The organism is Mycobacterium sp. 48b, assembly GCF_048282725.1.
Classification (GTDB): domain Bacteria; phylum Actinomycetota; class Actinomycetes; order Mycobacteriales; family Mycobacteriaceae; genus Mycobacterium.
Genome location: NZ_JBLVUL010000001.1, coordinates 2820626 through 3051311, shown reverse-complemented (window position 1 = coordinate 3051311; position 230686 = coordinate 2820626). Strand labels below are relative to the sequence as shown.

The following is a 230686-nucleotide window of genomic DNA, read 5'->3' as shown; positions in this document are numbered from 1 at the left end:
AGGGCCACAGCGATGTCCATCGACAGGAACTCTGTGTGCAACTCCTCGTCGGTGGGGTCGGCGTGCACAGTGACCCCTGCCTCGCGCAACGCGGCGGTCAGCCGGGGCAGCGCGGTGTCCTTCAGCGCCTTGTCCACCAATAGCGTCTCGGCGGCATTGCAGACGCTGGGACGCCGGGTCTTGGAGTTCAGCAGGATCTTCTCGGCCAGGTCGATGTCGGCCGACTCGTGAACGTAGACATGGCAATTGCCGACGCCGGTCTCGATCGTGGGCACCTGGGCGTCGCGCACGACGGCCTCGATCAGTCCGGCTCCCCCGCGCGGGATCACCACGTCGACCAGGCCGCGGGCCTGGATCAGGTGGGTGACACTGGCGCGGTCGTGGCTGGGCAGCAACTGCACCGCATCCAGGGGCAAACCGACCGACGCCAGTGCCGAACGCAGCGCGGTCACCAGGGCCTCGTTGGACCGGGCCGCGGACGAACTACCGCGCAGCAGAGCGGCATTGCCGGATTTCAAGGTGAGCCCGAACGCGTCCACCGTGACGTTCGGCCGGCCCTCGTAGACCATGCCGACCACGCCGAGCGGCACCCGCTGCTGACGCAGCTGCAGGCCGTTGGGCAGGGTCCGGCCGCGCAGCACCTCGCCCACCGGGTCGGGTAGACCGGCGACCTGGCGCAGGCCGGCGGCGATGCCGTCGACGCGTTGCGGGTTGAGCGCCAACCGGTCGATGATCGACTCCGGGGTTCCGCCCTCACGGGCGGCCTCGACATCGGCGCCGTTGGCCGCGAGGATCTCGTGGACGTGGGCCAGCACGCTGTCGGCGGCGGCATGCAGCGCACGGTTCTTGGTCTCGGCGCTCAGGGTGCCCAGGACTCGGGCCGCGACACGTGCCCGACGCGCCGCCTCGTGCACCTGGTCGCGCAGATCGGCGTGCGGCACCGCAGTCGCCGGAGACTCTGTCTGAACGCTCATCTAGCCAGCGTATCGGACCTGTTCACGTCCTTCGACACGTGTCAGGCGCCACTGACGCCTCTGCCCGGTTAGCCTTTTCATCTATGGCCGCTGCGCGGGTTTGCGTCGTCGGGAGTATCAACGCCGATCTCACGTTCACCGTCGGTGCGCTGCCGCGCCCGGGACAGACGGTGCTCGCGTCGTCGCTGTCCTCGGCGCCCGGCGGCAAGGGCGGCAATCAGGCGGTGGCGGCCGCGCGGGCCGGCGCCGACGTCGAGCTGGTGGCCGCGGTCGGAGACGATCCCGCCGCCACGATCCTGCGTCGCCATCTCCAGGCCAACGGAGTCGGGGCCGACGCCGTGACCTGCATGCCGGGCCCGAGCGGATCCGCAGCGATCCTCGTCGACACCGTCGGGGAGAACTGCATCGTGGTGGCGCCGGGCGCCAACTCACGGCTCGAGGTGGATTCCGCGGCAGCCCGCTCGGCGATCGTGTGGAGCGAGGTGACCCTGATCCAGTTGGAGATCCCGGTCGCGACAGCGATCGCCGCGGCCAAGCTGGCCCGGGCCGCCGGGGCGGTGGTGATGCTCAACGCATCGCCGGGAGGCACACCCGCCCATCACCTGCTGGCCTTGTCGGAACTGGTCGACGTGGTGGTGGTGAACGAGACCGAGGCGGCGGAGTGGCATTGGCCGGTGCGGCATCTGGTGATCACCCGGGGCGCACGAGGGGCCAGCTACCTGGGCGAGGACGAGCGCTTCGACGTGCAGGCCCCCGCGGTCCGGGCGTTGGATACCGCCGGTGCCGGTGACGTGTTCGCCGGGGTGCTGGCCGCGGGGTGGACCACGGGCCACGAGCAGGCCCTGCGTCGCGCCTGCGCGGCCGGAGCACTGGCCACCCTGGTCCGCGGGGCCGGCAACTGCGCGCCGTCCGCCGTCGACATCGATGCCGTCCTGACACACTGAGACGGCCAACTGAAGCCGATACCGTTGGCGTTATAGTCGCCAACCATGACACAGGGACTCTCCCCACGGCCCCCCGAAGGCGACTGGCTCGGCACGCCATACCTGAAGTTCGAGCGCCAGGGCCCGTTCGGTGTGGTCACCCTGGATCGGCCCGAGGCCCGCAACGCGATGACCCCGGCAATGTACTTCGGCATCCGGTACGCGGTCACCCACGTCGAGGCGGACCCGGATCTGGCCGGCCTGCTCATCACGGGTACCGGAGACGTGTTCGCGCCGGGTGGTGATCTCGGCGGCGGCAACGGCGTCGACGACTGGATGAGCTTCGGTGCGGCCCTGTCGATGGACGTCACCCCGTTCGAAACCCTGCGCCAATCGGTCAAGCCGGTGGTGAGCGCGGTCAACGGACTGTGCCAGGGCGGTGGGCTGCAGATCGCGATCTGCAGCGACATGGCCGTGGTGAGCGACCGCGCCACGTTCCGGGTGCCCGAGTTGTACCGCGGCATCGCCGACACCTACTACAGCCAGATGCTGGCCCGCCTGATCGGCCCGGTCCGTACCCGCGACCTGATGTTCACCGGACGCACGCTCAGCGCGCAGGAGGCCGTCGACTGGGGCATGGTCGCCCGGATCGTGCCGCACGACGAATTACTCACTGCCGCAACCGAAGTACTGGCACAGTGCTGCCGGACCGCGCCCCGGGCCCGCGGGGTGGTCAAGTCCAGCCTGGACAACTACATGGGCCTCTACGACCGGATCGGCATGAAGGCCAGCTACAGCGGGGACGAGGCGATGGAAGGCTTCCGCGCCTTCAAGGCGCGCCGCTCACCCGAATGGGTCCATCCAGACCTGCGGGCCGAGGGCCGGCTCTAGACGCTGACCACCTCCTGGGCAGCGTCTGCTGCAGGCTGCACATTGGCCCCCGGTCCCGCGGTCGGCAGTGACACCTCCACACCGGAGATGTTGATGGCGCCGAACTGGGTGAAGTTGAGGAACGGCGTGGCCGAACTGGTGATCTGCACCGTGGCGGTGTGTCCGGGCTCCAGCGTGTAGGCCACGGCCTCCATCGGAATGGTGACGGTGTGTTCCTTGCCGTCGAGGGTGACCGGGATCGGCGTGACCACATTGCCGATCACCTGCCCGGTCTGATCGTCGACGATCTGGGCGTAGACGTGGCGACTGGTGCCGATGCCGGAGTAGGTCATCGTCAGTTCGGGCGCCCCGACAATCTGGGTCGGGGTGTCCGACGGCGCGGTCACCGTGGTGTTCACCGCGTTGGCGGCCTTGGTGCCGTCACCGAGCCCGAACGGAATCCCCGCGGCCCCCGGTCCCGAACCGCCGAGGATGGGGACGATCCCCAGCATGCCGCCGCTGCCCGTCGCCGTGACCGGAGTCCCGGCGAAGTCGGGGTCGGACGGCAGCAGATCGGATGTGTAGTGGTCGCCGTTCTGGTCGATCCACTGGAACGTGGGAATACTGCCCGCCAGAGCGCCATCAACATTCTCGCCCTTGTGCTTGACGTAGGTGTCCAGCCAGCTCAGCGTCGCCGTCTCGACCATCTCCGCACTGTCACCGGGCGGGGTCTCGCAGTTGCCGTGACCGCCGCAGAACCACACCATCTTCACCGGTACGCCGTTGGCGTCGAGAATCTGGGCGTTGTCCATCGCTTGCTGCAGCGGGAACAACACGTCGACGGTGCCCTGGATGATCAGCGTCGGCGCGGTGACCTTGTTGACCAGCGCGGTCGGGCCGCTGCTGGCCAGCAGGGCCTGCTGCTCGGGGGTCAGGATGCCGAGAAGCGCCCCGGTGAAGATGCCGCTGTAGAGCTGGTTGTTGATGTTGGCACCGGAGGTCACCAATGACAGCAGCAGCAGCGCCGCATACGACGTCTTGAACGCCCCGTTGGGGTAGAGCGAGCTGTTCAGCGAGTTCCACGAGATCGTCGGGACGATCGCGTCGACCCGGTTGTCGGTGCCCGCGGTCACCCACTGGATACCGCCGCCGTAGGACGGGCCCACCATGCCCATGCGCGGGTCGTTGGCCCCGTCGAGCTGGATCCCGGGTCGCTTGGCGACGTAATCGATCAGGGCCGACACGTCCCGGCCCTCGAAGAACGGATTGTCCAGCTGCAGGATCCCGCCCGAGTCGTGCTCGCCGCGCGAATCCCAGGTGACGACGTTGTAGCCCGCGTCCCGGAACGTGCCGACGCCGGTGGCGCCGCCCGAGTAGGGATTGGTGTCACCCGCGCTGGACAGGCCCGCGCCGCTGAAGATGGTCGGCGCCTCGTCCCCTTCCTGCAGGCCCGACGCCGGGAAGTAGTTCATGCTGATCTGCGCGCCGTCGAAGGACGTCACCTTGACCGTGTAGGCCACCGGGGTGCCCGCCGGCGCCAGTTCGCCGACGTCGACGTTGACGTCCACCATCTCGGCATCGCCGATGAGCGGCGCCAGCAGGTCGCTCACCACAGGCACCTGGTGGACGATCACCAGCACCTGCGGTACGAACGAGCCCACGATCGGAATCTGTTGCAGCGCAGCGTCGAACGCGGTGGTCTCGGCGACCAGGACCGTGAACTTCTCGGTACCGCCGCTGTCGACGACGGTCGCGTACGGCAGGAACGTGAAGGTCCCGTTGGCCGAGTTGAGGCGCACCTTGCCGCCTCCACTCGGGTCGCCGATCACGGTGTAGGTCAGCGGCAGCCCGCTCGAACTGGTGACCCCGGTGGTGCCGTGGATGATGCCGTCGGTGATCCCGACCGAGGGAGTCGCGGCGATGCCGCCGGTGGCACTCACGGACGGCGACACGGCGGCCGTGGAGAACTCGCGACGCGCGGCTGCCAGCAAGACCCACTCGGCGGGCGAATCGGTCGACGGCGCGGTAGGCGAGTTTCCGGCCAGCGTCCGGGCGATGTCGCTGACCACGGTCTCGATCAGGTTCCGGACGGGAGCCGGGCCGGCAGCAGGCGCTGTCTCGGTCTCTGGCGTCGCGGTGACCGCCTGCGGCGCCGCCGGTTCGTCGTTCTCGGCACGCGCTGGGACCGAAGTGCGGTCGCGCAGTGGACGGGGCAGGTTCGGCTTGGCGGACGAGAGGCCCTTCAGAGTCTCGGCGGGCTTGACGACCTTGGGTTTCTCGCCGGTCGCGTCCGAGTCGCCGCCGTGACGCGCCAGGCCGGCCTCGATCTTGGCCTGCGCCTCGGACAGCCGGTCGGTGATCGACTGCACGACGTCGGACTTCGGCGTCGTCGCACTGACCCGGTGCCGGCCGGATTCACCGAGCTTGGCCGCGCGGTCCTTGATCGCTGCGTGTACCGCGGCCTGCCGCGAAGATCGGGCGCTCTGCCGATCCTTGGCGGGGCCCTTCTTGGCGGCAGGCGCGGACGGGGATTCCGACGACGTGTCGCTGGAGCCGGGCGATGCCGAGGCCACCGGGGCACCCAACATTTGCCCACCGAGCACGACAGCCGATCCGACCCCGAGCGCAACCGCCAATCCGCCTACCCGGCCGACGTACTTCGCAGCACCCAACGCAACCTCCTCGACCCGACATTCGGCACCGGGCCGAACTGTGACCCGCCGCACATTAGCGCGCCGATGTGAGCCAGAAGGTTAGCTTGTCAATTTTTTGCGTCGTCAATTGGGTGAACCGGCCATCGGCCGGCGAATCTACTGCTCGGGGACGCTGCGCTCGATCTCGTCGAGCCAGATCCGCGCCGACATGTCCGACGGCGCCCGCCAGTCCCCCCGCGGCGACAGCGCGCCGCCGTGCGACACCTTGGGGCCGTTCGGCAGCGCCGAACGTTTGAACTGGGAGAACGAGTAGAACCGCTGCGCGAACACCTGCAGCCAGTGCCGGATCTCCTTCAGCGAGTACTCCGGGCGCTTGTCCTCGGGGAAACCTGCGGGCCAGTCACCGAGGGCCGCGTCATGCCAGGCATGCCAGGCCAGGAACGCCACCTTCGACGGCCGGAACCCGTGGCGCAGCACCTGGAACAACGAAAAGTCCTGCAGCGCATAGGGGCCCACCTTGGCCTCGCTGCTCTGGATCTCCTCGTCCTCCCCGGTGGGCACCAGCTCCGGCGTGATCTCGGTGTCCAGCACCGATTGCAGGACCTCGTTCACCTCACCGCCGAACTGGTCCGATGAGATCACCCACCGGATCAGATGCTGGATCAGGGTTTTCGGCACCCCGCCGTTGACGTTGTAGTGCGACATCTGGTCGCCGACGCCGTACGTCGACCAACCCAACGCCAGCTCGGACAGGTCGCCGGTGCCGAGCACGATGCCGCCGCGCTGATTGGCCAGCCGGAACAGATAGTCGGTACGAAGGCCCGCCTGAACGTTCTCGAACGTGACGTCGTAGACCTTCTCACCGCGGCCGAACGGGTGGTCCATCTCGGTGAGCATCAGCTCGGCCGTCTTCTTGATATCGATCTCGGCGAACGTCACGCCCAGGGCCCGGCTCAACCGGATCGCGTTGTTCTTGGTGCGCTCGCCGGTGGCGAAGCCCGGCAGGGTGAACGCGAGAATGTCGCTGCGCGGACGGTTTTCCCGGTCCATGGCCCGGGCCGCCACGATGAGGGCATGGGTGGAATCCAGACCGCCGGACACCCCGATCACCACTTTGGGATAGTTCAGCGCCCGCAGCCGCTGCTCCAGACCGGAAACCTGGATGTTGTAGGCCTCGTAGCAATCCTGTTGCAGCCGTGCGGGGTCCGCCGGCACGAACGGGAAACGCTCGATCTCGCGCAGCAGCCCGATATCGCCGGTCGGCGGGTCGAGCTGGAACTCGATGCGGCGGAACGAGTCCACTTGGGCGCCATGATTTCTGGCGTTGTCGTCAAAGGTGCCCATCCGCAGCCGCTCGGAACGCAGCAATTCCAGGTCCACGTCGGCCACCGAGCGTCGTTCACCGCGGGGAAAGCGCTCGCTCTCGGCGAGCAGCAACCCGTTCTCCCAGATCATGGTCTGGCCGTCCCAGGCCAGGTCGGTGGTCGACTCCCCCTCGCCGGCGGCGGCGTACACGTAGGCGGCCAGACACCGCGACGAGGCCGAACGGGCCAGCAACGCACGGTCTTCGGCGCGGCCCACGGTGATCGGGCTGCCCGAGAGGTTGGCCAGCACCGTCGCACCCGCCAGCGCGGCCTGCGCACTCGGCGGTACCGGCACGAACATGTCCTCACAGATCTCGACATGCAGGACCAGTCCGGGAAGGTCGGAGCCCACGAACAGCAGGTCGGGTCCGAACGGAACCTCCGCGCCGGCCACCCGGATGGTGCCGCGGACATCGGCGCCGGTTGCCATCTGCCTGCGCTCGTAGAACTCCCGGTAGGTCGGCAGGTAGGACTTGGGTGCCACGCCGAGAACGGCACCGCGGTGGATGACGACTGCCGTGTTGTAGATCCGGTGCCGGTGCCGCAGCGGCGCGCCCACAACCAGTACCGGTGTCAACACCACGGAGGCCGCGACGATTTCGATGAGCGCCTGTTCCACCGACTCCAGCAGCGCATCCTGCATCAGGATGTCGTCGATCGAGTAGCCCGACAAGGTCAGCTCGGGGAACACCGCGACGGCCGCGCCGTCGTCGTGGCAGGCCTGCGCCAACCGGAGCACCGATTCTGCGTTCGCCGGCGGATCCGCCAGCGCCGTGTGATGGGTGCAGGCGGCAACCCGCGCGAAACCGTGGCGGTAGGCGCTGTAGAAGTCCATCGCGCCCATTGTCACCCGAAAAGTGTCAAGATCGGGCCAATGGGTACCAAATGACGCATGAGCGATACCGCGTTGGTGGTTGTGGACATGCTCAACTCCTACCGGCACGAGGACGCCGAACTGCTGGCACCCAACGTGGCAGCGATCATCGACCCGCTGGTCGGACTGATCGGGGCCGCCCACGAGCGCGAGAACGTCGACGTGATCTACGTCAACGACAACTACGGCGATTTCACCGCCCAGTTCAGCGACATCGTCGACGCCGCGCTGACCGGTGAGCACCCGGATCTGGTGCGCCCGATCGCCCCCGCGGACGGCTGCCTGCTGCTGACCAAGGTGCGCCACAGCGTGTTCTACGCGACCGCACTGGACTACCTGTTGGGCCGGTTGGGCACCCGGCGGGTGATACTCGCGGGCCAGGTCACCGAGCAGTGCATTCTCTACAGTGCGTTGGACGCCTACGTGCGGCATTTCGACGTGGTGATCCCGTCGGACGCGGTGGCGCACATCGATGCCGGCCTGGGCGAGGCGGCGCTGCAGATGATGCAACGCAACATGAGCGCCGAGGTCGTGCCCGCGTCCGAATGCCTGGCCTGACGGGCGGCCTATCCTGGCGAGAGTGGATGCCCCCGAACTCGTCGCGCTGCTCGAAGGCCGCCGTGTCGCGGTGCTGACCGGGGCCGGGATGTCGACCGATTCCGGTATCCCCGATTACCGCGGCCCGGATTCCCCGCCGAGCAATCCGATGACCATCCGGCAGTTCACCTCAGATCCGGTGTTCCGCCGGCGGTACTGGGCCCGAAATCACGTCGGCTGGCGCCACATGGACGAAACCCTGCCCAACGCCGGGCACCGCGCCCTGGCCGCGCTGGAATCCGCCGGTGTGGTGAGCGGACTGATCACCCAGAACGTGGACCTGCTGCACAGCAAGGCCGGCAGCCGGTCGGTGGTGAACCTGCACGGCACCTATGCGCAGGTGATCTGTCTGGATTGCAGCGCGACCATGGGCCGCGACGAGTTGGCCGCTCTGCTGGAGACGGCCAATCCCGGCTTCATCGAACGCGCCGAGTCGGTCGGCGGCATCGCGGTGGCACCCGACGCAGATGCCGTGGTCGGCGAGACGGATTCGTTCGTCATCGTGGACTGCCCGGCGTGCGCGGGCATGCTCAAACCCGACATCGTCTACTTCGGCGAGAACGTCCCCAAAGACCGTGTCGAGCAGGCGTATTCGATGGTTGAGGAGGCCGAGGCACTGTTGGTGGCGGGGTCCTCGCTGACCGTGTATTCCGGCTATCGATTCGTCCGGCACGCCGCCGCGCACAACATCCCGGTGGGGATCATCAACCGCGGCGCCACCCGCGGTGACGACCAGGCCACGGTCAAGGTCGAAGCGGGCTGTTCGGAGATGTTGACCCTGTTGGCAGGCGAGCTCAGGAGAACGTGCACGGCATCGACCGGATAGCGTGCACGAAGTTGCCCGCCAGGTAGGCCGGCTCTCCCGCGGCGATGTCGGGCAACTGGTGCAAGAGCTCGCCGAAGATCGCCCGCAGCTGCGTCCGCGCGACGTGCGCACCGAGGCAGAAATGCCGACCGCCGCCACCGAATCCCAGGTGCGGATTGGGCTTTCGGCTCAGGTCAAACACCTCCGGCCGGTCGAACACCTCGGCGTCCCGGTTCCCCGAGGCGTAGAACATCACCACCTTCTCCCCCGCCGCGATGTGCTGCCCGCCGAGTTCGACGTCGACAGCCGCGGTGCGCCGGAACGTCATCACCGGCGTCGCCCAGCGCACGAACTCCTCGACGGCACCGCCGATCCGGTCGTCGAAATCCGCCATGAGCCAGGCCTTCTGGTCGGGGTGATCGGTGAGCGCCTTGAGCGCGTGGCTGGTGGTCTGACGCGTGGTGTCGTTGCCCGCCACCGCCAGCAGCACGAAGAACGCCGCGACCTCGGCATCGGTGAGCCGGTCCCCGTCGACCTCGGCGTGGACCAGCGCGCTGATCAGATCGTTGCCCGGGTTTTCCCTGCGTTCCGCGGCAAGCGCATTCGCCACCTGGTGCAGGTACATCTGGTTCTGCAGAAGCACCTCGAGCGGATTGCGCCCGGCCAGATAGACCGGGTCGGCCCAGGACACCAGCGCGTCGGCGGCATGCGCTACCCGCTGACGTTCGGACTCGGGGATGCCGACCATGTCCGACAGCGTGCGGATGGGCAGTTCCTTGGCGCACTGGTCGACGAAGTCCACCCCACTGCCGACCTCCCTGAGCTCGGCCACGATCTCACGCGCGTTCTCCTTGATCGAGTCTTCGATGCGGGCCACCTGACGGGGCGTGAACGCCGCGTGCACCAGCTTGCGGATCAGTGTGTGCCGCGGCGCGTCCATCGCCAGGAAGGACTGTGACGCCTCGAGCAGCTCTTCGGGAATCGTCTCGAACAGCACCCCTTTGCCGGACAGGAACGTCTCACTGTCACGGCTGATGGTCACGATGTCGGCGTGCCGGGTGATCGCCCAGAATCCTCGATCGTCGGGATCCTTCATCAGCGAGTCCTCGACCGGGGGATGCCAACTGACCGGGCGGGAGGCCCGCAGTTCAGCGAAGGCGACCTCGCGATCGGCGGCCGTGGTGGCCCAGAACGGCCGCGACGACAGATCGATCGGGTCGTAGGGACGCACGTAAGACGAGGCGGATGTGATGGGCGACACAGTCATGTTCGTGACAATAGGTCTAGACAATATGTCTAGTCAAGGTGTGACAGAACCCGATACCCTCGGGGTCATGCCATCGGTAACGCGAAAACCGCAGGCCAACCGAGAGGAACGGCGCGAGCGGATAGAACGTCAACTGCTCGATGCCACCGACCGGCTGATGGCCGACGGCACCAGCTTCACCGAGCTCAGCGTCGACAAACTGGCCACCGAGGCCGGGATCTCCCGGGCCAGCTTCTACATCTACTTCGAGGACAAGGGCCACCTCCTGCGCCGGCTGGCCAGCCAGGTGTTCGGCGATCTGACCCAGGCCGCCGAGCGGTGGTGGGGTGTTGCCGGACGGCGTGATCCCGCCGACGTCCACGCCGCGATGTCCGGCATCATCGCCAGCTATCGCAGCCACCAGCCGGTGTTGATCGCACTCAACGAGATGTCGGGCTACGACCCGCTCGTCGGGCAGACCTACCGGGAGCTGTTGGCCGGGATCGGCGACCAGCTCACCAGGGTGATCGAGGCCGGCCAGTCCGACGGGTCGATCCGGCCCCAACTGTCTGCCGCCGTCACCGCGAGCACGCTGACCTGGATGGTGGAGCGGACCTGCCACCAGAATCTGCCGTCACACCCGCCGTCCTACGACGCCGAGCTGGCCGACACGCTCACCGAAATCATCTGGGGTGCCCTGTACCTTGAGTCCCCCAAGCTGTGATTTCGGTGCATCTAGCGGCGGTGGGCGCCGTTCGATGCACCCAAATCGCTAGGTGGCGACGAGATCGTCGGCGTGCACCGCGGGCCGGCGCAGCTCGGCCGGCAGATCCGGCGTCGAGCGGCCGATGATCGCGGCCAGCTCCGATGCCTCGTAGGCCACCACGCCACGGGCGACCGTCTGCCCGTCCAGCGACCGGAGATCCACCACGTCGCCGCCGTGGAACCGCCCGGTGACCTCGGTGATCCCGGCGGGCAACAGAGAGCGGCGCTGCGCGACGACCGCGCGCACCGCACCGTCGTCGAGGGTCAGCGCGCCGTGCGACTCCGCGGCATGGCGAACCCAGAACCGTCGCGCCGACATCCGCTCGGGCCGTGGCGCGAACACGGTGCCGACCGACGCATCGCTGAGGGCGGCACCGGCATCCGCCGCGGCGGCCAACAGCACCGGCACCCCGGCATCGGCGGCCAACAGGGCCGACGACAGCTTCGAGGCCATGCCGCCGGTGCCCAGATGGCTCCCCCCGCCGGCCACCACCCCATCCAGATCTCCCTGGGCGGCGACCTCGGGAATGAAGCGCGCGTTCCCCTTCCGGGGATCCGAGTCGTAGAGCCCGTCGATATCGGACAGCAGGATCAACGCATCGGCGCCGACCAACTGAGCCACCAGCGCCGAGAGCCGGTCGTTGTCACCGAACCTGATCTCGTTGGTCGCCACGGTGTCGTTCTCGTTGACGATCGCGACCGCGTGCAGGGCGCGCAACCGGTCCAGCGTGCGCTGAGCGTTGTTGTGTTGTACCCGCATCCCGATGTCGTGTGCGGTCAGCAGAACCTGGCCGACCGCGCGGCTGTAGACGCCGAACGCCGCACTCCACGCGTTGACCAGGGCCACCTGACCGACACTGGCAGCGGCCTGCTTGGTCGCCAGATCCGTTGGGCGCTTGGACAGTCCGAGCGGCTCGATCCCGGCCGCGATGGCACCGGAGGACACGATCACCAGATCGGAACCGGCTTTCATCCGGCCTTCGATGGCCTCGACCAGCACTGCCAGCCGGCCGGCATCGAAGACACCGGACGGAGTGGTCAGCGCGGTGGTTCCGATCTTGACGACCACCCTGCGGGCAGTCCGGATCGCCTCTCGATGTACCGAGGGCGACGAGTCAGCGCTCGTCACTCGTCTTCACTCCCGGGATGACGCCGCTCCCGCCGGGCAGCCTTGCGCTCGGCGGCACCGATCCGGTCGGTCTGCTCCAGCCGGATGTCAGTGCCTCGGCCGGTCAGCGGCATGTCCACGCCGGCAGGGGTCTGCGGCTCCCAGTCGAAGGTCATGTTGCCGATGGTCACGGCGCAACCGGGCTTGGCGCCCTTCTTCCACAACGCATCCTCGACACCCAACCGGGCCAACCGGTCACCGAGGTAACCCACGGCCTCGTCATTGCCGAAGTCGGTCTGAGCGATCCAGCGCTCGGGACGGGTGCCTCGCACGATGAACCCGCCGTCGCCGTCGGTCTCGACGGTGAAGCCGCTCTCGTCGACCGCGATCGGCCGGATCACCGGACGCCTCGGCACCAGCGCCGGCTGCGCCTCGCGATAAGCCTTGACCATCTCCCACAGCGCAAAGATCAACGGGCGCAAGCCATCACGGCTGACCGTCGAGATCTCGTACACGGGCCAGCCGAACTTGGACTGCACTTCCTCACGCACGAAGTCGGCCAACTCCCGGGCATCGGGAACGTCGATCTTGTTGAGCACCACCGCACGTGGCCGCGACGCCAAATCGCCCAGCGTGGAATCGCCTTGCAGGGTCGGGGTGTAGGCCGCGAGTTCGGCCTCCAGCGCCTCGATGTCGGAGATCGGGTCACGGCCGGGTTCCATGGTGGCGCAGTCGACGACATGCACGAGCACCGCGCAGCGCTCAAGGTGCCGAAGGAATTCCAGGCCGAGGCCGCGGCCCTCGGAAGCACCGGGAATCAGACCGGGAACGTCGGCGACGGTGAAGGTGTTCTCGCCGGCCGAGACCACGCCCAGATTGGGCACCAAAGTCGTGAACGGATAGTCGGCAATCTTGGGCTTGGCCGCCGAGATGGTCGACACCAGAGAGGATTTGCCCGCCGACGGGAAACCGATCAGGCCGACATCGGCAACGGTCTTGAGCTCGAGAGTGAGATCACGGGTCTGGCCCTTCTCACCGAGAAGGGCGAAGCCGGGAGCCTTGCGCGCCCGCGAGGCCAGCGCCGCGTTGCCGAGACCGCCTCGACCACCCTGTGCGGCTTCGAACCGGGTACCGGCGCCGACCAGGTCGGCCAGCATCCGGCCGTCCTCGTCGAGCACCACCGTGCCGTCAGGCACGCGCACGATCAGATCGTCGCCGGTGGCACCGTCACGATTGCTGCCCGCACCCGGCTTACCCGAGGGTGCGGCGACATGGGGATGGAAGTGGAAGTCCAGCAGGGTGTGAACCTGAGGATCCACGACGATCACGATGCTGCCGCCGCGACCACCATTGCCGCCGTCAGGACCGCCGAGGGGTTTGAATTTCTCGCGGTGCACCGACGCACAGCCGTGGCCGCCGTTTCCTGCACTCGCATGGATGACGACGCGGTCGACAAACCGTGGCATCGGACATCCTCTCCGTCGAATGTGAAGCTATTGCGATAGTCCTATCGAGAACTCGCAGCTGCTTCACATTCGCGGAGAATCCTCTGAGTCTCAGGCCTCCGGGCGCGGCACGGGAACGATGTTCACGTGCTTGCGACCGCGCTTGGAACCGAACTCGACGGAGCCGGGAGCCAGCGCGAACAGGGTGTCGTCGCCGCCACGGCCGACGTTTGTGCCGGGATGGAAATGAGTACCCCGCTGCCGCACCAAAATCTCGCCGGCCTTGACGACCTGACCACCGAACCGCTTGACGCCGAGTCGCTGTGCTGCAGACTCACGACCGTTGCGTGAGCTGGAAGCGCCCTTCTTGTGTGCCATTTATATGTCCCTCGCCCTCTGCTGCCGGTTCTTCGCCTGACGGCTCATCACTTGATGCCGGTGACCTTGAGCACGGTCAGCTGCTGACGGTGCCCCTGGCGCTTGTGGTAGCCGGTCTTGTTCTTGAACTTGTGGATGCGGATCTTGGGACCCTTGGTGTGCTCCAGCACCTCGCCGGTCACGGCGACCTTGGCCAGGTCGTCAGACTTGCTGGTGACCTTAGCGCCGTCGACCACGAGGGCCACGGGCAGCGACACCGATGCGCCGGGCTCGGCATCGAGCTTCTCAACCTTCACCACGTCACCTGCGGCAACCTTGTACTGCTTGCCGCCGGTCTTGACGATTGCGTATGTCGCCATCGTGTCCTCTGCTCTGCTGCTCTCTGCGGGCGCGCGCTACCGGTCGGTGCGTGCGCGGGTCTTGGGTGGCGGGATGCCCCGCCGTCACCGGCCTGCGACTACTACAGGCACTGGAGACAACTGGTCAAGGGTACTTGACCAGCGGGTAGAGGGTCAAACCGCCCGGAAAACAGTGCATCGGGGCGGTACGGGCCGCCCATAGGGTAGACGCATGGTGCGCACCACTCCGCCCCGCCCGCGGGATCTGACCGCGCAGTTTCCGGAAATGGTCGGCCTGAGCCGACCAGCCGTCCGCCTCCACCCACGCCGCGGCGAACCGTCGGTCGCCGACAGCTCGATCGGCGGTCCACTGCTGTGGCCGGCCGACGAAGCCTGGCCGACGTGCGCGGCCCACATCGGCGATGAGCTCACGGGAACGCGCCCCGCCGACGAGTTCTTGCGGCGCCTGATCATCGACGCCGGCTGGCGCCGCGACCCCGAACTGGGTCCGGCCACTGCGGCCGAACGCGAGCAGCTCGCCGGGCTCGGCGACATCACGGTGCGTGCCGAACGTCCGGTGCCGATGCTGGCGGTGGCCCAGCTCTTCGCACGCGACATTCCTCAGATCCCATTCCAGGACGGCAACGATCTGCTGCAGGTGCTGTGGTGCCCGTTCAGCCACCCCGAGTCCTACGAACCGCGGGTATCGGTGACATGGCGTTCGTCCGACGAGGTCGGTGCGGTCGCGCAACCCCCGGTGCCGGAAGTCGTCGACAGCGGCTATCTGCCCCAGCCATGCGTGCTACACCCGGAATTGGTCACCGAGTACCCGCAAGATCTCCAGGACCTCGAGGTTTGGCAGGAAATCGATCGATGGGCGGATCCCTACTGCTATGCCTATGACTTGAGCGTCGCGCCAGGCTGCAAGGTCGGCGGCCATGCGCCGTGGGGACCCACCGATCCCTTTCCGATGGTGTGCGCGGAGTGCGGCGCCGACGTCACCCCGCTACTGACCCTCGACAGCAGCGAGTGGGACGGCGGCACGTTCAGTTGGCAACCCGTCGAAGAGGAAGACCACCGGTACATGTTCCTTACCGCGGCCAGCGCCACCGAACTGATGATCGGGCGCAGCGAGCGGCTGCAGCTCTACGCCTGCACAGCCTCGTCCGCCCATCCAGTCGTTCAGAACATGCAGTAGGGCGCCGGCCTCACTCGTGGCTGGGCGGCCCTGCCGGCCTGGCCGCGGCCCGCCGGCGAACCCGGCCGCGGCTTGCCGGAGGCTCGGCAACCGCTACCGGCGCCCGGTAGAAGTCCTCGTCCTCGTCGTCCGAGTCGTCGTCATCCGAATCGTCGTCGTCATCGTCGTCGTCAGAGTCCTCGTCGTCCGAGTCCTCGTCGATGTCGTCCAGGTCGTCATCGGCTTCGTCGTCGTCATCGTCGAGGTCGATCTCGTCGACGTCCTCATCCTCGGAGTCGTCGACATCGTCCTCAGAGTCTTCGTCCTCGTCATCGAGGTCTTCTTCGGCTGACTCGCGGACTTCCTGCTCGGCAGCGTCCCCAGCGTGCGCGGTCGCGACGGCCTCGTCCTCGTTGTGCTCGCCGTCGAGGTCGTCATGGTCCACGGCGGCCTCGTCGTCGAGCGGCTCGTCGTCGTGGTGGCGACCGTTGGCCGCAGCCATCGCCTTGAACATCGGGTGTTCGCCGGCCGGATGGTCGGGCACCTTTACTACCGGCACCTCTTCGGGCTCTGGACGGGCAGCGCCCTTCTTGCCGCGCTTGCTGCGACGTCCACCGCCGCCACCACCGGTGGATTCGGTCTTGCGGCCGGCGTTGGACGACGCGGTGTCGACCGGATCGCCGTGCAACACGATGCCGCGGCCGGCGCAATGCGTGCAGGTCGTCGAGAACGCCTCGACCAGACCGGTGCCCAACCGCTTGCGGGTCAGCTGCACGAGACCCAGCGAGGTCACCTCGGACACCTGGTGGCGGGTGCGGTCCCGGCCCAGCGCCTCCGTCAGCCGGCGCAGCACCAGATCCCGGTTGGACTCGAGAACCATGTCGATGAAGTCGATGACCACGATGCCGCCGATGTCACGCAACCGCAGTTGCCGCACGATCTCCTCGGCGGCTTCCAGGTTGTTGCGGGTGACGGTCTGCTCGAGGTTGCCGCCCGCGCCGGTGAACTTGCCGGTGTTGACGTCGACGACGGTCATCGCCTCGGTGCGGTCGATCACCAGGGTTCCGCCCGAGGGCAGCCACACCTTGCGGTCCATCGCCTTGGCCAGCTGTTCGTCGATGCGGTGCACGGCGAACACGTCGGGAGCGTCGGCGCCGCCGGCGGGCTCGTACTTGGTGAGCCGGCCCACGAGATCAGGCGCGACGGTGTTCACGTAGGAGTTGATCGTGTCCCAGGCCTCGTCACCGGAGACGATCAGCCCCGAGAAGTCCTCGTTGAAAAGGTCACGGATGACCTTGACCAGCACATCGGGCTCTTCGTAAAGCGCCACGGCCGCGCCGGCCTTCTTCGCGGTGACCTCGCCGGCCTTGGCCTCGATCTCGGTCCAGCGCTGCTGCAGCCGCTCGACGTCGGAGCGGATGTCCTCTTCCTTGACGCCTTCCGAGGCCGTGCGGATGATCACGCCCGCATCGGCGGGAACGACCTCCTTGAGGATTTCCTTGAGCCGCTGGCGTTCGGTGTCGGGCAGCTTGCGGCTGATACCGGTCGAGGAAGCCCCCGGAACGTAGACCAGGTAGCGGCCGGCCAGCGACACCTGCGTGGTGAGCCGGGCACCCTTGTGCCCCACCGGGTCCTTGCTGACCTGGACCACCACGTAGTCGCCCGGCTTGAGCGCCTGCTCGATCTTGCGGTTCGACCCGCCGAGCCCGGCGGCCTCCCAGTTCACCTCACCGGCGTAGAGCACACCGTTGCGGCCGCGGCCGATGTCGACGAAGGCGGCCTCCATCGAGGGCAGCACGTTCTGCACGATGCCCAGGTAGATATTGCCCACCAGGGAAGCCGAGGCAGCCGAAGTGACAAAGTGCTCGACGACGACGCCGTCTTCCAGGACGGCGATCTGGGTGTAGCGAGCCCCCTCGTGTGGCGGCACGGTACGCACCTTGTCGCGCACGATCATGGTGCGCTCGACGGCCTCGCGACGGGCCAGGAACTCGGCTTCGCTCAGGATCGGGGGCCGACGACGGCCGGCGTCGCGGCCGTCACGGCGGCGCTGACGCTTGGCTTCGAGGCGGGTCGATCCGCTGATGCCCTGGATCTCCGAATCGTCGCTGCTCTTGGCCGATCGGTCGGACCGGGGCGCACGTTCGTGCACGACCGTGTTCGGCGGGTCGTCCGGGGAGCCGGCGTCATCGTTGTCACCCGAGCCGGACTTGCGCCGACGACGGCGTCGCCGACGACGGTTGCTGCCGTCGCTGCCCGCGGTGTCATCGTCGTTGCCCTCATCCGACTCGTCGGAGTCCTCGTCGGAATCCTGATCGGACTCACCCTCTTCGGAGGTGTCCGTGTCGGAATCCGGACCGGATTCAGGAGCGTTGTCGTCCAGCTGTTCACCGCGACCACGACCACGACCGCGGCGACCCCGGCGGCGCCGGCGTGCAGCGGGGCGATCCGCCTGCTCGTCGTCGGCCTCGGAGTCGGTATCGCTGCCGGTGTCGCTGTCGCTGTCGTCGTCGTCTTCGTCGTCGTCTTCTTCTTCGACTCGGACGGGCACGAACGCGACAGGCTGCGGGGCGACGAACAGGGGCAGGTAATCGGCCCGCTCGGTGTGGGCTTCGCGGGCCATGGGGATGTTCGCGGTCTCCAGGATCAACCGCGACTCGGGCTCATCGCCCACCAGAACGGCGTCCGCCTCGGCCGCCAACTGCTCATCGGCGACGGGCTCTGCCTGAGCCTCGGCAGTCTCGACCGGAGCCGCGACGGACTCGGTCACGGCGACCGCGACCGCCTCGACCTGCACCGGCGCGGCCTGATCGGTCGCAGCCGGTTCGGTCGGGTCGGAGGCCAACGCGTCACGGACCCGCTCCGCGTCGACCTTGTCGATGGTGGAATGCGCGCTGCGCTGACGCCCGTCGAACTCGGCCAGAGCATCGAGCACGCGCCTGCTGGTGGTGCCGAGTACCCGCGCCAGGGAGTGGACTCTCAGCCGCTCGGGCAGTCCCTCCTGTTGCGGAGTCTGGGTTGATAGGTCGTCATTCTGGGCATCTTCGGCCACGAATTCTCCTCAAGCCCCCGGGCGCGTCGTATCGACGCGGCCACGCGAGGGCTTCCGCTATTGGCCCGGGACACTTTCCCCGGACTTGTTGTGGTCTCGCTCCGGGCGGTTCGCTACGGAACCCACCCGGTGCCTGGCTGAATGATGGCTGGACGGCCCGCGCCGCACCGGATTGCGGTGGTCGCGCTCGTCGAAGTCTTCATTCGGGTGTTCAGCCTCGGTTGAGGCTGGCTACCCGCAACCAGTATCCCACATCACTGACGCGGTACTGACCAGACTGCGAGAAGGTTTATCCGGCGGAGGCTTCGCCGGGGAACCACAGGGCGATCTCGCGGGCCGCCGACTCCGGCGAATCCGAGCCGTGCACGAGGTTGTCCTGGGTCACCAGCGCCAGGTCACCACGGATGGTGCCGGGCACGGCCTTCTCCACCGGGTCGGTGCCGCCGGCGATCTGACGGAACGCGGCGATGGCGCGCGGTCCCTCGACGATGGCCGCGACAACGGGTCCCGAGGTGATGAACTCCAGCAGCGAGTCGAAGAACGGCTTGCCGTCGTGCTCGGCGTAGTGCTGCTTGGCCAGCTCGATGCTGACGTTCTTCAGTTCGAGCGCCGCCAGGGTCAGGCCCTTGCGCTCGATCCGGCCGAGGATCTCTCCGACCAGGTGGCGCTGCACGCCGTCGGGCTTGATCAACACAAGGGTCTGCTCAGTCACGGCAGAGAGCGTACCGGTCGGTAACAGCACTGCGCGATGGCGGGCCCCCCACAGTGTCCGAGCTGCGTGTGTGCCGCCGCCCAGCTACCGCAGGCCTATTCGCTGGGCGGTTGCTGCCCCGGCAGCAGGCCGCGATCCTGCCTGCGTTTGACCTCGCTCCGCAGGTACACGATCAGCAGCCAGACCACGGCGAAGATCACGCCGATGAAGCCGATCGCCCCGTGGATGAGCGCACCGGCGATCACCACCACCTGGATGCCCAGGTTCGCCCAGATGGCCCAGGGCCGGCCCTGGATCCCCGACATCAGGATCAAGACGATGGCCAGCCCGACCACGAATCCGCCCGATGCCCACGTCAATCCTGCGCCGCTGACACCCACGACCGGCAGCGCAAGCAACACGACAATCGCTTCGAGGATCAGCGTCCCCGCCATCACCCCGCGGAAGCTCTTCCACGGGTCCGGCGGTGCCGGCTTGTCACTGGGTGTCTGGTCACCAGAGGTCTGATCGCTCATTGCGGGTCCCGTCCGAACAGGGTCCGGGCTGCTCCGGCGGTCACCACCGAGCCGGTGATCACCATGCCGGCCCCGGACAGGCCTTCGTCTGCACCGGCCTCCTCGACCAGCCCGGTGGCCGTCTCGATGGCGTCCGGCAGGGTCGTCGCGGTGATCACCCGGTCCTGACCGAAACGCTCTTCGGCAAGCAACGCCAGCGACTCCACATCCATCGCCCGCGGCGAACCGTTGTGGGTGACCACGATCTGGTCGAAGACGGGCTCCAGCGCGGTCAGGATGCCACCGACGTCCTTGTCCCCCATCACCGACACCACCCCGACCAGGTAGCGGAAGTCGAACTCCTGCTGCAGCGTCTGGGCCAGCGCCGCCGCGCCGGCGGGATTGTGCGCCGCGTCGATGAAAACCGTTGGCGCACTTCGCATGCGCTCCATCCGACCGGGGCTGTGTACGGCCGCGAAGCCGGCCCGGATCGCGTCGACATCGAGCTGGCGGTCCGCGCCCGCGCCGAAGAACGCCTCGACCGCGGCCAATGCCAGAACGGCGTTGTGGGCCTGATGCTCACCGTGCAACGGCAGGAAGATGTCGGAGTACACCCCGCTCAGGCCCTGCAGCTCGAGCACCTGCCCGCCGATGGCCACCTGCCTGCTCAGTACCGCGAACTCGGAGTCCTCGCGGGCCACCGCCGCGTCGGCGCGCACCGCCTCGGCCAGCAGCACCTCCATGGCCTCGGGGACCTGCTTCCCGATCACCGCGACGGTGTCGGTCTGCACCAGGTCCTCCGGCTGCCGGGTGATGATGCCCGCCTTCTCCCCCGCGATCTCGGCGATCGTGTCACCGAGATAGTCGGTGTGGTCGATGCCGATCGGGGTGATCACCGCGACCGGGGCATTGACGACGTTGGTGGCGTCCCAGCCGCCACCCATGCCGACCTCGATGACCGCGACGTCGATGGGCACGTCGGCGAAGGCTGCGAAGGCCATCGCGGTGAGGACCTCGAACTTGCTCATCTTCGGGCCACCGGCCGCCTCGGACTGCCGGTCCACCAGCTCCACGAACGGTTCGATCTCCGTGTAGACATTCACGTATTGCGCCGGCGTGATGGGCATTCCGTCGATCGAGATGCGTTCCACCGCGGACTGCAGATGCGGACTGGTGGTGCGCCCCGTGCGCCGGTGCAGGGCGACCAGCAACGCGTCGACGATGCGCGCCACTGACGTCTTGCCGTTGGTCCCGGCGACGTGGATGGACGGGTAGGCCCGCTGCGGCGAACCCAGCAGCTCCAGCAGGGCCGAGATCCGCGCCGTGCTGGGGTCCAGCTTGGTCTCGGGCCACCGCTGATCGAGCAGATGCTCGACCTGCAGCAGTGCGGCGATCTCGTCCGGGGAAGGAATGGGGTCGGTCACCGCATCCTCATCCGGCCAGCCCGCCCAGGCGTGCGGTGATGCGCTCGACCTCTTCGCCTGCCAACTGCTGACGGCCGCGGATCTTGTCGACGACGTTCTCGGGCGCCTTGGCCAGGAAGGCCTCGTTGCCGAGCTTGGCAGTGGTGGTGGCCAGTTCCTTCTGCGCCGCGGCCAGGTCCTTCTCCAGCCGGCGCCGCTCAGCGGCCACATCGACGGTGCCCGAGGTGTCCACCTCGACGAGGACCGTGGCCTGCGTCAGGCGCACCTCGACCGAGGCCGACGAGGTGAAGCCGTCACCGGCATCGGTCAGCCACGCCAGCGCGGTGACCGCAGGCAGCTGCTCGGTCAGACCGGCCTCGGCGATCGCCGACAACCGGGCCGGAACCCGCTGCCGGTCGGCCAGGCCCTGGTCACTGCGGAAGCGGCGCACCTCGGTGATCAGCTTCTGCATGTCATCGATGTGTTGTGCCGCAACCGGATCCAACGCGATACCGGAGGCCTGCGGCCACTGCGCGATGACGATCGACTCGCCGTCGGTGAGCGTCTTCCACAACGTCTCGGTCACGAACGGCATCACCGGGTGCAGCAGCTTGAGCAGTGCGTCCAGCACGGCGGCCAGAACCGCCGTCGTGTGGGTGACACCCTCACCCAGCTGCACCTTGGCCAATTCCACATACCAGTCGCAGAACTCGTCCCAGGCGAAGTGGTACAGCGATTCGCAGGCCCGGCTGAACTCGTAGCTGTCGAGGGCCGCATCCACCTCGGCGCGAACCTCTTCGAGGCGCCCGAGGATCCAGCGGTCGGCGTCGGTCAGGTCGGCGACCGCGCGCAATTCCGCGGGAGCGGCCCCGTTCATCAAGGCGAAGCGGGTCGCGTTGAACAGCTTGGTGGCGAAGTTACGGGAGGCCCTGGCGTGGTCCTCACCGATCGACAGGTCACCGCCGGGGCTGGCGCCGCGGGCCAGGGTGAACCGCAGCGCATCGGCGCCGAACTTCTCCACCCAGTCCAGCGGGTCGATGCCGTTGCCGCGCGACTTGCTCATCTTGCGGCCGAACTCGTCGCGGATCAGGCCGTGCAGGAAGACGTTTTCGAACGGCACCTGCGGACCGCGGGCGCCATCGAACGTGATCGCCGGATCGTCGCCGACGAACGTGCCGAACATCATCATCCGCGCCACCCAGAAGAACAGGATGTCGTAACCGGTGACCAGCACCGAGGTCGGATAGAACTTGGCCAGATCCGGGGTGTGCTCGGGCCAGCCCATCGTGGAGAACGGCCACAGCGCCGAGGAGAACCACGTGTCGAGCACGTCGCGGTCCTGCTCCCAGCCCTCCGGCGGGGTCTCGTCGGGGCCGACGCACACCGTCTCGCCGTTGGGTCCGTGCCAGATCGGGATCCGGTGGCCCCACCACAGCTGCCGGGAGATGCACCAGTCGTGCATGTTGTCCACCCAGGCGAACCACCGCGGCTCCAGGCTCGGCGGGTGAATCACGGTGTCGCCGTTGCGCACCGCATCGCCGGCCGCCTTGGCCAGACCCTCCACCTTGACCCACCACTGCAGGGACAGCCGGGGCTCGATGGGCTCGCCGCTGCGCTCGGAGTGCCCGACGCTGTGCAGGTACGGCCGCTTCTCGGCGACGATCCGGCCCTGCTCGGCCAGCGCCTCGCGGACCTTGACCCGGGCCTCGAACCGGTCCATACCGTCGAATTGCGTTCCGGTGTCGGCGATCCGGCCCTTGGCGTCCATGATGGTCGGCATCGGCAGCTGATGGCGCAGCCCGATCTCGAAGTCGTTCGGATCGTGCGCGGGGGTGACTTTGACTGCGCCGGTGCCGAATTCGGGGTCGACGTGGGTGTCGGCGACGATGATGAGGCGATCATCCAAAAACGGGTGCGGCAGGGTTTTGCCGACCAGGTGGCGGTAACGCTCATCGTCGGGGTGCACCGCGATCGCGGTGTCACCGAGCATGGTCTCCACGCGGGTGGTGGCCACGATGATGTGGGGCTCGTCGTCGTTCATCGAGCCGTAGCGGAACGAGACCAGCTCGCCCTCGACGTCCTCGTACTTGACCTCGAGGTCGCTGATCGCGGTCTCCAGCACCGGTGACCAGTTGACCAACCGCTCGGCCTGATAGATCAGGCCGGCATCGAAGAGGCGCTTGAAGATGGTGCGCACCGCGCGCGACAGGCCCTCGTCCATGGTGAAGCGGTCGCGGCTCCAGTCCACGCCGTCACCGAGGCGGCGCATCTGCCCGCCGATGGTGCCGCCGGATTCACGCTTCCAGTCCCACACCTTCTCGACGAACAGCTCGCGGCCGAAGTCTTCCTTGGTCTTACCGTCGACGGCGAGCTGCTTCTCCACCACGGTCTGGGTGGCGATGCCGGCGTGGTCCATGCCGGGCAGCCACAGCACCTCGTAACCCTGCATGCGCTTGCGGCGAGTGAGGGCGTCCATCAGGGTGTGGTCGAGCGCGTGGCCCATGTGGAGGCTGCCGGTCACATTGGGCGGCGGCAGCACGATCGAGTACGGCGGTTTCTCGCTGGCCGGATCGGCGGTGAAATATCCGGCATCCACCCAGCCCTGGTACAGGTCGGCTTCTACCGCACCCGGATCCCAGGATTTGGGGAGGGCATCGGCGCGATTGTCAGGGGTGGGGGTCACCGAGCCATTCTAAGAAGGACGTCCCCGAATACGCGAAAGCCCCCGATACCCGGTGCGTTCGCCGGGCGTCGGGGGCTGTCGAGCTGGGTTGGGGCTACTTCTTGCCGCCCAGCAGACCGCCGAGGATCTCACCGATGGCATTGCCCTGGCCGCCGCCGCCACCGAGCACGCTGCCGAGGATGCTGCCCAGCGGGTTGTTGGCGGCAGCACCGCCACCGGTCGCGCCGCCAAGGATGCTGCCGAGGATGTCCCCGAGCCCGCCGCCGCCGGAAGCCTGCGCCTGCGCCTCGCCCGCGGGTGCGGCGTTCTTCTGGGCGAACTGCTTGCCGATGTAGGCCAGCACGATGGGCGCCAGGATCGGCAGCAGTTTCTTGATCAGATCACCACCGCCGGCACCCGTGCCCGCCAACGCCGACGCGACCTGGTTGCTGTCGTTGCCGCCGAAGATCTTCGAGACGATCTGGTTGCCCTCGTTGGCGTCGACCTGATCGACGCTCACGCCACCGTCGAGCAGGCCGCTTGCGCCCTGCGCGGAGACCGCGGACTCGAGGTCGCTCGAATCGATGTTGTCTGCTTGTACGTTCTCTGCGACCCCGCCGACCAGGGCCGGAACCAGGGTCTTGATCGCGGCGTTCACCTCGCCTTCATCTGCGCCGAGCTTGCTGGCGATATCCGCCACGGGGATCTGCGCGAAGAGATCGTCGAGACCGGCCATTTTTCTATCCCACCTTCGTTGCTGGCGTACTGGAAGTCCTCGCCATCGACACTAGTCGAATCTGATCTTGTCCCACAGGTGTTCGACGCAGGCCGATCCATTCATGTCGCGAAGACTCAGCCCAGCTTGGTGGTATCCAAGGCCACTCCGGCGGCCGGTAGCCGGGTGAGCAGGACATCCCCCATCGCGGCGACCGGTGTCAGCACGCCGCGCCGTTCCGACAGCGCGTCACGGTCGGTTGCCAGCGCGAGCCCGCATTCGCCGAGCAGCACCGCGGTCGACTTGTATCCGGGATCGCCTTGCTGGGCCATGCTTGTCACGTACCGTGCGCCTGTTGTCGTCGTGGTGTAGGTCTCGACGCGGTAGTGGCCCCGCTCGCGGGCCCGCTCGCTGGGCCCGGTTCCCGGCTTGGGCACCAACTTCGCGACCAGGCCGCCGGGCAGCCGGTTGAAGTAGCGGCCGCCCACACCGAGGGTGAAGGCGTTGGCTCCGGTCACCGCCGCCGACGCCAGGGGCGCCGCAATCGAGCGGCCCAGGCTCATCTGCTCGGCGTACTCGAAACGGCGTCCGTAGGCATAGTTCAGTAATGCGTTGCTGCGCCGCACGATTCGAGTGTTGGGCGCAGCCATGGCAAATGCGCCGGTCCAGTACCCAGCCAGTTCGGGAGCGATCTCACCGCCGCGGCGCCACCGGACGTCGGGCTGAGCACCGAGTTCGGGCTCGGCCCCGCGGTCGGGGCTCAGCGTGTAGGGATCGTTCATCAGCGCCCGGGCCTCCGGGTCCGACGACAGTGTGTCGAGCAGTTCCAGCATGGAGGCCACGGTTCCGCCCGACACGCCGCCCGCGAAGCTGCGCACCACCAGGTTGGTGTCCCCGAGCTCCCCGGCTCCGTCTGCGAGCGCCCGCTGATACAGCGCGTACACGGTGAGATCGGATGGCACCGAATCGAATCCGCACGAGTGCACAATCCGCGCACCGGTGTCGACCGCCTGCTTGTGGTGCAGGTCGATGCTGTCACGGATGAAAGTCGTCTCACCGGTGAGATCGGCGTAATCGGTCCCGGCCGCGGCGCACGCGGCGACCAACGGCATGCCGTATCGGGCGTAGGGCCCCACCGTGGTCACCACCACCTGGGTGCGCGCAGCCATCGCATCGAGGGAGGCCTGGGAGGTGGCGTCGGCGGTCACCAGCGGCCACGACTGCGCGCCGGGGCCCAGACCGTCGCGGACCGCGCGCAAGCGCTCCTCGGAACGGCCGGCCAGGGCGATCCGGGCCGATCCCCCGGCCCTGGCCAGGTACTCGGCGGTCAGTTTTCCGGCGAATCCCGTGGCGCCGTACAGCACCAGGTCAAACTCACGCTGCGTCACGATCTCGACGCTACCCGAGCAGTTCGGGCAACTGCACGGGTTCGCCGCGCAGGTGCTCGTCCAGGAAGGCCGTCACCACCTGGTACCAGATCTTGGCGTGCTGCGGCGACAGCACCCAGTGGTTCTCGGTCGGGTAATACAGGAACCGGTGCGGGCTTTCGCCGTTCTCGTCGGCGGGTAACCCCGAATCGGTGAGCAGCTCGTACCACAGCCGCAGCGCCTCGCCGATCGGTACGCGATAGTCCTTGTCGCCGTGGATGACCAACATCGGCGTGGTGATGTCGCCGACGAACCGGTGCGGTGAATTGCGTTGGGCCATCTCGGGTGTCATCTCCCGGGCCCACCAGTAGGCGCCGTCGGTGGTGGGTCCGAACTGGTCCAGCGCCCACAGGCTGGCGTGCGTGACGACGGCGTCGAACCGGTCGGTGTGGCCGGCGATCCAGTTGGCCATGTAGCCGCCGAACGATCCCCCCATCGCCGCCGTGCGCGTGGCGTCGACGCGCGGGTGTGCGCACGCGGCATCGGTCGCCGCCATCAGGTCTGTGTACGGGTCGGCACCCCAGGCGCCCCAGCCGCGAGCGATGAAGTCCTGTCCATAGCCGGTGGACAATCCCGGATCGGGCATCAGCACGGCGTAGCCCTGGGCGGTGAGCAGCCATGGGTTCCACCGCCAGTGCCAGCTGTTCCAGCTGCCCAGCGGGCCGCCGTGGATCCACAGCACCAGCGGGGCCGGCTCGTCACCTTCGGGCAGGGTCAGCCAGGACCTGATCGGGGTGCCGTCGGCGGCGGTCGCGGTTACCTCGGTCAATGTGCCGGGCAGTTCGGGTGCGTCGAGGCACGGGATCTCGGTGACGGTGCCATCCGGATCGATGCGGACCGGATGCGCCGGCACGGCATAGGAGCTGCGCAACGCATAGATCACGCCGCCGGGTGCGGGACGCACATCGGAGTAGGTGAAATCGTCGTGGGTCAACCGGGTGACCGCACCCGATACAGGGTCGACGGAGAAGATCGGGCCACGGCCGCCGTCGTCGGCCGTCACGATGAGCGACGAGGAGTCCGGTGTCCAGGCCACCGAGGACGGCCAGCGGTCCCAGTCGGCGGTCAACTCCACCGAATTTTGACCGAATCGCATGCAGCACAACGTGATCCGTGGTGGCACGGTGGGAGTGGAATGGGTTTCCCTGGTGAAGGCCACCGCGCTGCCATTCGGCGCGATCGCGGGGCGTTCCAGGTCGGCACCGGGTTCCTCGGCGATCGTGGTGCGCTCCCCGGTCACCCGGTCGACGCGCACCAGGACCAACCGGACGCCCGCGCCCGGGCCGGCGACCCGCCAGGACGTCACCACGAAGTCGCCGTCGGCGCTGAGGTCGAACGAGGTCTCGCGCAACGCCGCGCCCGGATTGCCGGTCAGATCCCTCGGTCCTTCGGCATCGAAGAGGTGCGGCTGGTCAGGGCCGAGGTCGTGATCCCAATGCCGGACCGGATAGCCGGTGTGCAGGATCGCCGAGACGTTGTTGTCCTTGCGTGCGTCGCGGCGGGCTTTGTCGTCGTCGACTCCGGCTGACGACGCCAGCAAGGACGCGGTCACCACCGTGGCGTCGGCCGCCCGGGCACTTGCCACACCCGCGACACCCCCGGGCATCGTCAGTACCTCGTATGCCTCACCGCCGGCCGCGGGCAGCCGCCACAGGGCAGCAGGCGGTTTGTCCTCACCGTCGCCGGGGCGCGCCGCGAGGAACAGCACGTCACCCTCGGCGGTGAGAACCGGAGCGGACTCGCCTTTGACCCCACGGGTCAACCGGCGCGCAGGCTTGACTGCGGTTGGATCCAATTCCCAAATGGCGCTGAGGAATTCGGTCTTCTTCTCGTTGAGGGTGCTGACCGTCGTGACCAGGCGCGAGCCGTCAGGAGACACTGCCAGACCGGACACTCGGGGAAACGCAAGGTAGTCGTCGAGATCGTCAAACACCGTCATGGTTCCCCACCGTAATGGCGCGGCCCGCACCGAAGTCCGGTACGGGCCGCGTGCAACACCTGCGCCTGGCGGGATCAGGCGACGTCGGTGACCTGCCCGGTCACATCAGCGCGAACCTGCTTGCTGCTGCGCTCGCCCTGGACGTTGATGAAAATGATCACGTTCGCGTCGAACGGGATGTTGCGCTTGATGCTCACCGTCTGGACCTTGCCGTCGGGGATCTCGCTGGCCGCGACTGCACCGTCGATCGCCGCGACGATCGCACTGGTGGGCACGTCGGCCGTCGAGAACAGATTCTGCTGAAGGGCCTCGGTGTCGTCGTCGTAGTCGATGGGACGCGACGGTCCGACCGCCCCGGACGTGTAGCTCCATTCGTTGAGTTCGGTCGGCGCGTTCGGGTCGACCGCCTCGACCTTGAGCAGGCCCGGCGTGATGACGACGTCGACCACCTGCATCGCGTTGGCGCCGACCTTCTCGGCGATCGCCGCATACGCGTTGTCGATGCCCTCGGCGGTGAACAGGTTGCCCGAGACCGCTTCGGTGATCTTCTCGGTACCCGAGGAGACGACCTTCTCGGCCGCGCCTGCGGCCGCGTCCCGGATCTCGGTCACCTTCGAGCAACCGCTCAGCGCCGAGGCGGCGATCAGTGTGGCGCCAAGCGCGATACCGAAGCGGGTGAGTTTCATCGGGTCCTCTCAGTTGTTCTGTCCCGGCGCGTTCGGCACGGGAACCTGCGTAAAGACTGTGCGAACGCTGGAAGGCTACCGATCCCAACTCTGGCCATGGTGAGTCACCTCACCCCGCCCGTTAGATTCGACCGATGGCGCAGTCCGTTCTGGTGGTCGGTGCGGGTATCACCGGCCTGGCCACCGCAGTCGCGATGCAGCAGCGCGGTTTCGACGTATCCGTGGCAGAGGCCCGCCGGGATGTCTCCCCCGGCGCGGGGATCAGCCTGTGGCCCAACGCGCTGGCCGCACTCGATGAGATAGGTCTCGGCGATCAGGTGCGCGGTGCGGGCGGGCGGGTGACCACGGGAGCGCTGCGCCGGGCCGGCGGCGCCTGGTTGCGTCGGCCGGCGGCCCAACGGTTCACCCGGGCGCTGGGCGAACCGCTGGTGGTGATCAGGCGCGCCACCCTGACCGAAATCTTGGCGGGTGCACTCGCGCCGGGCACGGTCCAGTACGAGCTCACCGTCGACAAGATCGAGATCGGCGCCGCGGACGTGCGGGTCACCTTCACCGACGGCACGGTCCGCGAGGCGGCCGGCCTGGTCGGCGCCGACGGTGTCGACTCGGTGGTGGCCCGACACCTCAATGGGCCGCTGGCCCGCCGCTACACCGGCTACACCGCGTGGCGCGCCGTGGCCGCCTGCCCACTGGACCCCGATCTGTCGGGCGAGACGCTGGGGGCCGGCTCACAGGTCGGGCACGTGCCGCTCGGCGACGAGCACACATATTGGTTCGCCACCCAGCGCGCGCCGCGCGGCCAGACCACACCCGATGGCGAGCTGGCTCACTTGAACCGGCTCTTCGCGGAGTGGGCGGAACCGATCCCGACTCTGCTGGCCGCGACCGATCCGAATGAGGTGCTCCGGAACGACCTCTACGACCGTGCCCCCGCCCGCGTCTGGGCCCGCGGTCCAGTGGTGATCGCCGGGGACGCGGCCCATCCGATGCGCCCGCATCTGGGCCAGGGCGGCTGCCAGGGGCTGGAGGACGCCGCCACGCTGGCCGCCCTCGCGGCCGGCGGACCCGACCTGGGCAGCGCGTTCTCCCGCTTCGCGGCGATGCGGCGCAGGCGGGTCATGACCATCGTGCGGGAGGCCGAGCTGATCGGCCGCCTCGTGAACCTGCGCCCACCGGGACTCAGCGCCGCGGCCACCCGGGCCTCCGTGCTGGTGCCCGAGTTCGTGCTGACCCGGCACCTGGCCTCGATCGCCGGGCGCGCGGCGTTCACGCCGGTGCGCTGACCTCAGTGCGGCACGCCGAGGGCCCCCAGCGGGTCCAGGAAGGTCGTGCAGATCCGTCGTAGGTCGAAGATGCCCAGCACCGCGCCGGAACGTACCGCCTGGCAGCCACTCGGTGCGGTGGGAGCCGCTGCCCAGCTGGTCGGCATCCCGCCTCGGGTACCGCACTTGGGCCAGGCCCCGATGCCCTGGGTGGCCAGTACGTTCTCGGCCACCCGGATCTGCTCCTCGCGGGAGGCAGAGGCCGGCGATCCGACGCCGCCGTGCGAGGCCCAGGTGGTCGGTTTGAACTGCAGACCGCCGTAATGACCGTTGCCGGTATCGATGGACCAGTTGCCGCCCGACTCGCAGTCGGCGATCGCATCCCAGTTCACAGTGTCCCCACCGGCGGTTGACGTGGCTGCGAACAGTGGGTTCAGCATGAGGCCTGCCGACGCTGCGGTGATCCAGAAACCCCTGGTAAACGCCCTTCGTATGGTCATCTCACGGCCCTTCCCCGACCTTTGACACCAGGACCGCTGCAGATGCCGATCACGTTCTTGCAACTGTGCGGTCACTAATGGGTTCGTGTGACCAACGTCACCCGTTACAGGGGAGGCTGAAGTTTTTCTGGAGGTTGCCGGGACTCAAGTAACCGGAGGGCATTCTGATGAAACAGAAGCGGTGCCGGGCAGGGGCCCGGCACCGCTTCGTATCAAGTTGTCAGTGACTCACTTGTGAGTGGCCCTGTACTAGCCGCGCTTGCCGCACACCGGCCAGGCGCCGATGCCCTGGGAGCGCAGCACGTTCTCAGCGACCCGGATCTGCTCCGCACGCGATGCCTGGTGGGGCGAACCCGAGCCACCGTTGGCGCGCCAGGTGCCCATGTTGAACTGCAGGCCACCGTAGTACCCGTTACCGGTGTTGATCGCCCAGTTGCCACCCGACTCACAGGCAGCGACGGCGTCCCAGTTGACGCTGTCCGCATTGGCGGTACCGGCACCCAGTGCCACGGGAGCCACAGCGAGCGCTCCGGCGATGATGCCCAGCCCAAACGTCTTGCGGATGTTCTTCACTTCGTTCCTCTCGCCAAGCGCGCGCCAAACAGCACCCGCCAGGCGGGTGCGGAAGCCTGAAGCCAGGCCGGAGGGGTTGGTTCGCGCCGTCTCGGTCAGGCACGAAAGGGAGGGCCACAGTGCCCGGCCCGGGAATCAGACCCAGGCCCCCGCGTCGGGCGTAATCGCCACCGCGGCCCCACTCACACGCAGGTTCTTGGTGTTGAAATTATTTGCTCCCTGTGGAGACGCTTTGGACCGTACAAAGGTCTCGGAGAGAAGTCATCTCGATCTAGAGGCAGTGTCAGACAGATAACGTTTAGATCACGGCCCGGCGAACGAAACGTTTGCGCAGGTCAACGGCGGGACCGGCACCGTTATCGTTTCGTGATAGGCCTAAACAAAACGTGAGGCAGATCACCGCATTTTTGTGAGCTGGCCCACTTGATTCGATTGTCGAGAAACACCCGACGTACGCCGTAAACGCCGGAAAGTGCAGGTAGATGCCATCGGCGAGTGTCACATGCGCTTCCGGCAGCCCCGATGCGTTCGCTACCGGCCCGTCGACGGCGAAGACCGGCGTGATATCCAAACACGTTGGCAAGCAAGGACTCTCGACCATAACAGCGGGTGCAGCCAGCGCGGATCCCGACTTCGCGGACAGCAGGATCAAGCGCATCGCGTAGATCAAATTCACACTGCCACAGGCTATTTCACCACGTGACGCCGAAGCGCATACCCGACCAGCCAACTCGCCGGACGGGCGCCGAATCCACCGAATGTGACAAAGCTGGCGGTCAGAGCTGTTTTCGGTCTACTTAGACACGCTCAGCACCTGCGCCAGCGAATATTGACTCCCATCGAGGCAGTCCAGCTTCTGGCCGAACGACCAGAGATACCAACGGATTTCGCCGGCCGTCCGAGTTCCGGCGCCGACGACGTTGCACGAATTCGGCATCCTTACCGGGCCGTGAATAGCCCGGTTTCCGCGTGCAATTATTTCGAAACGATAAATTGGGCTCGGTTTGAGCACTAATTCGCAATTTGCTGTGCATCGTCCAACGAATAGGTCGGCGCTCAAGGCAGATCAGCAGCGGTGTTGACGTTGGTCAGCGCGCGTTGCGGCGGCATCACGATCCGCTGCGTGTCGACGGCCTCGGCCAGCGCCCGCATGCTGCGCCGGCCGGCGCGCACGAGATCAGCGATCTGCCCGGTGAGCGCGCTGCGGTAGATCCCCGCCAGGTAGTGGTCCCTGCCGTCCCACGGTAGCACGATATCGGCAGGTAACCGCTCCGCCGAGGCCGCCAGGGTCTCGATCAGCTCTGATGACAGATACGGCATGTCCACCGCACAGACGAAGGCGCGGTCCAGGCCCGCCTCCGCGACCGCACGGAGTCCGCGGCCCGTCGCCACCAACGGCCCCACTCCCCTCACCTCGTCACGCAGCACCTCGGCGCTCAGCGCGGGTAGCGGCTGCCCCGGTGCGGCGATGACGAATACCGGTGAACAACATGCACTCACCGCGGCGACCACATGCTCGACCATCGTCGAGCCGCCGAACGGCAGCGTCGCCTTGTCGCGCCCCATACGGCGCGAAGCCCCGCCCGCCAGAACTACCGCGGCGAGCGGGGCTGTGCTCAATTCGTTTCGATCGACCTGTTCAGTCGACGGTCCAGGTGTCCTTGCCACGCAGCAAGGATTGCAGAGCCGCGGTGTCGTGGGGCTTGGATTCGATGGCCGTGTTGACCTGCTGGCGCGCGGCGTCATCGTAGGTGGGCCTGCTGACCTTGCGGAAGATACCCATCACCATGTGATCGAGGTTCTGCTCGCTCAACCGCGACAGGGCGAATGCGTAGGCAGGATCATCGATCTCGGCGTTGTGCACCACGATGTCCTCGGCCGCGACGTCGGCGGTCTTGGCGACCTCCAGGCCGTACCCGGACTTGACCACGCAGTACTCACCGTCGGTGCCGAACTTGATCGGCTCACCATGGCTGACGTTGATCAGCCGCTCCTCGGCGCCTTCCTTGCGGAGCGCGTCGAACGATCCGTCGTTGAAGATCGGGCAGTCCTGCATGATCTCCACCAGCGCGGCACCGCGGTGCTCGGCCGCCCCGCGCAGCACCTCGGACAGACCCTTGCGGTCGGAGTCCAGGGCGCGGCCCACGAAGGTGGCCTCGGCGCCCAGCGCCAGTGACACCGGGTTGAACGGGTAGTCCAGCGACCCCATCGGGGTCGACTTGGTGACCTTGCCGACCTCGGAGGTGGGCGAGTACTGACCCTTGGTCAGGCCGTAGATCCGGTTGTTGAACAGCAGGATCGTGATGTTGATGTTGCGGCGCAGCGCGTGGATCAGGTGGTTACCACCGATCGAGAGCGAGTCGCCGTCACCGGTGACGACCCACACCGACAGGTCCGGGCGGGCCAGCGCCAGGCCGGTGGCGATGGTCGGGGCGCGACCGTGGATCGAGTGGAACCCGTAGGTCTCCAGGTAGTACGGGAACCGGCTGGAGCAGCCGATGCCGCTGATGAACGCGATGTTCTCGCGCTTGAGGCCCAACTCCGGCAGGAAGTTGCGGATGGTGTTGAGGATGACGTAGTCACCGCAACCCGGGCACCAGCGGACCTCCTGGTCACTGGTGAAGTCCTTGCCCTTCTGCGGCTGGTCGGTGGTGGGCACCAGAGCGTTCTTGCTGAGCGCCCCTTCGGTCAAGCCCAGATCCGTTCCGATCAAGTCAGTCATGCGCTCGCTCCCACACCGCTCGCCTCAACCTCAATGGTGGCCGCCGCCAACCGGGCGAACTTGGCCTTGTCGTTTTCCTTCTCACCCAGCGTGCCATCCAGCGCCGCATCGATGATGCCCTCGACCTCGTCGGCGAGGAAGGCCATGCCCTCCACCTTGGTCACCGACTGGATGTCGACCAGGTACTTGCCGCGCAGCAGCAGCGCGAGCTGGCCCAGGTTCATCTCCGGCACCACGACGTTCGGGTAGCGGCGGAGCACCTCCCCGAGGTTGGCCGGGAAGGGATTGAGGTGACGCAGATGTGCCTGGGCCACCTTGATGCCCTTGCGGCGGGCCCGCCGGCACGCCTCGCCGATCGGCCCGTAGCTGCTGCCCCATCCGAGCATGAGCAGTTCGGCATCGCCGGTGGGGTCGTCGACTTCCAGGTCCGGCACCGTGATGCCGCCGATCTTCTCCTGGCGCAGCCGCACCATGAGGTCGTGGTTCTTGGGCTCGTAGGAGATGTTGCCCGAACCGTTGGCGGCTTCGAGGCCGCCGATCCGGTGCTCCAGACCCGGGGTGCCGGGCACCGCGAACTGGCGGGCCAGGGTCTCGGGATCACGCGCGTAGGGAGCGAACGGCTCGCCCGACTTGGCGAACTTGTGCTCGATAGGCGGGTAAGTGCTGATGTCCGGGATCTGCCAGGGCTCAGAGCCGTTGGCGACCGCGCCGTCGGACAGGATGATGACCGGGGTGTGGTAATCGACCGCGATGCGCGAGGCCTCCACCGCGATGTCGAAGCAATCCGACGGCGACTTCGGGGCCAGGACCGCGACCGGCGACTCACCGTTGCGGCCGAACAGCGCCTGCAACAGGTCGGCCTGCTCGGTCTTGGTCGGCAGACCCGTGGACGGGCCACCACGCTGCACGTCGATGATGATCAGCGGCAACTCGGTCATCACCGCCAGGCCGATCGCCTCGGACTTGAGCGAGACACCGGGACCCGAGGTGCTGGTCACGCCGAGCGCGCCACCGTAGGAGGCGCCGATGGCCGCGCCGATACCGGCGATCTCGTCCTCGGCCTGGAAGGTCAGGACGTTGAAGTTCTTGTGCTTGGACAGCTCGTGGAGGATGTCCGAGGCCGGGGTGATCGGGTAGGTGCCCAGCACCACCTGGATCTGGGCCAGGTGTCCGGCGGCCACGATGCCGTAGGCCAGTGCGGTGTTGCCCGAGATCTGCCGGTATTCACCGGACTTCAGCTTGGCGGGCGACACCTCGTAGGTCGTGGCGAAGGCCTCGGTGGTCTCGCCGTAGTTCCAGCCTGCCTTCAGGGCCAGGACGTTGGCCTCGGCCACGTCGGGCTTGCGGGCGAACTTCTCCCGGATGAAGGCCTCACTGTGCTCGAGCTCGCGGCCGTACATCCACGACAGCAGGCCGAGGGCGAACATGTTCTTGGCGCGCTGGCCGTCCTTCTTGGTGGCGCCGATCGCCTCGACAGCGCCCAGGGTCAGGGTCGTCATCGCGACGGAGGTCACCACGTAGTCCGACAACGTGTCATCCTCTAGCGGATTGTTGTCGTATCCGACCTTGGCGAGGTTGCGCTTGGTGAACTCATCGGAGTTGGCGATGATCAGGCCGCCACGGGGCAGATCCGACACGTTGGCCTTCAGCGCGGCCGGGTTCATCGCCACGAGAACGTCGGGACGGTCACCGGCGGTGAGGATGTCGTAGTCGGCGATCTGGATCTGGAACGACGACACACCGGGCAGGGTGCCCTGTGGTGCACGGATCTCAGCCGGGTAGTTGGGCTGGGTCGCGAGGTCGTTGCCGAACAGCGCCGCTTCGGAAGTGAAGCGGTCACCGGTCAGCTGCATACCGTCGCCGGAGTCACCGGCGAAGCGGATGACGACCTTCTCCAGCTTCTGCCGCGGCGCGGCACCATTGCCGTTGCCGTTCTCACCCACGGCTACCGCCTTTCACACGTTCATTGACCACGTCTTTCCGGGCCGCTGTCACGTGACGCGCCGCCGGATCAAAACGTCCACCGAATTTTGATGTCACTACCAGTACCGATTATTGCACTGCTCTTAGGCTGCGCTTCACCCCGCAGCCCCTCGACACGCGGGCAGGTTCGCGACGAAGGTGCTGTTCGTAGGCGTGAAGAAGGCCCATTTGAGACAGAACTGTGGTTTTCGTCACTTTTAGGAGAATGTCATTCTCTAAGGAAAAAGCTACTGGCCGGTAGCTGCCCGCTAGCACCGGCAAGCACAAACTTGACACGTGTCGAGTTTAGACCCCCACCTGCAGCTACGCCAGGTCGGGTGTTCCGGCGTGGAGGCGCTGGTCCAATTCACCGGCCACCAGTTCGCTGGCCGATTCCGCAGCGCGACGTGGATCATGGCCCGCCGCGCGGTGCGCGACATAACAAGCCGTGAACATGTCCCCCGCCCCGGTGGTCTGGACATCCAGCACCCGCCAGGCGGCCGGCACGCGCTCCACCGCGCCGTCTATATAGATGTCGCAGCCCTCGGAGCCGTAGGTCACCAGGATCTCCGCGACACCGAGACGCTCTGCGGCGGACGCGTCGAACGCGCCGTCGGCGACGATCACCGCCTCATCCTCGGCAAGCTTGAGGATGTCGACACCGGTCAGCAGATCCGCGGGAAAGTGGCGGTCCTCGACCAGCGGCCCCAGACGGTCGGCCCGCACCAGCCCCTGCCCGTCATAGGCGACCCGGTGGCCGCGTGCCGCCAGAGCGGCCACGGTCCCGGCCGGGAAATCGGTGCGCAACAACGGGGCCAGGTGCACCCATGTCGTCGCCGGATCGGCGATGTCGATATCGGCCGCTGTCCACACCGGGCCGATCGCCTGTACGCCCATGTGCCGGTGATCGGTGTCGTCGTAATCGAGGCTGAACGAACTCGTCACGTCCGAGGGCAGGATCTGCACCAGCGACCCGAACCGCGCGCGCAGCCCGTCGAACAGGGCGTGGTCACGTTCGGCGCCCATAGCCACGATCCGGCCGGGTCCGCCGGCCGCCCGCAGCGCCACCCCGGCGAATGACGCGCATCCACCCGGACTGGGTGGCGCCCCGTTGATGATGTCGATCGCGAGGTTGCCGAGCACGGTGACCCCGGGAACTAGCTCTCGTGGCATGGGTGAAGTCTCCCGGCCGGTGTGGCCCCCGCGCGCCCCGACCCCGTTGGATTCCCCGACCCGACATCGAAATGTGATCCACATCACATCTGATGTCAGATGGAATGCCGCTCGCCGGTTTCGCCTTCAAATCACATAGATAACCAATGTTGTGACGAAGGGTATTGCGAAATGCGCATGGATTCCAGACTGAAACTCCTCCTCTGTACCGCCGGCCTGGCAGCCGCCGCCGTGATGGCGGTACTGGGACTCCAAACAGCCCATATCCAGAGCACACCCGAAATAGCCGTGCCCGCAGCCGAATCCACCATGCAGTTCGGCGAGACAGTGACCCAATCCGTGCCACCATCAGCGCCCGACACACCGGCCGCCACACCTCCGGTCAAGGCTCAACCCGCCCCGACCGCCGAGCCCGGCTGATCCGGAAGGTTCACGCCGGCCCAGTACCTGCCTGCCCCGCCGCGTCCCACCAGCCGTCGATGCGACTGCCGAGGTCGAGATCGGCGGCCACTTCGACGAGCGCGGCCGCCACGATCGACGCGGGCGCACGGTCGAGCACCACCAGCCCGATCGCCGGGCGCGGACCGTGCTGCACCATCGCCCGCGCGGCAAAGCCCGGCGGCACCCCGAGCTGCGGCAGCCAAGCGGTGGAGGCAATGGTCGCCCGCGGCGAGTTCGTCAGGTGCGCATACAGCGCGTCCACCGAATCCGCCTCCACCACAGGGCGGTAGCGCACGCCTTCGGCGGCCATGTTGGCGTCGAGGATGCGCCGGTTGCGCATGGTGGTGGTCAGCACACAGAGGTCCAGTCCGGCCGCATCCGACCATGCGATCTCCGGTTGACCCATCAGTGGATGATCAGCCGGCGCCACCAGGACATAGCGCTCCCGGTACATCTCCACCGACCTGGTTCCGGGCGGGGCTTCGTCATCGAGGTAGGTCAACCCGGCGTCGATCTCGAAATCGGCCAACCGACGGGCGATCTCGCGTGATGACAAGGCCTCGAAACGCACCGACGCCGCCGGGTTGCGGCGCAGAAACTCGGTGGTGATGAACGGGCCTGTGGGCACCGCCGTCGGTATCGCACCGATCCGGGCTGTGACGGTCAACCGTCCGCGCATGCGGTCGATGTCGGCGAGCATGTCGTCGCGTTCCGCGACGATCCGCTGGGCCCACGACACCACCCGCTGCCCCTCTTCGGTGAATCCTTCGAAGCGGTGCCCCCGCTGCACGATGACGATGCCCAACTCGCGCTCCAACCGGCGGATCGCCACCGACAGCGTCGGTTGACTCACATGGCACCGCGCAGCCGCCCGGCCGAAGTGACGCTCGGTCGCAAGCGCCAGCAGGTAGTCGAGCTGTTGCAGCAGCACGTCACTCGCCATGGCACCTCGCATTGATCGCGGTTCGATAGAAATCATCTATCACTGCATGTGAAATATCGAATGTCGACGCCCGCCAACCGGCGCAGACCGCTGTTTTCGAGGACTAGATTGGGTTCATGACCAGTGCCAAGGACATCGATGCCGATTACGACGAGCACGACGTCATCAGCACCGGCGCCAAGCACGAAGCGGCCGGGGTCGAGGCCGTCCTCGTCAGCATGCGGCGGGGCTTCGAGCAGATGGGTCCGCTACGCACCGCCGCCGCGCTGACCAGGCTCAACCAGAGACACGGATTCGACTGCCCGGGCTGCGCGTGGCCCGAGGAGCACGGCGGCCGCAAGCTGGCAGAGTTCTGCGAGAACGGCGCCAAGGCGGTCGCCGAGGAGGCCACCAAGCGGGTGGTGACACCGGAGTTCTTCGCCCGGCACAGCATCGCCGAGCTTGAGGCCAAACCCGAGTACTGGCTTTCCCAGCAGGGCCGGCTGAGCCGGCCGATGGTCCTCGCCCCCGGCGACGAGCACTACCGGCCGATCGAATGGGATGACGCCTACCGCCTCATCGCCGAGCACCTCAATGCGCTGGCCTCCCCTGACGAGGCGTTGTTCTACACCTCAGGGCGCACCAGCAACGAGGCCGCGTTCCTCTATCAGCTGATGGTCCGCAGCTTCGGCACCAACAACCTGCCCGACTGCTCGAACATGTGCCACGAATCCTCGGGCACCGCGCTGACCGAGTCGATCGGCATCGGCAAGGGTTCCGTCACCGTCGAGGACGTCACCGAAGCCGACCTGATCCTGATCGCCGGGCAGAATCCGGGCACCAACCACCCGCGCATGCTCTCGGTGCTGGAGAAGGCAAAAGCCAACGGCGCCAAGATCGTTGCGATCAACCCGCTTCCCGAGGCCGGGTTGATCCGGTTCAAGGATCCGCAGAAGGTGCACGGTGTCGTCGGGCAAGGCGTCCCGATCGCCGACGAGTTCGTGCAGATCCGCATCGGCGGGGACATGGCGCTGTTCGCCGGCCTGGGCCGGCTGCTGCTGGAGGCCGAGGAACGTGCCCCCGGCACCGTCGTCGACCACGAGTTCGTCGCCGCGCACTGTGCCGGATACGACGAGTACGCCGCTCAGACCCGCGGCGTGGACCTCGACACGGTCACCGAGGCCAGCGGGGTCGACCGCGCGCAGTTGCAGCGGGTGGCGGACCTACTGGCGTCCTCCCAACGCACCGTGGTGTGTTGGGCGATGGGCCTGACCCAGCACCACCATGCGGTGGCCACGATCGGCGAGGCCACCAACCTGCTGTTGTTGCGCGGCATGATCGGCAAGCCCGGAGCCGGAGTGTGTCCGGTGCGCGGCCACTCCAACGTCCAAGGCGACCGGACGATGGGGATCTGGGAGAAGATGCCCGACAAGTTCCTGGATGCGCTCGACGACCGATTCGGCATCGCCAGTCCGCGCAAGCACGGCTACGACACGGTCGACGCCATCCGCGCCATGCGTGACGGCCGGGCCGGCGTGTTCATCGGGATGGGCGGCAACTTCGTCTCGGCCACGCCCGACACCGAGGTCACCGAAGCCGCGCTGCGCAGTTGCGCTCTGACCGTTCAGATTTCGACGAAGCTCAACCGCAGTCACCTGGTGCACGGCCGCACCGCCCTGATCCTGCCCACGCTGGGACGCACCGACCGTGACATCGTCAACGGCCACAAACAGCAGGTGTCGGTGGAGGATTCGATGTCAATGGTGCACCTGTCACGAGGCAGCCTGCATCCGCCCAGCGACCAGTTGCGCAGCGAGGTCGGCATCGTCTGCGAGCTCGCCCGCACCCTGCTGGGCCCGGACCATCCGGTGCCGTGGGAGACCTTTGCCGCCGACTACGACACCGTGCGCGACGCGATCGCCGCGGTGGTCCCCGGCTGCGCCGACTACAACACCAAGGTGCGTCAGCCCGACGGGTTCCAGCTCCCCCACCCGCCGCGGGATTCCCGCGAATTCCCCACCACCACCGGCAAAGCCAACTTCGCGGTGAACCCCCTGCAGTGGGTACCGGTACCCGAGGGCAGGCTCGTGCTGCAGACCCTGCGCAGCCACGACCAGTACAACACCACCATCTACGGTCTGGACGACCGCTACCGCGGGGTCAAGGGCGGGCGCCGCGTAGTGTTCGTCAACCCCGCCGACATCGAAAGGTTGGGATTCAGCCCCAACGAACGCGTGGACCTGGTGTCGGAGTTCGAAGGGCAGGAGCGACGCGCCAAGGATTTCCTGATCGTGCCGTACTCCACTCCGGCCGGCAATGCTGCCGCGTACTACCCGGAGACCAATCCGCTTGTACCGCTTGACCACACCGCCAAGAAGTCGAACACTCCGGTGTCGAAGGCCGTCGTCATCCGGTTGGAGCGGGCCTAGTGGGCCGGGTCACCGCCCGCCGTCGCGCCCACCACCTCACCGGCGCCACGGCCGAGGCCCGTCCGGAAACCCTGGTCGTCGAGGAACCGCTGGAGATCCGGGTCGACGGCACACCCATCACGGTCACGATGCGCACGCCCGGCGCCGATGTCGAGTTGGCCCAAGGGTTTCTGCTGACCGAGGGTTTGATCGCGCAGCGGGACGATCTGGTGTCGGTCCGGTACTGCCGGGGTGCCACCGTGCCGATCCCCGAGTCGCTACGCTCCAGCCCGCCGGAAGACGGGATCAACACCTACAACGTGCTCGACGCGACCTTGGCCCCTGGCGTCCCCGAGCCCGACGTTGATGTGACCCGCAACTTCTACACGACCTCGTCGTGCGGGGTGTGCGGCAAGGCCTCGCTGGAGGCGGTGCGGTTGAGCAGCAAGCACTGCCCCGGCGATGACCCGTCGACGGTCGCCGCCGCGGTGCTCTCAGCGATGCCCGGGCAACTGCGCGATGCGCAGAAGGTCTTCAAGAGCACAGGTGGCCTGCACGCCGCGGCGTTGTTCTCCGTCGATGGCACCATGCTCGTCGTCCGCGAGGACATCGGCAGGCACAACGCTGTGGACAAGGTGATCGGCTGGGCCTTGGAGAACAACCGGATTCCGTCGACCGCCACAGTGCTCTTGGTCAGCGGGCGGGCCTCGTTCGAGCTCACCCAGAAGGCTGTGATGGCAGGCATCCCGATCCTGGCCGCGGTGTCGGCGCCGTCCTCGCTGGCGGTCGACCTGGCCGGCCAGTCCGGCCTGACCCTGGTGGCCTTCCTGCGGGGCGATTCGATGAACGTCTACACGCGTCCGGACCGCGTGCAGCAGTGACGGCGAAGAAATTCTGGTTACCCGCCGACCGCGTCGTCGCCGGTCTCGCACCCGACTATGCGTGCTTCGCATCCGATCGCATCATGGTCGACGGCGCCCCGGTGGGATACATGTACCGCGACGGCGACGGCTGGAACTTCATGGCGGGCGACGAAAACCAGGATTACGTCGACGATCCCGCGAATCTGGGCCTGTACTCGCTGAACGTCCTGGCCAACTACGACCGGGCCATCATCGATTACCTCGACGCGCCGCCAGGCGCCGCATTCATCCGGGACGGGGCCGGCTTCGTCGAGGATCCCGAGGGCGCGCCCGCTGACCCTGATTCGGACACCCCGGTGCATCTGAATCCGCATTTCCCGACGCGCTCGGGCTACCAACAGCTCACGCGCAATTGGGCGCTCACCCTGCCGCAGCCGATGAACCAGCGCATGGAGGACGGGAGCCTGGTGTTCTGGCGGCCGGGCCTGACTGCCTGGTTGTCTGCATGGGGCGACGATAGGGACGCAACCGACGCGATCCGGCGCGACGAGTTCAAGTCCAAGATCAACCCGCGTGCCTACAACCATTCGGAGTGGGAGTCGGGGCCGGCATTGTGCCTTTCCTACCGGCTCGCCGAAGACCACGACGATGCGCGACTGCCCGCGCTCTACGGATTCGCGGTGGCAGCGGCGAGCCACCTGCTGCTGGCGCTCTACGTCGACAGCGGTGACGACCTGGCGTCCGCGCAGCGCCTGCTGCGTTCGGTGACGCCGCTCTAGGACCGCGTTCTGCCCGCACCCCAAACGAAAATGCACTCAGGGCCGTGATCCGGCTGGGATCACGGCCCTGAGTGCATTTTCGGCGAAGCGACCTATGCGCTCTTGTCGCGCCGCTCCGAACGTGAGGGCTTGCGCGGCACGATGGTCGGCAGCACGTTGTCCTGCACGGTCTCCTTGGTGACGACAACCTTGGCGACGTCGTCGCGGCTGGGGATGTCGTACATCACCGGCAGCAGGACTTCCTCCATGATGGCGCGCAGGCCGCGAGCACCGGTGCCACGGTGGATGGCCTGATCGGCGATCGCCTCCAGCGCCTCATCGGTGAACTCCAGCTCCACGCCGTCCATCTCGAACAGCCGGACGTACTGCTTGACCAGTGCGTTCTTCGGCTCGGAGAGGATCTTGACCAAGGATTCCTTGTCCAGGTTGGTCACCGAGGCCACGACCGGCAGACGGCCGATGAACTCCGGGATCAGACCGAACTTGATCAGGTCCTCCGGCATCACCTCGGCGAAGTGGTCCTGGGTGTCGATCTCGGCCTTGGACCGCACCTCGGCACCGAAGCCCAGACCGCGCTTGCCGACCCGGTCGGAGACGATCTTCTCCAGGCCCGCGAACGCGCCCGCCACGATGAACAGCACGTTGGTGGTGTCGATCTGGATGAATTCCTGGTGCGGATGCTTGCGGCCACCCTGCGGCGGAACCGACGCCTGGGTGCCCTCCAGGATCTTCAGCAGGGCCTGCTGCACACCCTCGCCGGAGACGTCGCGGGTGATCGACGGGTTTTCGCTCTTGCGGGCGATCTTGTCGACCTCGTCGATGTAGATGATGCCGGTCTCGGCACGCTTGACGTCGTAGTCGGCGGCCTGAATCAGCTTGAGCAGAATGTTCTCGACATCCTCGCCCACATAGCCGGCCTCGGTCAGCGCGGTGGCATCGGCGATGGCGAACGGCACGTTCAGCATCTTGGCGAGGGTCTGGGCCAGGTAGGTCTTACCGCAGCCGGTGGGTCCCAGCATCAGGATGTTGGACTTGGTCAGCTCGACCGGCTCGGAGCGCGAATCGCGGGACTTCTCCCCCGCCTGGATGCGCTTGTAGTGGTTGTAGACCGCGACCGCCAGCGTCCGTTTCGCGGTGTCCTGACCGATGACGTAACCCTCGAGGAAGTCCCGGATCTCCGCGGGTTTGGGCAACTCGTCGAGCTTGACGTCGTCAGCGTCGGCGAGTTCCTCCTCGATGATCTCGTTGCACAGATCGATGCACTCGTCGCAGATGTACACGCCCGGGCCGGCAATGAGCTTTTTGACCTGCTTTTGACTCTTGCCGCAGAACGAGCACTTCAGCAGGTCACCGCCGTCTCCAATGCGCGCCATGTGGGGGGGTCCTACTTCCTGTTTGCAGTCGGTCGTTACGCCACTTGCTGGGTTACTCCGGGCGTAAACCCGACGCTACCCGTTCGTTCCGTCACGGTGCGACCGATAAGGCCGAATCGCTCCGGTGGTATTTGTTCGTGTTGTTGTTCGTGTGCAGGAGAACATATCTCTCCTGACGGCTCGTCACCCGGCGGCACGCTGACTGTGACCTTGGCGTGTCGTTGCGGGGCGCCTGCGAATTGCCGAACGATGCGCTCCCGGCGTGGCATTCGCCGTGGTCGAGGGTACAGACACCGCCACTGGGCCGATGCAACCGCAGGTCAGCCCGGTTTCCACCCTCCTCCGTGACGACGCACGCCCCGCACCGGAGGAAACCGGGCAGGGCGTGTGTCATCGGATCGGAGTTGCCGCGAGAAGCTAGCTGCCCTGGGCAGACAGCTTGCGGTACTCCAGCACGGTGTCGATGATCCCGTATTCCTTGGCCTGCTCGGCGGTGAGGATCTTGTCCCGGTCGGTGTCCTTGCGGACCTGCTCGGGATCCTTGCCGGTGTGCCGGGCCAGGGTGGTCTCCATCAGGGTGCGCATCCGCTCGATCTCGGCGGCCTGGATCTCCAGGTCGGAGAACTGACCCTGGATCACACCGCCCAGCGACGGCTGGTGGATGAGCACCCGGGCGTTGGGCAGAGCCAGGCGCTTGCCCGGGGTACCCGCGGCCAGCAGCACCGCGGCGGCCGAGGCAGCCTGCCCCAGGCACACCGTCTGGATGTCGGCGCGCACGTACTGCATGGTGTCGTAGATCGCCATCAGCGAGGTGAACGAGCCACCGGGCGAGTTGATGTACATGGTGATGTCGCGATCGGGGTCCAGCGACTCCAGCACCAGCAGCTGGGCCATGATGTCGTTGGCCGACGCGTCGTCCACCTGCACTCCGAGGAAGATGATGCGTTCCTCGAACAACTTGTTGTACGGGTTGGATTCCTTGACGCCGAAGCTCGAGTGCTCGATGAACGACGGCAGGATGTAGCGGGCCTGCGGCTGCACGCGGGCGTCCAATGACGGATGGATCTGATCGGTCATTTGTCTAGTCCTGCCGTCGGGCCCGCACCGTTGAGGTTGGCACTGGTGATGATGTGATCGACGAAGCCGTACTCGAGCGCTTCCTGCGCGGTGAACCAGCGGTCACGATCGGAGTCGGCCTCGATCTGCTCGACGGACTTGCCGGTGAACTCCGCGTTCAAGCGGAACATTTCCTTCTTGATGACGTGGAACTGTTCGGCCTGGATCGCGATGTCCGCGGCGCTACCGGTGACGCCACCGAGCGGCTGGTGCATCAGGACTCGGGCGTGCGGCAGGGCGTGCCGCTTGCCCTTGGTGCCCGCGGCGAGCAGGAACTCGCCCATCGAGGCCGCCATGCCCATGGCGTAGGTCGCGACATCGCACGGCGCCAGCACCATCGTGTCGTAGATGGCCATGCCGGCGCTGATCGAACCGCCCGGGGAGTTGATGTAGAGGTGGATGTCCTTGGTCGGATCCTCTGCCGAAAGCAGAAGGATCTGCGCGCACAGCTTGTTCGCGATGTCGTCGTCGACCTGTGACCCCAGGAAGATGATGCGCTCGGCGAGCAAGCGCTCATAGACGGAGTCGACGAGGCTGAACCCGCTCCCATTCGAACGCATGTCAGTCACGACTGGATACCTGCTTTCTTCTACGCCATTGATAAACGCATTGGCACTGACGACACTAACGAAACTGGGGCGCCACGCACTCCCGTACGGGGGCGCGTTCGCTCACAGCGTCACTCGGCGGCGTCGGCACCCTCGTCAGCAGCCTCGTCCTCGGCGCCCTCGGCCTGCGCCGGACCGAAGAACTCGGTGGTGTCGATCACGGTGCCGTCGGAGTCGGTCACGGTGGCGGCGTGCACCACAGCGGCGATGGTCAGCCCACGACGCACGTCGGCGAACATGGCCGGCAGCTGGTTGTTCTGCTGCAGGATCTGGATCAGCTGCTGGGGCTCGATACCGTACTGGCGCGACATCAGCACGAGGCGCTCGGTGAGGTCGTTCTGGCCGACCTGGATGTCGAGCTTGTCGGCGACGGCGTCCATCAGCAGCTGGGTCTTGACGGCCTTTTCGGCGTTCGACTTGTTGTCGGCGTCGAACTCCTCACGGCTGCTGCCCTGTTCGGTCAGCTGCTCGGCGAACTTGTCCTCGTCGTGGTCGAGTCCGTGGATCGCGTTGTGCAGGGTGTCGTCGATCTGGGCCTGAACGATCTTCTCCGGCAACGGAACTTCGGTCTGCTCCAGCAGCGCCTCGATGGCCTTGTCGCGGATCTGCTCGGCCTGCTGCACGCTCTTGACCCGGCGCACCTGGTCGGTGAGGCTCTCCTTGAGCTCGCCGATGGTGTCGAATTCGCTTGCCAGTTGGGCGAAGTCGTCGTCGGCCTCGGGCAGCTCGCGTTCCTTGACCGACTTCACGGTCACCGTCACGTCGGCATCCTTGCCGGCGTACTCACCGGCAGCCAGCTTGGTGGTGAAGACCTTGGACTCGCCGACCTTCAGACCGGTGATCGCCTCGTCGAGGCCTTCGATCAGCTGACCGGAACCGACCTCGTGCGACAGGCCCTCGGTGGCGGCCTCGGGCACGTCGGTGCCGTCGACGGTGGCCGACAGATCGATCGAGACGAAGTCACCTTCGGCGGCACCGCGCTCGACGCCGGTCAGGGTGCCGAAGCGGGCGCGCAGCGACTGCAGCTCGGCGTCGACCTCGTCGTCGTCCACCTGGATCGGGTCGACCGTGATCTTGAGCGCGTCGAACTCGGGCAGCGTGATCTCGGGGCGCACGTCGACCTCGGCGGTGAACGCCAGCTCCTGGCCGTCCTCCAGCTTGGTCACCTCGATCTCGGGCTGACCCAGCGGCTTGACGTCGGAGGCCGTGACGGCCTCGCTGTAGCGGCTCGGCAGTGCGTCGTTGACGACCTGCTCCAGCACCGCACCGCGGCCGACGCGGGCCTCCAGCAACTTGCGGGGAGCCTTGCCCGGACGGAAGCCGGGGAGGCGGACCTGCTGGGCCAGCGCCTTGAACGCGCGATCGAAATCGGGCTCAAGCTCGGTGAAGGGCACCTCCACATTGATGCGCACCCGGGTGGGGCTCAACTGCTCGACCGTGCTCTTCACTGTTCTGTGCTCCTAGATAGTTCTTTCGTACTGGCTTGTGAGTCGGGGTGACAGGATTTGAACCTGCGGCCTTCCGCTCCCAAAGCGGATGCGCTACCAAGCTGCGCTACACCCCGTGGTGGTCGTCGATCCGCTGCGGCAAAACCCACGACTGGACCACGCGAGATACTACGTGCTCACGACACGGAGCATTCAATTGGCTTTGGTCGGGGGCACACCGGTACAGTGCTGATGCTGCACATGCGGGCGTAGCTCAATGGTAGAGCCCTAGTCTTCCAAACTAGCTACGCGGGTTCGATTCCCGTCGCCCGCTCCACAAGGACCGCCCCGATGGGGCGGTTTTTTGTTGTCCGGACCCGATCACCGCGGTGGATCGACGGGCGTCAGCGATATCGGCAGCCAGTGGGTGCCGGGTCCCTCACCGGGGCATCCGGCTCCCCCGATGACCAGGGTGCGCTCTCCGGAGAAGCTGCCGTCAGGGTTCGGGATCCAGTAGTCCGAACGTCGGGCCTGAACCGCGCTGGCGGGGTTGTTGCGATCGCAGAAGTAGGGATACTCACCGCCCGTTTCCCAACGGTCGGTGTTCCACCTGTACTCGTAAGCCACGGGGGCGCCCGGGTTGCGGGCGTGATCGTCCGTATTGTCCATGCGCGCAAGACATCCGTTGACATCACACTGCGTTGTGAATTCGGCAGGCACAGTTATCGAATTCATCGGTGTCGGGTTTCCGTTGAATGTCTGCTTCGAGAAATCGATGAACAGGTCGTAATGCCCATACAACGGGGGTGGTTCGATTCGCTCGGCATGAGCGATCGGCGACCCCAGTGCCAGAACGCTTGCCGCGAGGGCTGTTCCCAGCATGGCTCGCATGGCGTCAGTCGTCCTTGTCGTCATCGCGGTGTGCCGCCTCGATCACTTCGGGTGGAACGGGCTTGGCGAGCCAGGCACGAATCCGCAGCAACCCACCGGCGACCACGCCGACGGCGAATACCGCGACGAGCACCCACAGCACAACGGACACGAGGCCGATTATCGCGCGGTCATAGCGGTCTACGTGCGGTTTCGAGCCCGACAATCGGCCATCGGCAGACACGTCGGCGTGCTCGGTCATGGCGGCGGCCGGATAGCGGTTTACCGGCGAGTAGGCGGCTGCTGGGTATCGACTACATCTCGGCGCGGGCGGACAGCCCAAATTCGGAGGACAGTGGTGTACATCACACCGACGAAATGGAAGTCGGCTTGAAACGAAAGGCAGCGAGATGATCGGAGCAATTATCAGCGCAATCGTCGTCGGCGCGATTATCGGCGTCCTTGCGCGACTCATCATGCCCGGTAGGCAGAACTTGAGCACCCTCATGACCGTTTTGCTCGGGATCGCCGGAGCCCTGCTCGGCTCCTGGATCACTTCGGCCTTCGGATACAGCAACGCGAACGGCGGGTTCCAGATCATCCCGTTCGTCGTGGGCGTCGTGGTGGCGATCGTGCTTATCGCGGTCTACACCGGCCTTTCGGGCCGTCGCGGCACGCCCGTCGGTCACTAGGCAGGGAACCTGGGCTCCGCCGATCGTGTCTCTCGGTCGGCGGAGCCTCTTGTTGCGTCATCGTCACCTTCGCGGGACAGGTTCGTCCCGACGCCTGTTTAGATCTTGTCGACCGACTCAGGTTTTCGAGCGACGGGGACGCGAATGAACTACCGGGCGCTGGCCTGTCGGGAACGTGAGGCATTCGCCGATCTGCTCGAAGGTTTGGCCCCGCACGAATGGAAAGCTCCGACGTTGTGCGCAGGTTGGACTGTCCGCGATGTCGCCGCCCACACCGTCGCCTACCTCGGGCAGACCCGGCTGGGACTCACCGCCGCGATGCTGGCCGCGCGAGGTCACGTGGACCGGATCAACGACCGCGCGCTGCGGGCCGGGGCGAGGCTCGGGCCTGACGAACTCTGCACCCTGATGCGGGCCGGCGTGGATCCGTCGGGCGTTGCCGCACTCTACGGCTGCCGGGTGGCGCTCATCGAGTGCCTGGTCCACCAGCAGGACATCCGGCGTCCGCTCGGACGACCGCGCACCATCCCAGCTGCCGCGCTGCTGGCATCCCTGGCGTTTGCCCGTCACAGCCCGGTCATCGGCGGGGCCTGGCGGACCCGCGGTCTGCGGCTTATTGCCACCGACGTCGACTGGTCGGCGGGCCGCGGGCTCGAGATCCACGGGCCGGGCGAGGCGCTGCTGCTGGCGATGACGGGACGGGTCGGTGCGGTCGCTGCCGAGTTACAAGGTCCAGGCGTGGCGCACCTGCGCGGACGATGACACCCACGCAGGTGGGCCGGCCGGAACAGGGGCCTCGACTTCTACCTGTGGGTCGTCACCAGGCGCAATCTGCAACCCTCAGTAGAAATCGGTGCGCGGCGGGCCGAGAAGCGGCGTCCGACCGCCCGTCGACCATCACGGCCCCGTCTCGAACGGCTTGCGATCTGTGCCGCAGGGGTGCTCCAAGGTTGTCATCCACCTACCGTGAGTAACAGGTGCGGACCGTCGACCGATCTTGAAGATGGCAGCGCAAGCAGACAACTACGCGCACCGCTGCCGTAAAGCCACCGCACTTGTGCAGGAGACGAATGCCCGCTACGACCCTGATCGCAGGCACCTGCGCACCGGAATTCACCCGGGTGCGCGATGCCTTCGCGGACAACTTCGCCCACCACAACGAGGTAGGTGCGGCTGTCGCGGTCTGGGTCGAGGGCGACCTGGTGGTCAACCTCTGGGGCGGGACTGCCGACGCGGCCGGCACCAGGCCGTGGCAGCAGGACACCCTGGCCAGCGTGTATTCCGGATCCAAGGGGCTGTTGAGCACCTGCATCCACCTGTTGGCCGACCGCGGCGAGATCGACCTCGATGCGCCGGTGGCCCGCTACTGGCCCGAGTTCGGCCAGGCCGGAAAGCAGAACATCACCATCGCCATGGTGCTGGGCCACCGCTCCGGCGTCATCGGCCCGCGCGAACCGATGGACTGGCAGCAGGTGACCGACTGGGACGCGGTCTGCGCCCGGATCGCCGCCGCGACACCATGGTGGCCGCCCGGCAGCGCACAGGGATACCAGGTGGTGACCTTCGGCTTCATCCTCGGCGAGGTGGTGCGCCGGGTCACGGGCCGCACAATCGGCCAGTACCTGCGCACCGAGATCGCCGAACCGCTCGGCGCCGACATCCACATCGGCCTGCCCGCCTGGCACCATCACCGGTGCGCGGAGATGGTGAACAAGCCGTCGGTGCGCAGCCTGCTGGCCGACAACGGCGTCAACGAACCTCCGGGTTCGCTCGGTGACCATCCGATGGCCGGCTGGGCGGTGTCGATGGACTTCGTGCCGGACGACGAACTGGGCGTGCAGGCCCTGGACCTATGGCGCACCGCCGAGTTCCCGAGCACCAACGCGCACGTCTCCGCGCTCGGCATGGCGACCTTCTACAACGCCCTGGCCCAGGAGAAACTGCTGACCCGCGAGCACATGGAGCGCTGCCGGGTCTCCCAGGGTGGATTCGACGCCGACGTGGTGCTGGGTGCGCGGGTCGCCGATCACGGCTGGGGTCTGGGCTACATGCTCAACCAACGTGGCGTCGCCGGGCCCAACACCGGCATCTTCGGGCACGGCGGGTCGGGTGGCTCGTTTGCCTTCGTCGACCTCGAGCACCGGATCGGCTACGCGTACGTGATGAACTATTTCGACGCCACCAAGTGCAATGCCGACCCGCGTACGGTCGCTTTGTCCGACGAGGTGTACTCCGCTCTCGGCGTAATTTGAGTTCTCTTCGAGGACCCGGAAACGCCATTTCACGTCGGTACGCTGGACGCCATGAACAGCGTATTGCTGGTACTCATCGTTCTCGTCATCGCCGCGATCGCGTTCGCTGTCTACAGCTCGTCGCAAGCCAACGGTCGACGCTCGGCGGAGTCCCTGGCCGACGCCAAGGCTGACGCCCGCCGGCTGATCGAGCGGCTCGGTGGGCAGGTGCTCAACCTGACCGGCTCCGACGACGCCTCCAAGCAGGCACTGGCCGACGCCTCCGAGCGCTACACCGCCGCGTCCTCACAGATCGATCAGGCCACCACTGCCAAGCAGGCCGCGCTGGCCAAGGAGAGCGCCATCGAGGGGCTCTATTACGTGCGCGCGGCCCGCACCGCGATGGGCATGGATCCGGGCCCCGAGCTGGAGTCGCTGACCGGGCAACGTTCGGCCGGCGCGGTCACCGAAGATCGCCGGATCAACTACGAGGGCCGCGAGATCGAGGCCTCCCCCACCCCGTCGGAGCGCACCCCCAACTACTACCCGGGCGGGCGGGTCGCCGGACGCCCGGTGCCCGCCGGCTGGTACTCCGAGCCGTGGTGGAAGCCGGCCCTGGTGGCCGGCGCGTGGGGCCTGGGCTCGGTGCTGCTGTTCGACGCGATGTTCTCCGGTATGCACGGGGTCGACTACGGCGCCCAGGGTTTCGAGAACGGTTACGGTGACGGCTATTCCGACGGTTTCGCGGCAGGCCAGGACGGCGGCGACGCCGGCGGTGGGTTCGATGGCGGCGACGCCGGCGGTGGCGACTGGGGCGGTACCGACGCCAGCGGCTGGGACGGCGGAGGCTTCGACGGTGGCGGCTTCGGCGACTTCGGTGGTGGTGATTTCGGGGGCTTCTGAGCCCGTGCCGCGCCGAACCTTCAGAGGCGGCTCTCCAGACGCGCCGACACACCGGCCTCCTGCAGGTCCAGGCGCTCCAGCATGGCCCGCACCGCTTCGTCCTCGATCCGGCCTTCGTCACGCTCGGTGATCAGCGCACCGCGCTGCGCCGCAAGCACGTCGCGGTACAGACCCGAGAACACCGCGGCCCGTTTGGTCAGCGCCTCGGGGTCGGGCATCTCGTCGGCGTCCTGCGAATGCCGGGCGATCACCGCGCGAATCTCGGTCACCACCCGGGGATCCAGGCCTTCGGGAGGATCCGCTTCGAACGCGTCGAGCACATCGTCGGCGGCATCGTGCACCACGCGCTCGGCCTTGAGCTCCTCCTCACGGTCGGCGGCGTGGTCGTCGCAGAACCGGGACAGGTTCAGCCGGCGGATCAGCAGGGGCAGGGTCCAGCCCTGGATCAGCAAGGTGCCCACGCTCACCGCGAACGCGATGGCCTGGATGGTGGCGCGTTCGGGGAAGGGTTCACCTGCCGCCGTGGTGGCCGGGATCGCGGCGGCCGCGGCCAACGTCACCACGCCACGCATCCCGGTCCAGGACACGACGACGTTCTCTCGCCAACTCAGCGAGCGACGGTCGATGATCCTGCGCCAGCGCGCCTTCGGCTTTCGTTTCCGCCTGCCCAGGGCCCCACGGGCCCCGTCGGGCACCGGCACGCTGAACTTGCTCTCCACGTGCCGTGACAGCTTGTTGCGCCCGAACATCAGGAACACCGACAGCGGACGGATCACCAGCACGATCAGCAGCACGATCACCGAGGCGACCGCCACGACGGCCAGCGATTCGTGCGCCTCGTTGAGGTCCTGCAGCACGAAACGCAGATGCAGACCGATGTAGGCGAATACGAACGCCTCGAGCAGCACGTCCACCGAATTCCAGACGTAGCGTTCCTGCAGTCGCGTCTGGTAGCCCGCACCCATCGCGCCGTTGCCGACCACGAAGCCCGCGACCACCACCGCGAGTACACCGGAGGCGTGCAGTTCCTCGGCGGTGATGAAGGCCGCGAACGGAACCACCAGGCCCTGAACCGTTTCCAGGCCCGGGTTGTCCAGATGCTTGCGAATCCACAGCGTCACATAGCCCAGCAAGGCCCCGACCACCGGGCCGACCGTGGCGCTGTATCCGAACAGCAGGAACGGGTTCTCGATGAAGGTATGGCTCCCGGCGACCTGGGCCACCGCGATGGAGAACAAAGTCAGCGCTGCGGCATCGTTGATCAGACTCTCGCCGGTGAGGATCGCCATCACCCGTTTGGGCAGACCGAGCTTGCGTCCCACCGCGACGGCGGTGACGGCGTCCGGCGGCGCGACGATGGCGCCGAGCACGAGCGCCAGGCCGAAGGTCAGCGGCACAAGCACCAGCCACGACGACACCGCTGCCACGGCGAAGGCCGTCACCACGACCAGTCCGACACCCAGACCGAGGATCGGGCGGATGTTGCGGAAGAACGTCGGGAAGGAGAAATCCAGGGCTGCCGAGTACAACAGCGGTGGGAGCACCACCGTCAGCAGGATGTGCGAATCAAGTTCGGGCGGTTCGAAGCCGGGCAGGAACGACACCGCGCTGCCGATCACCACGATGATCAGGGCGGGTTCCATCCCACGGCGATGCGCGATTGCTGTGACGAGGATGGCTCCGACGACGACGAGGATCAATTCCACCGGGAGATTGTCCCGTGCCGACGCCCGCGGCGCGCACTCACACCTGGCAGTCGGGGCACCAGAACAGGTTGCGGCCCTCCAGTTCTGCGGTGCGCACCGTGGCCCCGCAGACCCGGCAGGCCTCCCCCGCACGGCGATAGACATAGGTGCGGGGCCGGCCGGGACCGTAGGACGGGGCACCGTGATCGTGCTCGGGGCGGACCACGACGATCTTGCCGCGACGTACCCCGACTTTCATGAGCTCGACGAGATCGGTCCACATGGCGCTGAATTCGGCCTGCCCCACGTGTGTGCCCGGCCGGTACGGATCGATGTGGTGACGGAACAGCAATTCGCTGCGGTACACGTTGCCGACCCCGGCGATCACCGACTGGTCCATCAACAACGCGCCGATCGACCTGCGCGACTTAGTGATTCGCGCCCACGCAAGCGCCGGATCGGCGTCCTTGCGCAGCGGGTCGGGACCGAGACGGGCGACCACGTCGGCGATCTCGGGCTCCGCGATCACCTCGCACACGGTGGGGCCGCGCAGGTCGGTGCCGTACTCGGCGCCCACGATCCGCATCCGCACCTGGCCGAGCGGCAGTCCCAGCGGGACAGGTGCCTCGGTGAACGTCCCGTACAGGCCGAGATGGATGTGTACGACCCGGCCACCGGCGTAGTGGTGGAACAGGTGCTTGCCCCAGGCGTCGGCCTGCTTGAACACCTGGCCGCTGACCGCGGCCGCACCGTCGGCGAAGCGGCCCTGCGGGCTGGACACCACCACCGGTGCCCGGCCGAACCGCTTCTGGTGCAGCCGGGCCAGCCGGTGCAGGGTGTGCCCTTCGGGCATGGGTCAGGCAGGCGCGCCGGGGACCGGCGGGGCCACGTGGTCCTTCTCGTAGTCGGCGAGGATGTCGATGCGGCGCTGGTGCCGCTCGGCCTCCGACCACGGCGTCGACAGGAATGCGTCGACGATGGCCAGCGCCTCCTCCTCGGAGTGCATGCGGCCGCCCAGGCCCATCAGCTGCGCGTTGTTGTGCTCGCGGGCCAGCTTGGCGGTCTCGACGCTCCAGGCCAGGGCGCAGCGGGCGCCGGGCACCTTGTTCGCCGCGATCTGCTCACCGTTGCCCGAGCCGCCGAGCACGATGCCGAGGCTGCCCGGATCAGCGACGGTCCTGACCGCCGCGTCGATGCAGAACGCCGGGTAGTCATCATCGGCGTCGTAGGTGTAGGCACCACAGTCGATCGGCTCGTGGCCGGTCTTCTTGAGGTGCTCGATGATGGTCTGCTTGAACTCGAATCCGGCGTGGTCGGCACCGATGTAAACGCGCATGGCGGACATTCTCGCAGATGGCGCAGGACGCCCCGGGCGAACGGCTCCAGCCCGATTGTCGGCTCAGCCGATGCTGATGGCGTCGAGGCGTTCCTTGATGAAGGCCGATGAGGTCACGGGTTCCAGGCCGCCGACCTTGCCGACGGGCGGCTTCAGCGGGGTGACGACGGCGTCGTGGTTCGCCTCGTAGAAGTAGATCAGCGAAACCAGGTCTTCTTCGGGGGCATGCGGCTGGGGCGGCAGCACCCGGTGCCGGCCCGAGGGCCAGCGGCGGCCACTCCAGTACTCCAGCAGGTCACCGATGTTGACAGTGAGCGATCCCGGCTCCCACGGCGCATCCTCCCAGCCCTCCTGCTCCGAGTAGACCTGCAATCCGCCGGCGCCCGGTTCGCGGTCCAGGACCGTCACGGTGCCGAAATCGGTGTGCGGTCCGATGCGGAACTGGCCCGGCTCCGGCTCCCCCACCACGCTGACCGGCGGGTAGTGGTTGATGTTCATGGTCCAGGTCGGCCGGTCTGCCAGGGCGACAAAGGGATTGACGGACAGTCCGAGGGCGTGGGCGAACAACGCCAGCAGGTCGTCGGACACCTTCCGCATCGCGGCGGTGTACTCGTCGACCAACGTCTGCAGCGCGGGCACCTCGGCCGGCCACACGTTGGGCGCGAACCAGATCCGGTCGACCTCCGGGTCGCCGGTCGCCGTCTCGGCGCCCAGGCTGTAGCTCTCCTTCAGGTCGGGCGGCGTCTCGGTACCTTCGGCGTACCCGTTGGCCTCGGCCCCCGGCCCGATCCAGCCGTGCCCGCCGACGGGCACCGAGTAGCCCTGCTTGACCTCGTCCGGCAGCGCGAAGAACTCCCGGCTGGCCGCGCGCACCTTGGTCGCCAGGTCGGTGTCCACACCGTGGCCGGTGACGACGATGAACCCGGCGCGCTGCAGCCCGGCGTCGACCTCCGCGGCGACCGCGTCGGCCTCGGCCCCACCGGCGTACCACCGGGAGATGTCGATCGTTGCGACCGCGCTCATTCGCCGATGTCCTCCGCCCACAGATCCGGCCGCTCGGCGATGAACTCCTCCATCATCGCCACGCAGCGTTCATCGTCGAGCAGGGTAACCGCCACGCCGTGCTCGGCCAGCCAGTCGTGGCCGCCGGTGAAGGTCCGGCTCTCGCCGATCACCACGGCGCCGATGTTGAACTGTCGGACCAGGCCGCTGCAGTACCAGCACGGCGAGAGCGTCGTCACCATGATCGTGGACCGGTACCCGCGCTGGCGGCCCGCGGCCCGGAACGCGTCGGTCTCGGCATGAATCGACGGGTCGTCGTTCTGCACGCGCCGGTTGTGGCCGGCACCCAGCAAGGTTCCGTCTGAGCCGAACAAGGCTGCGCCGATGGGAATGCCGCCTTCGGCCAACCCTTTTCGGGCCTCCTCGACGGCGACGTCGAGCATCTGTTCCGGGGTCATGCCGGCACCGCCCGTTCCGCGGTGAGCCTGGACCGGCAGAGCACCAGGTAGCAGGCGCCGGCGATCAGGAACCCGACGAAGAACGTGATGTCACCCAACTGCGGGAATTCGCGCGCGATGTAGCCGACGAACTTCGCCTGGTTGCAGAACAGCGTGACCGACACCACCAGACCGATCAGGAACGACGCCAGACCGGGCCAGTTCGTGTAGGACCGGTCGTAGAGGAAGTGCGCGACGGGTGCGTCGCCGCGCAGGTACTCGTCGGCGAACACCACCCCGAGCCACGGTCCGATCCAGTACGCGATGATCAGCAGGAACGCCTCGTAGCTCGCCGCGGCGTCGGCCAGCGCCCACCAGGCGATCAGGAATCCGACCACCCCGAAGAACCCCGTGGCCAGCGCCCGGGCGATGTGATGCGGGAGCTTGATCCCGATGGTCACGAAAGCCATTGCGCCCGAGTAGATGTTGATTGCGTTGGCGGCCACCGCACCGATCGCGATCGCCAGCAGCGTCAGGCTCGCCAGCCACGGGGCCAACTCGGAGGTGAAGGCGGTGGTCGGGTTGTCCGAGACCGCAGGGCCGATGGTCACCGAGGCCGCGCCCACCGTCTGGAGCAACATGCAGGACACGAACAGCCCTGCGGCAGCGAAGAATCCGGTGCGCGGTCCGGCTTCGGACCGCGGCAGGTAACGCGTGTAGTCGGCGGCGTAGGGCGCCCAGCCCGCGACGTAACCGAATGCGGTGCCCACGGTCAGCAGGAAGCCGCCCATACCGCCGACCCCGCCGCTGACCGCGGGCGCACCGAAGTCCGCCTTGGTCAGGATCACCACGGAGGTGATCGTGAAGATGACCGCGAGCACCGGGAACGCCCACCGCTCGAAAGCCTGAACCAGGTTGTGCCCGAACACCGCCAGCGCGGTCTGCACCACGACGACGAGGACCAGTGCCAGCACGGGCGCGATGCCGAACAGGGTCGACAGTGCGAACGCGCCACTGACGCTGTTGGTGGCGAACCACCCGATGCCCGCGGTCACCGTCATCAGCAGCGAGGGCACGGCGTTGCCCTTGAAGCCGAACGCCAACCGGCCCAGCACCATCTGCGGGACACCGTGCAGGGGGCCGCGTTTGGACAGGAAGAAATGCGCGAGAGCCCCCAGGCCGGTGCCGATCCCCAGACCGGCCACCGCCTGCCAGAACGTCATGCCGTAGACGGAGACCGCCAGCACACCCAGGAAGATCGTCGCGAATTCGAGGTTCGGAGAGGTCCAGGTCCAGAACAACTGGCTGGGCCTGCCGTGCCGGTCGGCTTCGGCGATGTGCTCGTTACCGCCCGGCTCGACAGCTGCGATCCGGTCGCAGTAGGAACCGTCGGTACTGGGCTCAGCCGCTGTCATGCGTACACCGTGGCGTGAGCCGCGGTGTTACGCAACCGGAATCGCGATTTTGGGTGCGGTTCACCCCTCAGTCGAACTGGGGTGCCTCCGTGCGGGAGCGCTTGAGCTCCCAGAAATGCGGGTACGACGCGAACGTCACCGACGCATCCCAGAGCTTGCCTGCATCTTCCCCGCGGGGGATCTTCGAGAGCACCGGGCCGAAGAAGGCGACACCGTTGACGTGGATGGTCGGGGTTCCGACGTCGTCACCCACGGCGTCCATGCCCTCGTGGTGACTCTTCCGCAGTGCGTCGTCGTACTTGTCGGAGGTGGCGGCCTCGGCGAGCTCGGCCGGCAGACCGACCTCCTCCAGCGACTGCGCGATCACCTGGTCGAGGTCCTTGTTGTCCTGGTTGTGAATCCGGAAGCCCATCGCGGTGTAGAGCGGAGCGAGGATCTCCGGGCCCTTGAGCTGCTCGGCGGCAATGGCGACACGGACCGGGCCCCACGCCTTCTTCATCAGTTCCTGATAGTTCTCCGGCAGGTCACGGCCCTCGTTGAGTACGGCGAGGCTCATGACGTGGAACTGCACGTCGATATCGCGGACCTTCTCGACTTCGAGGATCCAGCGTGAGGTGATCCAGCACCACGGGCACAGTGGGTCGAACCAGAATCCGGCGGTGTCTTTCTGATCCTTCTGAGCCATCTGCGGTCCTCTCGATGTGGTTCAGGGCACAACTGCATTCAGCACAACTCTGCACCTGCGCCGAGATGTTCCCGATACGAGTAACTATCCGTGGTTGGTTTACGACAACCTTGGTGGCCGGCATGTCCGACATGCATGCTGGAGTCACGGCAGCAGCACAGGAAACGCATAGTGGGCGAATTTTTATCGAAACGTGTTGTTCCTGTGATCCTGGTAAACCACTGTTGCCCAAGTGAGCAGAGCGACGTAAGGGTTCTGCGTGATAGCTGAGGAGCTCAATATGGCCGCTCGTGCCTTCCTGGCGACCGCCGGTGCCGTCGTCGCCGCCCTCGCGTTTGCAGCCCCGGCGCAAGCCGATCCGGCGCCGGCCCCGGTCGACCCGACCGACACCTCGTTCCTGAACGCGCTGAACGACGCCGGAGTGGGCTACGGCGACCCCAACGCCGCCGTCCAGATGGGCCAGGACGTCTGTCCGATGCTGGTCGAGCCCGGCAAGGACTTCGCGTCGGTGGCCTCCCAGATGCGCGGGGACGGTGGTATGTCCCCGCAGATGGCGTCCTTCTTCACCGGCATCGCGATCCAGATGTACTGCCCGCAGATGATGTCGTCGATCGGTGACGGGTCGATCCTGAACAACCTGGGCGCGCTGAACGGACTCGCCGGGATCGCGGGCTTCCCCCAGTAGCCCGGGTCCCGCGGGCGTCCAGCCACTAGGTTGGACACGTGGCTCTTCCCAATCTCACTCGCGAACAGGCCGTCGAGCGCGCCGCTCTGGTCACTGTCGACAACTACAACGTTGTCCTCGACCTCACCGACGGCGACGGCAAGCCCGGCGAACGCACCTTCCGGTCCACCACGACTGTGACGTTCGATGCCCTCGCCGGCGCCGACACCTTCATCGACCTGGCGGCCGACACGGTCCGCGGTGCGACGCTCAACGGCGTCGCACTGGACGTCTCCGGCTACGACGAATCCGCCGGCATCGCACTTCCCGGTCTCGCCGAGCACAACACCCTGGTGGTCGATGCCGACTGCCTGTACTCCAACACCGGCGAGGGCCTGCACCGCTTCGTCGACCCTGTCGACAACGAGGTCTATCTCTACTCGCAGTTCGAGACGGCCGACGCCAAGCGGATGTTCGCCTGCTTCGATCAGCCCGATCTGAAGGCCACGTTCGATGTCCGGGTCACCGCGCCCTCGCACTGGCAGGTGATCTCCAACGGGGCGACCACCAGCGCCGATCCCGAGGGGGCGGCCACCGTGCACACGTTCGCCACCACGCCGAAGATGAGCACCTACCTGGCGGCGTTGATCGCCGGACCGTACGCGGTGTGGCGCGACGCGTACACCGACTCCCACGGCGAGATCCCGCTGGGCATCTTCTGCCGGGCCTCGCTGGCCGAGTTCATGGATGCCGACCGGCTTTTCACCGAGACCAAGCAGGGTTTCGGCTTCTACCACGAGAACTTCGGAACGCCGTACGCGTTCGGCAAGTACGACCAGCTGTTCGTGCCCGAGTTCAACGCGGGCGCCATGGAGAACGCCGGTGCGGTGACCTTCCTCGAGGACTACGTCTTCCGGTCCAAGGTGACCCGGGCCTCCTACGAGCGTCGCGCCGAGACCGTGCTGCACGAGATGGCCCACATGTGGTTCGGCGATCTGGTCACCATGCAGTGGTGGGACGACCTGTGGCTCAACGAGTCCTTCGCCACGTTCGCGTCGGTGCTCTGCCAGGCCGAGGCCACCGAATACGACACGGCGTGGACCACTTTCGCCAACGTGGAGAAGTCGTGGGCCTACCGCCAGGATCAGCTGCCCTCGACCCATCCGGTCGCCGCCGACATCCCGGACCTCGCTGCCGTCGAGGTCAACTTCGACGGCATCACCTACGCCAAGGGCGCCTCGGTGCTCAAGCAGCTGGTGGCCTACGTCGGGCTCGAAGAGTTCCTGTCCGGTTTGCGCGACTATTTCCGCGACCACGCCTTCGCCAACGCCACATTCGGCGATCTGCTGGGCGCACTGGAGAAGTCCTCGGGGCGTGACCTGTCCGGTTGGGGCCAACAATGGCTCAAGACAACGGGTTTGAACACTCTCCGGGCCGACTTCGACGTGGACGGATCGGGTGCCTTCACCCGGTTCGCCATCTCCCAGTCCGGTGCAGCGCCCGGAGCCGGCGAGACCCGGGTGCACCGGCTGGCCATCGGCATCTATGACGACGACAACTCCGGCAAGCTCGTCCGCGTGCACCGCGAGGAACTCGACGTCGAGGGCCCGATCACGGAAGTTCCAGCCCTGGTGGGCATTTCACGCGGCAAGCTGATCCTGGTCAACGACGACGACCTGACCTACTGCTCGCTGCGGCTGGACCCGGCCTCGCTGTCGACCGTGCTGTCGCGGATCGCCGACATCGCCGATCCGCTCCCCCGCACGCTGGCGTGGTCGGCAGCCTGGGAGATGACCCGCGAGGCCGAGATGAAGGCGCGCGACTTCGTCGCCCTGGTGATGAGCGGGGTGCACGCCGAGACCGAGGTCGGTGTCGCCCAGCGGCTGCTGATGCAGGCGCAGACCGCGCTGAGCTCCTACGCCGATCCCGCCTGGGCCGCCGAAATCGGCTGGCCGGCGTTCGGGGATGCACTGCTCGATCTGGCCCGCACCTCCGCGCCGGGTTCCGATCACCAACTCGCGTTCGTGAACGCGCTGTGCAGCTCGGTGCTCTCGCCGAACCACGTGGCCGTGCTGTCGACACTGCTCGACAACGAGCCGGCCGCGGTGAACATGACCGGCCTGGTGATCGACACCGATCTGCGCTGGCGGATCGTGACCGCACTGGCCCGCACCGGCGACGTCGATGCCGACGGACCCGAGACGCCGTTCATCGACGCCGAGGCCGACAACGATCCGACCGCGGCCGGCAAGCGCCAGGCCGCTGCGGCCTCGGCCGCCCGCCCACAGGACGAAGTGAAGTCCGCGGCGTGGGAGCAGGTCATCGAGGACGACACGATCGCCAACATCACCACCCGCGCGATCGTCGGCGGTTTCGTGCAGCCCGGCCAGTCCGAGCTGCTGGCGCCCTTCACGACCCGTTACTTCGCGGCGATCTCCGGGGTGTGGGAGCGACGGTCCAGCGAGGTCGCACAGACCGTGGTGATCGGTCTGTACCCGTCGTGGGACATCAGCCAGAACGGGCTTGACGCAGCGGACGCATTCCTGTCCGACCCCGAGGTGCCGCCCGCACTGCGCCGCCTGGTGATCGAGGGCCGCGCCGGTGTGGAGCGCTCGCTGCGCGCTCGCGCCTTCGACGTCAGCTAGCCCACCTGCACCGCGAGCGTGCGTGTCTGCTGCCCGACACGCCGTGTCTGAGCAGCATTCTGCGCACGCTCGCGGGCCATACGCTGTGCCGATGGCGGTCAGTCGAACCCGCGCGGCCCGGGCCGCCCGCAAACGCAAGCGCCGGATGGACCTCGTGGTGCACGACCTCACCGACGAGCAATGGGATGCCATCAAGACGGCGTGGGGCGGGTGCGCCTACTGCACCAGCACGACCGGTCCGTTCCAGAAGGACTGCGTCATGGCGATCTCGCGCGGCGGGCGCTACACCCTGGACAACGTGGTGCCTGCCTGCGCCTCGTGCAACGCCAGCAAGTGCAACTTCGAGGTCAGCACCTGGATGCGCCGCAAACGGCTCGACGAGCGTGCGTTCCTGACGCGCTATGTGGAGATCCGCAACAGCCTGACCGGCTAGGCAAGCCCGCAAAATGCAGCGAGCGTGCGTGGCCGTCTGATGACAACCACGCACGCTCGGTGACAGGTACGGAAAAATCAGGCAGGAGAAACGCCGGCCGACAGCACGCGTACCGCGCTGATCAGACCGTCGATCAAATTGCCCTCCTTGAAGGAGGCGGCAGCCGCCGAGACGCCCAGCGGAGCGGCCTCTTCGATGCCGCGGCCCTTGACGTCGGCGCCGTAGACCACCTCGATCGCGTGCTGGTCGGGTGAGACCGCGAGCAGCACCGCGTTGTTGGGGGTGGGCACCTTGGCCAGGATTTCGCGGGCCGCGGCGGCGGTGTCCGCGCCGAGGTCACCGATGTAGATGGCGAACCGGGCCTTGGCCGCACGCGAGCCGTACTTCAGCGCGTCGTCGAGCACGACCAGGTCCATCGTCGGGAACGGGTAGTGCACCGAGAGCTCACCGGGCTCGGTGACCCCGGAGATCCGGCCGCTGTAGGTCAGGGCGTAGCCGTAGGGCAGCTCCAGATCGGAGGAAGTCAGCGTCGAAACTTCACCACTTGCCACTTGCGCCGCCTCCGATCGTCACACCGTGTGAATCATGCCCACCGTGCCCGTGATCCTGCGGCTCCTCGGCAGCCCACAGGATGGGCTCGTGGGTCCACGGATCGGACATCTTGTAGGTAGCCGGATGCGGTCCCTTGCGGGTCAGGTAGATCAACGCCAGAACCACGAACAACAACAGCGGAACCCCTCCGAGGAGGGAATGGGTAAGTGCTGTGCTCACGCGCAAACCGTATCAGCCGCAATGCGGCGACGCGTCGAGAGTGCCCAGCAAGTCGGGCATCAGGCGGCGCCCTCGCCCAGATAGCGCACCCAGGCCGGGTCGAGCTCCTTGATCGTCGACAACAGCCGCCAGTGCTGGCCCTTCGGCGGCATCGGTACGCACCGCAGTGACCAGCCCAGTTCGGCCAGCAGGCGGTCGGCCTTGCGGTGGTTGCACGGCGCGCACGCCGCCACGCAGTTCTCCCAGGAGTGCTCGCCGCCGCGGCTACGCGGGATCACGTGGTCGACGGTGTCGGCACGCCCGCCGCAGTACGCGCAGCGGAAGCGGTCACGGTGCATGAGCGCAGCCCGGGTCATCGGGATGCGGGCCCGGTAGGGCACCCGAACGAAGGTGCGCAGCCGGATCACCGAGGGCACCACGATGGTCCGGGTGGCCGAGTGGATGACCGGTCCCGACGGGTCGTCGTGCACGACGTCGGCTTTGCCACACATCACCATGATCACCGCGCGCCGCAGCGGCAGCGCCGTCAGCGGTTCGTAGGTGGAGTTGAGCAGCAGCACCCGGCGCCGCCCCCACAGGGAGGCGTCAGGGGTGGTCGTCGGCAGTGCCTCGACGCTGTGCAGGGGGCGATTTGGCACATGGGGTCCCGATGGGCCGGGAATGTGGCCGGTCCGTCGCATATGGCTTTTTTTGCTGTGCGCCATGGAGCCTCCGAGGAGACAGTCCACCATGGATCCTGCGGATACGCACGAAAATTCTTTGTGTGTTCGCAGGTCAGTCCAATGAACACCAGGTGACCACGGTGCTGTGACCGGCGCCGACGTGCCGTCGGGCCACAATGGACCACAATGAACGACGTGACGCAGGTGCAGCGATCTTTCTACGACGAAGTCGGTGGGCACGAGACTTTCGCGACGATCGTGTCGCGGTTCTACGAGTTGGTGCGTGAGGACGAGATCCTGCTGCCGCTGTATCCCGAGGACGACATCGACGGCGCCGAGGAGCGGCTGCGGATGTTCCTCGAGCAGTACTGGGGTGGGCCGCGGACGTACTCCGACCAGCGTGGCCACCCACGGCTGCGGATGCGGCACGCCCCGTTCCGGATCGGGTACCTCGAGCGCGACGCCTGGTTGCGCTGCATGCACACCGCGGTCGCCTCGATCGACTCGGCGACGCTGGACGACCCGCATCGCCGCGCGTTGCTCGATTACCTGAACATGGCCGCAGACTCGATGGTGAACTCGGCGTTCTGACATGCGCCGGTGGTGGGCAGACGCGGTTTTCTATCAGGTCTATCCCCGCTCGTTCGCCGACAGCAACGGTGATGGCGTCGGTGACCTCGACGGGGTGAGTGCCGGCCTGGACCATCTTGCGGCGCTCGGTGTCGACGCCCTGTGGCTCAACCCGGTGATGGTGTCGCCGATGGCCGACCACGGCTATGACGTCGCCGACCCGCGCGATGTCGACCCGCTGTTCGGCGGCATCGACGCCTTGGATCGCCTGCTCGATGCCGCTCACGCCCGCGGGATCCGGGTCACCATGGACCTGGTGCCCAACCACACCAGTTCGGCACACCCGTGGTTCGTCCAGGCCCTGGCCGATCCGAGCCTTCGCGATCGCTACATCTTCCGCGACGGCCGCGGCCCGCGCGGTTACGCGCCGCCCAACAACTGGGTGTCGGTGTTCGGCGGCCCGGCATGGACCCGCGTCACCGAACCCGACGGCACCCCGGGCCAGTGGTATCTGCACCTGTTCGACCCCGCCCAGCCCGACCTGAACTGGAACCACCCCGAGGTGTTCGAGGATCTGGAGAAGACGCTGCGGTTCTGGCTCGATCGTGGGGTCGACGGGTTCCGTATCGACGTGGCCCACGGCATGGCCAAGCCACCCGAGCTGCCGGACATGGCCGTCACCGACACCGCGCTGCTGCGAAACAGCGACGACGATCCGCGATTCGACAACGACAGCGTGCACGACATCCACCGGTTCATCCGGACCGTCCTCGACGACTATCCCGACGCGGTGGCCGTCGGCGAGGTGTGGGTGCACGGCAACGAGCGCTTCGCCAAGTACCTGCGCCCCGACGAGCTGCACCTGGGTTTCAATTTCCGTCTGGTGCAAGCCGATTTCGACGCCAGCGAGGTCCACGACGCGATCGACAACGCGATCGCCGCGGCCAACCTCGCCGGTGCGACACCCACGTGGACCCTGTCCAACCACGACGTGGAACGCGAGGTCACCCGCTACGGCGGCGGACCCCGCGGAGTGGCGCGGGCGCGGGCGATGGCCCTGGTGATGCTGGCGCTGCCGGGTGCGGTATTCGTCTACAACGGCGAGGAACTCGGGCTGCCCAACGTCGACCTGCCTGACGAAGTACTCCAGGATCCGGTGTGGGAGCGCTCCGGTCACACCGAACGCGGTCGGGACGGGTGCCGGGTGCCGATGCCGTGGTCGGGTGACATACCGCCGTTCGGGTTCTCCTCGAGCGCCGACACCTGGCTGCCGATGCCCGCCGACTGGGCGTCGTTGACGGTGCAGCGTCAGCAGGCCGACCCGGCGTCGACGCTGGAGTTCTACCGGCGGGCCATCCGATTACGCTCCGGCCGTGCGGAATTCACCGGTAGCCGGATCGAGCTGTACACCGCCGGCGAGGTTCTGACGTTGCGGCGCGAAGGTGGCCTGATGTGCGTGCTCAACACCGGCGCGGGGCCGGCACCCTTGCCGCCCGGTGACGTGCTGCTGAGCAGTGGTGAGCTGACAGCGGGCCTGCTACCCGCCGACACCGCCGCCTGGCTGATCCAGCAGTAGGGCCTCAGCGCGCCGCCCGCAGGCGATCATCCAGCGTCGACATCAACTGGGCCACCGGGCTTCTGCCGGTCGGCGCGGCCGGATAGCGGCAGAGCACATCGACCAGGACCGGAGTGGCCCGCTGCACAGCCCGCCGCAGCGCGTTGTCCCGGGCTTCGGGGCCGCCATCGATCTCGGCTATCCGTGCGGTGTTCGCCGCGGCCCGCAGAATGTGGCCGACCTGATGAGCTTTCGCGATCGGATGCAGATAGGCGGCGGAGGCCGCGTCACCGGCTGCCTGCGCCGCCAGACGCGCGGCGTCGGTGTCGGCGCCCGCTGCTGCCCGGTGAGCATCCAGCGAGGCGACCCGCTGCTCCTGGCTTCTGGGCGCACCGTTGACGAACCGCCACGCAGCGGTGATGGCTGCTCGCGGCCGGGAGTCGCCGGGGTGAGTGCCCTCGAATACGCCGAGCACCTCTTCCGCCGTCTCGGTCACATGTCGAGCGACGACTCGCAACTCGTCCATGCTCAGCTCGAAGTCGTCCGATGTCACGTGGACCGCCCGGTGCTCAACCCAGGATCAGCGCGGCGCTGTCGCGACGGCGGTACACCGAGCCGAATCGGGCGTCGATGCGCAACCACGACGGGTGCGCGCGGACCCGGACGATCTCCTGCTCGCTGACCTCGCTACCCGTCTGCGGCAGAAACCCCATGGCCGTCAACGCGAAGACACATCGCATCGGCACGCCGACGCTGTGATCGCCTGCGCTGACGGCGATCACCTCCTGGTCGAGCAGCGAGACCGGCGGCCCGTGGGCGCTGCCGTGCTCGCGAGCCAGCGCACCGCCCTGCTGGGCCAAATCGAGCATCACCCGCGCCGGGATGTCGTCGAGGTGGACGAATCCGTCCTCGGGTGGCAGGCCACCGCGCCATGCCGAGTCCATCGGGAATCCGGGGTCGACGTATCCGTCTGCGGCAGAGGCTAATCCGGTCATCAGCGCGTCGGCTCCCGCCGACAGGTCCGACGGGCGCACCCGCCCGGTCACCACCCGGCTGGCCAGTACCTCCAGCCCGGTCGCCACCCAGGCCACGGCTGTGCCGCCGCTGCCCTGCCCGCCGGTGCGCTCCCGCAATCGCACCACCGCGGCGTCGTCCAACCGCAGGGCACGGTCGAGGAACGTCGCGAGATCCTCTCGGTCGCGCGGATCGTCGATCCACAGGCCGCGCTCCGAGATGGTCATCGCAGGTGGCTCTCCAGGTAGCCGCGCTGGTCGGCCGTCAGACGTTCCAGCCGTTGCTCGGCGATGTGTACCGCGGCCAGTTGGGTCTCGCCGATCACCGACGGCTTGGAGTCGGGTGCGGCATTCAGCGAGCGCACCTCGTAGCCGATGGTGAAGTCGACGGCCCGCACCCGCTTGGACCACATCGTCACCTGCAGCGGCGAGTCCACCAGCCGCAGCTGGCCCTTGTAGGAGATGTTGACCTCGGCGATCAGCAGGCCGATGGTCTCGATCGTGGCACCGAACGGCTCACGGAGAAACGGAATCCGGGCCTCTTCGAGAATCGTCACCATGGTGGCGTGATTGATGTGCCGGTACATGTCGATGTCCGACCAGCGCACATGCACCGGCGTTGTGAAGCTCACGCAGTTGTTCCCGTTCCACTCGTTCGTGTCATGCTGCGGATCTGCCGCGCCGCCACAGACAGCGTCGCCAGATCCTGCTCACCATCTTGGTATATCTCGGTCAGCGTGCGACGGGCGCGGGTCACCCGGGAGCTGTTGGTCAGCTCCCACTCGGCGATCTTCTCCTCGCCGGTCTCGTCGGGTTCGCCGACGGCGAGCACGTCGAAGCACAGGGCCCGAAGTGAGCCGTAGATGTCGTCGCGAATCGCCAACCGCGCCAAGGAATGCCAACGGTCGTCGCGGCCCAGCCGGGACACCGCGGTGAGCAGCCCGTCGGCACCCAGGCGATCCATCAGTGCGAAGTAGGTGTCCGCAACCTCCACGGCGTCACGGTCCACGATGTCGGAGATGTCGATCACGTCGAGCAGGCTGTACTGATAGAGCCCGGTCGCCACCGCATACGCGAGTTCGTCGGACACTCCTTGCGCGGAGAACTCCCCGGCCTCTTTCTCGACGATGGCCTTGTCGTCGCCCCGCAGCCATTGCGGCATGTGCGGTCGCAGGTCGGACACCTTCGCGGCGAACCGGTTGATCTCCGCGCCGACTGCCAGTGGCTGCGGACGGTAGTTGAGCAGCCAGCGCCCGGCCCGGTCTACCAGCCGGCGCAGATCCAGGGTCATCCGGTCGGTCACGAACACCGGGACGCCTTCGTCGCCGGCGGCCCGGATCTGGCGCCACACCTTGCCGATCCCGAAGATGGCGTCGGTGGCGACATAGCTGCGCACCGCGTCCACCGGGCCGACGCCGACATCCTCGGTGATGCGGTAGGCGTAGCTGATCCCGCTCGTGTCGACGAGATCGTTGACGAGCATGGTGGTGACGATCTCCCGGCGCAGTTGGTGCGACCGGATCTCACCGGTGAACTGTTGGCGCAGCTTCTCCGGGAAATATCTCGGCAGCCGGGACGCGAACACCTCCTGCTCGGGCAGGTCGCTGGCCATCACGTCATCTTTGAGATTGAGTTTGACGTGGGCCATCAGGGTGGCCAACTCCGGTGAGGTCAAACCGATTCCGGCATCGGCGCGCCGCCTGATCTCCTTCTCCGAGGGCAGCGCCTCCAACTCGCGGTTGAGTCCGCGGTTGGCCACGAACTCCTTGATCATCCGGGCGTGCACCGAGAGCATGCTCGCGGCGTTGGCCCGGCTGGTCCCCATCAGGTCGTTCTGGTCCTTGTTGTCGGTGAGCACGAGGACACCGACCTCGTCGGTCATCGACAGCAACAACTCGGTGCGTTCCGCGGGATCGACCTTGCCCGCGGTGACCAGCGAGTCGATCAGGATCTTGATGTTGACCTCGTGGTCGGAGCAGTCCACGCCCGCGGAGTTGTCCAGCGCATCGGTGTTGATCCGTCCGCCGGCCAGGTCGAATTCGATGCGCCCGAGCGACGTCACACCCAGGTTGCCGCCTTCGCCGATGACCTTGGCCCGCACCTCGTTTCCGCACACCCGGATCTGGTCGTTGGCGCGGTCGCCGACGTCGGCCTCGGTCTCGGCCTTCACGTAGGTGCCGATACCGCCGTTCCACAGCAGGTCCACCGGCGCCTTGAGAATGGCCTTCATCAAGGCGGGTGGCGTGAGTTCGGCTGTGTCACCGTCGATCCCAAGTGCCTCGCGGGCCTGCGGGCTGATCGGGATGGACTTCTGCTGACGGCTGAAGACGCCGCCGCCCTCGCTGATCAGCTTGGTGTCGTAGTCCTCCCAGCTGGACCGCGGCAGCGCGAACAGGCGCTTGCGCTCCACCCAGGACACCGCCGCGTCCGGGTTGGGATCGACGAAGATGTGCCGGTGGTCGAAGGCTGCGATCAGCCTGATGTGCTTCGACAGCAGCATGCCGTTGCCGAACACGTCACCGCTCATGTCGCCGACGCCGACGACGGTGAAGTCCTGGCTCTGGGTGTCCACCCCCATCTCTCGGAAGTGCCGCTTCACCGACTCCCACGCCCCCTTGGCGGTGATGCCCATGGCCTTGTGGTCGTAACCGATGGAACCGCCCGAGGCGAACGCGTCGCCCAGCCAGAACCCGTAGGACTTGGCGACCTCGTTGGCGATGTCGGAGAACGTGGCCGTGCCCTTGTCGGCCGCGACCACCAGATAGGCGTCCTCCCCGTCGCGGCGCACCACATCGGGCGGAGTGACGACGGCACCGGTCCCCTTGTCGACGTTGTCGGTCACGTCGAGCAGTCCGGAGATGAAGAGTTGGTAGCACGCAACGCCTTCGGCGCGCGTCGCCTCGCGGTCCACGGCGGCGTCGCCGGTCAGCTCGGGCGGTCGTTTGACGACGAAACCGCCCTTGGCCCCGACCGGGACGATGACCGCGTTCTTCACCGCCTGGGCCTTGACGAGACCGAGGATCTCGGTGCGGAAGTCCTCACGGCGGTCCGACCAACGCAGCCCGCCGCGGGCCACGAACCCGAACCGAAGATGCACGCCCTCGACCCGCGGCGAGTACACGAAGATCTCGAACTTGGGCCGCGGCAGCGGCAGCTCGTTGATCAGGCCGGGGTTCAGCTTCATCGCCACCACACCGCGTTGCCGCGCCGAACTCGGCTGCTGCACGAAGTAGTTGGTACGCAGCGTGGCCTGGATCAGGGTGGCGAAGGCACGCAGCACCCGGTCGGTGTCCAGGCTGACCAGGGCGTCGATGTCGGCGGCGACGGCCGCGGCCGCTCCCTGGGCGTCCCGGGAGCTCGCGGTGTCCTCGGACGGGTCGAACAGCGCTTCGAAAAGTTGCACCAAAGACCGTGTGGTGTGGGGGTTCTCGTTGACCACCGACTCGATGTGCGACTGGCTGTAGGGAAAACCCGCCTGGCGCAGGTATTTCGCGTAGGCGCGCAGGATGACGACCTGCTGCCAGGTCAGATCCGCGCGCAGCACCAGTTCGTTGAACCGGTCCACCTCTACCCACCCGTGCCAGATGGCGGTCACCGCGTCGGCGAACCGCTGGGCGGTGGCCTCCCGCGAGGCCGCGTCGGGTTCATCGGGGATACCGCGCTGCCTGGCGACCTTGAACTGGTAGATCCAGACCGGCAGGCCGTCGGCCCGGCGCACGGTGTACGGACGCTCCTCGAGGACCACGACACCCATCGACTGCAGCATCGGCAACAGCTCGCTCAGTGAGGCCGACTGTCCGCCGAGGTACCAGGTGAGCTGGGCCGGCCCGTCGTCCCCGCCTTCGGCGAACACCAACTTCACCGAATTGTCCTGCAGCCCTTCGATGATCGCGATATCTCCGATGGCATCCGCCGGCGGGACAGCCTGTTTGTAGTCTTCCGGGAACGCCGTCGCGTAGTGCTCGACGGCGGCGGGGCTGAGCGACGCGTGCGCCGCGGCGCTGGTCATCCGGTCGCCCCAGTTGCGGGTCGCCTCGGTCAGCAGGTTCTGGATCCGGTTCTCGTTCTCGGTGGAGGTGTCCACACTGTGCGAAACCGTGCCGTCGGGCAGCCGGACCGTGAAATGAACTACCGCCCAGGGTGATTCGCTGACCCTGGCGGAGTAGTCGATGCTCTCACCACCGAGTTCGCGCACGAGGATGTCCTGCATCTCCAGGCGCACCGCGGTGGTGTAGCGGTCTCGCGGCAGGTACACCAGGCAGGACACGAAGTGCGCCAGTTGGTCCGCGCGCAGGAACAGCAGAGTACGGCGCCGCGACCCCAGGTCCACCACGGTCAGCGCCATGTCCAGCAGCTGCTTGGAGCTCAGCGCGAACAGCTCGGGGCGCGGGATGGTCTGGACGATGTCGCGCAGCAGCTGGGCGGGATGGCTGGGATCGCGCCGCGCCATGGCCAGCGCCTCCTCGACCCGCCGCGAGATCAACGGGATGTCCAGCACGTTGGCGTTCATCGCGGCCATGGTGAACAGGCCCACGAACCGGTGCTCGACGATGCGGGCCCCGCTCTCGCGCACCACGACGATGTAGGGGTAGGCGCCGTAGCGCACATAGCTCGGCATCGTCGCCTGGGCCAGCACCATCAGGTCGTCGGGTGCGGTCAGCGGCGGGAGTACGTCGTCGCGCAGCTTGAGCACGCCGAGCCGGCTGGCCGGATCCACCGCGGCCTGCCCGTCCCCGATCACACACTGCTGGTAGCCGAGCAGCACGAAGTGGCCGTCTGACAGCCAGCGCAGCAGCGCGGCGACGTCGCGACGGTCGGCGTTGGGAAATCGGCCCTCGACATCGGTGGCCACATCGTTGGCCAGGGCGTGCAACGCGGCGCCCATGGCCGCGGAGTCCAGCCCGATCTGGCGGGCCTCGGCGAGCACCCCGGGCAACAGCCCGACCACCTCGGTGAGCGCCGGACCGTCGGCCGCCCCGCTGACCGGGACCAGGATCCAGCACTCATCGACGCCGTCGACGCCGGTGGCCTCGGCCGCGGGCTGGAAATCGAGCAGCACCCCGTCGGCGTCGCGGTGCACCCGGAAGACCGGGTTCATGATGGCCGGGTAGGCGATGCCGTGGCGGTGCAGCAGCACCGTCACCGAGTCGACCAGCATCGCGGCCTGCTCGGTGACGATCTGCAGCGCCGGACCGGAGTCACCGTCGCCCGGATACACGTAGACCTTGGTCTCCCCCGGTGCCCGCTGGCCGCCCAACGCGTAGTGGGCCGCCAGCGTGGCATCGGAGACCAGTCGTTCGGCCACCGTGGCCTGAGGGCCGGTGGCCGCGACGCCCGGCGCGTCGGCCTGCGGAGCCCGGTAGGTGGACAGGAAGGCCACAGCGAGCCGGTGGATCACCTCAGGCGGGGCCTGCGAGCCATCCCGGCCGCTAATTCCCTGTCCCCGAAGAGCTCCCGGTTCGGCCGTCATACGGATCACTCCCTACTCACGCCCATGCACCGGCATTGGTGCATAGCTGCGACATTAGTAGCGTCACCGAGCCCGCTGCTCCGTTTATCCCGTCACGGGTCAGTCGCGGGTCAGTCTCCGGTGCGTCACCCGGTGCGGACGTGCTGCTTCGGCGCCGAGACGCTGGATCTTGTTCTCTTCGTAGGCACCGAAGTTGCCCTCGAACCAGAACCACTTGGCCTCGTTGTCGTCGTCGCCCTCCCACGCCAGGATGTGCGTGCAGGTGCGGTCCAGGAACCACCGGTCGTGGCTGATCACCACGGCGCAGCCGGGGAACTGCTCCAGCGCGTTCTCCAGCGACGACAGGGTCTCGACGTCGAGGTCGTTGGTCGGTTCGTCGAGCAGGATCAGGTTGCCGCCCTCTTTGAGGGTCAGCGCCAGGTTCAGCCGGTTGCGCTCACCACCGGACAACACACCCGCGGGCTTCTGCTGATCCGGTCCCTTGAACCCGAACGCCGACACGTAGGCGCGCGACGGGATCTCGTTCTGGCCGACCTCGATGTAGTCGAGCTTGTCGGAGACGACCTCCCAGACCGTCTTCTTGGGGTCGATACCGGCGCGGCTCTGGTCGACATAGGACAGCTTGACCGTGTCGCCAACCTTGACGGTGCCACTGTCGGGCTGTTCGAGTCCCACGATGGTCTTGAACAACGTGGTCTTGCCGACGCCGTTGGGGCCGATGACGCCGACGATGCCGTTGCGCGGCAGCGTGAACGACAGGTCCTTGATCAGCTGACGGCCTTCGAACCCCTTGTCCAGGTGCTCGACCTCGACGACCACGTTGCCCAGCCGTGGCGGGGTCGGGATCTGGATCTCTTCGAAGTCGAGCTTCCGGGTCTTCTCCGCTTCGGCGACCATCTCCTCGTACCGGCCGAGGCGGGCCTTGTTCTTGGCCTGACGAGCCTTGGCGCCCGAGCGGACCCAGGCCAGCTCGTCCTTGAGCCGCTTCTGCAGCTTCTGGTCCTTCTTGCCCTGGACCTCCAGGCGCTCGGCCTTCTTCTCCAGGTAGGTCGAGTAGTTGCCCTCGTACGGGTAAGCCCGGCCGCGGTCGAGTTCGAGGATCCACTCGGCCACGTTGTCCAGGAAGTACCGGTCGTGGGTGACCGCCAGGATGGCGCCCTTGTAGTTGGCGAGGTGCTGCTCGAGCCACAGCACGCTCTCGGCGTCGAGGTGGTTGGTCGGCTCGTCGAGCAGCAGCAGGTCCGGCTTGCTCAGCAGCAGCTTGCACAGCGCGACGCGGCGGCGCTCACCACCGGACAGGTGGGTGACCGGCTCGTCCGGCGGCGGGCAGCGCAGCGCGTCCATGGCCTGCTCAAGCTGGGAGTCGATGTCCCAGGCGTCGGCGGCGTCCAGCTCCTCCTGCAGGTGGCCCATCTCTTCCATGAGCTCATCGGTGTAGTCGGTGGCCATCAGCTCGGCGACCTCGTTGTACCGGTTGAGCTTGGCCTTGATGGCCACGCCGGCCTCGACGTTCTCGCGAACGGTCTTGGTCTCGTCGAGCTGCGGCTCCTGCATCAGGATGCCGACGGAGGCGCCGGGCGCCAGCAGCGCGTCGCCGTTGTTGGCGTGGTCGATGCCGGCCATGATCTTCAGCACACTCGACTTACCGGCCCCGTTGGGACCGACGACGCCGATCTTCGCGCCGGGCAGGAAGTTCAGGCTGACGTCGTCAAGGATGACCTTGTCGCCGTGCGCCTTGCGAACCTTGCGCATCGTGTAGATGAATTCGGCCATGCCGTGATGTGCCTTTCTGAAACTCTTCGGGGATATCGGATGGGCGCTCGCGCGAAAGGTCGCGTCAAGCCCAACTCACTCGCGCCCATCCTATGCGCGCCCGAAACCCGCTAAGCCGACAGTGGCAGGTCGCCCTCGTCCGGCTCGGTTTCCGCGCCGTCGTCCGAGCCGCTGGGCTCGGGCGCGGGGACCGACACGGGCTTCGGCAACGGCGCCACCTTGGCGGTGCAGCGGGACAGATCGGGTCCGACCGCGCTGGCCCGCACCTCCACCGAGGACCGGCGCACACCCTCTTTGTCTTCGTACTCATCGGTGTGGACATGCCCGACCACGATCACGGCGTCGCCCTTCATCAGAGAGGCGCTGGTGCCGGTGGCGAGATTTCCCCAGCAGTTGACCGTGACGTAGAGCGAGTTGCCGTGCTCCCAGTTGCCGTCGGGCATGCGGCGCCGCGAATTGCTGGCCACCCGGAACTTGTACAGCTCCTGATCGCCGAATCGCCGCCGGACGGGGTCGGTGATGATGTTGCCCACGATCGTGAACGGGGTCTCGAACATTTCTGGTTCCTTTCGCTTCATCCAATGCGGTGGCCGGCGCCGAAGCGGCGCGGCCGCCTTACGCAGCCATTGACCGCCGGACCCCCGACGCGCGGCTGGCATGCGGACCCGACGAAACCGTCGGCTGTGGATGAAACGCAGGCTGGGGATAACTCCGGTGGCTAGCCGGAGGGGTGGTCGCGCCGCGCCATCTCGGCGAGCATCGCGTTGTAGGCCGCCAGATCGGCGTCGTCATCGCGGTCGGCGGCCCGGTCGAGCCGCTTGGCGGTGCGCTGATCGCTGCGCCGCCATTGGATGAGCAGTGCCAGCATCACGATGACCAGCGGGACTTCGCCGGCCGCCCACGCGATGGCGCCGCCGAGGTGCTGGTCCCCGAGCAGGTCGTTGTGCCACGGCAGTTGCAGTGACCGGTAGAAGCTCTCGCCGAGCACGTTCGTCATGCCCATCATCACCACACCGAAGAACGCGTGCAGCGGTAGCGAGGCGAACACCATCCCGATCTTGACCAGGTGCGGGACGGGCCTCGGGGTCGGGTCCACGCCGATGACGACCCAGTAGAACAGGTAGCCCGAGAGCAGGAAGTGCACGTTCATCAGGATGTGCGCGGCGTGGTTGCTGACCGCGGCGTCGAAGATGCCGCCGAAGTACAGGCCGTAGAACCCGGCCACGAACAGCACGGTCGCGACGATCGGATGGGTCAGGAACTGCGACACCCTGGAGTGCAGCGCGGCCAGCAGCCATTCTCTGGGGCCGGGTGGCGAACCGCGGCCCGCGGTCGGCAGCGCCCGCAGGGCCAGGGTCACCGGGGCACCCAGCACCAGGAGAACCGGAACCAGCATGGACAGCAGCATGTGGGCGATCATGTGCATGCTGAACATCGCCGGCATGTAACGACCGAGCCCCGACGACGTGGTGAAGAGCAGGACCGCGCAGCCGAGCAGCCAGGCGAACGTGCGGCCCACCGGCCAGGCGTCACCGCGTCGGCGCAGCCGGTACACGCCGGCCAGGTACATCGCCGCACCGACGATCGCCGCGGTTCCGAACAGCAGGTCGAATCGCCAGTCGAACAACACCCGGGCGACGGTCGGCGGCCCGGCGAAGTCGTATCCGATCGCGACCTCGGTGGCGGTCGGGACCCTCGGCTCGGGCGGCGGCGGGGTGCGTCCCAGCCCGACGGCGATACCGAATGTGGCGCCGAACAGCACGGCCTCGGTCAGCGCCAATCGGATGAGGGGCTTGCGCGCCCCGGGGTCGGCGGCCAGCGCGGTCAGGCTGACCCGACGCTGCCGCCAGCCCAGCACGCCGAGCAGGCTGAGTGCGACGAGCTTGGCCACCAGCAACCAGCCGTAGGTGGTGCGCACCAGATCAGGCAGCTGGATCCGCACCAGCGCGTTGAGCACACCGCTGAGGGCCATCGCGACGAAGCACCACAGGGCCAGCGCCGAGAAGCGGCGTGCCGCCAGCGCGGTGCTCGGGCCGTCACCCCCGGTCCCCGTACCGGCCCGGATCGCGTGGGCCAACAACGCCAGCAGCCCGCCGGCCCACAACGCGGCGGCGACCAGGTGGATGAACAGGCTGTTGGTGGCCAGATCGTGGGCGCCGCCTGCCGACGAATGACCGGTCAGCACCAGCGGCATCAACGTCAGCAGGGACCCGGCCAGCAACACCGGCGTCCACCCCCACCGCAGCACCGGCAGGCTGGCGATGGTGACGGCGGCCGCCAGGAGCGCCGTCCACCGCCAGGCGACGGCGACGTCGACCAGGCCGGCCGCCGACCACACGTCGACCGGGGCGAGATGGTCGAACAACGGCTGCCCGGACACGTCCGAGACCGTCAGCGGGACCAGCAGCGCTGCGCACACCGTCCACACCCCCGAGGCGGCGGAGCCGAGCCGCAGAGCCCGGTAACCGGCGACATCGAGCACGCCGTTGGACTGGGGTGCTGCCAGGAATGCCGCGAACAGGAAAGAACCCACCGCGACGACGGCGGCGATCTCACCGGCGGCCCGGACGAACGGCAATCCGTAGGTGGTGACCGGGCCGGGATCGGGCAGGCCGGTGGCGGTCAGGGCGTCGGCCAGCGACAGCGCCCCGATGCCTGCGGCGATCGCACCCGCCAACAGCCCCACGCCGACGAGCACGGGCCACACCACGCTGTTGCGCACACCGGATGCGGCCACCTGGCCGGCAGAAGTCATGGTGCAAGGGTATGGCGTGGGCTCCTCCGCACCCTCAGGCGTCGCCTAGCTGGACGGACCCCGCACGACCCGACGCTGCTTCTCCCGGATGTAGAACTGCTCACGCGCGATCTCGTCGACCTTGTCCATGTCGGCGACGACCCCGCGCAGTTCGTCGCGGAAGGCGTTGCGACGTGCCTGCAGGTCGGGGCCCTTGACCAGGAGGTTCTGGTCGGCGGCCACCTGCCGCGCGGTGGCGAACAGCAATGCCGAGACCGACTCGTTGCTGGTCACCCGCCCTTGGGCGACATACTGGCGCCCGACACCGAGCGCCCGCTTGGTCAGATCCCGCTCCCCGATCTCGGCGGGCGCGTCGCGCAGCACGTCCGCGACGATCGCGTAGGCCTCGAAGAACGGTCGCAGCATGGCGCCCACCAGCAGCGGTTGCTTGCCCCGCAGCATTCGATAGATCTCGTCGCGCCCGGCGGAGACCCTGTCTTCCCAGTTCTCGTACCAGGACATCTCTTCGGCGACGTTGTCGCGGAAGGCCTCCGAATCGGCGAAGTAGAAATCGAACTTGAGCAGGTCACGCAGCCGCATCACCTGATCCCAGAACGCCTGCAACGGGTCACCGGAGACGCGGGCGGCGTGCGCCAGGGCCAGTTCGACGATGGAGGTCTCCTGGAAGGCATGGATCAGGGAGTTGCGGTAGAACGCGGCCTCCAATTCGTCCTCGGGGGCGATCCGCCACACCGGCTCACGGCCACTGTCGACCAACGTCACCGGGTGCCCGCCGGAGAGGGCGTCGACGGCCGAGCGCACGCCCTCGGCGGTCCGCAGCCGCAGCGCGCTGTTGGTCATCGGGGTGTTCTTGCGCTCCAGGTAATCCAGGGAGTCCTGCAGCGTGTGGTGCAGCTGATCGAGGGTCAGTGCGACCCCGCGGGCGCCCAGCAGCAGCGCCGAGACCAGGTTCGTCGCGGTGACCGGGGTGACCCGCAGAATCCGCCACGCCACCTCGAAGGCCATCTTCTGCATCGCCAGGCGTTTGGCCGCCTCGTCGTGGGCCATGTCGCCGCCCGGCTCACCGAGGTGTTCACGCATCGAAACCGCTTCCGGGAAGCGGACATAGATCTTGCCGTAGTTGCGCTCGCCCTGCGCCTTGATGAAGTTGTACAGCCAGCTCAAGCCCTCGGGCGTCTTCTCCCCGCCCCGGGCGTACGCGGCGTACTCGGCGGTCTCGTGCAGCTGGTCGAAACTGATCGACACCGGCTGCAACAGGATGTCGTCACTGCGGCCGTCGAGGTAGGCGTTGGCGACATAGGCGAGCAGGCCGAGCTTGGGCGGCAACATCTTTCCGGTCCGTGACCGGGTGCCCTCGATCGACCAGTTCAGGTTGAAGCGCTTCTCCACGATGTAGCCGACGTACTGGCGGAGCACGTACTTGTACAGCGGATCATCGAGCTTGCGGCGCAGGAAGATGACGCCGGAATGCCGGAACAGCGGACCCATCAGGCCGAACGACAGGTTGATTCCGGCGAAGGTGTACACCGGTGGAAGCCGGTTCTCCTGCATGGCCACCGGGACGATGACCCCGTCGAGGTAGGACCGGTGCGAGAACAGCAGCACCGCCGGATGCTGTTCCAGGGCATGACGCATCGACTCGATCTCGGAACGGTCGTAGTCGATGCGCGGATCGAATCCACGGCTGAAGATGGCTCGGCCCAGGGTCGGGATCAGATCCACCGAGAACCGGCTCCACCCCGTGGAGAGCTCGTCGAGCATCTCCCCCGCCTTCTCCACCGTCGCGCCCGGGATCTGTTCCAGGCCTTGACGGAAGCGCGCCGAGTCGAGCATCTCCGGTTTGACCAGCCGCGGCGACTTGTATTCGGGGCCCAGCAGGCGCAGCTCCACCCGCTCGATTGCCAGCACCGCCCGGCGGAGGACGAATCGTGCGAATTCCCTTGGGTTTTCCGCGACCGTGGTCTCGCTCCACTGCTTGCGCAGCTCCGATACCGTGGCCGGTTCGCCGGCGACGATCCGGGCCCGCGTCGGGTTCTTGCGCAGGATGCGCCGCTGCAGGATCTCCGGCGGCCGGTAGGTGTCGCGGCCCGAGATCAGCCCGACCACCTTCAACCGGGTGGGTAACCCGCCGGGCACCCAGAACACCCGGACCGGAACCACCAGCCGGTCCTCGTCCGATTCCAGCTCCTCGACCAACCGGGCCACCGCACCGGGGGCGGGTTCGTCGGTGGCCGGCAGCTGAAGCACCTCGACGGTCGTGTCGGGGTGTTCGCGCCGCTGCGCCTTGAGCCAGTCGTTGAGCAGTTCGAGCTCGGCCGGTGACGACACCGACGCGAGCACCAGCGCGTCGTCAGTGGTGCTGAAGCTGGGGTAGTCATCGATCCCCGTGGTCACGGTCGGCCCTTGGGGGTCCGCGGCGACGGGGTATCCGATTTGGGCTCAGTCTTTTTCGCGGGAGCCTTTTTCGCGGGAGCTTTCTTCGCCGGTGCCTTCTTGGCGACCCGGCGGGGTGCGGCTTTCGCGGCCGGCGTGGCGCGGGAGTAGATGTCGAACACCGGCAATTCGCCCTCCGGCCAGGATTTCAGCGTGTCGAGGTAGATCTGGCGAACCTCGGCGATGCGGTCGGAGAGGTTCTCGACGGTCCAATCGTCGACGGGTATCGGCGGGTACACCGCGACGTCCACCCTGCCGGGGTTGAACGTGCTGGAATCGCGGGCCGCGATCACCTCGGCGTTGCGGATCACGATCGGCACGATCGGAATGCCCGCAGCCATCGCGATGCGGAAGGGGCCCTTCTTGAACGGGCCGACCTCGACGGTGTCGAGCCGGGTGCCCTCGGGAGCGATCAGGATCGACAGACCTTTGCGGGCAAGCTCTTCGATCCGGTGCAGGCTTTCGACGGCTTTCTCCGGATCGTCGCGGTCGATGAACGCCGCATCCATCACCTTGCCCAGTGGACCCATCAGCGGGTTGCGCTCCAGCTCCTTCTTCCCGACGCCGGTGAAGTCGACCCCGACCAGCCGGCCCGCGATCATCGGGTCGGCCTGGTTGCGGTGATTGAAGATGAACACCGCGGGGCGTTGCGCGGTCAGGTTCTCCTCGCCGAGGACGTTGAGCTCGATGCCCGTGGTGAGCATGAGCAGCTTGCTCCAGTTCGACGTGAAGAAGTTGACCCCGGTGCGCTTGTTGCGGGTGAGCAGCCCGAGTCCGATCGCGCCGGCAGCGACGGTCGGAATGGTCGCCAGGCTGGCCAGCGTGCGTAGTTGTGCGACCGGGCTGCTGCCGCTGCGGCTGCTGAACTTCAGTACGGGCCAGCCGCGTTTGGCGGCGACGGCAGCGAGCTTGCCGGCCGGATTGGTCGGCCGCGGATTGCCCACCAGGTACATCAGTGCGACGTCCTCGTCGCCGTCGGCGTAGAAGTAGCTCTTCGTCAGGTCCACCCCGTTGGCCGCCGAGAAGTTCTGCACCGCACGGGCTTTGCCGGGTCCCCAGATGACCGGACGCATCACTTCGCCGGTGATCAGGCCGTCCTCGTCGGTCTCGAACTTGTTGCACAGCACGTTGTCGATGCCGAGAAAGTGCGCCACCGGCTCCACCTGAACCGTCAGCGCAGAAGAGCTCAGCACCACGGTGTGGCCACGGGCCATGTGGGCCCGCACCATCGCGCGCATCTCCGGGTACATGCGGCCCTGAACGTGCTGGACGAACAGCCGCTCGCCCAGCTCGTCGAGATCGCTGAGCGAGTTGCCGCGCAGCATCCGCGCGCCCTTGCCGATCAGGTCCTCGAACTCGGACCGGCCCAGCTGGTGGTTGAGCCCGGCCTGCACCATCCCGATGAACTCGCCGACGCTCATCTGCCCGCGGCGCAACCGGTCCCGGGTCATGATCACCCCGGTGAACCCGGCCACCAGGGTCCCGTCCAGGTCGAAGAACGCGCCGATCTCCGGGCCCTCCGGGCTCCCCTCGATCTCGGCGAGGGTGCCGGGCAACCGCATTTGCCTGGGTGGGCGTGCCGCGGAATCCTTCGAAGTCACTGTGCAGCACTCCCGTTCGTCGCCGAGGTGTCGGTGCTGAAGGAGGCCGGCTCCGCCCGGCCGCCGCCGCCGAGCGCCAGCACCTCGTCGAAGCCCGCCAGTAGGCACTCGGCGAACAGCTTCTCGTCGGTGATGGCGGCCCGGTCGTAGCGAGCGGTGACGGTGATGTATCCCGATCTCGAGATCAACACCGCCATCATCGCGACTCCGGGCAGCGGTCCTATTCCGTAGTGGCGCAAGATCTTTGCCCCGGCGATGAAGGTATCCCCCGGCCAGACCGGGACATTGCTGGCCTGCACGTCGGAGTTCACCACCGAACCGGCCACCGTCTCCAGCACGGCGTCTGGCAGCAGGCTCAGGACGGGCGCGATCGACCCGACCACGTCGATGGCACGTTCCTCGCGCTTGCTCATCATCTGAGACCGGACGGCCTTGATCCGGGTCTCCGGGTCGACGATCCCGACCGGCGCGGCGAGGTTGACCCCGGCGAAACGGTTACCCCCGGCCGGATCGTCCTCGGAACGCAGGTTGACCGGCACCGCCATCGGCAGCGTCTCGATCGAGATGCCCTTGGCCTCGTGGTAGATCCGCAGGGCACCGCACAGCCCGGCCAGGTAGGCGTCGTTGATCGACCCGCCGGCAGCCTTGGCCGCCCGGCGCAGGTCGGAAAACGGAATGTCGATGGCCTCCGATCGCGACGACAGGCTCCGTCGGCGCAGCAGCGGGGAAGGATGTGCGGCCGGCCCCATCACCCGGGCTCCGGACATCGCGTAGTCGACCACACCACTGACCGCGGAGACCGGGTCACGCACAACCTTGGTCACCGTGCGGGCCGCCTGTCCGAGCGCGCCGAGCACGCCACCGGCGATCGATCCGGGGAGCCGGTTGATGCCTTCCCGCATCAGGTCGTTGGGCGAGAGGTCCTGCGGGATCGGCAGCGGCGCCGCGGCGGCCGGCTCGGGATCGCGTTCGAGATCGTAGATGTTGGCGAACATCTCCACCAAGCCGACACCGTCGGACACCGCGTGGCTCAGGTGCAGGATGGTCGCCGCGCGGCCGTCCGCCAGTCCCTCGACCAGCGTGGCGCTCCACAGCGGACGGGTGATGTCCATCGGCGACTGCAGCGCGACCTCGGCCAGGTCGAACACGTCGCGCAGCGTGCCCGACGCCGGAACCCGCACGCGCCGCACGTGATAGTCGAGGTTGAAGTCGGGGTCGACGACCCAGCGCGGAGCGGCCGTGGGCAGGGTCGGGATGACGACCTTCTGGCGCAGCCGCAGCACCTTGCGCGACGCGTGGTCCAGTCGAGCCCGGAATCGTTCCCAATCCGGTGTGGTGTCGAGGATCTCGACGCCCAGGATTCCGGACCGGGTGCGCGGGTTTGCCTCTCCCCGATGCAGTAGCTGGTCGACTGCGCTCAGCTCTTCGGGTAGTCCTGCCGCATCCAACTCCGGCACGTCGCTCATAGCGTGGTCCCTCTCCCCTCTCCTGGCCGCCAGTGCAGCGTCCACGCTAGTCCGCCTCCGGCCCCGCGGGAGGACTTTGCCGGGCGTCCGTCGCGCGTCACCGCTCCTTCACGCCGAGGTACGGATTTCGTCGACCGGCGGGAGGTGTTTGTCCGGCGGAAGGTGTTTGTCTGGTAGGTCGCGAAACAGGTCGGCCGTCAAAATCCGTTTCTGCTGACCGTTCTTGGTCGGCGTGATCCGGAGATTGACGGAGACTCCGTGATCAGTGGGCCGGATGTAGTAGCACTCGTCGGTGTCCGGGCAGTAGATGCAGATGACGTCGATCGCGTCCTTGTCGATGGGTGTGCTGTGCGCGCCATGGCGATCGGCCCAGGTGGACCGGAGGTTGAGTTTGACCGCTCCCGCCCGTGCCGACCGGTACTTCACCTGGATGCGGTGGAAGGTGCCCGCCGCGTACGCCACAAGGTCGAAGGGCGCATGCTCGGTCGCGGGGAACAGCACGTAAAAACCCTTGCCAACCAGGTCGGCATGCGCTTTGGCGACGCCGAGGTCGCCTTTGTCCTTGGTGTGATGTCGACCCACTGACTCGCTCGTTTCATCGGTTGCGGTTCGAGCAGCCCACGTGGTGCATATCCGTTTCGGCAACGACACCCACGCGGTGTAAATTGTGGTGGTCCGATTTGCCCCCGTGGCGCAACGGATAGCGCATCCGGTTTCTACCCGGTCGGTTGCAGGTTCGAATCCTGTCGGGGGTGCCATATCTCGTTCGTTTGACGTGTGCTTCTCTTTCTTGAGCGCACGGTACCCCGCACATCTGACAACTCCATGTCGGTCGAGTGCTCGCTCAATACAGACGGTGAGCCTGAATCTCACGTAGCTCGTCTGATCCGGACGCGCTCGGCAGCATGCTCGTTTCGGCGTTCGCCTCGCCGGCGTGCCCGTACGGCGAAAGCATCAAGCACATTTGCTTGACTTCAGTTGGCAGGGCTTCGACGTCGCCGTTTACTCGGCGCCCATGACCGAGAACCGCTCTCCATCTGTAAGACGTCGGTTGATGCTTCACACCTACTTCGGTTGATCCTCGACGCGGCGCGAAGCCCAATCTCCGTCTGCGGAAGAATGACGTGCACTAAGGTCTGTCTGTCCTGGTAAGCCGACAGTTCGGAGCTGACATGAGCACGTATCGGACGATTCTGGTCGGGACCGACGGGTCCGACTCGTCGTTACGTGCGGTCGACCGCGCCGCCATGGTCGCCGCGCAGGAGAACGCGAAGCTGATCGTCGCGAGTGCTCATCAGCCCGTGGCCGAAAAAGGCGGCTGGTCGCGACCGCCGTCGCCCGATCATGTGGTCGATACCCGCGCGGAGGACAGCCTCAAGAGCGAGGGCTACCGGATGCACGGCGCCGCCCCGGTCTACGAGATCCTCCAGGTGGCGCGCGACCGGGCCAGGGCCGCCGGCGCCTCGGAGATCGTCGAGCGGGCGGTCGAAGGTGCTCCGGTCGACGCCCTGGTGAAACTCGCCAAAGAAATCGATGCGGATCTGATCGTCGTCGGCGACATCGGCTTGGACTCCGTGGCCGGCCGCCTGTTGGGCTCGGTGCCCGCCACCATCGCCCGGCGCGTCAAGATCGACATCCTCATCGTCCACACCGCGGTCTGAGACGCTCGCGGCCTAGGCCGACACCCAGAGCAGCCTGTCGTCGTCGGCGACGACGGTGCCCGCGGCCGGGGCCGCGAAATGCGTTCCGAACAGCAACGCCTGCTCGTCGACGACGCCCTGCAATAGTCGGGCGCGGGTCACCGCGGCCGCATCCGGATCGTCATCGGGCAGGGCCTTTACCTCGGGGTGGGTGATCTGGAGCGGATGGTGGATCACGTCTCCGCTGATGATCGCCACTTCCCCGGCTGATTCGATCCGTACCGCGGTATGGCCTGCGGTGTGACCGGGTGTGGCCATCAGCCGGATCTCGTCGGTGATCTCGTGGTCCATCTCGGTCAGTCGCAGAACATCGTGCGCGGCAAGCGGTTCCACGGTCTCGGCGGCGGCGCGATTCGGGGCTGAGGACTGCCGCCACGACGTGTACTCGTCAGCGGTCAGCAGGTAGGTCGCGTTGGGGTAGGTGGGGACCCAGGCACCGTCACGTCGGGAGGTGTTGCGCCCGGCGTGGTCGAGGTGCAGGTGGGTGCAGACGACAGTGGTCACGTCGTCGGGGCTGAATCCTGCCGCGGCCAACGACTGTCGGTACTGGTCGGGGTCCATGGTGATCTGATACGGCAGGTCGTGGCCTTCGCCGAAGCAACAGTCCACGACCACGAGCTCGTCGCCGGATTCGATCAGGAACGACTGGATGGCCACCAGCAGATTGCCGGCGTCGTCGACATAGTGCGGGTGAAGCCAGCTCGGGAGCTCGGCCGGAAGCCCGCGAAACAGCCGGTCAGGCCGGGTCGGCACCACCGTCTCCAGGACCGCGTGAACCGTCAGCGCGCCGATCGTCCACTTCTGCATGGCTCACCGTATGAGACAAATCATTTGGATACAAGGCTCCACACAGCTCCATCAACGGCGCAGCATCTGGCACACTCGATGCGTGGCGCAGCCAAACGTCCGGTTCCAGCGACTTGCCGAACAGGTCGCCGACCAGTTGCGGCGCCGGATCCTGACCGGGGAGCTCCCCGACGGCACGATCCTGCCCAAGGAAGACGAACTACTCGTCGAGTATCCGATCAGCAAACCGTCCCTGCGGGAGGCCATGCGCATCCTCGAGGCCGAGGGGCTGTTGACGGTGCGGCGCGGCAAGCTCGGCGGCGCGGTGATCCACCGACCCGACTCAGCAAACCTTGCCTACACCATGGGGCTGGTACTCGGCGCGGGCCGGGTCGGACTCGCCGATGTGGGCACGGCACTGCTTCAGGTCGAGCCGGCGTGCGCGGCGCTCTGTGCCCAGCGCCCGGACCGCAAACGCACGGTTGTACCCATCCTCCGGGAACTGCACGAGGAATCGGTCAGATCGGTTGCCGATCTGCTGCAGGCCACCTCGGCAAGTCGCCGGTATCACGAAGCGCTCGTACGCCACTGCGGAAACGAGACGATGATCATTCTCGCGGGCGCACTCGAGGCCCTGTGGTCCGCCCACGAGCAAAACTGGTCGGCCCAGGTGACGGACCACTCCACCGTGCCTGTCGAGGAGCGCCGGGCGGTGCTGGAAGATCATCGGCAGGTGATCGACGCGATCGACATGGGCGATGCCCAGCGAGCCCGCGATCTGGCCGCGGCACATCTGGTCAACGCCCAGCAGTACCCGGGCGTCGACGGGATCGTCGACCCGGCGATGGTGCGCACATGGGCGCAGTCCGACCCCCGGAAACCCTGATCTCGGCGGCCGACATTGTGACCGTTGACACAGAATCTTATTTTCATATGATTTGGTCATGAAGGTCGGCGACGCCACCGTGGACGCCGTGGACGCGGCCCGCTATCGGTCCGCCGGCTGGTGGTCGGACCGCACCCTTTCGCAGACCGTGCGCACCCACTCCCTCACAAACCCCGACAAACCGGCCTACGTCGACCACCCCTCGGCCACGATCACGTGGAACGAATTCGACCGCGCCGCATCGCTACTGGCCGCCCAGCTGGCCGGTCTCGGCGTCAGGCCCGGCGACCGTGTGGCGGTCTGGCACGGCGATACCGCGGCCATCCATGTGCTGTTCGTGGCGATCGAACGATGCGGAGCCGTCGTGGTGGGGATCGGTGCCCGCGCCGGTACGCGTGAGGCCGGCCAGATCCTGCGCGCCACCAACCCGCGCCTGGTGATCAGCGATGCCGCGCGGCATCCGTCTGTACAAGCCACGGTGTCGGGACTGGCGCCTGAGATCAGCGCACTGGTGTTGGACGGCCTGACCCTCGACAGCGACGCCCCGCCGCGACCCCCGGCGGCGGGCGTCGGAGCCGACGACGTGTTTCTGATCAACTCGACCTCGGGCACCACGGGCCTGCCCAAATGTGTTGTGCACACGCAGAACCGGTGGCACTACTTTCATCAGCAGGCAGTCGCCAACGGAGCGCTGAGTTCCGACGACGTCTTCCTGCCGGTCATCCCCGCCCCGTTCGGGTTCGGCATCTGGACCGCCCACACCACCCCGATCTACCTCGGTGCCACCACGGTGCTGCTGGAAAAGTTCGACGCGGCAGCCGCGTGCGAGGCGATCGCCCGCCACCGGGTCAGCGTGTTGTGCTGTGTCAGTACCCAACTGATGATGATCATGGCCGACCCGGCGTCGCGCGAGAACGACCTGAGCGCACTGCGCGTGGTCTTCACCGGCGGTGAGGCGCTGCCGTATCAGCGGGCCGCCGACTTCGAGGAACTCACCGGAGCCACCATCCTGCAGTTCTACGGCTCCAACGAGACCGGTCTGTTGAGCGGGACCACGCTGCAGGACTCCCGGGAACGCAGGCTGCGCACCGCCGGACGGCTGGTGCCGGAGATGGACGTCCGCCTGTTCGACGGTGATGACGACGTGACCTCGACGGGCCGTGGGCAACCGGCCTGCCGAGGTCCGGCCACCAGTCTGGGATATCTCGGCGGCGTCGACCACGACAAGCTCTACACGCCCGACGGCTGGATGCGGATGGGTGACGTCTGCGAGGTCGACGCCGACGGCTACCTGTCGGTCACCGGTCGCACCTCGGACTTCATCGTGCGCGGCGGCAAGAACATCAGTGCCGGCGAGGTCGAGGATGCGGTGACGACGCACCCGGCCGTGGCAGTGGCTGCCGCGGTGGCGATGCCCGACCCGGTCTTCGGCGAGAAGGTCTGCGTCTACATAGAACCCGTAGCACGTGTAGCCCGCGCGGACGGACAGACCATCGACCTCCCGGGGCTCGTCGAGCACCTGTTGTCCAAGGGCATGTCGAAGGAACTGCTTCCCGAACGGCTCATCGTGCTCGACGAGCTGCCCCGGTCCTCGGGCGGGAAGATCGCCAAAGGGCAACTCCGCGAGGATATCCGGACGCGGTTGGGAGACGGCTATGAGCGTCGGTGAGATGCGTCAGGGCGGGTTGAAGGTGTGGTCGCCGTCGGTGACCCCGCCCATCGGCGTCGACCTGTCCGAAGAACAGGCACTGGCGGTGGCGTTCCGGCACCTGGCCGACATCGGGTTTGCCGAGAACATGGCCGGCCACATCACGTGGCAACCCGAAGGACGCGACGAGATGCTGGTCAATCCGTGGGGGCTGTGGTGGCAGGAGCTCACCGCATCCGACATCTGCGTGGTCGACGGGAACGCAAAGGTGGTGCGCGGCCGGTGGGATGTCACCCCGGCCATCCACATCCACACCGAACTGCACCGCGTGCGCGAGGATGCCCGCGTCGTCATCCACAACCATCCCTATTACGTCAGCCTCGTCGCGGCGTTGGGAAAGCTGCCGGACCTGGTGCACCAGACCGGGTCGCTGTTCCTCGACGACATGTGCTTCGTCGAAACCTATGACGGTGAAGTCGATTCGGCACCCCGGGCTCGCGAACTCGCCGAACGGATCGGCTCCGCCAATCTCACCATCCTGGCCAACCACGGCGTCATCACCACCGGAGGCACACTGGCCGAGGCCGTATACCGGGCCGCGTCGATCGACCGGGTCTGCAAACTGGCCTACCAGGTGATGCTCACCGGCCAGGAGCCGACCGCGATGAACCGCTCGGACATGTACGGCATGCAGTCCTCGCTCATCGAACGCGCCGCCGACGTGTACTGGGCCGGGGCGGCCCGTATGACCATCAAGGCCGACCCCGGCGTGCTCACCTAGTTCCCGGACCCTGGAAGGAGACCTCGCCCATGAAGTCCATCGACGATCTCGCCGGCAATCTTGACTTCACCACCGCCCAGAAGGGGGCCGAACGCACGGTCACGTTCCTGCCCGAACCACAACGGGCCGAACGCCTTTACACCGTGATCTCCGTCGACGATCACATCGTCGAACCGCCGGACACGTTCACCGGCCGGGTGCCGCGCAAGTTCGCCGATCGCGCCCCGAAGGTCGTCGACACCGAGAACGGCGGGCAGACCTGGATGTATGACGGGCAGTCACTGCCCAACGTCGGCTTCAACGCCGTGGTGGGCCGGCCGGTCTCCGAATACGGCTTCGAGCCGGCGCGGTTCGACGAGATGCGGCGCGGCGCTTGGGACATTCACGAACGCGTCAGGGACATGAATCTCAACGGCGTGTACGCGTCGCTCAACTTCCCGTCTTTCCTTCCCGGGTTCGCCGGCCAGCGGCTGCAGCAGGTGACCAAGGACCGGGACCTCGCGATGGCGGCGGTGCGGGCCTGGAACGACTGGCACCTCGAGGCGTGGGCCGGCGCCTATCCCGAGCGGATCATCCCGTGTCAGCTGCCGTGGCTGCTCGACCCCGAGGTCGGCGCCCAGATGATCTACGAGAACGCCGAACGCGGCTTCCACGCAGTGACTTTCAGCGAGAACCCGGCCATGCTCGGGCTGCCGACCATCCATTCCGGGTACTGGGAGCCGATGATGGCGGCGTGTGCCGAGACAGGCACCGTGGTCAACCTGCACATCGGGTCCTCCGGTTCGGCGCCGTCGACCACCGACGACGCCCCGCCGGACGTGCAGGGCGTGCTGTTCTTCGCCTACGCGATCACCGCCGCCGTCGACTGGCTGTACTCGGGTCTGCCCAGCCGGTACCCGGACCTCAAGATCTGCCTGTCCGAGGGCGGGATCGGTTGGGTGGCAGGTCTACTCGACCGGCTCGACCACATGCTCAGCTACCACCAGATGTACGGAACCTGGAAGGCGCTGGGTGAAACCCTCTCCCCCGCCGAGGTGTTCAGCAGGAACTTCTGGTTCTGCGCGGTCGAGGACCAGTCCTCGTTCGTCCAGCATGAACGGATCGGCACCGGCAACATCCTGCTCGAAGCCGACTACCCGCACTGTGACTCGACCTGGCCGCACACCCAGCACACCATCCACGAGCAGATCCAGGGCCTGCCCGCCGAGGTGATCCGGAAGATCACCTGGGAGAACGCATCCCAGCTCTATCAGCATCCGGTGCCCCTGGCAGTGCAGAGCGATCCGAACGCCTACTGAGCGATGACCGAGCCACTGCGCATCGCCGTCCTCGACGACTACCAGGGAATCGCCGACACCGTCGACTGGTCACCGATTCCGTGCGCCACCGAGATCACGTCACTACGGGAACACATCGCACCCGGTCCGGCGCTGGTCGAGACGCTGGCCGGCCGCGAAGTCGTGGTCGCGATGCGAGAACGCACGCCGCTCGACGCGACGCTGCTCGCCCAACTGCCCGACCTGAGACTCCTCGTGACCACCGGACCGTTCAATGCCGCCATCGACGTCGCCGCCGCCCACCGGCTCGGGATCACCGTGTCGGGCACGGGCGGAGCCATCACCCCGACGGTCGAACACACCTGGGCGCTGATCCTGGGGCTGCAGCGGCACCTGGCCATCGAGGATCGACGTATCCGCGACGGGCGGTGGCAGAGCACCATCGGCGGCGACCTGCACGGGGCCACCCTCGGACTGGTCGGGGTGGGCCGGATCGGCAGCCGGGTGGCCGCAATCGGCACCGCATTCGGCATGAACGTCATCGCGTGGAGCCCCAACCTGACCGACGAGCGTGCAGCCAAGGCCGGCGTGGTCCGCGTGGAGCGCGAGGCACTGTTCGCGGAGGCCGACGTGGTGTCGCTGCACATGGTGCTCGCCGAGACGACCCGCGGCCTCGTCGGCCGGGACGAACTGGGCGCCATGAAGACGTCGGCAATCCTGGTGAACACATCGCGCGGCGGTTTGATCGACGAGCCCGCGCTGACCGAAGCACTGCGCGACAACCAGATCCGCGGTGCGGCCCTCGATGTCTACCAGCAGGAGCCCCTGCCTCCGGGCCACCCCTTGACCACGCTGGCCAACACTTTGCTGACCCCGCACCTCGGTTACGTCACCGAGGGTGTGATGAAGATCTTCTACCGGGACATTGTCGAGGACATCGCGGCCTACTGCGCAGGTTCCCCGGTGCGTTTGCTCCCCGGGTGAGGGCCAAAAATTCCCCTCTGAAGGTAACTGTGAGGAAGATCAAGATTCCTTAATGGAACGTTGTCGATCCACTACGGGCCTGTTACGTTCTCCCGGTTGAAACGCGGTCGGATGGGGTTTCCGTCGGCGTACGCCGAACCGGAGAGGTGGATTCCGCCGTGGCCAGGGTCTTTCAGCTTGCGAGACGCTTCTGGATCCCGTTGGTTCTCGTGGCCGCGCTCGCAGTCAGCGGGTTCGCGATGAATCGCATGCACGGGATCTTCGGCACGCACATCAACACCGAACCGGGACAGTCGGCCGGGGACGACATCGTGGAGTTCAACCCCAAGCGCGTCCTCTATGAGATCGAGGGCCCCAGCGGGACCAGCGGCCACGTCAGCTACCTGGACGCCGACGCCCAGCCCCACACCGAGAGCTTCACGTCACTGCCGTGGCGGCACGAGGTTGTCACCACCCTGCCCACGGTGTTCGCCAACGTGGTTGCCCAAGGAGATAGCGAAGTGATCAGCTGCCGGATCGTCGTCAACGGCGAAGTCCGAGACGAGCAGACCGTGAACCAGCATGACGCCCAAGCCTTCTGCTTGGACAAGGCCGCATGATGGGCAACCACGAGCACAACGGCTCCGAACTCAAGGGCGCCGACCACAAGGGAGTCGCCCGCGTCATCCGCGTGGCAGCGATCCCGATCATCCTGGCTTGGATCGTCCTCGTCGTCGTCCTCAACGCCCTGATCCCCCAGCTCGAGGTCGTCGGACACGAGCATGCCGTATCGCTCTCGCCGCAGGACGCCCCGGCGCTGGTGGCGATGAAGAAGATCGGCGAGCGCTTCGATCAATTCGACTCCGACACCATCGCGATGGTCGTGCTGGAGGGCGACCAGCCGCTCGGCACCGACGCCCACCACTATTACGACGAACTGGTCCGCACGCTGCAGGCCGACACCGAACACGTTCAGCACGTGCAGAATTACTGGGGCGACCTGATCACTGCGGCGGGATCCCAGAGCACCGACGGCAAGGCCGCCTACGTTCAGGTCAATCTCGCCGGCAACCAGGGCGAGACGCTGGCCAACGAATCGGTCGCCGCGGTCCGCAAGATCATCGACGAATCCCACCCGCCCGCGGGCGTGAAAGCCTATGTCACCGGCCAGGGTCCGCTCACCACGGACATGAACGAAGCCGGCGACAAGAGCATGGTCAAGATCACCTTCGTCACCATCGCCGTGATCGCGGTGATGCTGATCGTCGTCTACCGGTCGATCGCCACGATGTTGCTGATGCTCATCGTGGTGCTGCTGGAGATGTCGGCCGCGCGTGGTGTCGTGGCGGCGATCGGCCACGCCGGCCTGCTCGGCTTGTCGACGTTCTCGGTGAGCCTGCTGACCTCGTTGGCCATCGCGGCCGGAACCGACTACGCCATCTTCCTCGTCGGCCGATATCAGGAGGCGCGGCAGAAGGGCCAGGAGCGGGAAGACGCCTACTACACCGCATTTCACGGAGTCGGTCATGTCATCCTCGGCTCTGGCCTCACCGTGGCCGGCGCCATGCTCTGCCTGCACTTCACCCGGTTGAACTACTTCAGCTCGATGGGTATCCCCAGCGCCATCGGCATGTCCGTGGTGGTGCTGGCCTCACTGACGCTTGCGCCGGCAATGCTGGTGGTCGGCAGCCGATTCGGGCTGCTCGACGCCAAACGCGAGATCCGCTCGCGCGGTTGGCGCAGGCTCGGAACCTCGGTGGTGCGCTGGCCGGTCCCGATCCTGGCCGCGGCCATCGCGGTGGCGCTCGTCGGACTCCTGGCCCTACCCGGCTACCAGACGTCCTACAACGAGCGCCTCTACATCCCCAAGGACCTACCGTCCAACGTCGGATATGCCGCCGCCGAGCGGCATTTCACCGCCGCGCGGATGAACCCCGATCTGCTACTGGTCGACGCGGGCCGGGATCTGCGCAACCCGGCCGACATGATCGTGCTGGACAAGATCGCCCGCGAGCTGATCCGCGTCCCCGGCGTCGCACGCGTACAGAGCATCACCCGGCCGCTGGGCCGCCCCATCGCGCACAGCTCCGTGCCGTTCCAGGTGAGCATGCAATCGGTGTCGATGACCGAGAACCTGCAGTTCCTGCGTGAGCGCATGGGCGACATGAACACGCTCACCGACGATCTCGGCCGGATGATCACGATCATGGAGAACATGCTGGGCCTGATGAACCGGATGACCGACATCACCCATGAGCTCACCGCCAGCATGAACGACATGCAGGCCAGCACCAACGAAATGCGGGATCACATGGCTGATTTCGATGATTTCATGCGGCCGATGCGGAACTACCTGTACTGGGAGCCGCACTGCTACGACATCCCGATGTGCCATTCCATGCGCTCGTTGTTCGACGGGCTCGACGGCATCGACACCATGACCGAAACCCTTTCGCAATCGGTGAAGAACATGAACGAGATGGACCAGCTGATGCCGCAGCTGGTGGCGCAGCTGCCACCGATGATCGCCATCTCGAAGTCCATGCAGGGCACGATGAAAACGATGTTCAGCACGTTCAACGGGTTGGTCGACCAGATCGGCAAGATGACCGACACCGCCTCGGTGATGGGCCAGGCGTTCGACGACGCCCGCAACGACGACTCGTTCTACCTGCCGCCCGAGGCGTTCGACAACCCGGACTTCAAACGCGGTCTGGATCTGATGGTCTCGCCGGACGGCCAGGCCGCACAGTTCATCATCACCCATGACGTGGATCCGGCTACCTCCGAAGGTATCTCGCATGTCGACCCGATCCTGAAGACGGCCCGCGAGGCGATCAAGACGACGCCACTGGCCGACGCCAAGATCTATCTCGGCGGCACCGCGGCCACATATAAGGACATCCAGGTCGGCGCACAGTGGGATCTGCTGATCTCGGCCTGTGGCGCGATCACGTTGATCTTCATCGTGATGCTGTTGATCACCCGCGCCCTGATCGCGTCATTCGTCATCGTCGGCACCGTGATCCTGTCCCTGGCCGCCTCGTTCGGCCTCTCGGTCCTGGTGTGGCAGTACCTGCTCGGAATCGATCTGCACTGGATGACACTGGCGTTCTCGGTCATCATCCTGCTGGCGGTCGGATCGGACTACAACCTGCTGGTGGTCTCGCGGATGAAGGAGGAGATCAGCGCGGGCATCAACACCGGGATCATCCGGGCCATGGGCGCCACCGGCGGAGTGGTCACCGCGGCCGGCCTTGTGTTCGCGTTCACGATGGCTTCGATGGCCACCAGCGATCTGATCGCCATCGGACAGGGTGGTACCACGATCGGCCTGGGCCTGCTGTTCGACACCCTTGTCGTTCGCTCGCTGATGACACCGACGATCGCCGCGATCCTCGGCCGCTGGTTCTGGTGGCCGCTGCCGGTGCGCCAGCGTCCGGCGCGTTTCCTCTCCGATCGGACCACACCGATACCGGTGGCGGGAATGTCGTGACCCGCGTCGATACCATCGACGGATGAGCACAGGCGAGCTCTCGGCCACCCAGGCGCGCACCCGCGGTGCGATCATCGAGGCCGCCGCCGCAGTCCTGGCTGACGACCGGACCGCGACGTTGCCCGATATCGCCAAGGCTGCCGGGGTCGGCCGCACAACGGTGCACCGCTACTTCCCCGACCGGGAATGCCTGATCACAGCGACAATTCTCGACTCGGTGCAGGTCGTGACGAACGCCGTGGCCGCTGCCGCACCCGAGGAGGGTTGCGCGATCGAGGCGATGCGGCGCGTCATCAACGCGATGATCTCGGTCGGTAACCGCCTGCTGTTTCTGTTCGACGACCCCAACGTTCTCCGCGGCCTGCCACCCGAGGCGGTGCCCGACAACAGCTACCTCACCACCCTGATCGAACGCGGCCAGGCCGAAGGCGTCTTCGATCCGGAGTCGAGCACACAATGGCTCGAACACGCGCTCTACGGTCTGGTCATGTGGGCCTGCCAGGACTCCAAGGACGGGCTCATGCCACAGCATGCAGCCGCTCCGGCCGTCATCCGCACATTCGAGCGCGGAGTACGCTGCCGCGACTAGATCAGCGCGCCACGAACTCCTCGGCGAGGAACTCCAGCAGTACCTTGTTGAACTCTTCGGCATGGCTGATCGGGATCCCGTGGGGTCCGCCTGCGATCACGTGAAGCCGGCTGTCACGCAACGCCTCGTGAGTGCGCAACCCGGATCCCGCCAACGGCACAGTCGCGTCGGCGTCGCCGTGAACCACCAGACTGGGCACCGTCACCCGGGGCAGGTCCTCGCGGAAGTCGGTATTGCCGAAAGCGGTGAGGCAAGCGAGCGCGGCATTCTTGCTGGCCTGACCGCACATCGCCAGTGCCTGCTGACGTTGGTCCTCGCTGATCGCCAGTTCCCCGTTGGCCGAGAATACGTCGGTCATCATCTGGTCGTAGAACGCGTCTTGGTTCTTCGTCAAAGACATCGCCATCTGGGCGGCCTCCGCCTTTTTCAGCGGCCCGTCGGGATTGTCGCGGGAATGCAGCAGGTACGGAGTCACCGACGCCGCGAACACCGCACTGCGCACCCTTGCGGTCCCTTTGCGGGCACAATAGCTGGCCACTTCTCCTCCGCCCATGGAGAATCCGACCAGAGTCGCATCGCGTAGATCCAATTCCTCCATCAATGCCGAGAGGTCATCTGACAGCGATTCGTAGGTATAGCCCACCAACGACGTGTCACTGCGGCCGAAACCTCTTCGGTCGTAGGTGATCACCCGGTAACCGGCAGCTACCAGGGCCTCGACCTGTGGAGCCCAGGACTCCCCGGTGAGCGGCCAGCCGTGGATCAACACCACGGGTCGTCCGTCACCGCCGGTGTCCTCGACGTGCAGATCGATTGAGCGAAGCAGTCCTCGATACGCGGTGATCGCCGTCATGGGCAGCGTCTCCCTCCAGCTGGGCTCGGCAAACGAAGCTCTCCGGACAGCATTCTGCGTCCAGAGATCGTCCGGTCGTTCAGTGCATTACCCAGTCGCCGCCGGCCAAAACCTGCCTCAGCCGGACGTCACGCGTTCCGGTGGTTCATTTTCGCCAGAACAGGTGATGGGTGACCGCGCCGCCGGGGCTGGGGACGACGTCATGGTGGAACCGGTCGTTCAGCTCATCGGGTGACTCCCACAGGCGGGACCCGCTGCCCAACTCGACCTGCGACACCGCCACGTGCAGGGTGTCGATCAGGCCTGCGTCCAGGAACTGCCGGACGGTGGCCGCTCCCCCGCCGAGGCGCACGTCCTTGCCCTGCGCGGCCGCCCGCGCCTGCTCCAGCACGGTGACGGGATCAGCGTTGACGAAATGGAACGTGGTGTCGGACAGCGTGAATGACGGTCGCTCGTGGTGGGTCATGACGAAAACCGGGGTATGGAAGGGCGGTTCCTCACCCCACCAGCCCTGCCAGTCGGCGTGATCCTGCCACGGGCCGCGGTAGGGACTGAACTTGTTGCGGCCCATGATCTCGGCGCCGATGTTGTGGTGGAAGTCCCGGGTGAGGTAGTCGTCCAGGCCACGACTGCCGCCCGGCTCGGTCCGGTTGGGCCAGCTGGCCGTGGCGCCGGCCCAAGCGAACATCGTCCCGGGATCGGCGTGACCGAACGGGCGCTCAAAGCTCTGGTTCTCGCCGGCGCCGTATCCGTCGCCGGAGACGTTGAAGTTCTGGACTTTGAGCAGTTGGGCCACGTTGTCTCTCCCGTTCGGTCAGCAGTGGATGCTGATTGGACTCGAGACGAGGGTAAAACTCATCGCTCGGACCAGGCGGCTACCGCGCGGCCTCCAGTTGGCGACGGACCTCGAGCCGCCGGAGCTTTCCCGACGACGTACGCGGCAACGATCCGGGCGACATCAGCACGACGTCGGCGGGCGTGACACCGCACACCGACACCACCCGCCGGATGACGGCACTGCGGGTGGCGTCCTGTTCGGTCCCGATGAACTCTGCCGCCACCAGCAGACGCGATTGTGCAGCACCGGATTCCGTGCCGACAGCGACGACCGCTCCCTCACGGACACCGTCCACCTCGCCGACCACCTGCTCGATCTCGGTGGGGAAGATGTTGCGTCCGGCGATCGTGATGATCTCCTTGGAACGCCCACAGATCACCAGTGCACCGTCGACGAGGTAACCGATATCGCCGGTCGGGAACCACTGGCCGTTGCTGCCGGCATCGGCGGGGGGATCCCCCAGGTACGACGTCATCATCGATGAGCCCCGGATCTCGACTTCGCCGGCCGTGCCGGACTCGTCGTGCGGAGACGGGACGATGCGGACCTCCATGCCCGGCACCGGACGGCCCAGCAGCGCGTAGCGCCGGCCGGTGTCGGCGGCGTCCGGAATGTCGATGCGCAGACCTTCCCCTGGTGCTGGAATGGTCACCGCGCACGTCGACTCGGCCATGCCGTAGGAGGGCGCCATCGCTCCCGGGTTGAAACCGAACCTGCTCATGCCGATGGCAAAACGATCGACACCGGCACAATCGACGGGTTCACCCCCGTTGATCGCAATCCGCACCGCGCCGAGGTCGACATCGGAGACACGGTTGGCGAACCGGCCGAGCACCGAGTATCCGAAATTCGGCCCGGCAGTGAAGGTCGCCGACGATTCGGACAGCCACTCGGCCCATCGCAGCGGCGCTGCCGAGAAGGCGCCCGTCGGGGCGAGCCACAGCGGCATACCGGACATCGTGGACGCCAACACCATCGCCAGGCCCATGTCGTGATAGATCGGCAACCACGTACACCCGACATCGTTGCGACTCAGGGACAATCGTTGCGTTACCGCCAGAAGGTTGTTGAGCACAGCCTCGGGTGTCAGCACCGCCGTGCGCGGGGTGCCGGTGGATCCGGCGGTGCCCTGCAGGATGGCCACGTCTGCGCTGTCGGGATACCGCAGTTGCGTCGAGTTCGGTGTGCGTGCGGCGTCGGCTACATCGCAGACGGTCAGCGAAGAGCCTGCATCCCGCAGCAGCTGCAGGGTGGCGCCGTAACTGAACACCGTTGTCACGCCGATGCTGCTGAACCGCGACAACGTCGCGCGCGCCCACTCCGACGGTTCGGCGCCGCGCTGGGGACGCGGAAGGATGGACACCCCGGCGCCCGCCAGCCACGAACCCTGAATGGCGGCAATCAATTCCACCGTGGGTTCGCCCACCAGCCCCACGGCGCCGGGCTGATCCCGGTTCAACAGGTAGGCCGCAATGTGCTCGGCGATCCCGTGCACCTCGGGCCACGGACGGCGCTGCCAGCTGTCGCTGTCACGATCCAGGACCACCAGGTCGTGCGGCGAGCCGACCATCGCCTCCCGCAGCGCTCCTGCGAGCGGGTTCACGCTGCGCTCCTGCGGTCGATCACGGACTGCAGATCGCCGACGGTTCGGCAGGTGATGAGGTCTTCCTCGCTGAGCTGAACACCGAACTTCTCCTCGATGGTCACCAGGCCCACCGCGAACGAAACCGAATCCATCCCGAGGTCGTCGACGAGACGTGTACTGGCACTGAGTGACTGACATGGCAGTTCGAGATCGTCGCGCAGGATCGAAATCAGCCCGTCGGTCACAGTGGGCGATGTGGATGAATTGGTAGCGGTCATATGTGAGTAACCGGCTGGTCGACGGGACCCAGCCTCACCTTTCATTTGCGGTATCGGGTCAATTGATTCGATGGAACCGACTGTCGGTCAGCCGGATTGACGATTTGGTACTCAGGTCATCCATTTGCGGGCGGTGTCCCGGTCGAGTTGGTAGAGCGCCATCCTGCGGTTGGACATCTCGTGCTCGCCGAGGAAGCGGCACCCGGCGAACTCACACAACCCACGCACCGTGGTGTTGCGGTGATCCGGGTCGAACATGATCCGCTCACAGTCGGGGTCGGCGGCCAGGACGCTTGCGACGATCTTGGGCAGCAGCATCGGGCCGAGACCCCGGTTGACCAGCTCCTCGTCGGCGATTGCACCGTGCAGACCCAGATCGTGCGGCTCACTGTCATACCGGTCGGCAATGGAATCTTTGGCGGCACGGTAGATTTCGAGGTAGCCACGGTCGACTCCACCGATGCTCAGAATGAGCGGCAGCGAATAATCGCCCTCCACCTGCGCTTTCAGATGGCGGCGCCAGCGCCCGACCGGCCAGTCGTACTCCCAGGTCTCGGCCAGGTGCGGCCGATTCATCCACTCGGCGATCAGGACAGCGTCGCTGTCCGTGGCCACCCGAATCGCGCTTGGCCGCAACAGTTGTGGAACCGGCGGAGGCGGGGTGCGCCGCACGGCATCGGAAACGTTCTTCAGCTCCCGTGGAAGCACCGGGTACTCCGTCGGGTGGTTGTCGCTGCGCGTCAGAGATTCGGCCACGAAGCCCTCCACCCGGGATGGCGCGTCGGTCACGCCGTGCGCTGCATTCGAGGGAATGCCTTACCAGTTGCGCTGTGCTGCAGCACTTCATCGCACGTCAAATGCCATCCCCCTATGTCCGGCACAGGCCGGAGCGCGCCACCCATGTGTGTGCGGCACACCCCGACCCGCAGCCTCCTCAGATCAGCGAGGGTGACATTAACCAAAACTCTTCCGACGGTGGGGAGTCCCTTTCGGTACACAGGCCGGGCTCTGATGAAACCCAAAACAACCGTCAATATTCGAAACAGTTTCAAAAGTGCAGTACAACAGCCCTTTCCGCACCCACTGAACGGACTACGGGCTTCAGATCGAGGCGGGCATAGCCCTGCCGGCAGGGGACGGCGGATGCGATGCGATCTGGTCAGTCCCGCGAATGCTGTGGCGAAGCGGGTGGGCCGGTTGTGGTCGACTTTCTCCGCCGAACGGCTCGTCTCAGCCAATCCCTTATCGACGCAGCCGCACCGTATGTGGGCTATCCCACACTCCGCGGGCTGATCCGGCGTCACGGTGCCGGCGGCGAGCCCCAGATCGCCTGCAGCATTGCGATCGTGTCCAGTGTCTCGGCGACATCATGAACTCGCATGACATCGACGCCGGCCGACCATGCGGGCGCGACAACGGCCAGCGATCCCGCCAGTCGGCCGTCAACAGCGCGTCCGGTGACATTGCCGACGAACGACTTTCGGCTCACTCCCAGTAGCACCGGAAACCCGTGATTGCAGAGATCAGGAAGGCTGCGCAACAACTCCAGGTTGTGCTCGACGGACTTGCCGAACCCGATACCCGGATCGATCCACACCGGAGCAGCGCCGCCGGCAGCAGCCGCTTGTGCCACACCGGTGAGAAAAGACGTCACCTCGCCGACCACGTCTTCGTACTCCGGAACCACTTCGGGGAGCACTGGCACCGTGTGCGAGTGCATGCTCACATACCCCACCCCGAGCCGGCCGGCAACATCGTAGAGCTTGCCCGAGACGTCATTGACGATGCAGGCGCCGGCCAGTACCGCCTCTTCGGCCACCTCGCGATTGCGGGTGTCCACCGAGACCGGACCCAGGTGCGCTAGTTCGACAACAACGGGGAGTACCCGAGCGAGTTCCTCGTCGACAGACACCGGTGTGGCCCCCGGTCGAGTGGATTCGCCACCGACGTCCACCGCCCACGCTCCAGCCTCGAACATGCTCTGGCCCGCCGCGATCGCCAGTGCGGAGACATCGAATCTACTGTCGGCCCAGAAGGAATCGGGGGTGGCGTTCAACACTCCCATCACCCGCATCCGGGCTGGGCTGGACCGTGCGTTCATCACGGTCTGATCAGGCAGACAGTTCCGGCGACCAATACGCCAGCATCTCCGCGAACGTTTCGAAAGCCGGTCTCGAAACACCGTAGGGCGCTTCAAAATGCACGCTCAACGGGAAGCCGAGGTCCACCACCCCGTCGATCACCCGCTTGTAGAGGTCAACCAGCGCTCTTCGTTTGACGTCGGGCTCACTGGTGGCGAGTTGCCGAACGAAGGCCTGCTCCCGAGCAACGGCGTGATTCCCGGGGTCCTGGATCAGCCAATCGATGAGGCCCACCCTGCTCTCCAACCTCGGCACGAAACCGAACGACAGCAGAACCTCTGGCCGGCGGTCGCTTTCCACGGCGAATCGCTGCAGAAACTCGATCACCGCGTCCGAGTACAGCAGCTGCGTCATGGCGAACGTGGCGCCCTGATCGCACTTGAAAGTGAAGCGACCCTGCTCGGCATCGCGGGTCGGGATCAGGATCACCCCGCGGTTCGCGACAAGGCCGTCGAACTTGGCCAGGGCGTCAGTCGGCGTGACGCCGGAGCCTTCACCGTCGCTCATCGTGCGCGGCACACCGACGAAGATCACGCCGTCGAAACCCGCCGCGCTCAAATCCGTCAGCCGATCACGCAGTACCGGTTCGTCGGAGAACGAGGTGACCTGTGTGCACAAGCCACGCACACCCGGAAGCTCTGTTTGGATCGCCTGCCAGTAATCCAGAACGTCCATCTTGGGCTTCATCTCAATGGGGCGGTCACCATCCTCGGTGATCATCGCCGGGAGCATGACGTGGCCGAGACGTCCTGCCATGCCGCTCTCCGCGGAGAGCCGCGCCACCTTTTGCGCCTCCTCCAAAGCGTGCTCGACTCCGAGGTCAGTGTTGGGTGGCACCAACTCGAGCGCGACGGTGTTCAAGGGCACAGGTTTCTCCAAAGCAGCCACTGCACTATCCGACGACGACCAGAAGATCGCCACCTTCAACCTGAGCGGTCTGCGCGACCGCGATTCTGTTGACCGTGCCGGATTCAGGCGCGGTGATGGCGGCTTCCATCTTCATGGCCTCGATGGTCGCGATGGACTGGCCGGCTTCGACCACCTGGCCCTCGACGACATTGACCGAAACCACGCCCGCGAAGGGCGCACCAACATGGGCGGAGTTGTTCCGGTCGGCCTTTTCGGCCACCGGAACCTCGCTGGCTATGCTGCGGTCGCGCACCACGATGGGCCGCAGCTGTCCATTGAGGATGCACATCACGGTGCGCATTCCCCGCTCATCGGCTTCTGAGATCGCCTCGAGCCCGATCAGCAATTCGACACCGGGATCCAGTTTGACCCGATGCTCCTCGCCGTGGCGCAGACCGTAGAAGAACTGATTGGCGCTCAATCGTGAGGTGTCACCGTACTCGTCGCGGTGCGCCTCGAACTCTGCTGTGGGCCCGGGGAACAACAACCGATTGAGAGCCTGCTGCCGTTTGGGCCCCGGCGCGGCCAACAAGGTTTCATCCTCAGCTGACAGATCCTGGACTGGCCTGACCGCCCCTCGTCCCTCGAGCGCCTTGGTGCGCAAGGGTTCCGGCCAACCACCCGCAGGATCTCCGAGTTCGCCCCGCAGGAAACCGATCACACTGTCCGGAATGTCGTACCGAGCCGGGTCCTGGGCGAACTCCTCGGCACGAATGCCCGCTCCGACAAAGGACAAGGCGAGATCCCCCACCACTTTGCTCGACGGGGTGACTTTCACCAACCGTCCCAACATCCGGTCAGCGGCAGCGTAATTCGCTTCGATGTCCTCGAAGCGGTCACCCAGGCCCAGAGCAATGGCCTGCTGCCGCAGGTTACTCAGCTGTCCGCCGGGGATTTCGTGGGTGTAGACCCGTCCGGTCGGAGCGGGCAACCCTGATTCGAACGGAGCGTAGACGCGGCGCAGCGCCTCCCAGTACGGCTCAAGGTCACACACGGCGTCCAGAGACAATCCCGTGTCGAACTGGCTGTGCGCGGCGGCAGCCACGATCGAAGAGAGCGACGGCTGACTTGTGGTGCCGGCCAACGGGGCTGCGGCACCGTCGACGGCATCGGCCCCGGCGTTCCACGCCGCGACATAGGTGGCCAGCTGTCCACCCGGAGTGTCGTGGGTGTGAACGTGCACTGGCAGATCGAACCGTGATTTCAGAGCGCTCACCAGCGTGGCCGCGGCGGGCGCACGCAACAGGCCGGCCATGTCCTTGATCGCAAGCACATGCGCGCCGGCGTCGACGATTTCCTCGGCCAGCCGCAGGTAGTAGGCGAGCGTGTAGAGACGCTCGCCCGGATCTGAGAGGTCCCCGGTGTACGACATTGCGACTTCAGCGATGGTCGTGCCCGTGTCGCGGACTGCATCGATGGCAGGACGCATCGAATCCACATTGTTGAGCGCGTCGAAGATCCGGAAGATGTCGATCCCGGTCGCCGCTGCCTCGTCGACGAACGCACGCGTCACTGTCTCCGGATAAGGCGTATAGCCGACAGTGTTGCGGCCCCGCAACAACATCTGCAGACAGATGTTCGGTAGCGCTTCGCGCAACGCTGCCAACCGCTCCCAGGGATCCTGCTTGAGGAACCGCAGGGCGACATCGTAGGTCGCACCGCCCCAGCATTCGACGGATAGCAACTGCGGCATCATCCGCGCAATGTACGGAGCCACACGTATCAGCCCGCTGGTGCGCAACCGGGTGGCCAACAGCGACTGATGTGCATCACGAAACGTGGTGTCGGTGACGCCAATTGCCTTGCTGTCGCGTAACCAGGCGGCGAACCCTTCGGGGCCGAGTTCAACCAGCCGCTGTTTGGAGCCGGCGGGCGCAGGCGCGGTCAAATCGCACTCTGGCAGCTTGTCGCGCGGGTAGACCGCCGACGGTCGCGGGCCGTGCGGCTGGTTGACCGTGACATCGGCGAGATAGTTGAGGATCTTGGTGCCACGATCCGCGCTACCACGCGCGGTCAGCAACTGGGGACGTTGCTCGATGAACGACGTCGTCACCCGCCCTGCGGTGAAATCCGGATCGTCCAGAACGGCGGCAAGGAATGGGATGTTCGTTGCCACCCCGCGAATCCGGAATTCCGCAACAGCGCGACGGGCCCGCGCCACCGCCGTCGGAAAGTCACGCCCGCGGCAGGTCAGCTTCACCAGCATCGAATCGAAATGCGCGGTCACCTCGGCGCCGAGGTTGGTGCCCCCATCGAGCCGCACACCGGCACCGCCGGGTGATCGATACCCGGTGATCCGTCCGGTGTCAGGGCGGAAACCGTTGGTGGGATCCTCGGTGGTGATGCGGCATTGGAGCGCGGCGCCGCGAATCTTCAATGCGTCCTGGGAGAGTCCGAGATCGGACAGCGATTCCCCGCCGGCGATCCGCAGCTGGCTCGATACCAGGTCGACATCGGTGATCTCCTCGGTCACCGTGTGTTCGACCTGAATCCGGGGATTGCACTCGATGAAGACGTGTTGGCCCCGCTCATCGAGCAGAAGCTCGATAGTGCCCGCACAGGAGTACCCGATCTGGCGAGCAAACGCGACGGCATCGGCGCAGATCCGTTCCCGCAGTGCGGGATCCAGGTTGGGCGCGGGTGCCAGCTCGATCACCTTCTGGTGTCGCCGCTGCAGGCTGCAGTCACGCTCGAAAAGATGGATGACGTTGCCCTGGGTGTCAGCCAGGATCTGTACCTCGATATGCCGCGGGTTGATCACGGCCTGCTCAAGGAAAACGGTGGGGTCACCGAACGCGGACTGAGCTTCCCGGCTGGCCGCCTCGATGGCTTCGCGAAGTTCGGCCGGTTCGTTGACTCGGCGCATGCCCCGACCGCCGCCACCGGCAACGGCTTTGACGAACACCGGGAAGTTCATCGATTCCGCAGCGGTCAGCAGTTCGGAGACCGAACTCGACGGGGCAGACGAGGCTAGCACCGGTAGGCCTGCCTTGCGGGCCTCGGCGATGGCGCGTGCCTTGTTCCCCGTCAGCTCAAGTACATCAGCCGACGGACCCACGAATGTGATTCCCGCCCGCTCGCATGCCCGTGCCAGCTCGGGATTCTCGGACAGAAATCCGTACCCGGGATAGATCGCATCCGCGCCCGCCTCCAGGGCAACCCGGATGATCTCGTCGACCGACAGATAGCCGCGGACCGGATGGCCTTCCGCACCTATCTGATACGACTCGTCAGCCTTGAGCCGATGCTGAGAATTCCGGTCCTCGTAGGGATAGACGGCCACCGTCGATAGCCCGAGTTCGTAGGCCGCGCGAAAAGCGCGGATCGCAATCTCACCTCGGTTGGCGACCAGAACCTTGTCGACCACTGTTTCCTTTCAGAGCTTGGGCGAGCTACGCCAAGGCCCGTTGTGGATGCCCGCTGTAGTCACTGAGCGGACGGATGAGCGCGTTCGACGCAGCCTGCTCCATGATGTGGGCAGTCCAGCCGGTGATCCGGCTCATCACGAAAAGCGGTGTGAAGCTGGGGATGTCAAAGCCCATGAGGTAGTACGCCGGCCCAGTCGGAAAGTCCAGGTTCGGCTTGATCTTGGTGGCCGCGAACATGGCGCTCTCCAGCACGTTGTAGATGTCCAGCCACTGCTGCCCGTCGCGCACTGCCGCAATCTGTTGCAGAGCGACCTTCATCGTGGGTACCCGGGAGTCACCGTTCTTGTACACCCGATGGCCGAATCCCATCACCTTGTCCTTGCGGGACAGCTTGCCGTGCAGCCATTCCGGGGCACGGTCGGCCGAGCCGATCTCGAGCATGTCGTGCATCACGGCCTCGTTGGCACCGCCATGCAGCGACCCCTTCAAGGCGCCGATGGCGGCCGTGACAGCGCTGTAGATGTCGGACTGGGTCGAGGTGACGACGCGCGCCGCGAAGGTGGATGCGTTGAAGCTGTGCTCGGCGTACAGAACCATCGACTGCTCGAAAGCAGTGACGATCATTGGGTCCGGCACCTCACCGAAACACATGTTGAGGAAATTTTCTGCGTAGGCCAGGTGGCTGTGCGGAGCGATCGGATCCAACCCGCGCCGCCGGCGCATGTCGGCGGCGACGATGGTCGGTAGAACCGCGAACATCCGTAGCGACTTGGCCATGTTGGCCGAGGGGCTGCTGTCGTCCTCGTCCGGATCCTCAGCACCCAGGTAGCTGATCGCCGTACGCACCACATCCATCGGATGGCAGTTGTCCGGCAGCTTGGCCAGCAGCGACTGCATCGAACGGTCGATGCGACGCGAGGCCCGCTCCCGCTGGGTGAACAAGGCCAGCTCCTGATCGGTGGGCAGCTCTCCGTGCCATAGCAGGTAGGCCACCTGCTCGAAGTTGCAGTGCGCGGCCAGGTCCTGCACCGGGTAACCGCGATAGGTCAGCGTGTTGGTCTCGGGCACCACCTTGGAGATGGCGGTGGTGTCGACCACCACCCCGGCAAGGCCCTTGTGGATCTTCGGCTGTTCGTCGGTAACGGTCATCGTGTCGCCCCTTGCAGCGAAAAGTTGTAGATATCCGAGTCGAACTGGTTGTATTCGGTGTAGCGCAGCAGCTCGTAAAGTCTGCTGCGATGTTGCATCTGGTCCGTGAGGCCGGATTGCGTTCCTGCAGAGTCGATCTCGCGCAAACCGACCTCGACGGCGTACATGGCCAGACGCAGAGTGGTGACCGGGTAGATCACCACGTTGTATCCGATCTCGGACAGCTGCCGAGCGGTCAGCAGTTCGGATTTCCCGAACTCGGTCATGTTGGCCAGCAACGGAACGTCGACCGCGTCCCGGAACTGTTCGAAATCCGCCGGGCTGTGCAGCGCCTCGGTAAAGATCAGGTCCGCACCGGCAGCGGCGTACGCCTTGGCCCGGTCGATCGCTGCGGGAATCCCCTCGATTCCCGCAGCATCGGTGCGGGCACAGATGATGAAATTGGGATCGCGCCGTGCCGAGACCGCGGCCCGGATACGCTTCACCATCTCGGCGGTCTCCACCACGGCCTTGCCGTCGAGATGTCCGCATCGCTTGGGATTCACCTGGTCCTCCAGGTGAAGTCCCGCCAGGCCGGCATCTTCGAGCAGCGTCACGGTCCGTGCCGCGCTCATCGGTTCGCCGAATCCGGTATCGGCATCGATGAACGTCGGAAGGTCGGTTGCCGAGGCGATCTGACCGCCGCGACAAGTAACCTCGGTCAGCGTCGTCAACCCGATATCCGGTAGACCGAGGTCCGCGGAAAGGACCGCACCGGATACGTAGACCCCGTCGAATCCGATCTCGGCGACCAACTTGGCGACCAGCGGAGAGAAAGCACCCGGAAAGCGCAGCAGCCGGCCGGATTCCAACCCGCGGCGGAAGTTCCGGCGCTTCTCGGATGCCGGAGTGGCGGCGCCGAGCAACCCGCTCGCGCTCATCGGAATATCCCCGAGGGGATCGTGGGCGCCTTGTCCAGCACCCGCTGGTCGACCCGGACATTGAGACCACCGAGCCCGCCGGACTTGGTCGTCGAGATGTTCTCGACCGCAGCCAGGAACCGCTTCTGCTCCTCGGCTTCCACGACACCTTCGGCCAGCTCGGCGAACTTGGCAACATACTGCTCACGCTCGAACGGCCGCGCCCCCAGCGGATGGGCGTCGGCGACAGCGAGTTCGTCGACAATCGTCTCGCCGCTCTTGAGAGTGATCACGGCCTTGGCGCCGAACGCCTTCTCGGCCGGATCGTTCGAGTGGTAGCGCCGGGTCCACTCCGGATCCTCGACCGTGGAGATCTTGCGCCACAGCTCGATGGTGTCGGGGCGGTGCGCCCGCTCGGGAGCATACGAGCGCTCGTGGTGCCAGCTGCCGTCCTGCAGCGCAACGGCGAAGATGTACATGACCGAGTGGTCCAGGGTTTCGCGGGACGCATCGGGATCGAATTTCTGCGGATCGTTGGATCCGGTACCGATCACCACGTGGGTGTGATGGCTGGTGTGCAGCACGATCGTGGCGATCTGGTCCAGATCACCGATGCGCTCGCGCATCCGGCGGGCCAGGTCGATCGGTGCCTGGCTCTGGTATTCCGCCGAATGTTCCTTGGTGTAGGTATCGAGGATCGCGCGCTTGGGTTCGCCTGGGCCGGGCAGCGGGACCTGGTAGGTGTGGTTCGGGCCGGACAGCAGCCACGCAATGACACCGTCCTCGCCCTCCCAGATCGGAGCAGGCGAACCCTCACCGCGCATCGCCCGGTCGACGGCCTCGATGGCCACCTTGCCGGCCCACGCCGGTGCGTAGGCCTTCCAGCTGGAGATCAGGCCCTTGCGCGACTGCCGGGTCGCGGTGGTCAGGTGCAGGGCCTGGCCGATCGCGGCGTAGATGGTCTCCGGGTCCAGACGCAGCATGGTGCCCAGGCCCGCGGCGACCGACGGTCCGAGGTGGGCGACGTGGTCGATCTTGCGTTCGTGCAGGCAGATTCCCTTGACCAGGTCGACCTGCACCTCGTAGGCGGTCGCGATGCCGCGGATCAGATCGGCACCACCGACTCCGAGCTGCTGCGCCACAGCGACGAGCGCGGGGATGTTGTCGCCCGGGTGCGAGTATTCGGCGGCCAGGAACGTGTCGTGGAAGTCCAGTTCCCGAACCGCGACGCCGTTGGCCCAAGCCGCCCACTCCGGCGACACCGTGCCTTCGACACCGAACACGGCAGCGCCCCGCGGCGTCTTGTGCGCCAGCGCCTGCGCCCGGGCAACGGTCACCGGACGACGAATCACCGACGCCGCCGACACCGCCGCGTTGTCGATGATCCGGTTGATCACCATCGCCTCGGTCTCAGGCAGCACGGCGACCGGATCGGCGGCGATCTCGGCGATCTTCCAGGCCAGGTGTTCGCTACGCGGAAAGTCCTCGGCGCTGCGCCGGGTTCTGACGTCATGTTCAAGCATGATCCGCACGGTACGCAGGCGCAGTCACCGGGGAAACCACCTGTAAATGCGTATTTTTGTGTCCTTTGGCGTGCGCTTTTGCGAATCTTGTGAAACCAGATCGGGGTAGCCTCGGCAGCGGTGAGCAAGACATTCGCCGGCGCCCGTCTGAGACGGCTGCGAGACGAGAGAGGCCTGACACAGGTCGCGCTGGCGCGTGCGCTGGGACTGTCCACCAGCTACGTCAATCAACTCGAGAACGATCAGCGACCGATCACAGTGCCGGTCCTGCTGGCCCTGGCTGATCGCTTCGACCTACCGACGCAGTACTTCACCCCCGACGCCGACGCCCGGCTGGTGTCGGACCTGCGCGAGATCCTGGCCGACAGTGCGGCCACCGCAACGCAGATCGAGGAACTGGTCGCCCGCATGCCCGAGATCGGCCAGACCATGGTGAGCATGCACCGGCGGTTGCACGACGCGACGGCCGAGTTGGAAGCCGTGCACGGACGAGCCAACCTCGACGCCCAGGCAGGCACGCAGCAGCCGATGCCGTTCGAGGAAGTACGCGACTTTTTCTACGACCGCCGCAACTACATCGATGCCCTCGACCGCGCCGCCGAGGATCTGTTCATCCGCCACCGCCTGCAAATCGGCGGGCTGGACCGGCAGCTGGCCGACCTGCTGTCCACCGAGTTCGGCATCTCGGTGATCGTGGACAACGGAGATGTACTGGGCGCCAGCGTGAAACGACGGTATCAACCCGAAGCCGGAACGCTTCACGTGGCGCGCTGGCTGCTGCCCGGGCAGCGGGCGTTCCAGCTCGCCACGCAGATCGCCTTGCTGCTCCATTCCAAATTGATCGACTCCATTGTCGCCACCGATGACCAATTGAGCACCGAGGCAAGGGATGTGGCCCGTGTCGGTCTGGCGAACTACTTCGCCGGCGCACTGCTACTCCCCTACCGGATGTTTCTGGCCGCGGCCGAAGACCTGCGCTACGACATCGACCAGCTCGCCCGCCGCTTCGAGATGGGGTTCGAGACCATCTGCCATCGACTGTCGACCCTGCAGCGCCCGGACGCCCGCGGCGTCCCGTTCATCTTCGTTCGCACCGACAGCGCGGGAAACATCTCGAAGCGGCAGTCCGCCACGGCTTTTCACTTCTCCCGGGTGGGTGGCAACTGCCCGTTGTGGGTGGTGCACCAGGCCTTCTCCAGGCCAGGCGAGTTCTTGACCCAGGTCGCCCAGATGCCCGATGGCCGAAGCTACTTCTGGATCGCACGGACCTCGCCCTCGGCGCCGAGCAGGTACCTGGGCACACCCAAGAACTTCGCCATAGGGCTGGGGTGTGACCTTGCCCATGCCGACAAGCTCATCTACTCGGTGGGTATCGACCTCACCAACCCTGAGGCCACTGTCCCCATCGGCGCGGGTTGCCGGATCTGTGACCGCCCGGCCTGCCCGCAACGCGCCTTCCCCTATGTGGGCAGGCCTGTCCACGTCGACCCGCAGACCAGCAGCAATCTGCCCTACTCACCGACAACGTGAGCAGGTGTGCAATGCACGAGGTCAATGCGGGAGAATGGCCCGGTGGACTGCGTGGTGGCACGAGAGGCGCTTTCGGCGCGCCTCGATGGGGAGCGTGAGCCGGTCCCCTCTGTGCGCGTCGACGAGCATCTGCGCGGCTGCCCGGACTGCGCCAACTGGTATGACCGGGCCGGCCGCCAGGCCCTGCAACTGCGCGATCTGGCCAATACCGCATTGATCGGGGCGGTGAGTGGACGCCCGGACCGCAGGACCGGTGCGCTGAGCGGACTCTGGGCCCGTATGAGCCGGCACCTGCTGACGACGGCGATCGTCGTCATCGGGATCGCCCAGCTCGGTCTGGCGATCGCTCAGGCCGTCGGCATCAACTTCGGGATGGTTGCCGCACATCACGGGTCGGCCAGTGGAGCCCACTTGCTGAACGAGTCCACGGCGTGGTCGGCGGCACTGGGAATCGCGACCATCGCGATGGCCTTCCGCCGCCGGATCGCGCCCGGTTTGGCCTGCGTACTGGTGGTCTACTGCGGATTCCTCGCCTATTACGTGGTGTCGGACGCGCTGGCGGGACTGGTGACCCCGGTCCGGGTACTGAGTCATGTGCCGGTGGCGCTGGCAGCGATCGTTTCGATCTGGGCGTCGCGCACCAAACGCCCGCACGACCCGTCACCAAAGGCACGTGGTGACGATGACGAATCGGGCCCGGCCGCGCCGACCCGTCGTCATCTGCGCGCAGCGGATGACCCCGCGGCCTGAACCGCTACAACATCACACCGAACATGATCGCCATACCGGCGGCCATCATCGCCCGGCACAGCGTGCCGAAGTGGGAGAACGGCGCCGTCTCAGCACGCTGACGTGCCGCGAAGTAGCGGTACAGCCACACGGCTGCGGCGATCACGAACCCGATGGCCAACAGCCAGTTGACGGCAGGGATCCACAGTGGCTGCACCGACACGTGTTCCATGGCCATCGCCGTGCTGCCGCCACCGTGCCCGGCCATGTGCATCGCGTGCATGTCGTGGCTGCCTGCGGCGACCGTTTCTGCATGGCGCGCAGGCACATTGCCGTTCATGGCGGCATACATCCAGGCCATCGCCAACATCATCGCGGCGTGGTACCCGTCGGCCACCCGTCCTTGAGTCGTCGCGGACCTGACCAATCCCGCCGCGAACCAGACAGCCGCGGCCAGGAAGAAATACATCGGGACGAGAGCGGGCAGCTCGGCCCCACGCGGCCAGGCCATGACCACCATTGCGATGGCCATTGCCAGGTGGAGCAGCTGACTCACCGCAACGCCCGGGCGGCCACGGGAGCCCAGCAAGGCGTAGGTGCACTCGACCGCACTCAGGGCGAACAGCACCGTTACCACCCAACGGAGCGCAAGATCGGCGATCATTCCAGGTCCTGTCGTCAAGAGTGTCGGGCTGCGGTCGTCCTCTGTCGTTGGTCGCAGACGCGGGCGCCGAAGTTCCCGCACCCATCAGCACTACGACACATTGTCGTAGAATCGCATGGCCGCGACGTTTTGTTCGTTTCCGCGGCGGAAGGCCGGTTCGACTATGGCGCGTGTGCGCATGTCCACTGCGGCCGGGGTGTGGCGGGGACGCCTGACACTGCTCGGCATCGTCGCAGGTTGCACTGTGGTGCTGTTCCTGAGCGCCGTGCAGCTGGGAGCCCAGCGGCTGGCCGCGGCGGGGATCGCCGACCCGGGTACGGCCACCAGCGCAGCCCGGTTGCTCGGACACTGGGCCGGCACCTTGGCGGGTGCACTGTGCGTCGGAGCGCTCATCCTGATTGTGACGACCGCGACACCTCGTGACGACGGGCGAATCGACGCGGCGTCCTTTCCGGCGCATCTGCTCGTCGAACGCATCGCCATCGTCTGGGCCTCCTGTGCCACCGCGATGGTCGTCGTCTCGGCGTCCGCCGACGCGGGAATTCCCATCGGCCGGCTTGTCGCCGGCCCCGGCCTCGGCAGCACCATCGCGGCCTCAGAGGTCGCACGCGGCTGGTGCGTGACCGCGATATCCGCGCTGGTGCTGGCCGTCGGAGTGCGCTTCACCCTCCGCTGGATGGGCCACTGCGTAGCACTGCTGCCCGCGTTGATCGGAGTGATCGCGGTACCGGTGACCGGCAACGCCGGACAAGGCCCGGACCATGACATCGCCACGAGCGCCGTGATCGTCTTCGCGGTGGCGGTCGCGGTTCTGGCCGGAACGAAGATCGCTTCCGCCGGGTTGCGAGACACCATGTCTCGACGCCGGATCCAGATACTGCAGCTGATGTGCGGGGCGGTCGCCATCATCTACGGTGCCGTCCTGGCCACGCTGATGCTGCGCGGGTCGCCGATCCTGGAGTCTGCCTACGGGCGGGCCGTGGTGGTCGCCGGGGTCCTGCTGGTGTTGGTGTGGGCCGCAGACGGGGCGCTACTCCTGACGCGCCGTACCCCGTCACGGTTGGTCGACACCGTGTCTGCGGGCGCGATGGTCGTCGTCACCGCGGGGTTGGCGCTCGCCGCGAACAGCGTTCCGCCCCGGTTCACCGTTCACGAGTTCTCTACGTGGGACATCTTTTTGGGCTATCAGCTCGACGCACCCCCGAGCCCGCTCACCCTGATCACCGAGTGGCGCTTCGATCCGCTGATCGGGACGGCAGCCATCATGCTCGCGCTCGCCTACCTCGTCGCAGTGGTGCGGCTGCGGCGACGAGGTGACCAGTGGCCGGTGGGCCGCACGATTGCCTGGTCTGTGGGTTGCGCCGCCTTGCTGATCACCACGAGTTCCGGAGTGCGTGCCTACGGATCGGCGATGTTCAGCGTGCACATGGGTGAGCACATGGCGCTGAACATGTTCGTCCCGGTGCTGCTGGTGCTCGGCGCACCCGTCACCCTGGCTCTCCGGGTGCTGCCCTCCGCGCCGAAGGGTGAAACGCCTGGCCCCCGCGAATGGTTGGTGTGGTTCGTGCATGCGCCGGTGACGCGGTTTCTGTCGCACCCGGTGACGGCATTCATCTTGTTCGTCGGGTCGCTGTACCTCGTCTACTTCACCCCGTTGTTCGACACCTTGATCAGGTATCACTGGGGCCACGAGTTCATGAGCGTGCACTTCCTGCTGACCGGCTACCTGTACTACTGGGGAATCATCGGCATCGACCCCGGGCCGCGGCGACTTCCCTTCCTCGGACGGCTCGGGCTCCTGTTCGCTGTGATGCCGTTCCATGCCTTCTTCGGTATCGCCACCATGACCATGACGTCATCGCTGGGCGAGAGCTTCTACCGGTCTGTCAATCTGCCTTGGTTGCAGAGCATTTCAGATGACCAACACCTGGGCGGCGCCATCGCGTGGGGGTCGAGCGAACTGCCGGTGCTCATCGTGGTGATCGCACTGGTGGCCCAGTGGGCACGTCAGGATCGCCGGGCGGGAGCGCGGGAGGACCGGCACAGCGATCGCGGGTACGACGACGAACTCGATGCCTACAACGCGATGCTGCACGAGCTGTCCCGCACCCGGCGCTGAACCGCGCCCCAGGTTGAACCGATTCGGCCGGACCGAGTGGCCCCGAATCTAGTCGGCGGCGCCAGAACCGCAGGTGCAGTTGCTCCCGCAGGTGCAGTTTTCGCACTTACAGTTCGGGTTGTCGCACTTCGCCGACTCGACTGTTTCATTGCTGGTCATGCATATGAGGCTACGCCCAGCAGGTCCCGATGAGGCCGCAAAAGGAACTAATCCCACCGTGTTCCCGACCAATGACTGGGGCCATCGAGATCCACGCCGCACGACCATCCGCCGATCCCGCAGGTCACCGATCGACAGAACCACGAGACCTAGCCAGAGGATGTGCTGCGCATGTACCAGCCGCACCGGTTGCCCGCGCCCCGTGTCGAGTTGTGGGACTGGCAACAGCACGGTAGGTGTCGAGATGCCGACCAGGCGTTGTTCTTCGGCGCCGACGGCGAAGACCGGCGCACCCGGACCGGCAGAATTCAGCGGGCCAAGCAGTTGTGCGAAGATTGCCCCGTCATCTCGGCGTGCCGTGACCATGCCGTCGCCGCAGCCGAACAGCACGGCATCTGGGGTGGCCTCACGCCTGGCGAACGCAATGCGATGCTCACCGCCGGACGGCCAAATGCGTTGATGAGCGGGGTATCTGGGTGACATCGAGCGAGATCACCGGCACGGTCGAGACCGAACTGCGGGCCATCGAGCGCCGGGTGTTCGAGGATGTGTGGATCGGCCCCGCTCGGATCCGGGTGCTGGCAGGACTCGCCACCGCCCTCGCGGCGGCGGCCGTGGCACTGCGGGTCGCAGGCGAAGCACCCGCCGGTGCAACACGCAACGGGCACTGGATCTCGCTGGTGGCGATCGCCCTGTTCACCCTCGCGGCTTCGGTTTCGGCTGTCGCACTGGTGCGGCGCCGGTTTCGGTGGTGCTGTCTTGCGACGTGCGCGTCAGCGCTGGCCACCGTCGACGGCGCAGGCGCGTTCTGGTGGCATCACACCGCACACACCGCCTCGTGGGTTCCGGCGGCGCTGGGCACGCTGAGCGCTGTGGCGCTGACCGCGACCTGGTTGGGTGTCTGTCTGGCCCCGCTGGACTCGTCTCAGCCGGACATGCGTGCCGCGCCGGCCGGCGCAGGCGACTGAACGTCCGAATCCCGCAACGGGTTCGCTTGGACTGTTCCGTAATTGCGTAGCCGCAGGCTGTTCGACACGACGAGGAAAGACGACACTGCCATCGCCCCTCCGGCGATCAAGGGGTTCAGCAGACCTGCCGCGGCGATCGGGATTGCCGCGATGTTGTACCCGAAGGCCCAGATCATGTTGACCCTGATGGTCCGCATCGTCGCACGGGCCAGACCCAACGCCTGCGGTACCGAATCGAGGTTGTCGCGGACGAGGATGATGTCAGCCGCGCCGATGGCCACATCGGTTCCCCGGCCGATGGCCAGGCCCAGGTCGGCGCAGGCGAGTGCGGGACCGTCATTGATCCCGTCGCCGACCATGGCCACCACCCGGCCCTGGTCGCGCAGCTTCTCGATCGCACCGACCTTGTCCTCGGGCAGCACCTCGGCGACCACGTCGTCGATGCCCACGGCCGCACCGATCGCGGCGGCCGTGGCAGCGTTGTCGCCCGTCAGCAGCATGGTCTTCATGCCCTCGGCGTGCAGGTGCGCGATGGCACCGGCCGCCGAGGGTTTGACGGCGTCGGCGACGCAGATGGCACCGCAGACGGTGTCACCCGATGCGACGAACACCACCGTCTGGCCTTGTGATTCACCCGACCTGCGCGCAGCCGCAAGATTGGCGGGCATCACACGGTTCCGGGTCACCCAGGTGGGACGCCCGACGATCACCGCCGCACCGTCCACGGAACCGGCCACACCGTGGCCGGCGAACGCCTGGAAATCCTCTACTGCGGCGACGTCACGGTCCGCCCATGCGGTGACGATCGCATGGGCCACAGGGTGTTCGGATGCCGACTCGACTGCTGCCGCATATCCGAGAACTTCGTCCTCGCTCCATCCGTCGGCCGCCACCACCGCGATGACCTGAGGCTGTCCGGTGGTCAGGGTGCCGGTCTTGTCGAATACGACCGTGTCGACGGCGCGGATCGCCTCCAGTGCGCGATGTCCCTTGAGGAAGATCCCCAGCTGGGCACCTCGGCCCGACGCCACCATCATCGCGGTCGGAGTGGCCAGCCCCAGCGCGCACGGGCAGGCGATCACCAGGACGGCCAGGGCGGCCGACACCGCTCGGTTGACATCGCCGTCGACCAAGAGCCAGCCGATGGCGGTGGCCGCCGCGATCACGAGCACACACGGCACGAAGACCGAGGCGATCCGGTCCGCCAGCCGCTGCGCATCGGCCTTCTGCGCCTGCGCCTGCTCCACGAGGCGAACCATCCCGGCGAACCGGGTGTCCGGCCCCACCGCGGCGGCCTCGACGATCAGGCGGCCATCGAGGACCACGGTGCCGCCCACCACGCTCGAACCCTCTTGTGTCTGTACCGGTTTCGACTCTCCGGTCATCGCGCTGACATCGACTGCCGCCGCGCCGCTCACCACGAGACCGTCGGCGGCGATGGCCTCACCGGGACGGACGACGAAGCGCTGGCCCTCCTTGAGCTCGTCGGCGGGCAGGACGAGTTCGCTACCGTCGGCGAGCAACACCGTGACCGACTTGGCGCCCAGGGCCGCGAGCGCCCGAAGCGCTCCCCCGGCGCGTGAACGGGCCCGCGCCTCGAAGTAGCGGCCGGCGAGCACGAAAACCGTTACCCCCGCGGCGACCTCGAGGTAGATGGCGTCGCTGCCGAGGAGCGCCTGCCATACGCCCGCCGCGTGATAGGTCTGGTGGTCGAAGAAGATCGTGTACATCGACCACACGGTGGCGGCCGTGACGCCGATGGAGATCAGGGTCTCCATGGTCGAGGTTCCGTGCCGGGCGTTGCGGAGCGCACTGCGATGGAACGGCCATGCGGCCCACGTGACGATCGGTGCCGCCAACGCGGTCAGCACCCACTGCCACCCGGCGAATCGGGTGTCGGGCACCACGGCAAACATCACCGAAAGATCTGCGAGCGGGATGAACAACACGGCGGCGATCGCCAGCCGCCGAAGCAAGCTGCGGGCATGATCGGCATCGGGATCGGCGTCGGTCGTGGAGCGCTCGACGCGGGGCGCGGCCTGATAGCCGGCCCGCTCGATGACCGCGCACAGTTGCTCGACACTCGTGTCTTCGGTGGCTTCGACAGTGGCGACGCGTGTGGCGAAGTTCACTGACGCGCGCACGCCGTCGACCTTGTTGAGTTTGTTCTCCACGCGGGCAGCGCAGGCCCCGCACGACATTCCCGTGACGTCCAGCGCAATGCGCTGGACCGCCGCTTTGTCGGGGACAGTTGCTGTTGTCACCACCACTCCCAATTGCTCACTCGCCACGTCGGTGCCCTATGTCAGCGACACGTCACCAGATAGGTAGTCGCTCGAGCCCGATGCCGAGTTCCCGGGCGTCATCGAATAATGTCGTTGGCTGTGACTACCGAACGCGGCGAGGACCACGTTACGCGGCTGGCCTTCGCCGCCGGCCGCGGTGATTCGGCGGCGCTCGAGCAATTCATCCGGGCCACCCAGACCGATGTCTGGCGAACCGTCGCCTACCTGGGCGATTCCGGATCGGCCGACGACCTGACGCAGGAAACCTTCATGCGCGCCATCACGGCGCTCCCCCGGTTCAGTGGCCGCTCGTCCGCCCGTACCTGGCTGCTGTCGATAGCTCGGCGTGTGGTGGTCGACCAGATTCGGCACAAGCAGAGCCGGCCGCGGACCCAGCACGGAGTGGACGTCGAGCAGGTCCTCGAAAGCTACCGCCCGATCGGTGGCTTCGAGAAGATGGTGGAGATCCGCCTCCTGCTGGACGGACTGGATCCCGACCGGCGGCATGCGCTGTTGCTGACCCAGGTCCTCGGACTGTCCTACGCGGAAGCCGCCGAGGTCTGTGGCTGCCCGGTGGGCACCATCCGCTCACGGGTGGCGCGGGCCCGCGAAGATCTGATCGCGGCAACCGAGCGGGACGACCGCACCGGTTAGGTGAGGCGACGCCGCCGGCGGTGTTGGCGCCATCCCACCACGACGTCCACGCCCACGAAGGCGGCCAGGCTTACCCCCAGCAACGGGATGAACCAGCCGACGGCGGCCGCCACGAGGACCACCGCCACCGCGACACCGGGCGGTAGTCCGGTGAGGACACCACGACGGGGCGCACGGCCCAGCGGCACCCGCCCGCCGGTGGGGCGGCGGTGCCACCACAGCAGGTAGCCGCGCACGATCACGGTGACCAGTGCGACGGCAAGGCCCAGCAACACGAGCTGATTGGCGATCCCGAACAGCAGTCCCATGTGCAGCTGAATGCCCCATGCGGACAGCTTCGCCGCCAACGGCCAGTCGGAGAACCACGAGGTGTCGATCACCGTCGCGGAAGTTCCGTCGACGGCCACCGCGTTGTTCGACATCACCCAGGGCTGCCGAGTCTGCGTCACGGTGAACGCGGTGCCGGTGTGGGCGGGAATGCCGACCTCGACGGCGCCTCCGACACCGGCGTCCCGAGCCGCCTTCAGCACCCGGTCGATGTCACCCACCAGAGGCGCGTCGGCCCCGTCGGCAGTGACGGGTGCCGGGGCGCTGTGATGCCCTTCGTGGCCGGATATCTCGACTGCCGGCGCGCCCCCGATCGCCGTCGACACGGTCGGTGTCGTCCATGACAGTGCCGCCCGCAGAGCGGTGACGTTCTCCCCGGCGAACCGGGACCAGGTGAGACCTGTCGCCGACAGGAACAACAATCCCACGGCAATCCAGATCCCCACCGCCCCATGCCAGTTCAGCGTCCGCGACCGGCCCCGCAGGGAGCGGTCGAGCGTCAGCAGCCGCGGCTCGGTGTCGCCGCGGCGGGAGCCACGCCGGTACCTGCCCCACCACAGGACGCCCCCGGCCAGCGCGATCAGCCAGAGCCACGACGCCGCGAGTTCGCTGTACATGCGACCGGGTTCGCCGAGATGCAGGCTGCGGTGCAACTGATCGATCCAGGTTCTCAGTGGCAGTGCACCGCTGCTGCCGTAGACCGTGAGCTCGCCGTGCGAGGCGGCTGTCACCGGGTCGACGAACACGGCATGACGTTCGGACTCACCCAACGACGGATCATCGAACATGACCCGGGTGGTCTGACCGGGCCCGAGTGCCGGGCGCACGGCGGTGACCGCCAGGCCGGGTCGTTGGGCCTGGGCGGCCCGGACCTGTTCGGCGACCGGCAGCATGTCACCGCTGCTGTGGGTCTGAAGCTGATCGCGGTAGACGAACTGCTCGATGGTCGGAGCGATGGCGTAGAGCCCACCGCTGATCGCGGCGATCAGCAGGAAGGGCCCGACGAAGATCCCCGCGTAGAAGTGCAGGCGCAGCAGGAACGCGCCGTAGTGCGCCGTTCGCACCGGTGCCGAGATCGGCGACTCCGGCGCCGGGGTCTCATCTGTGGCTGTCGACGGGTTCTCGCCCATGGCTCCTCAGCGGTCGAACGGTCCTCGATAAGAGTGGTCGTTCGCACCGGGCCGACAGTTCCCGACAGATGTTCAGCCGCCCATGTGCCCGACGGTCACCCAGCGGATGGCCCTCGCCACCAGCGAGGAGGATTTCTGCCCCGGGGCCTCCGGCGCGGATTCCGCCTCATCGACCGCGGTGCGCTCTTCGGCGCGGTATCCGGCCTGCTCAACGGCGTCGCAGAGGTCGGCGACGCTGATGTCGTGGCGGGCGTCGATGGTCGCGATCTTGGTGGAGATGTCCACCGCGGCGTGTACGCCGTCGATCTTGTTCAGCGTGTTCTCGACCCGGCGTGAACACGCCCCGCAGGACATGCCCGTCACGTCGAGTCGGACCCGTCTGGCACGTGATGTCTGGTCACTGTGTGCGGCTACGTCTGTCACTGCCATCCCTCACTGTCTTGTGGTGTCTGGTTGATAGGTCGTCGGACAACCGCGTCGAGTTCCCGACCATGCGTGGGCGAGCAGTGCCGGTATGGGCGGAGGTGTCGCCACGAGCTCACCGACGGTGTGGATTCCCAACGGCAGGACCGGGTATGTGGCCAGGTACTCCGAGTAGGAACGTCCACCGAGCCGCAATCCCAGGCCGATCCAGGCGTCGATCACCGACCAGCGCCGCGGATTGGCCTTCGCCCAGTCACTCTCATCCAGCCGGCTCTTCCATTCGTGGCTGTCGACTTCTTCGGAGGCAACCGTGCCGAGCAACTCGCGGTACACCACTGCCTGCCCACGCATCACATCGATCCCGCCGCCCAGCGCGTCGGGGCCGCCGAACTCGGGCAACCTGCAGAGAATGCTTCTCGCCGCCGCGCGGCCGGTGGTCACTTCTTCGGTCAGTTCTACCGCCGGATACGCGTCCAGCGCATGGCAGGCATCGGCGACCGACACCAGGATGTCGGCGGACCCGCGCAGCTGCTCGGGTGTCCCCAGAACGCGGGGCAGGCGCACGATCGTGAAGTCGAGCTCACGGTTTGCCCCGTCGACCGCCAATTCCGCGAGCGCTTTGGAGGCCGCGTACGGGTATGGCGCCTGACGCGGGTCGACCACCTCTGGTGCGCTGACAACTCCATTGACGACATACGTCGAAAGGTGCACCATTCTGGCGCCGGCAGCCGCGCACGTCGCGGCCATCGCTGCCACCAATTCCACATTGGCTGAACGCATTTCGCGGTACGGCACCACCACGTTGGTGTTCCCGATGCAGTTGACGAGGGTCCGGGCGCCGGTCTGCCGGACCAGCGTCCCCAACTCGGCGGGACCGAACCCGGGCCCGAGGCACTCGATCCGCACACCGGGTGTGTGGCGAAGCTGTGTCCAGACCCGGTCGACGGGCGGGGCCGACCGCATGGCCAGCACCACATCGGGCTGCCGTCCGGCTGACCGCGTCAGCTCCAGAATCTCCTCGGCGAACCCGGATCCCAGAACTCCGGACGCACCCAGAACCAGGATCGGTCCGGCACCCCGGGCCGAAGAGCGCACCGTGTTCGTCCGCTTGTCCGCGCGCCGCGTCGACAGTGCAGTGAAGTCACGTTCGATCTCGGTGCCGGTGACCCGATCCATCCACCCGTCGCTCACCGCCACGTCATCGACCAGGTTCGCCGCGGTATCGGCACTGATCAGGTCCAGAATCGACACCTGCCGACCGAGATATCTACGCGTATCGGGCAGGATCCGGACGAGGTCCAGCGACCCGATGCCCTCGTGCAGCAGCGATGCGCCGGGTGTGATCATCCGGCCGAGGTGGGCACTCCACATTCCGGCGAGGCCGGCCGCCCGCCCTCCCGTGGCGGGATCGACTCGCCCGTCCGGTTCTGAACCGAGCGACGTTGGCAGCCTTGCGGTGTCAATCTTCCCGTTGGGTTTTCTCGGGATGCTCACGACGCCCGAAATGGCGAAGGACGGGACCCGCGAATCCACCAGGACACTGCTGACACGGGTTGCCGCAGCGGGGTCTTCGTCGCCACCGCGCGTCCGGTGGGTCTCGAACCAGACACCCAGGCCGCCGTTGTGAAGCTCGACGGCGACGTCGACCACCTCCGGGTCAGCTGCGATGCGGCCGGCGATCGCAGCGGTGTCGACCCGCTTTCCCGAGATCTTGACGACCGCGTCCTTGCGGCCTGCGAACATCGGGTAACCGGCGCCGTCGACCGTTACCCGGTCGGCAGTCGCAAAGGCGCGGTGCCGCCGGCCGTCAGCGATAGTCACCGAGCCGAAACTGTCGCTGTCCACACCGAGATAGCCGCCGGTCACCATATCGCCCACCACCACGACTTCCCCGAATGCGATCACCACCGAGTTCGCAACGACGGGCTGTCCCAGCCGAAGGCGCGCATCGGGTTCGACCACCCGGCCACCGTCGACGATCGGCAGGTAGGTCACCACGACCGTGGTCTCTGTGGGGCCATAGCTCGACAACAGCGAGATGTTCTCGGTGCCTGCGGTATCGACCCATTTGTCGACGGCGATCGGACGGATGGGCTCACCACCGATCACAATCTGGCGTAGCCGGGAGCGGCCGACACCGGCGACGGCGTCGACGTCCTCGCACCACAGGTGCCACAGGGCGGTGGGGACATCCACGACGGTCACGCCGCAATTCATCAGGTCTCGGGTAAGCGCTTGCAGGTCACCGGTTTTCACCGCGTCCGAACGGACGAGTGCCGCCCCGGCCACAGCGGCACCGAATACCTCTTCGACGCTGATGTCCGATGTCAGCGGTGCGCATTGAAGGATGGTGTCGTCGGGTCCCCAGCCGTAGGCCCGGACCACTCCTGCACAGAACGTCGCGAGCGAACCATGGCTGACGTGCACGAGTTTGGGCTCCCCCGTCGATCCGGACGTGGGCATCACGTACGCGGCCCTGGTGGGAAGGAGCGGGTCGGCCGCCGCCTGTTCGACGCGAGCCTCGATCCGCCGACGGCGCTCCTCGCCGATCGGTCGCGGGATGTCCGCGGACTCGACGTCGACCATGTGGGCTGAGATGCCGTTGCCGCCTTCGATGATTCGTCGGGCCCGCGATTCCACCTGATCGTCGCGGTCGCAGACGCTGTAGCCACAGCCCACCAGATGGCACGCGATCAGCAGGTCGATGGCCTTGTCGGTGTCGTCGTCGGTGAACACCACCACATCGCCGGGCCTCACCTCGATGTCAAGCAGCCAGGCCATCCAGGAATCGACCTGGGGACGGCGTCGACATTGCGCAACGGACTCGGGCCGAAGGAGAAACCACGCGGATGCCTCCCGATCCGCGGGTTCGGATGCCCACGCACCCGAGGACAGCGACCCGTCACCGGCGGTCACACGCCATTCACCGACGGTCATCGCGATCGGAGAATCCCACATGGTCGTCATCGATCGCAGAGCCATCGCGATCCGGCCCGCCACGCCTGCACCATCCGCCCGTGCCAGACCGGGCCTGTTCCAGATGTTGAGGGTGAGCATGCGCCGTTGCTCATCGAGCACAGCCGCCACGGTCGTACCCTCGACCGGGCCGATGTGCGAGGTCACGGGTGCCTCGGCCAAGAACGGCGCCAGTTCTCGCGCACAAGGTTCACGCAGGAAATTGAGCGTCAGGGTTCTCACGGATGTCGTTCGGTTGATCGCCAGATACATTCGGCGGTAACGCTCTTCACGCAGCCAGCGGCGCCGGCTCGCCTTGACGTAGCCCCGGTCCACCGCGCGTACCACGTCCGCCACCGATGCGAACGGTGCGAACCGTATCGGCTGTGCCATCGAATTCACCAGGCACGTCGCGACATCGAGGTCGGGGTCACCGAAGCGGTTGTCGACCGCGTGCACCAGGAGGCTCTCGGTGGCGTGATGAACACTGGCATCCACCGCCGTGGCCGCCGCCGCGACGAGCACATTGAGCGGGATGTTCTCGCGGTCTGCCAGGTCAAGGATCTGGTCGTAGTCTTCCCCGCGGATCACGGTGGTTTCGATCAGGGTCCCCCGGCCGGCAGACGCGGGAGCGTCGGCGGCATGTCCGGGGCCGCCCTTTCCGGCGGCAGCAGTGAGCTCTTGCTGCACAACGGAGGTCAGCCGTTCGAGCGATTCGTCCACATGGCGTGCCTCGCGGCGGTGCGCGGTGACGACATCGTTCAGGCCGTCACGGACACAGTCGTCAGGGGGCGAGGCGCCGTCTGCCAGGAATCGCCCCAAGCGCGCTTCGATGATGCCGATCGCTCCGCCGTCGAGCAGAATGTGGTGCGCTTCGGCATCGAGGCCGCCCACCAGGCCGCTGCCGTCGACATACACGGTGTAGCGCGCCAATGGCTTTGCGAGAAGGCCGCGACCCCACTCGTCGGCCAGCGTGGCACCCTTGTCATCGCCGCACACCTGCACGATGTCATCGACGTCCAGTCGGGGGACGAGATCCGGGTATCCACCCGACCCGTGCGACGCCGACAGAACACAAGTGTGAACGGGAGTGGCGAGGATGGTCTTTCGCAGAGCGGTCAGGAACTGCGCCTGCGGTGTCGGCCGGAACCGGTAGCGCCTGCCGATCAGATACAGGCCGGGATCGTCGTCCTGCGAGACTCCGTTGTAGATGTTCTGCTGCGATCGGCTCAGCGGAATACGTTGTGCCTGTGTACCTTCAGACAGGTTCACCCAGTTTCTCCAACTCCTGCACCCAGCCCGCGATCGACAGGTGCTCCGCCAGTCGCCGCGGTACGTCCGATTCCCGATCGACGCCCAGTTGCTTCATCAACAGCACGAATCGAACCGAGTCCAGCCCGAGGTCCCTCAGGTCGGTCGCATCGCCCTCGACGAGATCCGATTCGTCGACATACAGCACCTCCGAGAGGGCCGCGAGCACTCTGCTCCTCAGCCGGTCAGCCACCGGCGACCGCACCTAGAGAGGTCCGCACGATCTTGCCGGACTGGGTTCGTGGGATCTCCTGGACGAACCTGATGGTCGACGGCCTGGCCATCGGCTCCGATTCCTGGCGGAAACGCGCTGCGATGGCATGTTTGAGTTTCCTGGCGGCTGTTTCATCCAGAGTCGTCGACGCGACCACAGCCAGCCCCACGAGTGCGCCGAACTCCCCGTCGGGGATCTCGTAACAGGCCGCCTCGTCGACGCCGTCAACCCGCTCGGCAATCCGATCGACCTCGTCGGGCGCGATGTTGACGCCCCCGGAGATGATCATCTCCGACGAGCGGCCCCTGATGTAGAAGAAACCGTCGTCGTGGCGGTCGAGAAGGTCTCCGGTGTTCACCCATCCCTCGACCAGTACTTCGGCGGTCCGCTCGGCGTTGCCCCAATACCCGAGCATGTTGGCCGGTGACTTGATCCACAGTGTGCCCGACGAGGCCGAATCGGCACCCGAACGCGTCGGCGGCCCGCTGCCGTCTCCGTCCAGATGAACCTCCACGCCGGGATAGGGCCGCCCTACCGCTCCCGCCTCGATCCTGGCGATCGAGTCCTCGTCTGTCGGGAGACACAGTGCGGTGCACCCTGTTTCGCTGAGTCCGTAGACTTGCGCGGTCCGAACACCGGCAGCCTCGACAACGCTCACATCGGAAGCGACGGCCCGGGATCCGCCGTAACCCACCATGCGTAGCGACGGCGGGACCGGTCTTCCGGTGGACCGGAGTTCGGACACCAGCCGGGTGAGCAGCGTGGGAACCAGGCAGGTCGTCGCGACATCGTTCGCGGTCAGGATCTCGGCGATGGACGCGGAATTCTCACCGCCGGTGATGCACAACCCGCCCTGCATCAGGCAGTTCAGGATCCACCACAGCCCACCAATGTGCGTCGCGGGCAACGGTGAGTACGTGGTCTCGCCGACGACCCAGTCGACCCAGGTCAATTGCTCGCGCTGCAGAATGTCGGCAACGGAGTAGAAGGTGCGATTGGCCAGCAACACCGCTTTCGGGGTGCCCGTGGTACCGCTGGTGAAGATCATCGCCAGCGGATCGTCCGTTCCTCCGACGGGAATGTCAGGCAATCGATCCGCGGCCGGATGGCCGGCGCGGTCGGCTGCACCGGCGACGATGTTGACGTCGAGGGCAGGGACCGACCGGAGTGAATCCGAGAGATCGGGGGTGTGCAGGCGGCAACCCGGAGCGACCAGAATCGCAGCGGGATCGGTGATCTCGCCGAACCGGTTCATGGTCGCCGCGGGCAGGCCGCCGTCCACCATCACGGCGACGGCCCCGACCCTTGCACAGGCCAACACCGACAGATAGGTCTCCGGGCCGTTGTCCGAGATGACGAACACCCGGCTTCCCCGCGCGACCGATCGGGAGCCGAGATCGGCTGCCAGTCTGTCCGCTTCGGCCATGAGATCTCGGTAGCGGATGACGCTGGATCCGTCGCAGCGTCGCAGGGCGATCGCATCGGGACGCTGTCTCGCGCGCTCGCTGATGCGTTCCAGCACCGTGGATGGTGGTTGTGCCATAGCTGTGAAGCCGCTCTCCGTACAGGTGTCAGGGGATGTTGAGTGCCGCCAGTTCCACTTCGCCGGATGCGGCCCCACCGTCTTCATCCCAGAACTCGACCGTGCAGGGAATCTTGAGATAGCGAATCGTCCGGTCGATGACCTCGAAGTCCTTGCACTGCAACCGTGCCGAGAACCTCTGGGACTTGATCGGGCGCTTGAACCGTGATGCCGTGGTCTTGATCAACATGCTGGGGAGTTGGTAGTTGAAGTAGTCCTCGATCGACCAGCCCCGGAATTCGGGTATCACTTCGTTGAGAATGGCCGGCGCGAATGCGCTGTACGCCAGTTGGTTGAAACACAGAACCCATTCGGCGGCGTTGAAGTGGCCGGTGTCGCGAATGTACGCGGGCTCTTTGATACTGAAATTCCCGATGGCCGACACGGAGGTCGCCGTGGCTTCGTATTCTGCGTCGAGGAGATAGCGGCACCCTTTGTAGGAGTAGGGTTCCAGAACCTTGACCAGCAGTTCTTCTGGGATCGGCACCATATCTGTGATGCCGTACCCACCCGTGACCACAGATAATGTCTCGGCGGTGCTCATGGTCATACTCCATATCCCGGTGTCTTGAGGCCGTCCAGCATGGTCAGCCGATGAGTGGTCAGAGTTCCTGGTGTCGTGCCGTGTTTCGCCCGGTGCATCAGAACCCGGTTGTCCCACAACACGACATCGCCGACCTCGTAGTGTTGGGTGTGGATGAACGGTGACGTGAATTCCGGATCGAGTTGTCCGGTGGCGGTCATGAGTTGTGCGAGAACTGCGGGATCAAGCAGGTTTCCGTGCGCGTCCTCGATCTTGGTGGTGCCCGACGCACAGATGTAGAGGATTTCCTGTCCGGTCTTCGGGTGCCGAATCACCGTCGGCCATTTGATGGGAGGCGTGGTCCCGGAGATCTCGTCCCAGACCTCGCCGATCGGCTTGTACACGTCATGCGGCCGAATCTTGATGTGACGCCGTGGATCATGGGTTGCGAACGTGCCACGAACCGGGTCACGCACGGCGTCCGGAAGGGACTCCCACACCTTGTTGAGGTCGATGAAGTAGGTCCCGCGGTCGCTTCCGGGCACTGCCAGCGGCACCACCATCGAGAATGCGAACGGCTCGGGCATGAACATGTAGTCGATGTGCCAGAAAGCTCCGGTCCGAGGCACGCCGTGCCCTTCCTCCGTCGAGGAGACGAAGATTTCCGGGTGGTCCTTGTGGTGATAGATGGGCTCGTAGTAGGTGACGACGTCGCCGACGATGCGGCCCAGCTTCAGGAACTCGTCGGGAGCGGGATGAACATCTTTCAGGACGACCAGTTTGTGCTGATAGACGATCTCGCGGATCTCTTCCCTGGTGAGGTCGTCGAGATTCCTGGGGTCGATTCCCGTGACTTGCGCCCCGAGCCCCTCGCCTTTCACATTCAACGTCATGTCTTCTCCTCGTGCGGCGCTGCCCTGCGCCGTTGTGCGACTGAAGGATTGGTCGAATCAAACCGGCTGAAAGTTCCCGCTATCCGCGTTGCTCGTCTGATTCGCACATCCAGGTGCCCGGAAGCATCGGGACCGATTCCCCGGCGCCGCCGCGCGCACGCTGCACCATCCCCGTGGCAGTTGCACTCGTGGCGACCGGTTCCGCCCCGGAAAAGCCAAGGGCAGTGGCCCCTTTGGCACTGAATGACGGTGACAAAGATGCGGCCGGGTCCGGGCCCTCCACCGCGGCGTCCACGGTGTCGGTGGAGGACAGAAACTCGTACCGGTAACTTCGGGCACGGGCCTGTTTCCGGCCCGCCCGCCTCCGGCGGCCGCGAGCGATCGCAGCTGCCCTCACCGAAGTGATGGTGGTGAGGGTATCCGCCACTACATCAGAGGATTTCGCGCCGGCCTTGGGCCCCGATGCCACAGCGGGCGGGTCCAGACCAGGCACGACGTAGCCCGCGAACGGAGAGCCTGCCGAAATCGTCACCCCGCTGCCGGCGGTTGCACCAGAGCCGGAACTTCCGCCCTGTGGAACTGCGCCCGCCATTCCGGACGGGCCCAACGCCGCGCCGGCACCGGAGGTCGGGGTGATGCGGCGGTCAGCGTTGACCTCGACGGAAGCGGGTGACACTCCGGGCGGTGGCACCTTGCCCTGTAGGAGCGCCAGTGCGCTCAGCGCGCTGAGGGCACTGAGCGCAGGTGCGAAGAACGGCAGCAGCAGTAGCGAATACGAGGCGTAGTACGGATACCAGAGCATGTCGTACAGCACCAGCGCGATGATCGCGAGGATGGCGGCCTCGGCCGGGTTGAATCCCAGTTGCTCGAAGAGCTGTTGAAACGTCTCGAGAAGTTGTTCGGGATTGCCTGCACCTGAGATGAGCTCGGAGATCAGCCTCCAGATGTCGCTCAGGGGCTGGTTGTCCGCGGTTGAGCCCGCCGTGTTCTGCTGCTCGCTTCGTGCTTCACCTCCCGGCGCCAGGATCGGCGGGGCCGGCTGGGACGACGGGACCGCCGCGGATGCGCTCGCCGCAATCGCCTGGTAGGTCATCATCACTTCCGCGGCCTGCAGCCACATCCGCACGTAATCGGCTTCATTGAGGGCGATCGGTATGGTGTTGATGCCGAAGAAGTTGGTGGCCAGGAGCGCCCCGTGGGTGACGTGATTGACGGCGAGTTCGGCCAGGGTGGGCATGGCCGCCAGCGCGCTGCCGTACGCAGCCGCGACCGTCTCGTGCTGCGCGGCGGTGACGGCACTGTCGGCTGACGCCTTTTCCAGCCATGTCAGGTAGGGGCCATGGGCGGCCACGTACTGTGCGGCGGTGGGCCCCTCCCAGCTGCTTACTTGCACGTCAGCCAGGATCTGTGTGAGTTCGGCTGCTGCCGCGCTGTATTGGATGCTCAGCGCGTCCCACTGAGCGGCTGCGGCGAGAAGAGACCCGGGACCCGGACCCACGCTCAACTGGGCAGAATGCACCTCGGGGGGCACCGCCAGCCAGATCGGGGCAGTCACGTCATCACCTCCTCGCACGAGAGTTGTCCTCGAGCTAGTCGGTCGCGACCAACGGAAAGTTCCCCAGATATCGCGATCACCTGTCAACCGGGGCAACGACTCTCGACACCGCAGCGCAGGTACACCGCGAATCGGCCGGCAGGTACGGTCGTGCCATGCCAGTCGTCGACGCTCGTCATCTGACCGCGATATCCGAGACCGCGCTCTTGACTCTGCACCAGAGAGCCACCGAGGCGGCCCGGCCCGACGGCATCATCGAGGACCCGATGGCGATCACGCTGCACGAGGCCCTCGGCTATGACTACGACAACTTCGGCCGGACCCACCAGGCCACCGCCCTACGGGCCGTGGCCTTCGACACCGCCTCTCGCCGATACCTTCAGGCACACCCTCGCGCGACGGTGGTCGCCCTTGCCGAGGGGCTGCAGACCAGCTTCTGGCGCCTCGACAACGGTGAGGTGAACTGGCTTTCAGTGGACCTGGAGCCCATCGTCCGGCTTCGCCTGCAGTTGCTCCCGTCGTCGGACAGGCTCCACTACCTGGCACAATCCGCATTCGACCACTCGTGGATGGATCAGGTCGACGCCGCAGGCGGTGTGCTCATCACCGCCGAGGGGTTGTTCCAGTACCTGGAGCAGGATGCGGTGTTCGATCTCATCGCCACCTGTGCCGCCAGGTTCCCCGGCGGGCAGCTGATCTTCGACAGCGTCCCACGATTTCTGAGCTGGTACTCACAACGGCGCGGCATCAGGCTCAGCAGTCAGTACACCGCGCCACCCATGCCGTTTTCATTCACCGCCGACCGGTACGACGAGTTACGCGCCATTCCCGGCGTGCTCGCGGTGCGCGAGCTCGAAATGCCGGCGGGCCGGGGCAAGATATTGTCGCGCGCCGCGGGCCTCGTCTACCGGTCGCGTTCACTCGAGCGTTTCCGCGCGCCCACCAACCTCATCGAATTCGGTTGATGTAGCGGACAAGTCAGCCGAGCGTGGGGCTTGTGCACGGAAATCGATCCGATCGCGTGCACAAGGCCCACAGCCGGCAACTCGAAAGACCTACGCGACACCGATCAGCGCGGCCCGAGCCAACACCTCTTCGGCTTTCTTCACATGAGCGGCGTCGACGAGTACGCCCTCGACGCCGACGGCACCGCGGCCCGCCGCCTCGGCCTCCCGGTACGCCGCGACATTGCGGTGCGCCAGCGCGATCTCCTCGGCCGATGGAGCGAACACCTCGTTCGCGATCGGGACCTGGCTGGGATGGATGGCCCATTTTCCGGTGTAGCCGTAGAGCGACGACCTGCGCGCCTCGGCCTCGTATCCGGCCACATCCGCGTAATCCGGGTACGGCGAGTCGATGGCGTCGATACCGGCAATTCGTGCCGCGACCATGATCTTGTTGCGGGCGTAGGCCCAGAAGTCGCCCGGGTACTCACCCATCGGCACGAAGTTGGTGTCCACCCGCGCCCCCTGGGATAACGAGAAGTCGCCGACGCCGAAGATCACCGCGTCCAATCGCGGGCTGGCGCGCACGATCTCCTCGGCGTTGGCCAGCCCCTCGACTTCCTCGATCAACACCTCGAGCCGAATCTTGCGCTCGAGTCCGAGCTTTTCCTCCAGCTGGGTGAGCAGCAGGTCGACCCACCAGACATCTTTGGCGGTACGGGCTTTTGGGATCACAATGGTGTCGAGTTGAGCTCCGGCGTGAGTCACCACGTCGATGATGTCGTCGTGGCACCACGGCGTGTCGAGGCCGTTGATCCGGACGGCCCGCGCAGTCCGTCCCCAGTCGAGTTCGGTCAGCGCACGGATGGCCTTGGCGCGTGATTCCACCTTGAGCCCTACCGGGGTGGCGTCCTCGAGATCGAGGAACACCAGGTCCGCGCCACAGGTGACACCCTTGACGAACATGTGATCGTTGCAGGCGGGCAGGGCAAGCTCGGAACGGCGGACAAGATCGGTCATGGTATTCGTATTCCTTTGTTTCACTGAGAGTTACAGCACGCCGCGGGCGCACAGATCATCGAGTTCTTCAGCTGTCAGGCCAAGGAGCTGGTGGTATACCTCGGTATTGTGTTCACCGAGGCGAGGGCCCAGCGATTCCACCTTCCCGGCGTGCTCCGAGAACCGCGGGACCGGGGCCTGCACCGTCATGGCGCCGAGCTCGCTGTCGGACACCGAGACGAACACTTCGCGGTGACGCAGTTGTTCGTCGGCTACGAGTTGGGTGATGTCGTAGACGGGTGCCGCGGCCACCTCGGCGGCGTCGAACACCGCCATCGCCTCCGACAGAGTGTGCGCGGCCACCCATTCAGCGACAACAGCGTCCACCTCGGCGGCGCGGGCCAGCCGACGTTGCGGATCGGAGAAGTCGGCGTCGGACACCAGATCGTCGCGGCCGATGGCCCGAAACACCCTCAGCGCCAATGCCGGTGAGCTACCCGACATCGCGAGCCAGCGTCCGTCGGAGGTTCGGTAAGTGTTCCGCGGCGCTGAGATGTCCCAGCGGTTGCCGGTTCGGCGCGGAACAATTCCGAGCTGGTCATAGCCGAGCAGGTTCTGTTCCAGCAGTCGCGCCAGCGGGTCGACGAGATTGATGTCGATCAACTGCCCGCCGGCACCGTGCACGTCTCGGTGATAGAGCGCCATCATCACGGCATAGGCGGCGTTGAGGGAGGCCACCCCATCGGCCAGCATGAACGGCGGCAACGTCGGCGGTCCCTCGGCTTCGCCTGTCACGTGGGCGAATCCGCTCATTGCCTCACCCAGCGTCCCGAATCCTGGCCGCTCGCTCTTGGGTCCGGTCAGCCCATACCCGGTGATGTGCAGCATTACGATGCGGTCGTTGAGGGCACGCAAAGACTCGTAGTCCAGACCCCATTTGGCCAGCGTCTGCGGCCTGGTGTTGACGATGACGACATCTGACTTCTCGGCCAGACGCCGGACCAGGTCCTGCCCTTCAGCGAGACGCAGATTCGCGGTTACCGATTTCTTGTTGCGGGACACTGACTTCCACATCAGCCCGACGCCGTCGCGCTGGTTGCCCCAGGTTCGAATGGGGTCGCCCTGACCCGGCTGCTCGACCTTGATGACATCGGCGCCGAACTCACCCAAGTAGGTTGCCGCCAGGGGCGCCGCCGCCAGGGTGGCCAGGTCGAGCACCCGGACGCCACTGAGCATGCCGCCCATCTATGACGCCGACCCGGTCAGGGTGCCGGCCGGCCGATCCAGCCCCAGGTGATCGCGCAGTGTACTTCCGGTGTAGGCGGTACGGAACAATCCACGGTGCTGCAGCTCCGGAACCACCATCCGTACGATGTCCTCATAGGACCCTGGGGAATGCGTTGCAGCCATGACGAATCCGTCGCAGGCACCGCTGGTGAACCACTCCTCCATCTGGTCGGCCACTTGCCTGCCGGTGCCGACGAAGCGGGGACCTTGCAGCAGGGTGGCGCGGTGACCGGCCAGGTCGCGCACGGTCACGGTGTCCCCGCCGATATGGGTGCGCAGGTTCTGCACGAGTCCACGGATACCTGAGGCTGACGCGATCAGCTCGTCGGTGACCGGATCGTCGAGGTCGTGCTGAGCGAAGTCGTAGTTCATCAGCTCCGACAGGAGAGTCAGCGACGCCATCGGGTCCACCAGGTCGTTGAGGAACATGTCCTCACGTTCCTTGGCGTGGGACTCGCTTTCCCCCACCACCGCATAGGCCATCGGGCAGATCCGAACTGACGCCGGATCGCGGCCGGCGTCGGCGATGCGCGCTTTCTGATCGGCGTAGTGCGACCGCGCGACGTCGATACCCGGGTCCCCGGTGAAGATGAGATCGGCCCAACGCGAAGCGAATTCACGGCCACGCCCCGACGAGCCCGCCTGGAGAATCACGGGGCGGCCCTGGGGTGTGCGCGGCACGGTCAGCGGGCCGCGCGACGAGAAGTAGGGACCGACATGGCCGAGCTCGTGCACCTTGCTCGGGTCGGCGTAGTGTCCGGAAGCCCGATTGTGCTGGATCGCGCCGTCCTCCCAGGTGTCCCAGAGGCCGGCGACCACGTCGAGAAACTCATCGGCGCGGTTGTAGCGCTCGTCGTGACCAAGGTGGGTGTCGAGGCCGAAATTCTGCGCCTCGCTGTCGTTGACCGAGGTGACCACGTTCCAGGCCGCGCGGCCGCGGGAGAGGTGGTCCAGCGTCGCGAATGTCCGGGCGACGTGAAAAGGGGCGTAGTACGTGGTCGAGTAGGTAGCGCCCAACCCGATATGCGAGGTGGTCTGTGCCAGTACTCCGAGGATCACGCTCAGATCGAGCTTGACCGGACGAGCTCCGTAACGCACCGCCTCCGCCACCGAGCCCCCATAGATCCCGGGCATCGCCAGCCGGTCGTCGAAGAACATCAGGTCGAAGCAACCCTCTTCGAGCTGCCTGCCGATCTTCGCGTAGTACGACGCGTCGAGATAACTGTGTTCGGTCGCGGGGTGACGCCATGAGCCGGCGTACACAGAAGTGCTCCCTGCCTGCATGAACGCCACGAGAGACATTTGATCGGAACGCATAATTGGAATCTAACATCTGATATATCAGATATCAAGGGTACCGTACGTCCTGCCGGTACGCTGCACGAATGACGTCGCCGTTGGACATCTCGGGCACCGTGCGTGAACGCGCGGCCCGCGAGCTGCGCGACCGGATCATCACCGGAACCTTGGCTCCAGGGACCCGCATCGACCTGGATGCCATCACCGAGGAGTTCGCCACCAGCCGGACCCCTGTGCGCGAGGCCCTCCTCGAGCTCTCCTTCGAAGGGCTGGTCCGCGTCGCACCACGCAGCGGGATCACCGTGATCGGCGTCAACTCAGACGACGTCACCGACAGCTTCACCATCCTGGGCGTCCTCACCGGCCAGGCCGCGGCCTGGGCCGCCCAGCGAATCACCGCCGACGAACTCGCGCGTTTGCGCGAACTGGCTGCCGATGTCGCCCAGCGGTCAGGCGTGGACAGCATCGGCGAGGCCAACTGGCTGTTCCATCAGGAGATCCACCGGGCCGCGCACTCCCCTCGGTTGCTGACCCAGATCCGGCAGGCCGCGCGGGTGGTGCCGTCCAACTTCCTGACCGTCTTTCCCGAGCATGAAAAGCACTCGCTCGACGAACATGAGCAGCTGCTGGATGCGTTGGAGGCCAAGGACGCCGAGGCCGCCCGGACCATCGCCGAACGCCACGTCCTGGAGGCAGGGCGCTCGTTGGCGACCTGGCTGGATGCTCAGGCCGCCACGAGCTGAACCACTATCCTCCGCGAACCTCGGCGGCCGCGGTGACAAGGTGTTTGAGCGACTCGGTGACCTCGTCGGTGGTTCGGGTCTTCAATCCACAATCCGGGTTGACCCAGAGTCGTTCGGCCGGAACAGCTTCGAGTGCTTCCCGCAGCGACGTGGCGATCTCTTCGACACCCGGTACCCGCGGTGAGTGGATGTCGTAGACACCCGGGCCCACACTGTTCGAGAAGCCGACGGCGTTGAGATCGCCCAGCACCTCCATGTGCGAGCGAGCCGCCTCGATCGAGGTCACATCGGCGTCCAGATCGGCGATCGCACCGATCACCTCACCGAACTCCGAGTAGCACAGATGGGTGTGGATCTGGGTGGAATCCTCCACCCCGGAAGTGGACAACCGGAACGCCTCCACCGCCCAATTCAGGTACGCCTCTTTGTCTTTCGAACGCAACGGCAGCAGCTCGCGCAGCGCCGGCTCATCGACCTGAATGATCGCGATACCGGCCGACTCCAGATCAACGGTCTCGTCGCGGATCGCGAGGGCCACCTGGGCGGAGGTCTCCGCCAGCGGCTGATCGTCACGGACGAAAGACCAGGCCAAGATGGTGACCGGGCCGGTGAGCATGCCCTTGACCGGCTTTTCCGTCAGCGACTGTGCATAGGTGATCCAATCGACGGTCATCGGCTTGGGCCGGGCCACATCTCCATAGAGGATCGGTGGACGGACGCACCGGCTGCCGTAGGACTGCACCCACCCGTTCTGCGTGGCGAAGAACCCGTCGAGTTGCTCGGCGAAGTACTGCACCATGTCGTTGCGCTCGGGCTCACCATGCACCAGCACGTCCAACCCCAGCTGTTCCTGCAGCTCGATGACCTCGGCGACCTCGGCCTTCATGCGGCGCTGATACTCAGCGGCGTCGATCTTGCCGGAGCGCAGATCGGCACGGGCGATCCGAATGGCCGAGGTCTGCGGGTAGGAACCGATCGTGGTGGTGGGCAACGCAGGCAGTTTCAGCCGGTCCTGCTGAGCGGCGCGACGTTGATCAGCCGGTCCACGCTTGGCGCCCGAAGCGACGATCTCCGAGATCCGGGCCCGGACCTCGCCGTTGTCGAGTCGCGGATCAGACTTGCGCGACTCGATGGCGGCGTTGGACGCAGCGATCTCGCCAGAAATGGCCTCGCGACCGTCCTTGAGACCACGAGCCAGTGCCACCACTTCGGTGACCTTCTCGAAGCCGAAGGCCAGCCAGCTGCGAAGCGCCGCGTCCAGATCGCTCTCGGCGTCAAGGGTGTAAGGCACGTGCAGTGTCGAGCATGACGTGGAAACCGCTATCGCCGCCACAGCCCCCGTCAGCACGGACAGGGTGCCCAGTGCGGCCTCGAGGTCGGTGCGCCAGATATTGCGCCCGTCGACCACACCCGCCACCAGGAGCTTGTCGGCGAGCTCCGGCACTGCGGCCAGCGCGGCGGCGGTTCCGGCAACCAGATCGACGCCGATGGCCTCGATCGGGGTACGAGCCAATGCGGGCAACGCGTCGGTCAGCTCACCGAAGTAGGTCGCGACGAAGACAGCCGGCCGCTTGGTCAGTCCGGCGAGACGGGCGTAGGTCCGCTCGGCGATGTCGGCCGCATTGTCGACAATGTCGGTCACCAACACCGGCTCGTCGACCTGGACCCACTCGATTCCCTTGTCTGCCAACAGTCCCAGCAGTTCGGCATAGACATCGACGAGGTCATCGAGACGGGCCAGCGGCGCTCCCTCACCATCGACGGACTTGGACAGGGCCAGGAAGGTGATGGGACCGACAATCACCGGGCGCGCCGGAATCCCCTGTGCACGTGCCTCTTCCAACTCTCCAAGCACCTTGGCCGGATTGAGGGCGAAGCTGGCCTCCGGGCCGATCTCGGGCACGATGTAGTGGTAATTGGTGTCGAACCACTTGGTCATCTCCAGTGGAGCTATCTTGTCGTTGCCGCGCGCCGCGGCGAAATAGCGGTCCAGGTCGTCGGCGACAGCGGTCACACGCGGCGGGAGTGCGCCGACCAGCACTGCGGTGTCGAGCATCTGGTCGTAGTAGGAGAACGTGTTGACCGGGACCGAGTCCAGTCCGGCCGCGACCAGCGACTCCCACGTATCGCGGCGGAGGGTGGCGGCCACCGACTCGAGTTCGTCGCGATCGATTCTGCCGGCCCAGTACTTCTCGACGGCGCGCTTGAGTTCGCGGTTCGGCCCGATTCGGGGCGACCCGAGGATGGTGGCGGTGAAGGGTGCTGCGGTTGTGCTCATGACGACGTCCTTCAACGTGCGACGGGGATGGCCACCGCCAGGAGACGTCGAACCGAACACAGCCACCCCGCCATGGGTGAGCCGCTTTCGGCCACTGCCCATTCCGCGAGGCGATGAACCACCGGACGCGGCGCGCCCGGTACGGCTGGCAGGTCTTCGGACTCACAGGCACGCACGGAAACCGTGCTCCTACTGGCCGTCGCTTCCCAGCTGCAGTTGCCTGCGTGCCAGTGCTGATGACGGCGGTCGTTCCTGCATACCGCTGCGGGACAGTCCCGGATTCTCACCGGGTTCCCTCTCACGTCGCATCTCAATCAGCCTGCGTCGTTCGATGTCGGCACCGCAAACACCCCGGCACCGGCAAACCAGCTGCGCGGGCCAGACTACCCGCCTCACCCCGGCGGGTAGCGATCAGCGCGGCATCGCGGCCTTGATCTTGTCCACCACATCGGCTGCCTGGGTTACCGACGAGCCTGCCGGCTTGCATGCCTGCACGTCCATGACGAGATTGGCGGCCACAGCGAGCGCCCGCTGGCAATCCCTGGTCTGATCCCCGTTGACGCGGGTGAAGGGCAGGGTGAGCTCGTCGTCGGTCTTGGTGAGCTGACCGCTCTTCCACTTGGGCAGCGGTTCACCGTTGAGGGTGATGTTCACCTTGTGGTCGGTGCATTTCGACCAGCGATCGGCGGACTGATCCAGAAAGTCCTTGGCGTCCTGCGGGGTCGGGAAGATCACCACCGACTGCACCAACAGGTTGTCCCAATTGTCGTTGTCCGGTGCCCGAAGCAGTACCTGGCGCATGGCGGTCCAGTGGTCCCCGTAGATGGCGGACTCGTTCACCTGCCAGGCACCGAGGCAATTCAGGTTGGGCAGCAGGTTGCGATGATCACTCATCGCGGTGACCGGCGGGTGCGCCGTCATCCCGTCGGTCCCCATCAGGGAGTTGACCTCGCCGGTGCTCAGCAGCAGCCCCTCGAGCGCGGACATGGGCACATCCTTCGGCGGCCCCTGAGGCTTGTCGCCGCCGCCGGCACAACTGGTTGCCAGCAGTACGAGCATGAGCAACGAAATCGCAAGCCGGATCACGGCAGTCCTTTACTGACGGCACGGGTCGCCGCGCATCTGGGTGGGTGAGTTTCCAAGGTGGTGAATGCCGGCGCGTCCCACCAGAACCTGGTCAGGACAACGTGATTCGGTTCGCCGTCAAGCGTGGGTGCCCGCAGCGGCACAAGCCATCTGTGCATTGGTGGCATCGGTGTTGAGCTGGGTGGCGGTGTCATTCAGAGATTGACCACCGGTGCGCAGCCCCATCTTCAGGAGCAGCTTGGTGGCGCCGAACGACCAGGACCGCATCGGGTTGGCGATGTCCGGGGAAAGCCCAGGTGTTCCCGCGGCACTCATCGCCGATGCGGCGGCTTCGCGCAGCGCGGTCCGGCCACTGGTGTTCGTCGTGCTGATGGTCGGGTCCCCGTAGTCGGGGCGCTCCACGCCTTCGATCGAATCCGCGAAATCGCCGTAGAACGTCGACGCCGAATCGAGCGCGTTGGCGAACGTCGAGCAGGCCGTAACCGCAGGTACGCCAGGATCATCCGTGGTCGCGACCGGCACCGATACCGGACCCGGGGCCGGCACACCGGCCGCCACCGGAGGCAACTCGGGCGCCGCGGGCGCAGCCGGCCCTGGAGCACCGGCCTCGTCGCCTGGTTCGGCGCCTGCCAGGGGCATGGCAGCGAACCCGATGCTGAACGCAACGAGTAGCGACGCGAACCCTCGCTCATACGTCTGAGACGACCTCAACGATTCCTCCGTCAGTCGGTAGCTATTCGGCGCCATGCGCCCACACTTCGCATCCCCGCCTGTCGACGCGTCCGCTTTACCCCCCGGATGCCCCTCACGGTCGAGGGTTCACATGTCCAGAAGGTGAACATCCGGCCAACCCGCTCCCACAAGGGGTCGTCCATTGTGTGCCGCCCGCACGTTCCCCTTCCTCATATATGGGATGCACTGCGGCCCAACTTGTTTCCCAGCCATCTCACAGCTTCGAAGATTCCAGCTGGATGTGAACCTGGCGGCAACTGTTGGGGCATTGTTCACCGATTCGAAACGCGATCGGTTCATGCTTCGTCGCGACAGATTCCTTGGGCCCTTTGATTTCTGACGACCATGGCGCGTCTCAGAAGGCGGGGCCCAAACCCACGAGAGGCGCAAGTTCACGCATGTTGAGTCGTTTTGCCCCCCTGGCTGCAGTCTGCATGTTGGCCCCTGTAGCGATTGCGCCGCTTGCATACGCAGATCCCCCGCCCCCGCCGGACCCGGCGGCCCCCGTCGCTGCGCCCGCACCGCCCCCGGTGGACACCGGCGCGGTTCCGTCCTCTGCTCCGGGCGTGCTGGACACCCCGGACGGCTGGCACGTCACCGTTGTCGGCTCCAACGAGACCCTGCTGCCGGTGGCACCACTCACCACCGCGGTGTCATCACGTGAATACCTTGTCGGAGGGACCTTCACCGGAAAGGTCTCCGGTGGCGGCAAGACCAAGCTGACCGGCGGAACGCTGGAAGCCGGCGCCCAGATCGGCTGCGGCATCATCACCGACGAAACGGAGATCAACCCCGGCATCAGCTTCACGCCGGGCCTGCGAATTCCGTTCACCGGCGCGGCAAGCGACGTCAGCGGTGGCACCGGCATCAGCTTGCAGGGCAAGGTGTACCTCAAGCCGGGCACGGTCACCATCGTCCCGATCGACAAGAAGTCGTTCAAGGGCTCGGGTACCCGCGTGACCGTCACGGGCGTCCGCATCAAGTTCGATCAGTGCGCCGGTCAGTCGTTCATCCGCACGTACGCGACTCTGACCAGCTCCACCGACAACACCGACGACGTCATCACCTATCTCGGTGTGACCAAGGCTGTCTGACCGCGGCCCGGAAACGACACCGATCCATGACTCGCCCAGATCACGACGTCGATCCGTCGGATTCGAAACTTACGAGAGGCACAAGTTCCCGCATGTTGAATCGTTTCGCCACTCTGGCCGCTGTTTGCCTGCTGGCCCCGGTAGCACTGGCGCCCCTCGCGTCGGCCGACCCGCCGCCACCGCCGGACCCAGCCGCACCGGTCGCCGACGCCGGCCCCCCGCCGGACAACGGTCTCGTCGCATCCGCGGAGCCCGGTGTCGTCACGACGCCCGACGGGTGGAAGCTCACCGTCGCTGCGAAAGACGAGAGCCAGCTGCCGGTGGCACCGCTGACCACCGCCGCATCCTCTCGCGAATACCTCGTGGCCGGCACGTTCACCGGCACCGTCACCGGTGGCGGGTCCACCACGCTGTCCGGCGGCACACTGGATACCGGCTACCAGATCGGTTGCGGTATCGAACTGGGCCAGGTCCGCCTCATCGGCTCGATCGGCCTGAGCACGTCGGGTTCGACGTTGGCCGGCATCATCCCGACCGGTGTGAGCATGCCGATGTCGGGCACGCTGGAGATCCACCTCAAGCCCGGTACCGTCACCAACGTCTCGGTGAACAAGAAGTCGTTCAAGGCGGCACCGGTACGCGTCACGGTCAAGGACGTCCACATCAAGATCGACGGCTGCACCGGTCAGTCCTTCCTGCGCTCGTACGCGACCCTGACCAGCTCCACCACCGACACCGACGACGTGGTCGCGTACTACGGCGTTACCAAGGCAGTCTGACGGGGAGCTGTGAAAGCGAAACACGAAGGCATGAGCGAGAACTCAGACGGCACGTACGCGGTCAAGAACGCGATGGCCGCCCTCGCCGCAGCCGGGCTGTTCGTGGTCGGTGCGGCGGTTGCCTGCTCGGCAACCGCCGCAGCCGACCCGGCACCGCCGGAGGTTCCGGGCGCTCCCGCGGTTGCCGCCCCGGCCCCCGCGGTGGAACCGCCTCCCCCGGCCGGACCCGAGGTGCCGCTCGTCGGTGCACCACTCGGGCCGCAAGGGCTGTCGGTTCTGGGGCAGACCGGAACCCAGGCGGCGCCAGGCAGAATGGGTGTCCCCGACGGGATCGACCTGAGCCCGGGTGCACTGTTGGGGCAGTACGCAGCTCCGGCTGCACCGGGCGGTCCGCCACCCACCAACGCCCCCAACCTCAGGGCGTTCAACAACGGGAACTTCCTCCCGCAGAACGAGAAGCCGTCAGCCCCCGGACAGGGCACCGTGGTCGGGGTCGAACCGGGCCAGGAGAACGCGGACATCTCCGGGCTCGACTGGATGCGGAACATGCGCGACCTGTACCGCAACGGCAACCTGCGGGGCGCAATGCTCGGCCAAGTGCCCAAAGAGCAACTCGGTGAACCGCTTCCGGGCACCGCTCCCCCGCCCGGGACGAACATCCCGTCGGGTCTCGGTGAGAATCTGCCGGATCCAGCGGCACCGCCCCCGGCACCGGGAGCCCCGCCGGCACCGGGAATCCCGGGGCCGCCGCCTCCCCCAGCTCCAGCTCCCTGACACATACCTTCAGGCAGCATCCGGTATTCCCGGGTGCTGCCTGATTTCTTGCTGCCCCCATCTTCCGGTCCACCGCGCTCCACCGCCAAAATCCGCTGGACGAATTTTCGCAACTTTCTGTTAACTTTCTGTACACCGGGAATACACTGGCTGTTGACGGCCGGAGCTACCGGTGAGAGCGACAGCACGAGATCCGACCGCCGGGGAGGATCGAAATGCTGACGCATGCGCGAAGATCGAGAATCATCGGTGTGGCGGTTTTCATTCCCGCCATTGCGGTCGGGGGTGCGCCATTAGCCGCGGCAGAGCCGACTGCGGGCAGCGGGCAACGGGCCGACGAGACCATCTCCGCCCTTAGCGCCGAGGGCTACACAGTGGCGATCAACTGGGTGGGCGGCAAGAGCACACTGCCGCTGGACAGGTGCCGGGTCAATTCCATCCACAACCCCAACCGCGGGGCGCCCCCGTTGCCGAAGTCATCGGTGACGGTCTACGTGGATGTGCAGTGCCCGGACGAGTCCTCGAACTCCTGAACGACGTCATCCCCCTGCCCGGCGGAATAGACTGGCAAGACCGGTCCGACCGCCGGGAGGGTGATCATGCGGCGAGCATCGCGGTGCGTAAAAGTGGTTTCCCCCTTGGTGTTGTGCTGCGCCGGGATTCTCGTCATCTCAGCCCCACCCGCCGGAGCTGATCCCACAGCGGGCGAGCAGTCAGCTGACGCAGTCATCAGCGACCTCGAGGATCAGGGCTACAGCGTCGAGATCAACTGGGTCGGCGGCGTGAGCACGACCCCGCTGTCGGAGTGCTCGGTCAAAGGCATCCACAACCCCGACCGGTCCTCACCGCCGGCGCCGAAATCCTCGATCACCGTGTACGTCGACGTGGCGTGCCCCAACGAACCCGACGACTCCTCCGTCATCCTCGGTCCGCTCGGGCCTTTCGGCCCGTTCGGCATCGGCTAGAACGCACCCGCGTTGGGCACCGAGGTGGTCGCATAGGGATTCGACATGGTCGTGGTCGGCGGTGCGGTCGTCTCCACCACAACTTCTGGCGGTGGCGGTGGCGCACTTGACGTTCCGACGTCCTCGCTGGTGCTCACCGGTGTCCGTGGCGATGTGCTGGTACTCGTGGTCATCGACCGCGACGACACCGGCTTCGTGGGCGTCACAGGGGTGAGCCGCTCCGGTGAGGCCGGCAGCACCGAATGATGCGACGTCATCAGGATCGCGAATACCAGCGCGCCGATGGCCACCACTGCCCCGATCCCGGCGAACACCATCGCCGCGGTGCTCTCGTGCCAGGGGGTATGCGGCCGATCGTCCGCTGAACCGATCCGGTAGTCCGGATCAGTGTCCAGCATGCGGCCCCAAGTTCCGGGCCGCACCGTTGAACGGAAAACCTGACAGCGACAACGCAATCAGCCACACCACGCCCGCCAGAACGGCAAGATCCGCGACATTGAACACCGGCATCGGGCCGACGGCCAGAAAGTCGACCACATGGCCCCGTAGCGGCCCGGGGGCGCGGAAGAATCGGTCGACGAGGTTGCCCGCGGCACCTCCCAGGATCGTCCCGAGGCCCAGAGCCCACCACGGCGAGCGGACATGCACGCCGATCCAGGCGATGGCCGCGGCAACGCACAGGACGACGATGGTCAGCATCACGGTCCGGTCCGCGGCCATCGACAATGCCGCACCGGAATTGCGGGTGAGCTCACATGCCAGCCAGTTGCCGAGCAACGGGACGGTACGGCCGGGTTCGAGTATCCCCACAGCCAGGGCCTTGGTCCCGACGTCGAGCACAAAGACCGCGCCCGCGGCCGACAAGAGCAGCCGACGCCGCGTCGGCTGTGCCGAACCGGCGCCCGGAGCGCCAGAAATATCGGCGATGTCGGCCGTCACCGAATCATTGTCCGCTCGCGAAAGCCGGATCGCCGGGCGACGCGGCTGACGTTTCGGTGAACATTTGTGGCGCGTCAGGGGTTCGTTCGACGGCCTCGGCGACCAGACCACAACCATCGTTAGGCTAACCTAACGCAATGACCCTCTTCGACTATGCAGCGTACGGGACCGGTCAGCCGCAGCCGCGGTGATCACCTTCAAGCCGGCGGCTCCACCGACCGGACCCGTGCGACGCCGCCGTGGTTTCGGGCTGCTGATCGCCGCCATGTTGCTGGCGGCAATGTGTTTGGCCAGCCTGGCAGTCGGCACCGAGCACGTGTCCCTGTCGACGGTCTGGCATGCGGTCACCGACTACCACGACATCGGCGATCAGTGGATCGTGCACGACCTGCGGATCCCCCGCACTGCGCTCGCACTTCTCGTCGGACTCGCCCTGGGACTTTCGGGCACTCTCATACAGGCAGTCGGACGGAATCCGTTGGCTGACACCGAAATCCTCGGAATCAACGCCGGCGCAGCGTTGTTCGTCGTCAGCGCAATCGCCTTCTTCGGTCTCACCGGCGTCAGGACATACATCTGGTTTGCGTTTGCCGGAGCGCTTTTCGCGATGGCGATCGTCTATCTGGTGGGCATGACCGGCCGCGTGACCGCCACCCCAGTTCGGGTGCTGCTCGCGGGCGTCGCGGTGGGTGCCGTGCTCGACGGCATCGGATTCGTCGTGCGGTTACGCAATCCGCACGCCTTCGACAACATGCGCTTCTGGGACGCCGGGGCGCTCGACGGTCGGTCGCTTGAGGTCGCGTGGGCCATCAGCCCGTTCATCGCTCTCGGCGCCGTACTGTGCGTCATCGTCAGCCGCTCACTCAATGTCACCGCGCTCGGCGAGGATCTGGCGAAGAGCATGGGCGGCAACGTCGCACGCACACAAGCGCTCAGCCTCATCGCCGTCACGCTTCTCGCGGGGGCCGCGACCGCGGGGGCGGGACCGATCGGCTTTGTCGGCCTTATGGTTCCGCACGCCGTGCGGCGATTCACCGGGCCGGACTGGCGCTGGATACTGGCGTACGCGTGCTTCGTCGCGCCCGCACTTCTGCTCGCGGCCGACATCGTCGGCCGCGTGATCATCCGGCCCGCCGAACTTCCGGCCGGTATTGTCACCGCATTTCTCGGTGCGCCGGTGCTGATCTGGTTGATCCGTCGCCGTGGGACGGATCGGGCATGAGCGTCGAGTTCGGTCACCGCCAGGTTGTCCTGCGCTCGCGCGGGATGTCGTTGCGGGCGTCTTGGCGCTCGGTGCTCGTGGTGGCTTCGCTTCTGGCCGCTGTCATCGTCGTCGGCGTGATTGCCATCGGATTCGGCAAGTACACCGTCGCACCCTTGGATGTGCTGAGGGTTCTCCTCGGCACCAACACGTCGTTCGACCGCGTGGTGGTGCTCGAATGGCGAATGCCACGGATGACGATGGCGTTGCTGGTCGGTTCTGCGCTGGGCGTCTCGGGTGCGATTTTTCAGGCACTGACCCGAAACCCGCTGGGCAGCCCCGACATCATCGGCGTGAACACCGGCGCCTACACGGGAGCACTGGTCGTCATCGCCGGTTTCGGAGGCGGCTACTATGCCGTCGCGACCGGAGCTTTGGTGGGCGGTCTGATGACCGCACTCGCGGTCTATCTGCTGACCTACCGCAACGGAGTGGCCGGCTACCGGCTGATCGTGGTCGGCATCGCACTGGGCGCAGTCCTGAGCTCGGTGAACCAATGGATCGTCATCAAGCTCGACTTTCACGCGGCGGTGACCGCATCGGTGTGGCAGCAAGGCACCCTGAGCGGGCTGAGCTGGGTGCAGGTCGTTCCGATGACAATATGCCTGCTGGCCATCACCGTCGGGCTGGTGGCGCTGGGCCCACAGCTTCCGATACTGCAGCTCGGTGACGATGCAGCAGGCGCACTCGGGATACAGCCCGACCGAGTGCGATTGGCCTACCTGGTCGCGGCGGTGGCACTGGTGGCACTGGCGTGCGCTGCCGCGGGACCGATCACGTTCATCGCGCTGGCCGCCCCGCAACTCGCGCGCCGGCTGACGGCCGGTGCCGGCGTCGGCCTGATGCCGTCCGCGGCGATGGGCGCGGTCCTTCTGCTCGGCAGTGACGTCGTCGCCCAGCATCTGTTCGGCGGCAGTGAACTCCCGGTCGGTGCGGTGACGGTGTCGCTGGGCGGCACGTACCTGGTGTATCTGCTTGTCACGCAGGCACGTAAACGGTGAAGGGATCATGCATATGGAGGGCAGTCGGCTACGTGCCAACCACCTGTCGATCGGCTACGAGGACAACACCGTCATCGCCGGCCTGTCGGTGCAGGTGCCTGACGGACAGGTCACCGCGATCGTCGGCCCCAACGCGTGCGGCAAATCCACCCTGTTGCGCGGGCTGGCCCGGCTGATCAAACCGTCCGGGGGCCAGGTCGTTCTCGACGGTCAGGACATCGCGTCGCTGCACACCAAGGAGGTGGCTCGGCGACTTGGTCTGCTGCCTCAGACATCGATCGCCCCCGAGGGCATCACGGTGGCCGATTCTCGTGTCCCGAGGCCGCTTCCCACATCAGAAGGTCATGCGGCAGTGGTCGGCCGCCGACGAAGCCGGCGTCGCCGATGCGATGGCTCAGACCGGGGTGACGGAGTTGGCCGGTCGGCTGGTCGACGAGTTGTCCGGCGGTCAGCGGCAGCGGGTCTGGGTGGCGATGGTGCTCGCCCAGCAGACCCCGCTGATCCTGCTCGACGAGCCGACCACGTACCTCGATATCGCCCACCAGGTGGAGTTGCTCGACTTGTTCACCAAGCTCAATCGAGAGCAGAACCGCACGGTCGTGGCCGTCCTGCACGACCTCAACCACGCGTGCCGCTACGCCGATCACATCATTGCCATGAAGTCCGGTGAGATTGTCGCGCAAGGTGATCCGGCCGCGGTCATCACCGGCGAGTTGGTCGAGGATGTCTACGGCCTGGCATGCCAGATCATCGAGGACCCTCAGACCGGGACACCGCTGGTCATCCCGCGCGCATCTGCCTACACCAAGAGGCCCTCGTGAATTCCGGCGCGGCGGTGCTGCGCCGCACCGTAACCCGCAATCTGCGCTGGCTGATTCCCGGTACCGTGCTGACGTCGCTGCACCAGGTGTGTGAGGCCGCGGTACCGGTGCTCATCGGGGTGATCGTCGACCGCGCGGTCGGCACCGGAAGTGTGCCGGCAATCATCGCCTGGATCGCCATGCTGGCGGCCCTTTTCCTCGTGCTGTCGGTTCTGTGGCGGTTCGGGTCCCGGCTGCTGATGTATGCGGTCGCGCGCGAATCGCACCTGTTGCGCATAGAGATCAGCGGCAGGCTCCTCGACCCGCTGGGAATCCGAACAGATTTCAAAGCCGGTGAACTGCTCTCGATTTCGTCGACGGACGCCGACGAGACCGGCTATGTCATCGACTACCTGCCACGCGTCGCCGGTGCACTGGTCGCCACAGTCGTATGCGGCATCGTACTGCTGAGCATCGACCTGCCGCTGGGATTGATCGTGCTCATCGGCATCCCCCTTGTGGTGTCCGCCCTTCAACTGAGTGCACCTCTTATCGCCCGGCGGGTGGAGGAACAGCAGGCAGAGGTGGGACGGGCGACCGCGTTGGCCACCGATCTGGTCAGTGGGCACCGGCCCTTGCAGGGCATCGGTGCACAAGCCAATGCCGCGGCGCGCTACCGCGTGGCCAGCCGAACATCGCTCGCCGCCACCTTGCGCGCCGCCCGGATCGAGAGCGTCCAGGAAGGCGTGGCGACAGCCGTGGGAGCGCTGGCGGCCATGACGATCGCCCTGGCAGCCGCCTACTTCGCACTGCACGGCGAGCTGTCATTGGGCCAGTTGATCACCGTGATCGGTCTCGCACAGTTTCTGATCGAGCCGTTCTCCACACTTGCGATCGTGCCGAGTTGGGTGGCCGAGGCGCGAGCGTCGGCCAATCGCGTGGCGGCAGTGCTGGATTCCCCAACGCTGCATTCCACCGATCCCGCGACCGCGGCGCCTGAGGAGGCGGCACCCCCCGGCACCCTGACCGCGCGCCTCGAGGGCTGGACCCTGCAGCTTCAGCCCGGCGAGTGCGTGGCCGTGCTTACTGCCGACGCACGCGACGCGACGTCGCTGATCGACGTACTTTCGGGACGGGTTCGGTCAACCGCTTCGGTGCATGCCGGCGGACATCCGATCGGTGCGATCACGCCCGGCGAGCGACGCCACAGACTGCTGGTCGAGCACCACAACGGTGAACTCTTCACGGGCACGGTCGAATCCAACCTGCGCATCGGCGCGCAAGGCCGAGACGCCGGGCCCGCGCTGGCAGCCTCGTGTGCGGTCGACGTCGTCGAACTTCATCCCGACGGGCTGTCGTCCCCCATCCTGGAGCGCGGAGCAAGCCTGTCCGGCGGTCAGCGACAACGCTTGACGTTGGCCCGGGCATTGGCCGCCGACCCCGACATCCTGGTATTGCACGACCCGACCACCGCGGTCGACGCCGTCACCGAACAGGCCATCGCCGACGGCATCCGGCGGCTGCGGCCGTCTTCCGGTCGCACGACACTGATCGTCACCAGCAGCCCCGCGCTGCTTGCCACCGCAGACCGCGTTGTCGTGGTGACAGACGGCCAGGTGCGGGTCGAGGGGACGCATCGCGATCTGGTCGACTCTGATCCTGTCTACCGAAAGTTGGTGTCCCGGTGACGATCAGTGAATCGATCACGCCACCCGTCCTGCCGGTGGCCTCGGCCGCACGCAGCCGTCAGTGGCTCGTCGCCGAACTGCGAACCAGGCCCGCCCGGACCACCGCGGCGTGCGCAATCGGACTTGCCGCGGCAGCCGTCGCCACCGTGCCGGTCTACCTGCTCGGTGCGCTCGTCGATCGAATCCGAGACGGCGCCACCGCGGGCAGCCTCGCGGGCCTGGCGGCGTTGATCGGTGTGTCCGCCGTTCTCGGAGGCTTGGGCACCGGGTTGTCGGCGTATCTGATCAACCGGCTCGGCGAGCACACAGTCGCCGACCTCCGCGAGGACGTGCTCGCCCGGGCCCTGAACCTGCCTGCCACCACGATCGAGGAGAGCGGCCGGGGCGATCTGCTGTCGAGGGTCGGCCCAGATGTCGCCGCGGTGGCCAAAGCGGTGTCCCAGGTGCTGCCCACCATGTTCAATGCCCTGTTTCTCGGTGTGATCACGCTTTTCGCGATGGGAAGCCTGGACTGGCGGCTGGGTCTGGCCGGCGCGCTGTGCATTCCCGCCTATGCGGCCGGCCTGCGGTGGTTCCTACCACGATCAGCACCGCTGTATGCCGAACAACGCATCGCGATGGCACAGCGCACGCAGCTCACCATGGAGTCGGTCCAAGGCGTCAGAACCATCGACGCCTACGAGATCCACGCCCAGCAGCTGGCCGGAATCCAGGATGCATCGGATCGCGTGCGGGATCTTTCGGTGACTGTCTTCACCCTGTTCACCCGCCTGGTCGGGCGCGTCAACCGCGCCGAGTTCATCGGACTGTCAGCGACATTGGTGGTCGGGTTTCTGCTGGTGCGGTCCGGTTCGGTCACCATCGGCGCGACGACGGCGGCGGCCTTGATGTTTCACCGGTTGTTCAACCCGATCGGCATGCTCATGTACAACTTCGACGAGATCCAGGCCGCGGCAGCGTGCCTGGCGCGGCTCGTCGGAATCGTCGACCTTCCTGTACCCGCCGGGCGCCCCGGCTCGGCGACCCCGGCCGGATCCGACGTCGAGATCCGCGCACTGTCGTTCCGCTACAACGCCGGACCCGAAGTCCTGCAGGATGTTTCCCTCAGCATTCCGGCCGGGACCCGCTGCGCACTGGTCGGCTCCACCGGTGCGGGCAAGAGCACGTTGGCCGCGATCGTCTCAGGTCTGTATGCGGCAACCCGGGGACATGTCGAGATCGGCGGTGTTGCCGTGGGCGACATCGATCCGTGCCTGTTGCGTCGCTGGGTTGCCACCGTCACGCAGGAGGTCCACGTTTTCTCCGGTCCGCTCATCGATGATCTGCGTCTGGTGGCACCCGAGGCCACGCGGGACGAGATCTGGGATGCCCTTCGCGTGGTCGGTGCGTCGGACTGGGTCGAGGCCCTCGACGAGAGGCTGGACACCCCCGTCGGGGAGCATGGCGTATCCCTGACCGCCGCCCAAGCCCAGCACATCGCGTTGGCACGACTGGTGCTGGCCGACCCCGAGGTGGTGGTTCTCGACGAAGCAACCGCAGAAGCGGGCTCGGCTCATGCCGTCGAGCTGGAACGCGCGGCCGCCGCGGCGACCGACGGCCGAACGACGCTGGTCGTCGCACATCGGCTCACCCAAGCTGCCACAGCTGACCAGATTGCGGTGATGGAGGGAGGGCGCATCGTCGAAAATGGGACGCACACCGAGCTTCTCGGGCACGGCGGACGCTACGCGCAGCTGTGGGCCGCATGGAGTGCGCCCGGGTAGATCAGCCGTTCGACAGGTCAGTCACCGGGCGACCGTTGAGCGCATTCGCAAGCTGTGGGGTGAGCACGTCGAGTGCGTACAGCATGGCGCTGGGCCCGCTGTAGGTCAACGCACCGTTGAGGTTGGACTCGAAATTCGTGTACAACGTCCGCCCGTCACGAACCACTCCGAGACGCGCAAAGGCCGGCGAGGCCAGCATCTGATCTTTGCCGGCGCCGGCGACGAACAGGACGTCGTGATCGAGCAACTCGAGTTTCTCCTCGCTGACATCTCCATCGACATCCTGGGTCTTGAAACCGAGCGCGTTGAACACCGCGCGCCGAGGATCGTTCTGCGGCAACAGGTAGTGCCCACCGTTCTCGGGTCCTTGATCTACCACCAGCGTCTTGCCGTCGAATTCCGGATTGGCCTTGCGTGCTTCATCGACCCGGCCCTGAACCTTCTCCACGAGCGCAGTGGCTTCCGCCTCCTTACCCAACGCTTTACCCGTGGTGAGCAGTTGGACGTTCCACGGTGTCTCTTCGTCGGCGTAGTCAGCGGACTGGATAACCGTGGGCGCAATCTGGGAAAGCCTGTCGTAGGTCGGCCGATCGATCGACTCGTAGATCGCGAAGATCAGATCGGGCTTCTGTGCCGCGATCGCCTCGAAATCGATTCTCATCACTACCCCAGGTCGGTATGGACTTGCCGTCGGTGACCGAGGTAACCCACGGATACTTGCTGTAATTCTCCTCGAAATCTCGCGTACTGACCGGAATCACACCGAACGGCAGCACGAAATCCTGATCCGTCCACCCGACGGTGACCACCCGGTGTGGAGTTTGAGGCACCTTCGTCTCACCGAACTTGTGTGCAATGGTCACGGCATCCGCTTGCGGCGTCTGCGTATCGCCAGACCCACACGCTGTCAGCACTCCTGCCGACAGCACGACGGCCGCGACGGCGCGGCCCCAATGACGCAATTTCAGACGCACAATTCCCCCTCGGCCGGACGACTCCGACGGAGCATAGCTTGGTTAGGCTAGGTTTACCTCTCTCACTTCACGCCGCCCGGGCACCCGTGACGCTCACGGGCCGATGCGCACGGAGGTTAGGGTGACAACGTGTCCGATTCAGTGTTGGTCAGCGTCGACGATCACATCGCAGTCATCACCGTCAACGACCCCGATCGCCGCAATGCGGTGACCTTCGAGATGTCGGCGGCCCTGCGCGCCGCGGTCGAGGCCGCCGAGGCCAACCCCGATGTGCACGCCGTGATCGTCACGGGAGCAGGCAAGGCATTCTGTGCCGGCGCCGACCTGACGGCGCTCGGCGAAGCCACCGAGGACGGGCTGCGCAAGATCTACGACGGGTTCCTCGCGGTCGCCAACTGCACACTCCCGACCATCGCCGCGGTCAACGGCGCTGCCGTGGGCGCCGGCCTCAATCTGGCGCTGGCCGCCGACGTCCGAATCGCAGGCCCGAATGCGCTGTTCGATCCGCGGTTCCAGAAGCTGGGCATCCATCCCGGCGGCGGCGCCACGTGGATGCTGCAGCGAGGCGTCGGCCCCCAGGTGGCCAGGGCGGCCCTGTTGTTCGGCATGCGCTTCGACGCCGAGTCCGCGGTGCGCCATGGGTTGGCGCTGTCGATCGCCGAGGATCCTGTGGGCGCCGCACGCATGCTCGCCGCGGGCCCCGCCGGCGCTCCGCGCGACGTGGTGATCGCCACGAAAGCCTCGATGCGGGCCACCGCCAATCCGGGAACGGTCGACACCGATCAGCACGGGACCGCCGTCGACATCGAACTCGGTCCGCAGGCCCGCTCCATCGAATCCCCGGAATTCGCAGAGCGTTTGGCCGCCGCCAAGCGCAAGTAGCCGCTCCGGCTCTCCGCTACAGGTCGATCACAGCCAGCTCGGGCGCCTCGATCAGCGCACGCAGGTCACGCAGGAACGCGGCAACCTGCGCACCGTCGACGATGCGATGGTCGAACGCACACGTCAGTGACATGGTGGGGCGGGCCACCACAGCCCCGTCGACCACGACCGGCCGCGGTTTCATCGAGCCCATTCCCAGAATGGCTGCCTCCGGATAATTGATCACCGGCACACCGTCGTCCAGTCCGAGTGCGCCGAAGTTCGACACGGTGAACGTCGACCCGCTCAGCTCGGCGGGGCTGAGTGTTCCGGCTCTGGCCCGCTCGATCAGCCGGGTCACCGCGGTGGCCAACTCTCGGGTCGTCATCGACTGCGCGTCGCGGATCACCGGGACCAGCAGTCCGCGCGGTGCCGCCACGCCGAATCCCAGGTGTACGGCCGGGTGCCGGTGAATCTGTGGGCCTTCGGCGGTTTCGAGCCAGGTGGAGTTCAGCATCTGATGGCGTCCGAGCGTCAGGACCAGCAGTCGCAGCGTCAGCACGAACGGCGTGGCAGGCAGTTCCGCGTCGGCGCTCTTGACACGGTCACGCAGCTGCAGCAACGCGGAGCAGTCCACGTCCACCCGGGCATGAGCATCCGGGATTTCCTTACGCGACAACGACATCCGTCGGGCCATCGCGGCCTGGACCCCACCGACGTCGACGATGTCCGAACCGCCCGCGGCGGCCAGCACGTCGTCACGGGTGACGATCCCCTCGGGCCCGGATCCCGGTGCCAACTTCTGGAGGTCGACGTGCAGGTTGGCGGCCAGTTTGCGGACCGGCGGTTTGGCCCGTGCCCGCGGGCTGCCCGTCGTCGCCGCGCGCCTGCTGACATCCATCGTGTCGTCTGTGCCATAACCCACCAGGACCGACTTACGGGGCGTACCGGCATTTTTCGGGGCTGCGGTTGATGCAGCGGCCGGCTCACGGGTGTCGATCCGAACCAGCAGTGACCCGACCATCAAGGTGTCCCCCGCTGCGCCGCCGAGCTCGAGCACCTGGCCGGCGAACGGGCTGGGGATCTCCACCTCGGCCTTGTTGGTCTCGACCGTACACAACGTCTGATTGAGCTCGACGGTGTCGCCCACAGCCACACTCCAACTGGTGATCGTGGCGTCCTGCAGTCCCTCACCGAGGTCAGGAACCAGGAACTCCCGGTTCACGGCTGTCCCACCGCGCGCTCGACGCAGTCGAGCAACCGGTCGACGCCGGGCAGCCAGACCTTCTCCAGCCGCGCCGGCGGGTAGGGGGTGTCAAAACCGGTGGCACGCAACACCGGTGCCTCGAGGTCATAGAAGCACTCTTCGGAGATCCGGGCAGCCAGCTCGGCCCCGAAGCCCAGCGTGCGCGCCCCCTCATGCATCACGACGGCTCGGCCGGTGCGCCGCACCGACGCGGCCACCGTGTCGAAATCGAGCGGGTTCAGTGAACGCAGATCGACAACCTCGAGGCTCCAACCGCGTTCGTCGGCCAGGGCGGCGGCGTTCAGCGCGGTGGCCACCAGTCCGCCGTAGGTGATGACGGTGACGTCGGTTCCGTTGCGCCGCACCATCGCCTGGCCGATCGGCGGCGCCGGTGCACCGGTGTCGACGAGTTCACGTGCCCAGTACCGCCGCTTGGGCTCCAGGAAGATCACCGGGTCAGGGCTGCTGATCGAGTACCGCAGCAGCCAGTACGCGTCGGACGGGGTCGACGGTACGACCACCTTGAGGCCGGCCGTGTGCAGCCAGTACGACTCGGTGGACTCCGAGTGGTGCTCCACCGCCCCGATGCCGCCAAACGACGGAATCCGCACCGTCACACCCATGTTGATGTCCCCGTGGGTGCGCATCCGGTACTTGGCCAGGTGACTGGCGATCTGGTCGAAAGCCGGATAGCTGAACCCGTCGAACTGGATCTCCGGCACCGGGGCGAACCCGCGGATCGCCAGTCCGACAGCCACCCCGATGATCGCCGATTCAGCCAGTGGGGTGTCGAAACACCGCTGGGCACCGAAGGTCTCGGCCAGTCCCTCAGTGACCCGGAACACCCCGCCGAGGGTGGCGACGTCTTCGCCGAACACCAGCACATGATCGTCGGCGACCATCGCATCGTGCAGCGCACGGTTGATCGCCGCCACCATGGTCAGTTCGGCGGTCGCCGGCAAGGCTGCCTGCGGTGCCGATCGGACCGAGGTGAAGTCAGGCTCCCACGGCTCGGGCGAATCACCTTGAGCGGCAGGACGATCGATGATCAGTGTCACGGGTCTCACGCCTCCTTCGCCAGTTCCGCCAACAACTGATCGCGTTGGCGCGCCAGATCAGGGGTGATCTCGGCGTACACGTTGTCGAACAGTTCGGCCGGGTCGGCGTCTGGCGACCCGACGAGCGAGTCACGCAACTCGGCGCACAGCCGTCGTGAGCGGGCGGCGACGCGCTGCTCCAGTCGATCGTCGAGCACGCCGGCGTTCTGCAGATAGGTGCGGTACCGCGCGATCGGGTCGCGGGCGAGCCACTCGTCGACCTCGTCGGCCGAGCGGTAGCGGGTGGGATCGTCGGAGGTGGTGTGCGGGCCCATTCGATAGGTGACGGCTTCGATGAGCGTGGGACCGGCCCCGGCGCGGGCCCGTTCGGCGGCCTCGGCCATCACCGAGAAACAGGCCAGCACGTCGTTGCCGTCGACGCGGATACCCGGTATGCCGTAACCGATGGCCCGGTGCGCGATCGACGGCCCGGCCTGTTGCTTGCTCACCGGTACCGAGATCGCCCACTGGTTGTTCTGCACGAAGAACACGCATGGCGCGTTGAACACCGAGGCCAGGTTGAGCGCCTCATGCGCGTCACCCTCACTGGTGGCGCCGTCGCCGAGGAAGGCGACCGTGACCGAATCCTCGCCGAGACGCTGGGCGGCCATCGCAGCGCCGACCGCGTGCAGTCCGTGGGTGGCGATCGGTATCGCGATCGGGGCGATGCACCGGCTGGTGAACTCGAGACCCCCGTGCCATTGGCCGCGCCATATCGCGCCCATCTGCCCCGGGGTGATCCCGCGCAGGAGGAAAGCCCCGATCTCGCGGTATTGCGGGAACAGCCAATCGGACTTTCGAAGGCAGGCGGCGGCCCCGATCTGCGCGGCCTCCTGGCCGCGGCACGACGCGTACAGCGCCAGCTCACCCTGGCGCTGCAGATTGACGAACTCGACGTCCAGGTCACGAGCCACGACCATCGATTCGTAGAGCCAGGCCAGGGTCTCGTGGGGCAGCTCGCGGCTATAGCGCGTCTCGCTCGTGGGAGACCCGTCGGCGTCGACCAGACGCACCGGATCCATATCGACACTCAAGGGTGCCGAGAGCCGATCAGCCATGCCGCCTCCTTCTCGGGTGACGGCATGTCGCGCCGCCAGTCCATGAGGTGCTCAGAGCAGCGGCGGTACGCGCAAAACCCCTGGTGAGAGGCCTCCGGCTAGTTGCCTGGGTGTGGCGCTAGCTGGACGATCCGCTCGGCCCGTCGCAGCACTGGGGCATCCACCATTATGCCCTCGAAAGCGAAAGCGCCACGCTGATCTGCCGCTGCGGCCAGCACGTGTCGTGCCCACCGCACCTGCTCGTCCGAGGGGGCATAGCCGTCCCGGATCACCGCGACCTGGGTCGGGTGCAGCGCCACCTTGATGTCGAAACCGACCGCGACGGCGTCGTCGACCTCACGGCGCAGTCCGTCGAGGTCCTTGATGTCGATGTACACCGAATCCAGCGCCAGCTTCCCGTAGGCCTTGGCTGCCAGCAGCGACTGCGACCGAACGTGCTGGGCGACCTCGCGGTAACTGCCGTCGGGGTAGCGGTTGGCGGTGCCCCCGAGGAACCCGAACAGATCCTCGGCACCCCAGAACACCCCGACGGTGTTGGCCGCCGCGGCGGACTCGGCGATCTTGAGCGCACCCAACGGGCTCTCCACGATGAACACCACCTCCAGCGGCGCCAAAGCAGTGATCTGCTCTGCCGATTCACACTTGGGCAGCATCACGGTCGTGTACGGGGTGCGTTTCAGCGCCTCGAGATCCAGCCGTTGTTCCTCGGTGCCACCCGGGTTGATCCGGATGACCGTGCGGTTGGGATCGAGGGGGGTGTTGACGATCGCTTCGCGCGCCGCGGGTTTGTCCCCCGCCCCGTCCTCCAGATCGAGGATGACGACATCGGCTGCCGCGGCGGCTTTTTCGAAGCGTTCCGGTCGGTCGGCGGGGCAGAAGATCCAGGCCGGGCCGGCGTTGTCCAAGGGCACTTAGCTCTCCTCGCTGGGCTTCTTGCGCATCATCGCCTTGCGGGTGGCGGTCGCGACGACGTCACCGTGCTGATTGCGTCCGGTGTGCACGAAGGTCACGATGCCTTCGCCGGGACGACTCTTGGATTCGCGCTTATCGGTGACGACGGTTTCCGCGTACAGGGTGTCGCCGTGGAACATCGGCTTGGGGAACGCGATGTCCGAGAAACCGAGGTTCCCGACGGTGGTGCCCTGGGTCATCTGCGTGACCGACAACCCCACCAGCGTGGCCAGGGTGAACATCGAGTTGACCAGGCGGGCGTTGAACGGCGGCTGGGTGTCCGACCAGGCGGCGTCGAGGTGCAGCGCCTGGGTGTTCATGGTGACGGTGGTGAACAGCACGTTGTCGGCCTCGGTGATGGTCCGGCCCGGCGCGTGCACGTACCGCACCCCGGTCTCCAGCTCCTCGTACCACAGCCCACGCTGCGCAATTACTCTCTCTTCTGCGTCGCTCACAACCCAGCCTCCCGCGCGATCAGCATCAGCTGCACTTCCGTTGTCCCCTCACCGATTTCGAGAATCTTGCTGTCCCGGTAATGGCGCGCTACCGGGTACTCGTTCATGAAACCGTAGCCGCCGAAGATCTGGGTGGCGTCGCGGGCGTTGTCCATCGCGGCCTCGCTGGACACCAGCTTGGCCACGGAGGCTGCCTTCTTGAACGGCTTGCCGGACAGCATCAGTGCCGCGGCGTCGTAGTACGCGGCGCGGGCGGTGTGCGCACGGGCCTCCATCCGGGCGATCTTGAAGGCAATGGCCTGATACGTGCCGATCGCCGCACCGAAGGCCTGACGTTCCTTGGCGTACTTCACGCATTCGTCGACACAGCCCTGCGCGACGCCGACCGACAGCGCCGCGATGGCGATGCGGCCCTCGTCGAGGATGCGCAGGAAGTTGGCGTAGCCGCGGCCACGCTCGCCGAGCAGGTTCTCGGCAGGCACCCGCACGTCGTCGAAGCTCAACGGGTGGGTGTCGGAGGCGTTCCAGCCGACCTTGTTGTAGGCCGGTTCGGCGGTGAACCCTTCGGTGGGCACGGGCACCAGGATCGAGGAGATCTCCTTCTTGCCGCCGTCACGCTCACCGGTCACGGCGGTCACGGTCACCAGCTTGGTGATGTCGGTGCCGGAGTTGGTGATGAACTGCTTGGAGCCATTAATGATCCAATGACCGTCGTCCATCTTCGCGGTGGTCTTGGTGGCACCGGCGTCACTGCCGCCACCGGCCTCGGTCAGGCCGAACGCGCCCAGTGCCTTGCCACTGGCCAGCAGCGGCAGCCATTCCTGCTTCTGCGCCTCGTTGCCGAAGCGGTAGACCGGCATGGCGCCCAGCGAGACCCCGGCCTCCAGCGTGATGGCCACGCTCTGGTCGATCTTGCCCAGTTCCTCCAGTGCGAGGCACAGCGCGAAGTAGTCGCCGCCCATGCCGCCGTACTCCTCGGGGAACGGCAGGCCGAACAATCCCATGTCCGCCATGCCGGAGACGACCTCGTAGGGGAACGAATGTTCCTCGTCGTGCTTGGCGGCCACCGGGGCGACCACGCTCTGGGCGAAGTCGCGGACGGTCTTGGCCAGTTGCGCATAGTGATCCGGCAGGGTGCCGGTCGATAAAAAGCTTGAGTAGTCGCTCATCCTGCAATCTCCTGTGTGTGAGCGGTGATTCGAGCCAGTGGCTGACCCACCTTGACTTGGTCGCCGACGGCGACGAGTAGTTCGGCCACACCGTCGATCGGTGCGGTCAGGGCGTGCTCCATCTTCATCGCCTCCACGGTGACCACCGTGGTGCCGGCCGTCACCTCGGCACCGGTGGTGACGCCCACGGCGACAACCGATCCCGGCATGGGGCTGACGAGTTCGGCGTCGCCGCTGTGCTCGTCGTCGGGTCGCACCGGCGCCTCGCGGACCTCCTCGACGACATAGCTGCGACCCGCGCCAGCGAGCCAGAGCTGACCAACGCCCCCACTCAGCTGCGTGGCGACCAGATACTCGGTACGCATGCCATCGAGGGTCACGGTGAACTGGCCACCGGCGAAAGTAGCACTCAGAGTGTGAGTTTCGCCGTTCTCGACTGTCGCGGTGGCCTCGCTCGGCACGCCGGTGAGATACACGTGGTCGGCTCGATCCCCGGTTCGCAGCCGGAAGGCAGCAGGCGCCCGCTCCCCCACCCGCCAGCCGGTCGGGCGGGCCCACAGGTCATCGCCTGCCTGCGCCCAGTTGCTGATCCACTGGTAGGCCGCCGCGGCGATCAGTTCCGCGTCGCCGAGGGCCTTGGGTGCGAAATCCGGTGCGCGACGGTCCAGCAGGCCGGTGTCCAAGCGGCCCGCGGCCACATCCGGATCGGCCAGCAGGAAGCGCAGGAACTCGGCGTTGGTGGTCAAACCCAGCACTGCGGTGTCGGCCAGCGCACGGTCCAGCTTGTGCAGCGCCGCGGTCCGGTCGCCGGCGTAGGCGATGACCTTCGAGAGCATCGGGTCGTAGTCGCTACCGACGACGGTGCCCGCGGCCAGGCCGGAATCCACCCGCACGCCGGGCCCGCCGGGCTCACGCAGCCCGAGCACCGGCCCGCCGGTCGGCAGGAAGCTGTTGGCGGGATCCTCGGCATAGACGCGCGCTTCCACGGCGTGCCCGGTCATGACGATGTCGTCCTGGCCGAGCGCGAGCTTCTCACCCGCCGCGATCCGGACCTGCTGCTCCACCAGGTCGACTCCGGTGACCATCTCGGTGACCGGATGTTCGACCTGCAACCGGGTGTTCATCTCCATGAAGAAGAACTCGTCGGGCGCATCGGCGGACACGATGAATTCGACGGTGCCGGCGCCCGTGTAATCGACACTACGCGCGGTATCGCAGGCGGCCGCACCGATGCGGGCCCGGGTGGCGGGATCCAGCAGCGGCGACGGCGCCTCCTCGATGACCTTCTGGTGCCGGCGCTGCAGGCTGCATTCCCGCTCGCCGAGGTGAATCACGTTGCCGTGGCCGTCGGCGAGCACCTGCACCTCGATGTGCCGTGGCCGCAACACAAATCGTTCCAAAAACAGGGTGTCGTCGCCGAACGCGGCAGCGGCTTCACGACGGGCGCTCGCCAATGCGGCCGGCAGATCGTCGGCCCGCTCGACCACGCGCATGCCCTTGCCGCCACCACCGGCCGACGGCTTCACCAGAACAGGGAAACCGACCTCAGGCGCACCCGCGATCAGATCCTCGTCGGTCAGGCCCGGACGCGATATGCCGGGAACAACGGGGACACCGAACGCCGAAACCGCCGCCTTGGCCGCGATCTTGTCCCCCATGGTGGCGATCGCCGACGCGGGCGGTCCGATGAAGGCGATGCCCGCAGCCTGTAGCGCCGCGGCGAACTCGGCGTTCTCGGAGAGGAATCCGTATCCGGGGTGTACGGCCTGCGCGCCGGTGCGCTGCGCGGCAGCGACGACGGCGTCGATGTCCAGGTAGCTCTGCCGAGCCGCGGCCGGCCCCAGGCGGACAGCCGCATCTGCTTCTGATACATGGCGTGCTCCCGCGTCGGCGTCGCTGAACACCGCGACCGACCGGATGCCCATGTCCCGCAGGGTGCGGATCACCCGTACCGCGATCTCGCCGCGGTTGGCGACGAGAACTGTGTCGAAAGTTGTCATCTGATCATCACATCCGGAATACGCCGTAGGAGACCGGCTCCAGCGGAGCCTGGCCGACAACCGAAAGAGCAAGTCCGAGCACCGTTCTGGTGTCGGCCGGGTCGATCACCCCGTCATCCCAGAGCCGGGCGGTCGAGTAATACGGGTTGCCCTGGTGCTCGTACTGGGCCCGGATCGGCGCCTTGAACTGTTCTTCTTCCTCGGCGCTCATGTCGCCACGCACGGTCGCGAGAACGGAAGCAGCCTGCTCGCCGCCCATCACCGAGATGCGGGCGTTGGGCCACATCCACAGGAACCGCGGCGAATAGGCCCGCCCGCACATCGAATAGTTACCCGCACCGTAGGAGCCGCCGATCACCACGGTCAGCTTCGGCACCCGGGCGCAGGCCACCGCGGTGACCATCTTGGCGCCGTGCTTGGCGATGCCCGAGGCCTCGTAGTCGCGGCCGACCATGAACCCGGCGATGTTCTGCAGGAACAGCAGTGGGGTCTTGCGCTTGTCACACAGTTCGATGAAATGCGCTCCCTTGAGCGCGGACTCGCCGAACAGCACACCGTTGTTGGCGACGATGCCGACCGGGTGGCCGTGGATGCGGGCGAACCCGGTGACCAGAGTGGTGCCGTACTCGGCCTTGAACTCGTTGAACTCGCCGCCGTCGACGACGCGGGTGATCACCTCGTGCACGTCATACGGCACGCGGGCGTCGACGGGAACCACGTCGTAGAGCTCGGTCTGGTCGGCGACGGCGTCCACGGTCGGCGCCACAGCCCATGGCGGCGCTTCGGCAGGCCCCAGGGTGGCGACGATGTTGCGCACGATCCGCAGCGCGTCGCGGTCGTCGTGGGCCAGGTGGTCGGTCACGCCCGAGGTCTTGGAGTGCAGGTCCCCTCCGCCGAGGTCCTCGGCGGTGACAACCTCACCCGTGGCGGCCTTCACCAGCGGCGGACCGCCGAGGAAGATCGTGCCCTGGTTGCGGACGATGACGGCCTCGTCGCTCATCGCGGGCACGTAGGCCCCGCCGGCGGTGCACGACCCGAGCACGGCGGCGATCTGGGCGATACCCTGCGCGCTCATCGTGGCCTGGTTGTAGAAGATGCGGCCGAAGTGCTCACGGTCGGGGAAGACCTCGTCCTGACGCGGCAGGAACGCACCGCCGGAGTCGACCAGATAGATGCACGGCAGCTTGTTCTGCAGCGCGATCTCCTGGGCCCGCAGGTGCTTCTTGACCGTGACCGGGTAGTACGTGCCGCCCTTGACGGTGGCGTCGTTGGCGACGATCAGACATTCCCGGCCGGAGACCCGGCCGATGCCTGCGATCATCCCGGCGCCGGGACATTCGTCGTCGTACATCCCGTCCGCCGCCAGCGCGGCGATCTCCAGGAATGGACTGCCCGGGTCCAGAAGACCGTCGACGCGGTCGCGGGGCAGCAATTTACCCCGGTCGACGTGACGTTGACGGGCCCGCTCGGGGCCGCCGAGGGCGGCGGTGGCGAGCTTGGCGCGCAAGTGCCCAACCAGCGCCAGATGCTCGTCGCGGTGCGATGACAAGGCAGCTCCCATTTCGGTTAATGACAACTAACTCGTGATAGGTTAGTTTTCATTAACTGAGTTGTCTACCCTCCGGAGGCGCCATGTCCGACAGCGCCGTCACCCGTCGCAGCAAGGCCAAATCCGATCGCCGCGGCCAGCTGATCGCTGCCGCCGAACGGCTTGTGGCCGAACGCGGTTATCTCGCGGTGCGCCTGGAGGACATCGGCTCGGCCGTCGGCATCAGCGGACCTGCCATCTACCGGCACTTTCCCAACAAGGAAGCGCTCCTGGTCGAGCTCCTGGTGGGGATCAGTACCCGGCTGCTCGCCGGGGCGCAGGAAGTCACCGCACGGACAGACGACCCCGCCGAATCACTCGACGATCTGGTGGACTTCCACCTCGACTTCGTCTTCGGCGAATCCGACCTGATCCGCATCCAGGATCGCGACCTGGCCCACCTGCCCGATGCGGCCAAACGACAGGTGCGCCGCGCCCAGCGGCAGTACGTGGAGATCTGGGTGACGGTCCTGACCCGGCTCGACCCGGATCTGGTGGAGGACGATGCCCGGGTAATGGCCCACGCCGCGTTCGGCCTGCTGAACTCCACCCCGTACAGCGTGAGACCCGCTGTGCCCAAAACACATTCACGCGCGGTGCTGCGCCGGATGACGCTCGCGGCGCTCACCTCCGGCTAGACGCCGAACGCCTTGATCAACCAGCGGGTCATGGCATCCACCAGAACCGCGCGGTTCTCGCGCTTGATGATCTCGTGACCGTCGTCGGCGAACGTCAGCATCTCCACGGTGCGGCCCAGCGCGCGCAACGCGTCGAACATCTGCTGCGATTCGCTCGGCGGCACGTTGGTGTCGTTGGCACCGTGCACCAGCAGCAGCGGCGCCGTCAGCGCATGTGCCCGCAGCAGCGGCGAGAGCCTTTCCAGCAGCTCCCGGTCACCGACCGGATGACCGTATTTCGGATAAGCCGCCGCCGCGATCCACGGCTCGGTGTTGCGGTAGAAGGTGTTCAGATCGCTCATGCCGCAGATGCTGATCCCTGCCGCGAACAGCTCCGGGTGAAATGTCAACGCCGCCTGGGTCAGATAACCGCCGTAGGACCACCCGCAACAGGCGATTCGATCGGCGGCGGCGTAGCCGTTGTCGACGAGGTAGCTCACGCAGTCGGCGACGTCGTCGATGGCCGCGAACCGCAACTCCTTGTCGTCGGCATGCATGAACGCCCGGCCGAAACCACCGGATCCGCGCACATTCGGTGTCAGCACGGTGATCCCGGCTTCCAGCAGCTGCGGATAGAACTCGTTGTAGTCGGGTCGTGACTGCCCCTCCGGGCCGCCGTGCAGGAAGATCATCGCCCCGATCGGTTCGCCGTCAGGTTCGTACAACCAGGCGTTGAGTTCCAGCCCGTCGCGCGCGGCGATTCGCGCCAAAGTCGGTGTCCCGGTGAGCGGGCCGACGCTCGGATCGCGGTCGATCCGCTCCCATTCGCGGGTCCGTGGGTCGACGAGTTCGACCGTGGGCGGCAATGACGGCCCCTGGACCGTCATCGCCACCATCGAGCCACCGGCACTGATGCTCAACTCGGTGGCGACCATACCCGGCAACGGAATCGGCTCGGACAGCGTCCCGTCGGCGTACTGAAGGATCTGCAGTTCGCTGCAACCGTCGATGTTCCACAGCATCGCCACCGTCGACAGATCATCACTGACCACGAACTCGTCGAGCTCATAACCGGGACGCTCGGCAACGACGTAATAGCCGACCCCGTCGGCGGTGACGGTCACTTCGAGCAATCGGGCATGCGACGCCCCGTTCTCGCTCCGAATCAGCGCCCGCACATAGCCATCCGTGCTGTCGGCACTGTAGAACTTGGCCGGCTCGACCAGTGACATCGCGTCCCCGTCGAATCCGGTGCGCATCCGGCGGGGTTGGTGATCGTCGAGGATCACGCCGATATCGGTGGTGGAGCCCGGATCGTAGGGCAGCAGACCGATCTCGGTGAGCCCCCACAGCATGATCAGCTCCCGGTAGCCGCGTGGACCGACCCGCACCAGAGAAGCGCCGGCCCACGAATCCACCAGGCGGCCACCCGAACGGCGGTCGAGAACGACGATGTCCCCCGAGGCGGGCTCGATCAGGCAGGAACTACCCACGCCGTCCTCGCCGGTGAGGATCGCCGCCACCTGTGTCCCGTCCCAACCGATCAGTTCCGCGGTGCCCTCGGCGACATCGGGCGGCCAGTGATCGATGCGACGCGCGTCACGGTCGTCCGGGTCGGTGGTCACCACCCAGATCTGGGTGCGCGACGCACCGTCCGGGGCCACCTCGCAGGCCAGCCAGTGGCCGTCGGCGGAGTGCATGACTTTCGTCACGGGCCCGACCACGGGCAGTTCGACGTCGCGCGAGGAGCTGGCGCGCCATCCGCGCAGGAAGCGCTGCACCGCCCGGGGATAGCCGCCATCGTCGACCAAGTGGGCAAATGCCGTCGCATCCGGTGACAGCGACGCGCCGTAGTTCACCCGCACATGCCGATCCGCGGCCACCTCGCGTCCTCCTGTCACCTATGCAGTCCCTTCCAGCATCTCTCATCATCGCGCAATCGCCCGGGACCTCGGCCGCAGCGGACTGAGCATCCGCACAGGTACCCTCGCAGCCATGAGGTGGGCATGACCGATTCACCACGCCGCGACGGGTCTGATCCGACCCAATCCTTCGGTAGCGGCTACCCCGTGGACTATCCAGATCCGGCGTACTCGAACCAGCCGCCGTATCAGGGTTCGTACCCGGCCGTACCCCAAGCGGTGCCGCCGGCCGGTTCCTCGGTACCCAACCCCACCCAACAGCTGCCGCCCTACCCTCCCTACGGATACGACCCCAACGCAACCGGCCAGCCGCCGGGCGGCCCGATTCCGCCGCCGGGTGCACCCACCCCGCCGGAGCCTGACAACGGTGAGCCCCGACTGTGGCTGTGGATCCTGGCTGCGGTGGCGATCCTGGTGGTCCTGGGACTGGTCATCGCGCTGGTGATCGCCAACGGGTCAAGCCAGGAGACCGTTGTCGCACCTCAACCGGTCACCCCGCAGCCCGGCTTCACCACGTCGCCGACGGCGCCGACGACCACCTCACGCGCACCAAGGCCGATCCCGCCGCCCACCGCCACCTCGCCGACGGAGACCACACCCGGGCCCACCGAGACCGTCACCTACGAGGTCACCGGCGAGGGCAGGGCGATCAACATCACCTATCTGGACACCGGCAACATGCTGCAGACCGAGTTCAACGTCCCGCTGCCGTGGAGCAAGCAGGTCGAGCTCGCCGCACCGGCCACCGAAACCGCGAGCGTGAGCGTCGTGAACTTCGGCCCTGATGTCGCGTGCACCGTGACCGTCGACGGTGTGCAGACCCAACATCGCACCGGGTCGGGCATCACCATCTGCGTCGGTACTCCCTGACCCGACGGGTCAGGGAGTCGTTACGGCGGGGCCGGGTTGCCTCGCGGGCACGCGTACGGCGAGCATGCCCGCGAGTCCCACGACCAGCACCAGCACCAGACCGCCCATCCCGGCGCGGTCGGCGCCGAAGAAGTCGATGAAGGTGAAGAACAGCCACGGGGCCAGGAACGAGGCTGCGCGTCCCACGGTCGTGTAGAGCCCGAACGCCACGCCTTCCTTGCCGTCGGCGGTGATCCGCAGCATCAAGTTGCGGGCCGCGGACAGCGTGGGCCCGATGAACAGGCACAGCAGCAGGCCGCACACCCAGAAGGCCACCGGCCCCGACAGGACCAGCAGGGCCAACCCCACCGCGATCAGGCAGACCAGCGATCCGACGATGACCGGCTTGGAACCCACCCGGTCGTCGAGCAGGCCACCGGTGACCGCTCCGACCGCCGCGATCACGCAGGCGCTGATCCCGAACAACAGCACGTCGGCCTGGGAGATGCCGTAGACGTTGACACCCAGCACGGCGCCGAACGCGAAGACCCCGGCCAACCCGTCGCGGAACACCGCGCTCGCCACCAGGTAGTAGACGACGTTGTGGTCGCGTTGCCATTCACCCCGGATCTCGGTCCACAACTTGCGGTAGGCCCCGAGGAAGCCGATGCGGTCGACCGGCCCGACTGCCGGCACGCGCGGAACCATCACGAAGATCGGCAAGGCGAACAACACGAACCAGACCGCCGTGAGCAACATGACCGCCCGTACGTTCTGCCCGTCGGCGGCCGGAATGCCCAGCAGCCCACGGGTATCCCCGTCTCCGGCGATGAACCCGACGTAGGCCAGCAGCAACAGCACCACACTGCCGGCATAGCCCAGCCCCAGGCCGAGGCCCGAGATCCGGCCGGACGTGTCGGGAGTGGACAGCTGCCGCAACATGGCGTTGTACGGCACCGTGGCCAGCTCGTTGCAGGCGGCGGTGCACGCCAGCAGCACCAGGCCGGGCATCAGGTAGCGGTGGTCGTCACGGATCAGACTCATCGATGCGGTGAACACGACAGCCGCCCCGGTCATCACGGCCAGCACCCGGCGCCGCCGGTGTGGGGCGTCGACCCAGATGCCGGTGACGGGGGCCAGCAGGGCCACCACGAGACCCGCGACGGTCATCGCCCGGCCCAGCCAACTGGCCGGCGTGGTGTCCCCGGGCAGGTCCGCACCGACGCTGCCGGTCAGGTACACCGAGAACACGAAGGTGACGACGATGGCGTTGAGACCCGTCGCGCCGCAGTCCCACAATGCCCACGCGAGCACCCTCGCCCGCCCTGGGTTCATCATGCCCGCCACCTTATGGCCTTCCGCTCCTCTTAGGATTGGCCGCATGCCCGTACCCGCACCCAGTCCGGATGCCCGTGCCGTCGTCACCGGCGCCTCGCAGAACATCGGCGAAGCGTTGGCCACCGAACTCGCTGCCCGCGGCCACCACCTGATCATCACCGCGCGACGCGAGGACGTACTCACGTCACTCGCGCAGCGTCTCACCGAGCGCTACGGGGTGACCGTCGAAGTCCGCGCCGTCGACCTCGCCGACCCCACGGCCCGTGGCGTCCTGTGTGACGAGCTCGCCCAGCGCGAGATCTCGATCCTGTGCGCCAACGCGGGCACCGCGACCTTCGGACCGGTCATCGACCTCGACCCGGCCGGCGAGAAGGCCCAGGTTCAGCTGAACGTTCTCGGTGTCCACGATCTGGTACTGGCGGTGTTGCCCGGAATGGTCAAGCGCGGCTCCGGCGGCATCCTGACCTCCGGTTCGGCGGCGGGCAATTCACCGATCCCCAACAACGCCACCTACGCGGCGACCAAGGCGTTCGCCAACACGTTCAGCGAGTCGCTGCGCGGCGAGCTCAAGGGTGCGGGCGTGCACGTCACGGTGCTGGCTCCCGGCCCCGTGCGCACCGACCTGCCCGACGAGTCCGAGCAGTCCCTGGTCGAACGTCTGATCCCCGACTTCCTGTGGATCTCAACCGAATACACCGCCAAGCTGTCGCTGGACGGCCTGGAGAAGAACAAGATGCGCGTGGTGCCCGGTGTGACGTCCAAGGCCATGTCGATGGCCAGTGGCTACGCGCCGCGCGCCATCGTCACCCCGATCGTCGGCGCCGTGTACAAGAAGCTCGGCGGCGGTTAATTTCCGCTCAGCGGCGGCTTGCTCGCGCCGTTTTCTACACCAGGGCAGTTGCCGCGCAGGCATCGCGACCCCCAGGTAGAAAGCGGCGCCGAGGAAGCCCAGATCAGCGGCTCCAGCCTGATTCGCCGCTCAGCGGCTCCAGCCTGATTCGCCGCTCAGCGGCGGCGGCCCGTCCCGAAGATGCTGCGGGTGATCTCACGGCCCAGGACGGTGCCCGCCGAGCGCATGGCGCTCTTGAACGCCGAGCTCTTGAGCACCTGCTCGAGCACCCCCGGCTCTTGCGGCTGCGCCGGGGCCGGCATCGCCTCGATCTCACCCGAGGCCTCAACCCCGCCGAAGCCGCCCGGATCGTCGGCGCTCGGCGGCGGGGCCAGCTTGGCGGCCAGCCGCTCATAGGCTGAATCCCGGTCCACGGTCTGGCCGTAGGTCGCCTGCAGCGGGCTGGCCTTGGCGGCCGCGGTGATCGCGTCATTACCGATCGTGTCCATCAACGACCGCGGGGCCCGCATCCGGGTCCAGGCCACCGGTGTCGGTGCACCCTTCTCGGACAGCACGGTGACCACCGCCTCACCGATACCCAGCGAGGTCAGCGCCTTCTCCAGGTCGTAGACGTCGGTCTTCGGGTAGGTGCGGACGGTCTTCGACAGGGCCTTCTGATCATCCGGGGTGAAGGCGCGCAACGCATGCTGCACCCGCGCACCCAGCTGCGAGAGCACCTCGTTGGGCACATCGGTGGGCAACTGGGTGCAGAAGAACACGCCGACCCCCTTGGAGCGGATCAGCTTGACGGTCTGCTCGACCTGCTCCAGGAACGCCTTGGACGCGTCGGCGAACAACAGGTGCGCCTCGTCGAAGATGAAGACCAGCTTGGGCTTGTCGACGTCGCCGACCTCGGGCAGCGTCGTGAACAGGTCGGCCAGCACCCACATCAGGAATGTGGAGAACATCACCGGCCGCGCGGCCTGCGAGCCCAGCTCGAGCAGGCTGATGATGCCGCGGCCCTGCGCATCGGTGCGCAGCAGATCCTTGGGTTCGAGCTCGGGCTCGCCGAAGAACGAATCGGCGCCCTCGGCCTCCAGGTTGACCAGTGCCCGCAGGATGACGCCCGCTGTCGTGGTCGACACCGCACCCAGGGCCTTGAGTTCAGGCTTGCCCTCATCGCTGGTCAGGAACTGGATCACCGACCGCAGATCCTTGATGTCCAGCAGCGGCAGACCCTTCTGGTCGGCCCAATGGAAGATCAGGCCGAGGGTGGACTCCTGAGTTGCATTGAGTCCCAACACCTTCGACAGCAGGATCGGGCCGAAACTGGTGATGGTGGCGCGCACGGGGACCCCGATGCCCTCGGTGCCCAGCGACAGGAACTCCACCGGGAAGGCGGTCGGCGCCCAGCTGTCTCCGGTGTCCTTGGCGCGCTGTTCGGTCTTCTCGTTCGCCTCACCGGGCCTCGACAGCCCCGACAGATCGCCCTTCACGTCGGCCATCACCACCGGGACGCCCGCCGCCGACAACTGCTCGGCGATCACCTGCAGCGTCTTGGTCTTACCGGTACCCGTGGCACCCGCGATCAACCCGTGCCGGTTGACCGTGGCCAACGGGATGCGGACCTGCGCGGTCGGATCGACGGATCCGTCGACGACAACGGTGCCAAGCTCCAACGCCTGGCCTTCGACTGCGTAACCCGCAGCGATCTGCTGCGCGGGGGTGGCTGTCGATTCGGTGGTCATGCCGCGGTCCTCCCAGTTTTCGCGAACGAGCCAATCGGGGTCTGACACTACTTGCCGGGCGGCGCGCGCGGTGGGTGTGACGGCTCCTTGTCACGTGTAGGAATACTGTGGATCTTCGTGCGAGACGAACTGGTATGGATCGACTGCGAGATGACCGGCCTGGACCTCAAGTCCGATCGCCTGATCGAGATTGCGGTTCTGGTCACCGACGCTGACCTGAACATCCTCGGTGACGGCCTGGACGTGGTCATTCACACCGACGACGAGGCGCTGTCGTCCATGGTCGACGTGGTCAAACAGATGCACACCCGGTCAGGGCTGATCGAGGAAGTGCGACTGTCGACCGTCGATGTGGCCACCGCCGAGGAGATGGTGCTCGATTACATCCGCGGCCACGTCAAGACCGCCAAGGCCGCTCCCCTGGCCGGTAACTCGATCGCCACCGACCGCGGCTTCATCGCCCGCGACATGCCCAAACTCGACGATTACCTGCACTACCGGATGATCGACGTCAGCTCGATCAAGGAGCTGTGCCGGCGCTGGTACCCCCGGATCTACTTCGGCCAGCCGGAAAAGGGTCTCGCACACCGCGCCCTGGCCGACATCCACGAGTCGATCCGCGAACTCAAGTACTACCGCTCCACCGCGTTCGTCGCCCAGCCCGGGCCGTCTACCAGCGATATTGCCGCGATCGCGGCCGAGCTCGGCCCACCGAAGGACGACGCGCCAGAAACCGATTCGGCTGTAGAGCACCCGAGCAGTTAGTATCTACGAGCCGCATATGCCGAAAGGCAGCGCGGCGATGGTGGCTGTAGTTCAGTTGGTAGAGCACCAGGTTGTGATCCTGGCTGTCGCGGGTTCGAGTCCCGTCAGCCACCCCGATATCGGGAACGCCGTCTGCGCAAGCAGACGGCGTTCCTGTTTTCTGGGCGGGTTCGCTCACTCCTTCGAGTTCGGATCCCAGGTAGACGGCAACAGCGGCGACGTCGGACCGGTACCGAACTCGGCACTGTCCAATGCCGTCAGTCCTGTCGTCGTCGCATCAGCCTTGTTCCGGACGCCGGAGAAGCCCAGTGGCCCCGCACCGCGATCCGACACCGTCGGCGGCGCCTCCGGTGCTGCGCTTGCCCGCCCGTCGGCCTCGATGTCCATGTATTCGTTGCCGTGGCCCCTGTCCCGCACCGCGGCTCGTCGCCGGCGACGAGCCCGCGCCTCGCGGGCCTGTGCGCCGGCCGCGGCCGCGGCCGTGTCGGGCTCTGAGGCCTTCCCCTTGGCGGTGGTCGCGGATCTGGCCCGCGCCGCAGCGGGGACAGCGACGCCGGGCGAGCCGATCAGGTACGGCGGGAAGAACCCCGGCCCGCCGCCGGGAACGGCCGACGGCGCCGGGGCGGAGGCGACCGTTGCGGTCGCCGACGCCCCGGTTGACGGAGCCGCGGGGGCCGAAGAGGCGGGCGCGGCCGACGGGCTTCCGGGCACAGTCGGCGTTGCCCCGGCGGCAGGCCACGATCCGGGTTCGACACCGGCCGGAATCTCGGCGACAACGGGTGCAGGCGGCTGTATCGCGGCCAGACCCGCGATCGCCCAGCCCAGGTTCGCGGTCACGATGCTCAGAGCCGGCTGAATCAGCGCCGGGGACAACTGGACGACGACCTGCAGCAGCTGGGCCGCATGGAAAGCCATGTCGGCCAACACCATCGGCAGGTTGGTCAGCAGGGCTGCGGGGTCGTTGAGCAGGTTGTCGATCAGTAGCTGGATGTTCTCGATCTGCTCATGCCCGACTTCCAGCCACCATCGCGGGTCGAGTGGGCTCAAGTCTCCGTGGCCATGATCGTCGTCGTGATCGTGGTCGTGGTCGTGATCATGGTCGTGATCGTGGTCGTCGTCGTGTTCGTCGTGTTCGTCGTGTTCGTGCTCGTTGTGCAGGATCCGCGGCGCTACCGGGGCGGTCGGGGTGGATGCCACCGCAGCCTCCGACACCCCTTGATAGCCCTCCATCGTGACGGCTGCCTGGATCCACATCCGCACGTAGTCCGCCTCGTTCACTGCGATCGGAATGGTGTTGATGCCAAAGAAGTTGGTGGACACCAGGACTGCATTCGTCGCATGGTTGGCGGCCAACGCGACCAGGGTCGGCATCACCGCCAACGCGCTGGCGTAGGCCGCGGCCGCCGTTTCGTGCCGAGCGGCGATCGCCGCACTGTCCGTGCTCATCTGGTACAACCACGCCAGATACGGAAGATGCGCGGCGACATACTGCTCGGCGCTCGGCCCCTGCCACGCACCCGCCTGCACCCCTCCGAGCACCAGTGCGAGTTCTTCTGCAACAGCGGCGTATTCAACGCTCAGCGACGACCACGCGCCGGCGGCGGCCAACATCGCGCCCGGCCCGGGACCGCTACTCAGCAACGTGGAATGCACCTCCGGCGGCGAGGCCATCCATACCGCGGCCATAGAACCCTCCTTGCAGACCAGCTACCCGAAGCGTCCAAGTTATTGATTATGATTGTCGTTATCAATCAATCCATCGGAAACTCATAGGAAGCCGCGCCGGGAATGGCGAGATCTGGCGAGCGGAGCGTTCTCGGGCGTCCTGCGTCGCGAGGTGCACGCAGCGCAGGCATGCCGGATGAACCAAAAGCCTTGCGATCGAACGGCCCTCACGGCATTGGAGGATCGCAGCGGCCGCAGCCACCGGCCGCCGGGATGGAAAGGCGGACTATTCCGCCGCGTCGGCCCGCCGGCGAATCCGCGGGGCCAGCTGCACGATCTCGGGCACGACGGTGGGATTCGCGTACGCGGTGGTCACCAGCGACAGCAGGGTGTTGGCGACGTCGCGCAGGGCTGACATCCGGGCGGGCAGGGCGCCCTGCGCCACCCACGTCTTGACCAATTGGTCCAGCAAATCGCGGTCGGCGCCCCGCAGGATCTCGGTGTCATCGGTGGGACCGACACCGACCCGAATCAGCGACAGCTCGGGATGCTCGATGCGCCAGGAGTGCAGGATCTCGTCGAGAGCGGCCTTGCTTGCGCTGTACGCCGCCACACCGGCGCGCGGCCGGCCCACGTCATAACTCGACGCCACCAGGACCACGCCATTCTCGGCCAGTCGGGGCGCCGCGGCGCGCAACACGTTGTTGGCACCGACGGTGTTGACGCTGAACGCGTGCAACCAGGTGGCCACATCGGTGTCCTCGATGTAGGCGAACGGGATCACCGTACTGGTGAACACCACGGCGTCCAGACCGCCCAAGGCGTCGGCCGCCGCGTTGACCACGCGGTTGATCGCCGCGGAATCCTCGACGTCGAGCTCGAAGGCGTGCCCGCCTGTCGCCTCTGCCAGGGAATTCAGCAGATCGATGCGCCGGGCGGCCACGGCGACCTTGGCGCCGCGCTCGGTGGCACTGATCGCAACAGCGTGGCCGATGCCCGACGAGGCACCGACGACGAGGAGACGCAGTCCGGCTGCATCGGCTCGCTGACCGCTCATTCTCGATCAACCCTCCATGGTTCATCTCAAGGTGTTAGGTCACCCTTCGCTCGTCGGACATTACCGGGTGCGATGAGTTTCGACCGCGCGGTGGGTCCACTTGATAGACCGATTTTCACCGAACAGCGATCGGGAGCCCTCCATGACGACAGGAAAACCTCCGATAGTCGACCAGCAGACCTGGCGCGCCGCGCTCGACGACGTACGCCGTCGAGAAAAGGCCGCCACCCGGGAATTGGACGCGATCGCAGCGGAACGACGGCGGCTGCCGATGGTGGAGCTGCCGGACTACACGCTGATCGGCGCGGACGGCCCGGTGCGCCTGGCCGACGTCTTCGATGGACGTACCCAGCTGATCACTTACCACCACATGTGGACCGACGGTGCGGAATGGCAGTGTGGCGGCTGCACGGGCTTCACGTCGCAGTTCACCCGACTGGACTTCCTGGACAACTACGACGCCCGCTTCGTCATCGTCACCAACGGACCCATCGAGGAAGCGCTGGCCTATCGCGACAAGGTCGGCAACCGGATGGACTGGTACTCGTCCTCGGAGAGTTCCTTCGGCGCCGACGTCGACGCCGCGCCGGGCGGCGGCTTCGCGGTCAACGTGTTCCTCCGCGACGGTGAGTCCGTGTACCGCACCTGGCACACCAACGGCCGTGGCACCGAACAGCTCAGCCACTCCTTCGCCCTGATCGACCTGCTGCCCTACGGCCGGCAGGAGGAATGGCAGGACTCCCCCGACGGCTGGCCCCAACGGCCGGCCTACTCGGGCTGGCTCGACAGCCCTGACATCGCCCACCTGTATGGAAAGAACTCCCTGTGACCACATCGACCGATCAGCAGCGCTACGTCGTCACCCGCACCGTCTCCGCCTCCCCTGCCCGGGTGTTCGCCGTCCTGGCCGACCCGGCCCGGCATTGCGACACCGAGCCCGGCGACTGGGTGCGCGACGCGATCGACCCCGAACCGATCACCGGGACCGGCCAGATCTTCGCAGTCAACATGTTCCTACCGGCGGCCGGCGGTCACTACGTCATGCACAACCTGGTGACCGAGTTCGATCAGGACCGGACCATCGCCTGGTTGCCCGGCCAACTCGACGAGCAGGGCCACCATGCGCCCGGTGGCTGGTGGTGGCGGTACGACCTGGCCCCCAACGGGGACCAGACCGACGTCACCCTCACCTACGACTGGACCGACACCCCGCAGAGCTTCCGGGACCAGATCGGCGGGATGCCCCCGTTCGGGACCGAATTCCTCGATGAATCGCTTGCGGCACTGGACCGTTCATCAAAATAGTCAGGCCGGCACCTGGTCCAGGAACCCGAGCACGGTCTGTATCCGCCCTTCAGGATCGGTGGACAGCACGTCGAATCCGACCACCACCGGCTCGCCGTCGCGCGGACCGAGTCCCCACTGGAAACGCGCCTGCCGATGATGGCCGTCCGGCCCGCTGACGAGTGTGAACACGTAGCCCGGGAACTGGGCCTGCACGGCCTCGATGGCGCCGGAGATACCGTCGTGACCGCTCACCTGAGCCAGCGGATCGGTGTAGGTGACGCCCTGCGCCCAATGCTGTTCCAGCAGCGCCCGCCGCTCGGCGGTATCGGTGGCATTCCAGGTGGACAGGTATGCGGTGACGGTGTCGTCGAACTCGGCCATATCGCCTCTTTCGCGGTAATCAACTGGGACTCAGCCAGATTCACCGATCTGAGACGCGTTGTCGATTACCGCCCAGGTAATCGGGCGGAGCCGAATCAGGTACTGGCGTTGCCGGTGCGCCACTGTTCCCAGGGAATGTTCCAGTCCCCGAGGCCCTCGGTGCCCGGCAACACCGAGCCCACGGTGTTGACCACCTCGACGATGTCACCGCGCTTGGTGTTCTCGTAGAACCAACGGGCGTTGGCGGTACTGACGTTGAGGCAGCCGTGGCTGACGTTGCTGTAGCCCTGGCTGCCGACCGACCAGGGCGCTCCGTGCACATAGATGCCGCTGTAGGACATCTGCGTCGCGAAGTCGACCTCGGTGCGATAACCGTTGGGCGAGTTGACCGGTACCCCGTAGGTCGACGAATCCATCACGAGGTGGTCGAAGCGTTCACCGATGATGTAGACGCCGTTGTTGGTGGGAGAACTGTTCTTGCCCATCGAGATCGGCATGGCCTTGACGACCTCGCCATTGCGCCGGATGGTCAATGTCTTGGTGTTGTCGTCGGCGGACGCGATCACCTCGTCGCCCACCGTGAAATGGGTGGACACGTCGCCCTGGCCGAACAATCCGTCGCCCAACGCGACGCCGTAGGTGTTGACGGTCACGTCCACCGAGGTGCCGGGCTTCCAGTACTTGGCTGGGCGCCAACGCACTTCGCGGTTGTTGAGCCAGTAGAAGGCGCCCTCGACCGGCGGATTGGTCTTGACCGTGATGGCACGCTGGGCGGCCACCCGGTCGGTGATGTTCTCGTCGAAGCGGACGGCGATGGGCTGACCCACCCCGACCACCTCCCCGTCGTTGGGCAGGACGTAGGGCATCGTCAGGTTGGCCGGGGAGTGTGTCTCGAACCGCAGCCGGCGGTTGGCGACTCCGCCGAGCCCCAGCGACTGCGCATTGAGGGTGTACTGCTCGTTGTAGTCGAGCGGGTCGGTCGTCGACCACGTCAGCCCGTCTGCGCTGAACTTGCCCGCGATGCTGGTGCCGTCCTCGTTGGTCATGGTGACCCCGCCGAGCACACCGTTCTCCGCGCTCACCGTGACCGGGGCGTCGACGGTTACGCCGACTGCACCATCGGTCACCGAAGCGTTGACCCTGGGAACCAGCAAGTCGCCGTAAGGAGTGCCCTTGTCGGTGATCACCGGCGGCGGCCCTTGCGGATCTTCGCCACCACACGCCGTCAGGCCCAACATCATCGCCGGCACCATGGCAACCACAGCTCGCCGGAGCACACCCCGATACGGACGGGTCAGCGTCTGGGCCTGCCCCATGTTGGTCCTACCCCTCGCACGGTCGATGCAAATCTTGGCAATAGTCTAAGGGTTCCGGCCGGACAGAGCCGACTCGAACCTGGCTCCAAGCCCGCCACCAGCGGATTTCACTGTTGAGTGAAACTCCTGTTATTGTCTCTCACGCGCGCCGTTAGCTCAGTTGGTAGAGCAGCTGACTCTTAATCAGCGGGTCCGGGGTTCGAAACCCTGACGGCGCACCAACCAAAAACCCTGCCTCGGCAGGGTTTTTGCGTTTCAGCGTTCGAGAACTACTGCGGCCGAACATCTATCTGGCTCGATATCTGTCGGCGAGCCGGTCGCCGATGCTGGGTTCGGCTTCCTCCAACAGCATCTCCACTGCACCTGCCAGATGCGCAGCGGCATAGCCGTTGTCGCGGTACTGCACGGTTTTGAAGCGGTCGAGTTCCCTGCGTAGATCGCTGAGGGTTTCATCGCTCACATGCGCCATATGGCTACCTCCAGTCGGTGTGACCACGGCCCACATCCCTACACAGAGGTTCGACATGAGCCATCGGGTGTTGTCAGCGAATCCCGACGATGAGTCCGTCGGGATCGGCTATACCGGCGAAGGCACACGCAGCAATCCTGGCAAACGGAAAATAAGTTAGCTGCAACGCAATACCCCCTTGTCACACGTTCGTTCCGTGTTGCGGTCGAGATCAACACCCAGGTCCGACTCCCCTATTCTGACCCGACGTCGACCTTAGCTGGACACCTATGCACTAGCAACCGGTTCGGCGAGAAAGAGCCGTTCCAACCCTGCAATGCAGCGGATTTCAGTTACGGCGCCGCCACTTCGCCGAGTTGCGCGGGGTGCCCTGAGTTACCAGAAGAACCCACGTTTGCCAATCATTTTTCCCACTAAATCGGGGTAAACCGGCACAGAGAGGCCACAGACGCATCGCATGATGCGGATATCCCAGCAAACATTTCAGCAGATCTGGCACGTTTAGGCCGATACTGCGCCGCCAACCGAACACGGGCCGCCCAAGCCATCGGTCGAATTTGCCGCGAGCACCCAGGAGTCCACCGAAAAGCGATCTCCCGCCACGCCCGGATAATGTGCTGATAACCGTGGTGCTACACCGCGAATCGTGATAGAGCTCATATGTTGACGTTGACGCAAGTTACTGTCTAGTATTCAACATCAGCGCTTCCGCTGGTCAGGGCCTAGAAAGCGTGTTAATCTCGAGTTAGCTGATTAATTGCTATTCGGTACCGCGTGGCAAGTCCGCCCAGATGAGAGGTGTTAGCTGATGGCTACCGCAGGTGGCGTCGACCCCACGGCTATCTCGACCTCAGCGTTTGTTGCTGCGAATCAGCCCGTCATGGTGTATAGCTGCAGCCGTCTCGGCCGCGTCGCCAATCCGCCGAGTTTCTCGCTGACGGACTGGCTGCTGTTTCGCCGCCGCTGAGCGGTGTATTCGGTACAGGCCGCTGAGCGGCGTAATTGGGTAAAGCCGCCGAGCGGCGCGTCACCGCAGGGCACCCAAGGCGCCCTGCGGGTCGGACTCAGCGCCGCTTGATCCGTCGGACGACGACGAACACAACCAGCACACCCGCACCGGCCAACGAGGCCGTCACCGCGGGTTTCTTGATGAAGCCGATCACCGCCGACTTGAAATCGTCGGCCAGACGCTGCGGGTTGGCCCGCTCGGCCAGGGAGTCGACCGTCACCGCCAGCTGATCGCGAGCCTGATCGATGTCCCGCTTGATGCTCTCCGGGTCCCGGTTCGCCACTGTTTGCTCCTCCAAGCCGCTCCACGTCGTGCTGCCCTGCCGCACTACCCTAGATCAGCCGGAGCCGTGACGACGGAACCGGTCGACAAGAAGGGATACCCGCGCATGCCGCCAACCCCGCGCCTCGAGGTGGGAGACACCGCCCCGGCTTTCAGCCTGCCCGACGCCGACGGCAACGTCGTCAAGCTCTCCGACTACAAGGGCCGCAAGGTCATCGTGTACTTCTACCCCGCCGCCTCGACGCCCGGATGCACCAAGCAGGCATGCGACTTCCGCGACAGCCTCACCGAACTCAACGGCGCCGGACTCGATGTCATCGGTATCTCGCCCGACAAGCCGGAGAAGCTCGCCAAGTTCCGCGACAAGGAAGAGCTGACCTTCCCGTTGCTGTCCGATCCCGGACGTGAGGTGCTGACCGCGTGGGGCGCCTTCGGCGAGAAGACCATGTACGGCAAGACGGTCCAGGGCGTCATCCGCTCGACGTTCCTCGTCGACGAGAAGGGCAAGATCGCCGTCGCGCAGTACAACGTGCGCGCCACCGGCCACGTCGCCAAGCTTCGCCGCGACCTGTCCGTCTGAGTCGTCACGTCAGGACTGGGTCGTCAGCAGGAAAACCAGGTAACCGAGGTAGGCCGTGACCATCGCGGCCCCCTCGGCCCGGTGCACCTGCCTGCCTGAGACGAAGATCGGGATACAGGCCAGGCTCGCGGCCGCCATGAGCGGGATGTCGATCCACACGAGGTTGGGTGTCAGCGCCAGCCCATGCGAGGGCACCAGGCACGTGATCCCCAGGATCAGCAGGATGTTGTAGACGCTGCTGCCGAGCAGATTGCCGACCGCGATGTCGCGCTCGCCGCGCACCGTCGAGACGATCGTGGTCACCAACTCCGGGGCCGAGGTTCCGATCGCCACGACGGTCAGCCCGATGAGTGCGTCCGACACCCCGAATCCACGGGCCATCCCCACGGCCCCGCCGACCAGCCACTCGGCGCCGAGAATCACCACCGCTATGCCGGTCACGGTCATGGCAGCGTGCTGAAATGTTCCGCCGCCCAGGCGTTTCGCTTCTTGAACTGGTTCCTGCGCAGCCGGAAAGGCCTTGGCGTACTCGGCCGCCGTGGCCCGGCTCTCCCGCCGCGACATGCGAATCAGCACCACCGTGTAGACGACGGCGCCGCATACCAGGATCAGGCCGTCCAGCCGGGACAGCATCCCGTTGACGGCCAGCACCCACAGCAGTACCGCCGCCCCGGCCATCACCGGCAGGTCGAAGCGCAATGTCCGTCGTTCGATCGCCAGGGGACGAATCAGCGCACTGAGGCCGAGGATGAACAGGATGTTGACCACATTCGTGCCGGCGATGTTGCCCACTGCCAGCTCCCCGCTGCCTTCCAGCGCTGCGGTGACGCCGACCGCGAGCTCCGGAAGACTGGTTCCGATCGACACCACGGTCAGCCCGACCAACATGGGGCTGATGCCCAGCCTCGATGCCAACTGTGCGCCGCCGCGGACCATCACCTCGGCACCGACCGCCAGTGCGATCAGGCCGACGACGAACCAGCCGACGCTGCTGGCCATCTCGGGCTAGCGGGCCAGCGCTTCGAGCAGGAGCGCCTCGGCCGTGGCCGCTTTCTGCAGCACTCCCAAGTGCAGGCTTTCGTTCACGCTGTGTGCCTGGGTGCCGGGATCCTCGACTCCGGTCACCAGGATCGTCGCGGCCGGGAATGCTTCGGCGAATTCGGCGATGAACGGGATCGATCCGCCCATGCCCATGTCCACCGGATCGGTTCCCCAGGCGGTGCGGAACGCCGAACGGGCCGCGTCGTACACCGGTCCCGACGCGTCGATCGCGTAGGGCTGACCGACGTCACCCGGGGTGACCGTGACCTGGGCGCCCCACGGAACGCGGGCCCGGAGGTGGCGGGTCAGCGCCTCCAGATGCGCGTGGGCGTCGCCGCCGGGCGCGACCCGCATGCTGATCTTCGCGCGGGCACGTGGGATCAGGGTGTTCGACGCCTTGTCGATGGGTGTGGTGTCGATACCGATGACGGTGATGGCGGGCTTGGCCCACATGCGTTGCACCACTGAGCCGGAACCGATTTCGGATACGCCGTCCAACAGTCCGGACTCCTGCCGAACCCAGTCACCGCCGCGGTCCACGTCGGCCGCCGTCGCCTCGTGCAAACCGGCGACCGCGACATTGCCGTCGTCGTCGTGCAGGCTGGCCAACAGCCGCACCAACACGCTCAACGCGTCCGGCACCACCCCGCCCCACAGCCCCGAATGCAGCCCGTGGTCCAGAGTGGCCACCTCGACCACACAGTCGGCCAGTCCGCGCAGGGTCACAGTCAACGCGGGCATCTCGGTGCTCCAGTTGTCGGAGTCCGCGATGACGATGACGTCAGCCGCCAGGGCCTCCTTGTGCGCTGCCAGCAGTGCACCCAGTGACGGCGAGCCGGACTCCTCCTCGCCTTCGACGAACACCGTGACGCCTACCGGGGGTTTCCCGTCGAAGGCCCGTATCGCAGCCAGATGTGTTGCGATACCGGCCTTGTCGTCGGCGGTGCCTCGGCCGTAGAGCCGGCCGTCGCGTTCGGTGGGCTCGAACGGAGCGGAATCCCACTGGGCCGGATCCCCTTCGGGTTGCACGTCGTGGTGGGCGTACAGCAGCACCGTGGGTGTTCCGCCCGGAGGCGGATAGTGCGCGATGACCGCGGGCGCACCGCCTGCGCTGACGATACGGACCTCGGGAAAGCCTGCGTCCGCCAACAGCTTTGCGACCGCCTCTGCGCTGCGATGCACTTCGGCGCGCCGGGCCGGGTCGGCCCAGACCGACTGGATGCGGACCAGATCCTCAAGATCGGACCGCACCGACGGCAACACCTGCTGCACCCGCGCCACAACGTCACTCATGGTGACGACCCTAGCCGCTCTGTCGAGCCCGCCGAGCGTGCGCAAACTGTTGCCCAAACGCGGCGTGTCGGGCAGCAGACACGCACGCTCGCGGGGCAACGGAAGGGGTTAGGGCTCCTCGATGATGGCCACCGCGGCGGCGGTGTCGGCCTCGTGCGTGAGCGAGACGTGAATGGTCACGGTCTCAAGGTGCTTGGCGATCTCGCCGGACAGCCGCACCTTGGGCCGGCCCCACATGTCGGTGACCACCTCGATGTCTCGGTGGATCCCCTCCGGCAGGGCCGGCCGCTTGGAGAAACGCGAGCTCGACCAGGCCTTGATCACGGCTTCCTTGGCCGCCCACCGAGCCGCCAGGTGCCGGGCCGCCGACGAACTCTTGTCCGCGGCGTCCCGGCGCTCACCTGGGGTGAACGTCTCGGCGAATACGGTTCCCGGCCGGTCTACCTGCTCGGCGAAATCAGGTATGGAAACCAGATCGATGCCTACTCCCACAATCGCCATGGAAGCGAACCTAGCTCACCTCTCCGTGCGCGCACTCACCGCACATAGAGATCGTCATCACCAAGTCGGGCGTCCACGTTCAGCAACATCGCCGCTTCCTGACGCTTCTCCGGCACATCGTGGTCGAAGCGGCGGTCGGCCGGCTTCTCGTACATCGGACGGCCACCGGCGATCGCCCCGGCCAGGCGGCGCTGACCGGCCAGCGTGCGCTGCTCGGCACGCTTGCGGTAGTCGTCGCGCTCGGCCGGATCCAGCGCCGCGATGAACGCCTCCGGGTGCACCAGGGCAACCAGGCCCGACACGTGACCGAACCCGAGGCTGGTGACCAGACCGGCCTTGAGCGGGAACTTGCCGCGCAGGTCGAGGGTCTCGCGCACCCAGACGAAGTGGCCGGAGGTGGCCAGCTCGTCGTCGACGCAGTCCAGGCTGCGGTTCGGCGGGATGACGCCGTCGCGCAGGATCTGGCACAGACCCATCATCTGGAACACCGCCGCGCCGCCCTTGGCGTGCCCGGTCAGCGTCTTCTGGCTGACGATGAACAGCGGAGCGCCCGACGAGCGGCCCATCGAGTCGGCCAGCCGCTCGTGCAGCTCGGTCTCGTTGGGATCGTTGGCCAGCGTCGAGGTGTCGTGCTTGGAGATCACCGCGATGTCGTCGGCACCGACACCCAGCTTGGCCAGCGAGCGAGCCAGCTGCGAGTCCTTGCCGCCACGGCCGGCGCCCAGGGCACCGAGGCCCGGAGCCGGGATCGAGGTGTGGACACCGTCGGCGAAGCTCTGCGCGTAGCCGACGACAGCCAGCACCGGCAGGCCCATCCTGGCAGCGAGATCACCACGGGCCAGCAGGATCGTGCCACCGCCCTGGGCTTCCAGGAAGCCGAGACGACGACGGTCGTTGGCGCGGGAGAACTTCGAGTCGCTGATGCCCTTGGCGCGCATCATCTCGGTGTCGGCGGTGGCCGCCATGTCACCGAAGCCGATGATCGCTTCCAGGGTCAGGTCGTCGAAGCCGCCGGCGATCACCAGGTCGGCCTTGCCGAGGCGGATCTTGTCCACACCCTCCTCGACCGAGACGGCCGCGGTGGCGCAGGCGCCGACCGGGTGGACCATCGCGCCGTAGCCGCCGACGTAGCTCTGCATGACGTGTGCCGCAACAACGTTCGGCAGCACCTCCTGCAGGATGTCGTTCGGCTTGGCCCGGCCCAGCAGGTTGCCGTGGTACATGGTCTGCATCGAGGTCATGCCGCCCATGCCGGTGCCCTGCGTGGAGGCCACCAGACTCGGGTGCACCCAACGCATCAGCTCGGTCGGGGTGAAGCCCGAGGACAGGAACGCGTCCACCGTCGCGACGATGTTCCACAGCGCAACCCGGTCGATCGAGTTGGCCATGTCCGGGGTGATGCCCCACACCGTCGGGTCGAACCCGGTCGGGATCTGGGCGCCGACCGTGCGCGACAGCTTGGTCTTGCGCGGAACCCGAATCTCGGTGCCCGCCTTGCGGATCACCTGCCAGTCGCTGGAGTCCGGCACCGGCCGGGCCACGGTGTGCTCGGGGTCGAAGGACACGAACGCCCGGGCGTCGGCCTCGCTGGAGACGACGAAGCTGAAGTCCTTGTCCAGGAACACGCTGACCAGCAGCGGCGAGGCGTGATCGGGGTCGATCGCACCGTCGTCGACGAATTCGCGGATGCCGCAACGTTCCACCACGGCGTCGTGGTAGCGGTCCACGATCTCCGATTCGGGCACCAGCTCACCGGTCTCGGTGTCGTACCAGCCGGCCTTGGGATCGTCTTCCCACTTGACCAGGCCGGTCGTCCAGGCCAGCTCCAGCACACCGGCCGCCGACAACTCGCCGGAGACCTCCATCTCGAAGCGGGTCCGCGACGAGCCGTACGGCCCGAGTTCGGCGCCACCGACGATGACCACCAGGTCCGCCGGGTCGACGTCCAGATCGGCCCAATCCGGCGCGGGGGCCGGGTTGTGTCCACGCGGCGGGGACGGCAGCGCCGAGATGGCACCTTCGTCCTCGTCGTCATCGGCATCGCCTGCGGCACTGGCCATGTCCTCGCGGGCCTTGGCAGCCAGCTCGGCCATGTCGATCTTGATGTCACCCAGTCCGCCGGTCAGGTCCGCCTTGATCGGGGCGTTCGCCGCCGACACCTTGGCGTCCACCGTGCACAGGTTGAGCAGCATGGCTGCCATCTCCGCGCTGCTGTAGGTGGTGACGCCGGCCTCCTCGACCGCGCTGACGATGGCATCGTTGTGCCCCATCAGCCCGGTGCCCTTGGTCCAGCCGATCAGCGCATGCGCCAGGCTGACCCGCTCGGCCCACGAGGCTTCCGCACTCCAGCGGTTCACCAGAGCGTCGAGTGCGGACTTGGATTCGCCGTAGGCACCGTCGCCACCGAACATGCCGCGGTTGGGCGAGCCCGGCAGCACCACGTGCAGCCGCGAGGCGATGTCGCGCTCGGCACCGATCGTCGACAGCCCGCCGATGAGCCGCTGCACGGCCCACAGCAGCACCTTCATCTCCATCTCGGAGCGTGAACCCGCCTCCGACAGGTCCCCGGCCACGCGCGGTGCGGCGAACGGGAACAGCAGCGTCGGGGTCTGTGCGTCCTTGAGGTGGATCGATTGCGGCCCAAGGCTTTCGATCTGCTCGCTACCGACCCACTCGACCAGCTTGTCGATGTCGGAGTAGGACGCCATGTTGGCCGGGACCACCCACAGGGTGGCGCCGAAGCGGGCGTTCTCGCGGTAGAGCTCCTTGTAGAACGCCAACCGGTCGTCGTCCAGGCGCGAGGTGGTGGCGACGACGGTGGCGCCGCCGTCGAGCAGCTGCCCGACGACCGACGAGGCGATCGAGCCCTTCGACGCACCGGTCACCACGGCGACCTCGTTGCTGTAGCGGCCCTTGCCCGGGTTCTCCGCTCCGGCCGCGATACGACCGAACAGCGAGGCGTGGATGGTGCGGCCTGCGGCCAAGGCCTTGCCCTGCCACCAATTCGCCTGCGTGGCAACGACGTGTCCGGCGCCTTCGAACCGCTCCGACAAGTGCGGCCATTCGGCGTCGATCTCGCCCTCGTCGGCCAGCCACAGCTTGACGAGGTCCTCGCGGGCGCTGGCCCAGCGGTCGTCGAACACGACGGCCTTCTTGGCGTCGAACGCCGGAGCAACCAGTCGCGGCCAGTCCGAACCGAGTTCGGTGGTGACCAGGTCGATCAGCTCGGCGTCGGTCGCCGCCTCGGGGGCACCCACGGGGGCATCCAGACCGAGCTGACCCAGAATCGTGCGCGCGGCCGAGGCCAGCACGCCGTCGGGACCGGTGACCTTCTCGGCGAACTCGTTGAGCGCGGCCGAATCCACCACGCCACCGCCACCGGCACCGCCGGCCGAGGGCAGGCTCACCGGCACACCCTGGCGGGCACCCACCGCGACGACCGCGGCATCGATGACCTTGTCGACGTCGGCGGCACTCGCCAGCGCGCCTGGGTGCAGACCACCCAGATCGCCGCCGCGAACGCTGCTGCCCTCACGGGTGCCCAAGGCCACCTCGACGGTGACGTGCTTGGCCCAGCCCGGACCCAGCTCCCAGGTCTTGGTGACCCGCTCGGCGATGTAGCCCGGGCGCTTGCCCGACGGCCCGAACACCGTGCGCAGCTGATCGTTGATGGCATCCGAGAGCACCGGGCCGAACGGCTTGTAGGTCCGGGCCAGCTTGCTGACCTGACCCTTCAGCGCGCCCAGATCCGCCTCGGCGGCACCGTCGATCGCACCAAGGTTCAGCTCGGAACCCAGGTCGACCAGCAGCTGGTTGCGGCGCGAGGACGCACCGTCGGTGATGGACTCGATGGAGTCCAGCGCCTCGATCTGGTCGATGCGCATCTTGGCGCTCAACGCGATCAGGCCGACCGTGGCATCGGCAGCGTCGAATCCGATGTCGTCCGGGCGGGGACCGCCCGACGGAGCGGCCGGTGCGGCCGCCGGTGCCGGGGCTGCCTCGGCGGCAGGAGCGGCTTCGGATTCCGCTGCCGGGGACGGCTCTTCGGCCTCGGGCTCCGGCTCCGGATCGGTGTCGCTGGCGAACAGCACCGCGGCATCGCGCTCGGCGTTGAGCACCTCGACGGTGCTGTGGGCGTACTCCGCCAGCTTCAGCGTGTTGGTGGCCAGTCCGGCGACCGTCGGCGCGTTCTTCACGCCGATCTCGACGAACCGCTCGACGCCGAGGCCTCCGGCGGCCTCTTCGATGAACAGCAGGTCCTGGGTCTCGATCCAGCGCACCGGGCTGGCGAACTGCCAGGCCAGCAGCTCGATGACGACCTTGCGGCACAACTCGATCGGCCGCTCGTTACGCCAGGTGTCGTAGTCGGCGAGGATCTCGTCGAGCGGCTCGGCCGGCACCAGATCGCGGATCTCCTGGATGAAATCGCGGTCCAGCGTGAACGGCCGGGGCACCAGGTTCGGGATGTAGCGGCCGACCACCAGCTCCGGATCGCGATCACGCGGCAGGACGCGCTCCAGGCTGCGCCGGAAGTCGTCCACGCCCACCCGCAGCACACTGGAGTGGAACGGCACGTCGATGCCCGGCACCAGGATGAACGACCGCTTGCCGCCGCTGATCTCGCGGCGACGCTCGACCTCTTCCTCCAGGGCCTCCAGACCGCGCACGGTCCCGGCGATCGCGTACTGCGAACCGCGCAGGTTGAAGTTCACGATCTGCAGGAATTCGCCTGTGCGCTCGGCGATCTCGGCGACGAACGCCTCGACGTCCTCGTCGGCGAGATCGATCTGCGACGGCCGGATCGCGGCCAGGCGGTAGTTCGACCGGCCCCGCTCGTCGCGCGGCACGATGTCGTGCATCTTGGAGCCGCGGTGGAACACCGCCTCCAGCAGACCTTCGAGCTCGATGACGCCGGACACACAGGCCAGCGCGGTGTACTCACCGACGGAGTGACCGCAGGCGATCGCGCCTTCGACGAACGCGCCCTGCTCACGCATCTCGGCAACCTGGGCCGCAGCCGTCGTCGCCATGGCGACCTGGGTGAACTGCGTCAGGTACAGCACGCCCTCGGGGTGCTCGTAGTGCACACCGGAGGCGATCAGCGACGTCGGGTTGTCGCGGACCACGTGCAGCACCGAGAAGCCCAGGGTGTCGCGGGTGAACTTGTCGGCCTTGTCCCACACCTTGCGGGCGGCCTTGGACCGGGCCCGGACCTCCATGCCCATGCCCTTGGACTGGATGCCCTGGCCGGGGAACGCGTAGACGGTCTTGGGTGCGGCCAGGCGTGCGGTCGCGGCCATCACCAGCTCGGAGCCGATGCGGGCCTGGACCTCGACAACCTCTGCGCCGACGTCGATTCCGACCCGGTCGACCCGGAAGTCGACCTCGTCGCCCGGCTTGACCATGCCCAGGAAGCGGGCGGTCCAGCCGACCAGCTTGGCCGGCGGGATCGGCTTGCCGTCGGTGGCGGTGACGACGTGCTGTGCGGCAGCCGACAGCCACATGCCGTGCACGATCGGCGATTCCAGGCCGGCCAGCAGTGCGGCCGCCCGGTCGGTGTGGATCGGGTTGTGGTCACCGGAGACCACGGCGAACGGCCGCATGTCCACGGGCGCACCGATCGTGACGTCGCGGCGGCGACGACGCGGGGTGTCGGTCGCGTTGTCCGAGATCGCGCCACCGGCCCGGGCCGGGTCGGTCAGCTCGGCCGCACCGGTGCGGCCGCGGATCGCGAACCGCTCTTCGAGCTTGGCCAGCTCGGTGCCGTCGGCAGCCGCGACGACAACCGAAACCGGAACCACCCGGCCCACTTCAGTGTCATGAGCGGCGGAAGCCGTTGCGGTGACGGTCAACTCGGCAGGCTCGGTCGGCAGCTCGGCCAGCAGATGAGCGGCGTGGTCCAGGTGCACCAGGCTCAGCAGACCCTCGACGACCGGGAAGCCGGAGTCGGTGGCGGCCGACCCGATCGCGGCGAACACCGCGGGCCAGCAGCGGCCGACCAGGGCGTCGGGGACGACGGTGAGCGTCGGCGCCAGCGGGGCGCCGAACGTGGCCGTGACGCCGGTGTGGTCGGCGACCTGCTCGGGGTTCCACGCGACGGTGACCTTCGCGGTCCCGTCGACGACAGGAGGAAGGGCGTCGGGTCCGTCGACGCCCGCGGCGATGGCGAGCACCGAGCGCATCGCGGTCGCGGCATCGGCGACCTCGACGACCGGCGCACCGCCGCTGCGGATGGCCTCGGTCAGGGTGAACCGGATGTCGATCCAGGTTCCCGACAGCGGCACCGACAGAACCACATGCTGATCGTCGGCAACCTCAAGCCGCGCACCCGTGGAAGGGTGTGTGGCGGAACGGTTTTGAGATCCCTCGCGAACCTGCCACTCGGAAGGCGCGGCGATCCGGTGCACCGGGTTGACCGAGGTGCGGCCGGCCCACAGCACGTCGGGGGCGTCGAGCAATACGGCCAGCGGACCGGTCACATCGCCGCGGCCCTGACGGCGCGACAGCACGGCCTGCGGCTGGGCGCCTGCGGCCAGCATCTCGTCGACGGCGGCCTGTTCGAAGCGATCCAGCAGTTCACCGACGGGCTCGTCGACCCGGGTGATGCCCGCGACGGCCTCGGTGCCGGGGATGACGCACACCTGATCGGCGTCGTAGCGCGCATCGTGGGCCTGCCACAGCGAGTCGCTGCGCCACCAGCGGCGCACGTCCTTGTCGATCACCGGGACGAAGTTGACCGGCTTGCCCAGGGTCTTGCACAGCTCGACGAAGAAGGGTACGTCGGCCGGGTGCAGCTGCACCGAAGCGGCGTCCGGGTACGCCGAGACCAGCGCGGCCAGCGCGGCCTTCGGATCCTCCAGCAGGGCCTCGCCGTCACCGGAGGCGTCGAACAGCGTCTCGATCGGACCGAAATCCTGTGCGTGCAAACGGGCTTCGGCGCGCTTGAGCATCTGCTCGAAACGGTCGCGCCAGGTGATGTCCAGCCACGGCGAGTGGTCGCGCTTGGTGTCGGCGGTGCTGTTGCCCTCGCCGATCGCCAGCTCGATGTAGCGGCGCAGCCACTGCAGGTAGGTCATGTCGGCGACGTCACCGAAGTACGGCTTGGCGGTGTTGGCCATTGCGGCGATGATCTCGTCGCGGCGCGCGGCCACCGCGTCGGCGTCGCCGGCCACCTCGTCGAGCAGCCGGCCGCAGCGCGACGCGGTGTTGTCGATCTCGTGGATGTCGGCGCCGAGCTGGCTGCGGCCGGAGGCCATACCGTTGGCGGCCTTGCCCGCACCGACCCATGCGTCGGTGCCCTTGGTGTCCACCAGCAGCTGCTTGACCTGCGGGCTGGTGGTGGCCTCGAGGGTGGCCATGGCGGCGGTGCCGACCAGGATGCCGTCGATCGGCATCAACGGGTAGCCGTGCGTGGCCGACCAGCGGCCGGACAGGTACTCGGCGGACCGCTCGGGGGTGCCGATTCCACCGCCGACGCAGATGGTGATGTTGGACCGGCTGCGCAGCTCGGAGTAGGTGGCCAGCAGCAGGTCGTCGAGGTCCTCCCACGAGTGGTGGCCACCGGCGCGGCCGCCCTCGATGTGCACGATCACCGGCTTGGTGGGCGCTTCGGCCGCGATCCGGATTACCGAGCGGATCTGCTCGACGGTGCCCGGCTTGAACACCACATGGCTGATGCCGAGGTCGTTGAGTTCGTCGATCAGCTCGACGGCCTCTTCCAGGTCCGGGATGCCGGCGCTGACCACGACACCGTCGATCGGCGCACCCGACTGACGCGCACGCTGCACCAGCCGCTTGCCACCGACCTGCAGCTTCCACAGGTACGGATCGAGGAACAGGGTGTTGAACTGGATGGCCCGGCCGGGCTCCAGCAGATCACTCAGCTCGGCGATGCGATCGTTGAAGATCGGCTCGGTGACCTGCCCGCCGCCGGCGAGTTCGGCCCAGTGACCGGCGTTTGCTGCGGCCGCGACGATCTTGGCGTCCACTGTGGTGGGGGTCATACCGGCCAGCAGGATCGGCGAGCGTCCGGTGAGCCGGGTGAACTTGGTGGAGAGTTTGACCGATCCGTCGGGCAGGCTCACCACCGTCGGGGCGTAGCTCGACCACGGGCGGGCCACCTCGGGCACCGCACCGATGGTGAACAGATTGCGCTGGCCTCCGCGGGTCGCGGCGGGGACGATCCCGATACCGAGGCCACGGACCACCGGGGCGGTCAGGCGGGTCAGGATGTCGCCGGGGCCGAGGTCGAGAATCCACCGAGCTCCGGCGTCGCTGATCTCGGTGATCTCGTCGACCCAGTCCACCTGGCTGACCAGGATGGCCTCGGTCATCTCGCGAGCCAGCTCGACATCGATTCCGACAGCCTCGGCCCAACGCGCGACGATCTCGACGCCGTCGGCCAGGCGCGGAGTGTGGAAACCGACCTCGACCTGCACCGGGTCGAAGACCGGGGCGAAGACCGCGCCGCCGCGGACTTTGCTCTTCCGCTCGGCCTCTTCCTTCTCAGCGATCTGGTTGCAGTACAGCTCGAACCGCGACAGCTGCTCAGGTGTGCCGGTGATCACAACGGAGCGACGGCCGTTGCGGATGGACAACACCGGGGGCAGCACGGTGCGCACGTCTTGGCTGAACTCTTCGAGCAGTTCGTAGATGCGCTCGGGCTCGGCATTGGTGACCGACACCATCGGCGGACGGTCGCCCAGAACGGTGATCCCGCGGCGACGGGCCACCAGAGTGCCTGCCGCGCCGATCAGCTGCGCCAGCGCCAGCAGCTGCACATCCTTGGTCCCCTTGGCTGCCAGGGCCTCGACGGCCAGCACGCCCTGGGAATGCCCGGCGACGGCCACCGGCGGGGTGGCAGTCAGGTCCATGCCCTGGCGGGCCAGTGCGCGCACCGCGGCGATCTGGGTGAGAAGGACACCGGGCACTGACACGGCGGCCGACGTCAGCTGCTTGTCGGACGGCACCGGCTCCTCGGCGGCCAGCGCGCGGACCCACTGCAGCGGCTCGAACCCGATGGGCCGAACAACGACGAGCTCGGAGGCAACCGGCTCGAGCAGCAGTTCGGCCTCGCCGGCCAGGGTCGCCAGTTCGGCCTCGATACCGGCCGAGGACACCAACTCCTCAAGAGTCTCCAGCCAGGCGCTGCCCTGGCCACCGAAGGCCACGGCATAGGGCTCTCCGGCGCTCAACCGGTCGACGAGCGCATGGGTGGAGTCAGCCTGCCGACCGTCGGATCCTGAGTCGTCGTTGCGACCGGCGGACACCCGGTCGTGTTCGTAGATCGTCACTGGCGCTATCTCCTCGTGCTGCTCTGGTGTTGTCGCGTGTGGCTGTCGCGTGCGGTGTTAGGTGTCTGTCTGCATGTCTGGGGCGGTATGGCTGCCCGGGCGACAGGCCAACGGCGATTCAGCGTCGAATCAGGCTGGAATGCAGGCCACCGGAACCCTCCGGACGGTGTCACTCACATTCCCGCCGTACTAAGAGTGTCATAAGAGCGGGTGGGCTTTTTCCGCCCAGATTGGTTACTGGCGAGTTCTACGCATGGGTAACCGCCGGTAACGTAACGCGGCACCGACTGGCGGCCAAAGTCATTCGGGACAAACGTCCTGTTGGCAGGTGGTTACGGTCGAGTAGCCACAACTGCGCAGATCAAGGCAGTATTGTTATCGAATCGTTATCTAAATTTTCCGCCGCATCCGAGGCTGCGAAGAGGCCGCGAACCAGCAGACAATCGGGCCGAATCTGTCTAGCGAATGCCACACGTCCGTGCAGAAAGTTTGCTGGAATATCTTACTCGCCGGTAACTATTCGGTCCCACCGACCGAATCGCGGCTTGAGGACGTCATCGATGTCGACCCCATGCCACCACGTTGCGCTTGTCAATCTCGACCTGGTGCAGGCGTGGGGCGGGCGACCCGCCCCGGCGAAGTCCCGTTGCGCTGCCAGAAATACGAGCCGAACCACGGCTCGTCGAGATTCGCCTCGGCCGTAGGCACGTGAGCAGGGCTAATCGGCGGTGGCCAACCCAGGCCGCAGAGCGCGGTCGACCCCGGCGGCGACCACGGCCCGCGTCAGCTCACGCAGACGGCTGTCGGAGAGGTCGCCCCGGTGTTCGGCGACCGCGGCGGCGGCCGATTCCGCCAGCTGATCGATCGCTCCGCCGGTCGATCGCGCGAGCGCAGCCATGGTCCGTACACAAGGCTGGTGGTCCTCGGCGCCACCGAGGAGCGCGACCAACGCAGGGTCGGTCACCTCGACCGATCCCTCGGCGATGTGCAACAGCCCGAACTCCACGAGCGTGCGGACACCGGAGTCGTCCGGATCCACGTTGAGCGCCAGCGCCTTCGGCCGGCACCAGCCCGAGCCCTCGATTCCCAACGTGTCGGGCAGGTTCTTGCCACTGCGCAAGCCCGAGAAGAACTCGGCGATGTGCGCCGAGTTGAAGCCCTTGGCCAGTAGCTGGCTGATCGCTGTCAACTGAGCCAGGTGTCGCTCGCCGTAATACGCCGAGCGCCCGACGCGCCGCGGCGAATCCAACAGGCCGCGCTCACGATAAGCGCGGATATTGCGAGCGCTGACGCCAGAAATGCGCGCCAGGTCTTCGAGCCGATACTCAACCAAGCCGACGTCCTCCGCGTCGGATTGAACAGCGATTCATGCCGACACCCTACTCTCTGATTAATGCTGCGAGCGAATTCGTAGCTAGATGAATCCATCATCTATCAGATGCGAAACCAGCCCGCTTATCAGCAGGTATGTAGAACAGGTGACCTCAAGTCCAACATGAGAGTGCATTTTCAGCCAACTCTGTTCAACACGGGAATCTCGGCCCCGAGACCAAAATTCACAACCGCGCCTAAGAAGTCCGTTCGCTTCGGCGCCCGCGGTGCGAGAGCATGTACGTCTGCCCTCAGAAACACATTTGACGAAAGGTGCCCGCGTGCGTCCCTGGATCGTTTGGGCCACCGGGCTACTCGCCTACATCATCGCCGTCCTCGACCGCACGACCCTCGGCGTCTCGGGTCTACAGGCCGCCGACAGATTTGCCGCAAGCCCGGGCGTGCTGTCCACGTTCGTCGTGCTGCAGGTGATCGTGTACGCCGCGGCTCAGGTTCCCGCCGGATTGCTGTTGGACCGCTTCGGTTCCCGCGTACTGATCGTGTGCGGAGCCGCGCTGATGACCGCCGGCCAGCTCGTGCTCGCACTGAGCGAGTCGCTGCCCGCGGCGATCGGCGCACGGGCGATCGTCGGCCTGGGCGATGCGCTGACCTTCATCTCGGTTCTCCGCCTGGTGCCGTACTGGTTCGAGCCGGTCCGCGTCCCGTTGGTGGCCCAGCTGACCGGAATCTGCGGCCAACTCGGTCAGGTGCTCTCCGCAGTCCCGTTCCTTGCGATCCTCACCGGCTCAGGGTGGACCCCGGCATATCTGTCGGTCGCCGCGTTCGGACTCGTCGTGATCGTGTTGGCACTGGCCTTGATCCGCAACACGCCCCACGGCTCGGCGAGGACGTCCGAGCCGATCTCGCTGCACGCCACCCTGTCCCGGATCAAGACCGTCTGGCTGCGGCCTGGCACCCGGCTCGGATTCTTCACCCACATGGGCACCCAGTTCTCGGTGACGGTGTTCGCGCTGATGTGGGGAGTGCCCTATCTGACCGTGGCGCAGGGACTCTCGGAGACTGCCGCGGGCTCCCTACTGACCGTCTCGGTGGTGGCCGCCATCTCGGCCGGAATCGGCATCGGCGTGTTCACGGGCCGCCATCCACACCGCAGGTCGCGTCTGGTGCTGTGGATCATCGCCAGTAACGCCCTGGTGTGGACCGTGGTGCTGGCACTGCCCGGCCCGGCACCGGTGTGGTTGTTGGTCGTGCTCATCGTCGTCATCTCGGTCGGCGGTCCCGGTTCGATGGTTGGCTTCGACTTCGCCCGTACCTTCAACCCGAGCCACACCCTCGGCACCGCCCAGGGCATGGTGAACATGGGTGGCTTCCTGGCGGCACTGCTGGTGATGCAAGCCATGGGCCTGATCCTGTCCGGCACTGACAGCTACTCGTTCGCGTCGTTCCGCCTGGCCTGGTCAGTGCAGTACGCGGTGTGGATCCTGGCCACCATCGGAATCCTGATCACCCGCAGCAAGACCCGCAGGCTGTTGGCGGCCGAACAGGAACGAATGCTGTTGGAGAGCTTCGAGACTCACCCGGGGCGCTGAACGTCCAGGCGCCGACCGACGATCTCGGCGGCGTGCCGGTGCCCGACCGCTTCGAACCCGACGACCACCACCACCGGTGCCGCGGTGACGATCAACAGACATATCGCCATCGATGTCCCGCCCGCCGCCAGCGCCACCGCGGCCACGAGTGCCGCCGCGGCGAGCACCAGCAACAGTGCGTGCAGCAGATCGAAGTCCCCGACGAGAAGTGAGTAGATGACGAACATCGCCGCCAGGTAGATGCCCACCGGAATCGCCACCGCCAGCACGGTGCCCACGGAATCCAGCTTCGATTGCCCTTCGATGTAGTAGGCCGCCACGTGTAGTCCGGCGCCGGTGGCGACGATCGCCGCGTATACCGCCAGGTGCAGATATCCGTACCAGAACGAGAGCGTGCGCTGGGCATGAAGCAGAGCACCGGCCGGAACCAGGAAATACACCCACCACATACCGAACGTCAGCCCGATGCCGGAGGCTACGAGCAGGATCGCGTCGGTGGACCAGCCGTGCTCCCCCACTGCCGCCGTCAGGGACGCCACCGTACCGACCACGCCCTCGCCCAAGGCGATGATCGCGAGCAGTCCATAGCGTTCGGCGACATGATGGGCGTGCCACGGGGTGCCACCCATCCGACGCTCGGCAAGGATCGGTCCGCTGATCTCCACGACCATCAGCACCAGGGCGGTGACGAAGAAGACCGTCAGCGAGGTCGATACGAAGATCTGCGCCACCCATCCGATCTGGGCGACGACGACCGCGCACGCGTAGGTGAGGCACGCGGACCGGCGTGGCGGATCCTGCGCGGCGGCGCGTAACCACTGACCTACCAACGCGATTCGCATCACCACATAGCCGGCCACCATCACCACGTTGTCGACGTGCCCGCCGTGTTCGATGGAGGCGAACACCGGAGGTATGCCCAGCGCGAGGATGATGACGCCGACCATCTGCAGCATCGTCATCACCCGGTAGATCCAGTCGTCGGTGTCGTAGGCGGACGCGAACCAGGTGAAGTTCATCCACGCCCACCAGATCGCGAACGCGGCGAACCCGAAACCGGCCAGCCCGGCCGACACGTGACCCTCGGCCATCAGATGCGCGAACTGTGCGGCCGCCACCCCGAAGGCGATCACAAAGGTGAGGTCGAACAGCAATTCCAGCGGAGTCGCCACCCGGTGCTGCTCGTGCGGATCACGTCCGCTCATCCGGCTCAACCGGTGGGTTTGAACCGGACTCGGCCTGTCCTCGTTCACACTGATATGTCCCTTCGTCGCCGGATTTCACCGCAATTCCATCGCATCAGGACGCCCGGCCGCGGATTGCCCACGGCGTGGTGGCAGAAATGTGCGCCAAATACAGGTAGTGCACTACTGATGTCAGGTCCGCTGCCAAGCTCGAGGATGAGCGTGTGTCCAAGCAATTCACGCTGAACCTCCTCGGCGAGTTCGCGGTCTACCGCGACATGGAGCCCCTGCTGCTACCACCGTCGTGTCGCCGGTTGGTGGCGTTGGCGGCGGTGAAGCGCCGCGAACTGCACCGCAGCTGGGTCTGCGACCTGCTGTGGCCGGGCAGTCCGCCGCACAAGGCGGTCTCCTCGCTGCGATCCGCTCTGTGGCGGTTGCGACCGCTGGGCGCCGACGCCCTGCTCGTCGTACGACACCAGTACGTCAGTCTCGCGCCAGAGGTGAAGGTGGACTGGCACGAGGCGCTCGCGCAGCACGAAGCGATGCCGGTGATCGACGGACGTCTCGTACCCGCGGTCACCCATCCCGCCCTGCACCGGTTGGCGCGAAGCGGTGACCTGCTCGAAGGGTGGCCCGACTCCTGGTGCGTCACCGAACGCGACCGCTACCGGGCGATCAAGCGCTCCGTCCTGGACGTGCCCGAGGGCGGACCGAGGCAGGTAACGCACTACGCAGGCCCGAGCTCACCGTATCGTCCGGTTTCGCTCGGGGCCCGGCACCACAATGACAACGCGGGGTGCCGGCCATGAGTGCGCTGCTGCTCGTCCTCGCCGTGATCAGTGCACTGCTCACGGCACTGGCAGTGCACGAACTGCAGACCTGGCTTGAGCGGTGGGAGTACGAGCGGCACGCTCAGGACTGACCGCTCCCGGTCGAATGAGCCGCTACACCGGGTCGAACGACGAGATCAACCAGTTGCCGTCGATCTTGCTCATCCCGACTTTGACGGCGCTGGCCGCGAAACTCCCGTTGGGGTTCTCGGCGCTCGTCGTCGCCTGGTTGACGAACACCAGCACCACCGCTGAATCCGGGTGGATCTCCGAGACGGCCGAGCGCACGACTGCCGCTGTGGTCTTGACCGACTTCTGCTTGGCGGCGGGAGCGACGATCTCTTGCGTGAACTGGGTGTAGTACGACAGGAAATCACCGGTCAGGTGGGACTTGGCGGCGGAGAAATCGCGGTCAAGGCTGTCCGGCGCGTAGGTCAGCAAGGCCGTCGTGCCCTCATTGGCCGCCTTGAGCACCGTCGCCGACGCCGCCTCACCTGTCTGCTGATCGACCCGGTACTGCGCGAAGTACAACCACCCGGCCAGAGCCGCCGACGCGATCAGCGCCACCACCAGCGCCAGCGGGAACCACAGCCTCGTCAGCTTCTGCCGCCATCCTTGTGCAGGCTCAGCGGCGGCATCGCTGTCTTCGGTCGAATCGGCCTCCGTTGCGACCTGCTCGTCGCCGGCTTCTGTGGTGTCTTCCGTCTCGACGGCCGTCTCGGTGTCGGCCTTCTCGGTCTCTTTGATGTCCTGGTCCAGGGTCACGGCACGAACTCGACTTTCGACAGCTTGATCTGGTCACCTTCGCGAACCAGGTCGACGGCCACCCGCCAGGGACGCGGTTGCTTGTTGGCCCCGGTGGTGTTGGTGACCTGGGTGTTGACCGCGACCAGGACGACAGCGTTGTTGTCGCTCATGGTGTCGACGGCGGCGGCGGTCACGTTCGCCTCGGTCACCACCTTGGCGTCCTGGGCCAGCTTGACGAAGTCCTTCGACTGCGCCTCGAAGTCCTCCCGGAACTCGCCCGTCGAGTTGTCGAGGATGTTCTTGACGGCATCCTGGGCGTGGTTGAAGTCCAGGGACATCAGGGTCACGACGGTCTGACGGGCCGCGGCGGTGTATTCGGCAGCCAACTTCTGACGATGCTCGGCCTGACGGTGGTGCCAGATCATCCAGCCGCTGGCAGCCAGCAGTCCCGCGATGACGATGAGCGTCAGGCAGGTCGCCAGCACCTTCCAGAACAGACGCGATACCCGGACCCGCGGGAACCGCGACGACTTGGCCTCGGCGGCCTCCACGCCGTCTTCCGGCTCCGCTTCGTCGGCTGCTTCGACCGGCTCGGCCTCGACGGCCTCTGTCTCGACATCGACGCCGGCGGTGTCGGTGACCTCAGACGTGTCGGCCTCATCGCCATCGGGGGCGTCGGCAGGCTCGGTTGTCGGCACTTCGTCGACCGCATCGTCGGCCACGGTCGCGTCGGCAGCACCCGTCTCGGCGGCAGCCTCGTTACGCAACCGTATGGCACGGGCCCTGGCCCGCGCGGCGGTCGCCACGGCCTCGGCCTCCGCGGCCTCGGCTTCGGCCTGTTCGGCCAACTTCAGTGCGTCGCTCGGTGACGCGTCATCTTCGCTAGTATCGAGTACCGGCGACGAAGGCTTGCGGGACGGCATGCCGACCTCCTGTCCGTTCAGCAGCCTGCTTAACGAGAATTACGTTATCAGTTTGCGGTAGTGACCCGAGAGTACATCATCGACAGCGGGCGCATAAATGGCCATTTACCTGCGGAAATGATGTTTACGCGCTGTGCGTACACTTAGCCCGGACTCGCCGTTACCCGTGCCTCGAGCTCATTCTTCATCACCTTGCCGGTGGCATTGAGTGGTAGTTCGTCGAGAAACTCGACATACCTGGGCACCTTGTAGCCAGCCATCCGCTCCCGGCTCCAGCTGACCAACTCCTCGGCAGCGACCGTCGCGGCACCGGGCGCATCCCGCAGCACCACGAACGCCTTACCGACCTGGCCCATCCGCTCGTCGGCGACGCCGATGACGGCAACCTGGGCAATCGCCGGATGCTCGAGTAGGAATCCCTCGATCTCGGCCGGGTAGGCATTGAAGCCCCCGACGATGAACATGTCTTTCTTGCGTCCGACGATCCGGAGCCTGCCGGATTCGGTGAACTCACCGAGGTCTCCGGTGTGCAGCCAGCCGTCGGCGTCGATCGCCTCGGCTGTGGCCGTCGGATCGTCGAGGTAGCCCTGCATCACGTTGTAACCGCGCACCAGCACCTCGGTGTCGTCGGCGATGCGGACGTCGATCCCCTCGCACGGCAGCCCGGCGGTGGTGGCCACATCCTCGGCCGAGTCGCCGGGTCGTGACAGCGTGACATTGCCCGCCTCGGTGAGGCCGTAGCCGGTCATCAACGTCTGGAAGGGCAGCTCTTCGCGGATGCGGCGCACGAGTTCCACTGGGATGTCGGCGGCGCCGGTCACCCCTGCCCGCAGCGTCGCCAGACGGTCGCGGTCGGTCACCGCCAACAAGGAGTGGTACAGCGTCGGCGGACCGGGAAGCATCGTAATACGTTCGCGCTCAACAAGTTCCACGACAGTATCGGCGTCGAATACCGCGACCGGCAGCATCGTCGCGCCGCGGAGGAAGGACGCCACCAACCCTGCCTTCAACCCGAAGGTGTGGAAGTACGGGTTGATCATCAGATAGCGATCACCCTCGCGCAGATCGGCGAGCGTGGCCCACTCCTCGTAGGCCCGCAGCGTCTGGCGATGGTTCATCATCGCGCCCTTGGGCCTGCCGGTGGTGCCTGAGGTGAAGATGACATCGGAGATATCGGTGGGCTCCACATCCCGCGTGAACGGGTTTCCACTGCTGAGGAAGTCCGACTTCAGGTCGACGGTCGGAACATCGATAGCCGTCTCGGCAAAGGTGAAATCCTGCCCGAGGAAACCCTTCTGGATCATCACCGCCTTGGCGCCGCTGCGCGCCACCACATCGGCGGCCTCATCGGCCTTGAACCTCGTGTTGACCGGAACCAGGACGCCACCGGCGGCCATGATCCCGAACGCGGCGATGATCCACTCGGCCGAATTGGGGGCCCAGACCGCGACCCGGTCCCCCTTGTGGATGCCGAACTCGGCGAACGCACCCGAGGCCTTCCGGATGCGCTCGACGAGTTCGGCAAAGGACAGGCGCAGCGGACCGTCCGCCCCGGCCGGGTTGTCGCCATAGTCGACGACCGCCTCCGTGTCGCCGAACCGGTCCGCTGCACTCAAGACCATCGCGGGGATGGTCTGCCACTGATTGATGTGTCGGCCCCTTAGAGCGTGACCAGGCGGCCCAAGTTGCCGCCCATGATCTTGGCCTGATCCTCGACCGAGAGGTGCTCGAGTGCGGTCACGTAGTGGGTGGGCTCGGCCAGACCCTCCGGGTGCGGCCAGTCGGAACCGTAGAGCACCTGGTCCACGCCGATCAGGTTGATCAGGTCGTCGATGCCCTCTTCGTAGAAGGGGCTGACGTAGATGCGGTTCTTGATCTCCTCGATCGGGTTGCCCAGGAAGGCCTCGGGGGCCTTCTTGTACACCTCGGCCATGGAATCCAGCAGCGGGAACATCCACTTCGATCCGGCCTCGACGATGCCCACCTTGAGCTTGGGATGGCGGAACAGCGCACCGTGGATCACCCAGGAGCCCACTGCGTCCTGAATCGGGCGCCATTCGTTGAGAATGTTCATTGCGTTGGTCTGGAACGGCAGCATCTCCTGCACCGTGCCGTCCCACTCCGAGGTGTAGCGGGAGTAGCCGCTGTCGGAGGAGTGCATGCCGACGAACACGTCGTACTCGACGCAGCGCTCCCAGAAGGGGTCGAACTCGGGCAGCGCGAACGAGCGCGGGCCACGGAAGCCGGGGACCGGGGCCGGGCGGATCAGGATGGCGCGGGCACCGCGCTTGACGGCCCACTCGAGTTCCTCGATGGCCTTCTCGACGATCGGCAGGGTGATGACGGGAGTGACGAAGATGCGGTTCTGGTAGTTGAAGCCCCAGACCTCGTCCAGCCACTGGTTGAGCGAGTGGATGATGACGTGGATGGCGACCGGGTTGTCGCGCAGCCGCTCCTCGATGAGGCTGGCCAGTGTCGGGAACATCAGCGAGCGGTCGACACCGAGTTCGTTCATCAGCTCCAGGCGCGGAGCCGGCTCGAAGAAGGCCGGGATGGACCGCATGGGCTCACCGAACAGCTCGCGCTTGCTCTTGCCGTCGGGGTTGCCGAACTTGAAGTACTCCTCCCAAGCGCCGGGCTTGGCGACGTGCGAGAACGTCGGGTTCGGGATGTAGTTGCTGATGTGGCCGTCGATCGCGATCTTGGTGCGGCCGTTGACCTCGACGTACTGGACGATGTCCTTGTACTCCTTGGGGAGGTACTTGGTCATCGCCTCCGGCGGCTCGTACAGGTGGTTGTCCGCGTCGAACAGCGGAAACGGAATGTCGACCCTATGCGACAGTTGTCCCATGGAAAACTCCTTTGCAATTCGAGAGAATCATATTCTCACTTGATAGCTGCCGCAATGCCCAGCTCGGCCACGGGGCTGCTCACCGGGCGATTGCAGCAATCTCCTGACGGATGACGAACTTCTGAACCTTGCCGCTGGCCGTGCGGGGAAAGTCCTCGGCCTGATGTAGCTCTTCCGGCCATTTCTGCCGGGCGACCCCGCAGGACTCGAAATGTGCCCGTACCTGATCGAGGGTGGGCATCGTGCCGCCGTCGCGCACCCGAAGCACCGCGGCCACCCGCTCGCCCAGTCGCGCGTCCGGCGCGGCCACGACGATCGCCTCGATGACGTCGGGCAAGCCGAGCAGCACCTCCTCGACCTCGAGCGCGCTGATGTTCTCGCCGCCTCGGATGATGAGGTCGGTGGCCCGGTCGGTGATGGTGAGGTACCCGTCGTCGTCCAGCACTCCGATGTCGCCGGTGCGATACCAGCCGTCGGAGTCGAAATGCTTTGCGGTGAGGGCATCGTCGGTGTACCCCAGGCACAGATCCGGTCCCCGGCTGAAGATCTCGCCGTCCGGCCCGAGCCTGATCTCCACGCCTGGACGCACGTTGCCGTCGGTGTACAGGCGCTTGGCCTCAGGGGCCCCTGCGCCCGATCCGGTGATCGACGGATGTTCGGTGCTGCCGTAGGAACGGAAGACGAACAGGCCCAGGTCGGCCAGCCGTCGGGTGACGGCCGCGGGCACGGTCGACCCGCCGAGGCCGACAGTGGTGAACCTGGCCAGATGGCGGTCGTCGAACTGTGGATGGTCCATCAGGCTGGTGACGAAATACGGTGGGCCGCCGCCGATCGACAGCTCGTCACGCTCGATCAACTCCAGCACCTTGCCCGGATCCCAGACGTCACACAGATCGATCGGGGCGCCCTCCAGCACCGGGATCAGGAACGCGCCCAGCATGCCGATGAAATGCCCGACGGGTGTGGCGGTGAGCTGACGGCCGCGGTCCGGCGGGTAGTTCTCCAGCAGCTGACGGGTTTCGAAGCCCAACGTCTGGTGACTGTGGATGACGCCTTTGGGCTCGCGCGTGGTTCCGGAGGTGAACGCGATCAGCGCAGGCGCCGCCGGGTCCGCGGTCAGCGTGCCCTTCATCGGCTCGTCGGCGAGCAGGTCGGTGAACGAGCCGTGTCGATGCTCCTCGCGCGAGCGCTCGTCAGCCCCGACCAGGCCGACGATCGGGACCTCGGCACACAGATCGGGCTCGAACTTCATCCGGCCGAACTGCTCGGTGGTGATGAACACCTTCGGCTTCGCGGTGGCCATGATGTGGCCGAGTTCCTTGCGCCCGTAGAAGTGCACGATCGGCACAGTCACCGCACCCAGGAATGCCGAGGCCCAGAACGCGACCGCCGCCTCCATCCAGTTCGGCAATTGCATCGCCACGACGTCACCGGGCCCGACCCCGCGATCGCGAAGCCCGGCGGCCAGGCGCCGGGCGGTGTACTCGACCTCGCCGAAGGTGCCCCGGTAGGGACGTGTCGCCGAATGCACATAGAACCCGGCATCGGGACTGGCAGCCAGGCCGTCTGCCAGCATCTGGCCCAGGGTTTCTGGCCGCCACCAGCCTTCTTCGACGTACCGTTTGGTCAGCTCAACGGGGATGTCGCGCACAACGGTGATGTTATTCTCATCAAACGAGAATGCCAATCCCGGAACTGGAGAACGTTTGATGGTCGACCTCGAAATCGACGGCGAACTGGCGGTCATCACGATCGACCGCCCGCAGGCACGCAACGCCATCTCGCTGGACACCATGGATGCGCTGAACAAAGCGCTGGACGGCGCCGCAGGCGCGTCCGCTCTGGTGATCACCGGCGGTGGCGACCGCGCCTTCGTCTCCGGGGGTGACCTCAAGGAACTGGCGGCATTGCGCACCGAACTCGAGGCTTCCGAGATGGCCTGGCGGATGCGCACGATCTGCGACCGCATCGCGGGTTTCGACGGACCGGTCATCGCGGCACTCAACGGCCATGCCCTCGGTGGCGGGGCCGAGGTCGCCGTGGCGGCAGACATCCGCATCGCCGCCGACGACATCAAGATCGGCTTCAACCAGGTGGCCCTGGCGATCATGCCGGCCTGGGGCGGGGCCGAACGGCTGGCCACCCTCGTCGGCCGCAGCCGAGCTCTGCTGCTGGCCGGCACGGGCCGCATCCTCGGCGCACGCGAAGCCGAGCAGGTCGGGCTGGTCGACCAGGTGGTTCCCCGCGCCGAGTTCGCCGAGACCTGGCGGACGACGGCGCAACTGCTGGCCCGCCGTCAGGCCGGCGAGGTCAAACGGGTGATCAACGGGGTGTCGACCACCGAGGCCGTTTCCGCTTTCGCCCGGCTCTGGTGCTCCGACGAGCACTGGGCCGCTGCGGACAAGGTGATGAACAAGGGCAAGTAGGCCCTCGGGCGGCGTTACGGAACGCGCACGCAGCCGCCGCCGACGTGGTGAAGTAGTCGGCGCTCGTCAGCCATGCTCGCGGAGCGGTTGCCACAGGCCCCTGGCGGGCGCCCGGTGGCGACCGCCGCTCGGGCGAAACTGCCGAATGCCGGCCGGCCACCAGTTCCACCTTCCCAACACCGCCATCGACGCCGGCAGCAGCACCATCCGAATCAGCGTGGCATCGACCAGGATTGCCAATGTCGTTCCCACGCCGAACATCCGGAGGTGGGACACCTGCGACGCGGCCACACCCATGAAGGTGATCGACATGATCAACGCCGCCGCCGTCACGACCCGCCCGGTACCGGCCAGGCCGAGGGCCACCGATTCCGCGTTCGCCTCCCGCGTCCGGTTCGACGTCATCCAGAATTCACGGATACGAGAGATCAGAAATACCTCGTAATCCATCGAGAGACCGAACAGCACGCAGAAGATCAGAACCGGCGCGGTGACCAGCAGGCCGCCCCACGCGGTGGTACCGAGACCCCCGAGATGCCCCTCCTGGAACACCCACACCAACGCACCGAACGTCGCCGACAGCGACAGCACGTTGAGCAGCAGGGCCTTGATCGGGATCACCACGCTGCCGGTGAGCAACAACAGCAATACAAAGCTGGCCACCGCCACGAGGGTCAGCAGCAGCGGTAACCGTGAGGTGATGGCCGATATGGTGTCGCGGTTGCTCTGCTCCAGCCCGCCGACAAGCACTCGACTCCCCTGCGGCTGGGCAACGAGGTGCAGCCGATCGAGGATCGCAGATCCGGCCGGCGAGTTCGCCGCGGTACTGCTGGCCACCGTGATCACCACAGCGTCGGATCGGGCCGACGGAACTGTCGCTGCGCCCTGCTCGTGTCCGCCGGCGAAGGTTCCGACCGGCGAAGTGACCACGACGACGCCGTCAACCTGGGACAGTCGCGCGCTGTAGTCGCGCAAATCGGTCGTCGGCACCGCGCCACCGGTGGGCAGCACCAGTGGAACCGAGTTCGTCAGATCCTGAGAGTAATTGCGCCGCAATTCTTCTCCGACAATTTTCGCCGGGGAGGCGTGCGCCAGCCCGCGGTCGTCAGGGAATCCCAACCGGACGTCGAGAAACGGGATGCCGACGACGACCAACGGGATGGTCACCACCACGGCAAATGTGATTGGTGTCCGCATGACCCGTTTGGCCCAGCGGTACCAGAAGCTGGCCTCAAGATCGGCGGGGTCACGGGTGGGGCGCCCCAGCAGTGACCGGACTTTGGCGCGCAGCGAATCCGCATCGAGGTGCCTCTGAAACGCCAGCAGGGCGGCTGGAACGACGACAAGGGCAGAAACCGCCGCCAATGTCACCACCGCAACACCGCTGTAGGCGAACGACCGCAACGCCGGTATGGGAAATATCGATGCCGAGGCCACCGAAAGCGCAACGGTGAGCGCAGAGTATCCGACTGTGCGGCCCGCAGTCGCGCATGTTTTCAGGACAGCTGCCATGGCTTCCGCCCCGCTCGCGCGTTCCTCGCGGTAACGCGTCAGGATCAGCAACGAGTAGTCGACGGCCAGGGCAAAACCGATGGCAGTGGCGACGTTCAGAGCGAACATCGACACCTCGGTCACTTCGTTCACCAACCGCAACACCGCCATCGCCCCGACGATCGCCAAGCCGCCGACCGCCATCGGGATGAGAGCTGCGATGACACCGCCGAAGACCCACACCAGCACGGCTAAGCAGATCGGCATCGCTATGGCTTCGCTGACAGCCAGGTCCTGCATCATCTGTTCGGTCATCTGCACCGTCGCCGCGCCCGCGCCGCCTGCCAGCACCTCGACGCCATCGGCCCGCACACCGGCGACAGACCGAGACAGTTCACCCGCGTGCGCTGTCGCGGCGGTCTCGTCACCGGCCAGCCACACCGTGATAACCGCACTGCTCAAATTCCGCGCCACCCGGCCGAGCGCCACGGAATCCGGCGAATCCCACGGCGAAACCACGCTTTTGACTCCCGGATCGGTACGGATTCGGGCGATCAACTCGTCCACGACCTCACGACCCCGCCCAGAATCGATCGGTGTCGGACCCCGCACCAACAAGGCCATGGAGAGCTGCCCTTGCCCGAACTGTTCGGCCAAGAGTTGATTTGCCTTGGTGGATTGGGCCCCTGGGTCCTGGAATCCTCCGGCCGACAGTGTCTTGGTGGCAGGAGCACCGATCATCGCGGCGAGAACCATCAACAGCAAGGCACCGATCAGCACCCACCGAGGGCGCGCGACGACCAGCCGAACCACCATGGACAGCACCGTTCGTTCCTCAGCTTCCGGCTTACCCGCGCCTGCGTGGCCGTCCGCACCGACGCCGTGGGGGTTCCGTCAGGAACTCACACCGGCCAACAAAGTCGAAGCCACGGCTCCCCCGTCGACCAGCACGTCGGTCCCTGTGACGAATGACGAACCTGGGCCGAGCAGAAACTCGGCCACCGCGGCGATCTCATCGGAAGTGCCCATCCGTGGAATCGGCGATCGGCTGATCATGTCGCGGATGCCGTCCACTACGGCCGCGTCGGCACCCGCGTGCTCGGTGCTGAGCTCCTGCTGCGTTGCGGCCGAGCTGATAGTGCCGGGACTGATCGAATTGACCCGCGCCGAACGTCGCCCCCACCTGACGCTGGCGGCCCGGACCCTGATCAAGCTGGCTTGCTTGGCCATTGCGTAGGCCACACCCGCGTTGTCGTAATAGTCGGGATTCAGGAACGGCAATGTCAGCAGATCAGCGGCCGGCGTGCCGGCGATGGCCAACTGCTGCTCGAACTGCAACGGCGGCAACATGTGTCCGGCCATGCTGGCGATCACGACCCCCGCTCCCCCTGGCGCGATCACCTCGCCGAACGCATCCAGCACATGTGCGACGCCAACGAGGTCGACCGTGAACAGATCGCGGGGTGTCACTGTGTAAGACGGCACCAACCCGGCGGTCAGCGCCACGCGGGTCACCGGTCCGAGCGAAGCAGCGTATTCGGCGAGTTCGGCCACCGCAGCCGCGGAGGTTATATCGGCTGTCCGCGAATGTGTCTCATATCCCGCGATCGCAAATGCCTCAGCCGTCTCCGCAAGGACAACGGCATCGGTGTCGGCCAGCACGACAACGGCCGACGAGCCCAGCCGGCGGACGATGGAATTCCCCATAGCACCAGCACCCACAACGACCAGAACGGACTTTTGTCCCACCATGTACTCGATTACCCCCTTGAACCTGAACGTATTACCAACCGCGGTAGGGCATTACACAGAATGCCTCAGTCTCGCGTCGACGGTTGCGCGGAACCTTGTGCGGTCTCGCGGGCCAGGATTGCCTCGTAGTCCCACTTGGACGCGACCTTGCCGTCCGATCCCGACCAGGCTTTGGCGCCGGTGGCCGTCCACGTGGTGAACCAGAGTCCGTCGGGGTGAGCAACGCGTGTCGGTGCGACCCCGAGCAGCTCTCTGACCTCATCGAGGGGCCGCTCCAGCAGCTCTTCCCAAGGTGCCGCCACGAGCTTGTCGGCCCGTCTGCCCCTCTCGATGGCCTGGCGGTACACCCGGATCCGATGCTGAACCGGCGCACCCGGGACACCCAAGGCCATCAGGTAGCCGAACTTCTCCAACAGCCCGGCCGGCTCCACCTGGCCGCAATGAAAACCCACCATCGTGACTTCACCGGCCACGTCCGGGCTGTATCCGCCAATGACATGGAACATGTCGTGCAGCGTCAGATAACGCACCATGAAGTAGTAGAAGTCTTCGTCCCAGTTCCGCCGCTCGGCAATGGGGCGGATGACGGAGGCTTCATCGAACACTCCCACGTCGAACCGGTTGATATTCAGGAAGGCACGGAACGCGTGGCCCACCGATCCCACCGGCAGCGAAGCGAGGTACTCGTCGTCGTGCAGCCGGGCACGCAGCTCCGGCTTGTAGCGCATCAGCTTGCGCCCGTTCGGATGTGCGCGTACCTGATCGAACAACCGCGAGTTCGCCGCGGTTTGAAGTTCGAGGTAGCCCTCGTACACGCGCCCGAAATGCTCATCGGAGGTCAGCGCGAACGCCCGCCAGCAGGACAGCAAGGCCGACAAACTGGGCTTGCCGGGAACGACGCCGCCGGGTGCCGTGTACTCGGGGAGATCCGTTGTGTACGACATTTGCTTCTACTTTCGAAAAGATTGCGCCGCAATAATTCTCAAACGTGCGCGGTGCCTCAACGACGGCGATGGCGAACAGCCGGTCAGTACGACCTTAGATGCCGTAGCCAGCTACCGCCAGGCCAAATTGCCAATTGGTGGCATTCACGTTCGGCAACAGAACATTCCACATCACCACCGCGTTGCTCGACCGCCCCGCCCAAACGGCCTCGGACGCCACATACGAACCACGAGTAGCAGCGGAACAACGATGTAGGGGACATTGCCGAACACCACCTTGGGAACATCGGTAAAGGTGTAGTCGAATCCGGAATACGCGCTACCGCAAGCTGTTCGGAACAACTGTTCGTCGCCCAAAAGTCCGACGGTCAGGTACAGGACAGTAGACTGAACGATCATCCCCGCATAGAGGAACGTGGGCAGCCGAATCCAATCACGGCCCCTGATGAACGCATAGATGGCGGCGACGTAGTACGCACCGAACATCACCGCCGAAATTCCCGACGCGGCCTGAACGAAGCGCGGGTTGGCGGCCAGTAACGGGTCCGCGCCGGCAGCGTAGGAATCGTGGACGAACCGGGCCAACGCAAACCCCGAGTCCGCATCCGGCCGGAACAGGAGATTGACGAGGTCCACGGTGAACGACGTCGTCGCGAACATCGTCAAGGCCGCCACGAGAAACCAGTCGTAACGGCGGCGACGGAACGGAATGACGGTGGCATCAGTAGTGGTCATTGCCGGTGAGAAAGATGGATGCTGGGCCGTCGTCACATCAACGCCATCACCTCATCAGCGAAGTAGTGCAGATGCTCGAGATCAGACATGTCGAACAGTTGAACGTACGCCCGCTGCACGCCGGCATCGATGAAACTGCCCAATCTGTCGATGATCTCGGCTGGCGTTCCCACCAGGGGACTATTCTGACGCAGCTCGGCCAGATCCCGGCCGATCGCCGCTGCCCGCCGGCCGAGCTCGATGTCATCGCGTCCCGCACACAACGTGAAAGTGGCCGAGAAGACCATCGAATCGCGTGACCGGCCCGCCTTGTCCATGGCGACGGCAACGCGTTCATATGCAGTCTTCGCCACCTCGACAGACGGATTCGGGGTGTTGAACTCCGAACCGTAGTGTGCGGCGAGCGCAGGTGTCCGCTTGGCACCGAAACCACCGATGATGATCGGCGGACCGGGGTTCTGCACGGGCTTCGGCAGAGCCGGTGAATCCTGTATCGAGTAGTGCTTGCCGATGTAGTCGAACCGCGCTCCCAGCGGGGTCGACCACAGGCCGGTGATGATCTCCAACTGCTCACCGAGCCGGTCGAATCTCTCCCCCAGCGGCGGGAACGGGATCCCGTAGGCCTCGTGTTCGGCTTCGTACCACCCGGTGCCGATACCCAGATCGACACGGCCGCCGCTCATTTCATCTACCTGGGCAACAGATATCGCAAGCGGGCCAGGATACCTGAACGTCGCCGACGTGACCATGGTTCCGAGTCGAATCGAGGACGTCTCCCGCGCCAGGGCAGCCAGCGTGATCCAGGAATCCGTGGGTCCGGGCAAGCCGTCACCCGCCATGGTCAGGTAATGGTCCGAACGAAAGAACGCGGAATAGCCGGCCGCCTCCGCGGCCTGGGCCACCTTCAGCTGGTCTGCGTAGGTCGCGCCCTGCCACGGCTCCACAAAAATGCGAAAGTCCATGCCGAGCAGGCTAACCCATATTGCCGCACCCGCCATGCGGCAGTTTGTGAAATGTGTTGCGAATTAAGACATGTGTCAAGCGCACCGCCGGTGAGGCAATGGTAGTTCCCAATTCAAGTATCTTCGCGGCAGATGCGACGGCGCACACTCGCCGTGGCCAGGCACTACCAGCGGCAAACCCATCGATAACTCGAGTTATTGGTAAATCTGGTGTTACCAAGGCAATCCGAATCCTTGCGTCGGCATAGCAACTGTGGTTCACTGACCTCGCTGTGCAAGCGCTCAACACCGATGCGTCCCCAGCGGCGCATCCGTTCGTTCGCAGCTTTGGGGGACTATGTCGGATCACGTTCGTGCCGCTGGCACGTGCTCGTTGGACGAGCGTTTCGCCCGCGGCTGGCATTGTTTAGGGCTCGCCGGCGACTTCACCGACGGAAAGCCCCATGCCGTAGAGGCTTTCGGGACGAAATTGGTGGTGTTCACCGACAGTCGCGGCGCGGTACACGTGCTCGACGGAGTTTGCCGGCACATGGGCGGCGATCTGGGCCGCGGATCGGTCAAGGGAGATTCCATCGCGTGCCCGTTTCACGACTGGCGGTGGGACGGCGACGGGGTATGCCGAAAAGTGCCCTATGCCAAGCGAGTCCCTCGGCTGGCACGAACCCGATCGTGGACGAGCTGCCTCGAGAACAATCTGCTGTTCGTCTGGCATGACCATGAGAACAACCCGCCGCCCGATGATGTCGTGATCCCACGCATCGACGAAGCCTTCGATGAAGGATGGACCGACTGGAGCGTCCGTCAGTGGCGCATATCCGGCTCTCACAGCAGGGAGGTGATCGACAATATGGCCGATGTGGCCCACTTCTTCTATGTGCATGCCGGGCTTCCGATTTCGTACCGCAATGTGTTCGAAGGTCACATCGCACGGCAGTTCATCACCAACCGCGGACGGCCGGACGTGCCCGAGCTGGGACCGGAGTTCGGCAAGGCCGTTCTGACGTCCGAGTCGACCTACTACGGGCCCGCGTACGCCGTGACCTCCTTGCATACCGACTACGGCGGCTACGAAGCCGAGGCAGTCCTGCTCGCCTTCCACTATCCGATCGACCACGACGCCTTCATGTTGCATTCCGCCGTCAGCGTGCGACGCCCTCGCGGGCTGGATCCAGAAACCACGGAGAAGATCGCCGGACTGATCGCCGACGGTGTCGCCGCCGGATTCGAACAAGATGTGGAGATCTTCCAGCACAAGGCGAAGATCGACGATCCGCTACTCGCCGACGAAGACGGCCCCATCTATCAACTGAGGCGCTGGTACGACCAGTTCTACGTCGATGCCGGGGCGGTGGCTCCTGACATGACCGATCGCTTCGAATTCGACCTCGACACCAGCTACGTCGTCGGCGTATGGACCGACGAGGTTGAAGCCAACGTTGCCAGGCAAGAAGCCGAACGCGCTGATCTGGTGTCGGAACGGGCCGCCGCCGGCTCGATCACCAGGTGACGCCAGCCGATCAGCGCCGCGCGTCAATAATGCATTGCTCCAGGGGGATTCGTGACCAACGTGACCGAGCTTGTCTTCGATCCATTCTCGGACAGCTTCTACGCCGATCCCCATGGGACATTTCGGTGGATGCGCGAGCAGGCTCCGGTGTACTACAACCCCGAACTCGACTTCTATGCGTTGACCCGGCATACCGACGTGGTCGCCGCCTATCGGGATCACTCGACGTATTCGTCGGCCGGAGGCCTGGACCTGGAGATGATGCGGTCGGGACAAGAGCCGCCGAAGATGATCCTGTTCATGGATCCTCCCGAGCATGGACGCATGCGCAGTCTGGTCAGGAATGCCTTCACGCCGGGCGCCATCTCCGCTCAGCACATCGTGATCGCCGACGTCATCCGCCAGCACCTGGACGCGGTGGGACTTGACCGATTCGACCTGGTGCAGGACTTCGCGGCGCCGTTCCCCGTCGAAGTCGTGACCAGGATGACCGGCGTTCCCGAGCAGTTCCGTCAGCAGGTACGGGCATGGTCGGACGAGATCACCCGCTTCAAACCGGGGCAGGTGGGCCGCGACACCAGCGCCAATCGCGCGATCCTCGAACTCTTCACGTTTTACTACAACCTCGTCCAACAACGCCGGGCAGAACCCGAGAACGACATGATCAGCGCCCTGACGCAAGCCGAGGTCGACGGTGACGAGGGCGCCGCGAGCACACTTGACGACGGTGAGATCGCCAGCTTCGCAATGCTGTTGGGTGCCGCAGGCGCGGTCACGGTGACCAAACTGGTGAGCAGCCTGATCGCTCTACTCGCTCAACACCCGGATCAGTGGAACGCCCTGCGCGACGACCCCACCAAGATCCGCGGTGCGGTCGAGGAGGCACTGCGCTTCGATGGGCCCATCCTGTACAACCTGCGTCGAACCCGGGTGGCGACCACGCTGCACGGGGTGACGATTCCCGCGGGCAAGCCGGTTCTGTTGTGCACGGCTTCGGCGAATCGAGATCCGGCTGCCTTCCCCGATCCCGAGCACTTCGATATCGGCCGCAGTTTCGTCGGGACGCCGTCTCTCGGCATGGGATACGGAATCCATAACTGCCTCGGTGCCGCGCTGGCCCGAATGGAGGCTGCCGTTGCCCTGCAACAGCTATTGGAGTTCATGCCGGACTACGAAGTCGACTGGGAAGGATGCAGACGCGTGCACTCATCAAACGAGACTGGATGGTCTCAGCTGCCGGTCAGGGTGCTGAAGTGACGTTGCACCGGCTGGGCGGCTTTGACTCCAGCCTGCTGCGGCTGGAAGGGCCCACACAGCCCATGCATGCTTTTTCCCTTGTCGAGCTGGACGTTTCAGAGATGCCGGGCGGGTACAGCTTCCAGAACTTCCGGGATGTGCTGGCCTCGCGTACCGACGCTCTGCCCGAGTTCCGGGCCAAGCTGGCAGACAGCCCGTTCAACCTTGACACCCCGGTGTGGGTCGATGACCCGGAGTTCGACATCGACAACCACATCCATCGCCTCGAGCTCCCCGCACCCGGTGGACGCGAACAGCTCCACGATGCTGCGGCGCGACTCGCCGCTCAACCCCTGGACCGCAATCACCCGCTGTGGGACATCTGGATTCTGGAAGGCGTCGACGGGCTAGAAGCCGCGGCGAGCGGCCGTGTCGCCGCGGTGGTGCGCACGCACCACGTATTCGCCGACGGTGTCACCGCCGGCGATCTGTGGTCACAGTTCCACGCGGCCGCCGCCGACTCGCCACCGGCAATGCACGTGGGCGGGTTCGGCTCCGTCACCACCCGCCGGCTCGCGCTCGGCGGACTGGCACGCCTGGCCTATCGTCCGTGGTTCTTGGTCACCAAGGTGCTGCCCCAGACGGTGGCGAGTCTGGTGGGCACCGTTGCTCGGGCCATGGACCGGAAATCCATGCGAAGCCCGTTCAGTGCTCCCCGAACACCGTTCAACGGCGTGGTCGGCGCCCAGCGTTGTCTGGCTTGGGTTCGGCTCGACTTCGCAGATGTCAAAGCGATCAAGGACCACTACGGGGTCAAGGTCAACGACGTGATGCTGGCGGCCGTGTCCGGGGCACTACGCGAGTACCTACAGTCCAGGGGCCAGCTCCCGGAGGCATCACTGGTCGCGGTCACGCCGATCGCGGTCCACGACCGAGACAGTCCGACCCGGAACCAGATGTCTGCGATGTTCTCGAGTCTGCATACTCAGATCGCCGACCCGGTCGAGCGACTGCGCGCGGTCGCCGACGCCAGTTCGGTGGCCAAGGAACACAGTTCGGCCATCGGGGACACGATGGTTCAGGACTGGGCCCGTATCGCACCGGGCTTCCTGGCGGCCATGATGCGGCTGTACACCCGGACTCCGCTCAGCCGGCTGCGGCCTCCGTACAACGTGTCACTGTCCAGCGTTCGCGGCGTCCAACGGCACATCCTGGGTGCGCCCATCGTCTACAACTACCCGTTCGGGCCGATCCTCAGCGGCGTCGGCCTGACCATCACCGCGGCCTCCCTCGACGATGTCGTGGACGTCGGCTTTCTGTCCAGCCCCGACCTGCTTCGCGACATCCGGGCACTCGCCGAGGAACTCCCCGCCGCCATCAAAGAACTCCTGGCGACCGTGCCATGACTCGGATGGATGGCATATCAAGTGAATTGGAGGTTCCACATGGTAGCCACCGCGGCGACTCCCGGCGCCTATAGCCGACCAGGCGGCACTGTCCCGGACCGGACCGATTGGCGGACAATCCTCGGATGCTGGCGCGGGTTCGTCCTGCCACACAAGCATGTCAATCAGATGTACGAGGCCTACCTGGCCATGTCGGCCGCATCATACGGGCGCGCGTACCACCAGGTTCGCGCCCACCCGAATGGTCGCCTGCTGCTCGCCGACAAGCCGGATATCTTGAAGCTGCTCGGCGATGACGATTACCTGGCGTCGTTGCCGCCCGCCAGCCTCGGCCACGCGTATCGGTCCTTCTTGCGGACCCACCGGCTCGACGCCGGTGTCTATGACGAAACGACTGCGATCCGGCCCCTTGCCGAAAAGCACAATTGGTCCGAAGACTTCTACTACCTCACCCGGCGCTCCACGGCTTTGCACGACATCTTCCACGTCATCGGCGGCTATGGGCCCGACATGGCCGGCGAGGTGATCGTGTTCGGATTTCACTGCGGCCAGATCGAACCCTCTGGCCCCCTGGGCAAATGGGGCTACGTCATGGCGCTGTGCGTGCCGGGAGCCTCCCCGTGGCACAAGCTCCGCGTGTACCGGCAGGCGGTAGAGCGCGGCCGCAGGGCCGACAAACTCCTGGCCGCCCCATGGGAGCAGCTACTCGGCAGACCGCTCGACGAGGTACGGGCCCTCCTCGGGGTCACTCCGACATCCACCGCCCATCCCCATGGTCTGTGGTTTACCGCGTGGAGCCCGATCAGCGACACGCCATCCGAGCGGTGGGAATACGACAGCGACTCATCCGGCACACGGGCACTGAATTCTGTCGACGGAGAACACTTTTCATGAGGCTGCAGATCAGAAGGCCCAACCCCTTGTCCACCACTGCGCCGCGCCCGCCCGGGCCGAGTCTGATGAGCCTGGCGAGCCTGTGTGCGCGCCGGTCGCGGGAGCCGTTCACCATCTTCGCCGAGGTATCCCGCCGGTACGGCGACGTTGTGAACATCCCGATTCCACGGCCGGGTACACCGATGACACTGCTCAGCCATCCCGACCACGTCCACCACATCATGACCCAGCACTACCAGAGCTATGGCAAGCACGAATCCCTCCGTGAACTCGTGCTCGGTGAGGACGACGTCCTTCCCATGCTCGAGGGTGGCGAAGAGTGGAAATCCTGGCGCCGGACGTTGAACCCGCATTTCGCCGAAAGCGGGCTGGCCATCATGAGCCCGTCGATGACCGCCGCGGTCACCGAACGGGTCGCAACGTGGGCCGCGCACGCTGGGTCGGGCGAATGGATCGACCTGGAACAAGAGCTTGCGACGGTGATCGCCGACGGATCGATGCGATTGATGTTCGGTATCGGCCTGGAACCTGATCGCTTACAGCAGTTCATGAACGCCACGCGCGACTACGGCAGGTACGCGCTGATCCGCGGCCTCATGTATGCCGCTCCGACATTCGTGCCCAGGCCCTTCCGGAAACGCGGTGAAGCCGCGGAAGCCACGTTGCTCGCAGAATTGGATCGCCTCATCGGCGAACGCCGGACTGACGGCCCCCGCGAGGTACCCGATGTACTGGATTCTCTGATGACGATGCCCTTCCAGGGCTGCCCCGAAATGCAGCATCGCCGGCTGCGCGCCGATCTGGGTGGACTCCTGCTCGCAGGTTTCGAAACCGCGGCGGAGGCCGTGTCATGGACGATTGCGCTGCTGTGTCTCAATCCTGACGCACTCTCGCGGGCCTACGCAGAAGTCGACGCCCTCGGTGGCCACCCCGTCGAATACCGCCATCTGGCAGAGCTGCCCTATCTGCGCGCCTGCTTCGATGAGGCCCAACGGTTTCAGGCCTTTCCCGCGTTCATCCGGACTGCCGCCGAAGACGACGAAATCGGCGGGTACTTCATCCCGAAGGGCTCGGACGTGCTGGTCTCCCCATACGGCTTGCACCGCGATCCCCGATTCTGGCCCGATCCGTTGACCTTCACCCCCGACCGGTTCCTGCCGCCGGCCAAGATCGACAGGAACGCCTTCTTGCCCTTCAACATCGGCCCGCACAAGTGCATGGGCTGGCGCATGGCCTATCTGGAGGGCGTACTGACCTTGGCGGCCGTCCTACAGCAGTACACCGTCGAATTGCTGCCCGGCTGGACGCCGAAACCCAAGGTCAACCATGTGACGGTGGGGCTTGTCGGTGGTCTCCCGGCCAGGATTGCCCTCCGGTGAACACGGCTACGCCCTGGCCCCGGCGGGTGTTGAACACGGTGACATTGCACCCGATGTTCACCAGGGTCACCGCTCGGTTTTTCTATCCGCTCCTGACCCGGGCAGCTCGCAAAGACGACGTCTTGTTCCTCAATTTCGGGTACGAGGAGGACCCGCCGATGGGGGTGGCACTCTCCGAGAGCGATGAGGCGGACCGATACCTGATCCAACTCTACCACCGCACCGCCGGCCAGGCCGACCTCCGCGACAAACGTGTTCTGGAGGTCAGCTGCGGCCATGGCGGTGGCGCCTCGTATCTGATGCGAACACTGCAACCCGCGTCCTACACCGGCACCGACCTGAACGCGGCCGGCATCGAATTCTGCCGCGACCGGCACCGGTTACCGGGGTTGACATTCGTCCAGGCCGACGCAGTGTGTCTACCCTTCGGCGATGAAGAGTTCGACATCGTCGTCAACGTAGAAGCATCGCACTGCTATTCGGACCTCATGCAATTCCTCACCGAGGTCCATCGGGTACTCCGCCCCGGTGGCTATTTTCTCTACACCGACCTGCGCCGCCGCGACGACATCGACGCGTGGCAATCCGCGCTCGCGGGTTCTCCCCTGCGCGAGGTCTCGAGCACGACCATCAACGAGGAGGTGCGACGCGGCCTCGAACTCAACTGGCCATCGCTACTCAGCCGGATCCAAGACCGCCTGCCACCATTGGAGATACTGCATCGGATGGCGGCCAGCGTTGCGGGCGGTCCGGGGTCGATGACCTATAACAATCTCGAATCAGGCGAGTACGCGTACCGCCTGTACAGCTTTGTCAAAGACTGATCGGTCCACGGCCGTCAGCCGACCCCCAATTCCCGGACCGGATCACTGCCGTCCCAGTCGGCGGCCTGTGCGCGCACGTAGGAGGCCATGCCGGCCGAGGCCTCGGTCAGCTCCATGATCTCGACGATCGAGGCACCGGCCGGCGGTTCGAAGTAGGCGAAACGCACACCCTCCCCCTCGCCGCCGGACCACACCTGAGGCCAGCCGGCCTCGGCGAGCCTGGTCATCGCGGCATCGAAATCGGCTGTCCAGTAGGCGAGCTGGTGAAACCCCCCACCGGTGGTGGTGAGGAACTCGGTGAAGATGCTGGGCGTCTCGTCCAGTTGTTGGATCAACTCGACCTGCAGATCGCCACTGTTGGACAGCGCGAGTGACAGCTTCACCTCGCACGGCGCACCCCGGTAGGTCACCTGCTGCGGCAGGTCGCGGATCACGAACCACGGGCCGACACCCATCTTCAGCCATCCCGAAATTACGTCGTCCAGATCGGTGACCACATACCCGATCTGACGAACCGCTCCCGGTAGAACCTCGCTCACGCCGCCTCCATCTGTCCGTGCCGTCTCAACTGCACCGGCGAGCCTACCGAGAGCCGATTCTCACTAGACGAGAATTGCATTTCCAGTTATCGTCAACGACGTGTCAACACAGATTGCTCTGGCGCCCGAGATCTCGACGTGGCCCGACGCCGAACCCCAGCTGATCGGCAGCCGCTGCACCGACTGCACAGCCACCACCTTCCCGGCCCAGGCCCGCTGCCCCAAATGCTCCGGCGGCAACACCGAACAGGTGAACCTGCCCCGACGCGGCACCGTCATCGCCTGGACCACCCAGGGCTTCCCACCCGGCGCCCCCTACAAGGGACCCACCGGAAAGAACTTCGTCCCCTTCGGCGTCGGCCTCGTCGAACTCACCGACCACACCGGCCCCGTCATCCGCGTCGAAGGACGCCTCACCGAAAACGACCCGGCCAAGCTGCAATTCGGCATGGACGTCGAACTCACCATGATCCCGTTCACCACCGACGAAGAGGGCAACGAGATTGTCACCTTCGCCTTCCAACCCGTCTGAAAGGCCGCGCACATGACCAACGATGTAGCCATCATCGGCGTCGGCCTGCACCCGTTCGGCCGCTTCGACAAGACCGCGATGCAGATGGGTGCCGAGGCAATCCAATTCGCGCTGGAGGATGCCGGCCTGCAGTGGAAGGACATCCAGTTCGGATTCGGCGGCAGCTATGAGGTGTCGAACCCGGATGCGGTCACCCGCCTGGTCGGGCTGACTGGCATCACCTTCACCAACGTGTTCAATGCCTGCGCCACCGCGGCCAGCGCCATCCAGCAGACCGCCGACACCATCCGACTGGGCAAGTACGACATCGGCATCGCTATCGGCCTGGACAAGCACCCGCGCGGTGCCTTCACCGACGACCCGGCCAAGCTCGCTCTGCCGCAGTGGTATGCCGAGAACGGGCAGTTCGTCACCACCAAGTTCTTCGGGATGAAGGCCAACCACTACATCCACAAGCACAACATCTCCGAGGAGACGTTGGCGCGGGTGGCCAACAAGAACTTCCGCAACGGTGAGAAGAATCCGAATGCGTTCCGGCGCAAGGAGATCTCGGTCGAGGAGATCATGGCCTCCCCGGCGCTCAACTACCCGCTGCGCCAGTACATGTTCTGCGCCCCAGACGAAGGCGCGGCCGCGGTGATCATGTGCCGTGCCGACATCGCACACAAATACACCGACAAGCCGGTTTACGTGCGGGCCAGCGAGATCCGGACCCGGACCTTCGGTGCCTACGAGGTGCATGCCACCTCGGCGCCACTCGATGAGGATCCCTCGCCGACGGTCTATGCGGCGAAGGCCGCCTATGAGGCCGCAGGCATCGGCCCCGAGGACGTGGACATCGCCCAGCTCCAGGACACCGATGCCGGCGCCGAGGTGATCCACATGGCCGAGACCGGGTTGTGTGCCGACGGCGAGCAGGAGAAGCTGCTGGCCGACGGCGCCACCGAGATCGGTGGATCGATCCCGGTCAACACCGACGGCGGGCTGATCGCCAACGGCGAGCCCATCGGCGCGTCGGGCCTTCGGCAGATGCACGAGCTGGTGCGACAGCTGCGCGGTGAGGCGGGCGAACGCCAGGTGCCCGGCAACCCCCGAGTGGGCCTGGCCCAGGTCTACGGTGCGCCGGGCACAGCCTCGGCAACCATCCTCTCGCTCTAGTTCGAGCAGACGTGAATGTCCCCCGCGACCATCGGTTCGGGGGACATTCGCGCCTGTTCGGGCAGAGACGGGCCTCAGGCCGGCAGTTCCAGCGGCTGCGGTTCACCTTCCAGCCGGCGCAGCCAGTCCTCGCAGAACTTCAGCACCTCGGCGTGACCTGCCGTCATTCCGAGCGCCTGCTCCATGACCATCACCCGCGACACACTGGCCGCGATGAACGTCCACACGATGGGCGGCACCTCGGACGCCTCGACGCCGTACCGCTGCAATGCCCCGTCGATCGCCTTGGTTTCCGCCTCGCGGAACATTTCCGCGTAGCGGCCGATCTCGGCCCGCAGCGCCGGTCGGTGGTTGGCAAGCCCCGTCATCTCCATCGTCAAGCGCGTAGCGCTCGGGTCGATGCCGAACCGCCACAGCGCCCACAGCGGCTGCGGCGAGTTCAGAGCCTCGGCCTGCGCGGCCAACCCCTCCTCGGCCCGCCGCACGAACACGGCCAGGAACAGGTCGTCCATGGTGCGGAAGTAGTAGTGCACCAACTGGGGCTTGAGACCAGCCCGCTCGGCCACCCGGCGGGACGTGACCGCGACGTACCCCTCCTCGATCATCAGCGCCTCGGCTGCGTCGAGCAGCACGACTCGGTTCTTCGCGTCCGGCGCCCCGATCCTTCGCGCCGATGCCATACCCGGTCCTCCTCACGACATGTCCCCGACAACGTCTGGCTGATCGTAACCACCGCCCGGCCAGGTGATCTTGACCACGACTCTAACGCCATGCTAAGCAGGTGCTCAGCAATTTTCGAAAATTCTTCGCACGGTGCAGCCCGTCGCGAAACCACCGCAGCGCATATCGATTTCGGGAGGCAGCGCACATCATGAGTGATTCCGGCACGACCAACTACGACACAGTCGACTATTTCACCGACCAGTCGCTGGTCCCCGACCCACACCCCTACTTCGACCACCTGCGCAGCAAGTGCCCGGTCGTCACAGAACCGAACTACGGCGTCATGGCCATCACCGGATTCGAGGAAGCCACCACGGTCCTCAAGGACACCGAAACGTTCTCGTCCTGCATCGCGGTGGCCGGACCGTTCCCGCCACTGCCGTTCACGCCCGAGGGCGACGACATCACCGAGCAGATCGCCGCCCACCGCTCCCAGATGCCGATGTTCGAGCACATGGTCACCATGGATCCGCCCGATCACACCGACGCCCGCTCCCTGCTCAACCGGCTGCTGACACCGCGCCGGTTGAAGGAGAACGAGGACTTCATGTGGCGGCTGGCAGACCAGTGTCTCGATGATTTCATCGCCGACGGCAAGTGTGAGTTCCTCAGCGCCTACGCAAAGCCCTTCTCCCTGTTGGTGATCGCCGACATGCTCGGCGTGCCGGAGGAAGACCACGAGGAGTTCCGCACGGTGCTGGGCGCCCCCCGCCCGGGAGCTCAGGTCGGCTCGCTCGACGGCGATCTCGTTGCCAGCAACCCGTTGGAATGGCTCGACGAGAAGTTCATCAGGTACCTCGAAGACCGGCGGAAGGACCCCCGCGACGACGTGCTGACGGCACTCGCCACGGCGAACTACCCGGACGGATCCGTACCGCCTGTCATCGAGGTGGTTCGGTCGGCGACCTTCCTGTTCGCAGCCGGACAGGAGACCACCACCAAGCTGCTCTCGGCCTCGCTGCGGGTGCTCGGCGACCGCCCCGACATCCAGCAGGCCCTGCGCGACGACCGAAGCCGCATCCCGACCTTCGTCGAGGAGGCCCTGCGGATGGACGCCCCGGTCAAGAGCCAGTTCCGGTTGGCCAAGAAGAACACCAAGCTCGGCGACATCGACGTTCCCGCCGGCACCACCATGATGGTGTGCCCGGGCGCGGTGAACCGCGACCCGGTCCGCTTCGAGGACCCGCACACCTTCAGCCTTGACCGCAAGAACGTGCGTGAGCACATCGCGTTCGGCCGTGGCGTGCACAGCTGCCCGGGCGGCCCGCTGGCCCGCGTCGAGGGCCGGGTGTCGCTGGAGCGGATCCTGGACCGCATGGCCGACATCGCCATCGACGAGGACTTCCACGGCCCCGCCGACGACCGTCGCTACACCTACGAACCCACCTTCATCCTGCGCGGGCTCACCGAGCTGAACATCACGTTCAAGCCGCTGCGCTGACCCCACCGCCCGACAGACGATTCCCCGGATCTCGTCTTCGCCGTATTTGCTATTCTCCGATTGCGAGAATGACAATCTCGCTGGCGAAGACGAGATTCCGGTTTCGGCCCGGTGAAGCCTGGTCTCGTTCTATAGTCAGCCGACCAGTGCCGATCCGTGGAGGTGCCTGTGAAGTCCAGCTTGATCCGTATGGCGATGAGCGCCGCGCTCGGGTTGGGGACCGCAATCGCATTGGCACCGCCGTCGCAGGCCATGTACTTCGGCAACTACAGCCTCAACATCCCCGATCGCAGGGACTTCCACACCTGGATCTGGTCTGCGATCACGCCGTGCCGCGACCCGGGGTCCGACGTCCGGCAGCACGACTGCATTTCGATCGTGGCAATCCCGCAGCCGGTGGCCAAGGCATTCTCCGGCCGTGGCAACGCAAGACTGGTAGACGGTCGCTACACCTTGACGGTCGATGATCCCTTCGGCCTGCGGTGCGGGGACATCTACTACGGGCCGACCATCCCGACCCACGACGTCTACTCGTGGGATGCGAACACACTCGCGGGCGAGATGGTCTCCTCGTTCGATGCCGGCTGCGACGGCGCTCCCGGTGGCGCCTTCACCTACCCGTTCACCCTGACGAGGATGTGACCGATGCGCCATCTGACGAGCCGAGCTTTGTCCATCGTGACAGCCGCCACGCTGGCCGCCGGCGCAATCGCCACGGCCACACCGGCATTCGCCGACGATCCGCTGCCGCCCGGACCACCGCTGCGCCACGTGCAGTACACCGTGACCGCCGACGCCCCGTACTGGGCGCACATCTACTACCGCGACAGCGAGCCCGCGATCTTCTCGGACTACAGCCACAATCCGTACCAGTTCAGTCCGCGGGCCGATGTGGATATCGCGCCGGACAAGCCGTGGGTGTTCGACGCCATGCTGGCCGATCCGGACCTGTGGGCCATGGTCCTGGTGCAGAGCGGTGAGTCACCGAATCTTCCGACCCCTGGGTTCAACTGCAAGCTGGCGGTCGACGGTGTGGTGGTCAAGACCAACAGCGGCCCCAAGGGCGCGTTGTGTTCGATCCGGAACTGGTAATCCGCAGTTCCACTACAGAAACGTCAAAATGCCTGAGGGCGACGCCGATCGCGTCACCCTCAGGCATTTCTCGAAGTCTTCGGCTCAGGCGTCGCCACGAAGCCAGCGCGTCTCACCGTTCATCGGGACACAGCTCAGGAACAGTCCATCCGGGGCCTGCGCCACCGAGTTCTGCTCGTTGATACACAGGCTGTTCTCGTCGCGGATGCCCACCATCGGTGGAGACCGGAACCACCGCGGCTCGTAGCGCCGCGGGGAGCCGCAGAACACCAGTCGTCCCCACCCGTTGCGCGCGTCGACCCCGAACACGTAGTACGAGGTGTTGTCGCACGGAGCGCCGAGCACAGCGTTCGGGTTGATGCCCGGCGTGCAAAACGCGTCATTACATGTCTGCGGTCCCGCGTTTGCCTGCGGGGCAGCCAGCATCCCGGCGACAATCATTGAAGCGGTCGCCATCACCGTCACACGCACGTTGCTACTTTCGCATAGCTGGAAATTAAACTCTCAGTTTTGGAGAATATTACTACGACGAGACCGCCGCAGCTCGCCACGGGCAGGCAGCATGACGGTCTACCCCGACCGAATTCATCGTGGACCAGGCATTGATAGTGATATTCTCCGAAACTGAGAACAGGGCTACCACCTCGTCAGGTCGGCCAGAAGGAGCGTTCATGTCAGTCTCCCGGGTAAGCGCTGCCACGTTGGCCATCGCCGCCGCGGCAACCGTCGGCCTCAGCAGTGCCGCCCCTGCCGTCGCCGGCGAGCAATGGGGCATCAACGGCACCTTTGCCACGTCCTCCAACGGCGAGTGGGCGAAGGTCAACGATCGCTATGAGAACCAGCCCCCGGTTCGCAGCAACTGGACAGTCTCGACCCAGTGCATCTCCCCCACCGAGTGCAGCGGCACGGTGAACAGCGACGCGGGATGGACAGCACCGATCTACACGACGAACGGTCTCTGGTACATCAAGCGGGTCATACCCAATTGGCGGTTCTGCGCGGACGGCACGCCCGTCGAGGGCATGCAGATCTACCGGATCTACCCGGTGGGCTTCGACGGCCACACGGACTTGACCTCATCCGAATACACCGGCGAAGACGTGACCATCGGGCCCAGCGGCTCGTGTGGACGCAACCAGTCGCCGGAGGTCCGGATGCCGTTCTACATGAGGCCTGCCTAGCCGAGAACCGAATAGAGACAAAAGAACTGGCCCCGGGCTATTGCCCGGGGCCAGTTCTTTTCCTAACGCTCTAGGTCGGCATCAGGTCCTGCCACGACTTGGGCGTGGACACCAGATCCGTCTGCTTGTACAGATTGCCGTCGCTGCCCATGTACTCGCCGGTGCGCGGGTTGTACTTGGCAATCCCCACCGACGGCCCGTTTCCGGCACCGCCGTTGAAAGCGCTCGGTGCCGCGCCGGGTTGCGCGGGCAGCGGAAGCTCAGGCGCGTCGGGAAAAACTCCCTGCCCATGCGGGACCGGCGGAAGCTCGGTGAACTGCGGCTGGTCCGCCGCCGGCAGCGGAACCGCGTTGGGATCTCCCGCCGGTGGCGGTGGCACACCGGGCACCGGTGGCTCGAGGTACAACGGCCGCCCCGGCAGCAGCGGGCCCGGCCCCGTACCGGCGAAGCTCGGTGCCGGCTGCGGTTCAGGTGCCGCACCCGGTGGTGGAGCGGTCACGCCCGGCGGCAACGGGGTGCCTTGAAGCGGGCCGAAGATGTGCTCATCGGGCAGCACCCGAGAGTCCGGGGGCACGCCCTGGGCGATCAGGCTGGGGTCCAGCGGGTACGGCCCGAGCGCATGCTGACGCTGTGCGATCGGTTGAAATCCCCTTGGGTCGTTGCACAATTCGACCGTGGGCGCCCGCTTGCCCGGATGCTCCATACACGGGTAGTTGCGCGCACCGCGCACACCGATCGGGGAATCCTGTGGCAACTTGCAGTAGATGTTGTCCGGGGTGTCGATCACCGTGGTGTCAGCCGGGGAGCGCCAGGCAGACGGCGGCAGGAACCCCACCGTGCAGGTCGGCGGATCACCCAGACCCAACGAGAAGTCGGCCATCGGCAGGCCGCTCGTATTGTTCGTCGGCGCATACGTCTGCAGCTGAGCGACATACGGCGGCAACAACACCAGCAGCTGCTCGATCGACGGGTTGTAGGTGAGTGCGATCTGGCCGAAGGTGCTCAGGTTCGCCAGCAACAGCGGCAAGGTCGGCTTGATCTGATCGAGCAGCTTCGTGGTCTCCTGGGCGAATCCAGGACCGTTGCGCAGCAGCGATCGGATCTCGGGATCGTTGTCGGCAACCTGCCCGGTGATACCGGCCAGGCTGGCCGCCCAGGTCTTGATCGAATCGGTGGTCTGGGCTTGCGCATCGAGGAAGGGCTTGCCATCGTCGATCAACGCGCGTGTCTGGTCCGAGACCGCATTTGAGTCCCTGGTGATCGTCGAAGCCGAGTCGAGCAGCGAACCGAAGTCGTAGCCGGTGCCATTGAACGCGTTATAGGACTCGTCGAGCAGCTGACTCAGCTTGTCCTTCGGGATGGTGTCCACCAGTGCGCTGAGCTGATCCAGCATCGGACCGACCTGCTGCGGAATCTTGGTGTTCGACATCGCGATCACCGAGCCATTGTCCAGGTAGGGCCCGGAGTCCGTGCGCGGCAACAACTCGACGTACTGCTCGCCGACCGCCGACATACTGCGGACCTCAGCGGCCAGGTCGGCGGGCACCTTCGGAGAGCGGTCGAGGGACAGCGTCGCCTCGGCACCCTTGTCGGTCAGCTCGACCGAGGTGACCTTGCCGATCTGGGACCCGCGATAGGTGACATTGCTGAACTGGTAGAGGCCGCCGGTCGCCGGCAGTTCCATCTTCACCGTGATGCGACCGATACCGAGCAGCGTCGGCACCTGCATGTAGGCGAACAGCATGACTGCCACACCGACGACCGAGGCGACGGTGAACAGAATCAGCTGGGTCCGGATGAAGCGGGTGAGCATTTATCCGCCACCCCCTGTCGGTGGAGTAGGTGCAGTGGGTGCCGGCGGTTGATCGTTGGGGGCCGAACCACCTTGAGGCGCATAAGGTCCCGCGAAGATCGACGTCGAACCGCTGGACGGGGCCACTGGCTGCGGCGCACCCCCGGGCATGGTGAGCGGTGCCGGTGGCGCCACCGGCAGTACCGGGCCTGAATAGGTGGGAGCCGGGAGATCCGCTGGCGGCGGCATGTTCGGCGCGTCCGGCTCCTCCGGGAACGCATCCGGCGGCGGTGGATTGACCCCGGTCTTGAGCGGGTCGTAGGTGTAGTTCAGGTAGTTCGGATCGCCAGGCACCGGAACGTTTTGCGCGTCCCCATCTTCCCAGCGGGTACCCCGCATCAAGCTGCGCTTGAGGTGCGGGATGGTCATGTCGAAGTACGCGAACAGGTTGTAGTAATCACCGCGGATGGCACGGTCCATAAATATCTGGGTGAACGGGAAATGCGGAGCGTATTCGAGCACCGCATCGAGTTGCGGCCCGACATTGGCCAGGGCCTTGAGCGCAGGTTCCAGGTTCTTGAGGTTCCGAACCAGATCGGCCTGCGAATCGTTGGCCAACTGGTTGGCGGTGGCACTGAACGTCCCCAGCTTCTGAAGCGCGGTGGTGAACCTGGGCCGTTCTTTGATCAACACATCGAGCGCCGGCGGGATCTTCTCCAGCGCCCGGGTGATGACATCACGTTTGCCCGGCGAAGGTCGAGGCCAACTGGTTCAGCCCCTGGATGGACGCAACGATGTTGTCGCGCTGGGCATCGAGGGCTCCGACGAACGTATCCAGTCGGGTGAGCAGGTCACGGAAGTCGGCCTCACGCCCGTTGAGCGCGGCGCTGAAGTTATGGATGACGTCACCCATTTGCCCCAGCCCGCCGCCGTTCACCACGGCGGCCAGCGAGGACAGCGTCTGCTCGGTCGTCGGGTAGGTCGACGAGTTGTTGAGCGCGATCGTGGCTCCCGGAGCGAGTTTTCCCTCGGGGGTCTGGCCGGCCGGCGGGTTGATCGCCAGATGCATAGACCCCAGCAAGCTGGTCTGTCCGACGCTGGCCACCACGTTGGCCGGCACCACAACTCCAGGCTTCACCGAGAATTCGACATCGGCGTGCCAGTCCTTCACTGACAGCGCGCGCACGCTACCGATGACGACATCGTTCATCATCACCGGCGAATTCGGCTCCAGGGTAGCCACATTCGCAATCTCGACGTGGTAGACGCTGGAGTCCGCACCCCTGCCGACGGCCCCCGGCAGGGGCAGCGAGTTGACACCCTGGAAGGCACACCCACTGGTGGTAAGCGCGACGCAGGATCCGGCGGCGATTGCCAGACGCAGCGGCTTTCCCCTGATCATGCTGGTGGTGTCCCTTCTGCCGGCGCCGGCGCCGGCGCTTCGGCGGGCAATGGGCCCGGCGCGGGCCCGGGCGGCGGACCAGCCTGTCCTGCAGCCGGATTGAGCATGTCCGACACGGTGTTGTGCATGTTGGGCGGGTAATAGTCCCCACCCGGCAGCAGCTGCTGAGCCCCTGGCGGCGGCTCATCCGGCCCCCGGCCGGTGAACGGTGGAGGCGGTTCGGGACCCGGGTTGTAGGCCGAGATCGCCGGCGGGACATCGGGTGCGCTCGGCGACCCACCCTCACCGCCGGGCGCCAGACCCGGCTCTGAGTAAATGATGTTCTCGGGTTTCGCCGATGGCATCAGGTACGGGTCGATCGGGAACGGCAGGTGATTGAAATTGATCAGCCGTAGTGCCGGGCCCAGATACTGCGAGCACAGTTTCGCGGTCTCCGGTGCGGTCGTGTTCTCGACCGCACCGATGGCGCCGCAGATGAATTCGACCGGGTTGGAGAAGTTGTTCAACACGAACTGACCGACGGCGCTACCCGTGTCCGGGTTGTAGATGTTGTAACCGTTCATGAATGCGTTCGGCGCGACGTGCAGGAGATTCTCGATATGTATCTTGTTGTCGACCAGGTTCTGGGTGACATTGGCCAGCCGCTGCACCTGCTCGGAGGTCTGATCACGGGTTCCGGCAACGAATCTCTGTACGTCCACGACCGCCACCGACAGGTTCGTCAGGGCCGCATCAAGGTCTGACCGGCTGCCGTCGACGACGCTGGTCAGGGTGGCCAACCGATTCTGGAAGGACACCACCTGCTGGTTGCTGTCCCGCAATGCGGTGACGAACGTCTGCAGGTTCTTGATGATGTCGACGATGTTGCCGCTGCCCTCGGCCAGGACCCGGGCAACGCCGGACAGCTGCGAAATGGTCTGGCGCAGTTTGTCACCGTTGCCGGCCATCGCGTCGGCCGTGCTGTTGATGAACCGGGACACCGACGTGCCGTCCACACCGCTCTGCGGTCCCAGGTCGGACGAGAGCCGCATCAGCTGCTCCTTGACCTGATCCCACTCCACCGGAACGGCGGTGCGGTCCAAGCCGATGACCGCGTCATCGGGCAGTGTCGGGCCACTCGACCGGTAGGCCGGCGCAAGTTGCACATAGCGTGCGGCCACCAAGTTCTGGGCCACGATGACGGCTTTGGCGTCCGCGGGGATCGGCACGTCATGGTCGACCTTGAGGGTCACCCGAGTCTGGGTGCCCTCGGGCTTGATGGACTCGATCGTGCCGACCTTGACCCCGGAGACCCGGACGTCGTCACCCGGGTAGACGCCGGTGGCCGAGGTGAACATGGCGGAGATGGTCTTCTGGCCGAAGAAGCTCTGGCGCAACAACACTGCCGCGCCGACCACCAGCAACGCCACCAGCGCCACCGCCAGCCATTTACCGAGACGACTGCGGTTCATCAGCGTGAACCTCCGGGAATTCCGTTGTAGGGCCATGGGAATTCGGCGCGCGGCCCGGCATTGTCCGGCGGCTGGCCGGCGTTGGTTCCACGCCGGAACCCGAACGCGTAGTCCATGAACGGTTGGAGCAACTGGGCAGGCTGCAGGTTGGGAACGTAGGCGTTGTAATACGCCCCGTTCGCCAGCGTTTCGGCCTGGGACAACTGGAACTTGTTCATATTCGGCAGGGCCTTGGTGATGTTGTCGCGATTACGTTCCAGCATCGCGGTCACCGAGTTGAGCCGCTTGAGCGTCGGCGCCAGCTGCGCCTCGTTGTCGGCGACGAGGCCCGAGAGCTGTTGCGAGACAGCCGCAGTGTTGGCCAGCAGATCGACGATGGCCTGACGCCGGTCGTTGAGCACGCCGAGCAGATCATTGGCGTTGAGGATCAACGTGTTCAATTGATCGCTGCGCTGCGACAGCACCACGGTCACGTCGCTGGCACTCTTGAGCAGGCTGGCAAGACTCTCGTTGCGGCCGTTGATCGATTTCGACAACCGGCTCAGGCCGTCGAATGTCGGCCCGAGCTTGGGAGCCACCTGGTCGATGGTGGCCGACAGCGTGTCCAGCGACTGGTTCAGCGACGCCGTGTCGGTACCCGCCGAATTGGTGGTCAGGTCACTGACCGCGTCGGTCAGCGAGTACGGCGACGACGTGCGCGACGTGGGGATCACGTCGGTGGTGCGCAGCGTCCCGGCGCCATCGGACTCCAACGTCAGCACCCGCTCACCCAGCAGTGAACCGGTGCGGATGTGCGCGGTGGTCAGCGACCCCAGAGGGTACTTGCCCTCGGTGGTGAAGGTGACCAACGCGTCGCCGTTCTGCAGCGACACGTCGGTGACCGCACCGATCTTGATGCCCGACAAGGTGACGTCGTTGCCGGCGGCGATCCCGCCGGCCTCGGTGAACAATGCCTGATGACGCACCGAGGAGGCCCATTGCTGGAGCCGCTCCGGCTGTAGCCCGACGGCGATGATGAGCATCATCAGCACGACGCCGATGAAACCCGCCTTGATCAGATTTGATTCGCGGTACTTAAGCATCAGGGCTCCGCGCACCTCCCGCCTTCTTGTTTGATCATCGGGAAGTGCGCAGTGCGCCCCTGTAGATCGGTGACACGGATACCAAGTCCGCAGATGTAGTACATGATCCAGCTGCCGTAGGAACCCAGCCGGGCCAGTTTGCGGAAGTTGTCAGGGGCTTTCTGCAGGCCCCGGTCCAGGACGATCTGATGGTCATCGAGCAACGGCGCCAGCCGGTTCATCTGATCGACGGTGCCCTTGAGCGGAGGACGCGCCTCGGTGAGCAGGCTTGCAAGCGAGGCCGTCCCGTTGTCGAGCTGGGTCACCGCAGTACCTAACGGGTCGCGATCCTGCGACAAGCCGCTGATCAACTGCTCGAGACGGTCGACCGTTCCGTCGAACTTCTTACCGTCCTTGGCCAGCGTTCCGACCACCGAGTTCAGGTTGTCGATCAGCTGCTGGATCACCTGGTCGTTGTTGGCCAACGTGTTCGAGAACGAGGAGGTCTTGCTCAGCAGCGAGTCCAGGGTGTCGCCTTGCCCTTGGAAGATCTGAATCAGCGAAGAGGTCAGCGCATTGACGTCCTGGGGGTTGAGCCCCTGGATCACCGGGCGCAGGCCGCCGAGTAACAGATCGAGGTCCAGAGCACTTGCGGTGCGGTCCTTGGGTATCTGGGACCCGGCCGGCAGCAGCTTGGTCGACCCGGGGCTGTCGATCAGTTCCAGGTAGCGGTCCCCCACCAGGTTCAGGTAGCGCACCGCGACGTTGGTGCTGGTGGTCAGCGCAACGCTACGGTCGGTGTCGAATTCCACCTTCACGGACTTGTCCGGTTGCAGCGAAACGCTTTTCACCGTGCCAACCCGGACACCGGCAACGCGCACCGAGTCCCCGGATTCCAACCGTGAGGCGTCACCGAAGATCGCCGAGTAACCCGAGTAGGAGCCGCCGCGGTATTCCGAGAACGTCATGAACAGGAAGGCCGTCAGGACGGCCATCACCACCGCGAAGGACGCGAACTTGATGAATGTGCTTCTGCCGCGCTTCATCCTGGTTGTCCCGTCTGCATGGTGTTACGTGGCGGGCCGTCCAGCGGACCGAACAGGATCTGCTTGAGCCCGTCGGAGTTGAGGAGGATGCCCTGGTTGCCGTACTTCCACGGGTTGGCGTTGGTGTCGGTGACGAGGTACTTGGCCTTGTTTCCGAATCCGATGTACGGCAGGCCCATGCACTGCGGACCGCCCTTGGCTGCCACCTTGGGGAGGTTGGAGGGGTAGCGGTAACGCTCGATGCCCAGCGTGAACGCCACGTTAACCACGACCCCGGGTTCCATCTGCGGTGGCTGGTTGAGGAGGTACAGCATGCCTTTGAGACCGCACTCGATACCGGGTGCGTACTCGTTGAGGAGATCGGTGGTGGGCGCCAACAGTTTCAGCGTGGTGCTGAGTGCCTGCCGGTTGCCGCCGATGACGTCGTTGCCGGCGTCGGCCAGGCCGATCGAGCTGACCAGGAAGTTGTCGAGATTCTGCTGCTCGGCCACGATGCTGTCGCTGAGCCGGTTGGTGTTGTCGACCGTCTTCAGCAGATCGGGTGCCGCGTCACCGTAGGCCTTCGACACGGCAGCCATGCTCTCGATGTCGCCCGTGAGATTGGGCAGGCTGGGCTCGATCTTCTTCAGCACCGCATCGAAGTCGGACAGGGACTGCCCCATGGCCTCGCCGCGCCCGGAGAAGGCTGACGACAGCGCGCCCAAGGTCTCGTTGAGCTTGGCCGGGTCGATCTTGTTCAACACATTGGTGAGTTGCTGGAAGACCGTGTTCATCTCGACGGTCACGTGGTCGCCCTGCAGGGTCTGGCCCGGACGGAGCTTGTCGGCGGAGGGGTTCTCCGGCGCGACGAGTTGGACGTACTTGGCGCCGAACACGGTGGTCGAGGCGATATCGGCCTGAACATTGCCGGGGATCAGTCGCAGCTGCGCCGGGTTCATCGCCAGGTGAAGTACGGCCTTGCCGTCGGGGCGCTGCTCGATCGAGCTGACGGTGCCGACCTGCACCCCCCGCATCTTCACCTTGGCGTCCGGGTTCATCACCAGGCCGGCCCGATCGGAGATCAGGGTGACTGGCTCGGTCTTGGTGAAGCTGCCGCGGAACAGCGCGACCGCCAAGCCGAAGATCAGGCCGATGGCAACCACGGTGGCCAATCCGGCCAGTGGCCGCGCGGAGCCCCGCGCACCGAAGCTGCGTCCGGGGCGGGCCGCCACCGGCGAGGCGCTACTTGTCGTTTCGGACCGGTGGGCTGGGCCCGGTCCAACGTTTCGTGTCAACTCTTCTCCCTAACCCGACAGGTTGAAGTTTCCGTTGGAGCCGTAGACGGACAGTGACACCAGCAGGGTCACCGAGACCACGACGATCAGCGAGGTACGAACGGCGTTGCCGACCGCGACCCCGACTCCGGATGGCCCGCCAGAGGCGAAATAGCCGAAGTAGGTGTGGATCAGCAGGATGGTGATGGCCATCAGGACGGCCTGCAGGAACGACCACAGCAGGTCGATCGGATTGAGGAACGTCGTGAAGTAGTGGTCGTACAGACCACCGGACTGGCCGAGCAGCACCACGGTGGTGAATTGGGAGGCCAGGAAGGACAGGATCACCGCGATCGCGTACAGCGGGGTGATGGCGATCATCCCGGCCACGATGCGGGTGGACACCAGGTATTCGACGGGGCGGATCGCCATGGCTTCCAGCGCATCGATTTCCTCGTTGATCCGCATCGCGCCGAGCTGGGCGGTGACACCGGCGCCGAAGGTGGCGGCCAGGCCGATACCGGCCACCACGGGCGCGGCGATGCGCACATTGATGAAGGCGGCCAGGAATCCGGTCAGCGCCTCGATGCCGATGTTGCCCAGCGAGGAATAGCCCTGGATGGCGAGCACGCCACCGGTGGCCAGGGTCAGGAACCCGACGATCACCACCGTGCCGCCGATCATGGCCAAGGTGCCTGCACCCATCGAGATCTCGGCGATCAGCCGGACCAGTTCCTTGCGGTAGTGCATGGCCGCGTGCGGGGTGCCGGCCAATGCCTTGAGATAGAACAGCGTGTGATCGCCGATCCGGCTCAGCGTCGACACCGGCTTGTTGAACTGCTTGGTCACCCGTGGATAGGTCGACCGCAGGATCGTCATCGTTCCCATTGCGTCCCCTGCCTCAGTGCGCCGTCATGCGGATACCGATGGCCGTGACGACCACATTGATCACGAACAACGCCATGAACGCGTACACCACCGTCTCGTTGACCGCGTTGCCCACCGCCTTGGCGCCGCCGCCGCTGATGGTGAGTCCGCGGTAGCAGGCCACCAGCCCGGCGATCAGACCGAACAGTGCCGCTTTGACACACGAGATGATCACCTCGGGCACCCCGGTCAGCAGCGTGATCCCGGCCGCGAACGCACCCGGGTTCACATCCTGGATGAACACCGAGAACACGTAGCCGCCCAGGATGCCGATGATCACCACCAGACTGTTGAGCAGCAGCGCCACCAAGCCCGAGGCCAACATCCGCGGGGTCACCAAGCGCTGGATCGGGTTGATGCCCAGCACCTCCATCGCGTCGATCTCTTCACGGATGGTGCGCGATCCCAGATCGGCACACATCGCCGTCGCCCCGGCTCCGGCCACGATCAGCACGGTGACCATCGGGCCGAGCTGGGTCACCGCGCCGAACGCCGCGCCGGCGCCCGACAGGTCCGCCGCACCCAACTCGCGAAGCAGGATGTTCAACGTGAAGCTCACCAGCACGGTGAACGGGATCGCGACCAACAGCGTCGGCGCCATCGACACCCGTGCAACGAACCAGCACTGCTCCAGGAACTCCCGTCCCTGGAATGGCCGCTTGAAGACGAACCGGAAGGCGTCCAGCGACATCGCGAACAACGCCCCGACTGCCTGCATCGGCCCCGAGAGGTTGCGTAGCGAAACTCCGGTCGTCCATTTATCCGCCATGAGCGCTCCTGTCCCGGCTGGTGGCTGCCGACACCGCGGTCGGTGCGCCGATGTTAGGTGCTTGACCGTGCCGGCGCTCGAACAGCTCTGGTACGTACTGTGCGGCCTGCCGCCCCTGCTGGGTCATGCCGCAACCTCGGACCCGGCGCGTGCCAACCGGCCGGCCGGGAGGCAGAACTTGACTGAATCCAATTGGGGTGCAAGGCCTTTCATTTGCGCGGCGTCCCGCGAGCCGTTCGGCTCGACCGTGACCGGCAAATACGGAGTGCGCTCGGACATCTGACGCACCTCCTGCTTCCTGCGGATCTTGCTGATTTCACCGGACCTACCGGTGAAGCCGGACAGACTCGTCCCCATGACCGCCCCCCGACCGCCTGATGCTATCCGACAGGCGATCTGTCGCGAGGGCAAATAACGTAGAACTTGCTCCGGTAGTTGACAATTGGGGCGGGATTCGACGAGCGGTCGCACCGCGCAGCCGAATTTGTCGTGGGCGGCGATGGCGGCCGCCGACGACAGACGGATGGCGCTGATGACGATCAAAGGCATTGCGACGGCTGCCTAGGTGACAGCGCCGGCGGTCTTGAGTTCGATGATGCGATCCCAGTCCAGGCCGAGTTCGCCCAGGATGTCGTCGGTCTGCTCGGCGAAACCCGGTGCCGGACCAGTGCTCGGCGCCGTGACGTCGAACTGCACCGGGTTGGCCACCAACTCGAGCTCGCCGGCCTGAACCAGGTACTCGTTGGCCCGGATCTGAGCATCCTGTGCGGCCTGCAGGGTGTCCTGCACCGGGGCCCACGGACCGGCCAGCGTGGCGAATCGCTCGCTCCACTCTGGCAAAGTCCGCTTCTTCATCGCCTCGGTGAGGATCTCGACCGCGTCGGGTGTGTTCTCGGCGAACGATTCGGCAGTGGCGAATCTCGGGTCGTCGATGTAGTCCTCGAGATCCATGTGCCGGCAGACGTCGGCCCAGAACTTGGTCGGCTGCATCATCACGAACGAGATGTAGCGGTCGTCCGCAGTGCCGTACAACCCGACGAGCGGGTTGATCGGTGACCCGTGCACTCCGGGTGGTGGCGTCACCATCAGTTGGTTCAGGTGCTGGGTGAGCGCCACGGTGTGGCCCATCGACCACAGGCCGCTGCCCAGCAGTGAGACGTCCACGATCGAGGGCTCGCCGGTGCGCTCCCGCTTGAACAACGCCGCGGTGATGCCGCCGGCCAGGTTGGTGCCCGAGATGGTGTCTCCATAGGCGGGCCCGGGCGGCGCGATCATTCCCTCCATTCCCGCAGGCGTGATCGTCGCTGCGGTACCGGCCCGGCACCAGAACGCGGTCATGTCGTAGCCACCCTTGACCGACTCCTCGCCTCGGGGGCCGAGAGCGCTGCCCCGGGCGTAGATGATCTTCGGGTTCACCGCACGGATGTCGTCGACGTCGATGCCGAACTTCTGCCGGTGTCCCGGCAGGAAGCTGGTGAGGAACACGTCGGCCTTCTTCGCCAGCTCGAGCAGGACCTCGCGTCCTTCAGGGACCGACATGTCCAGCCCGATGCTGCGCTTGCCGCGGTTGGCGTGCTCGATGTTCGGGTTGGGATCACCCTCGACGCGCAGCGGCCCGGTCTGACGCAGACCACGCTGCGGGTCGCCCGTGACGGCGTGCTCGACCTTGATGACGTCGGCGCCCCACTCCCCCAGGACGGCTCCGGCGGAGGGGACGAAGCCGTACATCGCGACCTCGAG

At 66.4% G+C, this 230686-nt stretch carries 197 protein-coding genes, 5 tRNA genes, 3 pseudogenes and 1 riboswitch (2 of these 206 cut by a window edge); of the genes and pseudogenes, 75 read left to right on the top strand and 130 right to left on the bottom strand.

Annotation, left to right across the window (positions count from 1 at the left end):
• A protein-coding gene (locus ACNQR1_RS14850) for a glutamate-5-semialdehyde dehydrogenase (protein ID WP_418046977.1) crosses the window boundary here: on the bottom strand, positions 1–974 show its 5' portion. 292 nt of this gene lie to the left of the window's left edge; only the first 974 of its 1266 coding nucleotides appear in the window; it begins with the start codon at positions 972–974; its stop codon lies beyond the left edge, outside the window.
• 83 nt (positions 975–1057) lie between these two features.
• Between ACNQR1_RS14850 and ACNQR1_RS14845 the strand changes: the two genes are divergently transcribed.
• Complete coding sequence (locus ACNQR1_RS14845; protein WP_418046976.1) at positions 1058–1918, top strand: ribokinase; 861 nt, start codon at positions 1058–1060, stop codon at positions 1916–1918.
• A 45-nt stretch (positions 1919–1963) separates the two neighbouring features.
• Positions 1964–2788, top strand: coding sequence for an enoyl-CoA hydratase/isomerase family protein (locus ACNQR1_RS14840; RefSeq protein ID WP_418046975.1), 825 nt, complete (start codon positions 1964–1966; stop codon positions 2786–2788).
• On the opposite strand, the gene ACNQR1_RS14835 is transcribed toward ACNQR1_RS14840, so the two are convergent.
• Together ACNQR1_RS14835 and ACNQR1_RS14830 are read right to left on the bottom strand one after the other, a co-directional pair.
• Positions 2785–5439 (bottom strand): CocE/NonD family hydrolase, encoded by a 2655-nt coding sequence (locus ACNQR1_RS14835; protein WP_418046974.1) that lies wholly within the window; start codon positions 5437–5439, stop codon positions 2785–2787. The two genes, ACNQR1_RS14840 and ACNQR1_RS14835, sit on opposite strands and share 4 nt — an antisense overlap.
• Positions 5440–5577: 138 nt before the next feature.
• Positions 5578–7620: an NAD(+) synthase gene (locus ACNQR1_RS14830; RefSeq protein ID WP_418050372.1), complete on the bottom strand. Its 2043-nt coding sequence runs from the start codon at positions 7618–7620 to the stop codon at positions 5578–5580.
• A 57-nt stretch (positions 7621–7677) separates the two neighbouring features.
• On the opposite strand from ACNQR1_RS14830, the gene ACNQR1_RS14825 reads away from it, so the two are divergent.
• Both ACNQR1_RS14825 and ACNQR1_RS14820 read left to right on the top strand, forming a co-directional pair.
• The gene (locus tag ACNQR1_RS14825; protein WP_418046973.1) at positions 7678–8217 is read left to right on the top strand and encodes a cysteine hydrolase family protein; all 540 of its coding nucleotides are present in this window, start codon (positions 7678–7680) and stop codon (positions 8215–8217) included.
• A gap of 22 nt (positions 8218–8239) precedes the next feature.
• Positions 8240–9082: an NAD-dependent protein deacetylase gene (locus ACNQR1_RS14820; protein ID WP_418046972.1), complete on the top strand. Its 843-nt coding sequence runs from the start codon at positions 8240–8242 to the stop codon at positions 9080–9082.
• On the opposite strand, the gene ACNQR1_RS14815 is transcribed toward ACNQR1_RS14820, so the two are convergent.
• Complete coding sequence (locus ACNQR1_RS14815; protein ID WP_418046971.1) at positions 9051–10328, bottom strand: cytochrome P450; 1278 nt, start codon at positions 10326–10328, stop codon at positions 9051–9053. The two genes, ACNQR1_RS14820 and ACNQR1_RS14815, sit on opposite strands and share 32 nt — an antisense overlap.
• 67 nt (positions 10329–10395) lie before the next feature.
• Between ACNQR1_RS14815 and ACNQR1_RS14810 the strand changes: the two genes are divergently transcribed.
• Positions 10396–11031, top strand: coding sequence for a TetR/AcrR family transcriptional regulator (locus ACNQR1_RS14810; protein WP_418046970.1), 636 nt, complete (start codon positions 10396–10398; stop codon positions 11029–11031).
• 48 nt (positions 11032–11079) lie between these two features.
• Here ACNQR1_RS14810 and proB read toward each other — a convergent pair whose 3' ends face one another.
• The 4 genes from proB to rplU form a co-directional block, all read right to left on the bottom strand.
• Complete coding sequence (gene proB, locus ACNQR1_RS14805; protein WP_418046969.1) at positions 11080–12201, bottom strand: glutamate 5-kinase; 1122 nt, start codon at positions 12199–12201, stop codon at positions 11080–11082.
• On the bottom strand, positions 12198–13646 hold the full coding sequence (gene obgE / locus ACNQR1_RS14800) for a GTPase ObgE (RefSeq protein ID WP_418046968.1): 1449 nt from the start codon (positions 13644–13646) through the stop codon (positions 12198–12200). The genes proB and obgE overlap by 4 nt, the downstream gene beginning before the upstream one ends.
• Positions 13647–13736: 90 nt before the next feature.
• Complete coding sequence (gene rpmA / locus ACNQR1_RS14795; protein ID WP_418046967.1) at positions 13737–14003, bottom strand: 50S ribosomal protein L27; 267 nt, start codon at positions 14001–14003, stop codon at positions 13737–13739.
• A gap of 47 nt (positions 14004–14050) precedes the next feature.
• A complete protein-coding gene (gene rplU, locus ACNQR1_RS14790) occupies positions 14051–14362 on the bottom strand; it encodes a 50S ribosomal protein L21 (RefSeq protein WP_418046966.1) in 312 nt (103 codons plus the stop codon).
• A 211-nt stretch (positions 14363–14573) separates the two neighbouring features.
• On the opposite strand from rplU, the gene ACNQR1_RS14785 reads away from it, so the two are divergent.
• Positions 14574–15539 (top strand): hypothetical protein, encoded by a 966-nt coding sequence (locus tag ACNQR1_RS14785; protein ID WP_418046965.1) that lies wholly within the window; start codon positions 14574–14576, stop codon positions 15537–15539.
• A gap of 10 nt (positions 15540–15549) precedes the next feature.
• Here the strand turns inward: ACNQR1_RS14785 and ACNQR1_RS14780 are convergent, their stop codons facing one another.
• The 9 genes from ACNQR1_RS14780 to ACNQR1_RS14740 all read right to left on the bottom strand — a co-directional run bounded on the left by ACNQR1_RS14780 (position 15550) and on the right by ACNQR1_RS14740 (position 28608).
• Complete coding sequence (locus tag ACNQR1_RS14780) at positions 15550–18570, bottom strand: Rne/Rng family ribonuclease (protein ID WP_418046964.1); 3021 nt, start codon at positions 18568–18570, stop codon at positions 15550–15552.
• 289 nt (positions 18571–18859) lie between these two features.
• Positions 18860–19282 (bottom strand): nucleoside-diphosphate kinase, encoded by a 423-nt coding sequence (ndk, locus tag ACNQR1_RS14775; protein ID WP_064930728.1) that lies wholly within the window; start codon positions 19280–19282, stop codon positions 18860–18862.
• 95 nt (positions 19283–19377) lie between these two features.
• A complete protein-coding gene (locus ACNQR1_RS14770) occupies positions 19378–19797 on the bottom strand; it encodes a DUF4233 domain-containing protein (RefSeq protein ID WP_418046963.1) in 420 nt (139 codons plus the stop codon).
• Positions 19794–21200, bottom strand: coding sequence for a bifunctional tetrahydrofolate synthase/dihydrofolate synthase (gene folC / locus ACNQR1_RS14765; RefSeq protein WP_418046962.1), 1407 nt, complete (start codon positions 21198–21200; stop codon positions 19794–19796). Before folC ends, ACNQR1_RS14770 begins: the two co-directional genes overlap by 4 nt.
• A gap of 7 nt (positions 21201–21207) precedes the next feature.
• Positions 21208–23862: a valine--tRNA ligase gene (locus ACNQR1_RS14760; protein ID WP_418046961.1), complete on the bottom strand. Its 2655-nt coding sequence runs from the start codon at positions 23860–23862 to the stop codon at positions 21208–21210.
• 94 nt (positions 23863–23956) lie between these two features.
• Positions 23957–24577 carry a DUF937 domain-containing protein gene (locus ACNQR1_RS14755; RefSeq protein ID WP_418046960.1) on the bottom strand — a complete coding sequence of 207 codons (621 nt, stop codon included), beginning with the start codon at positions 24575–24577 and terminating at the stop codon, positions 23957–23959.
• A 116-nt stretch (positions 24578–24693) separates the two neighbouring features.
• Positions 24694–25944 (bottom strand): saccharopine dehydrogenase family protein, encoded by a 1251-nt coding sequence (locus ACNQR1_RS14750; RefSeq protein ID WP_418046959.1) that lies wholly within the window; start codon positions 25942–25944, stop codon positions 24694–24696.
• Between the two features lie 10 nt (positions 25945–25954).
• Entirely contained in the window at positions 25955–27922 is a 1968-nt protein-coding gene (locus ACNQR1_RS14745) for an alpha/beta fold hydrolase (RefSeq protein WP_418046958.1), read from the bottom strand.
• Between the two features lie 74 nt (positions 27923–27996).
• A complete protein-coding gene (locus tag ACNQR1_RS14740; RefSeq protein ID WP_418046957.1) occupies positions 27997–28608 on the bottom strand; it encodes a hypothetical protein in 612 nt (203 codons plus the stop codon).
• Positions 28609–28742: 134 nt separating this feature from the next.
• Between ACNQR1_RS14740 and ACNQR1_RS14735 the strand changes: the two genes are divergently transcribed.
• The gene (locus ACNQR1_RS14735) at positions 28743–29891 is read left to right on the top strand and encodes an FAD-dependent oxidoreductase (RefSeq protein ID WP_418046956.1); all 1149 of its coding nucleotides are present in this window, start codon (positions 28743–28745) and stop codon (positions 29889–29891) included.
• A gap of 2 nt (positions 29892–29893) precedes the next feature.
• Here the strand turns inward: ACNQR1_RS14735 and ACNQR1_RS14730 are convergent, their stop codons facing one another.
• The 7 genes and pseudogenes from ACNQR1_RS14730 to ACNQR1_RS14700 all read right to left on the bottom strand — a co-directional run bounded on the left by ACNQR1_RS14730 (position 29894) and on the right by ACNQR1_RS14700 (position 36800).
• Entirely contained in the window at positions 29894–30370 is a 477-nt protein-coding gene (locus ACNQR1_RS14730; RefSeq protein ID WP_418046955.1) for a transglycosylase family protein, read from the bottom strand.
• Between the two features lie 249 nt (positions 30371–30619).
• Positions 30620–30853 (bottom strand): annotated as a pseudogene (locus ACNQR1_RS14725) (transglycosylase family protein); the annotation flags it as partial.
• Between the two features lie 388 nt (positions 30854–31241).
• Positions 31242–31619, bottom strand: a complete 378-nt coding sequence (locus ACNQR1_RS14720; protein WP_418046954.1) for a hypothetical protein — start codon at positions 31617–31619, stop codon at positions 31242–31244.
• A 380-nt stretch (positions 31620–31999) separates the two neighbouring features.
• Positions 32000–32563, bottom strand: coding sequence for a molybdenum cofactor guanylyltransferase (mobA, locus tag ACNQR1_RS14715; RefSeq protein WP_418046953.1), 564 nt, complete (start codon positions 32561–32563; stop codon positions 32000–32002).
• Positions 32564–32582: 19 nt separating this feature from the next.
• Positions 32583–33665: a 2-oxoacid:ferredoxin oxidoreductase subunit beta gene (locus tag ACNQR1_RS14710; protein WP_418046952.1), complete on the bottom strand. Its 1083-nt coding sequence runs from the start codon at positions 33663–33665 to the stop codon at positions 32583–32585.
• A complete protein-coding gene (locus ACNQR1_RS14705) occupies positions 33662–35608 on the bottom strand; it encodes a 2-oxoacid:acceptor oxidoreductase subunit alpha (protein ID WP_418046951.1) in 1947 nt (648 codons plus the stop codon). Before ACNQR1_RS14705 ends, ACNQR1_RS14710 begins: the two co-directional genes overlap by 4 nt.
• A 343-nt stretch (positions 35609–35951) precedes the next feature.
• Positions 35952–36800, bottom strand: coding sequence for a PfkB family carbohydrate kinase (locus tag ACNQR1_RS14700; RefSeq protein WP_418046950.1), 849 nt, complete (start codon positions 36798–36800; stop codon positions 35952–35954).
• Between the two features lie 177 nt (positions 36801–36977).
• Between ACNQR1_RS14700 and ACNQR1_RS14695 the strand changes: the two genes are divergently transcribed.
• Complete coding sequence (locus ACNQR1_RS14695; RefSeq protein WP_418046949.1) at positions 36978–37220, top strand: hypothetical protein; 243 nt, start codon at positions 36978–36980, stop codon at positions 37218–37220.
• 10 nt (positions 37221–37230) lie between these two features.
• Here the strand turns inward: ACNQR1_RS14695 and ACNQR1_RS14690 are convergent, their stop codons facing one another.
• A complete protein-coding gene (locus tag ACNQR1_RS14690; RefSeq protein WP_418046948.1) occupies positions 37231–38184 on the bottom strand; it encodes a LysR family transcriptional regulator in 954 nt (317 codons plus the stop codon).
• 116 nt (positions 38185–38300) lie between these two features.
• Here ACNQR1_RS14690 and ACNQR1_RS14685 point away from each other — a divergent pair, with 116 nt between their 5' ends.
• From ACNQR1_RS14685 to ACNQR1_RS14675, 3 genes are read left to right on the top strand one after another with little or no spacing between them, the layout of a single operon-like run.
• A complete protein-coding gene (locus ACNQR1_RS14685; RefSeq protein WP_418046947.1) occupies positions 38301–40592 on the top strand; it encodes an FdhF/YdeP family oxidoreductase in 2292 nt (763 codons plus the stop codon).
• Complete coding sequence (fdhD, locus tag ACNQR1_RS14680) at positions 40592–41452, top strand: formate dehydrogenase accessory sulfurtransferase FdhD (RefSeq protein WP_418046946.1); 861 nt, start codon at positions 40592–40594, stop codon at positions 41450–41452. The genes ACNQR1_RS14685 and fdhD overlap by 1 nt, the downstream gene beginning before the upstream one ends.
• Positions 41449–42213: a DUF2185 domain-containing protein gene (locus ACNQR1_RS14675; RefSeq protein WP_418046945.1), complete on the top strand. Its 765-nt coding sequence runs from the start codon at positions 41449–41451 to the stop codon at positions 42211–42213. Before fdhD ends, ACNQR1_RS14675 begins: the two co-directional genes overlap by 4 nt.
• 92 nt (positions 42214–42305) lie before the next feature.
• On the opposite strand, the gene clpX is transcribed toward ACNQR1_RS14675, so the two are convergent.
• The 5 genes from clpX to ACNQR1_RS14650 all read right to left on the bottom strand — a co-directional run bounded on the left by clpX (position 42306) and on the right by ACNQR1_RS14650 (position 46874).
• A complete protein-coding gene (gene clpX / locus ACNQR1_RS14670) occupies positions 42306–43586 on the bottom strand; it encodes an ATP-dependent Clp protease ATP-binding subunit ClpX (RefSeq protein ID WP_036393515.1) in 1281 nt (426 codons plus the stop codon).
• A 417-nt stretch (positions 43587–44003) separates the two neighbouring features.
• The gene (locus ACNQR1_RS14665) at positions 44004–44663 is read right to left on the bottom strand and encodes an ATP-dependent Clp protease proteolytic subunit (protein WP_418046944.1); all 660 of its coding nucleotides are present in this window, start codon (positions 44661–44663) and stop codon (positions 44004–44006) included.
• Entirely contained in the window at positions 44660–45262 is a 603-nt protein-coding gene (locus tag ACNQR1_RS14660) for an ATP-dependent Clp protease proteolytic subunit (protein WP_036448992.1), read from the bottom strand. Before ACNQR1_RS14660 ends, ACNQR1_RS14665 begins: the two co-directional genes overlap by 4 nt.
• A 119-nt stretch (positions 45263–45381) precedes the next feature.
• Complete coding sequence (tig, locus tag ACNQR1_RS14655; RefSeq protein WP_418046943.1) at positions 45382–46758, bottom strand: trigger factor; 1377 nt, start codon at positions 46756–46758, stop codon at positions 45382–45384.
• A 42-nt stretch (positions 46759–46800) separates the two neighbouring features.
• Positions 46801–46874, bottom strand: a tRNA-Pro gene (locus ACNQR1_RS14650).
• 126 nt (positions 46875–47000) lie between these two features.
• On the opposite strand from ACNQR1_RS14650, the gene ACNQR1_RS14645 reads away from it, so the two are divergent.
• A tRNA-Gly gene (locus tag ACNQR1_RS14645) sits at positions 47001–47074 on the top strand.
• A 44-nt stretch (positions 47075–47118) separates the two neighbouring features.
• On the opposite strand, the gene ACNQR1_RS14640 is transcribed toward ACNQR1_RS14645, so the two are convergent.
• Both ACNQR1_RS14640 and ACNQR1_RS14635 read right to left on the bottom strand, forming a co-directional pair.
• Positions 47119–47628, bottom strand: a complete 510-nt coding sequence (locus ACNQR1_RS14640) for a hypothetical protein (protein WP_418046942.1) — start codon at positions 47626–47628, stop codon at positions 47119–47121.
• A gap of 4 nt (positions 47629–47632) precedes the next feature.
• Positions 47633–47779 carry a hypothetical protein gene (locus ACNQR1_RS14635; protein ID WP_418046941.1) on the bottom strand — a complete coding sequence of 49 codons (147 nt, stop codon included), beginning with the start codon at positions 47777–47779 and terminating at the stop codon, positions 47633–47635.
• 238 nt (positions 47780–48017) lie between these two features.
• Between ACNQR1_RS14635 and ACNQR1_RS14630 the strand changes: the two genes are divergently transcribed.
• The 4 genes from ACNQR1_RS14630 to ACNQR1_RS14615 all read left to right on the top strand — a co-directional run bounded on the left by ACNQR1_RS14630 (position 48018) and on the right by ACNQR1_RS14615 (position 51433).
• Positions 48018–48299: a GlsB/YeaQ/YmgE family stress response membrane protein gene (locus tag ACNQR1_RS14630; protein WP_039380771.1), complete on the top strand. Its 282-nt coding sequence runs from the start codon at positions 48018–48020 to the stop codon at positions 48297–48299.
• Positions 48300–48443: 144 nt separating this feature from the next.
• Complete coding sequence (locus ACNQR1_RS14625; protein WP_418046940.1) at positions 48444–49061, top strand: maleylpyruvate isomerase family mycothiol-dependent enzyme; 618 nt, start codon at positions 48444–48446, stop codon at positions 49059–49061.
• Positions 49062–49369: 308 nt separating this feature from the next.
• Positions 49370–50551: a serine hydrolase domain-containing protein gene (locus ACNQR1_RS14620; RefSeq protein WP_418046939.1), complete on the top strand. Its 1182-nt coding sequence runs from the start codon at positions 49370–49372 to the stop codon at positions 50549–50551.
• A 51-nt stretch (positions 50552–50602) separates the two neighbouring features.
• Positions 50603–51433, top strand: coding sequence for a DUF1542 domain-containing protein (locus ACNQR1_RS14615; RefSeq protein WP_418046938.1), 831 nt, complete (start codon positions 50603–50605; stop codon positions 51431–51433).
• A 20-nt stretch (positions 51434–51453) separates the two neighbouring features.
• Here ACNQR1_RS14615 and ACNQR1_RS14610 read toward each other — a convergent pair whose 3' ends face one another.
• The 7 genes from ACNQR1_RS14610 to ACNQR1_RS14580 all read right to left on the bottom strand — a co-directional run bounded on the left by ACNQR1_RS14610 (position 51454) and on the right by ACNQR1_RS14580 (position 57993).
• Positions 51454–53139 carry a cation:proton antiporter gene (locus tag ACNQR1_RS14610; protein ID WP_418046937.1) on the bottom strand — a complete coding sequence of 562 codons (1686 nt, stop codon included), beginning with the start codon at positions 53137–53139 and terminating at the stop codon, positions 51454–51456.
• A 37-nt stretch (positions 53140–53176) separates the two neighbouring features.
• Complete coding sequence (locus tag ACNQR1_RS14605; protein ID WP_418046936.1) at positions 53177–53971, bottom strand: Fpg/Nei family DNA glycosylase; 795 nt, start codon at positions 53969–53971, stop codon at positions 53177–53179.
• A gap of 3 nt (positions 53972–53974) precedes the next feature.
• Positions 53975–54454 carry a ribose-5-phosphate isomerase gene (locus ACNQR1_RS14600; protein ID WP_418046935.1) on the bottom strand — a complete coding sequence of 160 codons (480 nt, stop codon included), beginning with the start codon at positions 54452–54454 and terminating at the stop codon, positions 53975–53977.
• Between the two features lie 63 nt (positions 54455–54517).
• On the bottom strand, positions 54518–55477 hold the full coding sequence (locus tag ACNQR1_RS14595; RefSeq protein ID WP_418046934.1) for an isopenicillin N synthase family dioxygenase: 960 nt from the start codon (positions 55475–55477) through the stop codon (positions 54518–54520).
• On the bottom strand, positions 55474–55914 hold the full coding sequence (locus ACNQR1_RS14590; protein ID WP_418046933.1) for a nucleoside deaminase: 441 nt from the start codon (positions 55912–55914) through the stop codon (positions 55474–55476). The genes ACNQR1_RS14595 and ACNQR1_RS14590 overlap by 4 nt, the downstream gene beginning before the upstream one ends.
• A complete protein-coding gene (locus tag ACNQR1_RS14585) occupies positions 55911–57308 on the bottom strand; it encodes a purine-cytosine permease family protein (RefSeq protein ID WP_418046932.1) in 1398 nt (465 codons plus the stop codon). The genes ACNQR1_RS14590 and ACNQR1_RS14585 overlap by 4 nt, the downstream gene beginning before the upstream one ends.
• A 67-nt stretch (positions 57309–57375) precedes the next feature.
• A complete protein-coding gene (locus ACNQR1_RS14580) occupies positions 57376–57993 on the bottom strand; it encodes a DsbA family protein (protein WP_418046931.1) in 618 nt (205 codons plus the stop codon).
• A gap of 280 nt (positions 57994–58273) precedes the next feature.
• On the opposite strand from ACNQR1_RS14580, the gene ACNQR1_RS14575 reads away from it, so the two are divergent.
• The 3 genes from ACNQR1_RS14575 (at position 58274) to ACNQR1_RS14565 (ending at position 61735) form a co-directional block, all read left to right on the top strand.
• The gene (locus ACNQR1_RS14575; protein ID WP_418046930.1) at positions 58274–58678 is read left to right on the top strand and encodes a DUF732 domain-containing protein; all 405 of its coding nucleotides are present in this window, start codon (positions 58274–58276) and stop codon (positions 58676–58678) included.
• 38 nt (positions 58679–58716) lie between these two features.
• A complete protein-coding gene (pepN, locus tag ACNQR1_RS14570) occupies positions 58717–61302 on the top strand; it encodes an aminopeptidase N (protein WP_418046929.1) in 2586 nt (861 codons plus the stop codon).
• Positions 61303–61393: 91 nt separating this feature from the next.
• Complete coding sequence (locus ACNQR1_RS14565; protein ID WP_418046928.1) at positions 61394–61735, top strand: HNH endonuclease; 342 nt, start codon at positions 61394–61396, stop codon at positions 61733–61735.
• A gap of 77 nt (positions 61736–61812) precedes the next feature.
• Here the strand turns inward: ACNQR1_RS14565 and ACNQR1_RS14560 are convergent, their stop codons facing one another.
• The 3 genes from ACNQR1_RS14560 to ACNQR1_RS14550 are packed head-to-tail and all read right to left on the bottom strand — an operon-like array spanning position 61813 to position 63210.
• Positions 61813–62286 (bottom strand): DUF5130 domain-containing protein, encoded by a 474-nt coding sequence (locus ACNQR1_RS14560; RefSeq protein WP_418046927.1) that lies wholly within the window; start codon positions 62284–62286, stop codon positions 61813–61815.
• Positions 62273–62506, bottom strand: a complete 234-nt coding sequence (locus ACNQR1_RS14555) for a hypothetical protein (RefSeq protein ID WP_418046926.1) — start codon at positions 62504–62506, stop codon at positions 62273–62275. The genes ACNQR1_RS14560 and ACNQR1_RS14555 overlap by 14 nt, the downstream gene beginning before the upstream one ends.
• 59 nt (positions 62507–62565) lie before the next feature.
• A complete protein-coding gene (locus tag ACNQR1_RS14550) occupies positions 62566–63210 on the bottom strand; it encodes an HNH endonuclease (protein WP_418046925.1) in 645 nt (214 codons plus the stop codon).
• A 162-nt stretch (positions 63211–63372) separates the two neighbouring features.
• Here ACNQR1_RS14550 and ACNQR1_RS14545 point away from each other — a divergent pair, with 162 nt between their 5' ends.
• Together ACNQR1_RS14545 and ACNQR1_RS14540 are read left to right on the top strand one after the other, a co-directional pair.
• On the top strand, positions 63373–63759 hold the full coding sequence (locus ACNQR1_RS14545) for a globin (RefSeq protein WP_418050371.1): 387 nt from the start codon (positions 63373–63375) through the stop codon (positions 63757–63759).
• A 1-nt stretch (position 63760) separates the two neighbouring features.
• Entirely contained in the window at positions 63761–65314 is a 1554-nt protein-coding gene (locus tag ACNQR1_RS14540; protein ID WP_418046924.1) for a glycoside hydrolase family 13 protein, read from the top strand.
• A gap of 4 nt (positions 65315–65318) precedes the next feature.
• Here the strand turns inward: ACNQR1_RS14540 and ACNQR1_RS14535 are convergent, their stop codons facing one another.
• The 11 genes from ACNQR1_RS14535 to ACNQR1_RS14485 all read right to left on the bottom strand — a co-directional run bounded on the left by ACNQR1_RS14535 (position 65319) and on the right by ACNQR1_RS14485 (position 82386).
• On the bottom strand, positions 65319–65819 hold the full coding sequence (locus tag ACNQR1_RS14535) for a putative immunity protein (RefSeq protein ID WP_418050370.1): 501 nt from the start codon (positions 65817–65819) through the stop codon (positions 65319–65321).
• Positions 65820–65862: 43 nt separating this feature from the next.
• Positions 65863–66534, bottom strand: a complete 672-nt coding sequence (locus ACNQR1_RS14530) for a hypothetical protein (protein ID WP_418046923.1) — start codon at positions 66532–66534, stop codon at positions 65863–65865.
• Entirely contained in the window at positions 66531–66938 is a 408-nt protein-coding gene (locus tag ACNQR1_RS14525; protein ID WP_418046922.1) for an acyl-CoA thioesterase, read from the bottom strand. Before ACNQR1_RS14525 ends, ACNQR1_RS14530 begins: the two co-directional genes overlap by 4 nt.
• Positions 66935–71776: an NAD-glutamate dehydrogenase gene (locus tag ACNQR1_RS14520; RefSeq protein ID WP_418046921.1), complete on the bottom strand. Its 4842-nt coding sequence runs from the start codon at positions 71774–71776 to the stop codon at positions 66935–66937. The genes ACNQR1_RS14525 and ACNQR1_RS14520 overlap by 4 nt, the downstream gene beginning before the upstream one ends.
• A gap of 99 nt (positions 71777–71875) precedes the next feature.
• Positions 71876–73549, bottom strand: a complete 1674-nt coding sequence (ettA, locus tag ACNQR1_RS14515) for an energy-dependent translational throttle protein EttA (protein WP_418046920.1) — start codon at positions 73547–73549, stop codon at positions 71876–71878.
• Positions 73550–73659: 110 nt separating this feature from the next.
• Positions 73660–74106: a single-stranded DNA-binding protein gene (locus ACNQR1_RS14510; RefSeq protein ID WP_418046919.1), complete on the bottom strand. Its 447-nt coding sequence runs from the start codon at positions 74104–74106 to the stop codon at positions 73660–73662.
• Between the two features lie 161 nt (positions 74107–74267).
• On the bottom strand, positions 74268–76304 hold the full coding sequence (locus tag ACNQR1_RS14505) for a cytochrome c oxidase assembly protein (RefSeq protein ID WP_418046918.1): 2037 nt from the start codon (positions 76302–76304) through the stop codon (positions 74268–74270).
• A 45-nt stretch (positions 76305–76349) separates the two neighbouring features.
• Positions 76350–78698, bottom strand: coding sequence for a glycerol-3-phosphate 1-O-acyltransferase (locus ACNQR1_RS14500; protein WP_418046917.1), 2349 nt, complete (start codon positions 78696–78698; stop codon positions 76350–76352).
• Positions 78695–80299, bottom strand: coding sequence for an HAD-IB family hydrolase (locus ACNQR1_RS14495; protein WP_418050369.1), 1605 nt, complete (start codon positions 80297–80299; stop codon positions 78695–78697). The genes ACNQR1_RS14500 and ACNQR1_RS14495 overlap by 4 nt, the downstream gene beginning before the upstream one ends.
• Before the next feature lie 35 nt (positions 80300–80334).
• Positions 80335–81804 carry a wax ester/triacylglycerol synthase family O-acyltransferase gene (locus tag ACNQR1_RS14490; protein WP_418046916.1) on the bottom strand — a complete coding sequence of 490 codons (1470 nt, stop codon included), beginning with the start codon at positions 81802–81804 and terminating at the stop codon, positions 80335–80337.
• 108 nt (positions 81805–81912) lie between these two features.
• Complete coding sequence (locus tag ACNQR1_RS14485) at positions 81913–82386, bottom strand: group I intron-associated PD-(D/E)XK endonuclease (RefSeq protein ID WP_418046915.1); 474 nt, start codon at positions 82384–82386, stop codon at positions 81913–81915.
• A 100-nt stretch (positions 82387–82486) separates the two neighbouring features.
• On the opposite strand from ACNQR1_RS14485, the gene ACNQR1_RS14480 reads away from it, so the two are divergent.
• Together ACNQR1_RS14480 and ACNQR1_RS14475 are read left to right on the top strand one after the other, a co-directional pair.
• Positions 82487–82562 (top strand) — tRNA-Arg (locus ACNQR1_RS14480).
• A gap of 414 nt (positions 82563–82976) precedes the next feature.
• The gene (locus ACNQR1_RS14475) at positions 82977–83465 is read left to right on the top strand and encodes a universal stress protein (protein WP_418046914.1); all 489 of its coding nucleotides are present in this window, start codon (positions 82977–82979) and stop codon (positions 83463–83465) included.
• Positions 83466–83477: 12 nt separating this feature from the next.
• Here ACNQR1_RS14475 and ACNQR1_RS14470 read toward each other — a convergent pair whose 3' ends face one another.
• The gene (locus ACNQR1_RS14470) at positions 83478–84311 is read right to left on the bottom strand and encodes an MBL fold metallo-hydrolase (RefSeq protein ID WP_418046913.1); all 834 of its coding nucleotides are present in this window, start codon (positions 84309–84311) and stop codon (positions 83478–83480) included.
• An 82-nt stretch (positions 84312–84393) separates the two neighbouring features.
• On the opposite strand from ACNQR1_RS14470, the gene ACNQR1_RS14465 reads away from it, so the two are divergent.
• The 8 genes from ACNQR1_RS14465 (at position 84394) to ACNQR1_RS14430 (ending at position 93930) form a co-directional block, all read left to right on the top strand.
• The gene (locus ACNQR1_RS14465; protein ID WP_418046912.1) at positions 84394–85176 is read left to right on the top strand and encodes a FadR/GntR family transcriptional regulator; all 783 of its coding nucleotides are present in this window, start codon (positions 84394–84396) and stop codon (positions 85174–85176) included.
• A 58-nt stretch (positions 85177–85234) separates the two neighbouring features.
• Positions 85235–86845: an AMP-binding protein gene (locus ACNQR1_RS14460; RefSeq protein ID WP_418046911.1), complete on the top strand. Its 1611-nt coding sequence runs from the start codon at positions 85235–85237 to the stop codon at positions 86843–86845.
• Positions 86832–87605 carry a class II aldolase/adducin family protein gene (locus ACNQR1_RS14455; protein WP_418046910.1) on the top strand — a complete coding sequence of 258 codons (774 nt, stop codon included), beginning with the start codon at positions 86832–86834 and terminating at the stop codon, positions 87603–87605. The genes ACNQR1_RS14460 and ACNQR1_RS14455 overlap by 14 nt, the downstream gene beginning before the upstream one ends.
• A 29-nt stretch (positions 87606–87634) precedes the next feature.
• The gene (locus ACNQR1_RS14450; protein WP_418046909.1) at positions 87635–88903 is read left to right on the top strand and encodes an amidohydrolase family protein; all 1269 of its coding nucleotides are present in this window, start codon (positions 87635–87637) and stop codon (positions 88901–88903) included.
• A gap of 3 nt (positions 88904–88906) precedes the next feature.
• Positions 88907–89866 (top strand): D-2-hydroxyacid dehydrogenase family protein, encoded by a 960-nt coding sequence (locus ACNQR1_RS14445; RefSeq protein WP_418046908.1) that lies wholly within the window; start codon positions 88907–88909, stop codon positions 89864–89866.
• 209 nt (positions 89867–90075) lie between these two features.
• Complete coding sequence (locus ACNQR1_RS14440; protein WP_418046907.1) at positions 90076–90465, top strand: MmpS family transport accessory protein; 390 nt, start codon at positions 90076–90078, stop codon at positions 90463–90465.
• Complete coding sequence (locus tag ACNQR1_RS14435) at positions 90465–93341, top strand: RND family transporter (protein ID WP_418046906.1); 2877 nt, start codon at positions 90465–90467, stop codon at positions 93339–93341. The genes ACNQR1_RS14440 and ACNQR1_RS14435 overlap by 1 nt, the downstream gene beginning before the upstream one ends.
• A 22-nt stretch (positions 93342–93363) precedes the next feature.
• A complete protein-coding gene (locus tag ACNQR1_RS14430) occupies positions 93364–93930 on the top strand; it encodes a TetR/AcrR family transcriptional regulator (RefSeq protein ID WP_418046905.1) in 567 nt (188 codons plus the stop codon).
• A gap of 1 nt (position 93931) precedes the next feature.
• On the opposite strand, the gene ACNQR1_RS14425 is transcribed toward ACNQR1_RS14430, so the two are convergent.
• The 11 genes from ACNQR1_RS14425 to prpD all read right to left on the bottom strand — a co-directional run bounded on the left by ACNQR1_RS14425 (position 93932) and on the right by prpD (position 107473).
• Positions 93932–94783, bottom strand: a complete 852-nt coding sequence (locus ACNQR1_RS14425) for an alpha/beta fold hydrolase (protein WP_418046904.1) — start codon at positions 94781–94783, stop codon at positions 93932–93934.
• A 145-nt stretch (positions 94784–94928) separates the two neighbouring features.
• The gene (locus ACNQR1_RS14420; protein WP_418046903.1) at positions 94929–95579 is read right to left on the bottom strand and encodes a dihydrofolate reductase family protein; all 651 of its coding nucleotides are present in this window, start codon (positions 95577–95579) and stop codon (positions 94929–94931) included.
• Positions 95580–95658: 79 nt separating this feature from the next.
• On the bottom strand, positions 95659–97224 hold the full coding sequence (gene mbtM / locus ACNQR1_RS14415) for a long-chain-fatty acid--ACP ligase MbtM (RefSeq protein ID WP_418046902.1): 1566 nt from the start codon (positions 97222–97224) through the stop codon (positions 95659–95661).
• A complete protein-coding gene (locus tag ACNQR1_RS14410) occupies positions 97221–97529 on the bottom strand; it encodes an acyl carrier protein (protein WP_082957603.1) in 309 nt (102 codons plus the stop codon). The genes mbtM and ACNQR1_RS14410 overlap by 4 nt, the downstream gene beginning before the upstream one ends.
• A 66-nt stretch (positions 97530–97595) precedes the next feature.
• Complete coding sequence (locus ACNQR1_RS14405) at positions 97596–98192, bottom strand: GNAT family N-acetyltransferase (RefSeq protein WP_418050368.1); 597 nt, start codon at positions 98190–98192, stop codon at positions 97596–97598.
• 592 nt (positions 98193–98784) lie between these two features.
• Positions 98785–99585, bottom strand: a complete 801-nt coding sequence (folP, locus tag ACNQR1_RS14400; protein WP_418046901.1) for a dihydropteroate synthase — start codon at positions 99583–99585, stop codon at positions 98785–98787.
• Positions 99586–99595: 10 nt separating this feature from the next.
• Positions 99596–100492 (bottom strand): mycobacterial-type methylenetetrahydrofolate reductase, encoded by an 897-nt coding sequence (locus tag ACNQR1_RS14395; protein ID WP_418046900.1) that lies wholly within the window; start codon positions 100490–100492, stop codon positions 99596–99598.
• Positions 100493–100517: 25 nt separating this feature from the next.
• Positions 100518–103901 (bottom strand): pyruvate carboxylase, encoded by a 3384-nt coding sequence (locus ACNQR1_RS14390; RefSeq protein ID WP_418046899.1) that lies wholly within the window; start codon positions 103899–103901, stop codon positions 100518–100520.
• Positions 103902–103926: 25 nt separating this feature from the next.
• Positions 103927–105051 carry a bifunctional 2-methylcitrate synthase/citrate synthase gene (locus tag ACNQR1_RS14385; RefSeq protein WP_418046898.1) on the bottom strand — a complete coding sequence of 375 codons (1125 nt, stop codon included), beginning with the start codon at positions 105049–105051 and terminating at the stop codon, positions 103927–103929.
• Positions 105048–105971, bottom strand: a complete 924-nt coding sequence (prpB, locus tag ACNQR1_RS14380; protein ID WP_418046897.1) for a methylisocitrate lyase — start codon at positions 105969–105971, stop codon at positions 105048–105050. The genes ACNQR1_RS14385 and prpB overlap by 4 nt, the downstream gene beginning before the upstream one ends.
• Positions 105968–107473, bottom strand: coding sequence for a 2-methylcitrate dehydratase PrpD (gene prpD / locus ACNQR1_RS14375; protein WP_418046896.1), 1506 nt, complete (start codon positions 107471–107473; stop codon positions 105968–105970). The genes prpB and prpD overlap by 4 nt, the downstream gene beginning before the upstream one ends.
• 120 nt (positions 107474–107593) lie before the next feature.
• Between prpD and ACNQR1_RS14370 the strand changes: the two genes are divergently transcribed.
• Both ACNQR1_RS14370 and ACNQR1_RS14365 read left to right on the top strand, forming a co-directional pair.
• Positions 107594–109003, top strand: coding sequence for a short-chain fatty acyl-CoA regulator family protein (locus ACNQR1_RS14370; protein WP_418046895.1), 1410 nt, complete (start codon positions 107594–107596; stop codon positions 109001–109003).
• A gap of 42 nt (positions 109004–109045) precedes the next feature.
• Complete coding sequence (locus ACNQR1_RS14365; protein ID WP_418046894.1) at positions 109046–109753, top strand: zf-HC2 domain-containing protein; 708 nt, start codon at positions 109046–109048, stop codon at positions 109751–109753.
• A 4-nt stretch (positions 109754–109757) separates the two neighbouring features.
• On the opposite strand, the gene ACNQR1_RS14360 is transcribed toward ACNQR1_RS14365, so the two are convergent.
• The gene (locus ACNQR1_RS14360) at positions 109758–110396 is read right to left on the bottom strand and encodes a DUF5134 domain-containing protein (protein ID WP_418046893.1); all 639 of its coding nucleotides are present in this window, start codon (positions 110394–110396) and stop codon (positions 109758–109760) included.
• Positions 110397–110574: 178 nt separating this feature from the next.
• Here ACNQR1_RS14360 and ACNQR1_RS14355 point away from each other — a divergent pair, with 178 nt between their 5' ends.
• From ACNQR1_RS14355 to ACNQR1_RS14345, 3 genes are all read left to right on the top strand, one after another.
• Positions 110575–112515, top strand: a complete 1941-nt coding sequence (locus ACNQR1_RS14355; protein ID WP_418050367.1) for a cytochrome c oxidase assembly protein — start codon at positions 110575–110577, stop codon at positions 112513–112515.
• A gap of 330 nt (positions 112516–112845) precedes the next feature.
• Positions 112846–113154 (top strand): WhiB family transcriptional regulator, encoded by a 309-nt coding sequence (locus ACNQR1_RS14350; protein ID WP_418046892.1) that lies wholly within the window; start codon positions 112846–112848, stop codon positions 113152–113154.
• Positions 113151–113642: a hypothetical protein gene (locus ACNQR1_RS14345; protein ID WP_418046891.1), complete on the top strand. Its 492-nt coding sequence runs from the start codon at positions 113151–113153 to the stop codon at positions 113640–113642. Before ACNQR1_RS14350 ends, ACNQR1_RS14345 begins: the two co-directional genes overlap by 4 nt.
• On the opposite strand, the gene ACNQR1_RS14340 is transcribed toward ACNQR1_RS14345, so the two are convergent.
• Positions 113600–115909: a heavy metal translocating P-type ATPase gene (locus ACNQR1_RS14340; RefSeq protein ID WP_418050366.1), complete on the bottom strand. Its 2310-nt coding sequence runs from the start codon at positions 115907–115909 to the stop codon at positions 113600–113602. The two genes, ACNQR1_RS14345 and ACNQR1_RS14340, sit on opposite strands and share 43 nt — an antisense overlap.
• Positions 115910–116014: 105 nt before the next feature.
• Here ACNQR1_RS14340 and sigC point away from each other — a divergent pair, with 105 nt between their 5' ends.
• The gene (sigC, locus tag ACNQR1_RS14335) at positions 116015–116581 is read left to right on the top strand and encodes an RNA polymerase sigma factor SigC (RefSeq protein ID WP_418046890.1); all 567 of its coding nucleotides are present in this window, start codon (positions 116015–116017) and stop codon (positions 116579–116581) included.
• Here sigC and ACNQR1_RS14330 read toward each other — a convergent pair.
• The 8 genes from ACNQR1_RS14330 to ACNQR1_RS14295 all read right to left on the bottom strand — a co-directional run bounded on the left by ACNQR1_RS14330 (position 116578) and on the right by ACNQR1_RS14295 (position 127494).
• The gene (locus tag ACNQR1_RS14330; RefSeq protein WP_418046889.1) at positions 116578–118038 is read right to left on the bottom strand and encodes a PepSY-associated TM helix domain-containing protein; all 1461 of its coding nucleotides are present in this window, start codon (positions 118036–118038) and stop codon (positions 116578–116580) included. The two genes, sigC and ACNQR1_RS14330, sit on opposite strands and share 4 nt — an antisense overlap.
• 72 nt (positions 118039–118110) lie before the next feature.
• A complete protein-coding gene (locus ACNQR1_RS14325) occupies positions 118111–118461 on the bottom strand; it encodes a cation transporter (RefSeq protein ID WP_418046888.1) in 351 nt (116 codons plus the stop codon).
• 9 nt (positions 118462–118470) lie between these two features.
• Complete coding sequence (locus ACNQR1_RS14320; protein WP_418046887.1) at positions 118471–122688, bottom strand: AMP-binding protein; 4218 nt, start codon at positions 122686–122688, stop codon at positions 118471–118473.
• Positions 122675–122908, bottom strand: coding sequence for an acyl carrier protein (locus ACNQR1_RS14315; protein WP_418050365.1), 234 nt, complete (start codon positions 122906–122908; stop codon positions 122675–122677). Before ACNQR1_RS14315 ends, ACNQR1_RS14320 begins: the two co-directional genes overlap by 14 nt.
• 4 nt (positions 122909–122912) lie before the next feature.
• A complete protein-coding gene (fadD10, locus tag ACNQR1_RS14310) occupies positions 122913–124484 on the bottom strand; it encodes a fatty acid--CoA ligase FadD10 (RefSeq protein ID WP_418046886.1) in 1572 nt (523 codons plus the stop codon).
• 28 nt (positions 124485–124512) lie between these two features.
• Positions 124513–125067: an FcoT family thioesterase gene (locus ACNQR1_RS14305; RefSeq protein WP_418046885.1), complete on the bottom strand. Its 555-nt coding sequence runs from the start codon at positions 125065–125067 to the stop codon at positions 124513–124515.
• Between the two features lie 2 nt (positions 125068–125069).
• Positions 125070–125939: a TauD/TfdA dioxygenase family protein gene (locus ACNQR1_RS14300; RefSeq protein WP_418046884.1), complete on the bottom strand. Its 870-nt coding sequence runs from the start codon at positions 125937–125939 to the stop codon at positions 125070–125072.
• 79 nt (positions 125940–126018) lie between these two features.
• Positions 126019–127494, bottom strand: a complete 1476-nt coding sequence (locus tag ACNQR1_RS14295) for a PPE domain-containing protein (protein ID WP_418046883.1) — start codon at positions 127492–127494, stop codon at positions 126019–126021.
• Between the two features lie 155 nt (positions 127495–127649).
• Between ACNQR1_RS14295 and ACNQR1_RS14290 the strand changes: the two genes are divergently transcribed.
• Positions 127650–128459 carry a class I SAM-dependent methyltransferase gene (locus ACNQR1_RS14290; protein WP_418046882.1) on the top strand — a complete coding sequence of 270 codons (810 nt, stop codon included), beginning with the start codon at positions 127650–127652 and terminating at the stop codon, positions 128457–128459.
• A gap of 90 nt (positions 128460–128549) precedes the next feature.
• Here ACNQR1_RS14290 and ACNQR1_RS14285 read toward each other — a convergent pair whose 3' ends face one another.
• From ACNQR1_RS14285 to ACNQR1_RS14275, 3 genes are read right to left on the bottom strand one after another with little or no spacing between them, the layout of a single operon-like run.
• Entirely contained in the window at positions 128550–129458 is a 909-nt protein-coding gene (locus ACNQR1_RS14285) for an HpcH/HpaI aldolase/citrate lyase family protein (protein ID WP_418046881.1), read from the bottom strand.
• Between the two features lie 30 nt (positions 129459–129488).
• Entirely contained in the window at positions 129489–130673 is a 1185-nt protein-coding gene (locus tag ACNQR1_RS14280; RefSeq protein ID WP_418046880.1) for a CaiB/BaiF CoA transferase family protein, read from the bottom strand.
• A 9-nt stretch (positions 130674–130682) separates the two neighbouring features.
• Complete coding sequence (locus tag ACNQR1_RS14275) at positions 130683–132041, bottom strand: LLM class flavin-dependent oxidoreductase (RefSeq protein WP_418046879.1); 1359 nt, start codon at positions 132039–132041, stop codon at positions 130683–130685.
• Between the two features lie 68 nt (positions 132042–132109).
• On the opposite strand from ACNQR1_RS14275, the gene ACNQR1_RS14270 reads away from it, so the two are divergent.
• Positions 132110–132766 carry a GntR family transcriptional regulator gene (locus ACNQR1_RS14270; RefSeq protein ID WP_418046878.1) on the top strand — a complete coding sequence of 219 codons (657 nt, stop codon included), beginning with the start codon at positions 132110–132112 and terminating at the stop codon, positions 132764–132766.
• A gap of 4 nt (positions 132767–132770) precedes the next feature.
• Here ACNQR1_RS14270 and metE read toward each other — a convergent pair whose 3' ends face one another.
• From metE to ACNQR1_RS14255, 3 genes are all read right to left on the bottom strand, one after another.
• Entirely contained in the window at positions 132771–135044 is a 2274-nt protein-coding gene (gene metE / locus ACNQR1_RS14265) for a 5-methyltetrahydropteroyltriglutamate--homocysteine S-methyltransferase (protein WP_418046877.1), read from the bottom strand.
• Between the two features lie 129 nt (positions 135045–135173).
• Positions 135174–135382: riboswitch (cobalamin riboswitch) on the bottom strand.
• Positions 135383–135455: 73 nt separating this feature from the next.
• Positions 135456–136031 (bottom strand): sensor domain-containing protein, encoded by a 576-nt coding sequence (locus ACNQR1_RS14260; protein ID WP_418046876.1) that lies wholly within the window; start codon positions 136029–136031, stop codon positions 135456–135458.
• A gap of 216 nt (positions 136032–136247) precedes the next feature.
• The gene (locus ACNQR1_RS14255) at positions 136248–136841 is read right to left on the bottom strand and encodes a hypothetical protein (protein WP_418046875.1); all 594 of its coding nucleotides are present in this window, start codon (positions 136839–136841) and stop codon (positions 136248–136250) included.
• A gap of 419 nt (positions 136842–137260) precedes the next feature.
• On the opposite strand from ACNQR1_RS14255, the gene ACNQR1_RS14250 reads away from it, so the two are divergent.
• The 5 genes from ACNQR1_RS14250 to ACNQR1_RS14230 all read left to right on the top strand — a co-directional run bounded on the left by ACNQR1_RS14250 (position 137261) and on the right by ACNQR1_RS14230 (position 140474).
• Positions 137261–137956 carry an MspA family porin gene (locus ACNQR1_RS14250; RefSeq protein WP_418046874.1) on the top strand — a complete coding sequence of 232 codons (696 nt, stop codon included), beginning with the start codon at positions 137261–137263 and terminating at the stop codon, positions 137954–137956.
• A gap of 92 nt (positions 137957–138048) precedes the next feature.
• On the top strand, positions 138049–138735 hold the full coding sequence (locus tag ACNQR1_RS14245; RefSeq protein ID WP_418046873.1) for an MspA family porin: 687 nt from the start codon (positions 138049–138051) through the stop codon (positions 138733–138735).
• A gap of 30 nt (positions 138736–138765) precedes the next feature.
• Positions 138766–139509, top strand: a complete 744-nt coding sequence (locus tag ACNQR1_RS14240) for a hypothetical protein (RefSeq protein ID WP_418046872.1) — start codon at positions 138766–138768, stop codon at positions 139507–139509.
• Positions 139510–139760: 251 nt separating this feature from the next.
• Positions 139761–140042, top strand: coding sequence for a hypothetical protein (locus tag ACNQR1_RS14235; protein WP_418046871.1), 282 nt, complete (start codon positions 139761–139763; stop codon positions 140040–140042).
• 93 nt (positions 140043–140135) lie between these two features.
• Positions 140136–140474, top strand: coding sequence for a hypothetical protein (locus ACNQR1_RS14230; protein WP_231965619.1), 339 nt, complete (start codon positions 140136–140138; stop codon positions 140472–140474).
• Here the strand turns inward: ACNQR1_RS14230 and ACNQR1_RS14225 are convergent.
• Both ACNQR1_RS14225 and ACNQR1_RS14220 read right to left on the bottom strand, forming a co-directional pair.
• Positions 140471–140872 (bottom strand): hypothetical protein, encoded by a 402-nt coding sequence (locus tag ACNQR1_RS14225; protein ID WP_418046870.1) that lies wholly within the window; start codon positions 140870–140872, stop codon positions 140471–140473. The two genes, ACNQR1_RS14230 and ACNQR1_RS14225, sit on opposite strands and share 4 nt — an antisense overlap.
• A complete protein-coding gene (locus tag ACNQR1_RS14220; RefSeq protein ID WP_418046869.1) occupies positions 140859–141413 on the bottom strand; it encodes a signal peptidase II in 555 nt (184 codons plus the stop codon). Before ACNQR1_RS14220 ends, ACNQR1_RS14225 begins: the two co-directional genes overlap by 14 nt.
• Before the next feature lie 187 nt (positions 141414–141600).
• Between ACNQR1_RS14220 and ACNQR1_RS14215 the strand changes: the two genes are divergently transcribed.
• From ACNQR1_RS14215 to ACNQR1_RS14195, 5 genes and pseudogenes are all read left to right on the top strand, one after another.
• Positions 141601–142635, top strand: a complete 1035-nt coding sequence (locus ACNQR1_RS14215; protein WP_418046868.1) for a FecCD family ABC transporter permease — start codon at positions 141601–141603, stop codon at positions 142633–142635.
• Positions 142632–143675, top strand: a complete 1044-nt coding sequence (locus ACNQR1_RS14210) for a FecCD family ABC transporter permease (protein ID WP_418046867.1) — start codon at positions 142632–142634, stop codon at positions 143673–143675. The genes ACNQR1_RS14215 and ACNQR1_RS14210 overlap by 4 nt, the downstream gene beginning before the upstream one ends.
• A 13-nt stretch (positions 143676–143688) precedes the next feature.
• A pseudogene (locus tag ACNQR1_RS14205) lies at positions 143689–144496 on the top strand (ABC transporter ATP-binding protein).
• Positions 144493–146163 (top strand): ABC transporter ATP-binding protein, encoded by a 1671-nt coding sequence (locus ACNQR1_RS14200; protein ID WP_418046866.1) that lies wholly within the window; start codon positions 144493–144495, stop codon positions 146161–146163. The pseudogene ACNQR1_RS14205 and the gene ACNQR1_RS14200 overlap by 4 nt, the downstream one beginning before the upstream one ends.
• Positions 146160–147926, top strand: coding sequence for an ABC transporter ATP-binding protein (locus ACNQR1_RS14195; RefSeq protein WP_418046865.1), 1767 nt, complete (start codon positions 146160–146162; stop codon positions 147924–147926). The genes ACNQR1_RS14200 and ACNQR1_RS14195 overlap by 4 nt, the downstream gene beginning before the upstream one ends.
• Position 147927: 1 nt before the next feature.
• Here the strand turns inward: ACNQR1_RS14195 and ACNQR1_RS14190 are convergent, their stop codons facing one another.
• Entirely contained in the window at positions 147928–148587 is a 660-nt protein-coding gene (locus ACNQR1_RS14190) for an ABC transporter substrate-binding protein (RefSeq protein WP_418046864.1), read from the bottom strand.
• A gap of 442 nt (positions 148588–149029) precedes the next feature.
• On the opposite strand from ACNQR1_RS14190, the gene ACNQR1_RS14185 reads away from it, so the two are divergent.
• Positions 149030–149782, top strand: coding sequence for an enoyl-CoA hydratase (locus ACNQR1_RS14185; RefSeq protein WP_418046863.1), 753 nt, complete (start codon positions 149030–149032; stop codon positions 149780–149782).
• Between the two features lie 16 nt (positions 149783–149798).
• On the opposite strand, the gene ACNQR1_RS14180 is transcribed toward ACNQR1_RS14185, so the two are convergent.
• The 8 genes from ACNQR1_RS14180 to ACNQR1_RS14145 all read right to left on the bottom strand — a co-directional run bounded on the left by ACNQR1_RS14180 (position 149799) and on the right by ACNQR1_RS14145 (position 159298).
• Positions 149799–150986 (bottom strand): dihydrolipoamide acetyltransferase family protein, encoded by a 1188-nt coding sequence (locus ACNQR1_RS14180; RefSeq protein WP_418046862.1) that lies wholly within the window; start codon positions 150984–150986, stop codon positions 149799–149801.
• Entirely contained in the window at positions 150983–152065 is a 1083-nt protein-coding gene (locus ACNQR1_RS14175; protein WP_418046861.1) for an alpha-ketoacid dehydrogenase subunit beta, read from the bottom strand. The genes ACNQR1_RS14180 and ACNQR1_RS14175 overlap by 4 nt, the downstream gene beginning before the upstream one ends.
• 5 nt (positions 152066–152070) lie before the next feature.
• Positions 152071–153162 carry a pyruvate dehydrogenase (acetyl-transferring) E1 component subunit alpha gene (gene pdhA, locus ACNQR1_RS14170; protein ID WP_418046860.1) on the bottom strand — a complete coding sequence of 364 codons (1092 nt, stop codon included), beginning with the start codon at positions 153160–153162 and terminating at the stop codon, positions 152071–152073.
• 98 nt (positions 153163–153260) lie between these two features.
• A complete protein-coding gene (locus ACNQR1_RS14165; RefSeq protein ID WP_418046859.1) occupies positions 153261–154073 on the bottom strand; it encodes an HpcH/HpaI aldolase/citrate lyase family protein in 813 nt (270 codons plus the stop codon).
• The gene (locus tag ACNQR1_RS14160) at positions 154074–154568 is read right to left on the bottom strand and encodes a MaoC family dehydratase (protein ID WP_418046858.1); all 495 of its coding nucleotides are present in this window, start codon (positions 154566–154568) and stop codon (positions 154074–154076) included.
• On the bottom strand, positions 154565–155737 hold the full coding sequence (locus ACNQR1_RS14155; protein ID WP_418046857.1) for an acyl-CoA dehydrogenase family protein: 1173 nt from the start codon (positions 155735–155737) through the stop codon (positions 154565–154567). Before ACNQR1_RS14155 ends, ACNQR1_RS14160 begins: the two co-directional genes overlap by 4 nt.
• Positions 155734–157737, bottom strand: coding sequence for a biotin carboxylase N-terminal domain-containing protein (locus tag ACNQR1_RS14150; protein ID WP_418046856.1), 2004 nt, complete (start codon positions 157735–157737; stop codon positions 155734–155736). The genes ACNQR1_RS14155 and ACNQR1_RS14150 overlap by 4 nt, the downstream gene beginning before the upstream one ends.
• 7 nt (positions 157738–157744) lie before the next feature.
• Positions 157745–159298, bottom strand: a complete 1554-nt coding sequence (locus tag ACNQR1_RS14145; protein WP_418046855.1) for a carboxyl transferase domain-containing protein — start codon at positions 159296–159298, stop codon at positions 157745–157747.
• 71 nt (positions 159299–159369) lie between these two features.
• Between ACNQR1_RS14145 and ACNQR1_RS14140 the strand changes: the two genes are divergently transcribed.
• Entirely contained in the window at positions 159370–159963 is a 594-nt protein-coding gene (locus ACNQR1_RS14140; RefSeq protein WP_418046854.1) for a TetR/AcrR family transcriptional regulator, read from the top strand.
• On the opposite strand, the gene ACNQR1_RS14135 is transcribed toward ACNQR1_RS14140, so the two are convergent.
• Complete coding sequence (locus tag ACNQR1_RS14135) at positions 159960–161843, bottom strand: alpha/beta fold hydrolase (RefSeq protein WP_418046853.1); 1884 nt, start codon at positions 161841–161843, stop codon at positions 159960–159962. The two genes, ACNQR1_RS14140 and ACNQR1_RS14135, sit on opposite strands and share 4 nt — an antisense overlap.
• Positions 161844–161948: 105 nt before the next feature.
• Here ACNQR1_RS14135 and ACNQR1_RS14130 point away from each other — a divergent pair, with 105 nt between their 5' ends.
• Positions 161949–162734 (top strand): MmpS family transport accessory protein, encoded by a 786-nt coding sequence (locus ACNQR1_RS14130; RefSeq protein ID WP_418046852.1) that lies wholly within the window; start codon positions 161949–161951, stop codon positions 162732–162734.
• A 9-nt stretch (positions 162735–162743) separates the two neighbouring features.
• On the opposite strand, the gene ACNQR1_RS14125 is transcribed toward ACNQR1_RS14130, so the two are convergent.
• Positions 162744–164051 carry an MFS transporter gene (locus ACNQR1_RS14125; protein WP_418046851.1) on the bottom strand — a complete coding sequence of 436 codons (1308 nt, stop codon included), beginning with the start codon at positions 164049–164051 and terminating at the stop codon, positions 162744–162746.
• A gap of 43 nt (positions 164052–164094) precedes the next feature.
• Between ACNQR1_RS14125 and cmrA the strand changes: the two genes are divergently transcribed.
• A complete protein-coding gene (gene cmrA, locus ACNQR1_RS14120; protein WP_418046850.1) occupies positions 164095–164901 on the top strand; it encodes a mycolate reductase in 807 nt (268 codons plus the stop codon).
• A 155-nt stretch (positions 164902–165056) separates the two neighbouring features.
• Here cmrA and ACNQR1_RS14115 read toward each other — a convergent pair whose 3' ends face one another.
• Positions 165057–166628: a helicase HerA-like domain-containing protein gene (locus tag ACNQR1_RS14115; protein ID WP_418046849.1), complete on the bottom strand. Its 1572-nt coding sequence runs from the start codon at positions 166626–166628 to the stop codon at positions 165057–165059.
• 117 nt (positions 166629–166745) lie between these two features.
• Between ACNQR1_RS14115 and orn the strand changes: the two genes are divergently transcribed.
• Both orn and ACNQR1_RS14105 read left to right on the top strand, forming a co-directional pair.
• Positions 166746–167393 carry an oligoribonuclease gene (orn, locus tag ACNQR1_RS14110; protein ID WP_418046848.1) on the top strand — a complete coding sequence of 216 codons (648 nt, stop codon included), beginning with the start codon at positions 166746–166748 and terminating at the stop codon, positions 167391–167393.
• 40 nt (positions 167394–167433) lie between these two features.
• Positions 167434–167506: transfer RNA gene (locus tag ACNQR1_RS14105), tRNA-His, on the top strand.
• Positions 167507–167567: 61 nt separating this feature from the next.
• On the opposite strand, the gene ACNQR1_RS14100 is transcribed toward ACNQR1_RS14105, so the two are convergent.
• Both ACNQR1_RS14100 and ACNQR1_RS14095 read right to left on the bottom strand, forming a co-directional pair.
• Positions 167568–169079: a PPE family protein gene (locus tag ACNQR1_RS14100; RefSeq protein ID WP_418046847.1), complete on the bottom strand. Its 1512-nt coding sequence runs from the start codon at positions 169077–169079 to the stop codon at positions 167568–167570.
• Between the two features lie 265 nt (positions 169080–169344).
• Complete coding sequence (locus ACNQR1_RS14095; protein ID WP_418046846.1) at positions 169345–170115, bottom strand: SDR family oxidoreductase; 771 nt, start codon at positions 170113–170115, stop codon at positions 169345–169347.
• 142 nt (positions 170116–170257) lie between these two features.
• Here ACNQR1_RS14095 and ACNQR1_RS14090 point away from each other — a divergent pair, with 142 nt between their 5' ends.
• A complete protein-coding gene (locus tag ACNQR1_RS14090; RefSeq protein WP_418046845.1) occupies positions 170258–170944 on the top strand; it encodes a DUF899 domain-containing protein in 687 nt (228 codons plus the stop codon).
• On the top strand, positions 170941–171420 hold the full coding sequence (locus tag ACNQR1_RS14085; protein ID WP_418046844.1) for an ATPase: 480 nt from the start codon (positions 170941–170943) through the stop codon (positions 171418–171420). Before ACNQR1_RS14090 ends, ACNQR1_RS14085 begins: the two co-directional genes overlap by 4 nt.
• Here the strand turns inward: ACNQR1_RS14085 and ACNQR1_RS14080 are convergent, their stop codons facing one another.
• Positions 171421–171783 (bottom strand): nuclear transport factor 2 family protein, encoded by a 363-nt coding sequence (locus tag ACNQR1_RS14080; protein WP_418046843.1) that lies wholly within the window; start codon positions 171781–171783, stop codon positions 171421–171423. It abuts the gene before it with no gap.
• Between the two features lie 95 nt (positions 171784–171878).
• The gene (locus ACNQR1_RS14075) at positions 171879–173099 is read right to left on the bottom strand and encodes a L,D-transpeptidase (RefSeq protein ID WP_418046842.1); all 1221 of its coding nucleotides are present in this window, start codon (positions 173097–173099) and stop codon (positions 171879–171881) included.
• A gap of 145 nt (positions 173100–173244) precedes the next feature.
• Here ACNQR1_RS14075 and ACNQR1_RS14070 point away from each other — a divergent pair.
• Positions 173245–173320: transfer RNA gene (locus ACNQR1_RS14070), tRNA-Lys, on the top strand.
• Positions 173321–173385: 65 nt separating this feature from the next.
• On the opposite strand, the gene ACNQR1_RS14065 is transcribed toward ACNQR1_RS14070, so the two are convergent.
• Entirely contained in the window at positions 173386–173568 is a 183-nt protein-coding gene (locus tag ACNQR1_RS14065) for a hypothetical protein (protein WP_418046841.1), read from the bottom strand.
• A gap of 808 nt (positions 173569–174376) precedes the next feature.
• Between ACNQR1_RS14065 and ACNQR1_RS14060 the strand changes: the two genes are divergently transcribed.
• Positions 174377–174535: a hypothetical protein gene (locus ACNQR1_RS14060; protein ID WP_418046840.1), complete on the top strand. Its 159-nt coding sequence runs from the start codon at positions 174377–174379 to the stop codon at positions 174533–174535.
• A gap of 97 nt (positions 174536–174632) precedes the next feature.
• Here the strand turns inward: ACNQR1_RS14060 and ACNQR1_RS14055 are convergent, their stop codons facing one another.
• Positions 174633–174860, bottom strand: a complete 228-nt coding sequence (locus ACNQR1_RS14055) for a DUF3618 domain-containing protein (RefSeq protein ID WP_044524135.1) — start codon at positions 174858–174860, stop codon at positions 174633–174635.
• A 105-nt stretch (positions 174861–174965) separates the two neighbouring features.
• On the opposite strand from ACNQR1_RS14055, the gene bcp reads away from it, so the two are divergent.
• Positions 174966–175439: a thioredoxin-dependent thiol peroxidase gene (gene bcp, locus ACNQR1_RS14050; protein WP_418050364.1), complete on the top strand. Its 474-nt coding sequence runs from the start codon at positions 174966–174968 to the stop codon at positions 175437–175439.
• A gap of 9 nt (positions 175440–175448) precedes the next feature.
• Here bcp and ACNQR1_RS14045 read toward each other — a convergent pair whose 3' ends face one another.
• The 5 genes from ACNQR1_RS14045 to ACNQR1_RS14025 form a co-directional block, all read right to left on the bottom strand.
• Complete coding sequence (locus ACNQR1_RS14045; RefSeq protein WP_418046839.1) at positions 175449–176438, bottom strand: calcium/sodium antiporter; 990 nt, start codon at positions 176436–176438, stop codon at positions 175449–175451.
• 6 nt (positions 176439–176444) lie between these two features.
• Entirely contained in the window at positions 176445–177773 is a 1329-nt protein-coding gene (locus ACNQR1_RS14040) for a dipeptidase (protein ID WP_418046838.1), read from the bottom strand.
• Between the two features lie 108 nt (positions 177774–177881).
• Positions 177882–178274: a holo-ACP synthase gene (locus ACNQR1_RS14035; protein ID WP_090432005.1), complete on the bottom strand. Its 393-nt coding sequence runs from the start codon at positions 178272–178274 to the stop codon at positions 177882–177884.
• 35 nt (positions 178275–178309) lie between these two features.
• Entirely contained in the window at positions 178310–187567 is a 9258-nt protein-coding gene (locus tag ACNQR1_RS14030; RefSeq protein ID WP_418046837.1) for a fatty acid synthase subunit beta domain-containing protein, read from the bottom strand.
• A 718-nt stretch (positions 187568–188285) separates the two neighbouring features.
• Positions 188286–188900 carry a MerR family transcriptional regulator gene (locus ACNQR1_RS14025; protein ID WP_418046836.1) on the bottom strand — a complete coding sequence of 205 codons (615 nt, stop codon included), beginning with the start codon at positions 188898–188900 and terminating at the stop codon, positions 188286–188288.
• Positions 188901–189219: 319 nt separating this feature from the next.
• Between ACNQR1_RS14025 and ACNQR1_RS14020 the strand changes: the two genes are divergently transcribed.
• Complete coding sequence (locus ACNQR1_RS14020) at positions 189220–190488, top strand: MFS transporter (RefSeq protein ID WP_418046835.1); 1269 nt, start codon at positions 189220–189222, stop codon at positions 190486–190488.
• Here ACNQR1_RS14020 and ACNQR1_RS14015 read toward each other — a convergent pair.
• Positions 190473–191693, bottom strand: coding sequence for a low temperature requirement protein A (locus ACNQR1_RS14015; protein ID WP_418046834.1), 1221 nt, complete (start codon positions 191691–191693; stop codon positions 190473–190475). The genes ACNQR1_RS14020 and ACNQR1_RS14015 overlap by 16 nt on opposite strands.
• Positions 191694–191896: 203 nt before the next feature.
• Here ACNQR1_RS14015 and ACNQR1_RS14010 point away from each other — a divergent pair, with 203 nt between their 5' ends.
• The gene (locus ACNQR1_RS14010) at positions 191897–192481 is read left to right on the top strand and encodes an AfsR/SARP family transcriptional regulator (RefSeq protein WP_418046833.1); all 585 of its coding nucleotides are present in this window, start codon (positions 191897–191899) and stop codon (positions 192479–192481) included.
• Between the two features lie 135 nt (positions 192482–192616).
• Here ACNQR1_RS14010 and ACNQR1_RS14005 read toward each other — a convergent pair whose 3' ends face one another.
• The 5 genes from ACNQR1_RS14005 to ACNQR1_RS13985 form a co-directional block, all read right to left on the bottom strand.
• Positions 192617–193267 carry a twin-arginine translocation pathway signal gene (locus ACNQR1_RS14005; protein WP_418046832.1) on the bottom strand — a complete coding sequence of 217 codons (651 nt, stop codon included), beginning with the start codon at positions 193265–193267 and terminating at the stop codon, positions 192617–192619.
• A complete protein-coding gene (locus tag ACNQR1_RS14000; protein ID WP_418046831.1) occupies positions 193264–194172 on the bottom strand; it encodes a hypothetical protein in 909 nt (302 codons plus the stop codon). The genes ACNQR1_RS14005 and ACNQR1_RS14000 overlap by 4 nt, the downstream gene beginning before the upstream one ends.
• Positions 194173–194315: 143 nt before the next feature.
• The gene (locus tag ACNQR1_RS13995) at positions 194316–195821 is read right to left on the bottom strand and encodes a FadD3 family acyl-CoA ligase (protein WP_418050363.1); all 1506 of its coding nucleotides are present in this window, start codon (positions 195819–195821) and stop codon (positions 194316–194318) included.
• 11 nt (positions 195822–195832) lie between these two features.
• Entirely contained in the window at positions 195833–197023 is a 1191-nt protein-coding gene (locus ACNQR1_RS13990) for an amidohydrolase family protein (RefSeq protein WP_418046830.1), read from the bottom strand.
• A gap of 79 nt (positions 197024–197102) precedes the next feature.
• On the bottom strand, positions 197103–198674 hold the full coding sequence (locus ACNQR1_RS13985) for an AMP-binding protein (protein ID WP_418046829.1): 1572 nt from the start codon (positions 198672–198674) through the stop codon (positions 197103–197105).
• A gap of 58 nt (positions 198675–198732) precedes the next feature.
• On the opposite strand from ACNQR1_RS13985, the gene ACNQR1_RS13980 reads away from it, so the two are divergent.
• A complete protein-coding gene (locus ACNQR1_RS13980) occupies positions 198733–199449 on the top strand; it encodes an enoyl-CoA hydratase/isomerase family protein (RefSeq protein ID WP_418046828.1) in 717 nt (238 codons plus the stop codon).
• Between the two features lie 66 nt (positions 199450–199515).
• On the opposite strand, the gene ACNQR1_RS13975 is transcribed toward ACNQR1_RS13980, so the two are convergent.
• The 5 genes from ACNQR1_RS13975 to ACNQR1_RS13955 all read right to left on the bottom strand — a co-directional run bounded on the left by ACNQR1_RS13975 (position 199516) and on the right by ACNQR1_RS13955 (position 205333).
• Positions 199516–201756, bottom strand: a complete 2241-nt coding sequence (locus ACNQR1_RS13975) for an MMPL family transporter (protein WP_418046827.1) — start codon at positions 201754–201756, stop codon at positions 199516–199518.
• A gap of 78 nt (positions 201757–201834) precedes the next feature.
• The gene (locus ACNQR1_RS13970) at positions 201835–202692 is read right to left on the bottom strand and encodes an SDR family oxidoreductase (protein ID WP_418046826.1); all 858 of its coding nucleotides are present in this window, start codon (positions 202690–202692) and stop codon (positions 201835–201837) included.
• Positions 202693–202757: 65 nt separating this feature from the next.
• Positions 202758–203636 (bottom strand): Coq4 family protein, encoded by an 879-nt coding sequence (locus ACNQR1_RS13965; RefSeq protein ID WP_418046825.1) that lies wholly within the window; start codon positions 203634–203636, stop codon positions 202758–202760.
• A 171-nt stretch (positions 203637–203807) separates the two neighbouring features.
• Complete coding sequence (locus ACNQR1_RS13960; protein ID WP_418046824.1) at positions 203808–204407, bottom strand: EXPERA domain-containing protein; 600 nt, start codon at positions 204405–204407, stop codon at positions 203808–203810.
• Positions 204404–205333 carry an LLM class F420-dependent oxidoreductase gene (locus ACNQR1_RS13955; RefSeq protein ID WP_418046823.1) on the bottom strand — a complete coding sequence of 310 codons (930 nt, stop codon included), beginning with the start codon at positions 205331–205333 and terminating at the stop codon, positions 204404–204406. The genes ACNQR1_RS13960 and ACNQR1_RS13955 overlap by 4 nt, the downstream gene beginning before the upstream one ends.
• A 337-nt stretch (positions 205334–205670) precedes the next feature.
• Here ACNQR1_RS13955 and ACNQR1_RS13950 point away from each other — a divergent pair, with 337 nt between their 5' ends.
• The 6 genes from ACNQR1_RS13950 to ACNQR1_RS13925 are packed head-to-tail and all read left to right on the top strand — an operon-like array spanning position 205671 to position 212579.
• Positions 205671–206840, top strand: a complete 1170-nt coding sequence (locus ACNQR1_RS13950) for a Rieske 2Fe-2S domain-containing protein (protein ID WP_418046822.1) — start codon at positions 205671–205673, stop codon at positions 206838–206840.
• 51 nt (positions 206841–206891) lie between these two features.
• Positions 206892–208097 (top strand): cytochrome P450, encoded by a 1206-nt coding sequence (locus ACNQR1_RS13945; protein ID WP_418046821.1) that lies wholly within the window; start codon positions 206892–206894, stop codon positions 208095–208097.
• Positions 208094–209482, top strand: a complete 1389-nt coding sequence (locus ACNQR1_RS13940) for a WS/DGAT/MGAT family O-acyltransferase (RefSeq protein WP_418046820.1) — start codon at positions 208094–208096, stop codon at positions 209480–209482. The genes ACNQR1_RS13945 and ACNQR1_RS13940 overlap by 4 nt, the downstream gene beginning before the upstream one ends.
• Before the next feature lie 39 nt (positions 209483–209521).
• Entirely contained in the window at positions 209522–210376 is an 855-nt protein-coding gene (locus ACNQR1_RS13935; protein ID WP_418046819.1) for a Coq4 family protein, read from the top strand.
• Complete coding sequence (locus ACNQR1_RS13930) at positions 210373–211755, top strand: cytochrome P450 (RefSeq protein WP_418046818.1); 1383 nt, start codon at positions 210373–210375, stop codon at positions 211753–211755. Before ACNQR1_RS13935 ends, ACNQR1_RS13930 begins: the two co-directional genes overlap by 4 nt.
• Positions 211752–212579, top strand: coding sequence for a phthiotriol/phenolphthiotriol dimycocerosates methyltransferase (locus tag ACNQR1_RS13925; protein WP_418046817.1), 828 nt, complete (start codon positions 211752–211754; stop codon positions 212577–212579). The genes ACNQR1_RS13930 and ACNQR1_RS13925 overlap by 4 nt, the downstream gene beginning before the upstream one ends.
• A 14-nt stretch (positions 212580–212593) precedes the next feature.
• Here ACNQR1_RS13925 and ACNQR1_RS13920 read toward each other — a convergent pair whose 3' ends face one another.
• Positions 212594–213118, bottom strand: a complete 525-nt coding sequence (locus tag ACNQR1_RS13920) for a VOC family protein (protein WP_418046816.1) — start codon at positions 213116–213118, stop codon at positions 212594–212596.
• 88 nt (positions 213119–213206) lie between these two features.
• Between ACNQR1_RS13920 and ACNQR1_RS13915 the strand changes: the two genes are divergently transcribed.
• The gene (locus ACNQR1_RS13915) at positions 213207–213650 is read left to right on the top strand and encodes a Zn-ribbon domain-containing OB-fold protein (RefSeq protein WP_418050362.1); all 444 of its coding nucleotides are present in this window, start codon (positions 213207–213209) and stop codon (positions 213648–213650) included.
• A 12-nt stretch (positions 213651–213662) separates the two neighbouring features.
• Complete coding sequence (locus tag ACNQR1_RS13910; RefSeq protein WP_418046815.1) at positions 213663–214808, top strand: thiolase family protein; 1146 nt, start codon at positions 213663–213665, stop codon at positions 214806–214808.
• A 74-nt stretch (positions 214809–214882) separates the two neighbouring features.
• Here the strand turns inward: ACNQR1_RS13910 and ACNQR1_RS13905 are convergent, their stop codons facing one another.
• Positions 214883–215488 (bottom strand): TetR/AcrR family transcriptional regulator, encoded by a 606-nt coding sequence (locus ACNQR1_RS13905; protein WP_418046814.1) that lies wholly within the window; start codon positions 215486–215488, stop codon positions 214883–214885.
• Between the two features lie 191 nt (positions 215489–215679).
• On the opposite strand from ACNQR1_RS13905, the gene ACNQR1_RS13900 reads away from it, so the two are divergent.
• From ACNQR1_RS13900 to ACNQR1_RS13890, 3 genes are all read left to right on the top strand, one after another.
• Positions 215680–216972 carry a cytochrome P450 gene (locus ACNQR1_RS13900; protein WP_418046813.1) on the top strand — a complete coding sequence of 431 codons (1293 nt, stop codon included), beginning with the start codon at positions 215680–215682 and terminating at the stop codon, positions 216970–216972.
• Between the two features lie 168 nt (positions 216973–217140).
• Positions 217141–217614 (top strand): hypothetical protein, encoded by a 474-nt coding sequence (locus tag ACNQR1_RS13895; RefSeq protein WP_418046812.1) that lies wholly within the window; start codon positions 217141–217143, stop codon positions 217612–217614.
• Between the two features lie 3 nt (positions 217615–217617).
• On the top strand, positions 217618–218064 hold the full coding sequence (locus ACNQR1_RS13890; protein ID WP_418046811.1) for a hypothetical protein: 447 nt from the start codon (positions 217618–217620) through the stop codon (positions 218062–218064).
• 84 nt (positions 218065–218148) lie between these two features.
• Here the strand turns inward: ACNQR1_RS13890 and ACNQR1_RS13885 are convergent, their stop codons facing one another.
• Positions 218149–218520, bottom strand: coding sequence for a hypothetical protein (locus ACNQR1_RS13885; protein WP_418030084.1), 372 nt, complete (start codon positions 218518–218520; stop codon positions 218149–218151).
• Between the two features lie 215 nt (positions 218521–218735).
• Here ACNQR1_RS13885 and ACNQR1_RS13880 point away from each other — a divergent pair, with 215 nt between their 5' ends.
• Complete coding sequence (locus ACNQR1_RS13880) at positions 218736–219245, top strand: hypothetical protein (protein ID WP_418046810.1); 510 nt, start codon at positions 218736–218738, stop codon at positions 219243–219245.
• 70 nt (positions 219246–219315) lie between these two features.
• Here ACNQR1_RS13880 and ACNQR1_RS13875 read toward each other — a convergent pair whose 3' ends face one another.
• The 10 genes and pseudogenes from ACNQR1_RS13875 to ACNQR1_RS13830 all read right to left on the bottom strand — a co-directional run.
• On the bottom strand, positions 219316–221058 hold the full coding sequence (locus ACNQR1_RS13875; protein WP_418046809.1) for an MCE family protein: 1743 nt from the start codon (positions 221056–221058) through the stop codon (positions 219316–219318).
• A pseudogene (locus ACNQR1_RS13870) lies at positions 221059–222439 on the bottom strand (MCE family protein).
• Positions 222436–223890 (bottom strand): MCE family protein, encoded by a 1455-nt coding sequence (locus tag ACNQR1_RS13865; protein WP_418046808.1) that lies wholly within the window; start codon positions 223888–223890, stop codon positions 222436–222438. The pseudogene ACNQR1_RS13870 and the gene ACNQR1_RS13865 overlap by 4 nt, the downstream one beginning before the upstream one ends.
• Positions 223890–224972, bottom strand: a complete 1083-nt coding sequence (locus ACNQR1_RS13860) for an MCE family protein (RefSeq protein ID WP_418046807.1) — start codon at positions 224970–224972, stop codon at positions 223890–223892. The genes ACNQR1_RS13865 and ACNQR1_RS13860 overlap by 1 nt, the downstream gene beginning before the upstream one ends.
• Complete coding sequence (locus ACNQR1_RS13855; RefSeq protein ID WP_418046806.1) at positions 224972–225997, bottom strand: MCE family protein; 1026 nt, start codon at positions 225995–225997, stop codon at positions 224972–224974. Before ACNQR1_RS13855 ends, ACNQR1_RS13860 begins: the two co-directional genes overlap by 1 nt.
• A complete protein-coding gene (locus ACNQR1_RS13850) occupies positions 225994–227271 on the bottom strand; it encodes an MCE family protein (protein WP_418046805.1) in 1278 nt (425 codons plus the stop codon). Before ACNQR1_RS13850 ends, ACNQR1_RS13855 begins: the two co-directional genes overlap by 4 nt.
• Positions 227272–227280: 9 nt before the next feature.
• On the bottom strand, positions 227281–228138 hold the full coding sequence (locus tag ACNQR1_RS13845; RefSeq protein WP_418046804.1) for an MlaE family ABC transporter permease: 858 nt from the start codon (positions 228136–228138) through the stop codon (positions 227281–227283).
• A gap of 13 nt (positions 228139–228151) precedes the next feature.
• Positions 228152–228946, bottom strand: coding sequence for an MlaE family ABC transporter permease (locus ACNQR1_RS13840; protein ID WP_418046803.1), 795 nt, complete (start codon positions 228944–228946; stop codon positions 228152–228154).
• 123 nt (positions 228947–229069) lie between these two features.
• On the bottom strand, positions 229070–229495 hold the full coding sequence (locus tag ACNQR1_RS13835; protein ID WP_418046802.1) for a hypothetical protein: 426 nt from the start codon (positions 229493–229495) through the stop codon (positions 229070–229072).
• Between the two features lie 12 nt (positions 229496–229507).
• On the bottom strand, positions 229508–230686 hold the 3' portion of the coding sequence (locus ACNQR1_RS13830) for a CaiB/BaiF CoA transferase family protein (RefSeq protein ID WP_418046801.1). The gene runs 30 nt beyond the window's last position; the window shows 1179 of its 1209 coding nt (coding positions 31–1209); its start codon lies off the right edge, out of view — the gene reads right to left on this strand; the stop codon is at positions 229508–229510.

Coding starts and splice junctions, on each gene's coding strand:
- ACNQR1_RS13855 (WP_418046806.1), bottom strand. CDS start 225,997: ATGAAGCGCGGCAGAAGCACATTCATCAAGTTCGCGTCCTTCGCGGTG.
- ACNQR1_RS14060 (WP_418046840.1), top strand. CDS start 174,377: ATGGCTACCGCAGGTGGCGTCGACCCCACGGCTATCTCGACCTCAGCG.
- ACNQR1_RS14285 (WP_418046881.1), bottom strand. CDS start 129,458: ATGACCGATCTTGTCCGCCGTTCCGAGCTTGCCCTGCCCGCCTGCAAC.
- rpmA (WP_418046967.1), bottom strand. CDS start 14,003: ATGGCACACAAGAAGGGCGCTTCCAGCTCACGCAACGGTCGTGAGTCT.
- prpD (WP_418046896.1), bottom strand. CDS start 107,473: ATGCTTGAACATGACGTCAGAACCCGGCGCAGCGCCGAGGACTTTCCG.
- ACNQR1_RS13880 (WP_418046810.1), top strand. CDS start 218,736: ATGTCAGTCTCCCGGGTAAGCGCTGCCACGTTGGCCATCGCCGCCGCG.
- rplU (WP_418046966.1), bottom strand. CDS start 14,362: ATGGCGACATACGCAATCGTCAAGACCGGCGGCAAGCAGTACAAGGTT.
- ACNQR1_RS14815 (WP_418046971.1), bottom strand. CDS start 10,328: ATGACTGTGTCGCCCATCACATCCGCCTCGTCTTACGTGCGTCCCTAC.
- ACNQR1_RS14410 (WP_082957603.1), bottom strand. CDS start 97,529: ATGAAAGGTGAGGCTGGGTCCCGTCGACCAGCCGGTTACTCACATATG.
- ACNQR1_RS13955 (WP_418046823.1), bottom strand. CDS start 205,333: ATGGACTTTCGCATTTTTGTGGAGCCGTGGCAGGGCGCGACCTACGCA.
- ACNQR1_RS14630 (WP_039380771.1), top strand. CDS start 48,018: ATGATCGGAGCAATTATCAGCGCAATCGTCGTCGGCGCGATTATCGGC.
- ACNQR1_RS13935 (WP_418046819.1), top strand. CDS start 209,522: ATGGTAGCCACCGCGGCGACTCCCGGCGCCTATAGCCGACCAGGCGGC.
- ACNQR1_RS14275 (WP_418046879.1), bottom strand. CDS start 132,041: ATGCGTTCCGATCAAATGTCTCTCGTGGCGTTCATGCAGGCAGGGAGC.
- ettA (WP_418046920.1), bottom strand. CDS start 73,549: ATGGCCGAATTCATCTACACGATGCGCAAGGTTCGCAAGGCGCACGGC.
- ACNQR1_RS14280 (WP_418046880.1), bottom strand. CDS start 130,673: ATGCTCAGTGGCGTCCGGGTGCTCGACCTGGCCACCCTGGCGGCGGCG.
- ACNQR1_RS14710 (WP_418046952.1), bottom strand. CDS start 33,665: ATGACTGACTTGATCGGAACGGATCTGGGCTTGACCGAAGGGGCGCTC.
- ACNQR1_RS14430 (WP_418046905.1), top strand. CDS start 93,364: ATGAGCACAGGCGAGCTCTCGGCCACCCAGGCGCGCACCCGCGGTGCG.
- ACNQR1_RS14770 (WP_418046963.1), bottom strand. CDS start 19,797: ATGAGCGATCAGACCTCTGGTGACCAGACACCCAGTGACAAGCCGGCA.
- ACNQR1_RS14695 (WP_418046949.1), top strand. CDS start 36,978: ATGGATTCCAGACTGAAACTCCTCCTCTGTACCGCCGGCCTGGCAGCC.
- ACNQR1_RS14665 (WP_418046944.1), bottom strand. CDS start 44,663: ATGACCGATCAGATCCATCCGTCATTGGACGCCCGCGTGCAGCCGCAG.
- pdhA (WP_418046860.1), bottom strand. CDS start 153,162: ATGGCTGATCGGCTCTCGGCACCCTTGAGTGTCGATATGGATCCGGTG.
- ACNQR1_RS14225 (WP_418046870.1), bottom strand. CDS start 140,872: ATGCTGGACACTGATCCGGACTACCGGATCGGTTCAGCGGACGATCGG.
- ACNQR1_RS14540 (WP_418046924.1), top strand. CDS start 63,761: ATGCGCCGGTGGTGGGCAGACGCGGTTTTCTATCAGGTCTATCCCCGC.
- ACNQR1_RS14605 (WP_418046936.1), bottom strand. CDS start 53,971: ATGCCCGAAGGGCACACCCTGCACCGGCTGGCCCGGCTGCACCAGAAG.
- ACNQR1_RS13950 (WP_418046822.1), top strand. CDS start 205,671: ATGTCGGATCACGTTCGTGCCGCTGGCACGTGCTCGTTGGACGAGCGT.
- ACNQR1_RS14290 (WP_418046882.1), top strand. CDS start 127,650: ATGCCAGTCGTCGACGCTCGTCATCTGACCGCGATATCCGAGACCGCG.
- sigC (WP_418046890.1), top strand. CDS start 116,015: ATGTCGTTGGCTGTGACTACCGAACGCGGCGAGGACCACGTTACGCGG.
- ACNQR1_RS14590 (WP_418046933.1), bottom strand. CDS start 55,914: ATGACCCCGGAACAGATGCTCGACGTCGCCGTCGAGGAGGCCCGAAAA.
- ACNQR1_RS14460 (WP_418046911.1), top strand. CDS start 85,235: ATGAAGGTCGGCGACGCCACCGTGGACGCCGTGGACGCGGCCCGCTAT.
- ACNQR1_RS14100 (WP_418046847.1), bottom strand. CDS start 169,079: ATGGCCGCGGTATGGATGGCCTCGCCGCCGGAGGTGCATTCCACGTTG.
- ACNQR1_RS14490 (WP_418046916.1), bottom strand. CDS start 81,804: ATGAGCGACGTGCCGGAGTTGGATGCGGCAGGACTACCCGAAGAGCTG.
- ACNQR1_RS13890 (WP_418046811.1), top strand. CDS start 217,618: ATGCGCCATCTGACGAGCCGAGCTTTGTCCATCGTGACAGCCGCCACG.
- clpX (WP_036393515.1), bottom strand. CDS start 43,586: ATGGCGCGCATTGGAGACGGCGGTGACCTGCTGAAGTGCTCGTTCTGC.
- ACNQR1_RS14660 (WP_036448992.1), bottom strand. CDS start 45,262: ATGCGTTCGAATGGGAGCGGGTTCAGCCTCGTCGACTCCGTCTATGAG.
- ACNQR1_RS14785 (WP_418046965.1), top strand. CDS start 14,574: ATGGTGCGCACCACTCCGCCCCGCCCGCGGGATCTGACCGCGCAGTTT.
- ACNQR1_RS14210 (WP_418046867.1), top strand. CDS start 142,632: ATGAGCGTCGAGTTCGGTCACCGCCAGGTTGTCCTGCGCTCGCGCGGG.
- ACNQR1_RS14360 (WP_418046893.1), bottom strand. CDS start 110,396: ATGATCGCCGATCTTGCGCTCCGTTGGGTGGTAACGGTGCTGTTCGCC.
- ACNQR1_RS14240 (WP_418046872.1), top strand. CDS start 138,766: ATGAGCGAGAACTCAGACGGCACGTACGCGGTCAAGAACGCGATGGCC.
- ACNQR1_RS14565 (WP_418046928.1), top strand. CDS start 61,394: ATGGCGGTCAGTCGAACCCGCGCGGCCCGGGCCGCCCGCAAACGCAAG.
- ACNQR1_RS14350 (WP_418046892.1), top strand. CDS start 112,846: ATGTACCAGCCGCACCGGTTGCCCGCGCCCCGTGTCGAGTTGTGGGAC.
- ACNQR1_RS13865 (WP_418046808.1), bottom strand. CDS start 223,890: ATGAACCGCAGTCGTCTCGGTAAATGGCTGGCGGTGGCGCTGGTGGCG.
- ACNQR1_RS14600 (WP_418046935.1), bottom strand. CDS start 54,454: ATGCGCGTTTACATCGGTGCCGACCACGCCGGATTCGAGTTCAAGCAG.
- ACNQR1_RS14045 (WP_418046839.1), bottom strand. CDS start 176,438: ATGGCCAGCAGCGTCGGCTGGTTCGTCGTCGGCCTGATCGCACTGGCG.
- metE (WP_418046877.1), bottom strand. CDS start 135,044: ATGAGCACAACCGCAGCACCCTTCACCGCCACCATCCTCGGGTCGCCC.
- ACNQR1_RS14810 (WP_418046970.1), top strand. CDS start 10,396: ATGCCATCGGTAACGCGAAAACCGCAGGCCAACCGAGAGGAACGGCGC.
- fadD10 (WP_418046886.1), bottom strand. CDS start 124,484: ATGGCACAACCACCATCCACGGTGCTGGAACGCATCAGCGAGCGCGCG.
- ACNQR1_RS14625 (WP_418046940.1), top strand. CDS start 48,444: ATGAACTACCGGGCGCTGGCCTGTCGGGAACGTGAGGCATTCGCCGAT.
- ACNQR1_RS13905 (WP_418046814.1), bottom strand. CDS start 215,488: ATGGCATCGGCGCGAAGGATCGGGGCGCCGGACGCGAAGAACCGAGTC.
- ACNQR1_RS14700 (WP_418046950.1), bottom strand. CDS start 36,800: ATGCCACGAGAGCTAGTTCCCGGGGTCACCGTGCTCGGCAACCTCGCG.
- ACNQR1_RS14530 (WP_418046923.1), bottom strand. CDS start 66,534: ATGACCATCTCGGAGCGCGGCCTGTGGATCGACGATCCGCGCGACCGA.
- ACNQR1_RS14125 (WP_418046851.1), bottom strand. CDS start 164,051: ATGATGAACCCAGGGCGGGCGAGGGTGCTCGCGTGGGCATTGTGGGAC.
- ACNQR1_RS14575 (WP_418046930.1), top strand. CDS start 58,274: ATGGCCGCTCGTGCCTTCCTGGCGACCGCCGGTGCCGTCGTCGCCGCC.
- ACNQR1_RS14095 (WP_418046846.1), bottom strand. CDS start 170,115: ATGAGCGGTCAGCGAGCCGATGCAGCCGGACTGCGTCTCCTCGTCGTC.
- ACNQR1_RS14755 (WP_418046960.1), bottom strand. CDS start 24,577: ATGGCCGGTCTCGACGATCTCTTCGCGCAGATCCCCGTGGCGGATATC.
- ACNQR1_RS14385 (WP_418046898.1), bottom strand. CDS start 105,051: ATGACCGTTACCGACGAACAGCCGAAGATCCACAAGGGCCTTGCCGGG.
- ACNQR1_RS13845 (WP_418046804.1), bottom strand. CDS start 228,138: ATGGGAACGATGACGATCCTGCGGTCGACCTATCCACGGGTGACCAAG.
- ACNQR1_RS14615 (WP_418046938.1), top strand. CDS start 50,603: ATGAACAGCGTATTGCTGGTACTCATCGTTCTCGTCATCGCCGCGATC.
- ACNQR1_RS14000 (WP_418046831.1), bottom strand. CDS start 194,172: ATGCCGTCCCGCAAGCCTTCGTCGCCGGTACTCGATACTAGCGAAGAT.
- prpB (WP_418046897.1), bottom strand. CDS start 105,971: ATGAGCGCGAGCGGGTTGCTCGGCGCCGCCACTCCGGCATCCGAGAAG.
- ACNQR1_RS13910 (WP_418046815.1), top strand. CDS start 213,663: ATGACCAACGATGTAGCCATCATCGGCGTCGGCCTGCACCCGTTCGGC.
- ACNQR1_RS14150 (WP_418046856.1), bottom strand. CDS start 157,737: ATGACAACTTTCGACACAGTTCTCGTCGCCAACCGCGGCGAGATCGCG.
- ACNQR1_RS14455 (WP_418046910.1), top strand. CDS start 86,832: ATGAGCGTCGGTGAGATGCGTCAGGGCGGGTTGAAGGTGTGGTCGCCG.
- ACNQR1_RS14730 (WP_418046955.1), bottom strand. CDS start 30,370: ATGACCATACGAAGGGCGTTTACCAGGGGTTTCTGGATCACCGCAGCG.
- ACNQR1_RS14270 (WP_418046878.1), top strand. CDS start 132,110: ATGACGTCGCCGTTGGACATCTCGGGCACCGTGCGTGAACGCGCGGCC.
- ACNQR1_RS14260 (WP_418046876.1), bottom strand. CDS start 136,031: ATGTCCGCGCTCGAGGGGCTGCTGCTGAGCACCGGCGAGGTCAACTCC.
- obgE (WP_418046968.1), bottom strand. CDS start 13,646: ATGCCACGGTTTGTCGACCGCGTCGTCATCCATGCGAGTGCAGGAAAC.
- ACNQR1_RS13835 (WP_418046802.1), bottom strand. CDS start 229,495: ATGCCTTTGATCGTCATCAGCGCCATCCGTCTGTCGTCGGCGGCCGCC.
- ACNQR1_RS14475 (WP_418046914.1), top strand. CDS start 82,977: ATGAGCACGTATCGGACGATTCTGGTCGGGACCGACGGGTCCGACTCG.
- ACNQR1_RS13860 (WP_418046807.1), bottom strand. CDS start 224,972: ATGCTTAAGTACCGCGAATCAAATCTGATCAAGGCGGGTTTCATCGGC.
- ACNQR1_RS13965 (WP_418046825.1), bottom strand. CDS start 203,636: ATGTCGTACACAACGGATCTCCCCGAGTACACGGCACCCGGCGGCGTC.
- ACNQR1_RS13840 (WP_418046803.1), bottom strand. CDS start 228,946: ATGGCGGATAAATGGACGACCGGAGTTTCGCTACGCAACCTCTCGGGG.
- ACNQR1_RS14075 (WP_418046842.1), bottom strand. CDS start 173,099: ATGGGGCAGGCCCAGACGCTGACCCGTCCGTATCGGGGTGTGCTCCGG.
- ACNQR1_RS14470 (WP_418046913.1), bottom strand. CDS start 84,311: ATGCAGAAGTGGACGATCGGCGCGCTGACGGTTCACGCGGTCCTGGAG.
- folP (WP_418046901.1), bottom strand. CDS start 99,585: ATGAACGCACGGTCCAGCCCAGCCCGGATGCGGGTGATGGGAGTGTTG.
- ACNQR1_RS14015 (WP_418046834.1), bottom strand. CDS start 191,693: ATGAGCGGACGTGATCCGCACGAGCAGCACCGGGTGGCGACTCCGCTG.
- ACNQR1_RS13970 (WP_418046826.1), bottom strand. CDS start 202,692: ATGGTGGGACAAAAGTCCGTTCTGGTCGTTGTGGGTGCTGGTGCTATG.
- ACNQR1_RS14450 (WP_418046909.1), top strand. CDS start 87,635: ATGAAGTCCATCGACGATCTCGCCGGCAATCTTGACTTCACCACCGCC.
- ACNQR1_RS14425 (WP_418046904.1), bottom strand. CDS start 94,783: ATGACGGCGATCACCGCGTATCGAGGACTGCTTCGCTCAATCGATCTG.
- ACNQR1_RS14505 (WP_418046918.1), bottom strand. CDS start 76,304: ATGACTTCTGCCGGCCAGGTGGCCGCATCCGGTGTGCGCAACAGCGTG.
- ACNQR1_RS14585 (WP_418046932.1), bottom strand. CDS start 57,308: ATGACAGCGGCTGAGCCCAGTACCGACGGTTCCTACTGCGACCGGATC.
- ACNQR1_RS14830 (WP_418050372.1), bottom strand. CDS start 7,620: ATGGACTTCTACAGCGCCTACCGCCACGGTTTCGCGCGGGTTGCCGCC.
- ACNQR1_RS14535 (WP_418050370.1), bottom strand. CDS start 65,819: ATGGACGAGTTGCGAGTCGTCGCTCGACATGTGACCGAGACGGCGGAA.
- ACNQR1_RS14595 (WP_418046934.1), bottom strand. CDS start 55,477: ATGAGCGCGGTCGCAACGATCGACATCTCCCGGTGGTACGCCGGTGGG.
- ACNQR1_RS14735 (WP_418046956.1), top strand. CDS start 28,743: ATGGCGCAGTCCGTTCTGGTGGTCGGTGCGGGTATCACCGGCCTGGCC.
- ACNQR1_RS14840 (WP_418046975.1), top strand. CDS start 1,964: ATGACACAGGGACTCTCCCCACGGCCCCCCGAAGGCGACTGGCTCGGC.
- ACNQR1_RS14115 (WP_418046849.1), bottom strand. CDS start 166,628: ATGACCACCGAATCGACAGCCACCCCCGCGCAGCAGATCGCTGCGGGT.
- ACNQR1_RS14745 (WP_418046958.1), bottom strand. CDS start 27,922: ATGACGGTGTTTGACGATCTCGACGACTACCTTGCGTTTCCCCGAGTG.
- ACNQR1_RS14685 (WP_418046947.1), top strand. CDS start 38,301: ATGACCAGTGCCAAGGACATCGATGCCGATTACGACGAGCACGACGTC.
- ACNQR1_RS14040 (WP_418046838.1), bottom strand. CDS start 177,773: ATGAGTGACGTTGTGGCGCGGGTGCAGCAGGTGTTGCCGTCGGTGCGG.
- ACNQR1_RS13990 (WP_418046830.1), bottom strand. CDS start 197,023: ATGGGACAACTGTCGCATAGGGTCGACATTCCGTTTCCGCTGTTCGAC.
- ACNQR1_RS14640 (WP_418046942.1), bottom strand. CDS start 47,628: ATGCGAGCCATGCTGGGAACAGCCCTCGCGGCAAGCGTTCTGGCACTG.
- ACNQR1_RS14580 (WP_418046931.1), bottom strand. CDS start 57,993: ATGGCTCAGAAGGATCAGAAAGACACCGCCGGATTCTGGTTCGACCCA.
- ACNQR1_RS14495 (WP_418050369.1), bottom strand. CDS start 80,299: ATGCGGTTGCCCGGCACCCTCGCCGAGATCGAGGGGAGCCCGGAGGGC.
- bcp (WP_418050364.1), top strand. CDS start 174,966: ATGCCGCCAACCCCGCGCCTCGAGGTGGGAGACACCGCCCCGGCTTTC.
- ACNQR1_RS14690 (WP_418046948.1), bottom strand. CDS start 38,184: ATGGCGAGTGACGTGCTGCTGCAACAGCTCGACTACCTGCTGGCGCTT.
- ACNQR1_RS14620 (WP_418046939.1), top strand. CDS start 49,370: ATGCCCGCTACGACCCTGATCGCAGGCACCTGCGCACCGGAATTCACC.
- ACNQR1_RS14250 (WP_418046874.1), top strand. CDS start 137,261: ATGTTGAGTCGTTTTGCCCCCCTGGCTGCAGTCTGCATGTTGGCCCCT.
- ACNQR1_RS14245 (WP_418046873.1), top strand. CDS start 138,049: ATGTTGAATCGTTTCGCCACTCTGGCCGCTGTTTGCCTGCTGGCCCCG.
- ACNQR1_RS14520 (WP_418046921.1), bottom strand. CDS start 71,776: ATGACGGCCGAACCGGGAGCTCTTCGGGGACAGGGAATTAGCGGCCGG.
- ACNQR1_RS14140 (WP_418046854.1), top strand. CDS start 159,370: ATGTCCGACAGCGCCGTCACCCGTCGCAGCAAGGCCAAATCCGATCGC.
- ACNQR1_RS14035 (WP_090432005.1), bottom strand. CDS start 178,274: ATGGCGATTGTGGGAGTAGGCATCGATCTGGTTTCCATACCTGATTTC.
- ACNQR1_RS13885 (WP_418030084.1), bottom strand. CDS start 218,520: ATGGCGACCGCTTCAATGATTGTCGCCGGGATGCTGGCTGCCCCGCAG.
- ACNQR1_RS13980 (WP_418046828.1), top strand. CDS start 198,733: ATGGTCGACCTCGAAATCGACGGCGAACTGGCGGTCATCACGATCGAC.
- ACNQR1_RS13930 (WP_418046818.1), top strand. CDS start 210,373: ATGAGGCTGCAGATCAGAAGGCCCAACCCCTTGTCCACCACTGCGCCG.
- ACNQR1_RS14305 (WP_418046885.1), bottom strand. CDS start 125,067: ATGAGCACCGCCGAGACATTATCTGTGGTCACGGGTGGGTACGGCATC.
- ACNQR1_RS14155 (WP_418046857.1), bottom strand. CDS start 155,737: ATGAGCGACTACTCAAGCTTTTTATCGACCGGCACCCTGCCGGATCAC.
- ACNQR1_RS14300 (WP_418046884.1), bottom strand. CDS start 125,939: ATGACGTTGAATGTGAAAGGCGAGGGGCTCGGGGCGCAAGTCACGGGA.
- ACNQR1_RS14845 (WP_418046976.1), top strand. CDS start 1,058: ATGGCCGCTGCGCGGGTTTGCGTCGTCGGGAGTATCAACGCCGATCTC.
- ACNQR1_RS13900 (WP_418046813.1), top strand. CDS start 215,680: ATGAGTGATTCCGGCACGACCAACTACGACACAGTCGACTATTTCACC.
- ACNQR1_RS14190 (WP_418046864.1), bottom strand. CDS start 148,587: ATGAGAATCGATTTCGAGGCGATCGCGGCACAGAAGCCCGATCTGATC.
- ACNQR1_RS14825 (WP_418046973.1), top strand. CDS start 7,678: ATGAGCGATACCGCGTTGGTGGTTGTGGACATGCTCAACTCCTACCGG.
- ACNQR1_RS14330 (WP_418046889.1), bottom strand. CDS start 118,038: ATGGGCGAGAACCCGTCGACAGCCACAGATGAGACCCCGGCGCCGGAG.
- ACNQR1_RS14080 (WP_418046843.1), bottom strand. CDS start 171,783: ATGGCCGAGTTCGACGACACCGTCACCGCATACCTGTCCACCTGGAAT.
- ACNQR1_RS14510 (WP_418046919.1), bottom strand. CDS start 74,106: ATGTTCGAGACCCCGTTCACGATCGTGGGCAACATCATCACCGACCCC.
- cmrA (WP_418046850.1), top strand. CDS start 164,095: ATGCCCGTACCCGCACCCAGTCCGGATGCCCGTGCCGTCGTCACCGGC.
- ACNQR1_RS13875 (WP_418046809.1), bottom strand. CDS start 221,058: ATGCTCACCCGCTTCATCCGGACCCAGCTGATTCTGTTCACCGTCGCC.
- ACNQR1_RS14740 (WP_418046957.1), bottom strand. CDS start 28,608: ATGAAACTCACCCGCTTCGGTATCGCGCTTGGCGCCACACTGATCGCC.
- ACNQR1_RS14355 (WP_418050367.1), top strand. CDS start 110,575: ATGTCCACTGCGGCCGGGGTGTGGCGGGGACGCCTGACACTGCTCGGC.
- ACNQR1_RS14435 (WP_418046906.1), top strand. CDS start 90,465: ATGGGCAACCACGAGCACAACGGCTCCGAACTCAAGGGCGCCGACCAC.
- ACNQR1_RS14065 (WP_418046841.1), bottom strand. CDS start 173,568: ATGGCGCATGTGAGCGATGAAACCCTCAGCGATCTACGCAGGGAACTC.
- ACNQR1_RS14130 (WP_418046852.1), top strand. CDS start 161,949: ATGACCGATTCACCACGCCGCGACGGGTCTGATCCGACCCAATCCTTC.
- ACNQR1_RS14145 (WP_418046855.1), bottom strand. CDS start 159,298: ATGGGAGCTGCCTTGTCATCGCACCGCGACGAGCATCTGGCGCTGGTT.
- ACNQR1_RS14550 (WP_418046925.1), bottom strand. CDS start 63,210: ATGGCGCACAGCAAAAAAAGCCATATGCGACGGACCGGCCACATTCCC.
- ACNQR1_RS14090 (WP_418046845.1), top strand. CDS start 170,258: ATGACGACAGGAAAACCTCCGATAGTCGACCAGCAGACCTGGCGCGCC.
- ACNQR1_RS13975 (WP_418046827.1), bottom strand. CDS start 201,756: ATGGTGGTTCGGCTGGTCGTCGCGCGCCCTCGGTGGGTGCTGATCGGT.
- ACNQR1_RS14445 (WP_418046908.1), top strand. CDS start 88,907: ATGACCGAGCCACTGCGCATCGCCGTCCTCGACGACTACCAGGGAATC.